Annotated in this window: 240 protein-coding genes, 2 tRNA genes and 1 pseudogene (2 of these 243 only partly in view); 154 read left to right on the top strand and 89 right to left on the bottom strand. The window is 34.7% G+C overall.

The window, feature by feature from the left end; all coding sequences use genetic code 11:
• Positions 1-371: the 3' portion of a molybdopterin oxidoreductase family protein gene (locus FJR47_RS08745; protein ID WP_152300060.1), read on the top strand. 1,693 nt of this gene lie to the left of the window's left edge; the window shows 371 of its 2,064 coding nt (coding positions 1,694-2,064); its start codon lies off the left edge, out of view; its stop codon occupies positions 369-371.
• Positions 372-701, top strand: a complete 330-nt coding sequence (locus FJR47_RS08740; protein ID WP_152300059.1) for a YraN family protein — start codon at positions 372-374, stop codon at positions 699-701.
• On the opposite strand, the gene FJR47_RS08735 is transcribed toward FJR47_RS08740, so the two are convergent.
• Positions 698-1,105, bottom strand: a complete 408-nt coding sequence (locus FJR47_RS08735) for a thioredoxin family protein (RefSeq protein ID WP_152300058.1) — start codon at positions 1,103-1,105, stop codon at positions 698-700. The genes FJR47_RS08740 and FJR47_RS08735 overlap by 4 nt on opposite strands.
• 76 nt (positions 1,106-1,181) lie before the next feature.
• Between FJR47_RS08735 and FJR47_RS08730 the strand changes: the two genes are divergently transcribed.
• The 8 genes from FJR47_RS08730 (at position 1,182) to FJR47_RS08695 (ending at position 10,415) form a co-directional block, all read left to right on the top strand.
• Positions 1,182-2,597 carry an aldehyde dehydrogenase family protein gene (locus FJR47_RS08730; RefSeq protein ID WP_152300057.1) on the top strand — a complete coding sequence of 472 codons (1,416 nt, stop codon included), beginning with the start codon at positions 1,182-1,184 and terminating at the stop codon, positions 2,595-2,597.
• Positions 2,591-3,025 (top strand): 2-thiouracil desulfurase family protein, encoded by a 435-nt coding sequence (locus tag FJR47_RS08725; protein WP_152300056.1) that lies wholly within the window; start codon positions 2,591-2,593, stop codon positions 3,023-3,025. Before FJR47_RS08730 ends, FJR47_RS08725 begins: the two co-directional genes overlap by 7 nt.
• Positions 3,026-3,091: 66 nt before the next feature.
• Positions 3,092-5,641 (top strand): alanine--tRNA ligase, encoded by a 2,550-nt coding sequence (alaS, locus tag FJR47_RS08720; RefSeq protein WP_152300055.1) that lies wholly within the window; start codon positions 3,092-3,094, stop codon positions 5,639-5,641.
• Positions 5,641-6,123, top strand: a complete 483-nt coding sequence (locus FJR47_RS08715) for a hypothetical protein (protein ID WP_152300054.1) — start codon at positions 5,641-5,643, stop codon at positions 6,121-6,123. The genes alaS and FJR47_RS08715 overlap by 1 nt, the downstream gene beginning before the upstream one ends.
• A complete protein-coding gene (gene maf, locus FJR47_RS08710; protein WP_152300053.1) occupies positions 6,123-6,671 on the top strand; it encodes a septum formation inhibitor Maf in 549 nt (182 codons plus the stop codon). The genes FJR47_RS08715 and maf overlap by 1 nt, the downstream gene beginning before the upstream one ends.
• 2 nt (positions 6,672-6,673) lie before the next feature.
• Positions 6,674-7,765: an aminotransferase class I/II-fold pyridoxal phosphate-dependent enzyme gene (locus FJR47_RS08705; protein WP_152300052.1), complete on the top strand. Its 1,092-nt coding sequence runs from the start codon at positions 6,674-6,676 to the stop codon at positions 7,763-7,765.
• Positions 7,765-8,454 carry an ATP-binding cassette domain-containing protein gene (locus tag FJR47_RS08700; protein WP_152300051.1) on the top strand — a complete coding sequence of 230 codons (690 nt, stop codon included), beginning with the start codon at positions 7,765-7,767 and terminating at the stop codon, positions 8,452-8,454. Before FJR47_RS08705 ends, FJR47_RS08700 begins: the two co-directional genes overlap by 1 nt.
• Positions 8,451-10,415, top strand: coding sequence for a penicillin-binding protein 1A (locus FJR47_RS08695; RefSeq protein ID WP_152300050.1), 1,965 nt, complete (start codon positions 8,451-8,453; stop codon positions 10,413-10,415). Before FJR47_RS08700 ends, FJR47_RS08695 begins: the two co-directional genes overlap by 4 nt.
• Before the next feature lie 90 nt (positions 10,416-10,505).
• Here the strand turns inward: FJR47_RS08695 and FJR47_RS08690 are convergent, their stop codons facing one another.
• The 7 genes from FJR47_RS08690 to pstC all read right to left on the bottom strand — a co-directional run bounded on the left by FJR47_RS08690 (position 10,506) and on the right by pstC (position 18,115).
• Positions 10,506-11,483 carry a calcium/sodium antiporter gene (locus FJR47_RS08690; protein WP_152300049.1) on the bottom strand — a complete coding sequence of 326 codons (978 nt, stop codon included), beginning with the start codon at positions 11,481-11,483 and terminating at the stop codon, positions 10,506-10,508.
• A gap of 119 nt (positions 11,484-11,602) precedes the next feature.
• Positions 11,603-13,261, bottom strand: coding sequence for a 2-isopropylmalate synthase (leuA, locus tag FJR47_RS08685; protein WP_152300048.1), 1,659 nt, complete (start codon positions 13,259-13,261; stop codon positions 11,603-11,605).
• Between the two features lie 142 nt (positions 13,262-13,403).
• Positions 13,404-14,834 carry a type I glutamate--ammonia ligase gene (gene glnA / locus FJR47_RS08680; RefSeq protein WP_152300047.1) on the bottom strand — a complete coding sequence of 477 codons (1,431 nt, stop codon included), beginning with the start codon at positions 14,832-14,834 and terminating at the stop codon, positions 13,404-13,406.
• 108 nt (positions 14,835-14,942) lie between these two features.
• Positions 14,943-15,614: a phosphate signaling complex PhoU family protein gene (locus tag FJR47_RS08675; RefSeq protein ID WP_152300046.1), complete on the bottom strand. Its 672-nt coding sequence runs from the start codon at positions 15,612-15,614 to the stop codon at positions 14,943-14,945.
• Between the two features lie 16 nt (positions 15,615-15,630).
• On the bottom strand, positions 15,631-16,416 hold the full coding sequence (gene pstB, locus FJR47_RS08670) for a phosphate ABC transporter ATP-binding protein PstB (protein WP_152300045.1): 786 nt from the start codon (positions 16,414-16,416) through the stop codon (positions 15,631-15,633).
• Positions 16,416-17,258 carry a phosphate ABC transporter permease PstA gene (gene pstA / locus FJR47_RS08665; protein WP_152300044.1) on the bottom strand — a complete coding sequence of 281 codons (843 nt, stop codon included), beginning with the start codon at positions 17,256-17,258 and terminating at the stop codon, positions 16,416-16,418. Before pstA ends, pstB begins: the two co-directional genes overlap by 1 nt.
• Positions 17,255-18,115: a phosphate ABC transporter permease subunit PstC gene (pstC, locus tag FJR47_RS08660; protein WP_152300043.1), complete on the bottom strand. Its 861-nt coding sequence runs from the start codon at positions 18,113-18,115 to the stop codon at positions 17,255-17,257. The genes pstA and pstC overlap by 4 nt, the downstream gene beginning before the upstream one ends.
• A gap of 106 nt (positions 18,116-18,221) precedes the next feature.
• Here pstC and ppk2 point away from each other — a divergent pair, with 106 nt between their 5' ends.
• The 6 genes from ppk2 (at position 18,222) to hisIE (ending at position 24,611) form a co-directional block, all read left to right on the top strand.
• On the top strand, positions 18,222-19,094 hold the full coding sequence (gene ppk2, locus FJR47_RS08655) for a polyphosphate kinase 2 (protein ID WP_152300042.1): 873 nt from the start codon (positions 18,222-18,224) through the stop codon (positions 19,092-19,094).
• A 72-nt stretch (positions 19,095-19,166) separates the two neighbouring features.
• The gene (pstS, locus tag FJR47_RS08650; RefSeq protein ID WP_152300041.1) at positions 19,167-20,171 is read left to right on the top strand and encodes a phosphate ABC transporter substrate-binding protein PstS; all 1,005 of its coding nucleotides are present in this window, start codon (positions 19,167-19,169) and stop codon (positions 20,169-20,171) included.
• A 173-nt stretch (positions 20,172-20,344) separates the two neighbouring features.
• On the top strand, positions 20,345-21,526 hold the full coding sequence (locus tag FJR47_RS08645; protein ID WP_152300040.1) for a hypothetical protein: 1,182 nt from the start codon (positions 20,345-20,347) through the stop codon (positions 21,524-21,526).
• Positions 21,527-21,774: 248 nt separating this feature from the next.
• Complete coding sequence (locus tag FJR47_RS08640) at positions 21,775-22,692, top strand: branched-chain amino acid transaminase (RefSeq protein ID WP_152300039.1); 918 nt, start codon at positions 21,775-21,777, stop codon at positions 22,690-22,692.
• A 148-nt stretch (positions 22,693-22,840) separates the two neighbouring features.
• On the top strand, positions 22,841-23,932 hold the full coding sequence (locus tag FJR47_RS08635) for a prohibitin family protein (RefSeq protein WP_152300311.1): 1,092 nt from the start codon (positions 22,841-22,843) through the stop codon (positions 23,930-23,932).
• Between the two features lies 1 nt (position 23,933).
• Positions 23,934-24,611 carry a bifunctional phosphoribosyl-AMP cyclohydrolase/phosphoribosyl-ATP diphosphatase HisIE gene (gene hisIE, locus FJR47_RS08630; protein ID WP_152300038.1) on the top strand — a complete coding sequence of 226 codons (678 nt, stop codon included), beginning with the start codon at positions 23,934-23,936 and terminating at the stop codon, positions 24,609-24,611.
• On the opposite strand, the gene mnmL is transcribed toward hisIE, so the two are convergent.
• From mnmL to FJR47_RS08600, 6 genes are all read right to left on the bottom strand, one after another.
• Positions 24,608-25,567 carry a tRNA modification radical SAM protein MnmL/YtqA gene (gene mnmL / locus FJR47_RS08625; protein WP_152300037.1) on the bottom strand — a complete coding sequence of 320 codons (960 nt, stop codon included), beginning with the start codon at positions 25,565-25,567 and terminating at the stop codon, positions 24,608-24,610. The genes hisIE and mnmL overlap by 4 nt on opposite strands.
• Positions 25,567-26,922: an amidophosphoribosyltransferase gene (gene purF, locus FJR47_RS08620; RefSeq protein ID WP_152300036.1), complete on the bottom strand. Its 1,356-nt coding sequence runs from the start codon at positions 26,920-26,922 to the stop codon at positions 25,567-25,569. Before purF ends, mnmL begins: the two co-directional genes overlap by 1 nt.
• A gap of 97 nt (positions 26,923-27,019) precedes the next feature.
• Positions 27,020-27,787, bottom strand: a complete 768-nt coding sequence (gene dapB, locus FJR47_RS08615) for a 4-hydroxy-tetrahydrodipicolinate reductase (RefSeq protein ID WP_152300035.1) — start codon at positions 27,785-27,787, stop codon at positions 27,020-27,022.
• Between the two features lie 11 nt (positions 27,788-27,798).
• Positions 27,799-28,743: a thioredoxin-disulfide reductase gene (gene trxB, locus FJR47_RS08610; protein WP_152300034.1), complete on the bottom strand. Its 945-nt coding sequence runs from the start codon at positions 28,741-28,743 to the stop codon at positions 27,799-27,801.
• 230 nt (positions 28,744-28,973) lie between these two features.
• The gene (trxA, locus tag FJR47_RS08605) at positions 28,974-29,294 is read right to left on the bottom strand and encodes a thioredoxin (protein ID WP_152300033.1); all 321 of its coding nucleotides are present in this window, start codon (positions 29,292-29,294) and stop codon (positions 28,974-28,976) included.
• 76 nt (positions 29,295-29,370) lie between these two features.
• Positions 29,371-30,150, bottom strand: a complete 780-nt coding sequence (locus FJR47_RS08600) for a histidinol-phosphatase (RefSeq protein ID WP_152300032.1) — start codon at positions 30,148-30,150, stop codon at positions 29,371-29,373.
• Between the two features lie 104 nt (positions 30,151-30,254).
• On the opposite strand from FJR47_RS08600, the gene FJR47_RS08595 reads away from it, so the two are divergent.
• From FJR47_RS08595 to FJR47_RS08585, 3 genes are all read left to right on the top strand, one after another.
• Complete coding sequence (locus FJR47_RS08595; RefSeq protein ID WP_152300031.1) at positions 30,255-31,547, top strand: peptidase U32 family protein; 1,293 nt, start codon at positions 30,255-30,257, stop codon at positions 31,545-31,547.
• An 88-nt stretch (positions 31,548-31,635) separates the two neighbouring features.
• Complete coding sequence (purE, locus tag FJR47_RS08590; RefSeq protein WP_152300030.1) at positions 31,636-32,133, top strand: 5-(carboxyamino)imidazole ribonucleotide mutase; 498 nt, start codon at positions 31,636-31,638, stop codon at positions 32,131-32,133.
• Positions 32,134-32,190: 57 nt separating this feature from the next.
• Positions 32,191-33,048, top strand: coding sequence for a damage-control phosphatase ARMT1 family protein (locus tag FJR47_RS08585; protein ID WP_152300029.1), 858 nt, complete (start codon positions 32,191-32,193; stop codon positions 33,046-33,048).
• 6 nt (positions 33,049-33,054) lie between these two features.
• On the opposite strand, the gene FJR47_RS08580 is transcribed toward FJR47_RS08585, so the two are convergent.
• Positions 33,055-33,585: a carboxymuconolactone decarboxylase family protein gene (locus FJR47_RS08580; RefSeq protein WP_152300028.1), complete on the bottom strand. Its 531-nt coding sequence runs from the start codon at positions 33,583-33,585 to the stop codon at positions 33,055-33,057.
• 99 nt (positions 33,586-33,684) lie between these two features.
• Between FJR47_RS08580 and FJR47_RS08575 the strand changes: the two genes are divergently transcribed.
• From FJR47_RS08575 to FJR47_RS08560, 4 genes are all read left to right on the top strand, one after another.
• Entirely contained in the window at positions 33,685-34,365 is a 681-nt protein-coding gene (locus FJR47_RS08575; protein ID WP_152300027.1) for a MerR family transcriptional regulator, read from the top strand.
• A gap of 76 nt (positions 34,366-34,441) precedes the next feature.
• Positions 34,442-35,323 carry a glycine--tRNA ligase subunit alpha gene (glyQ, locus tag FJR47_RS08570; protein ID WP_152300026.1) on the top strand — a complete coding sequence of 294 codons (882 nt, stop codon included), beginning with the start codon at positions 34,442-34,444 and terminating at the stop codon, positions 35,321-35,323.
• Positions 35,324-35,348: 25 nt separating this feature from the next.
• Positions 35,349-36,116 (top strand): DpnI domain-containing protein, encoded by a 768-nt coding sequence (locus FJR47_RS08565; protein ID WP_152300025.1) that lies wholly within the window; start codon positions 35,349-35,351, stop codon positions 36,114-36,116.
• 57 nt (positions 36,117-36,173) lie between these two features.
• The gene (locus FJR47_RS08560; RefSeq protein ID WP_152300024.1) at positions 36,174-36,620 is read left to right on the top strand and encodes a hypothetical protein; all 447 of its coding nucleotides are present in this window, start codon (positions 36,174-36,176) and stop codon (positions 36,618-36,620) included.
• A gap of 118 nt (positions 36,621-36,738) precedes the next feature.
• On the opposite strand, the gene FJR47_RS08555 is transcribed toward FJR47_RS08560, so the two are convergent.
• Positions 36,739-37,446 carry an SDR family NAD(P)-dependent oxidoreductase gene (locus tag FJR47_RS08555; RefSeq protein ID WP_188093718.1) on the bottom strand — a complete coding sequence of 236 codons (708 nt, stop codon included), beginning with the start codon at positions 37,444-37,446 and terminating at the stop codon, positions 36,739-36,741.
• A 199-nt stretch (positions 37,447-37,645) separates the two neighbouring features.
• Here FJR47_RS08555 and FJR47_RS08550 point away from each other — a divergent pair, with 199 nt between their 5' ends.
• The 6 genes from FJR47_RS08550 to FJR47_RS08525 are packed head-to-tail and all read left to right on the top strand — an operon-like array spanning position 37,646 to position 43,778.
• Positions 37,646-39,883, top strand: coding sequence for an AAA family ATPase (locus FJR47_RS08550; protein ID WP_152300022.1), 2,238 nt, complete (start codon positions 37,646-37,648; stop codon positions 39,881-39,883).
• 59 nt (positions 39,884-39,942) lie between these two features.
• Positions 39,943-40,812 (top strand): TIGR01777 family oxidoreductase, encoded by an 870-nt coding sequence (locus FJR47_RS08545; RefSeq protein WP_152300021.1) that lies wholly within the window; start codon positions 39,943-39,945, stop codon positions 40,810-40,812.
• 6 nt (positions 40,813-40,818) lie between these two features.
• Positions 40,819-42,027, top strand: a complete 1,209-nt coding sequence (locus tag FJR47_RS08540) for a cation:proton antiporter (RefSeq protein ID WP_152300020.1) — start codon at positions 40,819-40,821, stop codon at positions 42,025-42,027.
• Positions 42,028-42,082: 55 nt separating this feature from the next.
• On the top strand, positions 42,083-42,655 hold the full coding sequence (amrA, locus tag FJR47_RS08535; protein WP_152300019.1) for an AmmeMemoRadiSam system protein A: 573 nt from the start codon (positions 42,083-42,085) through the stop codon (positions 42,653-42,655).
• A gap of 24 nt (positions 42,656-42,679) precedes the next feature.
• Positions 42,680-43,471 carry an AmmeMemoRadiSam system protein B gene (gene amrB, locus FJR47_RS08530; protein WP_152300018.1) on the top strand — a complete coding sequence of 264 codons (792 nt, stop codon included), beginning with the start codon at positions 42,680-42,682 and terminating at the stop codon, positions 43,469-43,471.
• The gene (locus FJR47_RS08525; protein ID WP_152300017.1) at positions 43,464-43,778 is read left to right on the top strand and encodes a cupin domain-containing protein; all 315 of its coding nucleotides are present in this window, start codon (positions 43,464-43,466) and stop codon (positions 43,776-43,778) included. Before amrB ends, FJR47_RS08525 begins: the two co-directional genes overlap by 8 nt.
• Before the next feature lie 6 nt (positions 43,779-43,784).
• Here the strand turns inward: FJR47_RS08525 and FJR47_RS08520 are convergent, their stop codons facing one another.
• Genes FJR47_RS08520 through FJR47_RS08510 form a run of 3 tightly spaced genes read right to left on the bottom strand, consistent with a single transcriptional unit; the run spans position 43,785 to position 45,728 of the window.
• Positions 43,785-44,642 carry an ABC transporter ATP-binding protein gene (locus FJR47_RS08520; RefSeq protein WP_152300016.1) on the bottom strand — a complete coding sequence of 286 codons (858 nt, stop codon included), beginning with the start codon at positions 44,640-44,642 and terminating at the stop codon, positions 43,785-43,787.
• On the bottom strand, positions 44,639-45,334 hold the full coding sequence (modB, locus tag FJR47_RS08515; protein WP_152300015.1) for a molybdate ABC transporter permease subunit: 696 nt from the start codon (positions 45,332-45,334) through the stop codon (positions 44,639-44,641). The genes FJR47_RS08520 and modB overlap by 4 nt, the downstream gene beginning before the upstream one ends.
• Complete coding sequence (locus FJR47_RS08510; protein ID WP_152300014.1) at positions 45,327-45,728, bottom strand: TOBE domain-containing protein; 402 nt, start codon at positions 45,726-45,728, stop codon at positions 45,327-45,329. Before FJR47_RS08510 ends, modB begins: the two co-directional genes overlap by 8 nt.
• Positions 45,729-45,937: 209 nt before the next feature.
• Between FJR47_RS08510 and FJR47_RS08505 the strand changes: the two genes are divergently transcribed.
• From FJR47_RS08505 to FJR47_RS08495, 3 genes are read left to right on the top strand one after another with little or no spacing between them, the layout of a single operon-like run.
• Positions 45,938-47,014, top strand: coding sequence for a CNNM domain-containing protein (locus tag FJR47_RS08505; protein ID WP_152300013.1), 1,077 nt, complete (start codon positions 45,938-45,940; stop codon positions 47,012-47,014).
• An 11-nt stretch (positions 47,015-47,025) separates the two neighbouring features.
• The gene (gene aguB, locus FJR47_RS08500) at positions 47,026-47,871 is read left to right on the top strand and encodes an N-carbamoylputrescine amidase (RefSeq protein WP_152300012.1); all 846 of its coding nucleotides are present in this window, start codon (positions 47,026-47,028) and stop codon (positions 47,869-47,871) included.
• Positions 47,872-47,912: 41 nt separating this feature from the next.
• Positions 47,913-48,386, top strand: coding sequence for a DUF2780 domain-containing protein (locus FJR47_RS08495; protein ID WP_152300011.1), 474 nt, complete (start codon positions 47,913-47,915; stop codon positions 48,384-48,386).
• Positions 48,387-48,441: 55 nt separating this feature from the next.
• Here FJR47_RS08495 and FJR47_RS08490 read toward each other — a convergent pair whose 3' ends face one another.
• Both FJR47_RS08490 and FJR47_RS08485 read right to left on the bottom strand, forming a co-directional pair.
• On the bottom strand, positions 48,442-49,380 hold the full coding sequence (locus FJR47_RS08490) for a DUF234 domain-containing protein (protein WP_152300010.1): 939 nt from the start codon (positions 49,378-49,380) through the stop codon (positions 48,442-48,444).
• Between the two features lie 12 nt (positions 49,381-49,392).
• Entirely contained in the window at positions 49,393-50,664 is a 1,272-nt protein-coding gene (locus FJR47_RS08485) for a Y-family DNA polymerase (RefSeq protein WP_152300009.1), read from the bottom strand.
• Positions 50,665-51,189: 525 nt separating this feature from the next.
• Here FJR47_RS08485 and FJR47_RS08480 point away from each other — a divergent pair.
• Positions 51,190-51,642 carry a hypothetical protein gene (locus FJR47_RS08480; RefSeq protein WP_152300008.1) on the top strand — a complete coding sequence of 151 codons (453 nt, stop codon included), beginning with the start codon at positions 51,190-51,192 and terminating at the stop codon, positions 51,640-51,642.
• A gap of 117 nt (positions 51,643-51,759) precedes the next feature.
• Here the strand turns inward: FJR47_RS08480 and FJR47_RS08475 are convergent, their stop codons facing one another.
• Positions 51,760-52,563 (bottom strand): ion transporter, encoded by an 804-nt coding sequence (locus tag FJR47_RS08475; protein WP_152300007.1) that lies wholly within the window; start codon positions 52,561-52,563, stop codon positions 51,760-51,762.
• A 138-nt stretch (positions 52,564-52,701) separates the two neighbouring features.
• Between FJR47_RS08475 and FJR47_RS08470 the strand changes: the two genes are divergently transcribed.
• The 7 genes from FJR47_RS08470 (at position 52,702) to FJR47_RS08440 (ending at position 58,935) form a co-directional block, all read left to right on the top strand.
• Complete coding sequence (locus FJR47_RS08470; RefSeq protein WP_152300006.1) at positions 52,702-53,175, top strand: hypothetical protein; 474 nt, start codon at positions 52,702-52,704, stop codon at positions 53,173-53,175.
• Positions 53,165-54,013: a deoxyribonuclease IV gene (gene nfo, locus FJR47_RS08465; RefSeq protein WP_152300005.1), complete on the top strand. Its 849-nt coding sequence runs from the start codon at positions 53,165-53,167 to the stop codon at positions 54,011-54,013. Before FJR47_RS08470 ends, nfo begins: the two co-directional genes overlap by 11 nt.
• A gap of 67 nt (positions 54,014-54,080) precedes the next feature.
• On the top strand, positions 54,081-55,817 hold the full coding sequence (locus tag FJR47_RS08460) for an ATP-binding protein (protein ID WP_152300004.1): 1,737 nt from the start codon (positions 54,081-54,083) through the stop codon (positions 55,815-55,817).
• A gap of 78 nt (positions 55,818-55,895) precedes the next feature.
• Complete coding sequence (locus FJR47_RS08455; RefSeq protein WP_152300003.1) at positions 55,896-56,249, top strand: sirohydrochlorin chelatase; 354 nt, start codon at positions 55,896-55,898, stop codon at positions 56,247-56,249.
• A gap of 1 nt (position 56,250) precedes the next feature.
• A complete protein-coding gene (locus FJR47_RS08450) occupies positions 56,251-56,694 on the top strand; it encodes a nucleoside deaminase (RefSeq protein WP_152300002.1) in 444 nt (147 codons plus the stop codon).
• A 124-nt stretch (positions 56,695-56,818) separates the two neighbouring features.
• Positions 56,819-58,081: a serine hydroxymethyltransferase gene (locus FJR47_RS08445; protein ID WP_152300001.1), complete on the top strand. Its 1,263-nt coding sequence runs from the start codon at positions 56,819-56,821 to the stop codon at positions 58,079-58,081.
• Between the two features lie 26 nt (positions 58,082-58,107).
• Positions 58,108-58,935, top strand: coding sequence for a bifunctional helix-turn-helix domain-containing protein/methylated-DNA--[protein]-cysteine S-methyltransferase (locus FJR47_RS08440; protein ID WP_152300000.1), 828 nt, complete (start codon positions 58,108-58,110; stop codon positions 58,933-58,935).
• Positions 58,936-58,973: 38 nt separating this feature from the next.
• On the opposite strand, the gene FJR47_RS08435 is transcribed toward FJR47_RS08440, so the two are convergent.
• Together FJR47_RS08435 and FJR47_RS08430 are read right to left on the bottom strand one after the other, a co-directional pair.
• Positions 58,974-59,447, bottom strand: coding sequence for a pyridoxamine 5'-phosphate oxidase family protein (locus FJR47_RS08435; RefSeq protein WP_152299999.1), 474 nt, complete (start codon positions 59,445-59,447; stop codon positions 58,974-58,976).
• A 183-nt stretch (positions 59,448-59,630) separates the two neighbouring features.
• On the bottom strand, positions 59,631-60,278 hold the full coding sequence (locus tag FJR47_RS08430) for an SIMPL domain-containing protein (RefSeq protein WP_152299998.1): 648 nt from the start codon (positions 60,276-60,278) through the stop codon (positions 59,631-59,633).
• A gap of 143 nt (positions 60,279-60,421) precedes the next feature.
• On the opposite strand from FJR47_RS08430, the gene FJR47_RS08425 reads away from it, so the two are divergent.
• The 17 genes from FJR47_RS08425 (at position 60,422) to nuoN (ending at position 80,023) form a co-directional block, all read left to right on the top strand.
• Positions 60,422-60,601 carry a hypothetical protein gene (locus tag FJR47_RS08425; protein ID WP_152299997.1) on the top strand — a complete coding sequence of 60 codons (180 nt, stop codon included), beginning with the start codon at positions 60,422-60,424 and terminating at the stop codon, positions 60,599-60,601.
• Between the two features lie 2 nt (positions 60,602-60,603).
• Complete coding sequence (olsF, locus tag FJR47_RS08420) at positions 60,604-62,319, top strand: bifunctional ornithine lipid synthase OlsF (RefSeq protein WP_152299996.1); 1,716 nt, start codon at positions 60,604-60,606, stop codon at positions 62,317-62,319.
• Positions 62,320-62,573: 254 nt separating this feature from the next.
• A complete protein-coding gene (locus tag FJR47_RS08415) occupies positions 62,574-62,963 on the top strand; it encodes an NAD(P)H-quinone oxidoreductase subunit 3 (protein ID WP_152299995.1) in 390 nt (129 codons plus the stop codon).
• A complete protein-coding gene (locus tag FJR47_RS08410) occupies positions 62,945-63,454 on the top strand; it encodes a NuoB/complex I 20 kDa subunit family protein (RefSeq protein ID WP_152299994.1) in 510 nt (169 codons plus the stop codon). Before FJR47_RS08415 ends, FJR47_RS08410 begins: the two co-directional genes overlap by 19 nt.
• The gene (locus FJR47_RS08405; protein ID WP_152299993.1) at positions 63,454-64,260 is read left to right on the top strand and encodes an NADH-quinone oxidoreductase subunit C; all 807 of its coding nucleotides are present in this window, start codon (positions 63,454-63,456) and stop codon (positions 64,258-64,260) included. Before FJR47_RS08410 ends, FJR47_RS08405 begins: the two co-directional genes overlap by 1 nt.
• Before the next feature lie 8 nt (positions 64,261-64,268).
• Positions 64,269-65,507, top strand: a complete 1,239-nt coding sequence (gene nuoD, locus FJR47_RS08400) for an NADH dehydrogenase (quinone) subunit D (protein ID WP_152299992.1) — start codon at positions 64,269-64,271, stop codon at positions 65,505-65,507.
• Positions 65,507-65,728 (top strand): NADH-ubiquinone oxidoreductase subunit E family protein, encoded by a 222-nt coding sequence (locus FJR47_RS08395; protein WP_152299991.1) that lies wholly within the window; start codon positions 65,507-65,509, stop codon positions 65,726-65,728. The genes nuoD and FJR47_RS08395 overlap by 1 nt, the downstream gene beginning before the upstream one ends.
• 14 nt (positions 65,729-65,742) lie before the next feature.
• On the top strand, positions 65,743-67,776 hold the full coding sequence (locus tag FJR47_RS08390; protein WP_152299990.1) for an FAD-dependent oxidoreductase: 2,034 nt from the start codon (positions 65,743-65,745) through the stop codon (positions 67,774-67,776).
• Positions 67,777-67,788: 12 nt separating this feature from the next.
• Complete coding sequence (locus tag FJR47_RS08385) at positions 67,789-70,038, top strand: 2Fe-2S iron-sulfur cluster-binding protein (protein ID WP_152299989.1); 2,250 nt, start codon at positions 67,789-67,791, stop codon at positions 70,036-70,038.
• Positions 70,031-72,517: an NADH-quinone oxidoreductase subunit G gene (locus FJR47_RS08380; protein WP_152299988.1), complete on the top strand. Its 2,487-nt coding sequence runs from the start codon at positions 70,031-70,033 to the stop codon at positions 72,515-72,517. The genes FJR47_RS08385 and FJR47_RS08380 overlap by 8 nt, the downstream gene beginning before the upstream one ends.
• Positions 72,518-72,520: 3 nt before the next feature.
• Positions 72,521-73,507, top strand: a complete 987-nt coding sequence (gene nuoH / locus FJR47_RS08375) for an NADH-quinone oxidoreductase subunit NuoH (RefSeq protein ID WP_152299987.1) — start codon at positions 72,521-72,523, stop codon at positions 73,505-73,507.
• A gap of 9 nt (positions 73,508-73,516) precedes the next feature.
• The gene (gene nuoI / locus FJR47_RS08370) at positions 73,517-74,143 is read left to right on the top strand and encodes an NADH-quinone oxidoreductase subunit NuoI (protein WP_152299986.1); all 627 of its coding nucleotides are present in this window, start codon (positions 73,517-73,519) and stop codon (positions 74,141-74,143) included.
• 11 nt (positions 74,144-74,154) lie between these two features.
• Positions 74,155-74,733, top strand: a complete 579-nt coding sequence (locus tag FJR47_RS08365; RefSeq protein ID WP_152299985.1) for an NADH-quinone oxidoreductase subunit J — start codon at positions 74,155-74,157, stop codon at positions 74,731-74,733.
• On the top strand, positions 74,730-75,038 hold the full coding sequence (gene nuoK / locus FJR47_RS08360) for an NADH-quinone oxidoreductase subunit NuoK (protein ID WP_011373432.1): 309 nt from the start codon (positions 74,730-74,732) through the stop codon (positions 75,036-75,038). The genes FJR47_RS08365 and nuoK overlap by 4 nt, the downstream gene beginning before the upstream one ends.
• Before the next feature lie 3 nt (positions 75,039-75,041).
• Positions 75,042-76,964 (top strand): NADH-quinone oxidoreductase subunit L, encoded by a 1,923-nt coding sequence (gene nuoL / locus FJR47_RS08355; RefSeq protein ID WP_152299984.1) that lies wholly within the window; start codon positions 75,042-75,044, stop codon positions 76,962-76,964.
• A gap of 3 nt (positions 76,965-76,967) precedes the next feature.
• Complete coding sequence (locus FJR47_RS08350; protein ID WP_152299983.1) at positions 76,968-78,515, top strand: NADH-quinone oxidoreductase subunit M; 1,548 nt, start codon at positions 76,968-76,970, stop codon at positions 78,513-78,515.
• On the top strand, positions 78,515-80,023 hold the full coding sequence (gene nuoN / locus FJR47_RS08345) for an NADH-quinone oxidoreductase subunit NuoN (protein WP_152299982.1): 1,509 nt from the start codon (positions 78,515-78,517) through the stop codon (positions 80,021-80,023). Before FJR47_RS08350 ends, nuoN begins: the two co-directional genes overlap by 1 nt.
• Before the next feature lie 149 nt (positions 80,024-80,172).
• Here the strand turns inward: nuoN and FJR47_RS08340 are convergent, their stop codons facing one another.
• Positions 80,173-80,439, bottom strand: a complete 267-nt coding sequence (locus FJR47_RS08340; RefSeq protein WP_152299981.1) for a helix-turn-helix domain-containing protein — start codon at positions 80,437-80,439, stop codon at positions 80,173-80,175.
• 130 nt (positions 80,440-80,569) lie between these two features.
• Here FJR47_RS08340 and FJR47_RS08335 point away from each other — a divergent pair, with 130 nt between their 5' ends.
• Complete coding sequence (locus FJR47_RS08335) at positions 80,570-81,502, top strand: diguanylate cyclase (protein ID WP_152299980.1); 933 nt, start codon at positions 80,570-80,572, stop codon at positions 81,500-81,502.
• Here FJR47_RS08335 and miaA read toward each other — a convergent pair.
• Complete coding sequence (gene miaA / locus FJR47_RS08330; RefSeq protein ID WP_152299979.1) at positions 81,499-82,389, bottom strand: tRNA (adenosine(37)-N6)-dimethylallyltransferase MiaA; 891 nt, start codon at positions 82,387-82,389, stop codon at positions 81,499-81,501. The genes FJR47_RS08335 and miaA overlap by 4 nt on opposite strands.
• A 124-nt stretch (positions 82,390-82,513) precedes the next feature.
• Here miaA and FJR47_RS08325 point away from each other — a divergent pair, with 124 nt between their 5' ends.
• The 15 genes and pseudogenes from FJR47_RS08325 (at position 82,514) to FJR47_RS08255 (ending at position 94,176) form a co-directional block, all read left to right on the top strand.
• The gene (locus tag FJR47_RS08325) at positions 82,514-82,978 is read left to right on the top strand and encodes a Spy/CpxP family protein refolding chaperone (RefSeq protein ID WP_152299978.1); all 465 of its coding nucleotides are present in this window, start codon (positions 82,514-82,516) and stop codon (positions 82,976-82,978) included.
• A gap of 34 nt (positions 82,979-83,012) precedes the next feature.
• Positions 83,013-83,693: a response regulator transcription factor gene (locus FJR47_RS08320; protein WP_152299977.1), complete on the top strand. Its 681-nt coding sequence runs from the start codon at positions 83,013-83,015 to the stop codon at positions 83,691-83,693.
• Positions 83,690-84,922 (top strand): ArsS family sensor histidine kinase, encoded by a 1,233-nt coding sequence (locus tag FJR47_RS08315; protein ID WP_152299976.1) that lies wholly within the window; start codon positions 83,690-83,692, stop codon positions 84,920-84,922. Before FJR47_RS08320 ends, FJR47_RS08315 begins: the two co-directional genes overlap by 4 nt.
• Positions 84,923-84,991: 69 nt before the next feature.
• Positions 84,992-85,849, top strand: a complete 858-nt coding sequence (gene mqnP / locus FJR47_RS08310; RefSeq protein WP_152299975.1) for a menaquinone biosynthesis prenyltransferase MqnP — start codon at positions 84,992-84,994, stop codon at positions 85,847-85,849.
• 36 nt (positions 85,850-85,885) lie between these two features.
• Complete coding sequence (locus tag FJR47_RS08305) at positions 85,886-87,049, top strand: FtsW/RodA/SpoVE family cell cycle protein (protein WP_152299974.1); 1,164 nt, start codon at positions 85,886-85,888, stop codon at positions 87,047-87,049.
• Between the two features lie 21 nt (positions 87,050-87,070).
• Positions 87,071-88,093, top strand: coding sequence for an undecaprenyldiphospho-muramoylpentapeptide beta-N-acetylglucosaminyltransferase (gene murG / locus FJR47_RS08300; protein ID WP_152299973.1), 1,023 nt, complete (start codon positions 87,071-87,073; stop codon positions 88,091-88,093).
• Positions 88,086-88,694, top strand: coding sequence for a DedA family protein (locus FJR47_RS08295; RefSeq protein WP_152299972.1), 609 nt, complete (start codon positions 88,086-88,088; stop codon positions 88,692-88,694). The genes murG and FJR47_RS08295 overlap by 8 nt, the downstream gene beginning before the upstream one ends.
• Complete coding sequence (locus FJR47_RS08290) at positions 88,691-89,158, top strand: DUF420 domain-containing protein (RefSeq protein ID WP_152299971.1); 468 nt, start codon at positions 88,691-88,693, stop codon at positions 89,156-89,158. The genes FJR47_RS08295 and FJR47_RS08290 overlap by 4 nt, the downstream gene beginning before the upstream one ends.
• A 17-nt stretch (positions 89,159-89,175) precedes the next feature.
• Positions 89,176-89,757 carry a cytochrome b/b6 domain-containing protein gene (locus FJR47_RS08285; RefSeq protein ID WP_152299970.1) on the top strand — a complete coding sequence of 194 codons (582 nt, stop codon included), beginning with the start codon at positions 89,176-89,178 and terminating at the stop codon, positions 89,755-89,757.
• Positions 89,758-89,775: 18 nt separating this feature from the next.
• The gene (gene bcp, locus FJR47_RS08280; protein ID WP_152299969.1) at positions 89,776-90,249 is read left to right on the top strand and encodes a thioredoxin-dependent thiol peroxidase; all 474 of its coding nucleotides are present in this window, start codon (positions 89,776-89,778) and stop codon (positions 90,247-90,249) included.
• A 142-nt stretch (positions 90,250-90,391) separates the two neighbouring features.
• Positions 90,392-90,520, top strand: a pseudogene (locus tag FJR47_RS08275) (IS3 family transposase); the annotation flags it as partial.
• Between the two features lie 50 nt (positions 90,521-90,570).
• Positions 90,571-90,702, top strand: a complete 132-nt coding sequence (locus tag FJR47_RS08270; protein WP_152299968.1) for a 2-hydroxyacyl-CoA dehydratase — start codon at positions 90,571-90,573, stop codon at positions 90,700-90,702.
• Positions 90,703-90,797: 95 nt separating this feature from the next.
• Positions 90,798-91,796 carry an ATP-grasp domain-containing protein gene (locus FJR47_RS08265; protein ID WP_152299967.1) on the top strand — a complete coding sequence of 333 codons (999 nt, stop codon included), beginning with the start codon at positions 90,798-90,800 and terminating at the stop codon, positions 91,794-91,796.
• Positions 91,793-93,157 (top strand): GNAT family N-acetyltransferase, encoded by a 1,365-nt coding sequence (locus FJR47_RS08260; protein ID WP_152299966.1) that lies wholly within the window; start codon positions 91,793-91,795, stop codon positions 93,155-93,157. The genes FJR47_RS08265 and FJR47_RS08260 overlap by 4 nt, the downstream gene beginning before the upstream one ends.
• Positions 93,157-94,176, top strand: a complete 1,020-nt coding sequence (locus FJR47_RS08255; protein WP_188093717.1) for an ATP-grasp domain-containing protein — start codon at positions 93,157-93,159, stop codon at positions 94,174-94,176. Before FJR47_RS08260 ends, FJR47_RS08255 begins: the two co-directional genes overlap by 1 nt.
• Before the next feature lie 60 nt (positions 94,177-94,236).
• On the opposite strand, the gene FJR47_RS08250 is transcribed toward FJR47_RS08255, so the two are convergent.
• Entirely contained in the window at positions 94,237-94,926 is a 690-nt protein-coding gene (locus FJR47_RS08250) for an outer membrane protein (protein WP_152299964.1), read from the bottom strand.
• 299 nt (positions 94,927-95,225) lie between these two features.
• On the opposite strand from FJR47_RS08250, the gene rpsB reads away from it, so the two are divergent.
• From rpsB to argS, 8 genes are all read left to right on the top strand, one after another.
• A complete protein-coding gene (rpsB, locus tag FJR47_RS08245; protein ID WP_152299963.1) occupies positions 95,226-95,987 on the top strand; it encodes a 30S ribosomal protein S2 in 762 nt (253 codons plus the stop codon).
• Positions 95,988-95,989: 2 nt separating this feature from the next.
• Positions 95,990-97,042, top strand: a complete 1,053-nt coding sequence (gene tsf / locus FJR47_RS08240) for a translation elongation factor Ts (RefSeq protein ID WP_188093716.1) — start codon at positions 95,990-95,992, stop codon at positions 97,040-97,042.
• A gap of 115 nt (positions 97,043-97,157) precedes the next feature.
• On the top strand, positions 97,158-98,354 hold the full coding sequence (locus tag FJR47_RS08235) for an NAD(P)/FAD-dependent oxidoreductase (protein WP_152299961.1): 1,197 nt from the start codon (positions 97,158-97,160) through the stop codon (positions 98,352-98,354).
• A gap of 18 nt (positions 98,355-98,372) precedes the next feature.
• The gene (locus FJR47_RS08230) at positions 98,373-99,017 is read left to right on the top strand and encodes an ABC transporter ATP-binding protein (protein WP_152299960.1); all 645 of its coding nucleotides are present in this window, start codon (positions 98,373-98,375) and stop codon (positions 99,015-99,017) included.
• Between the two features lie 105 nt (positions 99,018-99,122).
• Positions 99,123-100,001 (top strand): hypothetical protein, encoded by an 879-nt coding sequence (locus FJR47_RS08225; RefSeq protein ID WP_152299959.1) that lies wholly within the window; start codon positions 99,123-99,125, stop codon positions 99,999-100,001.
• Positions 99,998-100,618, top strand: a complete 621-nt coding sequence (gene gmk / locus FJR47_RS08220) for a guanylate kinase (RefSeq protein WP_152299958.1) — start codon at positions 99,998-100,000, stop codon at positions 100,616-100,618. The genes FJR47_RS08225 and gmk overlap by 4 nt, the downstream gene beginning before the upstream one ends.
• Positions 100,619-100,704: 86 nt before the next feature.
• A complete protein-coding gene (locus FJR47_RS08215; RefSeq protein ID WP_152299957.1) occupies positions 100,705-100,950 on the top strand; it encodes a Sec-independent protein translocase subunit TatA/TatB in 246 nt (81 codons plus the stop codon).
• A 3-nt stretch (positions 100,951-100,953) separates the two neighbouring features.
• A complete protein-coding gene (gene argS, locus FJR47_RS08210) occupies positions 100,954-102,549 on the top strand; it encodes an arginine--tRNA ligase (RefSeq protein ID WP_152299956.1) in 1,596 nt (531 codons plus the stop codon).
• Here argS and FJR47_RS08205 read toward each other — a convergent pair.
• Positions 102,546-103,226 (bottom strand): L,D-transpeptidase family protein, encoded by a 681-nt coding sequence (locus tag FJR47_RS08205; RefSeq protein WP_152299955.1) that lies wholly within the window; start codon positions 103,224-103,226, stop codon positions 102,546-102,548. The two genes, argS and FJR47_RS08205, sit on opposite strands and share 4 nt — an antisense overlap.
• A gap of 62 nt (positions 103,227-103,288) precedes the next feature.
• Here FJR47_RS08205 and FJR47_RS08200 point away from each other — a divergent pair, with 62 nt between their 5' ends.
• Together FJR47_RS08200 and FJR47_RS08195 are read left to right on the top strand one after the other, a co-directional pair.
• Positions 103,289-103,912, top strand: coding sequence for an acyl-CoA acyltransferase (locus FJR47_RS08200; RefSeq protein WP_152299954.1), 624 nt, complete (start codon positions 103,289-103,291; stop codon positions 103,910-103,912).
• Positions 103,902-105,293 (top strand): Na+/H+ antiporter NhaC family protein, encoded by a 1,392-nt coding sequence (locus tag FJR47_RS08195; RefSeq protein WP_241855396.1) that lies wholly within the window; start codon positions 103,902-103,904, stop codon positions 105,291-105,293. Before FJR47_RS08200 ends, FJR47_RS08195 begins: the two co-directional genes overlap by 11 nt.
• Here the strand turns inward: FJR47_RS08195 and FJR47_RS08190 are convergent.
• Complete coding sequence (locus FJR47_RS08190; protein WP_152299953.1) at positions 105,290-106,033, bottom strand: exonuclease domain-containing protein; 744 nt, start codon at positions 106,031-106,033, stop codon at positions 105,290-105,292. The genes FJR47_RS08195 and FJR47_RS08190 overlap by 4 nt on opposite strands.
• Before the next feature lie 151 nt (positions 106,034-106,184).
• Between FJR47_RS08190 and FJR47_RS08185 the strand changes: the two genes are divergently transcribed.
• Genes FJR47_RS08185 through FJR47_RS08175 form a run of 3 tightly spaced genes read left to right on the top strand, consistent with a single transcriptional unit; the run spans position 106,185 to position 109,001 of the window.
• Positions 106,185-106,844: an N-acetylmuramoyl-L-alanine amidase gene (locus FJR47_RS08185; protein ID WP_152299952.1), complete on the top strand. Its 660-nt coding sequence runs from the start codon at positions 106,185-106,187 to the stop codon at positions 106,842-106,844.
• Entirely contained in the window at positions 106,837-107,970 is a 1,134-nt protein-coding gene (locus tag FJR47_RS08180; RefSeq protein ID WP_152299951.1) for a DUF819 family protein, read from the top strand. The genes FJR47_RS08185 and FJR47_RS08180 overlap by 8 nt, the downstream gene beginning before the upstream one ends.
• Complete coding sequence (locus FJR47_RS08175; RefSeq protein WP_152299950.1) at positions 107,967-109,001, top strand: dipeptide epimerase; 1,035 nt, start codon at positions 107,967-107,969, stop codon at positions 108,999-109,001. Before FJR47_RS08180 ends, FJR47_RS08175 begins: the two co-directional genes overlap by 4 nt.
• A 14-nt stretch (positions 109,002-109,015) precedes the next feature.
• Here FJR47_RS08175 and FJR47_RS08170 read toward each other — a convergent pair whose 3' ends face one another.
• Together FJR47_RS08170 and nhaA are read right to left on the bottom strand one after the other, a co-directional pair.
• On the bottom strand, positions 109,016-110,158 hold the full coding sequence (locus tag FJR47_RS08170; protein ID WP_241855395.1) for a multiheme c-type cytochrome: 1,143 nt from the start codon (positions 110,156-110,158) through the stop codon (positions 109,016-109,018).
• A gap of 13 nt (positions 110,159-110,171) precedes the next feature.
• The gene (nhaA, locus tag FJR47_RS08165) at positions 110,172-111,521 is read right to left on the bottom strand and encodes a Na+/H+ antiporter NhaA (RefSeq protein WP_152299949.1); all 1,350 of its coding nucleotides are present in this window, start codon (positions 111,519-111,521) and stop codon (positions 110,172-110,174) included.
• A 34-nt stretch (positions 111,522-111,555) separates the two neighbouring features.
• Here nhaA and FJR47_RS08160 point away from each other — a divergent pair, with 34 nt between their 5' ends.
• The 6 genes from FJR47_RS08160 to FJR47_RS08135 all read left to right on the top strand — a co-directional run bounded on the left by FJR47_RS08160 (position 111,556) and on the right by FJR47_RS08135 (position 119,519).
• Positions 111,556-112,758, top strand: coding sequence for a hypothetical protein (locus FJR47_RS08160; protein ID WP_241855394.1), 1,203 nt, complete (start codon positions 111,556-111,558; stop codon positions 112,756-112,758).
• Positions 112,755-113,750 carry an AAA family ATPase gene (locus tag FJR47_RS08155; protein WP_152299948.1) on the top strand — a complete coding sequence of 332 codons (996 nt, stop codon included), beginning with the start codon at positions 112,755-112,757 and terminating at the stop codon, positions 113,748-113,750. The genes FJR47_RS08160 and FJR47_RS08155 overlap by 4 nt, the downstream gene beginning before the upstream one ends.
• A gap of 72 nt (positions 113,751-113,822) precedes the next feature.
• On the top strand, positions 113,823-114,341 hold the full coding sequence (locus FJR47_RS08150; RefSeq protein WP_152299947.1) for a ferritin-like domain-containing protein: 519 nt from the start codon (positions 113,823-113,825) through the stop codon (positions 114,339-114,341).
• Between the two features lie 60 nt (positions 114,342-114,401).
• A complete protein-coding gene (locus tag FJR47_RS08145) occupies positions 114,402-115,511 on the top strand; it encodes a vWA domain-containing protein (protein ID WP_152299946.1) in 1,110 nt (369 codons plus the stop codon).
• A 23-nt stretch (positions 115,512-115,534) separates the two neighbouring features.
• Complete coding sequence (locus FJR47_RS08140; protein ID WP_223176061.1) at positions 115,535-118,231, top strand: cation-translocating P-type ATPase; 2,697 nt, start codon at positions 115,535-115,537, stop codon at positions 118,229-118,231.
• 28 nt (positions 118,232-118,259) lie between these two features.
• Positions 118,260-119,519, top strand: coding sequence for an ATP-dependent DNA helicase (locus FJR47_RS08135; RefSeq protein WP_152299945.1), 1,260 nt, complete (start codon positions 118,260-118,262; stop codon positions 119,517-119,519).
• Here the strand turns inward: FJR47_RS08135 and FJR47_RS08130 are convergent.
• Positions 119,512-121,425: an HD domain-containing phosphohydrolase gene (locus FJR47_RS08130; RefSeq protein WP_152299944.1), complete on the bottom strand. Its 1,914-nt coding sequence runs from the start codon at positions 121,423-121,425 to the stop codon at positions 119,512-119,514. The genes FJR47_RS08135 and FJR47_RS08130 overlap by 8 nt on opposite strands.
• A 59-nt stretch (positions 121,426-121,484) precedes the next feature.
• Positions 121,485-122,081: a peroxiredoxin gene (locus FJR47_RS08125; RefSeq protein ID WP_152299943.1), complete on the bottom strand. Its 597-nt coding sequence runs from the start codon at positions 122,079-122,081 to the stop codon at positions 121,485-121,487.
• 162 nt (positions 122,082-122,243) lie between these two features.
• Between FJR47_RS08125 and metK the strand changes: the two genes are divergently transcribed.
• From metK to FJR47_RS08090, 7 genes are all read left to right on the top strand, one after another.
• A complete protein-coding gene (gene metK / locus FJR47_RS08120) occupies positions 122,244-123,419 on the top strand; it encodes a methionine adenosyltransferase (RefSeq protein WP_152299942.1) in 1,176 nt (391 codons plus the stop codon).
• Between the two features lie 153 nt (positions 123,420-123,572).
• Positions 123,573-123,857, top strand: a complete 285-nt coding sequence (locus FJR47_RS08115; RefSeq protein ID WP_152299941.1) for a 4Fe-4S dicluster domain-containing protein — start codon at positions 123,573-123,575, stop codon at positions 123,855-123,857.
• Between the two features lie 151 nt (positions 123,858-124,008).
• Positions 124,009-124,422, top strand: coding sequence for a nucleoside-diphosphate kinase (ndk, locus tag FJR47_RS08110; protein WP_152299940.1), 414 nt, complete (start codon positions 124,009-124,011; stop codon positions 124,420-124,422).
• A gap of 42 nt (positions 124,423-124,464) precedes the next feature.
• The gene (locus tag FJR47_RS08105) at positions 124,465-124,845 is read left to right on the top strand and encodes a hypothetical protein (RefSeq protein ID WP_152299939.1); all 381 of its coding nucleotides are present in this window, start codon (positions 124,465-124,467) and stop codon (positions 124,843-124,845) included.
• A gap of 118 nt (positions 124,846-124,963) precedes the next feature.
• Positions 124,964-125,113, top strand: coding sequence for a 50S ribosomal protein L32 (gene rpmF / locus FJR47_RS08100; RefSeq protein ID WP_152299938.1), 150 nt, complete (start codon positions 124,964-124,966; stop codon positions 125,111-125,113).
• A gap of 3 nt (positions 125,114-125,116) precedes the next feature.
• Positions 125,117-126,118, top strand: coding sequence for a phosphate acyltransferase PlsX (gene plsX, locus FJR47_RS08095; protein ID WP_152299937.1), 1,002 nt, complete (start codon positions 125,117-125,119; stop codon positions 126,116-126,118).
• Positions 126,118-127,119 carry a beta-ketoacyl-ACP synthase III gene (locus tag FJR47_RS08090; protein ID WP_152299936.1) on the top strand — a complete coding sequence of 334 codons (1,002 nt, stop codon included), beginning with the start codon at positions 126,118-126,120 and terminating at the stop codon, positions 127,117-127,119. The genes plsX and FJR47_RS08090 overlap by 1 nt, the downstream gene beginning before the upstream one ends.
• Before the next feature lie 59 nt (positions 127,120-127,178).
• Here the strand turns inward: FJR47_RS08090 and FJR47_RS08085 are convergent, their stop codons facing one another.
• The 3 genes from FJR47_RS08085 to FJR47_RS08075 all read right to left on the bottom strand — a co-directional run bounded on the left by FJR47_RS08085 (position 127,179) and on the right by FJR47_RS08075 (position 129,774).
• Positions 127,179-127,688 carry a hypothetical protein gene (locus tag FJR47_RS08085; protein ID WP_152299935.1) on the bottom strand — a complete coding sequence of 170 codons (510 nt, stop codon included), beginning with the start codon at positions 127,686-127,688 and terminating at the stop codon, positions 127,179-127,181.
• Between the two features lie 30 nt (positions 127,689-127,718).
• A complete protein-coding gene (locus FJR47_RS08080) occupies positions 127,719-128,102 on the bottom strand; it encodes an HIT family protein (protein WP_152299934.1) in 384 nt (127 codons plus the stop codon).
• 103 nt (positions 128,103-128,205) lie between these two features.
• On the bottom strand, positions 128,206-129,774 hold the full coding sequence (locus FJR47_RS08075; RefSeq protein ID WP_152299933.1) for a DEAD/DEAH box helicase: 1,569 nt from the start codon (positions 129,772-129,774) through the stop codon (positions 128,206-128,208).
• Positions 129,775-130,049: 275 nt separating this feature from the next.
• On the opposite strand from FJR47_RS08075, the gene FJR47_RS08070 reads away from it, so the two are divergent.
• A complete protein-coding gene (locus tag FJR47_RS08070) occupies positions 130,050-130,241 on the top strand; it encodes a hypothetical protein (RefSeq protein ID WP_152299932.1) in 192 nt (63 codons plus the stop codon).
• Entirely contained in the window at positions 130,238-130,621 is a 384-nt protein-coding gene (locus FJR47_RS08065; protein ID WP_152299931.1) for a DoxX family protein, read from the top strand. Before FJR47_RS08070 ends, FJR47_RS08065 begins: the two co-directional genes overlap by 4 nt.
• 3 nt (positions 130,622-130,624) lie before the next feature.
• Here FJR47_RS08065 and FJR47_RS08060 read toward each other — a convergent pair whose 3' ends face one another.
• A complete protein-coding gene (locus tag FJR47_RS08060) occupies positions 130,625-131,182 on the bottom strand; it encodes a CDP-alcohol phosphatidyltransferase family protein (protein ID WP_152299930.1) in 558 nt (185 codons plus the stop codon).
• A 150-nt stretch (positions 131,183-131,332) separates the two neighbouring features.
• Between FJR47_RS08060 and FJR47_RS08055 the strand changes: the two genes are divergently transcribed.
• The 8 genes from FJR47_RS08055 to FJR47_RS08020 all read left to right on the top strand — a co-directional run bounded on the left by FJR47_RS08055 (position 131,333) and on the right by FJR47_RS08020 (position 139,863).
• A complete protein-coding gene (locus tag FJR47_RS08055; protein WP_152299929.1) occupies positions 131,333-132,538 on the top strand; it encodes a hypothetical protein in 1,206 nt (401 codons plus the stop codon).
• Positions 132,539-132,595: 57 nt separating this feature from the next.
• A complete protein-coding gene (locus FJR47_RS08050; RefSeq protein ID WP_152299928.1) occupies positions 132,596-132,838 on the top strand; it encodes a FeoA family protein in 243 nt (80 codons plus the stop codon).
• Entirely contained in the window at positions 132,831-134,969 is a 2,139-nt protein-coding gene (gene feoB / locus FJR47_RS08045) for a ferrous iron transport protein B (protein WP_152299927.1), read from the top strand. Before FJR47_RS08050 ends, feoB begins: the two co-directional genes overlap by 8 nt.
• A 64-nt stretch (positions 134,970-135,033) precedes the next feature.
• Positions 135,034-135,696 carry a response regulator transcription factor gene (locus FJR47_RS08040; protein ID WP_152299926.1) on the top strand — a complete coding sequence of 221 codons (663 nt, stop codon included), beginning with the start codon at positions 135,034-135,036 and terminating at the stop codon, positions 135,694-135,696.
• A gap of 19 nt (positions 135,697-135,715) precedes the next feature.
• Positions 135,716-136,993, top strand: coding sequence for an ArsS family sensor histidine kinase (locus FJR47_RS08035; RefSeq protein WP_152299925.1), 1,278 nt, complete (start codon positions 135,716-135,718; stop codon positions 136,991-136,993).
• 215 nt (positions 136,994-137,208) lie between these two features.
• Complete coding sequence (locus FJR47_RS08030; RefSeq protein ID WP_152299924.1) at positions 137,209-137,490, top strand: HvfA family oxazolone/thioamide-modified RiPP metallophore; 282 nt, start codon at positions 137,209-137,211, stop codon at positions 137,488-137,490.
• Positions 137,491-137,716: 226 nt separating this feature from the next.
• Positions 137,717-138,208 carry a gluconate 2-dehydrogenase subunit 3 family protein gene (locus tag FJR47_RS08025; protein WP_152299923.1) on the top strand — a complete coding sequence of 164 codons (492 nt, stop codon included), beginning with the start codon at positions 137,717-137,719 and terminating at the stop codon, positions 138,206-138,208.
• Positions 138,205-139,863, top strand: coding sequence for a GMC family oxidoreductase (locus FJR47_RS08020; RefSeq protein ID WP_152299922.1), 1,659 nt, complete (start codon positions 138,205-138,207; stop codon positions 139,861-139,863). Before FJR47_RS08025 ends, FJR47_RS08020 begins: the two co-directional genes overlap by 4 nt.
• A gap of 31 nt (positions 139,864-139,894) precedes the next feature.
• Here FJR47_RS08020 and rsfS read toward each other — a convergent pair whose 3' ends face one another.
• Entirely contained in the window at positions 139,895-140,230 is a 336-nt protein-coding gene (rsfS, locus tag FJR47_RS08015; RefSeq protein WP_152299921.1) for a ribosome silencing factor, read from the bottom strand.
• Positions 140,215-140,763, bottom strand: a complete 549-nt coding sequence (gene nadD, locus FJR47_RS08010) for a nicotinate (nicotinamide) nucleotide adenylyltransferase (RefSeq protein WP_152299920.1) — start codon at positions 140,761-140,763, stop codon at positions 140,215-140,217. The genes rsfS and nadD overlap by 16 nt, the downstream gene beginning before the upstream one ends.
• Positions 140,764-140,829: 66 nt before the next feature.
• On the opposite strand from nadD, the gene gap reads away from it, so the two are divergent.
• The 6 genes from gap (at position 140,830) to FJR47_RS07980 (ending at position 146,391) form a co-directional block, all read left to right on the top strand.
• Entirely contained in the window at positions 140,830-141,831 is a 1,002-nt protein-coding gene (gene gap, locus FJR47_RS08005) for a type I glyceraldehyde-3-phosphate dehydrogenase (protein ID WP_152299919.1), read from the top strand.
• 8 nt (positions 141,832-141,839) lie between these two features.
• On the top strand, positions 141,840-143,039 hold the full coding sequence (locus FJR47_RS08000; protein WP_152299918.1) for a phosphoglycerate kinase: 1,200 nt from the start codon (positions 141,840-141,842) through the stop codon (positions 143,037-143,039).
• 3 nt (positions 143,040-143,042) lie between these two features.
• A complete protein-coding gene (locus FJR47_RS07995) occupies positions 143,043-143,750 on the top strand; it encodes a triose-phosphate isomerase (RefSeq protein WP_152299917.1) in 708 nt (235 codons plus the stop codon).
• 25 nt (positions 143,751-143,775) lie between these two features.
• The gene (fabI, locus tag FJR47_RS07990) at positions 143,776-144,597 is read left to right on the top strand and encodes an enoyl-ACP reductase FabI (protein WP_152299916.1); all 822 of its coding nucleotides are present in this window, start codon (positions 143,776-143,778) and stop codon (positions 144,595-144,597) included.
• 87 nt (positions 144,598-144,684) lie between these two features.
• Positions 144,685-145,347 carry a TorF family putative porin gene (locus FJR47_RS07985; RefSeq protein WP_152299915.1) on the top strand — a complete coding sequence of 221 codons (663 nt, stop codon included), beginning with the start codon at positions 144,685-144,687 and terminating at the stop codon, positions 145,345-145,347.
• A gap of 84 nt (positions 145,348-145,431) precedes the next feature.
• Positions 145,432-146,391: an ABC transporter permease gene (locus tag FJR47_RS07980; protein WP_152299914.1), complete on the top strand. Its 960-nt coding sequence runs from the start codon at positions 145,432-145,434 to the stop codon at positions 146,389-146,391.
• A 105-nt stretch (positions 146,392-146,496) separates the two neighbouring features.
• Here the strand turns inward: FJR47_RS07980 and nusA are convergent, their stop codons facing one another.
• A complete protein-coding gene (gene nusA / locus FJR47_RS07975; protein WP_152299913.1) occupies positions 146,497-147,630 on the bottom strand; it encodes a transcription termination factor NusA in 1,134 nt (377 codons plus the stop codon).
• 176 nt (positions 147,631-147,806) lie between these two features.
• Between nusA and FJR47_RS07970 the strand changes: the two genes are divergently transcribed.
• Genes FJR47_RS07970 through FJR47_RS07940 form a run of 7 tightly spaced genes read left to right on the top strand, consistent with a single transcriptional unit; the run spans position 147,807 to position 152,823 of the window.
• Complete coding sequence (locus tag FJR47_RS07970; RefSeq protein WP_152300306.1) at positions 147,807-148,052, top strand: HP0268 family nuclease; 246 nt, start codon at positions 147,807-147,809, stop codon at positions 148,050-148,052.
• 6 nt (positions 148,053-148,058) lie between these two features.
• Positions 148,059-149,363: a tRNA (N6-isopentenyl adenosine(37)-C2)-methylthiotransferase MiaB gene (miaB, locus tag FJR47_RS07965; protein ID WP_241691021.1), complete on the top strand. Its 1,305-nt coding sequence runs from the start codon at positions 148,059-148,061 to the stop codon at positions 149,361-149,363.
• On the top strand, positions 149,356-149,979 hold the full coding sequence (locus FJR47_RS07960) for a lysophospholipid acyltransferase family protein (protein ID WP_241855393.1): 624 nt from the start codon (positions 149,356-149,358) through the stop codon (positions 149,977-149,979). Before miaB ends, FJR47_RS07960 begins: the two co-directional genes overlap by 8 nt.
• A 5-nt stretch (positions 149,980-149,984) precedes the next feature.
• Positions 149,985-150,824, top strand: a complete 840-nt coding sequence (locus FJR47_RS07955; RefSeq protein ID WP_152299911.1) for a tyrosine-type recombinase/integrase — start codon at positions 149,985-149,987, stop codon at positions 150,822-150,824.
• The gene (locus FJR47_RS07950) at positions 150,821-151,783 is read left to right on the top strand and encodes a hypothetical protein (RefSeq protein WP_152299910.1); all 963 of its coding nucleotides are present in this window, start codon (positions 150,821-150,823) and stop codon (positions 151,781-151,783) included. The genes FJR47_RS07955 and FJR47_RS07950 overlap by 4 nt, the downstream gene beginning before the upstream one ends.
• Positions 151,773-152,297 carry a hypothetical protein gene (locus tag FJR47_RS07945; protein ID WP_152299909.1) on the top strand — a complete coding sequence of 175 codons (525 nt, stop codon included), beginning with the start codon at positions 151,773-151,775 and terminating at the stop codon, positions 152,295-152,297. The genes FJR47_RS07950 and FJR47_RS07945 overlap by 11 nt, the downstream gene beginning before the upstream one ends.
• Positions 152,287-152,823, top strand: coding sequence for a hypothetical protein (locus FJR47_RS07940; protein ID WP_152299908.1), 537 nt, complete (start codon positions 152,287-152,289; stop codon positions 152,821-152,823). Before FJR47_RS07945 ends, FJR47_RS07940 begins: the two co-directional genes overlap by 11 nt.
• A gap of 8 nt (positions 152,824-152,831) precedes the next feature.
• Here the strand turns inward: FJR47_RS07940 and FJR47_RS07935 are convergent, their stop codons facing one another.
• The 12 genes from FJR47_RS07935 to rimO form a co-directional block, all read right to left on the bottom strand.
• Complete coding sequence (locus tag FJR47_RS07935) at positions 152,832-153,593, bottom strand: energy transducer TonB (protein WP_152299907.1); 762 nt, start codon at positions 153,591-153,593, stop codon at positions 152,832-152,834.
• The gene (locus FJR47_RS07930; RefSeq protein WP_152299906.1) at positions 153,586-156,672 is read right to left on the bottom strand and encodes an efflux RND transporter permease subunit; all 3,087 of its coding nucleotides are present in this window, start codon (positions 156,670-156,672) and stop codon (positions 153,586-153,588) included. Before FJR47_RS07930 ends, FJR47_RS07935 begins: the two co-directional genes overlap by 8 nt.
• A gap of 33 nt (positions 156,673-156,705) precedes the next feature.
• Positions 156,706-157,509, bottom strand: a complete 804-nt coding sequence (locus tag FJR47_RS07925) for an acyl-CoA dehydratase activase (protein WP_152299905.1) — start codon at positions 157,507-157,509, stop codon at positions 156,706-156,708.
• Complete coding sequence (locus FJR47_RS07920; RefSeq protein ID WP_152299904.1) at positions 157,509-158,774, bottom strand: 2-hydroxyacyl-CoA dehydratase family protein; 1,266 nt, start codon at positions 158,772-158,774, stop codon at positions 157,509-157,511. The genes FJR47_RS07925 and FJR47_RS07920 overlap by 1 nt, the downstream gene beginning before the upstream one ends.
• Positions 158,767-159,747: a 4Fe-4S binding protein gene (locus FJR47_RS07915; RefSeq protein WP_152299903.1), complete on the bottom strand. Its 981-nt coding sequence runs from the start codon at positions 159,745-159,747 to the stop codon at positions 158,767-158,769. Before FJR47_RS07915 ends, FJR47_RS07920 begins: the two co-directional genes overlap by 8 nt.
• Complete coding sequence (locus FJR47_RS07910; RefSeq protein ID WP_152299902.1) at positions 159,734-162,100, bottom strand: 4Fe-4S binding protein; 2,367 nt, start codon at positions 162,098-162,100, stop codon at positions 159,734-159,736. Before FJR47_RS07910 ends, FJR47_RS07915 begins: the two co-directional genes overlap by 14 nt.
• Before the next feature lie 16 nt (positions 162,101-162,116).
• Positions 162,117-162,776, bottom strand: a complete 660-nt coding sequence (locus tag FJR47_RS07905) for a sulfite exporter TauE/SafE family protein (RefSeq protein ID WP_152299901.1) — start codon at positions 162,774-162,776, stop codon at positions 162,117-162,119.
• Positions 162,777-162,794: 18 nt separating this feature from the next.
• Positions 162,795-163,175, bottom strand: coding sequence for an ExbD/TolR family protein (locus FJR47_RS07900; protein WP_152299900.1), 381 nt, complete (start codon positions 163,173-163,175; stop codon positions 162,795-162,797).
• Entirely contained in the window at positions 163,165-163,608 is a 444-nt protein-coding gene (gene exbB / locus FJR47_RS07895; protein ID WP_152299899.1) for a TonB-system energizer ExbB, read from the bottom strand. Before exbB ends, FJR47_RS07900 begins: the two co-directional genes overlap by 11 nt.
• 24 nt (positions 163,609-163,632) lie before the next feature.
• The gene (locus tag FJR47_RS07890) at positions 163,633-165,813 is read right to left on the bottom strand and encodes a TonB-dependent receptor (RefSeq protein ID WP_152299898.1); all 2,181 of its coding nucleotides are present in this window, start codon (positions 165,811-165,813) and stop codon (positions 163,633-163,635) included.
• 95 nt (positions 165,814-165,908) lie between these two features.
• Positions 165,909-166,913: a tRNA lysidine(34) synthetase TilS gene (gene tilS / locus FJR47_RS07885; RefSeq protein ID WP_152299897.1), complete on the bottom strand. Its 1,005-nt coding sequence runs from the start codon at positions 166,911-166,913 to the stop codon at positions 165,909-165,911.
• On the bottom strand, positions 166,906-168,219 hold the full coding sequence (gene rimO / locus FJR47_RS07880) for a 30S ribosomal protein S12 methylthiotransferase RimO (RefSeq protein ID WP_152299896.1): 1,314 nt from the start codon (positions 168,217-168,219) through the stop codon (positions 166,906-166,908). Before rimO ends, tilS begins: the two co-directional genes overlap by 8 nt.
• A gap of 72 nt (positions 168,220-168,291) precedes the next feature.
• Here rimO and FJR47_RS07875 point away from each other — a divergent pair, with 72 nt between their 5' ends.
• Both FJR47_RS07875 and FJR47_RS07870 read left to right on the top strand, forming a co-directional pair.
• Positions 168,292-169,440 carry a BaiN/RdsA family NAD(P)/FAD-dependent oxidoreductase gene (locus tag FJR47_RS07875; RefSeq protein ID WP_152299895.1) on the top strand — a complete coding sequence of 383 codons (1,149 nt, stop codon included), beginning with the start codon at positions 168,292-168,294 and terminating at the stop codon, positions 169,438-169,440.
• A gap of 127 nt (positions 169,441-169,567) precedes the next feature.
• Positions 169,568-169,999, top strand: coding sequence for a DsrE family protein (locus FJR47_RS07870; protein ID WP_152299894.1), 432 nt, complete (start codon positions 169,568-169,570; stop codon positions 169,997-169,999).
• A gap of 152 nt (positions 170,000-170,151) precedes the next feature.
• On the opposite strand, the gene FJR47_RS07865 is transcribed toward FJR47_RS07870, so the two are convergent.
• A tRNA-Val gene (locus FJR47_RS07865) sits at positions 170,152-170,227 on the bottom strand.
• Positions 170,228-170,387: 160 nt separating this feature from the next.
• Between FJR47_RS07865 and pckA the strand changes: the two genes are divergently transcribed.
• Positions 170,388-171,974 carry a phosphoenolpyruvate carboxykinase (ATP) gene (pckA, locus tag FJR47_RS07860; RefSeq protein ID WP_152299893.1) on the top strand — a complete coding sequence of 529 codons (1,587 nt, stop codon included), beginning with the start codon at positions 170,388-170,390 and terminating at the stop codon, positions 171,972-171,974.
• Between the two features lie 116 nt (positions 171,975-172,090).
• On the opposite strand, the gene FJR47_RS07855 is transcribed toward pckA, so the two are convergent.
• The 10 genes from FJR47_RS07855 to FJR47_RS07810 form a co-directional block, all read right to left on the bottom strand.
• The gene (locus FJR47_RS07855) at positions 172,091-172,654 is read right to left on the bottom strand and encodes a DedA family protein (RefSeq protein WP_152299892.1); all 564 of its coding nucleotides are present in this window, start codon (positions 172,652-172,654) and stop codon (positions 172,091-172,093) included.
• 16 nt (positions 172,655-172,670) lie between these two features.
• Positions 172,671-174,644, bottom strand: coding sequence for an excinuclease ABC subunit UvrB (gene uvrB / locus FJR47_RS07850; protein ID WP_152299891.1), 1,974 nt, complete (start codon positions 174,642-174,644; stop codon positions 172,671-172,673).
• 231 nt (positions 174,645-174,875) lie between these two features.
• Positions 174,876-175,661 (bottom strand): CorA family divalent cation transporter, encoded by a 786-nt coding sequence (locus FJR47_RS07845; protein WP_152299890.1) that lies wholly within the window; start codon positions 175,659-175,661, stop codon positions 174,876-174,878.
• A gap of 384 nt (positions 175,662-176,045) precedes the next feature.
• A complete protein-coding gene (gene cydB / locus FJR47_RS07840) occupies positions 176,046-177,182 on the bottom strand; it encodes a cytochrome d ubiquinol oxidase subunit II (RefSeq protein ID WP_152299889.1) in 1,137 nt (378 codons plus the stop codon).
• Between the two features lies 1 nt (position 177,183).
• The gene (locus tag FJR47_RS07835; RefSeq protein WP_152299888.1) at positions 177,184-178,710 is read right to left on the bottom strand and encodes a cytochrome ubiquinol oxidase subunit I; all 1,527 of its coding nucleotides are present in this window, start codon (positions 178,708-178,710) and stop codon (positions 177,184-177,186) included.
• A gap of 9 nt (positions 178,711-178,719) precedes the next feature.
• Positions 178,720-178,926, bottom strand: a complete 207-nt coding sequence (locus FJR47_RS07830; RefSeq protein ID WP_152299887.1) for a DUF4492 domain-containing protein — start codon at positions 178,924-178,926, stop codon at positions 178,720-178,722.
• Positions 178,927-179,378: 452 nt separating this feature from the next.
• Positions 179,379-180,410, bottom strand: a complete 1,032-nt coding sequence (locus FJR47_RS07825) for a zinc-binding metallopeptidase family protein (protein WP_152299886.1) — start codon at positions 180,408-180,410, stop codon at positions 179,379-179,381.
• 2 nt (positions 180,411-180,412) lie between these two features.
• Positions 180,413-181,462: a succinylglutamate desuccinylase/aspartoacylase family protein gene (locus FJR47_RS07820; protein ID WP_152299885.1), complete on the bottom strand. Its 1,050-nt coding sequence runs from the start codon at positions 181,460-181,462 to the stop codon at positions 180,413-180,415.
• Between the two features lie 3 nt (positions 181,463-181,465).
• Complete coding sequence (rimK, locus tag FJR47_RS07815) at positions 181,466-182,398, bottom strand: 30S ribosomal protein S6--L-glutamate ligase (RefSeq protein ID WP_152299884.1); 933 nt, start codon at positions 182,396-182,398, stop codon at positions 181,466-181,468.
• Positions 182,395-182,829 (bottom strand): ATP-dependent zinc protease family protein, encoded by a 435-nt coding sequence (locus FJR47_RS07810; RefSeq protein ID WP_152299883.1) that lies wholly within the window; start codon positions 182,827-182,829, stop codon positions 182,395-182,397. Before FJR47_RS07810 ends, rimK begins: the two co-directional genes overlap by 4 nt.
• Before the next feature lie 250 nt (positions 182,830-183,079).
• Between FJR47_RS07810 and FJR47_RS07805 the strand changes: the two genes are divergently transcribed.
• Positions 183,080-183,328 (top strand): hypothetical protein, encoded by a 249-nt coding sequence (locus tag FJR47_RS07805; protein ID WP_152299882.1) that lies wholly within the window; start codon positions 183,080-183,082, stop codon positions 183,326-183,328.
• A 63-nt stretch (positions 183,329-183,391) separates the two neighbouring features.
• Here the strand turns inward: FJR47_RS07805 and proB are convergent, their stop codons facing one another.
• The gene (gene proB, locus FJR47_RS07800; RefSeq protein WP_152299881.1) at positions 183,392-184,174 is read right to left on the bottom strand and encodes a glutamate 5-kinase; all 783 of its coding nucleotides are present in this window, start codon (positions 184,172-184,174) and stop codon (positions 183,392-183,394) included.
• A 246-nt stretch (positions 184,175-184,420) separates the two neighbouring features.
• Here proB and FJR47_RS07795 point away from each other — a divergent pair, with 246 nt between their 5' ends.
• The 4 genes from FJR47_RS07795 (at position 184,421) to FJR47_RS07780 (ending at position 185,586) form a co-directional block, all read left to right on the top strand.
• Entirely contained in the window at positions 184,421-184,648 is a 228-nt protein-coding gene (locus FJR47_RS07795; RefSeq protein WP_152299880.1) for a hypothetical protein, read from the top strand.
• A 4-nt stretch (positions 184,649-184,652) separates the two neighbouring features.
• Positions 184,653-184,871 carry a hypothetical protein gene (locus FJR47_RS07790; protein ID WP_152299879.1) on the top strand — a complete coding sequence of 73 codons (219 nt, stop codon included), beginning with the start codon at positions 184,653-184,655 and terminating at the stop codon, positions 184,869-184,871.
• Between the two features lie 66 nt (positions 184,872-184,937).
• Positions 184,938-185,014: transfer RNA gene (locus FJR47_RS07785), tRNA-Arg, on the top strand.
• A 104-nt stretch (positions 185,015-185,118) separates the two neighbouring features.
• On the top strand, positions 185,119-185,586 hold the full coding sequence (locus tag FJR47_RS07780) for an HAD family hydrolase (RefSeq protein WP_152299878.1): 468 nt from the start codon (positions 185,119-185,121) through the stop codon (positions 185,584-185,586).
• A 2-nt stretch (positions 185,587-185,588) separates the two neighbouring features.
• Here the strand turns inward: FJR47_RS07780 and trpA are convergent, their stop codons facing one another.
• Complete coding sequence (trpA, locus tag FJR47_RS07775; protein WP_152299877.1) at positions 185,589-186,329, bottom strand: tryptophan synthase subunit alpha; 741 nt, start codon at positions 186,327-186,329, stop codon at positions 185,589-185,591.
• Positions 186,330-186,580: 251 nt separating this feature from the next.
• Here trpA and panB point away from each other — a divergent pair, with 251 nt between their 5' ends.
• The 3 genes from panB to FJR47_RS07760 are packed head-to-tail and all read left to right on the top strand — an operon-like array spanning position 186,581 to position 189,428.
• Positions 186,581-187,372 carry a 3-methyl-2-oxobutanoate hydroxymethyltransferase gene (gene panB, locus FJR47_RS07770; RefSeq protein WP_152299876.1) on the top strand — a complete coding sequence of 264 codons (792 nt, stop codon included), beginning with the start codon at positions 186,581-186,583 and terminating at the stop codon, positions 187,370-187,372.
• 8 nt (positions 187,373-187,380) lie between these two features.
• Positions 187,381-188,391 carry a Holliday junction branch migration DNA helicase RuvB gene (gene ruvB, locus FJR47_RS07765; protein WP_152299875.1) on the top strand — a complete coding sequence of 337 codons (1,011 nt, stop codon included), beginning with the start codon at positions 187,381-187,383 and terminating at the stop codon, positions 188,389-188,391.
• Positions 188,388-189,428, top strand: a complete 1,041-nt coding sequence (locus tag FJR47_RS07760; protein WP_152299874.1) for an AI-2E family transporter — start codon at positions 188,388-188,390, stop codon at positions 189,426-189,428. The genes ruvB and FJR47_RS07760 overlap by 4 nt, the downstream gene beginning before the upstream one ends.
• 15 nt (positions 189,429-189,443) lie before the next feature.
• Here FJR47_RS07760 and FJR47_RS07755 read toward each other — a convergent pair whose 3' ends face one another.
• The gene (locus FJR47_RS07755) at positions 189,444-190,295 is read right to left on the bottom strand and encodes a lipid A biosynthesis lauroyl acyltransferase (RefSeq protein WP_241855437.1); all 852 of its coding nucleotides are present in this window, start codon (positions 190,293-190,295) and stop codon (positions 189,444-189,446) included.
• Positions 190,296-190,449: 154 nt separating this feature from the next.
• Here FJR47_RS07755 and FJR47_RS07750 point away from each other — a divergent pair, with 154 nt between their 5' ends.
• The 7 genes from FJR47_RS07750 (at position 190,450) to FJR47_RS07725 (ending at position 196,442) form a co-directional block, all read left to right on the top strand.
• Positions 190,450-191,355 (top strand): PDC sensor domain-containing protein, encoded by a 906-nt coding sequence (locus FJR47_RS07750; protein ID WP_152299872.1) that lies wholly within the window; start codon positions 190,450-190,452, stop codon positions 191,353-191,355.
• A complete protein-coding gene (gene hisH / locus FJR47_RS07745) occupies positions 191,352-191,963 on the top strand; it encodes an imidazole glycerol phosphate synthase subunit HisH (RefSeq protein ID WP_152299871.1) in 612 nt (203 codons plus the stop codon). Before FJR47_RS07750 ends, hisH begins: the two co-directional genes overlap by 4 nt.
• Before the next feature lie 23 nt (positions 191,964-191,986).
• Positions 191,987-192,697, top strand: coding sequence for a 1-(5-phosphoribosyl)-5-[(5-phosphoribosylamino)methylideneamino]imidazole-4-carboxamide isomerase (gene hisA, locus FJR47_RS07740; protein WP_152299870.1), 711 nt, complete (start codon positions 191,987-191,989; stop codon positions 192,695-192,697).
• An 80-nt stretch (positions 192,698-192,777) separates the two neighbouring features.
• Positions 192,778-192,939 (top strand): hypothetical protein, encoded by a 162-nt coding sequence (locus FJR47_RS09725; RefSeq protein ID WP_159569675.1) that lies wholly within the window; start codon positions 192,778-192,780, stop codon positions 192,937-192,939.
• Positions 192,939-193,772 carry a 50S ribosomal protein L11 methyltransferase gene (locus FJR47_RS07735; protein WP_152299869.1) on the top strand — a complete coding sequence of 278 codons (834 nt, stop codon included), beginning with the start codon at positions 192,939-192,941 and terminating at the stop codon, positions 193,770-193,772. Before FJR47_RS09725 ends, FJR47_RS07735 begins: the two co-directional genes overlap by 1 nt.
• Positions 193,769-195,778: an ATP-dependent zinc metalloprotease FtsH gene (gene ftsH / locus FJR47_RS07730; RefSeq protein ID WP_430738915.1), complete on the top strand. Its 2,010-nt coding sequence runs from the start codon at positions 193,769-193,771 to the stop codon at positions 195,776-195,778. The genes FJR47_RS07735 and ftsH overlap by 4 nt, the downstream gene beginning before the upstream one ends.
• Positions 195,768-196,442, top strand: a complete 675-nt coding sequence (locus FJR47_RS07725) for a phosphatidylserine decarboxylase (protein ID WP_152299867.1) — start codon at positions 195,768-195,770, stop codon at positions 196,440-196,442. Before ftsH ends, FJR47_RS07725 begins: the two co-directional genes overlap by 11 nt.
• Positions 196,443-196,464: 22 nt before the next feature.
• Here the strand turns inward: FJR47_RS07725 and serS are convergent, their stop codons facing one another.
• Positions 196,465-197,712: a serine--tRNA ligase gene (serS, locus tag FJR47_RS07720; protein WP_152299866.1), complete on the bottom strand. Its 1,248-nt coding sequence runs from the start codon at positions 197,710-197,712 to the stop codon at positions 196,465-196,467.
• Positions 197,713-197,725: 13 nt separating this feature from the next.
• Positions 197,726-198,637, bottom strand: a complete 912-nt coding sequence (locus FJR47_RS07715) for a methylenetetrahydrofolate reductase (RefSeq protein WP_152299865.1) — start codon at positions 198,635-198,637, stop codon at positions 197,726-197,728.
• Positions 198,638-198,690: 53 nt separating this feature from the next.
• On the opposite strand from FJR47_RS07715, the gene serB reads away from it, so the two are divergent.
• Complete coding sequence (gene serB / locus FJR47_RS07710; protein WP_152299864.1) at positions 198,691-199,314, top strand: phosphoserine phosphatase SerB; 624 nt, start codon at positions 198,691-198,693, stop codon at positions 199,312-199,314.
• On the top strand, positions 199,314-199,628 hold the full coding sequence (locus FJR47_RS07705) for a hypothetical protein (RefSeq protein ID WP_152299863.1): 315 nt from the start codon (positions 199,314-199,316) through the stop codon (positions 199,626-199,628). The genes serB and FJR47_RS07705 overlap by 1 nt, the downstream gene beginning before the upstream one ends.
• Before the next feature lie 85 nt (positions 199,629-199,713).
• On the opposite strand, the gene rpsR is transcribed toward FJR47_RS07705, so the two are convergent.
• The 3 genes from rpsR to rpsF are packed head-to-tail and all read right to left on the bottom strand — an operon-like array spanning position 199,714 to position 200,964.
• Positions 199,714-199,977, bottom strand: coding sequence for a 30S ribosomal protein S18 (gene rpsR / locus FJR47_RS07700; protein WP_152299862.1), 264 nt, complete (start codon positions 199,975-199,977; stop codon positions 199,714-199,716).
• Positions 199,978-200,002: 25 nt separating this feature from the next.
• Positions 200,003-200,512 (bottom strand): single-stranded DNA-binding protein, encoded by a 510-nt coding sequence (locus tag FJR47_RS07695; RefSeq protein WP_152299861.1) that lies wholly within the window; start codon positions 200,510-200,512, stop codon positions 200,003-200,005.
• A gap of 32 nt (positions 200,513-200,544) precedes the next feature.
• Positions 200,545-200,964 (bottom strand): 30S ribosomal protein S6, encoded by a 420-nt coding sequence (gene rpsF / locus FJR47_RS07690; RefSeq protein ID WP_152299860.1) that lies wholly within the window; start codon positions 200,962-200,964, stop codon positions 200,545-200,547.
• Positions 200,965-201,195: 231 nt separating this feature from the next.
• On the opposite strand from rpsF, the gene FJR47_RS07685 reads away from it, so the two are divergent.
• Together FJR47_RS07685 and FJR47_RS07680 are read left to right on the top strand one after the other, a co-directional pair.
• Positions 201,196-202,155: a divergent polysaccharide deacetylase family protein gene (locus FJR47_RS07685; RefSeq protein ID WP_152299859.1), complete on the top strand. Its 960-nt coding sequence runs from the start codon at positions 201,196-201,198 to the stop codon at positions 202,153-202,155.
• Between the two features lies 1 nt (position 202,156).
• Positions 202,157-202,933 carry a DNA-processing protein DprA gene (locus FJR47_RS07680; RefSeq protein WP_152299858.1) on the top strand — a complete coding sequence of 259 codons (777 nt, stop codon included), beginning with the start codon at positions 202,157-202,159 and terminating at the stop codon, positions 202,931-202,933.
• Here FJR47_RS07680 and queA read toward each other — a convergent pair.
• From queA to hemW, 4 genes are read right to left on the bottom strand one after another with little or no spacing between them, the layout of a single operon-like run.
• Entirely contained in the window at positions 202,928-203,956 is a 1,029-nt protein-coding gene (gene queA / locus FJR47_RS07675) for a tRNA preQ1(34) S-adenosylmethionine ribosyltransferase-isomerase QueA (RefSeq protein WP_152299857.1), read from the bottom strand. The genes FJR47_RS07680 and queA overlap by 6 nt on opposite strands.
• Entirely contained in the window at positions 203,949-204,761 is an 813-nt protein-coding gene (tatC, locus tag FJR47_RS07670; protein ID WP_152299856.1) for a twin-arginine translocase subunit TatC, read from the bottom strand. The genes queA and tatC overlap by 8 nt, the downstream gene beginning before the upstream one ends.
• The gene (tatB, locus tag FJR47_RS07665; RefSeq protein ID WP_152299855.1) at positions 204,754-205,194 is read right to left on the bottom strand and encodes a Sec-independent protein translocase protein TatB; all 441 of its coding nucleotides are present in this window, start codon (positions 205,192-205,194) and stop codon (positions 204,754-204,756) included. Before tatB ends, tatC begins: the two co-directional genes overlap by 8 nt.
• Positions 205,195-205,248: 54 nt before the next feature.
• Positions 205,249-206,301 carry a radical SAM family heme chaperone HemW gene (gene hemW / locus FJR47_RS07660; RefSeq protein ID WP_152299854.1) on the bottom strand — a complete coding sequence of 351 codons (1,053 nt, stop codon included), beginning with the start codon at positions 206,299-206,301 and terminating at the stop codon, positions 205,249-205,251.
• A 181-nt stretch (positions 206,302-206,482) separates the two neighbouring features.
• Between hemW and FJR47_RS07655 the strand changes: the two genes are divergently transcribed.
• From FJR47_RS07655 to folP, 5 genes are all read left to right on the top strand, one after another.
• Positions 206,483-206,953 carry an RNA pyrophosphohydrolase gene (locus tag FJR47_RS07655; protein WP_152299853.1) on the top strand — a complete coding sequence of 157 codons (471 nt, stop codon included), beginning with the start codon at positions 206,483-206,485 and terminating at the stop codon, positions 206,951-206,953.
• Complete coding sequence (locus tag FJR47_RS07650) at positions 206,954-208,165, top strand: aspartate kinase (protein WP_152299852.1); 1,212 nt, start codon at positions 206,954-206,956, stop codon at positions 208,163-208,165.
• 79 nt (positions 208,166-208,244) lie between these two features.
• A complete protein-coding gene (locus tag FJR47_RS07645; RefSeq protein WP_152299851.1) occupies positions 208,245-208,793 on the top strand; it encodes a HobA family DNA replication regulator in 549 nt (182 codons plus the stop codon).
• On the top strand, positions 208,780-209,406 hold the full coding sequence (locus FJR47_RS07640; protein ID WP_152299850.1) for a DNA polymerase III subunit delta': 627 nt from the start codon (positions 208,780-208,782) through the stop codon (positions 209,404-209,406). Before FJR47_RS07645 ends, FJR47_RS07640 begins: the two co-directional genes overlap by 14 nt.
• Complete coding sequence (gene folP / locus FJR47_RS07635; RefSeq protein ID WP_152299849.1) at positions 209,396-210,538, top strand: dihydropteroate synthase; 1,143 nt, start codon at positions 209,396-209,398, stop codon at positions 210,536-210,538. The genes FJR47_RS07640 and folP overlap by 11 nt, the downstream gene beginning before the upstream one ends.
• Positions 210,539-210,613: 75 nt before the next feature.
• Here the strand turns inward: folP and dnaK are convergent, their stop codons facing one another.
• Together dnaK and grpE are read right to left on the bottom strand one after the other, a co-directional pair.
• Positions 210,614-212,500 (bottom strand): molecular chaperone DnaK, encoded by a 1,887-nt coding sequence (gene dnaK / locus FJR47_RS07630; RefSeq protein ID WP_152299848.1) that lies wholly within the window; start codon positions 212,498-212,500, stop codon positions 210,614-210,616.
• 99 nt (positions 212,501-212,599) lie between these two features.
• Positions 212,600-213,193: a nucleotide exchange factor GrpE gene (gene grpE, locus FJR47_RS07625; protein WP_152299847.1), complete on the bottom strand. Its 594-nt coding sequence runs from the start codon at positions 213,191-213,193 to the stop codon at positions 212,600-212,602.
• A gap of 184 nt (positions 213,194-213,377) precedes the next feature.
• Here grpE and FJR47_RS07620 point away from each other — a divergent pair, with 184 nt between their 5' ends.
• Positions 213,378-215,399, top strand: a complete 2,022-nt coding sequence (locus tag FJR47_RS07620; protein ID WP_152299846.1) for a hypothetical protein — start codon at positions 213,378-213,380, stop codon at positions 215,397-215,399.
• A gap of 12 nt (positions 215,400-215,411) precedes the next feature.
• Here the strand turns inward: FJR47_RS07620 and FJR47_RS07615 are convergent, their stop codons facing one another.
• Genes FJR47_RS07615 through FJR47_RS07590 form a run of 6 tightly spaced genes read right to left on the bottom strand, consistent with a single transcriptional unit; the run spans position 215,412 to position 222,216 of the window.
• On the bottom strand, positions 215,412-216,563 hold the full coding sequence (locus FJR47_RS07615) for a sensor domain-containing diguanylate cyclase (protein ID WP_152299845.1): 1,152 nt from the start codon (positions 216,561-216,563) through the stop codon (positions 215,412-215,414).
• Entirely contained in the window at positions 216,557-216,988 is a 432-nt protein-coding gene (locus FJR47_RS07610; protein ID WP_152299844.1) for a hypothetical protein, read from the bottom strand. Before FJR47_RS07610 ends, FJR47_RS07615 begins: the two co-directional genes overlap by 7 nt.
• Positions 216,989-218,848: a TonB-dependent receptor domain-containing protein gene (locus tag FJR47_RS07605; RefSeq protein WP_152299843.1), complete on the bottom strand. Its 1,860-nt coding sequence runs from the start codon at positions 218,846-218,848 to the stop codon at positions 216,989-216,991.
• A gap of 52 nt (positions 218,849-218,900) precedes the next feature.
• A complete protein-coding gene (locus FJR47_RS07600) occupies positions 218,901-219,464 on the bottom strand; it encodes a ComF family protein (protein ID WP_241690986.1) in 564 nt (187 codons plus the stop codon).
• A gap of 21 nt (positions 219,465-219,485) precedes the next feature.
• A complete protein-coding gene (gene lepA / locus FJR47_RS07595; RefSeq protein ID WP_152299841.1) occupies positions 219,486-221,276 on the bottom strand; it encodes a translation elongation factor 4 in 1,791 nt (596 codons plus the stop codon).
• Between the two features lie 13 nt (positions 221,277-221,289).
• Positions 221,290-222,216 (bottom strand): ribose-phosphate pyrophosphokinase, encoded by a 927-nt coding sequence (locus FJR47_RS07590; protein WP_152299840.1) that lies wholly within the window; start codon positions 222,214-222,216, stop codon positions 221,290-221,292.
• A gap of 173 nt (positions 222,217-222,389) precedes the next feature.
• Between FJR47_RS07590 and FJR47_RS07585 the strand changes: the two genes are divergently transcribed.
• The 3 genes from FJR47_RS07585 to FJR47_RS09720 all read left to right on the top strand — a co-directional run bounded on the left by FJR47_RS07585 (position 222,390) and on the right by FJR47_RS09720 (position 225,331).
• Positions 222,390-223,808, top strand: a complete 1,419-nt coding sequence (locus tag FJR47_RS07585; RefSeq protein ID WP_152299839.1) for an SLC13 family permease — start codon at positions 222,390-222,392, stop codon at positions 223,806-223,808.
• A gap of 87 nt (positions 223,809-223,895) precedes the next feature.
• Complete coding sequence (locus tag FJR47_RS07580; RefSeq protein ID WP_152299838.1) at positions 223,896-224,720, top strand: hypothetical protein; 825 nt, start codon at positions 223,896-223,898, stop codon at positions 224,718-224,720.
• Between the two features lie 200 nt (positions 224,721-224,920).
• Positions 224,921-225,331 carry a hypothetical protein gene (locus FJR47_RS09720; protein ID WP_188093715.1) on the top strand — a complete coding sequence of 137 codons (411 nt, stop codon included), beginning with the start codon at positions 224,921-224,923 and terminating at the stop codon, positions 225,329-225,331.
• A gap of 854 nt (positions 225,332-226,185) precedes the next feature.
• On the opposite strand, the gene FJR47_RS07575 is transcribed toward FJR47_RS09720, so the two are convergent.
• The 6 genes from FJR47_RS07575 to FJR47_RS07550 all read right to left on the bottom strand — a co-directional run bounded on the left by FJR47_RS07575 (position 226,186) and on the right by FJR47_RS07550 (position 230,012).
• Positions 226,186-226,869 carry a hypothetical protein gene (locus FJR47_RS07575; RefSeq protein WP_152299837.1) on the bottom strand — a complete coding sequence of 228 codons (684 nt, stop codon included), beginning with the start codon at positions 226,867-226,869 and terminating at the stop codon, positions 226,186-226,188.
• 193 nt (positions 226,870-227,062) lie between these two features.
• Positions 227,063-227,374 (bottom strand): hypothetical protein, encoded by a 312-nt coding sequence (locus FJR47_RS07570; protein ID WP_152299836.1) that lies wholly within the window; start codon positions 227,372-227,374, stop codon positions 227,063-227,065.
• Positions 227,371-227,667, bottom strand: a complete 297-nt coding sequence (locus FJR47_RS07565) for a hypothetical protein (RefSeq protein WP_152299835.1) — start codon at positions 227,665-227,667, stop codon at positions 227,371-227,373. The genes FJR47_RS07570 and FJR47_RS07565 overlap by 4 nt, the downstream gene beginning before the upstream one ends.
• 1 nt (position 227,668) lies before the next feature.
• Positions 227,669-227,845: a helix-turn-helix transcriptional regulator gene (locus FJR47_RS07560; RefSeq protein WP_152299834.1), complete on the bottom strand. Its 177-nt coding sequence runs from the start codon at positions 227,843-227,845 to the stop codon at positions 227,669-227,671.
• 191 nt (positions 227,846-228,036) lie between these two features.
• Positions 228,037-228,771, bottom strand: a complete 735-nt coding sequence (locus FJR47_RS07555) for a helix-turn-helix domain-containing protein (RefSeq protein ID WP_152299833.1) — start codon at positions 228,769-228,771, stop codon at positions 228,037-228,039.
• On the bottom strand, positions 228,768-230,012 hold the full coding sequence (locus tag FJR47_RS07550; RefSeq protein ID WP_152299832.1) for a tyrosine-type recombinase/integrase: 1,245 nt from the start codon (positions 230,010-230,012) through the stop codon (positions 228,768-228,770). The genes FJR47_RS07555 and FJR47_RS07550 overlap by 4 nt, the downstream gene beginning before the upstream one ends.
• Positions 230,013-230,481: 469 nt before the next feature.
• Between FJR47_RS07550 and FJR47_RS07545 the strand changes: the two genes are divergently transcribed.
• On the top strand, positions 230,482-230,686 hold the beginning of the coding sequence (locus FJR47_RS07545; protein ID WP_152299831.1) for a tyrosine-type recombinase/integrase. 1,088 nt of this gene lie beyond the right edge of the window; 205 of the gene's 1,293 nt are visible here — the first part of the coding sequence; its start codon is at positions 230,482-230,484; the stop codon falls past the right edge of the window.

Genomic DNA, 230,686 nt, shown 5'->3' with positions numbered 1-230,686 from the left:
TGGTAGAAGAGATTATTGATAAAAATTTAACTGGATATTATTTGACAACGGGCAGAACAATTGCAATGTACAATAATGCTGCTCAGACAAAACAGACACAAAGTTTGCTTGATAAATATGATGAAGATTTGCTTTTAGTCAATGATGAAGATGCCGATGATTTTAAAAGCGAGCGAGTTATTTTGAAAACCGAGTATGGGGAAACAAAACCGCTAAAAGTAAAGTTTACCAAAAAGATAGAGCCCAAAACTCTCTTTGTAACATTTCATTATGCGGATTCTAAAGTGAATGCACTTTTTGGTGACAGAAGCGATGAGTTGATTTTAACTGCTGCTTTTAAATCTGTAAAAGTGGAAGTGATTAACTGCTAAATGAGCAGAGCCAAAGGAAACTTAGCAGAAGATAAAGCGTATGAGTTTCTTTTAAAACATGGTTTTGATGTTATAGAAAGAAATTTTTATTCCCGCTTTGGAGAGATAGATATAATCGCGCTAAAAGATGGAGTTTTGCATTTTATTGAGGTAAAAAGCGCTCTTGAATATGAAACTGCTGTTGAAAATATTACAAAAAGCAAGCTCGCAAAGCTTATCAAAACCGCATATGTCTATATGAAAAAAAACTCTCTTGATACGGATTTTGTTTTTGACGCTTTAATTGTTGTAGATGAAAATATAGAGTTTATAGAGAATATAACACTCTAATTACTTTTTCTCAAGCTTACTTCATCGAGCAAATTTAAAAATCCTTCAACCTCTCTGCTTCCTCTGTCTTCATAAAAAATTTTGCCATCATTTCTTAAAAAATAGTGTCTTGGCACCCCTTTTGTTTCAAAATGTTTTGGTATTTTATGTTTGTCTCTAGAGAGATATAAAAGAACATACTCCTCTTTTAGTTTTTCTATGACATGCTTTTGCGAGAGTGTTATATCCTGAAATCTATCACACCATCTGCAATTATCAGAACCGATATAAAGATATATATTTTTACTCTTTTTTTGCGCCTCTTTTAAAGCTGCATTATAGTCATTTGACCAGTCCAGTTCAGCACTTTGCAGAGTTGAAAATAGTAGAAATAAAAAGATGAAAACAGCTCTTGTTTTATGCATAAATATCCAAAAATTAGTTTTTACACTATAATAACATAAAAACAAAAAGTAAAATATAAAATTGAGAGGTTTTTTTATGATAGCAAAAATATATTTTGGTTCACAAGAAGTAGAGAAAGAAAAAGTAACTCAAAGAGTAAGTCCTTATAGTGGGGAGATTGTTTCAAAAGCTCCTGTTTGCGATAGAGATGATGTGAAAAGAGCGTTAGAGATTGCAAAAGAGGCTTTAAAGCAAACGCGAAAAACAACTATTGCCCAAAGATGCAGTTGGCTTTTGGATGTTGCACAAAAGTTAAAACAAAATAAAGAAGATATAGCAAAAACTATTACAGATGAGGTGGGAAAACCCATAACATTTGCCAGAGTTGAGGTAGAGAGATGTATAGAGACGATAACTCTTTCGGCTGAGACAATGCGTACTATGCACGGTGAGACAATCAATACCGATGCAATGGCGAGCGGGAAAAAAACAACGGCATTTTTTATAAGAGAGCCTGCGGGAGTCGTTGCGGCAATCACACCTTTTAATTTTCCTCTTAATTTGATAGCACATAAACTGGCGCCGGCTCTTGCAGCCGGTAATACGGTTGTGCTTAAGCCAACTCCCGAAGCACCGCTCACCGCGTATAAATTTGCAAAATTATTTATCCAGAGCAAATATGCTGTAAAAGATGCCCTAAGTGTTGTTTACGGTGATGCTGAAGTTGGAGATGCATTGGTTAGAAGTGATATACCCCGTGTTATAAGTTTTACGGGAAGTGTTCCTGTTGGTAATATTATTACAAAAAGTGCCGGGATTAAAAAGGTCTCACTGGAACTTGGCGGGAATGCAGCTACTTATATAGACAAAAGCGCTGATTTGGATTTGGCAGCTGCAAGATGCGCTTTAGGAGCCTTTGTAAATTCCGGGCAGGTTTGTATTTCTCTGCAGCGCATCTATGTTAATGCTGAAATATATGATGAGTTTGCTTCTAAAATGGCGCAGGAGAGTAAAAAACTGATTGTAGGTTCACCATACGATGATGACACCTTTATGGGTCCGCTTATTGACGATGATGCGTGCCAAAGAGCTATGGGCTGGGTAGAGAGCGCCATAAAAGAGGGTGCGGTTGCTATGCTTCCTCCCCGCGTTGAAGGCAGACTTTTTTACCCTTGTTTAATGGCTGATGTTCGTGACGATATGGCAATTGTTTGTGAAGAGGTTTTCGCTCCGATTGTATCTTTGGTAAAGGTAGAGAGTTTTGATGATGCTCTTCCTCGCATGAACAACTCTCCTTACGGGCTTCAGTTTTCAATTTTTACAAATGATTTAAAATTGACTCAACGGGCAATTTATGAGCTTGATGCAGGGGGAGTGGTTATTAATGATATGCCTACACTTAGATTTGATATTCAGCCTTATGGCGGAGTGAAACTCAGCGGTATAGGCAGAGAGGGCCCGCGGTTTGCTATCGAAGAGATGAGCGAAATAAAAAGTGTAGTGATATGTTAAAGGCAATTATCAGTGCATGTCTGCTCGGAGAGTGCTGCCGCTATGACGGCAAAACAAAAGCTGTAGATGCGGTTGTAGAGAAGTATAAAGATTTTAAGATCATCCCTTTTTGTCCGGAAGCACCTCTTTTTGGTACTCCAAGAGAAAGAATAAATGTTGTTGAAATTGATGGAGAAAATAGGATTATTACAGATAAGAGCAATATAGATGTAACAAAATTATTGAGAGATGAGATAAACTCTTTTATAAAAGAGAATCCGCAAGCCGACGCAATAGTGCTTAAATCCAAGTCGCCTAGCTGTGGGCTGGGAACTACACCTATTTTAAATGAAAAAAAAGAGGTGTTAAAATTTGGAAACGGCATAGCAGCTGAAATTTTTTTAAGAGAGTATAAGGGTATAAATATAGCAGATGAGTTATTAATATAGGTATTTAAATAGTTACAATGTTATTTTTAGATATAATCGCGAAATTTTACACCAAGAGATATGTTTATGGATATTAGAGAAGAATTTTTAAGATTTTTTGAATCAAAAAAACACGATAGAGTAGCGAGTTCACCGCTTGTCCCTGATGATGCTTCGCTGCTGTTTAATAATGCAGGAATGGTGCCTTTTAAGTCTATTTTTACAGGCGAGGTACCGGCTCCGCAAAATCCTAGAGCAGTTTCATGCCAAACATGTATCCGTGCAGGCGGAAAGCATAATGATTTGGAAAATGTAGGGTATACGGCAAGACATCATACTTTTTTTGAGATGCTTGGCAACTTTAGTTTCGGAGATTATTTCAAAGAAGAAGCTATTGAGTATGCATGGGAGTTTATAACCGAGGTCTTGAAATTTCCTAAAGAGAAGTTATGGATAACTGTGCATGAGAGCGATGATGAAGCAGAACTTCTTTGGCAAAAACATGTAAGCAAAGATAGAATTATGAGACTTGGAGATAAAGATAACTTCTGGCAGATGGGAGATACAGGACCATGCGGACCATGCAGTGAAATCTTTTATGATCAGGGCGCAGAGAATTTTTACTCATCAGAAGATTATATGGGCGGAGAAGGCGATAGATTTTTAGAGATATGGAATCTTGTCTTTATGCAGTATGAAAGAAGCGCTGATGGTCAGTTGACTCCGCTTCCAAAGCCTTCAATTGATACGGGAATGGGTCTAGAGCGTGTTGTTGCTATTAGCGAAGGGGCTACCAGCAACTACTCATCATCGCTATTTATGCCAATAATCAATGAGATTGAAAAGCTTATAGGCAAAGAGTATGTTTACGCAACAGGGGCATCATATCGCGTAATAGCTGATCATATACGAACAGTGCTTTTTCTTCTTGCGCAGGGTGTAAATTTCTCAAACGAGGGGCGCGGCTATGTACTTCGCCGTATTCTTCGCCGTGGTGTTAGACATGGATATCTTCTTGGTTTTACTGAGCCATTTATGTATAAACTTATCGATACTGTTGTCTCTATTATGGGGAAAGAGTATGATTACTTAGCTCAAAAAGCGGCTGTGGTAAAAGAGCAGACAGAACTTGAAGAGGCAAGATTTTTTAAAACAATCGCTTCAGGAATTGAACTTTTTAATGAAGAGTTGAAAAATACCGGGAATGTTTTTAGCGGTGAGGTTGCGTTTAAACTCTATGATACATTTGGTTTTCCGCTTGATTTAACTGAAGATATGTTGAGAGAGAAAAACTTAACACTTGATTTGGATACATTCGAAGAGTTGATGCAAGAGCAGAGAAGTCGTGCAAAAGCTGCTTGGAAGGGCAGTGGAGATGATGTGGTTCATGGAGATTTTAAAGAGCTTTTAGAGAAGTTTGGCGAAAACAGTTTTGTTGGATATGAGAGTATAAGCCACGCAGGCAGGGTTTTAGCGCTTTTAGATGAGAACTACCATCATGCAGATAAACTTATTGCAGGCTCAAAAGGGTGGGCTTTTTTAGATACTACCCCATTTTACGCTGAGAGCGGCGGACAGTGTGGAGATATTGGAGAACTTAAAGGTTTCGCAAAAGTAGAAGATACAAAGAAATTTTTTGGACTGAATCTTTCAAAAATTTCATTAGAAAAAGAGCTCAAAGTTGGAGATATTGTTGAATCACATGTAGATATTTCAAGAAATGAGATAACAAAACATCACTCTGCTACACATCTGCTTCATGCGGTGCTTTTTGATGTTTTGGGAGATCATATTTCTCAAGCAGGCTCATTGGTGGAAGCAGACAGACTTCGATTTGATTTTTCACATCCAAAGGCGCTTACACATGCAGAGTTGGTTGAAATAGAAACAAGAGTAAATAACCAAATAATGCGCGCACTGCCTAGAAAAACAGAAATTATGAATATAGAAGATGCTAAAAAATCAGGTGCAAAAGCGCAGTTTGGCGAAAAATACGGTGATGAGGTAAGAGTTGTAAGTTTTGATGATGCAAGCATTGAATTTTGCGGCGGTGTACATGTAGACAACACGGCAGTTATCGGTTCGTTTATCATCACTAAAGAGAGTGGTGTAAGCGCCGGCGTAAGACGCATAGAAGCAGTTTGCGGACATGCAGCGTATAAGCATTTTGCTCAGCAAAGAACTCTGATTAAAGAGATTCAATCTGAGGTAAAAAATCTTGATGTTATTGCAGGTATTGCAAGATTAAAATCAAATATTTCTGAGTTAAAAGAGGAGCTTAATGAAGCCCTTCACAGCATAAAAGTTGAGATAAAAGCAAATGAAATCAACGGTGTGAGCGTTGTTGTTGATGAGCTCTCAAGCGGTGATATCAAAGAGAAGATTGATGAACTTAAAAACCAGAATGAAAAACTTTGTGCAATGCTTTTTCAGGTAAAAGGGGATAAAGTTTTAATAGCTGCAGGTGTAAAAGGTTCAAACGCCAAGGCGGGTGAGTGGATTAAAAAAATTGCTCCGATTTTAGGAGGAGGCGGCGGCGGTCGTCCCGATTTTGCACAAGCAGGCGGAAAAGATATCTCAAAAATAGCTGAAGCAAAAGAAGAGGCTATGAAATTTATAACTGAGGTTTTATCATAATGCAAGATATATTTGCAGAGTACAGAACACTTATAATTTTTTTACATGTAATAAGCGGTGTTGTTTGGGTTGGCGGAATGATTGCTATGCGTTATGCAGCACATCAATCTTTTTTAAATATAGAATCCCCGCAAAAAAGATTAGAACATATTGCATATGCACTTAAACGCCTTTTTAATATAGTGCTTCCATTTGTAATCACTCTTTTAATAACCGCGGTTTTTATGATAAAAGGGTATAGTCTAAATGGTAGTGATTTGGCGCCGCTTTCGCATGCCAAAGAGGCTATTTGGACTCTAATGTTTCTTAATTTAATGGTTATGATTTTTAGAAGAGCCAGAGGTGAAAAACTGCTAAACAAAGGCGATATGGTCGGTGCAAAAAATCAGATAGAATTTATTGGAAAATTTATGGTACCTATAAATATTGCTCTTGGAATCATAGCTATATTTATAGGAACATACCTCTCAAATAGTCTCTAATGATACGGCTTGCTTCATCCTCATCAACTCGTGCGAAACTGCTTTTAGAAGCGGGAATAGAGTTTGTTCAGCAGAGCGTGGATTTTGATGAAGAGAGCATAATTGCCTCATCTCCTAAAAATTTTGTATATCAGGCAACTCTTGGAAAATTTGAAGCAAATTTAAAAGAGTTTGGTTTTAAAGAGTATCCTCTTTTGGTCGCCGATACCGTAGTTACCTCTCAAGGTCATATTCTTAGAAAAGCAAAATGTATTGAAGATGCGCGAAATATTTTACTGACGCAAAGTGGAAATAGTACAAGCATTATTACATGCATGATTTATCTCTCAAAAAGAGAAAAAATCATTGATATTTCAACAACAGAGTATCTTTTTAAGAGATTTGATTTGGATGATATAGAGAGATATCTTTTAAGTGGAGATTGGCGTCAAAAAGCGGGTGCATGTATGGTTGAGGGTTTTTGCAAGCCCTATATTAAAAGTGTAAAGGGTCATGAGAGCACAGCTATGGGCCTTAATGTTGAAATATTAAAAAGATTTGCTTTATAACAATGTATTACGATAAAGAGCTGCAGGCACTAAAAAAATCAAAAAGATATAGAACAAGAGAGATTGTTGATACAAATATCTTAGATTTTGCATCCAATGATTATCTTGGTTTATCGCATAAAAGGGAACTTCATGAATCTACATGCAAAGCCCTTTCAGCACTACCGTTTCACAGCTCAAAAGCCTCCCTTTTAGTCAATGGATATCATCAGATTCACAAAGATTTTGAAACGGCTTTATGTGAAGCAAACGGTTTTGAAGAGGGTGTGATTTTAGGAAGTGGATTTAATGCAAATATTGCTTTAATTGAGTCATTGGTTCGAAGAGATGATGCTCTTTTTATGGATGAGAAGTATCACGCTTCGGGAGTATTGGCAACTCAAATAAAGAGTATAAATGTTATATTTTTTCCTCATAATGATATGAGTGAACTAGAGAAGCTGCTAGAGTCATCAGATGCAAAGAGAAAAATTGTTGCAGTAGAGGGAATCTACTCTATGGATGGTGATTTGGTTCATCAGGATGTCTTTGCTATCTGTGACAGATATGATGCGTTATTGATAGTAGATGAGGCTCATAGCAGCGGAGTTGTGGGAGATAAACTTATGGGAGTTTTTGATTATTATGGTGTTGTCATAAAACCAAACTATATAAAAATGGGAACTCTTGGAAAAGCGTATGGAAGTTTTGGGGCTTTTATATTGGCATCTTCACATATTATAGAGTATCTGATAAACCGTGCAAAACCTATTATTTATGCAACTTCGCTTTCACTCTACGATACACTTTTAGCGCATAATGCATTGAAGTATATACTGAAAAATAGAGAGTCGCTTAAAAAAGAGATAAGTTTAAGAAAACAGATAATTTATAAGGAGCTGGGTATTAAAACCGATAGTTTGATTGTTCCTATAGTTATAAATGATAATAAAAAAGTTATAGAAATCCGTGATAAACTTAAAAATCTTGGATATGCGGTCGGAGGTATTAGACAGCCGACTGTAGAATCTGCAATTATACGGCTTATAGCAAGAGTAGGTAATAGTTGTGAAGAATTAAGAGAGCTATGTATAAATTTAGCTAAAATTAAATAATGAATATCTCAAAATTGCAAATAACAATTAATAAAAAAAAATTAGTAGATATAGCGTTTAATATTACCTCCTCGCTGGCTCTTGTAGGTCAGAGCGGAAGCGGTAAAAGTTTGACTATTAAAGCGTTGCTTGGAATGCTTCCTGAGAGTATGGAGGTGAAGTTGGAGTATGAAAACAGCTTTAAACTCACTGCCGGGGAGACTTTGGCTTTTGTGCCTCAAAACCCATTTACAGCACTCTCTCCTCTTACAAAAATAAAGAGACAGTTTTTTATTCCACTGCCAAAAATTCAAAAACTTTTTGCTCAAGTCGGATTGGATATTGAACTATTAGAGAGGTTTCCTCCGGAGCTTTCAGGGGGACAGCTTCAAAGAGTTGTCATTGCCATGGCACTAAGCAGTGAGCCCGAACTTATTTTACTAGATGAACCCACAACTGCACTCGATCCTAAAACAAGAACTGTTATTTTAAACCTTTTAAAAGCTCTTCAAAATGAGTTTGGTTTTAAAATGCTTTTTGTAACACATGATATGAATTCTGCTAAAATAGTGTGTGAAGATATATGTATTATAAAAGAGGGCAGAGTTGTAGAGAGTGGAAAAATGGAAGATATATTGCAAAATCCGGTTGCTGAATATACAAAAATTTTAATGGATGCAAATTTTGCAAATAGGGAATTTAGAATATGAGAATAATTAAAAATATATTTTTTACACTTTTTTTGATTGGTTTTTTAACTCCATTTGCAGTGCTTGCATATTTCTTAGTCGGAAAAGATTATGACATATCATCGCTGGTTAATTACAATCCGCCTGTTACAACAAGATTTTATGATAAAAATGATGAAAAAATCGCAAATATTTTTGAAAAAGAGCACAGATACTATGCATATTTCGATGAGATTCCGCCTAGAGCAATAGAGGCACTCTTAGCGATAGAAGACACCACCTTTTTTGAACATCCCGGTATAAATATAGATGCTATTTTTAGAGCAATTATAAAAGATATAAAAGCAGGTAAGCTGGTTGAAGGGGCAAGCACTATTACACAGCAATTGGTAAAAAATAAACTTTTGACAAGAGAGAAAAAATTATCAAGAAAAGTAAAAGAGCTTATCTATTCACTTAAGTTAGAGAGAGTTTTAACAAAAGAGCAGATACTTGAAAGATATTTAAATGAGATCTATTTCGGTCATGGATATTACGGCATTAAAACAGCAGCTGATGGATATTTTCACAAAAAATTAGGTGATCTTACTTTAAAAGAGATAGCAATGCTAGTAGGTTTGCCAAAAGCTCCAAGCACTTATGCCCCAACCAAAAATTATGAGATATCTATGGGCAGGGCAAATCGTGTAATAGCGAGAATGTATGATCTTGGTTGGATAGATAAAGATACATATAGCAATGCGTTGTTAGAGAAACCGGAAGTTTATGATGATACATTAACACAAAACAGTGCTCCATTTATAGTAGACGAGGTGCTAAGAAGAGCTCCGGAGTTAGGCATAGATGATATAAAAACAGGCGGTTATGAGATATATACAACCATAGATATGAGACTTCAAGAAGCTGCAAAGGATTCTCTGAAAAAAGCTTATGAGATGTCATTGGAGAGAATTGAGGGTTATAAAGCTTATGATAATTCACAAAGCAATACTACTCTTTTAAACGGTGCGCTTGTCTCTTTGGATTCAAAAACTGGGGATATTTTAGCGCTAGTCGGCAGTGTTGATTATAAAAAAAGCTCCTATAATAGAGCTACACAGGGTCGCCGTCAGCCAGGCTCTGCTTTTAAGCCGTTTATATATCAAGTTGCTATAGATTTGGGTTATTCTGGGGCAACGGAACTGATTGATATCGCCAGAACATACACATATGAAAAAGATGGGGAAGAGTTAAAGTGGCAGCCAAAAAATTATGAAAAAAACTATAAAGGTCTTTTAACACTTAGAGAGGCGCTTGTTCACTCAAGAAATCTTGCTACAGTAAATCTTGTAAATGATATCGGTTTGTCACAGCTGCTTAGAGAGTTTAAAAAGTTTGGTATTTCAAATCTTCCTCGTAATATGTCTATTGCACTCGGGAGTATAACGCTTTCACCTCTACAGTTGGCAAAGTACTATACATCATTTGCAAACTCTGGTATTCAAGTTGAACCGCATTTGATACGGTATATAAACAAAGGTGCAACTACAATTTATGAAAAAAGAGAAAAGGCCCGTTTTATTACAGAGGAGACTCAGGCTTATATAATGACAACAATACTTCAAGATGTTGTAAGAAGAGGTACAGGAAGACGAGCAGATGTTAAAGGTATAGAACTTGCAGGAAAAACAGGAACAACAAACAACAATATAGACGGCTGGTTCGCAGGTTATTCGCCCACTATAGAGACCGTTGTGTGGTTTGGAAATGATGATAATACGCCGATGCATAAAAGAGAAACAGGCGGTATGATAGCCGGACCGGCTTTTTCGATGTACTATGAAAATGTGTTAAAACTTTACCCGCAGATTCAAAGAAAGTTTGAGCCCCCAGAGGGAATTATTGAGGTAGATATAAATGGAAGAAAAGAGTATTTTAGTGATATATCAAAGCCGCCTCGTGCAGAGAGTGATGTAAATGCTGATGAGATGCTTCTATTTTGATTTTTGCGCTTAAAGATTTATTGATTTGATATTAGTGAAATTGTATTTTACAAAAAGTGAATATTAAAGCAGTTTTTGAAATAGTTGTCTCTAAAAACTGCTTAAACTTGTGCCAAGATAGGCATTGTAGGCTACATAACAAAGTAGAAGTATAGCCCCTTCAACTCTATTTATTTTTCCATCTTTTCCTTTAAAACCATAAGCCATAATCAAAAGAGTTATAGTAAGAGCTAGCATAACTATCCAGTCTCTTTGTAACACTTCAGGTGCAATATTATTCATAGGATTTATAACAGTTGCTATGCCGATAACAGCCAGTAAGTTAAACATATTTGAACCTACAACATTTCCTATCGCTATATCATGTTCACCTTTTTTTGCAGCGACAACCGAAGCAGCAAGTTCAGGTAGAGAAGTTCCAAGAGCTACAATCGTCAAACCGATTATTAAATCGCTTACTCCGAACTCATGAGCAATACCTACCGCACCCCAAACAAGAATTCTAGAACTTATAATCAATAAAACAATGCCGATTGTAAGCCAGATAATTCCCTGCTTTAAACTCATGCTATGCTCTTGCAGTTCATTCTCAAATTCATCTTCTAAAGTATCCCCTCTGCCTTTAATTGCAGCAAAAATAGACCATCCGATAAGAGCAAAAAAAGCACTTAAGAGAATTATGCCTTCTGTTAGTGTGAGTGCATCGTCAAAAAGCAGATATCCTGTTACCAAAACAATTAAGATCAAAAGCGGCAGCTCTTTTTTTACTATTTTTGAATGAACTGCTATGGGCGTTACAATAGCTGTTATTCCTAAAATAAGTGCAATATTTACTATATTGGAGCCTAGAGCGTTTCCAAGTGCAAGAGCAGGATTGCCCTCCATTGCCGCTATTGCAGAGACAACCATTTCAGGTGCACTTGTTCCAAAACCGACTATCAAAATACCGATTAAAAGTGTCGGCATTCCAAGATGTTTGGCAGTTGATGCTGCGCCTTCTACAAATCTATCCGCACTCCAAACTAAAAGTACAAAACCGATAATAATCGCTAAAGAAAAAAGAATCATATATTTCCTAATTTTTTTGGAATTTTATCTAAATAAAGATGCTAAAGAGTTTAGATATGATAAAAAGTAAAATTTATCGTTTTAGCGCCAAAAGAATTAAATTCTTTTGGCAAACAAACTTAATGAAAGGTTCTATTTAAAGCACAAAAGAGAGCTTTAACAGATGCCGTCGCTATATCATTATCTGCTCCTACGCCAAAACATGAGAGAGTATCTTTGGTTTGTATTTCAATATATGCTATGGCCTTTGCAGAACTTTGATTCCCATAAGAGTGCTCGTAGTATGAGTTTATAATAAAATCATTTTTATAGTTTTTCATTAAAGCATCTTTACATGCATCTACAGGGCCATTTCCTTCACCTTCAACTGTAATCTCTTTGCCGTTGTAGATATAGGTTAAAGTGCATTTAGAAATGCCTTTTACGGATGAAACGGTAAAATCGGTTAAAGAGATATGCTCTTTTACATGAAAATAGTTATCTTCAAAAATTTTAAGAATCTCTTCACTGCTTAGTTCCTGACCTTTTTTATCGCTAACATTTTGAACAAGTTTTCCAATTTCAGGATGCATCGCTTTTGGAAGCTGGTATCCAAAGTTTTTCTCTAATATATATGCTACTCCGCCTTTTCCCGATTGAGAATTAATACGAATAATACTCTCATAGCTTCTTCCGACATCTTCAGGATCTATCGGCAGATACGGAACTTCCCAAAAAACTTCTTTGCTTGCTTTTCTATGTGCCAAGCCCTTGTTAATTGCATCTTGATGTGAACCTGAAAATGCAGTATAAACCAACTCTCCAACATATGGATGACGAACATGGGTTTTTATTTCAGTGCATCTTTCAACCACATCTATGACTTCATTTACATTGCTAAAATCAAGATTTGATTCAACACCCTGTGTTGTCATATTAAGTGCAAGTGTTATGATATCGACATTTCCAGTTCTCTCACCGTTGCTTAAAAGTGTTCCTTCTACTCTGTCAGCTCCTGCTAAAAGTGCCAACTCTGTAGCAGCTACACTTGTTCCTCTGTCGTTGTGTGTATGAGTTGAGATAATGACATTTTCTCTGTTGTCTAAATGCTCGCTCATCCATTCAACTTGATCGGCATACACATTTGGGGTTGACATCTCTACGGTTGCCGGCAAGTTGATAATGACTTTTCGTTTATCGCTTATGCCCCATCTTGCAGTTACCGCATTTGATATCTTTGCTGCAAACTCAAGCTCGGTTCCGGTAAAACTCTCAGGCGAGTACTCTAAAAATATCTCTCCATCATGTTTTTTCTCATATTTTTTAACCAAATCAACACCTTCAAGTGCAAGAGCGATTATCTCCTCTTTTGATTTTTTAAAAACCATTTTGCGTTGTGCTGTTGATGTTGAGTTGTAAAGATGAATAGTTGCTTTTTTTACACCTTTTAATGCTTCAAAAGTTTTAGCGATAAGATGTTCTCTTGCCTGAACCAAAACTTGTATCGTTACATCATCAGGAATAAGTTTGTCATTAACTAAGCGTCTCAAAAAATCAAATTCAATTTTTGATGCGGATGGAAAGCCAACTTCTATCTCTTTAAATCCGATTTTGAGTAAGAGTGAAAAAAGTTCAAGTTTTTTATCCATGTTCATTGGATTTATAAGTGCTTGATTACCATCGCGTAAATCAACACTGCACCATTTCGGAGCTTTTGTTATTGTATTGTTTGGCCATTTTCTATTTGGCAAATCTATTTTTGGATAGGGACGATATTTTCCCGCTGGAATATTTTTCATAATAAACCTTTAAACTTGAATTTAATAACGCACTCTTACATACTGTTATTATTTTGAAATTATAGCAAATTAGTGATTAGTTGATTGTTTTAAAAAGTGAAGTTGTCCCGCAAAAAAGCGGGAATTAAGATTTAAAATATGTTTAACACTGGAATGTTGTTTTAAATTCGTAAGCAGTAGGGCGACCTTCATCCGGCCAAACATCACGCTCAAATCTGTAATTTTTATATGCATTTACAAATTCCTGTGTAAATACCGGCTTTAAGAAATCATTGTCACGGATAAGAGATTCCAGTGATCCACGAAGTGTGTGCGGCATTTGAGGGATACCTTTTTCGCGAATTTCATCTAGGGTTAATTCAAATAGATCTATATCCATAGGACCAATTGGAATATCTTTGTTTTTAATACCATCAAGACCTGCCATCATTAATGCCGAAAATGCCAAGTATGGACAAGCTGTAGAGTCAGGGAATCTCATCTCAACACGAGTTGACTTTTCACCTGCACCGTAAGGTATACGACAAGACGCTGAACGGTTTTGAGAAGAGTAAGTCAAAATCGAAGGTGCTTCAAACCCAGGGATAAGTCTTTTGTATGAGTTTGTTGTAGGGTTTGTAAATGCAGCAATAGAACGAGCATGTTTAAATATACCACCAATATAGTGAAGACCCATTTCGCTTATATTTGCATAGTTTCCTTTTTCATAGAAAAGATTTTTGCCCTCTTTCCAAAGAGATTGATGCACATGCATACCGTTTCCGTTGTCTCCAAAAATAGGTTTTGGCATAAATGTAGCAGTTTTGCCATTTAAATGAGCTACCATTTTAACAACATACTTTAGTTTTTGAACATTATCTGCAGCAGTAATCATATCTGAAAATACGATACCGATTTCACCTTGACCTTGTGCCACTTCGTGATGACCCAAAATAACCTCTAAACCGACTTGTTCTAAAACCATCATCATTTCAGCTCTTAAATCAACCATGCTGTCAGTAGGTGCTACTGGGAAATATCCACCCTTGTTTCCAGGTCTATGACCTGTATTGTACATATCTGCATAGTTTGTATTTGAGTTCCACTCTCCCTCTTCAGTATCAATTTTATATCCAGCTTCATTAGGATTGTCTACAAATTGAACATTGTCAAATACAAAGAACTCATTTTCAGGTCCAAAATATGCAGCATCAGCTATTCCTAGAGATTCAGCATGTTTGAGTGTAGCTTTTGCAATTGAACGAGGACATCTCTCATACATACGCTCTTTGTATATATCATACACATCACAAAAAACAATAATAGTAGGATCTGCAGTAAAAGGATCTAAAAATGCTGTAGGAACATCTGGTTTTAAAATCATATCAGATCTATTAATCGGCTGCCATGCGTCAATTGATGAGCCGTCAAAAGGGAGACCGCTTTCTAATAGCTCACTATTTATCGCACTCATACGGTAACTGACATGATGCCATGTACCTTTAATATCTGTAAATCTTAAATCTACAAATTGAACATCATTTTCTTCACAAAAAGCAAAAAACTCATCTATATTATTAACAAATTTTCCCATAATACATATCTCCATCAAATTTTATTAATAATAGTATACCCTATTAATTTATGAAAAAAAAAGAGTCAATTGCTTAAAATTTAATCAGTTTTGATAATTTTAAATAAATTAGTTAAAAAGTTTAATCTCTCCACCTTGTTCTGCATACATCATTAGATTTGCAATATTTACACTTCTGTCACAAGATCTCTCTAATTTTCTCAGACTTCCGAGAATTTTAACATAATCAATGGAGAGTTCTTTTTCATCGATTATTTTATTAAGTATCTCTTTTTCCAGAACTGCAAAAAGATCATCATTCATGCTCTCTTCAACAAGCACTTTTCTATAAGTGTCTTCATAGTTGCAATTTTCATACTGATTAAAACACTCTAAAATATATTTAAGAGCATTGACGCTGCTTTTGTGAAGAAGCAAGATGCTTGGTTTAAATTGTTCAATATTACATCCATTACTCGTATGTTCATTCATTCTGCGAGCATATTTTTTTACTCCTTCCCCAGTACGGACTATTTCGTTAGTCATCTTTAGATATGCCACTAAAAATCTAAGCTCTTTTGCTTCCGGACCAAAAAGTGCAAAAGTTTTTATAATCTCATTATCAATGGCATCACCTTGTAAAGCAATTTTTTCAAGTTTTGTTTCTACCTCTTTAAATTTAGTTGCATCTGATTGTTTAAATGCTTCCAAAGAGAGTTCATCAGCCATTGCAATATTCTCTAAGAGGTGAGATATCTTTTTTCTTATATTGTCTATTTTTTTATCATACTTTGTTAACATGTTATTCCTTTTTTTATCAACCGAATTTACCAGTTATATACTCTTCGGTTAGTCTCTCTTTTGGTGTTACAAAAAGTTCTTCAGTGCGACCGAGCTCTACAAGTTCACCCAAATACATAAATCCAGTATAGTCACTTACTCGAGCGGCTTGCTGCATGTTGTGGGTAACTATGATAATGGAAACTTTTTCTTTAAGCTGAACAACTAGTTCCTCAATTCCCGCGGTAGAAATCGGATCAAGTGCGGAAGTCGGTTCATCAAAAAGAAGCACTTCCGGCTCAACTGCAATTGCTCTTGCGATGCAGAGTCTCTGCTGCTGACCGCCTGAAAGGCCATTTGCATCATGCTTTAACCTATCTTTTACCTCTTGCCAGATTGCAGCATCTTGAAGTGCTTTTTCAACTCTGTCTTGAAGTTCCATTTTGTTTTTTAAGCCTTGAAGTTTAAGTCCGTAAGCAACATTGTCAAATACGCTCATAGGAAATGCCGTAGGTTTTTGAAAAATCATTCCTATTTGGCTTCTAAGTTGTATAAGATCCTCTTTTGGAGCTAAAATATTTCTCTCTTCAAAAAGTATTTCCCCGTCGTATTTATTGCCCGGATAGAGATCATGCATACGGTTAAAACTTCTAAGCAGTGTTGTTTTGCCGCATCCTGATGGTCCTATAAGTGCAGTTATGCTCTGTTTTGCGATAGGCATACTCAATTTTTTTATATTTGGCTCATCTGCACCTGCATATGTAAATTCAAAATTATTTACTTCTAAAGCTTTTTCTTCTATTATATCAACAATAGTAGCCATTATCTACCTTTCTTTTTTAATAAAAATAGTCGTCCAAGTATATTAAGCGTCAAAATAAACATACTTAATATAAATGCGGCTGCCCAGCCAAGACGCTGCCAATCTTCATATGGGCTTGTCGCATAGTTGTACATTGTAACTGTAAGAGAAGCCATTGGTTGGCTCATATCGGTGTTTAAAAAGTTGTCGTTGAACGAAGTAAAAAGAAGCGGTGCAGTCTCTCCAGCAACACGCGCAACTCCTAACAATACGCCGGTTAAAACACCTGCTTTGGCACCGCGGTAAACAACTTGAATAATAACTTTGTATTTTGGCGCACCTAGAGCAAAAGCTGCTTCCCGCAGAGTTGATGGAACTAAATGCAGCATATCATCAGTTGTTCTTAAGATTATAGGCAGCATTATAATCATAAGTGCAATAGAACCTGCCCAGCCGCTAAATTGTCCTGTTGGAGCAACAACGATTGCGTAAACAAAAGCACCTATTACAATACTTGGAGCCGACATCATAATGTCTGAAATATCGCGTATGGTTTCTGCCAGTTTAGATTTTAGACCATATTCGCTTAAATATGTTCCGGCTAATATTCCAAGAGGAACGCCAAAAATTGATGCATAAAATACAATAAGAAGTTGACCAATAAGTGCATGCTTTAGACCGCCGCTATCATTTCCTGGAGGAGCTCCTTCGTTAAGAAAAATAGTCATATTTAGTGCTTCTATGCCGTTGATAACTAAAACACCAAGTATCCAAAACAAAAAACTTATTCCGATAGTGGCAGAGACGGTAGATAGAAACATGACTATCTTATTTGCTATAACTCTTTTTTGCGTATGTGTCATTGTCCAATCCTTCTTCTGCGTAAAAAGTAAAATTTAGCAATTGATATAATTGTAAAACTTATAACAAGCAATAAAAGTGAGAGTTCAAATAGAGATGAATAGTAAAGTCCGCTGTCTGCTTCTGCAAACTCATTTGCAAGTGTTACAGGGATTGATGTTGCGGGCTGTGTTAAGTCTGTTGATATATTATGAACATTCCCCATAACAAAAGTAACAGCCATGGTTTCACCGATTGCACGACCGAGTGCTAAGATAAAAGAACCGATAATTCCAGCTTTTGCATAAGGAATAATGATGTCTTTTACAACATCCCACTTTGTTCCTCCAAGCGCATAAGCTGATTCTTTTAAGATATCTGGAGTTGTATTCATTGCATCTCGTGTTACAGCTGCCATAAATGGAAGTATCATTATGGATAGAACTATACCTGCTGTTAGCATGCTGATGCCGATACCGCCAAATATATCACGGATAATAGGAACAAAGTAAAAAAGCCCCCACATACCGTATATTACTGATGGAATAGCGGCTAGAAGCTCTATCGAGACACCTACCGGTGTTTTTATTTTTGCATGGGCTATTTCGCTTAAAAAGATTGCGACACCGATAGCAACTGGAACTGCTAAGATCATTGCTAAAAAAGTTGAAACAACAGAACCGTAAATTGCGGGGAGTGCTCCAAATTTTTCTAAATTTGGTGCCCATTTGTCTTCACTGATAAAGTTAAATCCAAAAGCTTTAATAGACTCTAGCGAGTTTTCAAAAAGTACGGCAAATATCCAAGCAACAAGCAATAGTATGCCAATAGCTATAAATTTTGTTGCATTAGCAAAAATTTTATCTATTATATTGCTCAAGTATTCTTTCCTTTTAATTTAATTAGGTATTGAATTTTATGTTGTTTTGATTACAAAAAGGTTACTAAAAATGTAAGTTTTTAATATAATAATGTAAAGGATTTTTATGAAAGAAAGAAGAGAAATAGATATAGACAGAAGAAAAGCTGATAGAGACAGACGAAGAAATAAAGACGCAAAAGTAAAAATATGGGTTAAAGAGGAGACCTTGATTTATCAAGAGGAGCTGAAAAAATTACAAGTTGAACTTTTAAAATTTCAAAACTATGTAAAAGAAAAAGGGTTTAAAGTCATTATGATTTTTGAGGGGCGTGACGCAGCCGGAAAAGGTGGAACCATAAAAAGAATAATCGAGCATCTTAATCCAAGGGGAGCAAGGGTTGTTGCACTTGGTAAACCTAGTGATCAGGAGAGAACCCAATGGTACTTTCAAAGGTATGTGGCTCATTTGCCAAGTGCCGGAGAGATAGTCTTTTTTGATAGAAGCTGGTATAACAGAGCGATGGTCGAGCCTGTTATGGGATTTTGCAGCGAGAGAGAGCATCATAAGTTTTTAAAAGATGCGCCGCAATTTGAGAAAATGATAGCAGATGAGGATATAAAGATTTTTAAATTTTACTTCTCGGTTACAAAAGAAGAGCAGGCAAAAAGATTTGCCAAAAGAGAGCAGGATCCTCTAAAGCAGTATAAGTTTTCTGAAGTAGATGCCAAGGCTCAAGAGCTTTGGGATGCTTATGCTCTTGCGAAATATATGATGCTTAGTGCAACACATACGGATGTAGCTCCGTGGACGATAGTAAAAAGCGACAATAAAAAAAAGGCGAGGATCAATACAATAAAACATATTTTAAATTTTGTAGAGTATCCGGATAAAATAGATGAGAGCGAGATTGTAGTAGATAAAGATGTGGTGATATTTGGAAGAGACGAGACGATTGCTATGGAGAGTCAATTTAAATTTGCATCTGAGGGTGAGTAATATTGTATTTTTTGTAATCATCTTGTAATAAGGAGCAATTATAATTTCGCAAACATTCAAAAAGGAAAACAAATGTTAAAGAAATTAGCTCTAGCTGCTTTAGTAACTGCAGCGTCAATTAGTTCTTCGTTCGCGGCTGACAAAATAAACGGTGCCGGCGCGTCGTTTCCCGCTCCAGTCTATTATGATTGGGCATTTAACTACAAAAAAGATACAAAAAATCTTGTAAACTACCAATCTATCGGTTCAGGCGGAGGAATCAAGCAGATCTCAAAAAGAGTAGTTGATTTTGGAGCGTCTGATAAACCTCTTGATTCTAAAAAACTTGCAAAAGATAAGCTTTTACAGTTTCCGGCAGTTATCGGTTCAATCGTAGTTGCGTTTAATGTAGAGGGAATTGCAGATGCAACTCTAAGACTTAGCAACGAGGTAGTTGCAGATATTTTTGCAGGAAAGATCACGAAATGGAATGATGCGGCAATTGCGGCTGATAACAAAAGTCTTAATCTTCCAAATCAAAAAATCATAGTTGTTCACCGTTCAGACGGTTCAGGAACTACTTATAACTTTACATACTACCTGACAAAAAGTTCTAAGAACTGGAAAGAGAACTTTGGAACAGGTAAAGCAGTTGACTGGGCTGTTGGTATCGGCGGAAAAGGGAACGAGGGTGTTGCTAGTTTAGTAAAACAGACACCTTACTCTATAGGTTATATTGAAAATGCATATAAAGAGAAGAACAACTTAAGCGCAGCGGTTCTTAAGACGGCAAACGGCAAATGGGTAAAAGCAACAGAAGAGAATTTCAAAGCTGCTGCAAAATATGCAAGCTGGACAAAAGAGGACAATTTTTATGCAATGCTTGCTCTGCAGCCTGGTGATACTTCTTATCCTATAGTAGCGGCGACATTTATTCTTCTTCCAAAAGAGAAGCCTCAAACAAATAAAAAAGTAATCGAATTTTATGATTATGCTTTTAAAAATGGCGACGAAAGTGCTAAAAGATTAGGTTATATTCCTCTTCCACAAGAGACTAAAAATATGATTAGAGAGTATTGGGCAGCCAATATAAAATAGTCATCTGTTTTCATTTACCTTTCTTCTAAAAAATCTCCTGAAAAAGCCTTTGTTTCTTAATTGATGCAAGGGCTTTTTACATTTTAAAATATTACACTCGTACTTAATAATTGTAATCAATATGTAACCTAATAGTTCTATAATTTTACCACAACAAAACAAGGGATTTAAAAATGAAAAAAATCGTTTTATCGGCTATAGCTGCTTTGGCAGTAGGTGCGACAAGCTTAAGCGCTACACAGTTTTATGTAGATGATCAAGGGCAAGTTTTTACAACTTCAGGTGAAGGCCGTAAAGCTTTAGAGAACAAAGAGAGTTCAGTGTTTTCAAAAACATCAAAACTAGAGTTTAGCGGTACTCACTATTTAGGTTTTGTAAATAAAGATATGAAAGAGGGAGACTCTACAAATAACTTTGAAGTTAGAAGAAATTATGTTCAAGTAAAAGCTTATGTTTTAGATGATCCTAAAAGTTATCTTCGTGTTACTTTGGATGCTACGTACTCAAACAAAACTGCTGACGATGGCGGGCATGCAGATGTTTACGTTAAGTATGCGTATCTTTATTTAAACAATGTTTTACCATACACGGGTATGGAGTTTGGTATGGCTCACCGTCCATGGATCGATTATGAAGAGCACCAAGGATGGTGGATGCGCTCTGTTTCTAAAGTTTTTGTAGAGACAAGTGAGGCTGGACATCTTACTAACTCTGCGGACTTAGGTGTTAACTTTAAAACAAAAACTCCATACTTTACATCTGAACTAGGTGTTTTTAACGGTGAAGGTTATCATGGTGAAAACGATGGTAATGATGATGAAGAGATTGGTGACGGTGTTTCTGCTGAGTGGAGATTAACTGCTGCACTTCTTGGTAATGGCGAGAAGAAAAGAAAACCTCTTAAAGATGACTATTTTGATTTATCTTTCTTTGGCCAGTACAATATGGATAACTCTGCAAACGCTGATGCTTTAGGTAATGTAGAAGATTATAACTTTTATGGTTTTCATACAGTTTATAATACACCTTCATTCTTAATTTCTGCTCAATATGTTACATCAGAGAATGACCAAGTTAATACTACTGACTGGAACGGTCAAGGGTACTCTGTAAACGGAACTTTCCGTTTTGGTGAGAAAAAACAGTTCTCTGCATTTGCTCGTTATGATGAATGGGAAAATGAAAACTCAACAACAGGAGTAGTATCTTATACTGAAGAAAATGCTATTTACGGTGTTGCATGGCAGCAAAACAAAAACTTTAAATGGTTACTTTCCGGTCAATCATACAACAGAGACAATAGTGACAGCAGCGATTATACTTCTGCAATGTTAACTGCTGAGGTTCACTGGTAGGCCTTTTATAAAATTTATTTCGGACTAAGTCCGGAATAAGAAAGTGTTATATCCTTTTTTTCTTTCTCTCCCCCCCCTATTAAAGTACAAAGTTTTAAAAACTTTGTACTATTTTTTATCCTATTTGCATAAAAATTTATAAAACTTTGTTTACTTAAAAGTTTCTAAATAGTTGATTATTAATACAACATAAACATCATTTTAGATAAAATATCAAAATTTTTATGTAGTAATTATTGGAGAATTAAATGGATGCTGCCAAATATATTTGGATGAATGGTAAGTTTGTTGCATGGGATGATGCGAAAGTTCATGTTTTATCACACACTCTGCATTATGGAAATGGCGTAATAGAGGGAACAAAAACATATAAAACCGACAAAGGATATGCGATTTTTCGTCTAAAAGATCATACAGCAAGATTAAAAGAGTCTGCAAAGATGGTTTTGATAGATATTCCTTACTCTGTTGAGGAGTTAAATAAGGCTCAAATAGAGTTAATTCGAAAAAATGAATTTACCGGCGATAATGTTTATATTCGTCCATTTGCATTTTTAGGATACGGTGTCATGGGAGTTTACCACAAAAATGCTCCGGTTGAGACTGTTTTAGCTGCATGGGAATGGGGTGCTTATCTTGGTGAAGAGGGAATGCAAAAAGGTATAAAACTTAAAATTGTTTCTATGACAAGACCTGCAAACACTTCAAATATGGGTAAAGCAAAAGCAGTTGCAAACTACTTAAACTCTCAGATGGCAAAGTATGAAGCGATAGACTGCGGCTATGAAGAAGCACTTTTGCTTGATGATCAAGGTTATGTGGCAGAAGCAAGCGGTGCGAGCTTTTTTATGGTAAAAAATGGTGTGTTAATAACGCCTCCAAATGATAACTCTTTAGAATCGATTACACAAAAAACGGTTATTGAAATAGCTGTTGATATGGGTATAAAAGTTGAGCGTCGCCGTCTTTCAAGAGAGGATGTTTATACAGCTGATGAAGCATTTTTAACGGGAACTGCTGCGGAAATAACTCCCGTACGCATAGTTGATGCAAGAGAGATAGGATGTGGCGCTCGCGGTGATATGACTGAAAAATTGCAGAGTGCATATTTTGATATAGTATTTGGACGCAATAAAAAGTATGAACATTACCTAACATACATATAAATAGCATAACCCTGTAGTTCTCGAAAAACAAAGTTTTTCGTAGCTTTAGGGGGTTGTAGGGACATTTGTCCCTGCCACTCAAACGGACGCGTTCGTTTAAGTGTGTAACATCAGATAAAAGGAATAAAAAATGAAGGACAATATAACAATGGCATCAGATATGAATGATTATTTTAACAAAAAAAAGAGCGAAGGCGGAGGATTTGATAAAAAATCTTCTGGCACAAGCGGCGGTGGTGGCGGTCCACAAATGCCAAAATTAGATTTTAACTTTGGTGGTGGAAAAGCTGGTATAGCTTATTTTTTGATTGCTGTTGTGGTAATGTTAGTATTAGCAAAACCTTTTACAATTATTGAAGAGGGTCAAAGAGGAATTTTAAGCACTAACGGTAAATATTCAGATCAAGCGCTTCTTCCGGGACTTCACTTTATTATTCCGGTTATTCAAAAAGTTTATAAAGTTGATACAAAAGTTCGTATTGTTAATTATGCTTCAAGCATTGAATCAGGCGCGAGTGACGCTCTTGGTGTAAATGTAAGACCTGCTATTACAGTTCTTGACAAACGCGGATTACCGGTTTCTATTGAGCTTACTGTTCAGTACAGACTTGACTCACAATTCGCAGCTCAAACAATTTCAAACTGGGGTTTTGCATGGGAGGATAAAATTATTCACCCTGTTGCAAGAGATATTGTAAGAAATGTTGTCGGTAAGTATGATGCGGAGATGCTTCCTCAAATGAGAAATTCTATCGCTACAGAGATTGATACGCAGATCAGAGAAAAAATAGAGAAGCTGGAGAACACACCGGCTGATCTTCAGTCTATACAGCTTCGTGCAATTATTTTGCCTCCAAAAGTAAAAGAGCAGATAGAGAATGTCCAAATTGCAAAACAGCAGGTTCAAAAAGCTGAGCAAGAAGTTCAAAGAGCTGAGCAAGAGGCACTTAGAAGGGCTGCAGAGTCAAGAGGTATTGCTGAAAAAGCAAGGATTGAAGCGCAAGGTCTAGCTGATGCGGTTACAATCGAAGCTGAAGCAAAAGCAAAAGCAAATTATCTCATCTCTAAATCATTGACTCCGGATCTTTTAAAACTTGAGCAGATTCAAATACAAGGTAAGTTTAATGAAGCACTTAGAGAAAACAAAGATGCAAAAATATTCTTAACACCTGGCGGGTCAACTCCAAATATCTGGGTTGATATGAAAGATCCACAAAAAAAAGCATCATTGACTAACTAATATGCAAGAAATTATAAATAGAGTAGACTGGCAAAAGATTGATCTTTTGCCGGTTATTGTTCAGGATATAAACAGCAACGAAGTTCTTATGATGGCGTATATGAATAAAGAGGCTCTCGAACTCTCTCTTTCAACAAGAATTGCGCATTACTTTTCGCGTTCGAAACAGAGAATTTGGAAAAAGGGTGAAAGCAGCGGCCATATTCAAGAGATACACTCTTTTAATATTGACTGTGATAATGACACGCTTTTAATAAAAGTAACGCAGCATGGTGTAGCATGTCATACGGGACGGCGTTCATGTTTTTTTACAGAGTTGGAATCAGGAAAGATTGAGAGTGAAGTTGAAGTGAGCAGTGAGTCACTCTATGGCGTTATCGATACTCTATATCATACTATTCAAGAGAGAAAAAATGCAGATCCTGAATCTTCATGGACTGCAAAACTTCTCAGTAAAGGCGACAATACAATTTTGAAAAAAGTTGTAGAAGAGGCTGGAGAGTTTTGTTTTGCCTATAAAGATAACGATGAGAAAGAGATGATATATGAGGCAGCGGATCTGACTTATCACATGTTAGTAGCGCTTGCTGCAAAAAATATATCCCCTGATAGAATTAAGCAGGAGTTAGCCCGCAGATTTAATATGAGCGGAATAGAAGAAAAAAATTCAAGAAATTAATACTTGAGATTAAAAGGTTTTAGCGCCATATTTATTTTTTTAATTTGTAGATTTTTGTCTCTGCACCAATCTGGTGCAAGCAGGGAATTGTCATCAATTCCCGCAGTAACTCTTTGAACTGATACATTGGCCGGCTTCATTCTTATAGCTTTAACAAGCACATCTAAATAATCATCTTCATTAATTGGTGTAAACTTTCCTTTGATAAAATCATTTGCAAGAGCGGTTTTTTTCACTACATACAACGGGTGATATTTAACAGAGTCAATTCCCCATTCATAAGCTTGTTTGGCAGTTTCTAGCATCATCTCTTTGCTTTCATCAGGCAAGCCGAAAATCAAATGACCGCAAACATTTAAACCCTTTTCTTTAGACTTTAAAATCCACTCTTTTACATTTTGGCTATTATGCCCTCTGTTGATTTTTTCCAAAGTTTTATCATAAACAGATTGTATTCCAAATTCAACCCATATCTCTTTTTCTTTATTAAGATGTGCCAAATAGTCAAGAGTCTCTTCTGTAATACTGTCTGAACGGGTACCCACACTAAGACCGACTACATCATTAAATGAGAGTGCTTTGTCATAAAGTGCTTTTAGTGTTTCAAATGGAGCGTAAGTATTTGTAAAAGATTGAAAATAGACTAAAAACTTTTGTGCACCATACTCTTGGCGCTGTCTTTTGCTTATGGCATTAAATTGTGCCTCTAACTGTTCAAGCTGTTTATTTAGATTTGGATTTGTTTTTGAATTGAGATTTAGATAAAAACCTTTTAGCTCTTTGGTTTCACCGGTACTTGCGCTAAATGAGTCGTTTTCACAAAATGTACACCCGCCTTTGGCTACAGTTCCATCTATATTTGGGCATGTAAACCCAGATATATTTATACCAACTTTGTGAACTTTACAACCGAACTTATTTTTTAAATAGTTGCCAAAGGTATAAACTTGTTTCATTAAACTATATATTTTCCGGTAAAACAAGCAGTACAGTAGTTATCCTCTTCTGTATTTACGCTTCTTAGAAGTGATGCTTCATCTAAATAAGCAAGTGAATCGGCTTCAATAAATTTACATATTTCATCTTGAGTCATTTTTGAAGCAATTAGTTTATCTTTATCTGGGGTATCAACTCCATAAAAGCATGGATCTGTTGTTGGAGGAGAAGAGACTCTCATATGGACTTCGCTTGCACCTGCCTCTTTAAGCATTCTTACTATTCTTTTGGAGGTTGTTCCGCGGACTATAGAATCATCAACAACAATAACTCTTTTGCCTTTAATGATATCAATCATTGGTGAGAGTTTCATTTTAACTTTTAAATCTCTCATCTCTTGTGTCGGCTCTATAAAAGTTCTTCCGATATAATGATTTCTCATTATTCCCATCTCATAAGGGATACCACTCTCTTGGGCATAGCCGATAGCTGCCGGTACACCTCCGTCGGGAACGGGTATAACCATATCTGCTTCAACAGGTTTTATGCGTGCTAACTCTTTTCCCATATTTTTTCTTGTTTGGTAGACTGACTGACCAAAAACTTTTGAGTCGGGTCTTGCAAAATAGACATATTCAAAGATACAGTGTTTTGGGGTAGGTTCAAAAACTTTTATGCTTTTTGGCTCTCTGCCTTCATTGAAGATAAGAAGTTCGCCTGGTTCCACATCTCTTATAAATTCCGCACCGACAAGATCAAAAGCGCATGTTTCGCTAGCAACAATATAGCCTCCGCTTGGAAGTTTCCCAAGGCTTAATGGACGAAAACCATGACGGTCACGCATAGCAAACATCTTTGTTCTGCTTAAAAATACAAGTGAAAAAGCGCCTTCTATTCTTTGGACTGCATCTATAATTCTGTCAAGTAGTTTTCTTTTTTCACTTTTAGCGATAAGATGAATAAGATTTTCAGTGTCCATAAAAGTTTGAAAAATGGCACCTTTGTCGATAAGTTTGTTGCGGATTTCTTCTGCATTTGTCAGGTTTCCATTATGAACGATTGCCATCTCACCCAAATCATATCTAGCAAAAACCGGTTGAGCATCCAAAATAGAATCATCTCCGGCAGTAGAGTAGCGGGTATGACCGATAGCGCTTGAACCTCTTAGAGTTTCAAGTTTTTTTTCATCAAATACACGCATGACCAAACCGCGTTTCTTGATTGTTTGGAGTTTTGTTCCGTTTGAAGAACTTATCCCGGCTGCTTCTTGACCGCGATGTTGAAGTGCATGAAGTGAAAAATAAGCCAGCTTAGAAGCCTCTTTATTACCGTAAATTCCTACAACTGCACATTTTTCATTCATATCTTCTAGCACATTTCTCTCCTCGAGCATACATAATAATTATGGAATTATACTCAAACCAAAGTAAAATATAGTTAAGGCGACTTCTAATTTTAAAAGTGTTTTTAATTTATATTTCTAAACAATCGCTTATTGAGTAAAGCCCGACTTCTTTGTCAACCAGCCACGATGCAGCTCTTATGGCGCCTTTGCTAAATGTATTTCTGGAAGTTGCTGTATGGTTTAACTCTATAAACTCTCCATCATTATAAAAACCGACCGTATGGCGACCTACAATATCTCCGCCTCTAAGTGCCATAACTGCAATTTCATCTTTGCTTCTCTCACCAATATTGCCGTCTCTGCCGCTTACTCGTACTTTATCCAAGTCTACACCTCGGCCAAGTGCCGCTGATTCGCCTAGCGTAAGTGCCGTTCCGCTTGGAGCATCTTTTTTATGTTTATGATGCATCTCTACTATTTCTATATCAAAATCTTCAAGTGCTGCGGCTGCCTGATATACGAGTTTGTTTAAGAGAGCTACTCCTAAAGACATATTTGTGGCATAAAGAATAGGCATGTTTTCACTTGCTTGTTTTAATAGATTAAGCTGATGAGCACTTAATCCTGTTGTTCCGATAACAAGCGGTTTCGGAGTTTTAAGAGATGCTTCAAGTAGAGTTTCACAAGCTTCAGGAAGAGAAAAATCTATAACAATATCACAACTGTTTAAAAACAGTTCTATGTCTGTGCTTACTATCACAGATGAATCTACTGAATAGTTAAGCGTATTTCTAACAAATACTGAACTTAAACTTACCCCTTCGCTCTCTTTTAAATCATCAATAATTAATTTTCCAACTCTGCCGTTTGCACCGAAAACACCAACTTTAATCATATAACTATCCTTTAAGAATTTAATTTTTCATCAACATATGAGATTGCTTGAAGAGCGGCAACTGCGCCATCCCCCGCAGCACTTATAACCTGCTTTGGAGCTTCAATCCTCATATCACCAGCTGCAAAAAGGCCTTTTACAGATGTTCTCATGCTTATATCAACGACTACTTCTCCCTGCTTGTTGGTATCGCATAAGAAGCTTCCGTCTTCTTGAATAAGAGTTTGATTATTTACATCATATCCTACAAAAATAAAAACACCCGGTACTTTTATATCACGAATTTCACCCTCTTTATTTTTGACACGAATTCCGGTAACTCCCATATTGTCTCCGTAAACTTCTTCAGGAGTTGTGTTTAGTACAAGTTCAATATTTTGAGTTTTTTTAACTCTTTCAATAGTATTAGGAGCAGAACGGAAAGCATCCCGTCTATGGATAAGATATACTTTAGAGCATATTTTAGCAAGGTAGAGGGCTTCTTCAAGTGCGGTGTCACCTCCGCCGATGACTGCCACCTCTTTGCCTTTATAGAAAAATCCGTCACATGTAGCGCATGTACTTACGCCTTTTCCAAATAACTCATCCTCACCGGCAAATCCTGCGCGTCTTGGAGAAGAACCTGTACAAACAATAACGCTGTGAGCTTCTGTAGTAGAGCCGTCTTCTTTATGGATTTTAAATATATCGCCATCTTTGCTTACGCGTTTTACTTCAACCATCTCATGTTTTAAACCAAATTTTTGACACTGTTCAGGCCATGGCATCATTAAATCCATGCCGCTTATCTCGCCTGTAACACCTGGATAGTTCTCTATCTCTGAACTTTGGGTTATTTGACCGCCAGGCATACCTTTTTCAAACATGGTCACATTTTCTAATCCCCCGCGTGTTGCATATAATCCAGCTGTTAATCCAGCCGGGCCACCACCGATAATAGCACAATCTAAAACCATGAAAATATCCTTTTTCTTTAAATTTTTATCAATAACTTTTTGGTCAGTTATTTAGTTGCAATATCATACTATCTTGTTTATAAAGAGAGACTTTGATTTTTTATATAAAAAAAATAGATAAAATTTTACAGATGCTTAGAATATTTTATAAGTTTAAAAATTTATATATTGAAAGAGTATAGAAGCACAGCTTTGTGGGCTGTTGCTTCTAGAAGAGATTTATGTAGATATTATGCTAATAAAGCGTCAATTTTTTCTGCTAATGCAGCTTTTGATTGTGCTCCAACAACTTGATCTACCATTTTGCCATCTTTAAAGAACATTATTGTCGGGATAGAACGGATACCGAACTTAACAGCAATGTCTTGCTCCTCATCAGTATTTACTTTACATATTTTAGCTTTACCGTCATAATCCTCAGCCAACTCTTCTATTACTGGAGCGATCATACGACATGGTCCGCACCAAGGTGCCCAGAAATCTACTAAAGAGACACCTTCATTTAAAGTTGCTTCAAAATCTGAACTTGTTAATTCTATATATTTACCCATTGTTATTTCCTTCTTCAATTTTAAGTTGGACTATTATACAAGTCTAACTCTTTAAAATTGCTTTATATTATATGTACTAAAATTTTATAAACTCTTTTTTTCTCTTTCGATAGATAACGCACTCGTTATATCCTGCATTTTTTGCCATATCAATTACTTTATCACTAAACAATCCGACTTGTTCGGGTTTATGTGCATCAGAAGCAAAAGTTATGGCAATATCTAATTTTTTAGCCTCTTTTAAAAGAGATAAAGAGGGATATGCTTCACCTACAGGTTTTCTGAATCCCGCAACATTTATCTCTATTGACATATCAGCTTCTTTGATAGCAAGAAGTGCATTTTTTGCTATTTGATTTATATCTTTTTTCGGCATGTATTTAAATATTTTTATAAGATCTAAGTGACCGACTATATCAAAGAGTCTGCTTTTTGCCATCTCCTCTATAGCATTAAAATATTTTTCCCATATCTCATCTATATCTTGATTTTCATAATTGCCGATAAATTCAGGATTGTCAAATCCCCACTCTTCTATAAAGTGAACGGAACCAATAAGATAGTCAACATCGGCATTTAAAACTCTTTTATCCAGATAACTTTTTAGGTAATCAACTTCATATCCCAAAAAGATCTCTATTTTTTCTTTATATTTTTCTTTCGCTTTTAAAACAGACTCTTCATACTCTTTCATCTGCTCAAAACCAATACGATATTTTTGGTCAAAGTTCATCGGTGCATGCTCGGAAAAACCAAAATATTTAATACCGCATTTGATAGCTTTTTCTATATACTCGTCTATCTCTCCTTCTGCATGGTTGCAGAGTTTTGTATGGTTGTGCAGGTCGACTATCATTGGATTAATTCCCATATTTATGTATTTTTATGTTATTATAATGTTAAAAAATTAAATTTAGCAAATAATTATATAGATAATTTTTAAACTCAATTTGGAGACAGATGCAAAAAGTAGAACTTTTATCACCGGCGGGGACACTGGAAAAATTAAAAATAGCGATTGACTTTGGTGCTGATGCTGTATATGGCGGAGTCAGTCACTTCTCTCTTCGTATTCGTTCTGGAAAAGAGTTTAGTATGGATGAGTTTGCAGAGGGTATCGAGTATGCTCACTCCCGCGGCAAAAAAGTATACGCAACGCTAAACGGTTTTCCTTTTAATTCTCAATTAAATCTTCTAAAAAAACATATTTTAGCAATGGCAGATCTTGGACCTGACGCTTTTATCGTTGCGACTCCGGGTGTGCTTAAGCTTTGTCATGAATTGGTGCCTCATATGCCGCTTCATCTCTCAACCCAGGCAAATGTTATGAATGTGCTTGATGCAAAAATTTATTATGATATGGGAGCAACTCGCATTATTACAGCGAGAGAGATCTCTCTTAGAGATTTGGTGGAGATCAAAAAAGAGCTTCCGGATTTGGAATTGGAGGTTTTTGTTCATGGTTCGATGTGTTTTGCATACAGCGGAAGATGTCTTATCTCAACTTTGCAAAGCGGGCGTGTTCCAAATCGAGGAAGCTGTGCAAATGATTGCAGATTTCCATATGAGATATATGCGGCAAATCCAGAAACAGGGACACTTTTTAAGCTTCAAGAGGATGAGGGTGTTGGAACCTATATCATGAACTCAAAAGATCTTAATCTTGCTTCGCATGTTAAAGAGATTTTGGACAGCGGAGCTGTTGATTCTTTGAAGATTGAAGGGCGTACAAAAACAGCTTATTACGCGGCAGTTACTGCAAAAGCCTACAGAATGGCGATTGATGATTACTATAGAGGCGAAAATGATGTTCAAAAGTATCAGTATGAACTTAATTCTCTCCAAAATCGCGGATATACGGATGCTTATCTAATCTCAAGACCGTTTGAGAAACATGATACGCAGAGTCTGGATTTTACTATGCAGTTAGGTACGCATCAGGTAACAGGACAAGTAAATGAAGAGGGAACACACTTTTTGTGTAAATATAAAACTTTGCCCGGCGATGAGCTTGAGATAGTAGCTCCACTGCACTCATCTATAGAGATTGTAAATAATGAAATAGGCATGACTTATGAGAGAGAGGGAAGAGTTTATATGAAGTTAAAAAAACTTGTAGCCGAAAATAATAAAATTTGGGAAGAAGTTCATAGTGGAAATACAAATCCTATTACACTTCCAACAAAACTTCCGCCATATACTTTTTTGAGAATTCCTTCTCATCCGGATATGGGAACTTATCCGAAAAACTAAAATTTATGTATAAAATTTTTGAATTTTAATTATTTAAAAATAGTAACTGAGATATAATTTTATTATCAAAAATAAAGGGAATGCTAAAATGAAATTTGTTTCAATTGTGATAGGAAGTAAGAGTGATTATGAGGTAATGAAGTCTTGTTCAGATACATTAGAGGCTTTTGGCGTTAGTTACGAGATGATTATCTCTTCAGCACATCGTTCACCTGAAAGAACGAAAGAGTATATTGAAAAAGCGGAGAAAAAAGGCGCTCAAGTTTTTATCGCTGCTGCTGGAATGGCTGCTCATTTAGCGGGTGTTTTATCTTCAAAAACTGTAAAACCTATCATCGGTGTTCCTATGAGCGGATCTGCGCTTAGCGGAATTGATGCGCTTCTCTCTACTGTTCAGATGCCTGCTGGAATGCCTGTTGCTACTGTAGCAATAGGAAAAGCAGGAGCGATAAATTCAGCTTATCTGGCTATGCAGATTTTAGCTCTTGATAACGAAGAGCTTGCAATCAAACTTAAAGAAGACCGCATCGCAAAAGCTAAAAAAGTTGAAATGGATTCAATGGAGATAGAGACTATTCTTTCTTAGGGTGCAGTTAGTACTTTTTAAAAAAAAACTGTGAATAAATAGGAACTGTTTTATAATATGAAAATTGAAGAAGCTTGTATTGAGTGTATTATAAATCAAAGTGTTAGAGTTGCAGATGCAATACATGCTTCTGCATCTCTCTCAAATGAATTAACTTCTACAGTAAAAGAGATGAGCAAATCCTTTTCTCCTTATGAAACTCCTCCAGAAGTAGCATCTGTCGTTTATGAGAAAATGGCAAAAATTGCACATAAAACAGATTTGTATGATGAGGTCAAAGAGTTATCAACAAAAAAAGCGCTCTCTTTTGTGCCGTTTTTAAAAGAGAAGCTTCAAAATTCCAAAGATAAATTTTTAATAGCTACAAAGATGGCAGTAGCCGGAAATGTTATAGATTTGGCAGCAGCTGTAAGATTTGATCTGGAAGAGGAGTTAGATAAAGTATTTGATACTCACTTTGCTGATAATGATATCGATCTGCTTCAAGAGAAGCTGCAAAATGCTAAAAAAGTTCTTATTATAGGAGATAATGTTGGTGAACATATATTTGATTATCTCTTTATCGAAACATTGAAAGAGCTTTATCCGGATATAAAATACTCTTATATGGTAAGGGGAAATCCTATTATAAATGATGTTACTCTCAAAGAAGCAAAAGAAGCCGGATTTGAAAAAATCTGTGAAGTGGTAGACAGCGGTGTAAATACGCCTGGTTTCGTTTACAATAGAGCAAATGCTTATTCACAAAAACTTTTTGACAATGCTGATTTAGTTATAAGTAAAGGCATGGGAAATTATGAGTGTATGTACCCGTCCCATAGAAAAGATATCTGTTTTTTACTGAAAGTAAAGTGTGGTGTTGTCGCCTCCTCTTTAAATAAAGAAGTAGGCGATATTATCTGTAAAGTTATATAAAAATTTTTACTGACTTAATCCAAAAACATTTGAAAGAGTATTGATATAGTTAAAATAGCCTGTAATAGCGACTGCTTCTAATATTTGTACATCGCTGTAGCCTAAATCTTTTAACGCGTCAATCTCCTCTTTTAATATTTTATAGCTGTCTTTTTGAGAGGCTCTGATACAAAATCTTAGAAGAGATTTTCCTTTCTCATCTGTATCTACGGAATCAACACCATGTAATATTTTCTCGATTTTTTCTTCAGAAAGTCCCAGCATCTTTGCTATGTTTTTATGTACATCAACGCACATTTTACATCCATTTTCTATTGAAATCAAAAGCGCTATTGCTTCTTTGATATCATATGGAAGTGTTGTTTCATTGAGTAGATAGTTTTGAACCATCATATCGGTAGCAAAATATACCTTTTCATCCACAGCCATTAGCTTAAATATTTCACCAAGTTCCCCTGTTTTTTCTAAAATTGGACGCGCTCTTTCTTGAATATTTGGAGCCATCTCTTCAAATTCCGGCAATTTAATATGCGCCATTTTCCCCTCTTTTTATCTAATGTGTTTAAAATGTTAAGTACTACTTAACATTTAGAATTATAGAGTACAATTCTTAGATAAAAATAAACAGGCAAAAAAATGGAATATAAAATATCAGAAGTTGTAAAGCGCACCCAAATTCCAAAATCAACAATTTTATACTATATAAGGGAAGGTTTGCTGCCAGAAGCAAAAAAGCTAAAATCAAATGTTCACAGATATAGCAATGAACATATTGAGCTTCTAGAATATATAAAGTATATGAAACAGGAGATGGGAAGCTCAAATGAACAGATAAAAACAATACTGCAAAATAAAAATCAGTCACTTTCAAGTTCTTTTTCGAGGATAGCACCTCTGATGCAGACTCTTGGCAATATTTCAAAAGATACAAAGCATTATACAAAAAAAGCATTTATAAAAGAGTATAAAATTGATACTCTATTTTTAGATGAGTTGCTAAATGAGGATATTTTGATGCCTCTTGGCGATGATGATTTTACGCAAAAAGAAGCTTTTGTTGTAAATCTTGTAAAAAAATTTCAAGAGATAGGAGTTGATTATACTATTTTAAAAAAGTATGTGCACCATGCAAAAATTTTAGCAGAGCTTGAATATAAGATGCAAAAAGAGCTTTGCGCTATGCGGGATGATCAAAATTTTTCCACACTATGGAAAATTATGTTTGAAACTCTATTTAATGCTAAGGAGTATATTTTTAATCGTGCGACGCATAAAGTTATGCATAGTGCGCTTAAGGAGGAGATTTTAAAAAAGTAAAGTATTGCTTTGCTATAATTGCGCAACTATTTGACTTGAGAAGTCTTGGCAAACTTATAAAATTAAGGTAAAAAATATGATAACTTTTAGTGAGATGTTACTAAAACTACAAGAATTCTGGATGAAGCAGGGGTGCAATATTGTTCAGCCTTACGACATTCCTGCGGGTGCGGGAACATTTCATCCGGCTACATTTTTGCGTTCACTGGACTCTACTCCATGGTCAGTTGCTTATGTGGCACCCTCTCGCCGTCCGACAGATGGAAGATACGGTGAAAATCCAAACCGTTTAGGGAGCTACTACCAGTTTCAAGCGCTTATAAAACCATCTCCCGACAATATTCAAGAGCTTTACCTAAAGTCGTTAGAGTATCTCGGACTTGATGTAAAAAATCATGATATCCGCTTCGTTGAAGATAACTGGGAATCTCCTACACTCGGTGCTTGGGGACTTGGCTGGGAAGTTTGGCTTAACGGCATGGAAGTGACACAATTTACATATTTTCAACAGGTAGGCGGCATAGAGTGCAGCCCCGTAGCGGTTGAGATAACCTACGGAACAGAGAGACTTGCCATGTATCTGCAAGGCGTGGATACTGTTTTTGACATAGTTTGGGGCGAAAATGAGCACGGAAAAACACTCTATCGCGATGTTCACAAAGAGGCAGAGATAGAGTTTAGCAAGTACAACTTTGAAGTAGCAGATACGGCGATGTTATTTGCAGAGTTTAACGCAAAAAGTGAGGAGTGTTTAAAAGCACTAGAAGCAGGACTTCCTCTTCCCGCATACGACCTATGTATGATGGCAGCAAACACTTTTAATATCCTTGATGCCAGAAAAGCAATCAGCCAAACAGAGCGCCAAAACTACATCCTAAAAATCCGTGAACTATCCAAAGGATGCGCAGAGCTATATAAAGCGCAGGAAGAGGATAGAAGCAAGAGGGTTAAGGCGTAAAGATTATGTTTAAAATGGTAAATTAATGAGTTTAAATCTTTACTCAGCAAAAGCGGATATTTACCATAGTAACTCACAAAAAATACGAGTCTTAACGGAAAATTGGGTCAATGAATTTATCTATTGTCCCAATTGTGGCAGCAGTATATGTGAATATGAAAATAATAAGCCTGTTGCTGATTTTTATTGTCCTAAATGCAGCGAAGATTATGAACTCAAAAGCAAAAAAGACAAAATGGGTAAAAAAATTGTCGATGGTGCTTATGCTACGATGATTGAACGCCTGCAAAGTGAATCAAATCCTAACTTCTTCTTTTTGAATTATGATAAAAACACTCTTGATATCTCTAATTTTATAGTTATTCCCAAGCATTTTTTTATTCCAGAAATAATTGAAAAGCGAAACCCGCTCTCTTCAACAGCTAGAAGAGCGGGATGGGTAGGATGCAATATTCTTCTCGACACTATTCCAAATAGCGGTAAAATATTTTATGTCAAAGATTCCAAGATACAAAGTAAAGATAAAATTTTAGAAGAGTGGCGTAAAACAAGTTTTTTAAAAGAGTCTCATAATATTAAATCCAAAGGTTGGATACTTGATATTTTAAAATGTATTGAAAAACTTGATAGAAAAGATTTTACGCTCCATGATATCTATCAATTTGAAACTTATCTTAAACTCAAACATCCAGACAACAATAATATTAAAGCAAAAATCAGGCAGCAGCTTCAGGTTTTAAGAGATAAAAATTACTTAAAATTTGAGGGTTTAGGAAAATATATATTAAAATAAATACATCGCTTTGTTTTCTATTCTTTTTTTGCTAAGATCCAAAAAAGGAGTTAGTAAATGCCCATTTCAAGAGAATTAGCGCTGAAAATTTTAAAATACTTATTGGATAATTCATCTTTTTACTTTCCATTTAAAATTGTTTGTATAAATTTTGATGAAGATGATGAGTTATATGATGTAGAGGTTTCCCAAGAGATGCTTGATGAAGTTCTGAATAATGACGAATTTAAGGACTTTAAGCTGGTAGAAAATTTACAACATTTGGATTTACAAACATTGCAATTGATGTCAAAAGGTTTTATTGAAAAAATAGTTTATGCAGACGCTCTAAAACAAATTGAGATAGCAGCGAAAGAGTACAGAAATCTTTGGAAAATAGATATTTGTGAATCTGTTGAAATAGAAGAGTACGGTTTTAATGAATTTGTCGGCGGTAAGGCAGAAGGTTTTGAAGAGTCACTGAAAATATTAAATGAACACTTGTTCGTATTTAAAAAAAGCTGATATTTGTTTTGTACCAAATAAGGTCGTTCAAATATTCTCCTTTTGGCACGGCAGAAAAATAGTGTGTATTTTCTTGCATAAAGCGAATATATAAACAAGAGAGTTAAGGTGTAAAACCTTAACCCGCTACCGACATGGCAAAATCCGCTTCTACCCCTTGTGGGTCGGCTATAAGTCTCTCTTGTATCATCTTTGCAAAGCCATCTGGAAATATCTCAAACTCTCTCTTTGCAACACACTTTAAGACCTCTTTTGCTACATCCATCGGGTCTGCTTTTGGCATGTCGGCGCCTTCTGTCAACCTTGTATCAATTGGTCCGGGGAAAACCTCATATACTTCGCTGCCATAAGCTTTTAGCTCTGCTCGCAAAGCCTGAGTAAAGGAGTGAAGAGCACTTTTTGAGATGGAGTATTCTGCCATAATCGGGAGATTGCAAAGAGCTGCAATGGAGGAGATATTGATAATCTGCATTTTATGCTCTTTTGCGTACTCAAAGTAGCTTTTGCAGAGATTTGCCGTACCTTTGTAATTTACTTCCAGATCATGATAGTTAGCGCCAAAAACTCTTGCGTTGGAGTTGACGCCTGCATTGTTGATAAGTACATCGATATCATTTGCTCTCTCTTTTGCAGCCTGCACTGAAGCAGCATCAGTGATATCAAGCTCTAAAAGTTCAATATTGTTTCTGTTTTTTAAATGCTCAAGAGTCTTTATATCTCTTGCTGCCGCATAGATCTTTTTTGGGCTTTGTTCCAAAAGAGCCTCTATAAAAGCATTTCCCAGTCCGCCGTTTGCACCTGTAACTAAAATTGTTTTATTTTGCATAGTATTTCCCTTTAAATAAATGAATTGTGATGGTAACATAAAAAGATGTCTGGATATTTAAGATCATTATAGATAATCTGATAAAATCATATTAAGCATACAAAACAGAGATGTATCTTTAACTTTTTAGCTATATAAAGGCATAATATATTCGTAAAAATATCCACAGTTCATATACAAAAATAGATAGGTTTAAATATTGAGCGAAACTCTAATAGGTCAGATTGACAAAATACTCTTTGAAGAAGATGGTTTTTTTATAGCTATTTTAAAAACAAGTGAGAAGATCAGCGGTTCTTATTATGAGAGCGATATAAAGCATATAAAAGGCTCTGCCGTAACATTAAGAGGTGTTTGGCATGAGCATAAAAAGTATGGTAAAACCTTTAAGTTTGAATATATAAAAGTAAATCAAAATGAGCTTTTTTTCTTTTTAAATAAAATTGTAAAAGGTTTTACAAAAAAGCTCTCTGCTGAATTGATTGAGCATTTTGGTCCGGAAAAACTGGTTGATATTTTAGATAACGATATAGAAAAATTATTAGAATTTAATGGTATAAAAGAGAAGCGGCTTAAAAAAATTCAAACATCATGGAAAAAGTTTCGTTCTATGCGAAAAATAGGGGAGTTTTTAGCTCCATATGATGTCTCCTCTACGCTTTTGACCACTATTGCAACATCTATGAGAGATGTTGATGAACCATGTGCAAAAATAAAAAACAATCCATATATTCTTACTTCTATAAATCAAATCGGCTTTAAAAGAGCAGATGAACTGGCTCTAAAGATGGGTGTGAAAAAAGATGATGAAAACCGTATAAGCTCGGCTATGGATTATGTGCTTTTAAATTATTGTGAGCAGCAGGGCAACTCATGTGTTTCAAAAGAGATACTTTTTGGCGAGCTTAATGAACTTCTTACTTTTAGCGACAAAAACTATCTTTATGAAGCCACTCTTATTGAAAGAGTGAGCGAGGGAAGTATTGTTTTGATGAAAAATGATAGAGTATCTCCAGCGCGTCTTTATGACGCGGAGAAGTTTTTATATGATGAGTTTAAAAGAAGAACAAATCAGGACAGCGGCGGATTTGTAAAAGATTTGGATATGTTTTTAAAAGAGCATGAGCTTGAGCTCGGTGAACAGCAAAGAGAGGCTGTGCAAAAGATAAACGAGGGTGCTTCATTGCTTTTTTTGGTCGGATATGCGGGAACGGGAAAGAGTACGACTTCTAAAACAATCCTTGATCTGTTAAATACAAAATATGATTCAAAAGAGATAATAACATGTGCTCTTAGCGGTATAGCATCGCAGCGCATTGCTGATACAACCGGTTATGAAAGTGCAACTATTCAGTCGTTGTTGATGAAGTTTGAAGAGAGAGATAATTTTCCATACTCAGTAGTATTGATAGATGAAGCTTCCATGATAAATTCTTTTCTTTTTGCAAGACTTATCTCAAAAATCAATAAAAATGCAATTATTATAATTGTAGGAGATGATGCGCAGCTACCTCCCATCGGTGCGGGAAATATTTTGAGTGATGTTTTAACTCTCGAGCTCGCACCTATTGTAAAGCTTACAAAAATATATAGACAGAGTGAAGAGCAGGCAATTACGCTTATAGCAAATGATATACGAAAAGGTATAGTGCCGGAGTATAAAAAGAGGTATGAAGATTTTGAATTTATAGATGTAAGCATCAGCAACTATTATGCGCTTAAAAATCAGCTCTCACAAAATGAACTCCAAGAGATAAGGGAAAATAACTCGGCACAAATTATTGCAGAAATTGTTCATAAAGTTATAGATTCTATTGAGAAAGCAAGATATAGACTTAACAACAAACAGATAAAAGAGTATTTAAACTATTTTCAAGTAATAACTCCCATGAAGGGCGGAACACTGGGTGTAAATAATCTTAACAAAATTTTGCAGGAGTACTTTAATCCAAATCCAAAAAAGTGTGTAAAGAAAGGCACTTTAGAACTTAGACTTATGGATAAAGTAGTCCATATTAAAAATGAAAATATGACATCATGGAGCAGTGAAGAGTTTAAAAACGGTGAAGATTCCGCTCAAAGGCGTATCTATAACGGCATGAGCGGACTTCTTTTTAGGATAGATGAGGAAGATGAACAAGCGTTCGTTTTTTATCCGAATGAAGATGTGGTGGTTGTATATGAGTATGAAGAGTTAAAATCATATCTAATGCTCTCTTATGCTTTAACTATTCACAAAGTTCAAGGCATGGAGTACGATATTGTTGTGATTCCAATGACATTTTCTCACTATATTATGCATAATACAAAACTACTCTACACCGCTATTACAAGGGCAAAGCATAAATGTATTTTAATAGGTGAAAGCATGGCTTTTGAGAGTGCATGTAAAAAGTTTGAAGTGACAAGAAGAGATACTGTCTTTTTAGAACTATAAGCACTTTTTTATAAACATAAACTTATAATCAAAACTATATCTGTTTTAAGGAGTTTTGAATGTCGATAGGTAATAAGCTGAAAATTGTTATATGCGGTAAAAGCGGTTTAGTCGGCTCAAAATTGGAAGAGTTGTTTAATGCAAACCATAATGAATTGATTGGCTTAAAAGTACGAGAAAATACAAGTGTGGAGAGTATAGCACAGCAGTTGGAGAGTAGTGATATTATTATCAACTTAAGCGGAACAACCATTCTTGCAAGATGGAGTGATAATTATAAAAAAAAGCTCTATAGCAGCCGAATTGATACTACGAAAAAACTTGTTGATGCCATGGAGATTTGCAAAGAGAAGCCGAAACTTTTTTTAAGCGCTTCTGCAGTTGGGATATATGCATCAAATGTCTCTCACGATGATAACTCTAAAAATTTTGCAGATGATTTTTTATCTTTGCTTTGCCAAGATTGGGAGGCTGAAGCTTTAAGAGCTGAAGATTTTGGTGTAAGAGTGGCGATTATGCGATTTGGAGTTATTTATGCCAAAGAGGGCGGAGCAATGCAAAAAATGCTGCCACCTTTTAAGATGGGAGTAGGGGGAAGATTAGGAAGCGGAGAGCAGATGGTTTCATGGATACATATCGATGATTTGCTAAGAGCTATTGAGTTTATTATGAAAACACCTGAGATAAGAGGTTCTTTGAATTTTACAACGCCTTATCCTCTCTCAAACAATGAGCAGACAAAAATTTTAGGCAAAGTTTTAAATCGCCCTTCATTCTTTTGTGTTCCTGCTTTTTTAGTTAAATTGATTTTTGGAGAGGGTGCGCATGTTGTTCTTGATTCAAAAGAGGCTTACCCTACAAAATTGCTTGAACATGGGTTTAAGTTTCATTATGAAAAATTTGAAGATGCGCTTAAGAGCATTGTATAATAATTTATGGAAACACTTCTATATATAGGTTTTCTTTTTGTACTTGGCGCTCTTGTTGAGCGCTTTAGTTCAACATTGTATGTTCCAAAAGTAGTAGGTTATTTGATAGCCGGTTTAGTTGTCGGTCCTGAAATTTTGGGAATTATACCTTATTATTTTGTGGAAAATTCTCATATTATTACAAATTTGGCACTTTCTATTATTGCTGTTTTAGCGGGTGCAACGCTTAAAATATCAAATCTTAACGGACATGCAAAAGAGATTGTTTCTATAACTCTTTTTCAATCTATGACTACATTTGTTGTTGTAACCTTAGGCTTTATTTTTATAGGTGATTTTTTTGGTTTTTCCATTACTCAAACGATAGTAACAGCTTTAATTTTAGGAGGCATTGCAACTGCAACAGCTCCTGCTACGCCTCTTGCAGTTGTACATGAATTTCGTGCTAAAGGCATTTTTATTTCAACGCTTCTTGCCGTTGTAGCTGCGGATGATGCCGTCTCTTTGATTATATTCTCTTTAGCACTTACTGTAAGTCTTACGCTTATGGGAAGTGATATTTATAGTTGGGAAAATATTGCCAATGCACTTTTTCTTATAACTTTTAGTGCTTTTTTAGGAGTAGTAGCTGCTTTTATAAATAAAAGTTTTGAAAAACTTTTTGCGCATCATAAAGGAATGGAGACCATATCTACATTAGGATTGATATTTATTGTTTACAGTCTTAGCGAATTTTGGGGGTTGGAGCCGCTTTTAAGCGCTATGGTTATGGGAATAGTAATGACAAATATTTCCAAAGATTTTGATATAGTCGAAGAGGAGATTGACAACCATTTGGCTGAGATTATTTTTATGCTTTTTTTTATTATCTCTGCCATGCATCTAAAATTAGAAGCACTTTTCTCTCTCCCTTTGGCTATAGGAGCATATGTTTTATTAAGATTTTTTGGAAAAGTCGGGGGAAGTTATGTTGGAGCTTTTGTTTCTAAAAGCAGCCAAGAAATAAAAAAATATTTGGGATTGGCTCTTATGCCGCAAGCAGGAATAGCTATAGGTTTAGTACTCTCATTGCAAAATCAAAGTGGGTTTGAGTCATTAGCCCCCACGCTTTTAAATATTGTTATTGCGGCGACACTTATCCATGAAGTTGTCGGTCCGTTTATGACAAAGTTTGCACTCAAAAAAAGCGGAGAAATGTATAAAAATGTAATTTAGTTATTTATAAAGTTTATAATTGTAAAATAATTAAAAGGCTAAAAAGGGAGTTAAGATGTTGGACCCTATATTACTGCAAATCGCCAAAACTGCGATCCTCCACGAATTTAATAATTCTTATACACTTGATAAAGAATCTCTTTTTAGAGACTATCCGTTTTTAAAAAAGGAGGGGGCGACATTTGTAACAATAGAACATAGTCATCATCTTCGCGGGTGTATAGGTTCAATAATTGCGCATCGTTCACTTTATGATGATCTTGTTCAAAATGCAGTTTCTGCAGCATTTCATGACCCAAGATTTCATCCTCTTAATGAAAGGGAATTTCCAAATATATCCTTGGAGGTTTCAGTTCTCAGCAAACCTGAAATTTTAGAGTATGATGATTTTGATGATCTGCTTACAAAAGTGAATCCTGATATAGACGGACTTATTTTAAATCACAACGGTCACCAAGGAACTTTTTTGCCTCAGGTTTGGGAGCAGATAAAATCTCCAAAAGAGTTTTTAGAGCATTTAAGCATAAAAGCAGGCCTGACTCCATTGGTGTATCAAGAGCATCCAATTATATATAGATATCATGTTGATGCCATAGAGAAAAAATTTGATGATATTTTATCGCTTTAACAGTGAAAATCGAGGGAGTTTAAAATGAAACGAAAAATGAGTGTAGAGGGTTCTTTTTATCCGGCAAGAGCTGTTGAAATAGAGAGATATTTTGAACATTTTAGTGCAGTTTATGATGAAGAAAAAACTTTACCGGCTGTTAAAAAAATAAAAGCTTTGATAGTTCCGCATGCAGGGTATATTTATTCTGGATATACTGCAAATATAGCGTATAGAATTTTGCAAAAAAGTAAAATAAAAAAGCTTGTTGTAATCGGACCATCTCATAAAATGGCATTTGAGGGAGTCTCTTTATGTGGTTTCAGCTCTTATGAAACACCTTTTGGAGATATAGGGAGTTCAAATTTTTTGCTGCAGAAAATAAAAGAGCAGTTTTCTCTTTCATGCACTTCTCAGGCACACATGGAACACAGCACGGAAGTCCAATTCCCTTTTATAAAACACTATATTGAAGATGCAGAGATAATAGAGTTGGTTTATTCATATGCAGATGCTGAGAGTTTATCTAAAATCATAGATTTTGTTTTAAAAGAAGAGGATTGCGGAGTTATAATAAGCACTGATTTAAGTCATTTTCATACCCTTAGTAATGCTGTAAGATTGGACAATATTTGTCTTGAAGCAATTGAAAATATTGAAATAAAAAAACTTCAAAAAGGTTGTGAAGCATGTGGTATATTGGGTGTAGAGGCTTTATTGCTGAGCGCTAAAAGACTTGGATTAAACTCTCTTTTGCTTGATTATAGAACTAGTGCAGATGCCAGTGGAGACACAGAGAGTGTCGTCGGATATGTGAGCGCATGTTTATATGAGTAAAAATATATTTAAAAATATTCCTAAACCATCAGAAAATGAATTTTTTGAAGAGCTTATCTCAAAAAATGGGATTAAAATAGAAAGAATTATTTCACATGGACATAAAAGCAGTCAATTTGAGTGGTATAATCAAACCAATGATGAGTGGGTTATTTTGCTTCAGGGGGAAGCTGTTATATCATTTGAAGATGAAGCAAGCGTTAAACTTTTTGCCGGAGATTTTATCAATATTCCTGCGCATAAAAAACATAGGGTTTCATGGACAAAGCCAGATGAAGACACTATTTGGCTTGCAGTTCATTACTAAAAAAAATTACTTTATTGATGTAATTGTAGGGCTAAATGCCTTTGTGCCAATGTTGACGATATTTCCAACTTTTAAGTTTTTAGCTTCATCTTGACTTACCACCACTTCAACAAGTTGATTTGCTATCGCGATAACAGCTATAAAAATAACATCAACCTTTATTATGTCGAGTATTTCTCCCTCAAAAGAGAATTTTTGACTTCCGTGAGTTCGCAGTAAAACATCTTTTGGTGTTCCATCATTTATGATTTTTCCATTTTGCAAAACTACAACACGCGAAGCGAGTTTATATATTTCGCTTGGGTCATGACTTACCATAATGGTGGTTGTTTTAAATTCATGATGGAGTGAAAGAATCTCATTTTGGAGTTTCGTTCTCATATAAGGATCAAGCGCGGAGAGCGGTTCATCCATTAAAAGCAGTTTTGGCCTGTTCATCAAAGCACGGCAAAGAGCAACTCTTTGTTTCTGTCCGCCGCTTAAGGTGTTTGGATATCTATCTTTTAGTTTACTAAGTTCTGTTATCTCTAAAAGATGCTGGGCTAACTCTCTGTTTTTGGATACAAAAAGAAGGTTTTCAATAACGCTCATATTTGCAAAAAGTGCATAATCCTGAAAAACAAAACCGATTCCTCTTTTTTGTGCGCTGAGAGCAAATTTATCTTTTAGCCAAAAATCATTACCTATTTTTAATTCGCCGTTAGCATCTTCTAATCCGGCAAGTATTCTTAAAAGTGTTGTTTTTCCGCTTCCGCTTTGTCCTGCAAGCGCCACAAAATCACCGGTTTTTATGTCGAGTTTTATCTCTAGGAGCATATTTGTTTGGATGCCGTGAAGTCTTTTGTTTATATCTATATTTATCATTTTATAAATCCGGAAAATTTTTGTTTTCGGTTAAAAGCATAGACTCCAAGAAGTACAAAAAAGCTTATTATCAACATAATGGCACTATAGATATGAGCAGATGTGTAGTCCATAATCTCAACCATTTCATATATTGCTACAGATGCTACTTTTGTCTCTCCTGATATGCTTCCCCCAACCATTAGCACAACCCCAAATTCTCCAACCGTATGGGCAAAAGTCACAATAATAGCTGTTATAAGCGAAGGTTTCATATTTGGAAGAGCTACTTTTAGAATAGTCTCAAATTTATTTTTTCCGCTTATATATGATGCTTCAAGAATATTTTTATTGATAGATTCGAAACCGCTTTGAAGCGGTTGAACCATAAAAGGCAAAGAGTAGAAACAGCTTGCGATTACAAGACCGGTAAAGTTAAATACAAGTTTTATGCCAAAGGTATCTTCAAAAAAAGCTCCAAGCGGAGAGTTATGAGAGAGTGAGAAAAGTATATAAAAACCTAAAACTGATGGTGGTAAAACAATGGGCAGAGCAGTTGTAGCCTCAATAAAAGGTTTGAGTTTTGATTTAGTCTGCGATAAGTACCAAGCAAGAGGTAAGGATAAAATAAAAAGTATAATTGTTGTTATGCCGGCTAATTTAAAAGAGAGTAAAAATGGTTCAAATTCTATATTTTGAAAAGATTCAATCATTTAAAATCTCCAGTATAGAGAGCTCATTTGCTTCTATAAAAACTGTTATAGTTTCTCCTACTTGTAAATTCATTTTTTGACACGATTCTTTTGTGATTATGGACTCAAGCAAACTGTCATAAACTTTGACAGTTACACTGCTTAGCAGTTTTCCGCTGTCGATATTTATAATTTTCGCTTTAAGTTGATTTGAGTAGCTTATATCGCCGTTAAAAGATTTGGCGATGCCAATATGCGTTGATTTTGTAGAAAGTTTTATTTTTGATTCAATTTTAACATCTTTATTAAGTTCTAAGCTCATCATAATAAGTGTTGTTTTGTGAAAATCAAATTTTACAATATTTAAATTTTCAACACTCTGTATCTCTTTAACTTTGGCTTCTATAGTGTTCATTATCTTTTATCTTTTTTATATTCTATTTGAATAATAACATAAAAAACCAACTAAAATACAAAACGATAAAGATATGTTTATTGAGATTTTGAAATCAAGAAATAACTTAAATGTGTTATAATGTCTATAAAAAATTAAAGGAAATTTTAAATGACCCAAAGCGACCCGGCCTCGCGTAGTTTCACCCATGTTTACATAGGAGCAGTTCTATGACTCTTCTCATTGTTTATCTCTCTCTTGCCATTTTAGTATCATTTTTGTGTTCAATCTTAGAAGCAGTTTTACTCTCAAGCACAAACTCATATATAGAAAGTTTATCAAAAAACTATAATGACAGCCTAGTCAATAAGCTAAAAGGCTTAAAATCAAATATTGATAAACCAATCTCATCAATTTTGACAGTTAATACTTTTGCTCACACAATGGGTGCCGCAGGTGTTGGTGCTCAAGCTCAGATTCTCTTTGGAGAGGAGTGGCAGGCGCTTGTAGCTTTTGTTATAACGCTTCTTATCTTGTACTTATCGGAGATTATCCCAAAAACCATAGGCGCACTTTACTGGAAAAAACTTTTAGTTCCCTCTGCATACATCATCTCGTTTATGATGACTATCAGCGCGCCTTTTACATGGTTTTCATCATTCTTGACTAGCTATATTTCAAGAAATAAAAAGCATCAAAGCAATTTTTCGCGAGATGAAATTATGGCTGTTGTTGCTATGGGCGAGAGAGAAGGGGCAATCCTTAGCAAAGAGAGTGATTTGATAGAAAATCTTTTGAAACTTAAAAATATCAAAGCAAAAGATATTATGACGCCTAGAAGCGTTGTTTTCGCTCTTTCTGCATCAACAACTATTGAAGAAGCAGTAGAAGAGGATCGTATGTATATTCACTCTCGTATTCCTGTTTTTAGAGAAACGCTTGATGATGTTGTCGGTATTGTTTTTAGTCAAAGAATTCTTGAAGAGAGCAATGAAGACAATGATAATATAACATTGGAGAGCATTTCTCATGAAGTGCACATGGTTTCTGAAAATATTCCTGTTCCAAACTTAATTGATCAGTTTGTAAAGCGTAAAACTCATCTTTTTATAGTTTATGACAGTTATGGGCAGACAGTCGGTGTAGTTACTCTTGAAGATGCTATTGAGACGCTTTTGGGTGTTGAGATTGTAGATGAGATGGATGAGATTGAAGATATGCAGCTTTTTGCAAAGGATAGAAGCAAACAGTTTCAAGATAGAATGAAGTTTGAAAGAAAAAAAATAGAAAAAGCTAAAAATACTTAACGAGGATAAAGATGGTTAAAGTTAGCGCTATTCAGATGCAAATGAGCGAAGATAAAGTTGCAAATGTCGATAAAGCTGAACAATTAACGAGAGAGGCTGCCGCAAATGGTGCGCAGATTATACTTCTTCCTGAGCTTTTTGAGGGTTTGTACTTTTGTAAAGATATGGATGAGAAGTACTTCTCATGGGCAGCGCCAAGAGAAGCAAATAAGCTTATAGAGCGCTTTTCTGCTTTGGCAAAAGAGCTCCAAGCAGTTATTTTGATTAGCTATTTTGAAAAGAGCGATGAGGGTTATTTTAACTCTTTGGTTGTTGCGGATGCAGATGGCAGGGTTATGGACAACTACCGCAAAACACACATTCCAGACGGTCCTGGATATGAGGAGAAGTTTTACTTCAAATCTGGTAATACAGGTTTTAAAGTTTATGATACAAAGTACGCAAAAATAGGTGTCGGCATCTGCTGGGACCAGTGGTTTTGTGAAACGGCAAGAGCTTTAACACTTATGGGAGCGGAGATAATTTTTTATCCGACGGCTATTGGAAGCGAACCTGAAATCGGACTTGATTCAAAAGAGCATTGGCAAAGAGTTCAGATGGGACATGCCGCGACAAACACCATTCCTGTGGTTGTTGCAAATAGAATCGGCGAAGAAGCAGGCGAGAGTTGCAGCTTAACCTTTTACGGTTCATCATTTATAACCGATTACACAGGTGCAAAAATCGCTGAAGCTTCAAGAGATAAAGAAGAGATAATATATGCTGAATTTGATATAGAAGAGAACCAAAAGCAGCGTTATTATTGGGGACTTATAAGAGACAGACAGCCAAATGCTTATGATGTTATTTGTCATTAGCAATTTGTTATAATTAATAAATTATTGAAAAAGAGGAAAAGATGAAAAAAATAAATATAGTAGTTTTAGTTTTAGGAGTTCTTATAACACAATCATTTGCGTTTGATATGGGTTCAATGTTAAAGTCTGCTGCTCCGGCAGTTGCACAAAGCGTAGCGCCGGAAACTACATCAACACTGCAAAACAATACTCTTATAAACTCTCTTAACTCATCACTTGGAGTTACCCCGACTCAAGCAATAGGTGGGAGTGCTGCTCTTTTAAATAGTGCAAAAAGTAAAATGGATTCAAATCAATTTTCACAGCTTACAGAACAAACTCCGGGTTTTGGTGATATTCTAAATAGTGGTGCAGCAACTTCACTTTTAGGAAACAGTACGCCGCAAAGTCAATTTGAAGCACTTGGAATGGATGGTTCCATGGTAAAACAGTTTGCACCGATTATACTTGATTATGCAAAAGGGTATGTATCGCCAGAGATAGCAAACGCACTTTTAAGCGCATTATCTTTTTAAATATATTTTGCTTAACTTAAAACTAAGTTGATAGAGCCAGTGCTAAAAGATTAAGTTAGAAAAAATTATTTACTATTTCTTCTTTTTTTGCACTTTTTATAAGTACTTTAAAATCATTTGCGCTGTAGAGGGAGAGTTCTCTTCCTTGATGGCTTAGAAGCTCTTTCGAGAAGCCTCTTTTAGAGAAAAGAACAGCTTGAGTCGGCTCAATGCCAAGTTTTTTACACTTGTCTAAAAGCTTATGCCACTCGCTTTTATTGACCTTGTGATTTGACCATTTACACTCTGCCGCATAAACTTTTTCATCTTTTGTTATGGTAAGAATATCTATCTCAACATTTGCATCCCAGTAACTTCCTGAACTTAAAATCTGAGAATCTCTTAGGTTGTAATTGAGCAAAACTTCAGACAGCTCTTCAAAAACCAGACTGGTATAGCTGTGTCTTCTTTTGTGAAAATCTTTAAAAAAAGTCTCATATCTGCTCGCTTCGATCTCTCTTGCATGCGGTGCGACAAAGTAGAACCAAAACCTTATAAACGGGTGAGTAAAGAGAACTTTGTGAGAGATTCTGTATCTTGCCACTTCTCTTTTTAATTTACCTTTTGGATTTAAAGAGCGGGCAGGTTCTTCTCTTGAGAACTCTATTTTAATCAGCCCTTTTTGCTCTAAAAAGTTAAGCGCACTCCCACCGTTTGCATTGTTAAGTCCTGCTCTGTTAAACGCAGAAAATATTTTTCTATCACCCACAGCCAAGGCTTTGAGCAGACGAAGACACCCCTTGTCTGCTAATGTCAAATCTTCTACTTTTTTTCTAAGCAGCACAAAATTATTTAGAATCAACTCTTCTATTAAAAAATCTATATCTTTAGTTGTATCTATTTCCCATCCGAGTCCGCCGAATATTGAAAAATATTCAATTAGCGTCTCCATATCATCAGGTGTGTTTCTTGAGTAAAATGAACGAAATTGTTCTAAGAGTCTATTTTTTATCATCGATTTATTCTATCATAATTCACTTCCCCATTTCAACATATCTATGCCGTATTTTTCTCGTATGTTTTGTGAATATTCTGTTAGTTTTTGCATTTTTTCTTCATCTGCAAAATTTAGAAGCGATAACTCCTTTTTTGACTCTCTTGTAAAGCTTGAACAGTTGATGCTTATACGAATCACTTGCAGTCTTTTGTAGATATCGGCTTCATTAAAAAGAGTTAAACATAAAGAGTCAAATTTTTTTTCTGTAAATATTTCACACAAAGTGATATTTTTATGTGATTTTTGACTCATTTCATAGTTGATGGATAAATGAAAAACCGTGGGAATCACTTTTAGTTTTAAAATGGCAAAACTTAGATGGCGGGCAAGGACATGGACTCTTCTTTTTAACTCATTTCTGTTGTAAATGGGGTCGAATGTTCTGGATATTCCTATAGATTTTCTTTTGTGTTTTGTATGAATCTTATCATCACTTGTTCCGCATACTCTGGCATATAGCTCTTTTGCGTAAGGTCCCCACGACTCAAGCGTTCCTCTTCTTCTTTTTATTTCTCCCAATGTATGAATCTGAGCACTTTGGAGTTTTGCTTTCATACTTTTACCGATGCCTGCAAACTCCCCTACAGGAATTTTCTCTATAAAATCATCCAGTTCATGAAGATATACAGCTCTGCATCCAAAAGGTTTTGCGTGTGAAGTGGCAAGCTTGGCGATGTAGCGTGTTGAAGCTGCTCCTATGGATACAGGAAGTTTTATAACCTCTTTTATCTCATGTCGTAAATCATCGATAAATCTTGGTATATCCTCATCATCTATCCACCCGCTAAGATCCCCGTAAAACTCATCTATACTCGCCTGCTCGACAAGCGGAATCTTGGACGACAAAAAGTCGTGAAGCTCATGTGAGAGTTTTTGATAAAGCGACATGTCGGGAGCCTTTATAATGAGATGAGAACAAAGAGTGAGCGCTTCTCTTATACTCATGGCAGTCTTAATGCCGTAGGCTCTTGCTTCGTAACTTGAAGTGGTTAGTATGCCGCGAACTCTTCCATCTGCATCTTTAAAAGCGTTTATATCATCATCACTTTTTTCATAAGCTTTGTAGAAAGTAGGAACAAACGAGCCTGAGTTTTCAAAGTTTACACTCTGTTCTTTTGCATCTTTGTTAAATATTTTCGTATCACTCCGCCCGCCGATGGCAACAGGTTTGCCCTCTAAATTCGGCTCTTTAATGCGCGCGGCACTTACAAAAAAGCAGTCTATATCTATGTGTATTTTCATAAATACAATTATAGATAAATTTGAGAGAGGAGGTTGAAAATATGGCAAATTGCAATTTACAATTACTATTTTTATTCCATTTATTTTTCTTTCACTAGCATACCTTCAAAATTTAGTAATAAAATTTATTTGTAAAAAAAATGAATGTATTAATAATAATTTACAAAATAATGAATCGTAGCAACTGTATTTCAAAGATAAGAAGTACGCGGAGCCAATATGAACACCCGCAAGCGATTTCGCATTGGCTCACCACAAACATTAAAATATAAAAGCATTGTAGCTTAAGGTTAAGCAAATCTATTCTATAATAAAATGAAAAAAAACTTAACATATTCTTATAATGGATATTTTAAATCTGCAAAGTTAAGATATGATTTAAATAAAGAAATGGGTTTTGTAGAAAAAAATGAATCGATAAATTTGCATTCTAACAAACCATAGTATCGAACAGAGAAGTCTGTCAATGTAGTCAACTGTTATAGTTTTAGGAAAGTATTAAAATAAATTAAAAGGTTACATAATATGAAAAAAATAGTAATCGCAGTTTTTATCTTCTCAAATTTACTTTTTGCAGGTATAAATAATAACAATGTTATTGATTACAGCGAATTTGACAAAATATCTTCACATGAACTTATTAGAGTTATGTCAAATGAGATTGCTAAAAACCTACCGATTCATATAGATTATCTAACAAAAATGATAAATATTTTTGGTATAGGCAACAATGTGGTCGTTAAAAAAGAGATAAATATAGAACATAAAGATATAAGCGATATGTGGACAAACAAAAAAAATCAACTTATAGAAGCTATGTTTAAACTTGATTCGCAAAATATTTGCCATGAACCTATATGGGAATATCTAGTTATGAAAAGAGATGTAATAGCAGAGTTCAAATATGTAGACACTAACAGTAAGCCTCTTTTTAACTACACTGTTGAAAAAGTTGATTGTCAGAAAATAATTAAATAGTTCTTAGATGAGATAGAATAAAAAAACAGCTTTTTAGTCCTTTGAGTAACGCCCCTGAGAATGAATCTCCACTTTTCTAATAACAACCCCTATGAATGAACTTTTTAAAACTGCTCTTTAACTTTTTATGTTTGCTTTTAGCAGACTTTTTAGCTCCGCTATCTCTTCTCTTAGCATTGCCAGCTCGCTGTTTGTGTGGTTTTCGGCAACATGTACCTCTTCTACGATGTGCTCTTCCTCCTCTTTGTTTATGATTGACATGGCGTCAACTACTATGGCAACTATAAGGTTTATCATAACGAAAGTAACTACAAAGATAAACGGCACAAAAAAGATCCATGCCAGCGGGTAAACTTCCATGATTGGGCGTACGATTCCCATAGACCAAGACTCCAGCGTCATAATTTGAAAAAGGGTGTAGAAAGATTCGCCGAGCGTTCCAAACCATTGGGGGAATTTCTCGGAGTAGAGTTGTGTAGCCATAATTGCAAAGATGTAAAAGAAGAGACTCATTAGCGCGGCGATGGAGAGCATGCCGGGGATAACGCTTATAAGAGCCGAGACTATTTTTCTCATCTGCGGTACGACTGTGACCAGCCTAAAGAGTCTAAGTACTCTTAAAACCCTTAAGATTTCAAATCCTGCACTCAGCGGAACAAGGGAAATAGCAACTATTGTAAAATCAAAAAGACTCCACGGGTCTTTAAAAAACGATATTCTGTTAACATAGATTCTTAAAACTATCTCTATGGTAAATATAGAGATAACAAATGTGTTAAACAGTGAAGCAAATAAACCAAAACTTGCTACAAACTCTTTTGAAGTTTCCAATCCCATCGTTATGCCATTTAAAATAATGAGATAGGTTATAAAATTTACAAAGCTTTTGCTCTCAACTACTGATTTGATTTTGCTGTACATAAAAGTCCTCTGATTTTTTTGCAATTTTATCAAATTTAGTGTTTTATTATCTCTTTAAATAATGATTTTTTCAAAAAAAGCAGTTAAATTTAAGCAGAAGTTTTGTGATTTGTAATCTTAAGTTGATACAATTCATTTATGAAATACATACTATTGATTTTTATTCTTTTTTTTAGCGCGTGCAGCATAAAAAATTATAAACATACGCAAACAAAAATTATTACCATAAAATCGCCAAAGATTAAGTTTTCAGATGTCGGTTATGTAAGAAACAGTGATCAATCAATAGAGCTAGAGCTTTTTATGGCGGGTAAGAGCATAGAGAAAATTACCATAAATCATCTGATTTGTACGAGTGAAGGGTGCATGGGCAAAAACGGATTTAACAAAGAGTATTTAGATGAAGCCTATCCTGAGGATATTATGCAAAATATGCTCCTCTCTTATGCAATTTATGATGGAAAAAATCTAATAAAAACAGAGAGCGGCTTTGAGCAGCACATTGTAGATGAAGATGTAGATATAGTTTACAAAGTAGATTTATATTCAGTTTACTTTAAAGATAAAAAAAACAGTATAATTTTTAAAATGAGGAGCATAGATGAGCAATAAGTTTGTAGGAGCACATGTAAGTGCAAGCGGCGGAGTTTTTAATGCAGTTGAAAATGCCGTTGAAATAGGGGCAAAAGCTTTTGCACTATTTACTAAAAACCAGAGACAATGGAGTGCAAAACCTCTTGATAATGAGACTATAGATAAGTTTAAAAAGGCTCTGCAAGAGAGCGGTATTTTGCCCCGTCATGTACTTCCGCACGACTCATATCTTATAAACATCGGCCATCCCGAAGCAGATAAAAGAGAAAAATCAATGGATGCTTTTTTGGATGAGGTACAAAGATGTGAGCAGCTTGGACTTGACAGGCTTAATTTTCATCCGGGAAGTCATCTAAAAAAGATAAGCGAAGATGAGTGTATGAGTAAAATTTCTGAGGCTATGAATATCACTCTTGAAAAAACAAAAGGTGTTAGTTTAGTGCTTGAAAACACTGCAGGACAAGGTAGTAATCTTGGTTGGAGATTTGAGCATTTGGCACAAATAATTGATAAAATAGAAGACAAAAGCCGTGTCGGAGTCTGTATAGATACTTGCCATATGTTTAGTGCAGGTTATGATATAAGAACAAGAGAAGCTTATGATAAAACATGGAGTGAATTTGATAAAATCATAGGATTTAAGTATTTGATGGGGATGCATATCAATGATTCAAAAGCAAAATTTGATTCGCATGTTGACAGACATCACTCTCTAGGCAAAGGTGAAATTGGACTTGATGCTTTTAAATTTATTATGAATGATGATAGAATGAACGATATTCCTCTTATACTTGAAACTATAGACAGTACTATTTGGAAAGATGAAATAAAATTGCTCTACTCTTTTGAAAATTGAGTTTGCTTTTAGCGGCTATAAAATCTTGATGCACTAATGCTCTAGAATATAAATTTTAAGGAAATACTTGGAAACATTAATCGACTTTTTAGAAACAAAAAATATAGAAAACTCTATGATTTTTGCACAATTAAAATGCAGTAAAGAAGAGGCAGTACTGCTGCAAACACTGGCAAAAAGATATATAAGCGGGGAGGAAGATGTTTTAACCCTTGATCTTTTACGAGAAATTTACGGCGATGAAAAGTATGAGAGAATAAAACATTTACAAGAGGTAAAACTTCTTTTAGAACTTGGCTGGCTGCATCAGCAGAGTTTTACACCCATAAAAATCTCCGAAGTCACACCCCTTGAGCTTTTAAATAGCTCAATAGGGCTCTCACCCTCGTTTTTGAAGCTGCTTCAAGATGGCGCATTAGAGAGTGAACTGCCGGATATTAAGCCCTATTCTGATCATCTTGAATATTTGCAGGATCAGTTTTTACGCATAGACCTTTATCAAAAAATGAGTGCAATCCGTCAAAATGTGCATGAACACTCTTTGGGAATAGACAGAACACAGGCAAAATTAAAGCTTTTGGAAAAACGCATAGATGACAGGGTCGCGCAGACTCCTGGAAAACTTGTGCTTGATAAATTTTTCAAACAAAAAAAGATGGACGCAAAAGAGCAGGTGATTTTTCTTGCACTTCTTCGTGAAGAGTACAGTGCCACGGATGCATCTTTGCGTGAGATGAACACGCTAATAGAGCTAATATCGCTTGATGAGTACGAGCGTATAAAAAACCGTTCGCTTTTAGAGGATGGCTCAAAGCTGATAAATGAGGGGATAATCGATTATGAAGAGATGCTAAATCCCTTTGGAGGAATCTCCAGAGCCTTTTATATTGTCGATGATGTTCTTCAAAGCATTATTCATCCTCAAAAGAGCAAAAAAGTACGCCGTATAAAATTAAATACTCTTGTAGATGAGCAGGATATCTTTGAGTTGGTTGATCCTGAAACTTCACTGGAAGATGTAGTGCTTGCAAATGATACACAAGAGACTCTTAAAAATCTTATGAGACAGCTTGACAAAGAGGTTGTTCTAAGACTTATAGAGTGGGGAGTCAAAGATAAAAAAAGTGGTATTGACGCAAGAATCATTTTTTACGGTGCGGCAGGAACTGGTAAAACCATGACGGCATATTCTCTCGCAAAGTCGCTCAAACGCCAGGTTTTGGCATTTGACTGTTCAAAGATTCTCTCTATGTATGTTGGCGAGAGTGAGAAAAATGTCCGCAAAATATTTGATACTTTTTATGATTTATGTGAAAAAACAAAAACAGAACCAATACTTTTGTTAAACGAGGCAGATCAGTTTTTAGGTGCGCGCTCAAGCGGTGCAAACAGCGGGGCTGACCAGATGCACAATCAAATGCAAAATATCTTTTTGGAGCAGATTGAGAAGTTTAAGGGCGTGCTTATTGCTACTACAAATCTTCTTGAAAACATTGATAAAGCATTCTCAAGACGCTTTAACTACAAGATAGAGTTTAAAAAACCAAACAAAGAACAGCGGCTCTCTCTTTGGAAAAAGATGCTTCCTTTGCATGCGCCATATGAAGAGGGTTTTGACCTAAACGAGCTTGCTGAATACTCTTTAACAGGCGGACAAATAAGCTTGATTATAAAAAATACCGCATATAAAGTAGCCGTAAGAGAGGAACCTGTTTTTTCTTTAAAAGATTTTGAACATGAGATAAAAAAAGAGAAGAGTGCAAGCTTTGACAGTGAAAAATTGATGGGATTTATAAATAAATAAGATTTTTATAAAATTATATTGATGAGTTGTAAATAAAAAATTATCTCAGTTATATATAGCAGCAGAGGAGAAGAGAAGATGGATGGATATATACTTCTTTCACATGGAAGTAAAGTAAAAGCTTCAAATGAGGCAAGTTTTAAGGTTTTAGAAGAGCTTAGAAAAAATATTCAAAACATAGAGTTGGCTTTTTTGGAATTAGCTGAGCCTGATTTTGAAAATGCCGTAAAACTTCTCATAAAAGCCGGTGCAACCTCCATAAAAGTTTTACCTCTTTTTTTGGCTCCGGGAAAGCATGTAAAAGAAGATATTCCCTCTCTTCGTGAAGTATGCAGTAAAAAATATAAGATTGAGATTACTGTTTTAGAGCATATTGGGGCAAACAGCGGATATGTAAAGTTGATTGAAGATATCTTGTTATTTGGTAGATAGTATGAACAAATTTATGCGTGAAGCTGTAAAAGAGGCATTTAAAGGCGTAGAACAAAATCACGGCGGCCCTTTTGGAGCCGTAATAGTAAAAGAGGGCAAAATTATTTCAAAAGCTCACAATGAAGTTATAAAACAAAATGACCCGACTTTACATGCCGAGATAAATGCAATTAAAAAAGCTTCCAAAAAACTCCAAACTTTTGATTTAAGCGGATGCGAAATTTATATTACATGCATGCCGTGCCCTATGTGCATGGGAGCGATAAGATGGGCAAATATTAAAACAGTTTATTACGGAGCAACAAGTAAAGATGCAGATAAAATAGGTTTTAGAGACAAAGAGTTTTATGAAAAAGAGTTTTTAGAGTTAAAAAATATCGACAGAGAAGAGTGTCTAAAACCATTTAAAGCGTGGAGTGCAAAGGAAGATAAGATTCTCTACTAAGAGTGCAATACATAGTTTTTCAATACTCATAATCAACATCTCCATTCTCAAGATAGCAATTTTTGGATTGTTAAATCTTTTTGATTCGGTTATTCTTTTAAAAATAAAAGATTGGAGAAAAAGGATGAGCTTTATATCAAACGCAAGCTTGGAAGTTGCAGACAGTGAAGTTTTTTCAATTATTGAAAAAGAGCTAAAGAGACAAACCAATCACTTAGAGATGATTGCTAGTGAAAATTTTACAAGCCCGGCCGTTATGCAGGCTATGGGAAGTGTTTTTACTAACAAATATGCGGAAGGGTATCCATATAAAAGATACTATAGCGGTTGTGAGGAAGCTGACGCTGTTGAGCAGTTGGCGATTGAGAGGGTTTGTAAAATCTTTGGCTGTGCTTATGCCAATGTTCAGCCTCACTCAGGAAGTCAAGCAAATGCTGCTGTTTATGCGGCACTCCTTCAAGCAGGAGATAGAATTTTAGGTATGAATCTCTCTGATGGCGGACATTTAACTCATGGAAGCAAACCATCTTTTTCAGGTAAAAATTACTCTGCATTTTATTATGGCGTAGAGCTTGATGGAAGAATCAATTATGATAAAGTTTTAGAAATTGCAAAAATAACTCAACCAAAAATCATAGTTTGCGGTGCCAGCGCATACGCAAGAGAGATAGATTTTAAGAAATTTAAAGAGATAGCCGACGAGGTCGGTGCTATTTTATTTGCCGATATTGCGCATGTTGCAGGTCTTGTTGCTGCTAAGGAGCATATGAGTCCATTTCCTTATGCAGATGTTGTAACAACTACCACACATAAAACTCTAAGAGGTCCAAGAGGCGGTGTGATTATGACAAATGATGAGGAGATTGCTAAAAAAATCAACTCAGCCATTTTCCCCGGAATTCAAGGCGGACCGCTTGTCCACATTATAGCTGCGAAGGCAGTTGCATTTAAAGAGGTGCTAGATTCATCATGGAGAGAGTACGCAAAACAGGTAAAGGCAAATGCTAAAGTGCTTGAGAGAGTACTGCTTGAGAGAGGATTTGAACTTGTTTCGGGTGGAACGGATAATCATCTTGTTTTGGTCTCATTTTTAGACAAACCTTTCTCTGGTAAAGATGCAGATACAGCTTTAGCAGATGCGGGAATAACTGTAAATAAAAACACAGTTCCGGGAGAGAAGAGAACACCGTTTATAACCTCGGGTATCAGAATAGGAAGTCCTGCATTAACGGCAAGAGGCATGAGGGAAAAAGAGTTTGAGTTTATCGCAAATAAAATCTGCGATGTTTTAGATAATATTGAAGATAAAGTTCTCCATGCTAAAATAAACAAAGAGTTAGAAGAGTTAGCCGGGAATTTTGTGATTTACAATCAATCGACTTACTAAGGGTTTTTTGAGAGTTTGGAGAGGCGATGCATACTTTTAACAGCAACTATATACAGATAGAAAAAGCAATCAAATATATTGATGAAAATTTCAAAAAGCACCCTTCAATTGATGAAGTCGCTAAAAATATCGGCATGAGCAAATACCACTTCATAAGAGTATTTAAAGAGTATGTAGGCGTTACTCCTATGCAGTTTTTACACAGCGTGACACTAAACTATGCAAAAGAGCATATAAAAGAGTCTAAGTCCATACTTGAGAGCAGCTTAGATATCGGGCTCTCAAGCTCAAGCCGACTGCATGAACTTTTTGTAAACCTAATCGGGGTAACTCCAAAAGAGTGGAGAGAAAAGGGCAGAGATGTTTTAATAACTTACGGATTTGGAGAAACTCCTTTTGGAGAGGCTTTGATAGGGTTTACGGACAAAGGTATCTGTTATTTGGGTTTTATTGATAATAATAAAAATGAGATTTTCAACAGATTTAAAGAACTTTGGGAAAATGCAAATCTCTGTTTCGATGAAAAAGCCGCAAATGAGTACTTAGAAAATATCTTCATAAAAAATAAAAAATACTCCCTATTTGTAAAGGGAACAAATCTTCAGATAAATGTCTGGAGGGCTCTTTTAAATCTGCCAAACGGGATAGTCGCAACCTACCAAGATATAGCAAACTTCCTAGATAAACCAAAAGCAACCAGAGCAGTAGCAAGTGCCATCGGAAGAAATCACATAGGATATTTAATTCCATGTCACAGAGTTATAGCTAAAAGCGGAGCCATGAGCGGTTATAGATGGGGAATTGAGCGTAAAAAGATACTGATTGCTTATGAGTCTTTAAACAAAGAAAAATAGAGAAATTTAGCGTACTTTAAAAGGAGAAACTTCCTCCTTTATTTATAATACCTTCCGACACATGTTAAAATATCCACTCTTATAACAGCGGTTGTATTTATCATCTTAAGAGGCATATCTCTATCTGCCAAATGAGGTGTATATTTTTCTATGATTTTAGATAAAGCGATTTTTTTCTCATCAAAATCAGTAACAATTGAAGCCGTGCCGTTAGCGATAATGCTATTGAATGCCGTGTTTACATCACAAGGGTTTTCAACACCTTCATGCAACAAAGAGAACATTTCATCTATCTCAAAACAGACATTCGGGTTAAACGCAATATTGTCAATTTTTTTACCCCTTGGCAAGCCATGCATATATATTTTATCTTCAAAATATACAAAATGCATAGGCAATATATATGGAAAAGCGTCTTGAGAAAAAGTCCCAAGTCGTCCAACTTTAGCTCTTAAAAACAGCGCTTCTATTTGCTCTTTGCTTAAGAGGTGTGTTTTAGTTCTATGTCTCATATTTGCCCTTTTTAAATATATAAATCTAGCACTATTATAGAGTAGTTATAGAACTTGAGTCAATCCAAAAATTGCTAACTATCTTTTGATATTTTTCTTAACTACAGCTATAATGTTTTCTAATTTTATTAATATGAAACTGCTTTTTTCTACAGAAGATTTTGAAAAAGAGGATAAAATTCTTTACTGACACTCAAAAGTATAAGTTGCATTAACACTCATGAGTGTCGGTTCTTTTGTAGGTGTCTCGATGGAGTTTTTTGACATAAACATCGTCTGAGATGTGCGATAGATAAATGAGTTTGTGTGGATTTCTACTTTTTTTTCACTGCACTGCGCAACGCTCTCTTTTTTCAAAATTTCTGCGTACTCTTTTGCGTAACGGATAGCTTTGATCTCCAAACTCATTTTTGCGATATTCACACTCTCTTTGTCAACCACCCATTTTATGGGCGCTTGTTGTAGTTCCAACTCTTTTTGTTTATCAAAAAATGTGACAATCTCCTCTATCTCCTCTATATTTTTAAAGCTGCACTCAAAATTTGCCCTTGCAACAAAACCCAAAAGTTCTCTTTCATTCGATTTGTAGTTGTACTCAGGATTAAGTGTGTAGGCTCCGCCTTTGCATTGCGAGTGTTTTTTGATAGTTGCGATTGCGGGATGAAGAAGCGCTTTTGTCTCTTTGGCGCTCTTTTTCTTTGCGATAAACGAGAAGTGAAGTTCCATTCTATCACTCTCTAAGTTCTCCTCAAATATTTTATTGACTTTTAGTTCATATCCAAAACTTACCGTAGTAAAGAGACCTAAAAGAAGAAGTTTTAAAAAATGCATAATGATCCTTTGTTTTTTACAATAATTGTATTCTTTTTTTAAACATATCAAAATTTGTAATACTTCCGTAACCTTTTGGTAATTAGCTTGTAACAAATTTCATGCAAAATTCTACTATAAAACTAGTTATATGGAGACATGAAATGTTAACTTTTACTGCCGAGATAATCAACTGCATACATAAATATTACAATATAAATAAAGAAGACGCACAAGAGATAGTTAATGATGAGTGGGACTATATAGAAGAAGAGTTTGTTAAAGAGCAAAGCAGTGCTAAAGAGATAGCTAAAAATCTTATTTCATTATATATGGTGGCATAGTTATGCCTGTGAGTGTAGAAAACTATTTTGCGCATAATTATCCATCTTTTTCAAAATGGCCACATCTTTTTCGCAGCGGAGTTGTTGTTTTTTTTAAAAAACTTCTTCATGAGAATGAGATAAATGATGTTTTACTAAAGAATAAAAATCTTGATGCATTTGATTTTATTGAGTTTGTGTTGGAGTATTTTAATATAGATATCACCATAAATAAAAATCAAATTTCAAGAATTCCATCATATGGCAGGGTTGTTATTATTGCAAATCATCCTTTAGGCGCACTTGATTCGCTTGCTCTTTTAAATGTTATAAAAGAGGTTAGAAAAGATGTGAAAATTGTTGCATCTAATTTTCTGTCGGAGTTTAAAAATTTGGATGAGGTGCTTATACCCATAGAAAATATAAAAGGCAAAATGCAGAGAAACTCTGTAGAGGCTATTTATGAAGCACTAAATAAAGAGCAGGTTGTTATTATATTTCCTTCCGGTGAAGTGAGCCGTGCAGGCTTTGGCGGCATAAAAGATACAAAATGGAAAAAAGGATTTTTAAAGATAGCCCAAAATACCAAGTCACCTATTTTACCTATTTTTATAGATGCAAAAAATTCAAAAACTTTTTATTTTCTCTCTATGATAAACAAATCTTTTGCTACTGCCACTATACCGTATGAGATGTTTAAGCATTATAATAAAAACATAGCTTTTACCATAGGCAAAACAATTCCTTTTGAGAGCTATTACGCCCCGAGCATTGAAATCTCAAACAGAGTTAAACTGCTTCGCAAACACTTTTATAAAGTTGCTAAAAAACAAAAAGAGATATTTAAAACATATAACGGCATTGCGCTTGCAGAAAATAGGCAGGAGCTAAAAAAAGAGCTTCAAAATGCCAAACTCATAGGCGAAACAACTGATGGCAAAAAAATATATCTTTATATAAATGCAGAAAATAATGTTTTAATCAAAGAGATAGGAAGATTGCGAGAGATTAGTTTTCGTCAGGTAAAAGAGGGGAGTTTAAAGCAAAGAGATATTGATGATTTTGACTATTGCTATGAGCATATTATTCTTTGGGATGAGAAAGATTTGGAGATTGTCGGATCATATCGCATTGTAAAAGCGAATGAAATGATTGACGCATTCGGTGTTGAGGGACTCTACTCCTCAACACTTTTTGAATTTAAAGATGAATTTGACAAATATTTAACAAATTCAATTGAATTAGGACGCAGTTTTGTACAGCCTAAATATTGGAATTCAAGAGCACTTGATTATCTATGGCAGGGAATCGGAGCGTATCTGCAAAAAAATCCGGATATAAGATATATGTTTGGCTGTGTTAGTATATCTAATCAATATAATGAAGATGCAATTGCGCTTTTAATCTACTTTTACAGTAACTATTTTGGTTCAAAGATAAAAATTGTAAAGCATAAAGAGAGTTATATGATGCCTGAATCAAAAAAAGCTATGTTTGATACACTGTTTTTTAAAAATGATTATGCAAAAGATATTGTTATTTTAAAACAGGAACTTCAAAAAATTGGGTATTCGATACCGACACTTTACAAACAGTATAGTGAGCTTTGTGATGAGGGCGGCGTTGAATTTTTGGATTTTGGCAGAGATAAAGAGTTTGAAAATTGTGTAGATGGTTTTTTAGTTGTGGATACATATAAAATTAAAGAACAAAAACAAAGACGCTACCTTGGCAGGTAGTGTTACAAATCAGGACTTTGCAAATTTAAGTCTTTGTGATGTGTTTCAATAATTCACACTTGTGATAATAATATAAAAAATATGTAGTATTTAGTAACAGCAGCCATCTCAAATATCCTCTTAATCTTTTATTTAATACTCTTTTTGCTACAATCCTTTTAACTGTTTTTTCTAAAAAAATATGAAAATATTTAAGTCAAACGGCTTATGTTTTTATATGTTTTAAAACAATTATAATTACAAAGGTGGGTTATATGGAGCATATTAGTACCGCAAATCCCTATTTTGGGGTATTTGTACTTTTTCTTCTAACATTTGGTGCATTTACAATGACTACGATTATTGCTCGTTTGGCAAGTCGTGCATTGGCAGCTAAAAACAGTGAAAAAATAAAATTGTCGGTTTATGAGTGTGGACCTGAAGTAACAAAACAGCCAAACAGAATCTCTCCGCAGTTTTATCTTTTTGCACTGCTTTTTTTACTTTTTGATGTAGAGATAGTCTTTATGTTCCCTTGGGCGGTTGATTTTAAACTGCTTGGATGGTTTGGTTTTGCCGAAATGTTAATGTTTATACTGCTTTTGACAATCGGTTTTATTTATGCATGGAAAAAAGGAGCGCTTGAATGGCACAACATAAAATAAATTATACGCAAAACGGCGGTTTGCCGGTTGCCCTTACAAGTATTGATAAAATTGTAAACTGGGGGCGTTCAAACTCTTTGTGGGCGCTTACTTACGGTCTTGCTTGTTGCGGTATTGAGATGATGGCATCAGGTGCTTCAAGATATGACTTTGATCGTTTTGGAACCATCTTTAGAGCTTCTCCTCGTCAGTCAGATGTTATGATAGTCGCAGGAACGCTTACAAAAAAACATGCAGAGTTTATTAAAAGACTTTATGATCAAATGACAGAACCAAAATGGGTTATATCTATGGGTTCATGCGCAAATACAGGCGGTATGTTTAACACTTATGCAACCGTTCAAGGAGTCGATAGAATTATTCCTGTTGATTTATATCTTCCGGGATGTGCTCCTCGTCCAGAAACACTTCAATACGGCGTGATGCTGCTTCAGAAAAAGATTCGTGCAAATCAAGCATCAAGAGCACAAAAAGCTAAAAGGTTGATGTAATGAGAGCTTATAAACCAAAAGACGATGTTCAGAAAAAAGCCTATTACACTGACAGATTTTATGTTGCACCGCAGGTACCAAAGTCACCTGTAGAGAGTGATGAGGTTTTCGCAAAAGATCTTGAAGCGATAAAAGCAAAATTTAAAGTTATCGATGCATATATACAAGTCGGTCAAATGGTTGTTTTCATTAATCCTGAAGATAACTATCAGGTTTTAGAGCTCTTAAGAGACGAGTGTGATTATACACAGCTTACAGAGATGAGTGCAATTGACTGGCTTGCAAAAAGAGGCGGTTTTGAAGTTTTTTATCAGATGCTAAGCATGAATAAGCGCAAACGCATTCGCATCAAAATGTTTATCAACAAAGGCGAGGCGGTAAATTCGGTTGAAAAACTCTTCCGCTCTGCTGACTGGTCAGAGAGAGAAATGTTTGATATGTTCGGTATCGAAGCAAACGGACATCCGTTTATGAAAAGAATTCTTATGCCTTACGATTGGCAGGGGCATCCGCTTTTAAAAACTTATCCATTGCAAGGTGATGAATTTGCAGCGTGGTATGAAGTTGACAAGATTTACGGCAAAGAAGCAAGAGATGCAATCGGGCCTGAACTTCGTGATACTGCAAAAGTAGACAGATATGACTCTGAGAGATTTTCGCGTTTAGGTTTTGAAGTTCCTAAAGGAACAAAAATTACGGGCAATGAAGCAAGAAACGAAGAAAATTACCAAGAAGAAGGTGGTGTTTTCATGATTACAAAATTTGATAAAAAAGATTCGGTCGTTATAGACGATCCTCAAAGATAGGTAGTAATATGCAAGTAAAAAATAGATTAAACCCGTTTTTTGAAAATATCACTTTTGACAGGGAAGATAATGAGCTGATTTTAAACTTTGGTCCACAGCACCCTTCAGCTCACGGACAGCTTCGTTTAATGCTTCATTTGCAGCAAGAGATGATTGTAAAAGCACATCCAGATATCGGGTATCTTCACCGCGGTATGGAGAAGATGGCTGAGAATATGATTTACAATGAGTTTATGCCGACAACCGACCGTATGGATTACATCGCGTCATCTTCTAATAATTATGGTTTTGCTTTGGCAGTTGAGAGGCTTATAGGTCTTGAGGTGCCTCGTCGTGCAAAAGTTATCCGTATGATGCTTTTAGAGATCAACCGTCTTATGAGCCACCTTTTCTGGCTGGCAACGACTGCTCTTGACATCGGTGCTATGACGGTTTTCCTTTTTGCTTTTCGCGAGAGAGAGTATCTTATGGATATTATCGAAGGGTATTGTGGAGCAAGACTTACGCATGCAGCTATCCGCATCGGCGGAGTTCCTTTAGATATTCAAGATAGTTTTATCGCTCAATTAAGAACATTTTTGGATAAACTTCCTCAAAACATAAAAGATTATGAAGATCTTCTTGATACGAACCGTATTTGGTTAATGAGAATGGAAGAGGTGGGAACTATCTCAAAAGAGATGGCGCTTTCATGGGGATGTACAGGTCCTATGTTAAGAGCTAGCGGTGTTGCATGGGATATTCGCAAAGAGGAGCCGTACGAGCTTTACGATGAAGTAGAGTTCAGAGTGCCTTACTCTGACAAGGGTGATAACTTTGCAAGATACCGTATTTATATGGAAGAGATGAGAGAGTCTGCAAAGATTCTTTATCAAACAATTGATATGTATGAAGAGACGGTAAAAAATAATCAAACAGAACTTATGGCTCATGCGCCTAAATATGTCTCTGCTCCAAAGCTTGACATTATGACGCAAAACTACTCTTTAATGCAGCACTTTGTTCTTGTAACACAAGGTATGAGACCTCCTGTCGGAGAAGTTTATGTAGCAACTGAGTCTCCAAAAGGCGAACTTGGTTTTTATATCAACTCTCAAGGCGGACCATACCCATACAGACTAAAACTTCGCGCGCCGTCATTCTGGCACACGGGGATTTTAACAGACCTTCTTCCTGGTCACTATATTCCGGATGTTGTTTCGATTATCGGTACAACAAATATCGTTTTTGGAGAGGTAGACCGCTAATGAAAAGATATGATTTAAGACATTTAAAAGATGGTTTTGAGCCTCGCATGAGAGAGATTTTAGTATCTCATAAAGCAGGAGAAGTTGCAATTTTTTTATTTGAGATTGGTGATTTTTCACCTATTCAAAGATCTGCGGATTTGGTAAAAGAGTGCGGATATGAGTTATTGAACTCTTTAAAGTTTAACGAAGTCGACTGGACTATCGTAACGAAAAAATAGATAGGATCTGAATTTTGAGTAAAGTATATTTTTCTACTTGGAACGGCGAGTTAATAAACAATATTAACAAACCTGAGCAAGAGTGGGAAGAAACAGCTTATAACTTACCTGCACAATATGATAATCATCGAGAATCTAAAGCTTTTATAGGTTGGGATGGTGTCGCTCTTTTTGATAAAGATGTTGATGTGATTCGTTTGGCTATGGAGTATGCTGCGCAGTATCAAGAGTACTCTGAAGCGTGTGGACGATGCGCACCCGGAAGATGGGGTGGCAGAATTTTGTATGATCAGCTTGATAAAATTGCTCGCGGTGAGGGAAGTGTAGCTGATTTGGATCATCTAAAAGAGATCGGTAAAAGTATGCAGATTACTTCAAAATGTGAAATTGGAAAAACTGTTCCAAATCCTATTATTGATTTAATGACACATTTTGAAGATACATTTTTAGAGTGTATAAATGAGCAGAAACCGTCTAGGCATTATTATGATGAGATTGGTTACATCGCAAAAATTACTGCACCGTGTACTGATGCCTGTCCTTCGCATGTAGATATTCCGGGTTATATTGAGGGAGTTAGAGACCTTAGAATGGATGATTCCCTTATGGCAACGCGTCAAACTATGCCGCTTGCACATGTTTGTGGCCGCGTTTGTCCACACCCATGTGAAGATGCATGTCGTCGTACAAATCTTGATGAGCCTATCTCTATTATGTCTCTAAAGCGTTTGGGCGCTGATTGGGAGACTGATCACGGATATGATTTTTTTCATCCGATGGAGAAAAAAGAGAGCATAGGCAAAAGAGTTTCAGTTATCGGAGCGGGTCCTGCAGGACTTACGACTGCTTACTATCTGGCTGCTGAGGGTGTTGAGGTAGATGTTTATGAAGAACTTCCTGTTTTAGGAGGTGAAGTAGCCGTCGGTGTTCCTGAATACAGAATGCCTATAGCTAAGTACAATCAAGATATCGAGTGTGTAAGAGATATGGGCGTTAACTTTATAACAAACTCTAAAATCAATGCTGATGATATGAGAAGATTTGAAAAAGAGTATGATGCTGTAATGGTTGCTACAGGTACTAGAATCTCTAAAAAAGTTTATGCTGAAAATGAAAGACCACAAATCAAAGGATATTGGGGTGCAATTGACTTTTTGGATAAAGTAAATCTTTATGAAAAGTATGGATATACCATCTCAAAAGAGGAGCAAGAGCAGAATCTTTTAACGACTGACTATGTTGATTTGACAGGTAAAACCGTTGTATGTGTCGGTGGTGGATTTACCTCAATGGATGTTGTAAGATGTGCAATTAGAGCTAATGCAAAAAAAGTTTATATGATTTATCGTAGAGATGAGAAAACTATTATTAAAAACACGACTTATGAGGAGTATCATGAAGCTGTAGAAGAAGGAGTGGAATTTCTGTTTCACTCTGCAGTTGCTGAGATAAGAGATGAGAATGATATTCTCAAATCACTGCTTATAGATAAGTTTGAACTTGTTCCTGATCCAGAGGGCGGTCGTGCTCAACTTGTGAAAATTGAGGGAGAGTCGTATGAGATTAAAGCGGATTATCTTATTCCTGCAGTTTCACAATCAGCCGATTTAAAACTTCTTCCGCAAGAGTGGGAGATAGAGATGACTTCATGGGGAACAATAAAAACAAATGGTAAAGATTATATGACATCTCGTAAAGGTATTTTTGCTTCAGGAGATTGTGAATATGGTCCGATGACAATTGTTAATGCAGTAGGACAGGCAAAAAGAGCGGCTTCTGTAATGAGCAGATATGTTCAAACAGGCGAGATAAGTTTAACTGACGATGAGATTATGGAAGATCACTTAAGAAAGCTTCGTGTATATGATAAAAAAGAGAAAATAACCGGATGGTTGCCGGGAGTGCCTCGTCAACACTCTACGGTTCTTGATGTTGAGGATAGAAAATATAACAACAAAGAGGTAAATTTAGGTTTTACACAAGAAGAGGCGATAAGTGAAGCAGAACGCTGTATGCGTTGTTATTATATTGCTATGGTGCAGGCTTAGAGGATGGGAGATATGAATAAATTGATAAATTTTAAAATTGACGGCATCCAAGTAGAGGCACAAAAAGGCGAGACTATTTTAACCGTAGCTCGCAAAAACGGCATATATATTCCGACAATGTGTTATATCTCTAAAACGACTCCTTGTGCATCATGTCGTATGTGTGTGGTCGAAGCCAAAGGTGTTGAAGGCTTTATTTTAAGCTGTAATACGCCTCCAACTGAGGGAATAGAGATTACTACACATAATGATGCTCTTGAAAATGAGAGAACAAACATTATGAAACTATATGATGTAAATCATCCTCTAGAGTGTGGTGTTTGTGATAAATCAGGCGAATGTGATCTTCAAAATAAAACATTAGAATTTAATGTAGAACGACAAGATTTTTCAGCTCGTGATCAGCTTCGTCCTTTACAGCATTGGGGACTTATTGATTATGAACCTTCACTTTGTATATTATGCGAAAAGTGTGTGCATGTATGTAATGAAGTAATTGGAGATGATGCCATAGAGGTAAAATTCGGCGGGTACAGCTCAACTATTATCCCAAAAAACAGTGATACTTTGGATTGTACATTCTGCGGTGAGTGTATTGCAGTTTGTCCTGTAGGCGCTCTTACAAGCAGCAACTTTAAATACAGAGCAAATGCGTGGGAGCTAAATCGTGTTCCTGCCACATGTGCTCACTGCTCTGCCGGATGTCCGCTTGAGTATGAGACAAGACACAGCGGAGTTAATGGTTCAGATGAAATCTACAGAGTGAAAAACAACTTTGAATTTGCCTCTTTGTGCGGTGCGGGACGATTTGGTTTTGATTTTGACAACAAAGCAAAAAGAGATGAAACCGCATTTAACAGAGCAATAGAAGCTTTGAAAAATGCAAAAGCGATTCGCTTCTCTTCTATGATTACAAATGAAGAAGCGCATATTCTGGAACTTTTAAGAGAGAAGCTGGGAATCAAGCTATTCAATGAAGATGCAAGAAAATTTGCAGAGTTTATGAGAGCTTACAGTACTATAAGCGGAAAACTTCACCACAGCGCTACACTTGATGCAATAAAGCAATCAGATGCCGCAATAATTATCGGGAGCAGAATAGCAACGGATAATCCAGGTGTAAGATATGCACTAACTACAGCTTCAAAACATAATGGTGCAAAAATTCTTTATGCGCACCCTATGGAAGATGTTTTAATGCAAAATGTAACTACTCAGTTTATGAAGTATGAAGTAGGAACAGAAGAGGGCGTTATGGCGCTTTTGGCGTATGCAATTTTAAAAGATTCCGATTTGGATAATGATGAAAGAGCGTTTTTTGATGATTTGGATTTGGGTTATCTGTATGCTGAGACAAATATCGGCGAAGAAGAGCTCTCTTTTATGATGCAATCTTTCGCAAGAGCAAAAAAAAGAACTCTTATATTAGGCAATGATCTAATAGCACATGAGCGTTCTAAAAACATAGCAAAATTGGCGGCACTTATAGAAAAATATAGCGACTTCTCTTTGATTGTTATACCTCGCGAAGTTAATACTCTAGGAGTTTCGCTTATTAATTCGCTTGATGTTGATGAAAATATTTCAAATGTAGTCGGGTATAATGCCAAAGGTGATTTTATTATCTCTTCATTAGGTGATGGAGATCTGGATATTCCAGCGCTCAATCAGCAAGAAGGAACTGTTGTAAATATTGATAATAGAGTACTTCCAACCAATGTGGCACTTAATTTTGAAGGATATTCTTTAAATGATATTGCACAGGTTTTTGAAATTTATAAAAACAATACAGTTGATTATACAAAAGAGCTAAATAAAAATTCCGGATTCAAAGAGATAGACTTTGATGATTTAGAGAATTTTTTATCGCCTATGGGTGAAGACAGCCGGGGCTATCTGCTTGATGAAGTTATCTGTGAAGTAAATGGTCGTATTGAAGAACCTGATGATCTGCCTGAGTTTAACGGAACTATTGTTTATCACTGTGATCCTGTACTTCAGTTTAACAACTATACAAACAGAACCAAACAGCTTCCTAAAGAGAATTTTTTAAGAGGTTCTGCTCAATTTAGTGTAGCCGCAAAAATTTCAGATGGTGATCTGGTTGAGATTAGTTTTGGGTCAACCAAAATCCAAAGAGAGTTTAAGTTAGATAATGAACTTAAAGGAACTATAGCGCTTAATCCTGCATTTGATATAGATGTAGATGCCAGCAGATATAGATTTGAAAAATCCAAAATAGTGAGAGTAAGTAATGAGTAAAATTACTATAAATATTGATGGAAAAGAGATTCAGACGCAAGAGGGCGAGTACATACTTAATGCTGCCCGTGCAAATGATATCTTTATACCGGCAATTTGTTATTTAACAAGATGCAGTCCGACACTGGCGTGTCGTTTATGTCTGGTTGAAGCCGACGGCAAGCAGGTATATGCATGTAACGCAAAATCCAAAGAAGGCATGAATATTGCCACAATGACTGAAAATATTGTAAAAGAGCGCCGTGCGATTATGGAGGTTTATGATGTAAACCATCCGCTTCAATGTGGTGTTTGTGATCAGTCTGGAGAGTGTGAGCTTCAAAACTATACATTGGAAATGGGTGTAGACTCACAGCATTATGCGGTTAAAGATGTCAATAGAAAAGATAAAGACTGGGGGCATATTCACTACAACCCGGGTCTATGTATCGTTTGTGAGAGATGTGTTACTGCATGTAAAGATATGATTGGCGACAATGCACTTAAAACAGTTCCGCGTGGTGCTGATGCACTTGAAGCAGAGTATAAAGAGAGTATGCCAAAAGATGCGTATGCTATGTGGAACAAACTTAACAAATCTCTTATCGGTTTAACAAGCGGTGAAGAGATGCTTGATTGTACGAGCTGTGGCGAGTGTGCTGCTGTTTGTCCTGTTGGAGCACTTGTTGATACACACTTTATCTATACTTCAAATGCATGGGAACTTAAGCAAATTCCTGCTACATGCGGACACTGCTCTGCAGGATGTCAAATAAGCTATGATGTAAAACATACAAGCATTGACAATACAGATGAAAAAATTTACCGTGTTATGAATGAGTGGAACTATGTTTCACTTTGCGGTGCGGGAAGATACGGATTTGATTATCAAAACAGAGTTGAAGCAAAAGATGAGAAAGCATTTGCCAATGCGATAGAAGCGTTTAAAAAAGCCGATACTATTAAATTTACATCTACTATAACAAATGAAGAGGCATATCTTTTACAAAAACTAAAAGAGAAGTTCGGTTACAAGCTTGTAAACAGTGAAGCAAAAGCTTTCCAAACATTTTTAAACAACTATAGCGAAATCAGCGGAACAAAATTATATGGTTATGACCTTGAAGCTACTCACAACGCTAACTTTGTTATCTCTGTAGGGGCTGCATTAAAAAGTGATAATCCAAACGCAAGATATGCGCTTAACAACTCCATGACAGTAAACAAAGGTGCAGGTCTTTATTTTCATCCTCTAAAAGATCCTGTAATAGAGGGGCTTGGAAAAAGCATCATGACTATGTATCATGCACCGCTGCAAGAAGAAGCTGTTCTTTATCTGATTCTTGATCTTTTTGCAGATAAAGAGAAACTTCCCTCAGATATAGTCTCTTATCTGGCATCATTTCACTCTACAAAAACTATAACGGTTGAAGAGATAATCAAAGAAGAGATTACCGAAATTGTTAAAGTTATGAAAAAGAATGAAGAGACAGGCGAAGAGGAAGAGGTAGAAGAAGAGAAGAAAAAGATGGTTCCTAAAAAAGTTTCTAAAGAGGTAGAAGTTGATGATAATCGCCTTTTAGAGATTTTAGGTGCGGACGATAAATTTATGGAGACTTTAGAGAAAAATCTTGCTAAAAAAGATAGTTTTGTTTTAATTGCAGGACCGGATCTCTATACTCATCCAAACTCAAAAAATCTTGCCCGCCTTTTAGCTCTTATTGAAAAATACAGTGCATTTGAGCTTGTGATGATACCGAATTTGACAAATACGCTTGGTGTCTCTTTAATCTGTGAGCTTGATGATGAAGTCGGCTCATACGCAATTGGTTACAATACTAAGGGAGATTTTACGCTATCTGCTCTTGGTGATGGTGATCTTGATATGCCGGCAATAAATCAGCAAGAGGGAACGCTTACAAGCATCAATAAAAGAGTCAACCCTACAAATGCAGCAATCGGTTATAACGGTTATGAGTTAAATGACATTGCGAATGAACTCGGGCTTAATGCAGAGCATGTGATTGAATATACTAAGATGCTTCCTGAAGACAAAGGATTTAAAGCACAAGAGTTTGATAATCTTCCAAATCACTATGATAATGACGGTACTGAGCATCGCGGATATTTGTTAGAAAATATTTCAACTGTTACAAGCGGTGATGAGGCAGTTGCTGCATTTGGTGATGAAAAACTAGAGGGCAGTTTAATCTATATGGCAAATCCAGTAAGACAATTCACACCGTTTACATATAAAACCGCAAACCTTGATGAGGTAAGCGGTGTTTATATGAGTGAAGAGTTTTTAAGCAAATCTGATTTCAATGAAGGGGAGAGCGTAAGAGTGAAGAGTCAAAACGGTGAACTTGTAGCTAATATCGTAAGTGACAATAAGATCAGCGGAGATATAGTAATTCTGCCGACATTTGATCCTAAATTAAATTCAGAGGCATTGTTTAGCTCATACCGCTTTGCAACAGCTTCGATAGAAAGGGTGTAATATATGGAAACAGCATATTTTATTGAATCGATTATTAAAATCGTTGTAATTTTACTTGTATTTTCTGCTTTAGCGGGGATTGGAACCTATTTTGAAAGAAAAGTTCTTGCATTTATGCAGCGTCGTCTTGGACCTGTGAATGTTGGTCCTTTTGGACTTTTACAAGTTGCGGCAGATGGGATTAAACTCTTTACAAAAGAGGATATTGTTCCTACAAATGTAGTTGGCAGAATATTTAAAATTGCACCTGTAATTACGGCAGCAACTGCGTTTATGGCAGCAGCAGCAATTCCGTTTTTACCATCTTTTACTATTTTTGGATATGAAGTTCATCCGATAGTAGCTGATATCAATATCGGTATTTTATATATTCTTGGGATTATGGGAGTTGGTCTATATGGTCCTCTTCTTGGGGGTATGGCTTCTGCGAATAAGTTTTCGCTTATATCCGCTGCAAGGGGTGCTGCTATATTTATCTCTTACGAGGTAATTACCGGCTTATCGATTTTAGCTCCTATTATGATGGTCGGTTCTTTATCGTTGATTGATTTCAATGAGTATCAAGCAGGAGGTATTACAGATTGGATTGTATGGTCTCAACCCGTTGCTTTTATACTCTTTTGGATAGCTGCTTTTGCTGAGACGGGAAGAACGCCGTTTCACTTAATAGCAAACGATCACGAGATCATTGACGGATTTGGAACGGAGTACTCAGGTATGAGATGGGGACTTTTCTTTATCGGTGAGTATGCAAATATGTTCTTTATCTCTTTTGTTATGGCTCTTATCTTCTTGGGCGGATATGGAGATGGAAGCTTTTTAGGCGCAATAGGTTTACTTCTTAAAGTTGCATTCTTCTTCTTCTTTTTCTTGTGGACAAGAGCAGCTTGGCCAGATATAAGACCAGATCAGCTTATGTGGCTGTGCTGGAAAGTTTTAATGCCGATAGCAGTGATTAATATTGTAATCACTGGTATAGTTATGATGTAAGGGGTGGGTATGAATAACGAACATTTTAATGAACAGTTTAACGATAGAAATGTTACAGGTGACTACTATCTAGTAGATATTGAGGATTATCCGACCGACGGTTGGGCAAAATTTAAAAGAGTAGTAAAAAGAACTTTAAGAGGCGAACTTTTTGTCGGTCTTGGCGTTGTATTGCGTGAAATGATTAAATTTAATACTCACACTGTAAAGTATCCTTTAGAAAAGATGCCTATTGGTCCACGGTATCGTGCCGTGCATCAGATGAAGAGACTTTGGGAATCAGATACTGAGAGATGTATAGGATGTGGTCTTTGTGAAAAGATTTGTATCTCTAACTGCATCAGAATCGACACAAAACTTGATGAAAATTCCCGTAAAGAGGTGACTGAATACAGCATTAATCTAGGCCGTTGTATTTTTTGTGGTTACTGTGCAGAAGTTTGCCCGGAGCTTGCGATTACACATGGCGGCGAGTATGAAAATGCAAGTGATCAAAGAGAGCATTTTACAATGTATCAAGATATGTTGACGCCGCTTGATCAAATGAAAGCCGGAAAACAGGTTGAATTTGAAGGCTTTGGTGCAATTACACCACATGAAGATGAGCGTGTTAAAAAAACACCTCTAGCATATTAAGGAGTTTGGTTATGTTTGAAGCGATAGCTTTTTATTTGTTTGCTTTTTTGACAATAGCAATGTTTTATATAGCAGTAACGACATCACAAGCGTTGTATGCTCTTAGCGCATTAGCAGCAGGAATGATTTTCATATCAGCATTTTTCTTTATTCTCGGTGCTGAGTTTTTAGGCGCGGTTCAAATCGTCGTTTATTCCGGTGCTGTAATGGCTCTTTACGCTTTTGGTATGATGTTTTTTGATACAACAAGAGAGGTAAAAGAGAAACAGGGGAATAAAGCGATTATTTTTGGATTAAGTATTATAAGTGCTGTTTTAGTTGTTATTATTGTTGCTGCTCCTATTGTCGGTAATAATATAGAGGCACTATATCCTGTAACAGAAGGTGCAGGAAATGTTCAAGAAGTCGGTATGGTGCTTTTTACAAAGTATCTTGTTCCATTTGAAGTTGCAGCTGTAATGCTTCTTGTTGCTATGGTTGCAGGAATAGTACTTGCAGGAAAGAAAATGGATCTATCTCTTACTCTTATGAATGAACAAGAAATTTTAATGATGAGAGAAGAAGATAAAAATAAAAAGGTGATCTCATGATGGAAATTGGATTAAATCACTATCTTGTGCTCTCAACCATCCTTTTTGCTATAGGTTTGGTGGGTGTTATGAGAAGAAAAAATTTATTAATGCTCTTTTTTGCAACAGAGATACTATTAAATTCGGTTAATATCTCTTTTGCAGCCATTTCACACTATTACGGTGATTTAACAGGGCAGATGTTTGCATTTTTTGTTATAGCGATTGCTGCATCGGAAGTTGCCGTAGGACTTGGTCTTTTGATTGTTTGGCATAAAAAACATAACAATATAGATCTTGACAACATGTCAACGATGAGAGGATAAAAGATGGAACTGTTTTTATATACTGCACTTTTTTCACCTTTAGTTGGTTCTTTGTTTGCAGCACTTTTTGGTGCATCGCCAAAAACAAAAATAGCGGGCATTGTTCCAAGTATTTTGCTGGGCGTTTCGCTTTTAAGTAGTCTTATCCTTCTCTTTTTCGTACTTGGTACGGGATTGACTCTTCATGTAGAGATGATGACATGGATGGCGACAGGGGATCTTTATATACCATTTGGTTTTGTTGTAGATCAGGTAAGTGTTACTATGATGATAGTTGTAACTTTAGTTTCAACTGTTGTTCATGTTTATGCTATCGGTTATATGGATCACGATAAAGGGTTTAATAGATTTTTCTCTTATCTCTCAGCTTTTGTTTTTTCTATGTTGATTTTAGTAATGAGTGATAACTTTGCAGGTCTATTTATCGGATGGGAAGGCGTTGGTCTTTGTTCATGGTTGTTAATCGGTTTTTGGTATCAAAAAGAGAGTGCTTCATGGGCAGCTAATGAAGCTTTTATTATGAACCGTATTGCAGACCTTGGAATGCTTATCGGTATCTTTTTGATTTACTGGAATACTGGCACACTTCAGTATGAAGGTGCTTTTGCAGCAATGCAAGGGTTGGAAACAGAAATATTGACATGGATGGGTATATTCTTATTTATTGGTGCTATGGGTAAATCGGCTCAGTTCCCGCTTCATACTTGGCTTGCTGATGCGATGGAGGGACCAACTCCGGTTTCTGCTCTTATCCACGCGGCAACAATGGTTACAGCAGGTGTATACTTGGTTATTCGTGCAAATCCGCTTTATGATTTGATTCCAAATGTTGGATTGTTTATCGCATCTTTAGGGGCATTTGTTGCGCTTTTTGCCGCATCAATGGCTCTTGTAAACCGTGATATGAAAAGAATTATCGCTTACTCAACACTTTCACAACTCGGCTACATGTTTGCAGCTGCAGGTTTGGGAGCTTACTGGGTCGCACTTTTTCATCTTATGGCTCACGCATTTTTTAAAGCACTTTTATTCTTGGGTGCAGGAAATGTTATGCATGCGATGCATGATGAACTTGACCCTTTTAAAATGGGGGGACTTGGCAAGGTAATGAAAGGTACATTTGTTATGATGACAATTGCTTCAGTTGCACTTGCGGGAATTTTTCCATTTGCAGGATTTTTCTCTAAAGATCTTATCTTAGAGGTTGCATTTGTTGATCATCACTATATTATCTATACTGTATTGCTGTTTACGGCAGGTTTAACGGCATTTTACTCATTTAGACTTGTTGCGCTTATCTTTCACGGCGAAGAGAGATACAAACTCTTTGGCATTCATCCGCATGAAGCATATAAATTTATGCTTGTTGCTATGAGTCCACTTTTACTTTTAGCAATGATAGCAGGTGCTTTTAAAATGACTTATTTTGAGATGGTTACACAGCTTTTACCTGCGACAGAGTACCATGTTCACTCAGCAGCGACATATTGGATTATGACAATAGGAACTCAACTTTTAGTTATTGTGGCGATTCTTTATGCATACAATAAATATACAAACAGAGATATCAAAGTGCCTGATGGAACATCTAAAATGGAGAATAGTTTTATCTATAAACTACTTATAAATCAGTACTATATTCCATACTTTTATGAAAACTATATAATTAAAGGATATAGAGAACTTTCAGATGTATTTTGGACAAAAGTTGATCAAAAAATTGTTGATGCAAGTGTTGATGGAATTGCAAATGTATTTTATCAAACAGGTGAGAAAACAAGAGTTATGCAAAGTGGTAATCTATCAACGATGCTTAAGTGGATGGTAGCAGGAACTGTTGCCCTGTTGTCACTAGCTGTAGTTTTTGGACTTGCGGCTAAATATTCTGAAGAGATCAAAGTATTTCTTTCAGGTTTAGGAGTTTAATAGATGTTGGATCATATCTTATCGATTTTAATTTTCTTCCCGGCACTAGCAGCCATGTTTGGATTTGCAGTTAACAAAGAGAGTATGCGTGCATATGGTACTGCAGTTGCTACAATTGAATTTGCATTGGCTTTATTGCTTTGGTTTGCATTTGACTCAAATATATCGGGGATGCAGTTTATGGAGCATATTGCTCTTGTTCCGACATTTGGTATCAACTATATCGTTGGTGTTGATGGAATTTCACTCTTTATTATCATTTTAGCGGCATTTTTTACAATGATCGGGATTGCTTCGCTTACTGATACTAAAGATGTAAAAAATATGATTATTACCCTTTTGTTCTTGCAAATGACAATGGTTGGTGTATTTGCAGCTTTAGATGCAATTGTGTTTTATCTTTTTTGGGAACTTTCTCTTGTACCTATGCTTTATATTATCGGAGCATGGGGCGGGCCGCTTAGAATTTACGCATCAGTAAAATTCTTTTTGTACACATTTACAGGTTCACTTGTTATGCTTGTGGGTATGCTCTTTATGGCGTACTTTTACTATCAGGCGACAGGTCAGTGGAGTTTTGCGATTCTTGATTGGTATCGTCTGATTCTTCCTGAATCATTTCAAATCTGGTTATTTGTGGCATTCTTTTTTGGTTTTGCTATCAAGGTTCCTATGTTTCCATTTCATACTTGGCTGCCTTATGCGCACGGTCAAGCACCGACTATCGGTTCTGTGATACTAGCGGCAATACTTTTAAAAATGGGTACATATGCATTTATCCGCTTTTCTCTTCCATTATTTCCGGATGCTTCGGTTTACTTTATGTTCCCGATAGCTGTTTTGGCAATTATTATGATTGTTTATACTGCTATGGTGGCGTATGCGCAAAAAGATATTAAACAGGTTGTTGCTTACTCTTCCGTTTCACATATGGGTGTTATTATTTTAGGAACATTTGCTCTTAATGTTGAGGGTATTTCAGGTTCAATCTTTTTAATGATAGCTCACGGTGTTGTTTCAGGTGCACTATTCTTCTTGGTTGGTGTTATTTATGATAGAAGACATACAAAACTTATGAGTGAATTTGGCGGATTGGCAAATGTTATGCCTAGATATGCGACAATATTCGGTCTTATGCTGATGGCTTCTGTCGGACTTCCTTTAACTATAAACTTTGTAGGTGAATTTTTAAGTCTTCTTGGTTTTTACAAACAGTCTCATATTTTAACTCTTCTTGCAGGAACAGCTATTATTGTCGGTGCTATCTATATGTTGGCAGCGTATAAAAAGATGTTTTTTGGTGAAGTTACAAAAGATGAAAATAAAAATTTACCAGATATAAACAAAAGAGAACTTATTGCTTTGATTCCTTTGGCAATTATAACTGTTTGGCTGGGAGTTTATCCTAAGCCGGTTTTAGGGCCAATCAATACAAGTGTAGAGTCTGTTGTTGAATTAATGCATGAAAAAGCGTTAACGCAAGAGGCAAAAAATAGAATTCCTAATATTGTTAAAGATACAAAAATCAGTTCAGAAGAGGAGGCACACTAATGTTATCACCTATAGATGTTTCAATTGAGTCGCTAAACTTAACGACTCTCGTGCCAATGTTAATTCCAATTATTGGAGCTTTATTAGTTTTAGTTATTGATCTGTTTAAAAGTGATCAACATAAGTCTCTGTATGTTATGATAAGTCTTCTTATTTTAGGGGTGGACTTTGTAGCGTTAATCGATTCTGCGGGTATTTTTGAAGAAAACGGAACGGTTATGGGTGTTTTTGATGTAATGCTTATAGACGGTTTGGCTATCTTATCTCAATTTATAATTGTCGGTGCATCTATACTTTTTATTCCGCTTGCACTTACACATAAAAGATTCCATGAATTCTCATACCCTGAATTTTTTGCACTTTTCTTATTTATGATTGCAGGCTTTCAGTTTATGGTTGCAACGGACAATCTTATCCTTATCTTTGTAGGGCTTGAGACCGCTTCGCTGGCGCTATATACGCTTATTGCTATGCATAACCGTGACAAGTCGTTTGAAGCTGCTGTAAAATACTTTACAATGGGTGCATTGGCTGCAGGTTTTTACAGCTTCGGCTCCATGATATTTTATGCGCTTACTGGTTCGGTTGAGATTAACCAAATCGCGGCTGTACTTACAGCCAATAACTATGCAGACATAGGTTTTGTGCTTGTCGGTGTTGTATTTTTTCTAGCTTCATTTGGTTTTAAACTCTCTATGGTTCCATTTCATACTTGGACACCGGATGTTTATGAGGGTTCATCGGCGGCATTAGCAGGTTATATGTCTATTATTCCAAAAATTGCCGCATTTGTAGTTGCAATGAGAATTTTCGAGTTCTTAATTCATAGCGGTGTTATCTGGTTGGAAATGATTTTGTATATCGGTGTAATTGTTACTATGACTATGGCAAATGTTTGGGCTTTAGTACAAACAGATGTAAAAAGAATGCTGGCATACAGCTCAATCTCGCATGCAGGTTTTGTAATGGCTGCAATTTTGATAGGTACAACACAGTCAAACAGCGCACTCTTTTTATACTGGATACTTTTTAGTTTTACCAATCTAGGGTCATTCTCTATGCTTTGGATAAGCAGACAGAAAAATCTTCCTGCACATCAGCAATCAGATCATAGTTATGATAAATTTGCAGGAATGATAAAAACTTCTCCTGTTGCAGCTTCAATTATGGCTCTGTTTATGTTAAGTTTGGCAGGTATTCCTCCGTTTGCTCTTTTTTGGGGTAAAATGTACCTGATAAGTTCTGCAGTTACTGGCGGATATACTGTTTTAGCTCTTATTATGGCTTTAAACTCCGCAATAGCTGGATATTACTATCTGAAACTTATCGTCTATATGTTTATGAAAGAGCCTGTAGTCGGAAGCAACGGTCATGTTTATAGCGCAAATGCTACACTTCCTCTAAAAACAATTATCGGCATTGCTGCAATAGGAACAATTTTTGCTTTTTTATCAATTAATCAATTGTTAGACTTTATTACAGTTTTTGTATATAACAGCGGATACTAAATATATCCGTATTTTTATTTTAATATATATTTGCCCTTGAGAATCTTTTCTCTTCAAGGTGCAAATCAAAATCTTCTAACAATACGAAGTTAATAACATGAAAATCATAAGTTTTAATTGTTTATAAAGGAGAAGAGATAGCTAAAGTATCATGTAGTTGTATGCACTCCTTTAAAAAATTCTAAAATATCAACATTTAGTGCAACCGCTATTTTATATATATGCTCCAAATTAAAATGATGATTGTCTTTTGCATTTTCGCATTTACTATAAAATGAAGTTGATTTTAAACCCATTTCTAGTACCAAATCTAACTGAGGTTTATTTTTTTCCTGCCTTATTCTTTGAACATTATTAGATATAGTTTGGTAAAATTTATTTAAATCTTCTTCACTTACTACAGATAAACTTTTCATTTAATATCACTTTTAAAATTATTTATTTTCATTTTAAGTTTAGCAATATATAATGATATATAACAATACTGTATAAGGCATTACTATATATAGCAAATATATAAATTCCTATTTGATTAAAGGTGAAAGGATGAAGCAAGTCAAAATAAATGAAATATTAGTTCGAAATACTTTAATGTTAGAGGCTATTGGTGAGGGTGTATATGGGGTTGATAAAAACGGGGTATGTTTTTTTATCAATCAAAGTGCTTTAGAGATGCTAGAGTTCAATAAAGAAGAAATTTTATATAAACAACAACATGATATTTTTCACTATAGCAAATTTGACAAAAGTAGGTATTTAGAAGGTGAGTGTCCCATTTATAGTACTCTTAAAGATGGGAAAAAAAGAGTTTCTCAAGAGTGTTTTATAACAAAGAGCGGTAAGTTGTTTCCAGTTAGCCTTAATGTGGCGCCATTTAATGACAATGGTGTTGTAGTTGTCTTTAAGGATATTACGAAAGAGGTAGAGATTTTAGATAAATTGAATAAAAGAAATAGAGAACTTGACAAGCGAGCAATAACTGACGGACTTACAGGGCTTTATAATAGAAGATACTTTGATGAAAATTATGAAAAGGAGTTTAGCAGAGCTGTAAGAGGGCATCTTGATTTTGCTATCGGGATTTGCGATATAGACTATTTTAAAGCATATAACGACACTTACGGGCATCAAATGGGGGATGAAGTTATTCGTGCCGTTGCAGATATTTTGAAACAGAATTTTAGTAGGCAGATAGATATAGTAGCTAGATATGGAGGAGAAGAATTTGTCTTTGTTTTAAGTTTAATATCCAAAAATGACATGCTAAGATTGACGCAAAAGGTAAAAGAAAATATTGAATGTTTGCGTTTAGTACATGAAAAATCTGAAATATCGAAGTATGTAACAGTGAGTTTTGGTTTGGTTTGCGTAAGCGTAGGTGGAATATACTCTTCTGAAGAGCTTCTAAAAATGGCTGATAAGGCACTCTATGAAAGTAAAAATATGGGAAGAAACAGAATAACGCTTAAAGAAGTTTAAATCTTAGATAAGATAATCTCTTCTAGCTTTTCAAGCGGCGCGTTTGTGACATTTTCAAACTGGGTGCGGTTGAATGTCTGCTGTCTTTTTGCAAGCTGGGCTGTATGCATTGAGATGTTTTGGAGCATCTCATCTTTCGTTACTTTGCCATCAAGATACTCTAAAACTTCGACTATGCCTATGGAGCCCATGGAGTGCGGAAGTCTTGTGTATTTTTGCTCTAAGCGGCACACTTCATCGATAAGCCCGCTCTCATACATCTTCTTGGTGCGTTTTGTGATTCTCTCTCGCAGAATATCTCTTGAAACATCAATATTGTAAATAGGGAGATTCTCTATTATCGGTTTTGGAGGATTTTGTCTGAACCATTCACTTGGAGTGAGTTTTGAAGCCTCGTAAATAAGGAGTGCCTTCTCAATTCTGTATCTGTCGTTTGGCGCTATCTTACTCATATACTCTTCATCAATTTTATATAAAAAATCATAACAATCTTCAAGATTATTTAGCCTTTGTTCTACATGTAGAACTGTTTTTTTTGTTGTTTTAGGAATCTCTGAGAGACCGCTCATAAGAGACTTTAGATAAAAGGATGTTCCGCCGACTATGATGAGATTTTTTGCATCACTTTTACATGCTTCAAGCACCTCTTTGTAGAGATTGATGAAAATTTCCACGCTGAAATATTCATCGGGGTTAAGAAGATTTATGCCAAAGTGTTTTACCTCTTGAAGCTCTTTGGGTGATGGTTTTGCCGAAACGATGTCAATCTCTTTATAGATGCTGAGCGAATCTATGGAGAGGATACAGGCGTTGATTTTTTTTGCGATTTTTATCGCCAAATCACTTTTTCCCGATGCTGTCGGTCCGATAATGGCTAGTTGAGTCATTCTTTTTTTGCCTTGTTTTAAAATAAAATTATAGCCTATCGTTAATAAATCGTTAATATGAAATTAAAATACTGTTAATAACACTACCCTATACTTTTACTACAAAAAACAAAAGGAGTTCACAATGAACAAAAAAATTATAATGAGTTTAGGTTTGGCAGTGTTGCTGACATCTTCTTTGGCAGCCGCTCAGATGAATTATGATAAAAGCAAAGGCAGTTACGCAAAATCACAACAATCCAACATGAAACAAAATAGCCATAAAAATCCTCTTATAGCGCAGATAATGTCTCTTGATTTAAGTGATGAACAAAGAGATAAGATAAGAGCGATAATGATAGAAAATATGCAAAGCATGCCGAAAATCTCAAATGCTTTTAGTGACACAAATTTTGACAAAGAACTTTTTATTAAACTCTCAAAAGAGAAACAAGAGGGAAAAATTGAGAGAAAAGCTCAAATGATTGCTAGCGTGTATGCGGTTTTAACACCTGCTCAAAAAGCTGAGTTAAGAAAAATGATTGATCAGAAAATGGCGATGAGAATGGAATCATCTATGGGCGGTAAATCTAAAAATTCATGTAAATAGTGTAAAATTACCCACTACTACATGGATATGGATTATGATAAAAATTGCAATGATTGAAGATGATGCTGAGTTGGCGAATGTCCTAACTCAGTATCTCGCAAAATATAATATAGAAATTACAAACTACGAAGACCCTTTTTTGGCTTTGAGCGCTATAGCGTTGAATCCGTATGATTTGATTATTTTAGACTTGACTCTTCCTGGCATGGACGGGCTTGAAGTATGTAAAAAACTGCTTTTAAAACATAATATTCCCATCATCATATCAAGCGCAAGAAGCGATATAACTGACAAAGTGATAGCTTTAGAGCTTGGAGCTGATGACTATCTTCCAAAACCTTATGACCCGAGAGAGCTTGAAGTAAGAATAAAAACAATTCTTCGCAGATGCTCAAAAGAGCTGGAACTTTTAAAGCCTGAGGCAAAAAAAGAGATATTTATTTTAGATGAGAAAAAACAGGAGATTACAAAAGATGGAGAGTTTGTTAAATTTACTCCTGCTGAGTATGAGATAATGTCTTTGATGTGCAAACGAAAAGGTTTTGTTGTCTCAAGATACGACATTTTACAAAATTGCTCTTTATTAAACAGCTCTGAGGAGAGCGGCACTTTGGCGGTAATTATTAATAGAATCAGAACAAAAATTGAACAAGATCCTAAAAATCCCAAATACCTTTTAACGATAAGAGGCTCCGGCTATAAGTTAGTAAAATGAAAAAACACTCTATCCTTTTTACTATCAATGTCATCTTTTTAATCTCTTTGATTCTTATAAGTGCAAGTTTCGCACTGCATTATAATTTTAATAAGCAGAGAGAGAAGTATTTTAACCATAAAAGAGATATGGAGATTTCAAAATTTTTTATGCATCAGTATAGAAATGGCGGCCTTTCTGATGAGCTGCAGGAGTATATTCAAAGTTTAGGTTTTTCTATTGTTTTAAATCTTGATGAGATAAAAAGCATACTAAATACTAAAAATATAAAGAGCAGAGAAGTAAAATCAAACAAATTATTTAAAATCCGGCATTTGGAATTAAAGGATAGCTCCTTTGTGTTTATACAAACACCAAATGAGAAAATTATATTGACAGACAACAGCAGATCCTCTGATGATGAAAATACTATTTTTATTGCGTATATTTCAATCTTTTTAATATTTATTTTTTTATATTTATCAATAATAAATAAATTAAAGCCTTTAAAAATTTTAAAAGAGGGCGTCAAAGAGTTTGGAAATGAAAATTTTGATTTAAACTGCTTAACGTCAAACAAAGATGAGATATCTCAGCTGGCAAACGAGTTTCATATGTCAGCAAAAAAATTAAAAAAATTAAAAGAGTCAAGAAATGTATTTATCAGAAATATAATGCATGAGTTAAAAACGCCGATTACAAAAGGAAAATTTTTAACCCAGCTTCCCCAGACAGAAGAAAATATCGAGAGCATGCAGAAAGTTTTTTACAGGCTGGAGTCTTTGATAAATGAGTTTGCATCTATTGAGGAGCTGATTTCAACAAAAAAAGAGCTCGAAAAAAAATGGTATTTTTTAGAAGATATTGTAGATAACGCTATGGATCTTTTAATGTGCGGTGAAGATGAGGTGATAAAAGAGTTTGACAATATCAAGATATATGTTGATTTTAATATATTTTCAATAGCTCTAAAAAATCTGCTTGACAACGGAATAAAATACTCAAAAGATAAAAAGGTTGTGGTTAAAATGGATGCAAATAGATTAGTTTTTGAAAATGTTGGACAAAAACTATCTTATGAGTTAAAAAACTATTTTGAACCGTTTTTTAAGGATGATAATTCAAAACCGGCTCAAAGTTTCGGGCTTGGACTATATATAGTAAAGCATATACTTGATGCCCACTCATTAAATTTAAAGTATGAACATGAAAAAGGTATCAACAAATTTATAATCGAATTGCCCCTTTAGTTCATCTGTTATTACGAAAGTTTAAATCAACTTTGGGTAGAATCAAACAAAAACAATTCAAGGTTAAATTTGAAACGATATATCTCTAAACTCAAAGATTTTAATGAATTGGTAATGTTTGAGCACTCCATTTTTTCGCTCCCTTTTATATTTATCGCAATGATTGTAGCAGCTGATGGATGGTTTGGGTTTACTCTGTTGATATTAGGTGTATTTGCTGCTGTAAGTGCGAGAAATTTTGCAATGGGATTAAATAGATTTGCAGACAGAGATATAGATGCACTCAATCCCAGAACTGCATCGCGTCCGAATGTTGACGGAAGACTTGACCCTTTTAGCATTATAATTTTTACCGCAGTTAATGCTCTTGTCTTTATCGGCGTTGCATATATGATAAATCCGCTTGCATTTGCTCTTAGCTTTCCGATTTTATTTATTTTAGGAAGCTACTCGTACTTTAAAAGATTCTCCTCTTTGGCGCATATTGTTTTAGGCGTATCGCTTGGCCTCGCCCCTATTGCAGGTGTTGTGGCAGTAAGTGCTGAGATAACGCCTTGGTCTGTTATGCTTAGTTTGGGAGTTATATTTTGGGTTGCGGGCTTTGATCTGCTTTACTCTTTGCAGGATATGGATTTTGACAAAGAGAGAGGGCTTCACTCGATTCCTTCAAAATACGGTTCACAAACAACACTTTTGCTCTCACTCTTTTTTCATCTATTAACCATAGTTTTTTGGGCACTCTTTGTTTGGATTGCAGAGCTTGGTACATATGCATATACGGCAGTGCTTTTGAGTGCTGTAATGCTTGGATATGAACACTTTTTGGTTCGAAAAGATTTTACAAAGATAGATCGTGCTTTTTTTACTGTAAACGGTTATCTTGGCATTGTTTTTTTTATTTTAATTGTTTTAGACAAGGCAGTATAATGAGCTTTAGATTAATAAGCTCATTAAAGTGACTACATGGCAGATAGAAGACTTTTTACTTTAGTATCAATACTTATTGGCGTGAGTATTGTTTTAACATATAGTTTGTCTGTATATACAACTATACTTTTTGGGGTAAATGAGTTTCATTTTGCGTTGCGTCAGGCGATTTTTGGAATTTTCAGCATATTTGTCATTTGGCTTTTGGCTCAGGGAAATCCAGATAAACTATTAACACCTATCGGCTTTACACTTTTTATAGGTTCAACTGTCTTAATGATAGCCATGCCTTTTTTACCGGAGTATTTTGTATCTGCAGTTGGAGGAGCAAAAAGATGGATAAAAGTTTTTGGATTTTCGCTCGCTCCTGTTGAATTTTTTAAGATAGGGTTTGTCTATTTTTTGGCATGGAGTTTTTCAAGAAAATATAGAGATCATGATGGAATGGGAGTAAAAGATGAGTATATTCGATTTGCTCCATACGGGATTGTATTCATAGGAGCAATGTTTATTATAGCTTTTGTTCAAAATGATTTAGGGCAGGTTGTTGTACTTGGACTTACACTTCTTTTTATGCTTATGTTTGCCGGAAGCAGTTTTCGCTTTTTTTTGACACTTTTGATCGGCGCACTTATGTTTTTTATCTTTTTTATCTTTACCGCAGAGCATAGGATAATGCGTATAAAATCATGGTGGGCTTTTGCACAAAATACTGTTTTGGAAATTTTTCCCGAATCTATAGCGGCACAGCTTAGGGTGCCTACAGAGGTTGAACCGTATCAGATAGGACACTCCCTAAATGCTATTCACAACGGAGGACTGTTTGGTACTGGAATAGCAAACGGAACATTTAAATTGGGTTTTTTAAGCGAAGTTCATACCGATTTTGTTTTAGCGGGACTTGCCGAAGAGTTTGGATTTGTAGGTGTTTTGATTGTTACGATAATATTTTTATTGATGCTTTATAGAATTTTTAAGATTGCAAATAGAACAAAAGATTCAAGAATTTATCTCTTTAGTTTGGGAATCGGTCTTTTACTCTCTTTTGCATTTTTAGTTAACGCATATGGTATCAGCGGGATTACTCCTATCAAGGGAATCTCAGTTCCCTTTTTAAGCTATGGAGGATCCTCTGTTTTGGCCGCTTCTGTTGGAATCGGTATGGTTCTTATGGCATCTAAAAAAGCAAAGATGGACTAAAATGTACAGATGGAGAGATAGATGAAGTTTTGTATAACGGGCGGCGGAACAGGCGGACATCTTATGATAGCCGAAGCATTGGTTGAAGCTGCAGCGCAGGAGGGGCATGAGGCTGTTTTTATAGGCTCTACCAGCGGACAGGATAGAAAATATTTTGAATCACACAGCACCTTTAGTCATGTCTACTTTTTAGAAACTACGGGCGTGGTAAATCAAAAAGGTTTTGCTAAACTAAAGGCGCTTTGGCTGATATTGCGCGCTTTTTTTGCTTCAAGAAAAATACTTAAAAAACACAATATTCAGGCAACATACAGCGTGGGCGGTTTTTCTGCAGCTCCTGCATCATTTGCATCGCTTAGCAGATTTATACCTCTTTTTATTCATGAACAAAATGCTGTTGAGGGAAGATTGAACTCAATTTTAAAACCATTTAGCAAAAGATTTATTTCGGCATATGACGATAAATCACCTATTAAAGGCTATCCTGTAAAAGAGGAGTTTTTTAAAAAACAAAGAGTAAGAGAGAAGATAAAAACAGTTATTTTTTTAGGCGGTTCACAAGGAGCAAAGGCGATCAACGATCTGGCTTTAAGTGCAGCAAAAGAGCTTCAAAAAAGAGGGATAAAAATTATCCATCAAGCCGGAGAGAGAGATTATGAGAGAGTTAAAAAAGAGTATGAAGATTTAGGTGTAGATGTGGAACTTTATGCATTTACAAAAGAGATGCCTCTTCTTATGACAAAAGCAGATTTGGCAGTAAGCCGCTCAGGCGCAAGCACGCTTTGGGAGCTTTGTGCAAACGCTCTTCCTGCACTTTTTGTTCCATTTCCGTATGCAGCTTCTGATCATCAATACTATAATGCCAAATTTATAGTTGATAACGGTATGGGATGGTGCGAGCGGGAAGGCAGAGAGCTAAAAGAGAAACTCATAGAGCTTTTAGATGAGGATCTGCAGAGTAAAAGCAGAGCACTTTTAGAGCACTCAAGCACAGATGTGGCAAAAAAGATGATATTAGATGCATATAAGGCAGTAAATGGTTAGAGAACTTGCGCAAAATTTAGTAGATTTGATTTTTGAATGGGGGTACGTAGGAATTTTTTTACTTATGGGTGTTGAGAGCTCATTTATACCATTTCCCAGCGAGATAATTCTTATTCCTGCTGGTTATTTGGCATCAAAGGGTGATATGAGTATTGCTATGATTATGGCAAGCGCTTTGGGCGGTTCTATGCTTGGAGCTTTTATTAACTACTATTTGGCATTGATTCTTGGCAGAAAGATTCTTCGCAGATATGGAAAATACTTTTTTATAAAAGAGAATGCTCTTGAGAAAATGGATAACTATTTTGCTAAACATGGGCATATTTCTACTTTTATAGGAAGATTAGTTCCTGGGATTCGTCAGCTTATATCCATCCCTGCAGGTCTTGCTCATATGAATTTAGCCGTTTTTTCTATATATACGGCACTAGGTGCCGGTATTTGGGCGTTAATCCTTGTAATGCTTGGATACTTTATCGGTGAGAATCAAGAGTTGATTGATAGCTACTTAAAGCAGATAACTCTAATTGTTTTGATTGTTTTAGTTCTATTGGTATCATGGTATATTTATTATCAAAAAGGAAAGAAGGCTAAAAAATGAGTGTAAATTTAGGGTATATGTTTGAAGCAGGCTTTTTTGGAACGCGGGCTCCTTTTTTTATGGATCTTGTGACATTGATTGTTTCACTTCTTCCTTTTCTTGTAGTTGCTACAATCTCTTTTGCAAGAAATAGACATTATAAAACGCATGCATATCTTCAAATTTTTATATTTGCTTTTTCTGTAATAGTTCTTTCATATTTTGAATATGGAGTAAGAGCCGGTGGAGGTTTTGATGCATTTATGAAAGATAGTAGGGTGTCTTATGATTATGCTTTTATAGTATTGGTTTTTCATATTATTATTTCTATAATTACAATTATCTTTTGGGGGACAACTATCTTTAGATCCAAAAAGCTGTTACAATTAGGTAAGCATAGAAAAATGGGCTTGATAACATTTGTAGGGGTACTTCTTACTTCATTAACGGGGATTTGGGTCTATTTTTTAATGTTTGTATATTAAAAACACAGGAGTTGAAGATGAAATATACACTTAATTTTAGAATTTGGCATTGGTTAAATGCGGCAGTTATTCTTGGTTTACTTGGAACTGTTTTTTTAAGAAAAACATTTCTTAGCTACAAAACAAATGCTGAAATATTAGTTTCAAAACTTTCTGATATCGGAGTTGATATAACCATTGAGCAAGCAAAAACAATAGCAAAAGCGATTCGTGCTGGAATGTGGGAGTGGCATATCATATTGGGGTATGCGTTAGCATTTTTGATACTTTATAGAATCTATCTGTTTTTTAAAGATACAAGTAAAGTTGAGAGCTTTGGCTCATTAACACTTCATAAAAAAGCTGTAAAAATTTCATACTACGTTGTATATGCGACACTTTTGTTTATGGCTATAAGCGGTTTTGCTATACATTTTTATGAAGCTTTGGGTATGAGTAAAGAGTTTGCGGGCGGTATAAAAGATATACATGAACTTGTTTTTAATATTATTATGATTTTTGTTCCGCTTCATATTGCAGGCGTTTTCATAGCAGATATAAAAGATGAGCATGGTTTAATATCAACCATGGTAAATGGAAGAACAAAAGAAAATTTTTAAAATCAAGGGAGAAATGAGATGTTAGAAGTTGGAACTGCTGCTCCAGAGTTTTGTCTTCCAAATCAGGATGATGTAGAGATATGTTTAAGAGACTTAAAAGGCAAATGGATAGTTTTGTATTTTTATCCAAAAGACAATACTCCAGGCTGCACAACAGAGGCGTGTGATTTTAGCGACGCAGCGCCGGATTTTAGCACTCTTAATGCAATCGTGCTTGGAGTTAGTGCTGATAGTACTTTAAAACACCGTAATTTTATAGAAAAAAAAGATTTATCTATAACTCTGCTTAGTGATGAAGAGAAATCAATGCTGCAAGAGTACGGTGTTTGGCAGTTAAAGAAAAATTATGGCAAAGAGTATATGGGGATACTCCGCACTACTTTGATAATAGATCCAGAAGGAGTTGTAAAAGCTGTTTGGGAAAAGGTAAAAGTTAAAGATCATGCAAAAGAGGTTAAGAAAAAACTAGAAGAGCTCCAAAAATCTGACTAAATTTCAAAATTTTTATAAAAATTAAGTATATATTTTTCATGTGAAAATATATACTTATTAAACACTTTAGCTTTCATTTAAAATATCTTAAAAATTTATCTACTTATTTTACTTAGTTCTTTTGTATCTGTATTTATATTAAGCAAATGAAGCTATGTTTGAATATATTGAAATATTTTATAATCGACAAAGGTTACACTCTTTGAATAATTATATCTCACCCGTTGACTTTGAAAATCAGATGTTACAAAAAGAAATGGCTGGGCAATAGTTTGAATTATTTGCCTAGAATAGGGTTGACAGATTAGTGTACTGGATGCTATGGAAAAAGCCGGCATTCCTATTTTGTACATTGAAAGCGATTATAGTCCTTCCCAACAAGGACAGTTAAGTACAAGGATTGAAGCTTTTGTAGAATCGTTAAAGACTAGACGAAGAAATAAAAATAGATGATATTTTTAAGTAGTAGGATTTAATATAGATTTAAGAAACTATTAAATATATATGATTATACTTAGAGCGAATAATAGTGACAAAGAAAGGATTGTATGTTTAAAAAAAATATCTTGTTTATAAATGGCATACCAGATGATAGAAAAATGCTTATTCAAAAAATTGACAAAAATGGTCTAATTAAATGGCGAGGAAAAGGTGGTACAAATTTAAGTAATTTTCTTAAAAATGATTTATTTGACCAATATAATGTAGTCTTCGATTTAAAAGGTACACAAGAACTTCCTCGACAAATGATTCATGCGGTCTTTAATCAGATATCAGATGCGGATACGCATAAAAATGTACTTAAGAAAACGGATAGTTTTTATAAAACTGTTTCTAAGCATGTCCCTTTTTTTAATCCTCCTGCAAATGTTATGAATACTACCCGTGATAATGTTTATCGTTTGCTGCAAGGGGTTGATAAACTGCATGTTCCAAAAACAGTAAAAATCCAACCTAAATCACCATCTGATATTTATGATACAGTTGAAAAAGAACATTTTGAGTTTCCTGTGATTTTTAGACAGGCAGGAGATCATGGTGGTATAAGTACGGTAAGAGTTGATGATAAAACAGAACAATTTTATGCATTTCCCTTGGATGGAAGAGATTATTATTTGACACAATTTGTTGATTATTCGGATAATGCGGGTGTATATACTAAATATCGTCTTGTAGTAGTCGATGGTGAAGTGTATATACGCCATGTAATTTTTAGCGATAGCTGGGTTATCCATAGTAAAAGCAGAGAGTATATGGAGAAAAATAAAAAGTATCAGAGTCAAGAAGAAAAAATTTTAAAATCTTTTAATGTTGAAATAAAGCCAAAAATAAAAGATGTGATTAATGAAATGTATAAAAAATTAAAACTTGATTATTTTGGTGTTGATTGTTATATTGATAAAGATATGAACATACTGGTATTTGAAATTAATGCCAATATGAATATTCTTGTTAATAATGCAAAAGACAAGAATAACATATGGACTAAACAGATTGATATAATTAAAAATGCAATTATCGCAATGATAGAAAAAGCAAAAATATGAATTTTATGATTGAATCTGCTAAACAGAGTGAGTTAAAAGAGATTATTGCTGTGTTAAGACCATGGAATATGCACCATATTCCTTCAAGTGAAATGGAAATGATAGATTTCAATACTTTTTTTGTAGCAAAACTTGATGATAAAATTGTGGGTGTATCAGGATATAAAATATTATCTTGTGGTAGAGGAAAAACAACACTATTGGCAGTTTATCCTGAATTCCAAGGTTCAGGTATTGGGAAATTATTACAAGATAGACGACTTAAAGAAATGTATAAAGCTGGAGTCAAAAAAGTAATTACCAATGCGGATCGTCCAGATATTATTTTGTGGTACAAAAAACATTATGGCTATCGTGAAATCGGAAAATTAGCAAAACTGATCTCTTTTGGTTTAGATAAGATAAAGTACTGGACAACACTCGAACTGGATCTTGAGGTACATATGGCACAAAAAGAATTCAAAGATGCAAAAAAACAGCAGTATATATATGATAATGATCCAGTTCCGCTTTCACCTTATTCTCCGTTGATTATTAATGCATGTTTGACCGGAATGATACCTACAAAAACAAGTACAAAATATGTGCCTGTTAGTGTTGATGAAATTGTAAAAGATGCTATTGATGTTTATGATGCAGGAGCTAGAATCGTACATTTGCATGCCAGAGATGCGGATGGTATACCTACTTATGAAGCTCGGTATTATGAAGAGATGATCATTGCTATACGCCGTGAAAGGCCTGATCTTATTTGTTGTGTTTCTACTTCGGGAAGGAATGTTAAAGAGATAGAACAACGCTCAGAGGTACTGTATCTAACAGGTAAAGCAAAACCAGATATGGCAAGTCTAACATTGGGTTCTCTTAATTTTGCTACAGGTCCCAGTATGAATTCACTTGATATGATTCAGCAGTTGGCCATGATAATGAAAGAGAAAGGGATCAAACCTGAAATGGAAGTATTTGATTCTGGTATGATTAATGTAGCTAAATACCTTGAACGTCATGGGATTATCAGTGGTAATAAATATTTCAATATTTTACTAGGGAACATTAATACAGCTCCCGCAACAATAGGAGATCTAGCGCATCTTTTAAATGCATTGCCTAAAGATTCTATTTGGGCAGCTACTGGTCTTGGTGGATTTCAATTACCTATGAATACAGCAGCTATTATAGCTGGAGGACATGTGAGAGTAGGCTTAGAAGATTCGATTTATTATGACTATAAACAAAATACACTGGCAACAAATACAAATTTAATCAAGCGCATTGTCCGTATAGCCAATGAATTACAAAGAGAAATTGCGACAGGAAGCGAAGTTAGAAATATATTGGGTGTATCAAAAGGAGTTTTATGATGAAAAAAAATATTTTATTTATAAATGGTGTTCCAGATGATCAAAGAGCATTTGTTTATGAGATTGATAAAAATGGTGTTTATAAATGGCAAAGCATTGGTAGTTCAAATATAGGTAGTTTTCTTAAAAATGATCTGTTTAATCGATCTTCTATCCTTCTTGATACTACAGAAGATCAGGAACTTCCACGAATAATGGTCTCTGCAATTTTCAATGAAATATCAGATGCTGATACACATAAGATAACACTTAAGAAAGCAGATGACTTCTATAAATCAATTTCAGACAAAGTCCCTTTTTTTAATCCTCCTGCAAATGTTATGAATACTACCCGTGATAATATTTATCGCTTGCTGCAAGGGGTTGATAAACTGCATGTTCCAAAAACAGTAAAAATCCAACCTAAATCACCATCTGATATTTATGATACAGTTGAAAAAGAACATTTTGAGTTTCCTGTGATTTTTAGACAGGCAGGAGATCATGGTGGTATAAGTACGGTAAGAGTTGATGATAAAACAGAACAATTTTATGCATTTCCCTTGGATGGAAGAGATTATTATTTGACACAATTTGTTGATTATTCGGATAATGCGGGTGTATATACTAAATATCGTCTTGTAGTAGTCGATGGTGAAGTGTATATACGCCATGTAATTTTTAGCGATAGCTGGGTTATCCATAGTAAAAGCAGAGAGTATATGGAGAAAAATAAAAAGTATCAGAGTCAAGAAGAAAAAATTTTAAAATCTTTTAATGTTGAAATAAAGCCAAAAATAAAAGATGTGATTAATGAAATGTATAAAAAATTAAAACTTGATTATTTTGGTGTTGATTGTTATATTGATAAAGATATGAACATACTGGTATTTGAAATTAATGCCAGTATGGGCATTCTTCTTCAAACTAAGGGTTATATCTTTAAAGATTGTATTGAAACAATTCGTCAGGCATTGATCAAAATGATATTAGAAAAAAACAGCTCTAAAGATTTCTTGCGCAATAATGTAACAGTATAGATATTACAGAAAAAAAGTGGTTAGTCATCTTTCAAGCTATATAGCTTGAAAGAATGAGATTTAGAATTTATAGCTTAGGCCTATATTTACTGTATCAATAGAAATATCAAGATCATACGTGTTATAGTCATAACCACCATCGACATATGAATCACCTTCATCTTTGCATAATCTTACATAATCTATAAACAAAGAAGTATTTTCTGCAATGCTATAAGATGCACCAATACCCCATTGGAATACATTTTCATCTAGGAGATTTTCGTCATTATACCACTCATCATCTATAGAAACATTTCCATAACCCAGTAAAGCATAAACGCTAAAAGTTTCTGTTACCGGATACATAGGTTTGATATAGATACCCCAAGCACTCCAGTCTCCATCGCTCCAGTCACCAGTATAGTCAAGCTCTCCATTTATATATCTTGTATAAGTTGACTCTTGTGAGTCTATTGCACCCCAATATCTTCCTTCTATAGCAATATATTGGTTGAACTGATAACCAGCTTGAAGCATATAAGCATTATTATCATAGTTATATGAATCATAGTAATTATAATCATTACCTTCTGTATACCCATAATTACGATGCATATTCATATCTCTTTTTACCATACTATATGCACCACCAATATAAAAGCCACTTTCTGAAGCTGACGCTCCAACTGTCGGCTTTATATCTTCACTTGCTACTGCAAATGTACTTAACGCCAAAACCGTTGCTATTGAAAGTGTGAAGTTTTTCATAACTATTCCTTTTTTTTAATATTCATCATTCTAATATTGTATGACTTTAAATAATCTTAATAAAATTAAAAAGTTATGATTTGATTTTAGAACATTAATCTTTAAAACTATAAAAAGCTTAACTTAAATATTTTTTGAGTATAATTCGCGGATTTTTCTTTTGCTAATATGCTCATGAAAATATTAACAGGTATGTGTCAAAAAATCAGTGCAACTCCTTTTTTAGGGAATAATTGTTCGACATTGCCGAAGCCAACTGATAAAAATTCTGGCTGAAAAATGCCCTTAAAGGACCTTAAATGGTAACTATGAAAGACCTATTAGAATGTGGTGTACACTTCGGACACCAAACTCGTCGTTGGAACCCGAAAATGAAAAAATATATCTTCGGTGTTCGTAAAAATATCTATATTATAGATTTACAAAAAACACTTCGTTACTTCCGTAACACTTACCAAATCGTTGTTGATGCAGCAGCTGAAGGTAAAACTGTTCTTTTTGTTGGAACAAAAAAACAAGCTCGCCAATCAGTAAGAGATGCAGCTATCGCATGTGGTATGCCGTATGTTGATAACAGATGGTTAGGCGGTATGCTTACAAACTTTCCAACTATTCAAAAATCTATTCGTAAACTTGACATTATTTCAGAGATGCAAGAAAACGGTCAAATTAATCTTTTAACTAAAAAAGAAGCTTTAATGCTTACTCGTCAAAAAGAGAAACTAGAAGTATATTTCGGCGGTATCCGCGATATGAAAAAACTTCCTGATATGCTTTTTGTTGTAGATGCTGTAAAAGAGCATATTGCTGTTTTAGAAGCTCGCTGTTTAGGTATTCCTGTGGTTGCTCCACTTGATACTAACTGTGACCCGGATCTAATCACTTACCCAATTCCAGGAAATGATGATGCTATCCGTTCTATCCAACTTTTCTGTCGTGAAATGACTGAAGCTATTAATGAAGGTAAAGCATTAAGAGACGGCGGAAGTGATGAAGCTGAGCAAGAAGCAGCACAGGAAGCTGTTGCTGAAACTGAAGAAACTACAACAGAGGAAGCGTAATTATGGAAGTTACAGCAGCAATGGTAAAAGAGTTGCGTCAAGCAACTGATGCACCAATGATGGATTGTAAAAAAGTTTTAGTTGAAGCTAATGGTGATATGGCAAAAGCTACTGAGCTATTAAAAGAGAGAGGAATCGCAAAAGCAGCTAAAAAAGCTGACAGAGTTGCAGCTGAAGGTCTTGTAGGCTTTAAAATTGCTGATGATTTTTCTCAAGCAACAATAGTTGAAATTAACTCTGAGACAGATTTCGTTGCTCAAAACGAAGGTTTCCAAAACCTAGTTCTTAAAACAACAGAGGAGATCTACTCGAATTCTCCTTCTGATGTAGAGAGCCTAAAAGAAACATCTTTTGGTTCATACTTCTCTGAGAGTGTTGCAAAAATCGGTGAAAAAATCGACATCCGCCGTTTTGCTACTCTTAAAGCTGATGATGAGACTGTTGCATTAAACGGTTATATTCACTCAAACAATCGTATTGCAGTTATAGTTTTAGCAAAATGCGACAGTAAAAAAACAGCTGATGGCATGAGACCAATACTTAAAAATATTGCTATGCATGCATCTGCAATGAAGCCAAAAACACTTTCATATAAAGATTTTGATTCTGAATTTGTTGAGAGTGAAACAAAAGGTAGAATTGAAGCGCTTAAAAAAGAGAATGAAGAGCTTGCTCGTTTGAAAAAGCCTCTTAAAAACATTCCTGAGTTTATCTCTATGATGCAGCTTACTGATGAGGTTTTAGCACAAGCTGAAGCTGATATCAAAGCAGCTCTTAAAGAGCAAAACAAACCTGAAGCTATCTGGGATAAAATTATTCCTGGACAATTGGCTCGTTTTATAGATGACAATACAACTTTAGATAAAGAGTTGGCGCTTCTTGACCAAACATATGTTCTAGACGACAAAAAAACTGTTGCACAGGCTGTTGAAGATGCTGCAAAAGGGCTTGGTGGAACTGCTGAGATCGTTGATTTTGTTCGTTTTGAAGTTGGTGAAGGAATCGAGAAAAAAGTTGACGACTTCGCTGCAGAAGTTGCTGCTCAAATGGGTTAAGGAATCTCTCCTTACCCATCTACACCACATAATCTTTCTTATAAAAAATAATCAAATATAATAGTTAATAAATTAAAATGATATAATTTTTTCAGATAAACCTTAAAGGTGAAATTTGAGTAAAAATAGAATCATTGTGATAGGCGGCGGATATGCCGGACTACGCATAGTCGAAAAATTAGCGAAAAATTCTCAAAACAAGATAATTCTTTTTGATAAAAATCCATATCATTTTATGCAGACTGATGTCTATGACTTAATTGCAAATGAGGAAGATTTTGCACAGGTTACAGTTGATCTTTTTACCTTTTGCAGTGGTTTTGACGATAATGTAACCTTCTTAAAACAAGAGGTTGGCAGTGTAGATTTTAAAAATAAAAAAGTAATAACCTCTTTACAAAGACATGAATATGATTATCTTGTTATTGCAGTGGGCTCGCGCACAAAGTTTATATCTAGTGTTAAAGGCTTGGATACATATGCTCATGGAGTAAAAGCACTTCATAAAGCTATGTTTTTTAAACAAAAGTTTGAGATGTCTCTCTTTACAAAAGTTCAAGAGAGCGGAACCAGTTGTACTCCGATAAATATCGTTGTAGCAGGTGCAGGACTTAGCGGCGTAGAGATTGCAGCGCAGATGGCATCATTCTCTAGAGATTTTTATAGAAAAAATAATTTTATATGCAGAAAACTAAATATAGTTCTTATAAATTCAAGAGAGCATGTACTGCCTGGACTTCATAAAAAACTTTTTGATAAGACAGAAAAAAGATTAAAAAAGTTGGGAGTGATTATAAAAAATCAGACAAAGGTGTCAGAGGTAAAACAGGAGAGTGTAACTCTAAGTTCCACAGAGGTACTTTCTATGGATTTTATAATATTTGCAGGCGGTATCGAACCAAACGCTTTGGTATACAAACTTCATTTAGATAAAAATGAGACGGGGTATATATCTACTAACAGATATCTCCAAACACAAAATTATGCTAATGTTTTTGCTATCGGCGATTGCACCACAATTTATAACAAAGATAAAATTGTAGCGCCTACGGCAGATACAGCAGAACAAATGGCAGAGTTGTGCGCAAAAAATATAGATAATTTAATAAACAGCAAGCCACTCATAGAGCATAATATAAAATCGCGTGGTATTTTAGTCGCACTTGGAAGAGGGTATGCGGTAGCCAAACTTTTTGGATTTTATTTTAGCGGATATCCAGCTTATATTATAAAAAAATTGGTTGAGAAAATTTATGCAAAAAGATTAGACACACGCTCAAAAAAAGGGTGCAAAAAGATATTTTGTGATTAAATTGGCTATAATCGCTTTATGAATTTACTATCTGCAAAAAATTTATCACACAGTTTTGATTATGAACTTTTCTCACACATATCACTTGATCTGCAAGAGAGAGAATCTATCGCTATTATAGGCATAAGCGGCAGCGGAAAATCAACTCTGCTCAATATTCTCTCAACTCTTTTAAAGCCTGAGCAAGGAAGTGTTTCTTTATTTGGTGAAGAAATCTCTGAAATGAGTAAAAAAAGATTATCACAGATAAAAAGAGATGACCTTGGACTTGTTTTTCAGTCCCACTATCTTTTTAAAGGTTTTACCTCTTTGGAAAATTTAGAAGTTGCTGCAATTTTATCAAATCAGAGTGTAGATGAAGAGCTTTTAAAAAGATTACAAATAGATAAAACGCTAGAACAAAAGGTGACTGAGTTATCAGGCGGTCAACAGCAAAGAGTTTCAATTGCAAGAGTTTTGACAAAGCAGCCTCGCATACTTTTTGTTGATGAGCCGACTGGCAATTTAGATAAAATAACAGCAAATGAAGTAATGGAAATATTTTTTGAATATATAAAAAAACATGATGCAGGCATGATTCTTGTTACTCATGATGAAGATATTGCCCATAGATGTGATAAAGTTTATAAACTTATCAATAAAGAATTAGTCCAACTCAGTTGATTTTTAAATAAAATTTTCAAGGTAAAATGGCTGGGAATCTTTAGAGAAGTTTTTTAGTTTATTTTTGATACAATAATATTAAGAGAGCTTTCAAAGGGAATGTTAATGAAAATATTACTGTTAAACAATAATTCTGTTGTTGATAAGCTAGTGACTTTGGGAGTTCAAAAAACTTTAGATGAATTAAAAAAAACAGATAATATAGAAGAAGTAGAGTTTGAAAGCTGCGATCTTTTGATAGTTGATGATACTTTATGCAGTAAAGAAAACATTGAAAAAATTAACAATAAAATAGAATTTACAAAATCATTATATATGTACTCAAAAGAGGCAAAAGCAGTAGAAGGATTTGATAAAACTTTAAAAAAACCATTTTTGCCAATTGATCTAATAGATACATTAAAGTCTATAGCCAAAGAGATAGAGAGTGAAAAACATCATCAAATTGATGATGCTGAAGAGATAGAGGATTTAAAAAATTTAAATGAATATTTAGATTTTGAATATGATGAGGAAGAATCTGATTTAGAAAATTTTGATGATGAATTTAATAATGAAGTTTATCAATTTGAAAATTTAGAGCTTTCTGAGGAGATCTCGGGGGGTATTTTTGATAAAAATGAGGTTCAAAAGATACAAAATCTTCTAAATGAAACTGAAACAGAATATAATGAAGAAAATTTAGAAGCTCAAATACAGAGTGCAGTGCAAGAGTTAAGCCAGAAAGAGTTAGATAGCGAGGTAGATGACTACCTGTTACTGGATTTTGATTCTTTAGCAGAGAAAGATTTAAAATTTATTTCAGGCAATAATAAAAAAAATGCAAAATTTAATAAAAATATTTCAGAATTTTCAGAAGATATGAATAATAGCGGGGTTAAGGCTCTTAAAAAATTACTAAAGGCTCTTTCAAATGAAGATGTAGCAGCTTCACTAAAAGGGATGAAAATAAATATAAATATAACATTAGGTGACAAGTCGTGAATCATAAAACAGGTGCAATTTTGGTTTTATCAGGACCAAGCGGAGCTGGAAAGAGCTCTTTGCTTAATGAGATAATAGATGATATAGGTGAGTGTTATTTTTCTATATCTACAACAACGCGCCCCATAAGAGAGGGTGAGATCGATGGCATTCATTACCATTTTGTAGATGAAGAAGAGTTTACAAAAGATATAGAAGAGGAGCTTTTTTTAGAGTATGCTTTTGTGCATGGCAACTATTACGGAACATCTATTAAGCCTGTAAAAGAGGCTTTAAAAAAAGGAAAGCTGGTAATATTTGACATAGATGTACAGGGCAATGCAACTATTATAAATAGACTTGGCGATATAACAACTTCGGTATTTATTTCTCCTCCGACGCTTTCTGAGTTAAAAAAGCGTCTTGAAGCGCGTTCAACAGATTCGCAGGATGTAATTGAGCGTCGTATAGATATGGCAAAAAGAGAAATACAAAGAATAAGCGAGTATGACTTTTTGATTGTAAATGACAATTTTAAAGAAGCTGCCGATACATTAAGAGTTATTGCAAATGCAGCAAGAGTAAAAATTCCTGGCAATGAGATAAATGATTTTGTTAGAGAGTGGGAAGATATATAACAATAATAAAATAATATAGCGATGATAAGAGAAGTTACAGCAAATTTGGTTATAATTTTGGACTTAATTTTATAAAAGGAATAGATATGGGAATGCCTGGTGGACAAGAACTGTTAATAATCTTAGCAATTGTGGTTTTACTCTTTGGAGCAAAAAAGATACCTGAATTAGCAAAAGGTCTTGGTAAAGGGATTAAAAATTTTAAAGCTGAGATGAAGAATGATGATGAAGAAGAAGAGATAAAAACGGCATCAGCTGAGACTCCTAAAAAAGTAGAATCTGAAAAAGAGACTACTTCAAAAGAAGCTCCAAAAACTACAGAACAAGCGTAACTTTTGAAACAACGAGTGTCGGCGCTTTTGCGCGAAAAGTTTGGTCGTGAAGTTGTTTTGGAGAAGCCTCGTGACCGCTCTTTTGGTCATTTTGCTACACCTATAGCTTTTTCTATGGCAAAAGAGCTTCGAGAATCTCCTATGAAAATTGCTGAAGAGTTAGCTGCCTCATTTGATGCATCTGATATATTCAGCAATGTTGCCTCCATAAAGGGGTACCTCAATTTTCATCTTAGTGAAAATTTTTTAAATGAGTATGCTTCATGGGCGCTCGAAAATCCATCAGAATTTGCAAAGCAGGATAAAAAAGAAAAAATTCTTTTAGAATTTGTAAGCGCAAATCCAACAGGACCATTGCATATCGGGCATGCAAGAGGTGCAGTGTATGGGGACACTCTTTATAGATTGGCTAAACATCTGGGATATGATATAACGGCTGAATATTATGTAAATGATGCCGGAAATCAGATAGATTTGCTAGGTCTTTCTATTCAGCTTTATGGGCGTGAAAATATACTTAAAGAGAGTGTAGAGTATCCAGAGAGCTATTATAGGGGTGATTATTTAGCTCCTTTGGCGCGTGATGCAATGAAAGTATTTGGCAATGAGATTTTTCATGATGAATCCCGCCAAAAAGAGCTTGCACTTTGGGCAAAAGACGGTGTTATGGAGTTGATAAAAAATGATTTGGCTGATGCTAATATCTTTTTTGATACTTTTGTTTATGAATCAACTCTTTATGATGATTGGGACAGAGTCATGGCAAAAATGGGCGAAGGCATCTATAAAAAAGATGATAAAGTTTTTATAGCCTCTTCTCAAAAAGATGATGATGCTGACAGAGTAGTTGTTCGCGAAGATGGTCGTCCTACTTATTTGGCAGGCGATATTGTTTATCATAATCAGAAGTTTGAACGCGGATATGATCACTATATAAATATTTGGGGTGCTGATCATCACGGATATATCGCAAGAGTAAAAGCTGCTGTTGAATTTTTAGGCTACGACAGCTCTAAACTTGAAGTGCAGCTTTCTCAGATGGTAAGTCTGCTAAAAGACGGTGAGCCGTACAAAATGAGCAAGCGTGCGGGTAATGTTATACTTATGAGTGATATCGTGGAAGAGATAGGTGCGGATGCACTTAGATTTATCTTTGCTTCTAAAAGAAGTGATACTGCTTTAGAGTTTGATTTATCTGAGTTTAAAAAACAAGACAGTTCAAATCCGATTTTTTATATTCAGTATGCGCATGCAAGAATAAAAACTATTATTTCAAAAAGCAATTTTAGCGAAGATGAAATTATGTCAGCAAGTCTGAAAGATTTAGACGAAGCTGCTGATATTTTAATGTTTGACGCGCTGCTTTTACCGGAAATTATTGATGACGCGTTTAGTTCGAGACAGGTTCAAAAACTTCCTGAGTATCTAAAAGCTCTTGCTGCATCATTGCATAAGTTTTATTATGATTGCAGAATTATTGGAACGGAAAATGAAGCAAAACTTCTTAAACTTTTAATGCTGGTTGGCTTGTCACTAAGAACAGGTCTCTCTTTGATGGGTATAAAAGCGAAAGATTATATGACAAAAGAAGAGGATTAAAATCTAATATTTGGATAGAGTTTTAATACTTGATTTAATTGCGACTTTGTAATTTGTATTAAAATAGGATTTTTATCTTTATCTAGCCAGGATACTATTTTTTCAATATTCTCTAAAGTCATAGATGTGCATCCAGCAGTGGGTGCATCTTTTGATTTTTCAATATGTAAAAATATACAAGAACCTCTATTTTTAATATGCTTCTTATTGTATCCTACAACTACCCCTAATTTATATTGAGTGTCATCTCTTCTCATCTCCTCATAACTTTTTGGTTTAGTTTTTGGTTTTTGAATGATTTGATTGTAAAATTCTGAATCGGAATCATCAACGCAGATTAAATCTTTGGTCGCATGCAAATAAGGCATTTTCGTTTTTAAATCTTTTTGATAGCCAAATACTGAATCAAGAGTAAATATTCCGATAGGTGCTTTTTTATCGCCTTCATATTTTAGAGGCTCTTTTTCATCCTGAGTCAATCCTTTTTTCTCAACTCCCCACCCTAAACCATTCTTGCCAATATTAACTTCAAAAGAGTCAAAAACCACTACGCCGTCTTCAAAACAGGTTAGTGTAGCTTTTTTGGAATGATGGTTATCACCGACAACCAAAATTATCTGTTCACCGGCATAAACAAACATTTGACAAATTATAATAATTAAGAAACTTTTTACCATAAAGTATGTTACTATTACTAAAATATGAAGCAGATTAATTTTTTAGAGATGGAAAAAAGTTTATGAGTATTAATATAAGAAAAGCTACTAATGATGATGCACCTTTTTTAGCACAGATGATTTTGCAGAGTACTAGAGCTGATAAAAAAATCGGAATTTATGATCTGATTTTTAAAACTACAAAAGATGAAGAAGTTTTAAATTATTTAGAAAAATTAGTAAATACTACAGCAAAAAGTGGTTGTCATTTTACTAATTTTTTAATTGCAGAGATTGATGGCAAAAGTGTAGGTTCTCTCTGTACTTATGAGCCAAGAATCGCAACAAGAGAGGTTTTTTTAGAAGCTCTTAGTGAAATTGGTATTGATGGTGAAGATAGTGAATATCTAGGTTTGATGGATATTTGCGGATTTGCTCTAAACACTAGAACATTGATTTTTGACTATATGGAAGAGCTGGAAGGTTTTATGGATGTTGGTATTTTAAAAGCACTTATGCATAAAAGTTTACTTGCTGCAAGGTTAAAAGGGTATCGCATCGCACAAACAATAGTTGAAATAGGTTCATTAGAAACTCTTCTGTACTACAAAAAACTTGGTTTTAAAGAGGTCAAAGAGAGAAAATGCGAATTATACAAAGAAATTTTTGGTAGACCGGGTCTGATTTTATTGTCTATTGAATTTTGATTGGGCTAACATAGAAATATCATCACTCTCTCTTCTTCCTTCTCTATTTGCTATCGCTTTAGCGCTCTATACTAGAAATGTTATGTTATCGCTTTTTGGCGGAATAGTATTGGGTACTTTTATATTACATGATTTTTCTTTTATTTTATCAATAGAATCTATTTTTTTACTATTTACATCTTTATTATCACAAGACTGGATATTGAAAACCTTAGCTTTTGCCATTTTGGTGGGAAGCATAATGGCATTGATTGAAAAATCCGGAGGAGTTAACGGCTTTGTAGATTTTATGCTGCATAAAATTGTATTAATAAATTCACCGCGTTCAGCTTTACTTTTAAGTTATGTGGTTGGTATTATTATTTTTGTCGAGTCATCCATAACAGCTCTTATTTCAGGAGCTGTTGGTAAACCACTTTGCCATAAATACAAGATACCGAGTGCAAAATTGGCTTTTGTGTGTGATTCAACATCCGCTCCTGTTTGCTCTTTGATTGTTTTAAACGGTTGGGGCGCGCTTTTGCTTGGACTTATTGCTACACAGATATCGCTTGGTATTATAAACGGTGAAGCGGTGGATGTTTTGATAAACTCCATTTTATACAATTTTTACTCTATGACAGCGCTTGTTGTCACATTTTTAGCTATATGGTTCAATATAGATATAGGCGCTATGAAAAATGCAAAGTATACTCCTAAAAAAACAGAAGTACTAAGTAGCAACAGCGCAAGTATGTCTTATATGCTTTTACCGCTTGTATTGATGATATTTTTTCTTTTTATCTTTTTGTATATAACAGGCAAAGGCGATATTTTAAAAGGGAGCGGCTCATCTTCTATATTTTACACTATGGCTGCTACTCTTGCTTTTACCTTTTTTTATTATGTCGGCACAAAAAATATGAATATAAAAATATGGGGTACAACAGCTTTAAAAGGGGCGATAAAATTAATGCCCATCGCTTTGATTCTTCTGTTTGCTTTTGGAATAGGTGAAATTACTGTAGAGTTGAAAACAGGGCACTATTTGGCTTCATTGGCTAGTGAAAATTTGAGTATTTATCTTTTGGCAGGAGTGATATTTTTAATAAGTTCTCTTATCTCTTTTGCAACCGGAACAAGCTGGGGAACATTCAGCATTATGATTCCGGTAGCAGTTCCTATGGCAGCGGCAATGGATGCAAATATTGCACTTTGTATCGGAGCCGTAATATCAGGTGGAATTTTTGGTGATCACTGTTCGCCGATTTCAGATACTACAATCATATCTTCAATGGCAAGTGATTGTGAAGTTATAGAACATGTGCGTACGCAGATGCCCTATGCATTAATCAGCGGAGCAATCTCTTTTGTTCTCTTTATAGTTTTTAGCCTTATTTAAATGCCCAAAATTGTGTTGATTGAATAACGCATATCATCATCGAGATTTTCCATATTTGTAAGCATCCATCTTAGATATCCCGCATCGCTTAATGCTACTTCTTGAAGAGTTTTGCCTTTATATTTTCCAAAATTAAATGATTTTATTAAAATAGGAGTTGCAGTTAAATCAACCATTTTCTCAACCGGATTTTCACCTGGAAATTGATTTAAAATAATTTCTTTTAATTTACTTAAAAACAGTTTTAAAACTAAAACATCGCCGATAGCATCGTGAGCTTTTATCTTTATGCCCAAAGTGTCTGCTTCTTTTTGTTCCTCTTTATACAGTTCCATTTTATAACGAAAATATTGAAGTCTATGGGCTTCTTCATCTGGAAAAATGTGTTTTGCGACTCTTAGCGTGTCTATAACTTTCATTTGAGTTTTAAAACCCTCTTTTTCAAGCATCCCTATATCAAAAGGAGCATTGTGAATAATTAAATAATTTTCTGGGGTGTTGAGCTCTAAAAGTCTTTTGTATGAAATACTCTCTTTACATGCAGTTTTGCCTTCAATCATCTCAGGAGTGATTCCGTGAACTTCCATAGCGGCGAAATTAATCGGAACATTAGAGCTGAAAAATTCATTATGAATTTCAATTTCTTTTGAACCTAAAACCATATATCCCAATTGTATAATTCTGTCGAAATCTCCAGTTCCCGTTGTTTCTGTATCTAAAATAATATATTTTTTTATCAAATTTTTTCTCTTGTTTTTATTTTTTTAAAAAAAGAGTTTAACATATATTCACTTTGAAGATAAAGATATTTTAGATTTGATTCTGCTTTTATTATTTTTTTCTTATTAATTATAATATACTACTTTTTAATTTTTTTTCAAGGCATTTTTTATGTATAAAATTTTATTGATTATAATGATTCCTATATTTTTAATGGCACTTGAAATAAAACAGACACCGATAAAGTTTACAGAAGAAAGAGTCGAACTTACAAAAAAATACATCAAATTTCACTACAATTTAGATGTAAAAGATATTAAAATTATTCCAAAAATTGTAGTAATTCATCATACGGCAATAGATGACTTTGCAGATTCACTCTTCCGTTTTACATCTGAGACGCTTCCAACTAACAGACCAGATATAACAAGCGGCGGAGCGCTTAATGTCTCCGCTCACTTTATGGTAGAGCGTGATGGAACCATTCATCAGCTTATGCCGCTTGATTATATGGCGCGTCATGTTATAGGGCTGAACTACAACTCCATCGGCATAGAGAATGTCGGCGGAGCAAACTCTGCGGACAACCTCACAAAAGAACAGCTTTGGGCAAATATCTTCCTTGTAAAAGAGCTCAAAAAACGCTTTGAAACCATAGAGTATGTAATAGGGCACTATGAGTATAGATGCTTTGAAGGCACACCACTTTGGCTTGAGGTAGATGACGGCTACAGAACATTTAAGGATGACCCGTCCGTGCGATTTATGGAGGCTATTAGAACAAATATAAGTGGTTTTAAAGGCGCGCCTTGCAAGGGCATAGATGATTAGTTCGTCTCTTCTCTACCTCTTTTCTTTGGCGCTTCTTGCCGCAGTTATTGCGTTTGTTGAGCAAAAGAGCGCTTCAAAATTTTTTAGGTTTGTTCCCTCTTTTGTTCTGATATATATCTTTAGCATGTCGTTTGCATCGTTTGGAGTGTTTGATAAAAATGAAGCGATAGATGCGGTATATAGTAATACAAAACAGAATCTTCTCCCCGCTATGCTCTTTTTGATGCTTCTGCAGGTGGATATAAGAGACTTTTTTAAACTAGGAAAACCGCTTCTTGTGGCGTATATATTGGCGCTCTTTTCGCTCTCTTTTGGGTTTATACTTATCTCTTTTGTTTTTGATTTTAACATAGAGACGGCGTCGGCTTTTGGAGCACTGAGTGGGAGCTGGATGGGCGGAGTGGCAAATATGGTAGCCGTCGGCTCGGCTCTTGGCGTAAGCCAAGAGGCATTTGGTTACGCACTTATAGTAGATAGCGTGAACTATACCGTTTGGATAATGTTTCTGCTATTTTTGACCCCTTTTGCCCACATGTTCAACACTTTTACCTCTTCTCATGAACAGATGGCAAAACTGAGTGAAATAGGGTGCGCATGCACCATCGGAGCAAAGAGATACTGGTTTTTGATACTTTTGTCTATTGTCGTCGCATTTGCGGTGAATCTTATCGCCTCAAGCGGATTTGTGCTTTTGAACTATACTACAACTACTGTTGTGATTGCAACTCTGCTTGGCGTTCTAGGTTCGTTTACAAAGTTAAAAGAGCTAAACGGCTCAAGCGAAGTTGCAACCTCGATGCTCTATATGCTAATAGCGCTTATAGGCTCAAAAGCGGTGTTTGAGAACTTTAGCGGCGTGGGCGCTCTGGTCATTGCAGGGTTTTGTATATTGCTCATTCATGCCATCATCATGGTAGTGGGAGCAAAAATATTCAAGCTTGATCTCTTTAGCATTGCCATAGCCTCACTATCAAACATAGGCGGCGTAGCTTCGGCTTCAATACTAGCGGCGACCTACAATAAAGCGCTTGTGGGCGTAGGCGTGCTTATGGCGGTAATGGGGTATCTTGTCGGAACTTTCGGCGGATTGTTGATTGGAAAAATTTTAATGGAGCTTGCAAAATGAAAATAACAAAAATAAGTGCAGAAGTAAAAAAGATTGCGCTAAAAACCCCATTCAAAACTGCTCTGCGAGAGACTTCAAATGTAGAATTTGTAAGAGTATATGTTGAAGATGAAAACGGTCATATCGGCATAGGTGAAGCGTCCGCTACGAAAGCGATAACGGGCGAAGACATAGAGACTATTTTAGGTTCCATCGGCAGTGTTAAAGAGCTGTTTTTGCATCTTACATGCAGTGAAGCTTTAGATAAGCTTCATACGATATCTGAAATTGGTTCAAGCGCAAAAGCTTCTCTTGATATTGCATTTGTGCATCTTTTGGCACAGGAGCAGAAAAAAGCACTGTATGAGTACTTTGCTGCAAAAGATTTAACTTTTTTAAAAACAGATGTAACCGTGAGTCTCAATAGTGCAGAAGAGATGCTTTGTGATTCAAAAAAGGCGTATAGCAATAAGATGGAGATGCTTAAAGTAAAGGTTGGAAGTGATGTTTTGCATGCTATAGATATCGTAAGAAAAATAGCAAAAGAACTTCCATCTGTCGAGATTTTAGTCGATGCAAATCAAGCTTGGAATCTTGAAAAGGCAACATTGTTTATAAACAATATGCTTGATTTAAAAATAGAGCTTATAGAACAGCCTGTTATTGCAAGTGATTTAGAGAGTTTAAAAAAAATTACGGAGCTTTCACATATTCCTATACTTGCAGATGAAGCGGTTTTTACTTTAGAAGATGCAAAAAAAGTTTTAGAGTCAAAGAGTGCCGATATGATAAACATAAAGTTTATGAAGTGCGGCGGGGTTACAAAAGCTATAGAGATTTTGGAGTATGCAAGGCAGAGCGGTGTTAAATGTATGCTCGGTTCAATGCTTGAGGGGCCATACTCTATAAATATGGCGCTGCATTTAGCTCTTGCCTATAGAGATGTTATAAAATATATAGATTTAGACAGCCCTTTGCTTTACAAAGAGCCCTCTAATGAACTTGATTTTGAATTTAACGGATGTAAGATAATTCTTATAAAAAAATATTAAAATTTTTTATGGTTTTAAAAGTTAAAACTCTCTTTTTTAAAGAGGTGAAACTCTTTTGCAACCTCTTGGTTTTCAAGACCAAGGGATTTAAGAGATTCTGGATGTACTAAAAACCAGCCTAATATCACATCAACTCTATCACCTTTTTGAAGTTTAAAATCTCTTTTAACTGCTCTTTTTTCATTTGCCTGAATCATGGTGTCTACTAATGTGGTATCTGCTAGCCACGGCATTGCAGGTTTGCCGTCTTTGCCTATAACTCTTACAAAAGTCTCTTCTTCAAGTTCTACTGTTTTGCCGTCTCTAATAACAGCTATTTTTAAAACTGCTAAGCGCATAGGATGAAGAAGAAGTGCATGAGAAGAGCGATTGTCAATATTTACTATAAAATGGTCAATGTTTTTAAGAATAGAGATATCAACATATTTGCTAAGCATTTCTGATTTATAGTGAGCTCCTGCAAAACCGTGAAAAGAGTGCATTTTTGTCTCATTGATGGATGAAACGCTGCCATTTACTTTTGGCATATGACAACTTACACAGTTTGCCTGACTCATCTCATCATTAATATTTGTGGAGCAGAGATTTAAGCCATGTTTGTTAAGGTTGTGAGAATGGCATCCTACGCAGACATTTCCGTCAGCAAAATGTTGATTGTTTTGTGTTATTGTTTTGTGATATGGTGACTCAAGAGAACTTTTTTGGGAGCTGTAATATTTTTTTGAAGTTTTACTTATTATATTTGTATTGTTTAGTTTATGCTTCTCTATGCTTTGAATACGATGACAATATGCACAGCTAATAGCTTCTTGATGTGTTTCATTCTGAGTATCGGGCAGAGCTTTTTGCCCTTTTGTTATCATCTTGTCTAGATTGTTAGCAGCCGGAGAGTGGCATTTCCCGCAAGAGTATTGTTCAAGTTTATTCTTATGTGGATGTTTATCCCACACAGCTTTATGAATCGGGTCTTTATCCGGCGTTGCATTTGCATGCATAGAACCGTAATATTCATTATAAATTTTAGGGTGACACTCTTTGCACTCTTTGCTTGAAGCAAACTTATGCACGCCGTCATTTGCAAATAGAGACAAAGATAAAAATAAAAGTAGAGATATCTTTTTTATAGATACATCTTTATATATACTAAGCAGGCTCATATTGTAATGTCTATTAAACAAGATGAGGCTCTGGTTTTTTTGCTATAAATCTAAGCCAGACAAATCCTAATATTCCGGCAGTTAATGAAGCTGCTAATATTCCGATTTTTGCTTGAAAGATAAGCTCGCTATTTCCGACAAATGCCAATTCAGCTATAAATATAGACATAGTAAAACCGATACCTCCAAGAAGTGAAACTCCAAAAAGCTGACTTATATTGCTGTTGTGAGGAAGTTTTGCAATGCCCATTTTTATGCTCAGTAATGCGAAACCGGCTATTCCTAAAACTTTTCCTATAACAAGACCTGCAATTATTCCAAAAGATACAGGATTTGCAATTTCAGTGGCAGCTGAAGAAAAATCGATTGAGACACCGGCATTTGCAAGTGCAAAAAGCGGAATAACAATCAAACTTACAGGAAGATGCATTGACTCTTCAAGTCTTGAAGCCGGTGAACTTAATGCAGTTATTCTCTTTTTTATGTTGTCAAGGATTGCTTTTTGATTTTCATGTAGTCTATAATCTTCTTGAAGAGGATAGCTGTTATACTCATCAACTTGATTTTTGATGTGGGTTGCAAAATTAACTGGAGCATATTTTGGTCTTGAAGGAATTGCCATAGCAGCAATAACACCAGCTATCGTTGCATGTACTCCAGACTCAAGCATAAAAAACCACATTATAAGACCGACTGTAAAATATGGAATTACCGCATGAATACCAAAACGGTTAAACATTATCATAACAAAAAGCGATGCGAAAGCAAGTCCAAGATAAACCATATGAATTTGTTCTGTGTAAAAGAGTGCAATAACAACAACTGCACCAAGGTCATCAACAATTGCAAGAGCTACCAAAAAGGTTACAAGAGCTGTAGAAACTCTGTTTTTTAGAAGAACCAAGGCACTAATAGCAAAAGCGATATCTGTTGCCATGGGTATTCCCCACCCATGAGCTCCTGCACTATCAAAATTGAGGCTATAATATATAAGAGCAGGCATAATCATACCGCCAAGGGCTGAAATAATCGGCAGCATAGCAACTTTTATATCTGAGAGTTCTCCCACTAAAATATTTCTTTTTATCTCTAAACCTATTACAAAGAAAAACATTGCCATAAGTCCATCATTTATCCAGTGATGTATACTCATGGAGATGCCCAGTTTGTTTATATAAATATCTATATTTGAATGAAAAATATGTAAATATTGTTCTGCCAGCGGTGAATTGGCAAGGACAAGAGCAATAATTGTAGTAAAGACAAGTATCAAACCTGTTGTGGTTTGAGCATGTAAAAATCTCTCAAAAGGGGTGGCTACTTTTTCAAATGCTTTTTCCCATGGTGCATATAATTTCTTCATAAAAATCCTTTAATTTGACGCGGTATTATACCAAATGAGTACAACCAATGCTATAATCTTTTTTATGAATTTAAAAAAATTACAAAATAGATCAATACTGCTTTTTGGCAAAAGCCGCGCTTTTAGCATGGATGAGTTTGAGTCGCAGTTAAAATTTCATAAAATTAAATTGGTAACAGAGTTTGATGAAAATGTTGCTTTGGTCGTTGATGGTAAAATGATGACGCCATATGAGCAAAATAGAAGCGATATACTTTATGAAGCAAAATCAAAAGAACTTGAATTTGTTTCTATTGATGTTTTAGAAAAAGAGCTTGCAAAACACATAGATGCTAATACTCTTTTAATGAGTCTTAAATTAAGCCGCAATAAAGAGAGACTTAAAAGTTTTATACAAAATCCTATGATAGACGATGAGCTGTTTTTTAAACTTTTAAAGATGTACTCATGGGGTGGTGAAGATTTTTTTGAAAATGATGATAACCGGGATGTGAGTGCGGCAATTATTTTGCGCTTTTACAAAAACATAGAGCGAAACCACAATGTTCAGTATGCGACAACGGGCTTTATGCATCTTGTTTCTCAGACAACAGACACGCAGCTTTTAAGAGCTATTTCGCTGCTTGAACCAATAAAACATAATTCTAAAATTCAGTTTGAGATTGCCAAGAATATTGGTTGTGATGAAGAGATGCAGGAGTTTTTTTTCAAGAGCGGCAATCCTGAAGTATTTCAAGCGCTCTCTTTAAATAAAAATTTAAAACAAAGCATAATCGAAGAGTTTTCAAAAAATGAAAAACTAGGGACAAATGTGGCGAAAAACATAAAACTAACAGATGAGCTTTTTGAACTCCTTAAAGAGCATAGAGCCGGATTAGCACTCAATGAGAGTTTAACTCTGCAGATGCAAGAGAAGTTACTGGGATACGGTGATGAAGAGATATTATATGCTTTGGCACTCAATGACAATATAGATGAAAAGATTTTAGAACAACTTTTAAAGATTGAAAATAAGAGTATAAAATCAGCTCTGTATCAAAATAGATCAACTCCGGTACATATACTAAAAGAGGCATATAAAAATGCTCAGTATTGCCAAGAGATAGCAAAAAATGAAAATACTCCTGTAGAGATTTTATATCAGCTGCATTTAGATTCAAGATATACTCGTTTTGTGATGCAGAACCCCTCATTTGGTAGACATATACAACAAGAAAACATAGGATGGGAAGTATGAAAGCAACAAGTTTGACAACCGCAATAAACTCTTTGGTAGAGCAGAAAGTACCGACATTTTTATGGGGTGCGCCGGGAATAGGAAAGTCATCCATAGTCAAACAGATAGCTCAAAGCAGAGGAATAGGTTTTATTGATCTAAGACTTGCTCTTATGGACCCTACAGATCTTAAGGGTATTCCCTTTTACGATAAAGAGTCTCATACCGCACTTTGGGCGCCTCCCGCTTTTCTGCCAAAAGAGGGAGAGGGAATTTTATTTTTAGATGAACTAAACTCTGCTGCTCCCAGTGTTCAGGCTTCCGCATATCAGCTTATACTAGATAGAAAAGTAGGTGAGTATGAACTCCCTGACGGCTGGGCAATAGTAGCTGCAGGCAATCGAGAAGGGGATAGAGGGGTAACATATCGCATGCCAAGTCCGCTTGCAAACAGATTTGTCCATTTTGAGATGAGTGTAGATGTTGAAGACTGGCGGTTATGGGCCTATAAAAGCGGCGTAGATGAAAGGGTGATATCTTACATCTCTTATAAAAATGAACATTTGTTCACATTTGATGCAAAAAGCGATATAAAAAGTTTTGCAACGCCTAGAAGCTGGGAGTATGTAAATAGCATACTTGAAAGTAAAATATCTTCCGAATTACTTTTAGATGTTATTAGCGGCGCAGTCGGCAGAGATGTAGCCGTCTCTTTTTTAGCATTTATAAAAGTTATGAAGAGATTGCCTGATATAGAGACTATTTTAAAAACAGGAAGCGGTGAATACAGCGATGAGGTTGATGTTTTATATGCATTAAGTACTGGTTTGGTAAGTGCATATCTTAGAGAGAGCAGTGATGAGAGACTGGATAATTTACTTAAGTATACTCTTGGATTAAAAAGTGAGTTTGCCGTTATAATAGTTCAAGATTTGCAAAGAAACGGCATTACAATGGAGCATTCAGAAGTTTTTAAAGAGTGGGTTGAGAAGTTTGCATATCTTTTAGCTTAGATTTTTAAAACAAAATTAATAAATTTAACTGTAACATAGGCGAGTAATAAATAAATTTTTAAGGAGTTAGTAATGGCTAGAGTAGGTAATTCGATTATAAAAGGTATTGAGGTTTCTGAAATAATAAAACTGTTAAATAAGGCGTATGCGGATGAGTGGTTGGCATACTATCAATACTTTATCGAGAGTAAAGTCGTAAAAGGGATTATGAAAGATGCAGCCATAGCTGAGCTTGACCAACACGCAGCAGATGAGTTAAGACATGCAAATATGGTAGCAGATAGAATCCTTCAGCTTGGAGGAACACCGCTTCTTAATCCAAAAGAGTGGATGAAAAAGACAAACTGCGGTTATGAAGAACCAAAAGATTTTGATGTTGTGGCTATTTTACAAGATGCTATTAAAGGTGAGCAGTGTGCAATTAACACATATTCGAGCATTGTTGATTTAACAAGAGATAAGGATATTGTAACTTATGATATTGTTTCTCAAATCTTAGCTGATGAGGTTGAACATGAAGAGGATCTTCAAGCACTTCATGATGATATTACAGAATTTGTAGGGGATCTTAAAAAGAGCCTTAAAAAGTAATCTTTATATCAAAGGGATTCTCTCTTTGATGTAAAAAATAGAAAAAGAGACCTCCCTATTATGTCAAACATTCAAGACAAAATTTCTCAAGCAAAATCTAAACTTTTAGTAAATTATCCTTTTTTCGGTTCACTTGCCGCAAAACTCGAGTTAATTCAAAACGATGACATACAAAGCTTTAAAAGCAATGGCATAAAGCTTGAGTATAACAGCGATTTTTTAGAAAGGTTAGAAAGCAGCCAGATGGAATTTGTTTTTGCAAATGGAGCAATGCATGCTTCACTTGCCTATGAATCCAGAAAAAATCGTAGAAGTGGTTGGTTATGGCAGTTGGCAACAGATTATGCTATTAATGATATGTTGGTCGAAAACGGCTTAGAGCGTCCCGATGAAGCTCACTACTCAAAGAGATTTAGCGGTATGTATGCCGAGGAGATTTATGCAGAACTAAAAGAGGATATCCTCCGAGATGAGTTAGAGTATGAAGCAGATGATACAGATGAGAAGAAAAATAATCAGAGGGAACAAAACACTCCGCAAAAGACGGATACTTTGAGTGAACAGCTCTTCGAAGAGTTTGCAAAAGCAAAACTTGAAGATGAGGCAAAAAGCGGGGAGATACCTGTTGGAATAAGAAGATTTTTTACCATTGCCTCTGAGGGTAAAATAGATTGGCGTAATGAATTAAGAGTTGCTCTTGAGAGATTTCATAAAGATGACTATACTCTTCTGCCTCCAAGCAAAAAATTTCTTCATCTTGGTATCTACTTGCCCTCATGCATTAGTCAGAGATTTAAGCTCGTTGTAGCGGTTGACAGTTCAGGATCGGTTGATGAGAAGCTTTTAAATGAGTTTTTAAATGAGTTAAACTTTTTGATGAATATAATTCCAAATTATCAGATAGATTTGTTGGTTTGTGATAATAAGATTCACTCACATACTACTTTTTACAGTGGCGATAATTTGGAATTGAATTTAAAAGGCGGAGGCGGCACAGATTTTAGGCCTGTTTTTGAATTTATAGAGAATGAACTAGAAGATGTAAAACTGCTTTTGTATTTTACGGATTTAGACGGAATTTTTCCAAATAATGAACCAAACTATGAAGTAAAGTGGATAGTGCCAAAAGAGGTGTATACTCCTTTTGGTGCAGTGATTATATTAGAATAGCTTATAAAAATTTGGAGTTTATGATGCAAAATATCAATAACTGGCATAGTTTAGATCAAAATGATGTCTTAAATAAACTTAACAGTTCAGAAGATGGCTTGAGCAGTGAAGAGGCTGAGGCAAGACTCAAAAAATATGGACCCAATAAGCTTCAAGAAGAGAAAAAAAAGAGTCTTATCGTTCGTTTTTTAATGCAGTTTAACAATCTTTTGATCTATGTACTGCTCGCTGCTGCAGTTGTTACGGCTCTGCTTGATCACACAATAGATACAGTTGTTATTTTGGGTGTAGTTGTCATCAATGCCATTATCGGCTTTATTCAAGAAAACAGAGCCCAAAATGCGATGGATGCTATAAAAAAGATGTTGGCATTTCAAGCAACAGTTCTTCGAGATGGGAGTAAACAAAAGATAGACAGTCAATCTTTAGTTATTGGCGATATAGTATTTATGAAGCCAGGCGATAGAGTTTTAGCAGATATAAGATTGCTTGAAGCACACGGATTTAGTGCACAAGAAGCGCCTTTGACTGGAGAGTCTGTCGCAGTTGAGAAGAGTTCAAAAAAAGTTGCTTCTGATGCAATAATAGCAGACAGATCTTCGATGGTATTTGCCGGAACTACGATAGCCGGCGGACAGGCTAAAGGTGTTGTTATATCTACGGCAAACAACACGGAACTCGGTCGTATAAGCAAAATGCTTAGCAGTGTTGAAGTTTTAACTACCCCTTTAGTCGAACAGATGGATAAATTTGCCAAATATTTGACTTTTTTTATATTGTCATTTTCTCTGCTTATTTTTTTAATAGGACATTTTGTAAAAGGGTTGCCTTTTAATGAAGCTTTTATGGCAGTTATTGGTCTTTTTGTTGCCGCAATTCCGGAGGGGCTGCCTGCTGTTTTAACTATAACGCTTGCAGTAGGCATACAGGCTATGGCGAAGCGAAATGCAATTGTAAGACAGCTGCCCGCTATAGAGACCATAGGATCTGTTTCGATTATATGTTCAGATAAAACAGGGACACTTACTCAAAATGAGATGATGGTAAGCAGCGTTGTTACATATAAGGAGGATTTTAAAGTAGACGGTGCAGGATATGAGCCGATTGGAAATTTTTATATAAAAAATGACAAGGTTGATATAAATAAACATGAAATATTAAATTTTTTAGCAAAAGCATCGCTTTTGTGCAGCGATACTTTGTTAAAAAAAGAGGAAGAGTCTTGGAAGATAGAGGGAAGTCCGACAGAGGGAGCCTTGATCACATTTGCCCATAAAATAGGTTTTGATGCAGATGAAGTTAGAAGGGCTTTTAAACGAGATGATATGATCCCTTTTGATTCAAAACATAAATTTATGGCAACGCTAAATCATAGCCATGAGGGCGAGTCGCTAATTGTTATCAAAGGGGCGGCTGAAATCATTATAAAAATGTGTCAGTATGAGTATATAGATAAAAACAGCAAAAAAGAGATAAACACCGCTTACTGGGAAGATAAAGCAAAGGAGTTGGCTTCTGAGGGGCAGAGAGTTTTAGCGCTTGCTTATAAAAAAGTGCCACATGATAAATCAGCGCTTGATTTTGCTGATTTAAAAGACGAGCTAATTTTAGTTTCACTTTTTGGACTTATAGATCCTCCGCGTCCAGAAGCAATAGAGGCACTAAAAGAGTGTTACAGTGCAGATATAGATGTAAAAATGATAACGGGAGATCATCTTTTAACTGCAACTGCAATAGGAAGAACTATAGGACTTAAAAATTGTGAAAATGTTTTAAGCGGGGCAGATATAGAAAAGATGAGTGACAAGGAGTTACAGAGCGCAGTTTTACAAACTGATATATTTGCCAGAACTACGCCTGAGCATAAGTTACGACTTGTCAAAGCTTTTCAGGCACACTCAAAGATTGTAGCCATGACGGGTGATGGTGTAAATGATGCTCCCGCGCTAAAGAGAGCAAATGTTGGTATAGCTATGGGTAAAAGCGGTACGGAGGCTGCAAAAGAATCAAGTGAATTTGTTTTGACGGATGATAATTTTGCTTCAATTGTAAGTGCAATCAAAGAAGGAAGAAAAGTTTATGACAATATAAAAAAGGTTATAAGCTGGACACTGCCTACAAACGCTGCTGAAGCTTCGGTTATCATAGTTGCTATATTTTTTGGAATGGTTATGCCAATCACTCCCATCCAAATACTTTGGGCAAATATGATAACAGCGATTACTTTAGGAATAGCACTGGCGTTTGAAGATGAAGATAAAAATATCATGAAAAGAAGTCCAAGAGCTATTGATGAACCACTTCTTAGCAGAGATCTTATCTGGCATATTATTTATGTTACATTTTTGTTTTTAATAGGTGTCTTTGGTGCTTACTATTATGCAGTGCAGAGCGGAGCAACTATAGAGTATGCAAGAACTTTGGCGTTAAATGTTTTGGTTTTTTTAGAGATTTTTCATCTTTTATATATTAGAAATTTAAATATCATTGATTTAAAATTAAAAGATATATTGGCAAACAGAGTTGTTTGGAGCGCAATATCTATAATAGTTGTTGCACAAATAGCTATAACATATGTTGGATTTTTACAAAAAGTTTTTGCAACTAACTCTTTAGAGCTCTTTGATTTAATTCTTATATTTGTAATATGTATTTTTGTTTTTGTGCTTTTAGAGAGTGAAAAACAGATAAGATTAAGAGTATTTTCAAAGTCATTATAAACTTTTTTATATTATTGTATAATTTTTTATGAATTATTTAAAAGATATTATTGAAAAATTAGAATCAAAACAGAATGTTTTTTTAACAGGTGGGGCAGGAGTCGGAAAGACTACTATTACAAAAAATATTATAAACTATTATGAAAATGAGGCAAAAAAAGTTGCAAAACTTGCTTCGACCGGAATGGCTGCAACGCTTATAAACGGACAAACACTGCATAGTTTTTTCGATCTGGCAATAGCTGGCAATTTAAAAGAGTTAGAGCGAAACGGTAAGCTGGAGCTTAGTAAAAAAGTTAAGAAGCTAATCTCCAGTATGGATTTGATAGTAATAGATGAGATCTCTATGGTGAGTGATGCTCTTTTAGATATGACACACCTTAGACTGCAACAAAGTGACTTTAAAGGTTCACTTTTGGTTGTCGGTGATTTTTTGCAACTTCCTCCCGTTGTAAGAGGTTTTGAAGAGGTTAAATTTGCATTTGAATCTCTCTTGTGGGAAACATTTAAGTTTAAAACAGTTGAATTGAGACATATTTATAGAACAGATGATAAAGATTTTATAGAGCTTTTGGCAAAAGTGAGGAGTGGTTTTATAGATGAGAGAGTGCATAATTCACTTAATGAGTTTATAAAACCTTTGCCTGAAGATTTGAGTGAGTTTACCTTTTTATTTGGTAAAAATATTTCTGCATCGATTCATAATAGAAACCAGTTAGAATTTGTAGATGGTGAGTTGTATAAAAAAGATGCTCAAATAATTAAGCATGTAAAAAGTACAAAAGATGCAGAGATAGAGCGTTTTATAAATGATGCTAGAATAGAAAAAGAGTTGGAGTTAAAGGTAGGCGTTCCTGTGCTTTTTACAAGGAATGCCTGGAACTATTTTAACGGTGAACGCGCAATTGTGATAAAGATAGAGAGTGATTTTGTATATGTTCAAAAAAGTAATGCAGTTGTTGTAAAACTTGAAGCAATTTCTCAAAGTAAAAGTGTATGGAAGGAAAAAAATATTGAAGGAAAAAAAGAGATAGTTGAAGAGAGTATCTTTAGTATTTACCAATATCCCATAAAACTAGCTTACGCTATTACTATACACAAATCACAGGGAATGAGCATAGAAGATTTGATTATAGAGACAAATGAGATCTTTGCACCTTCACAGTTTTATGTAGCAATTTCAAGAAGTTCAAACCCAAAAAGATTAAATCTTATCGCTCCAAAAAGGCAGTGGAGAGATATAATTTTTGTAAATAAAAAGGCTTTAGAGTTTAGTAAAACTATATAAATTTTTTTAAATCATTAAATGAATGAATTTTATCGGCTTTTAAATCGTAAATATTGAAATCAAACTCAATCTCTGCTTTTTCTGTGAAATTTTTAATTTCTTCTTGAATTAGAGAGCTTTTGTTAACCTCATTTTGAAGCAGAATAATAAAATCATTTGCTCTTATCCTAAATATTAGACTCTCTGCAAAAAGAGTGCAAAGAAGTTTTGCAAAATTTTTAAGTGTTTCATCTCCTTTGTCCCAGCCATGCTTTTTGTTATATATATCAAATTTATGTAAGGATATAACTATTGATTTTTTATATTTTAAAGTATCATTGTTATTTATCAGGGTTGTTTCTAAATATTTTATATTATATAACTCCGTAACGGCATCTTTGTAGAAGTAGACAAACCTCTGCTGCTCAATTTCTGTTATAGGAGTTTGGTTGAAATCATTAGTTATTTCTATATTTGAGAGAGCCTTGATGGCGGCATCTACAACTTCGGGGTGATAATGAATTTTACTTAGAGATTTAAGTTCTGCTAGAGCGTCGTTTACACTCTTTTTATGTTTGTATATTCTGTTTGTTGTCATGGCATCAAATGCATCGGCAACCATCATGATTCTTGAGAGTTCGGGTATATCGTTGCCTGAAAGACCATCAGGATAGCCGCTTCCGTCATACTTCTCATGGTGGTATTTAATAATACGCGAGATATCTTCAAACATCGGAATATTTTTAAGCATTTTTACGCCGACATTGACATGCTCTTTAATAAGGTTATATTCCAGTTTGGATAGTTTATCCGGCTTTAGCAAAATAGAATCCGGTGTCGCAATTTTCCCGATGTCATGCAGAGTTGCCGCTTTAAAAAGAAGTTCGCACTCTTGCATGCTATATCCCATCTCTTTTGCTATAAGAAGTGAATATTTTGCAACTCTTTGGGAGTGCCCTGCCGTATATGAGTCCCTCTGTTCAATCATAGAAACCAGTGCATAAACAAAATTTTCATAATCTTTTATTTTTTGTTCTTCTTGTTTATGCAATTTTTCAGATTTTTCAATAACTTCTTTAGTTTTTAAATTTAGCATATATCTAAAAAAAGCAACTGCCCCAGTCAAAATTATTAGGAACGCTATTGCTATTACAAAAACAACTTTTAACCAAGTCGGAATATTGAAAACCTCTTTTGTGCTTAACCACTTTTGAATGGATTTGTAATAGAGAGACTCTTTGTTTTGCTTAAGTTCTTTAATGTGTAAATCTATTTTGTCTGCAATTTGGCGAGTATCAATTGCATTTGCAAAAGCAAATTTTATAGCCGCAGGGTTTAAGAGTATGGGTGTCTCTTTGAGGTTATATCTCTCTTTTTGAAGTTCTCCAAAATATCTATTGACAACGACAGCATCAGCCATACCTTTTTGAACTAAAGAGAAAGCCTCATCATAATTTTTAGTTAAAATAAATGTCGGTTTTACTCCAAAAAGTTTAAATGTTTCTTGAATCTGTTCTTGTTGAATACTGTGTTCAAGCAGGGCTGTTTTTTTGCTATTAAGATCAAGTATGGAGGAGATTTCATTTTTTTTATTTGTGAAAACAACTGACCAGTTAGAGAGAATAATCTCTTTGTTAAATTTAAAGTGTTTTTCTCTCTCTTTTGTGTAGGCGACATCGGGCATTATATCGATCTTACCCTCTTCAAGCATCAAAAGGCACTCCCGCCATTCACACTTTACATATTTAAGATGCCACTTCTCTTTGCTTGCAATCTCATCTAAAATATCAACAAAAAATCCCGAAGGTTTATTGTTTACATCTAAAAATATTTTTGGAGGGTTGTTATAGATACCGACTCGAAACTCTTTCGTCTCACTGGCTATGATTGTCGTAAGAAAAAACAGTATTGTAAAAAATAGTTTCATAAAACTATTTTACAATAAAAAAACAGTATGTATATTTTTTACATACTGTCTAAAAAAACTTATAATTTTTCGCTGTTTTTCGCTAAATACTCTGCAACGCCTTCAGTTGAAGCTTTCATACCTTCATCGCCTTTTTGCCATCCTGCTGGACAAACTTCGCCATGCTCGTCAGTAAACTGCATAGTATCAACCATACGAATCATCTCATCTATGTTTCTTCCAAGAGGGAGATCATTGATTACAGCATGACGAACTATACCTTTGCCGTCAATCAAAAATGATCCGCGAAGTGCTACAGAATCGCCAAAAAGTACATCATAATCTTTAGAAATTTGCTTTGTCAAGTCTGCAACAAGCGGGTACTTGATTCTGCCTATGCCACCTTTTTCAACAGGAGTCTCTCTCCATGCAAAGTGTGAAAATTGGCTGTCTACGGAAACGCCGATAACATTTACGCCACGACTTTTAAATTCATCAATTCTGTGTGAAAATGCAATAATTTCAGATGGACAGACAAAAGTAAAATCTAACGGGTAAAAGAAAAGTACTGTACCTTTTTCACCAAAATTTTCAGATAATTTGAAATTTTCAACTATTGAGCCATCAGCCAAAACTGCTGTTGCTGTAAAGTCTGGAGCCGGGTTTGTTACTAACATATTAAATCCTTAATTTTTATTAATTTGACAATATTGTAACAGAAAGTTTGTTAATAAAAATTCAATAATTTTAAATTGTCATATAACTTAAGATTGAATCAAATTTCGATATACTTTCGATGATTTATAGAGCTTGACTCTATATTTCAATAAGGAAAATCGATGACAAAAGAAGCAAATGCTCTTAAAGAGTATATTTTCACTTCAGAGTCTGTAACAGAAGGGCACCCTGATAAGATGGCAGATCAAATCAGCGATGCAATTCTGGATTATATTATTGAGAGAGATACTTCCGCACATGTTGCGTGTGAGACATTGGTATCAAATGGATTTTGTATAATAGCAGGCGAACTGAAGACAACGACATATGCACCGATGCAAGATATTGCCCGTAAGGTTGTCCAAGAGATTGGTTATACTGATGCAACATATGGTTTTGATTATCGCTCCGCAGCTGTTTTAAATGCTGTCGGAGAGCAGTCGCCTGATATTAGTCAAGGTGTTGATCAAGAAGGTGGTGAGATAGGAGCAGGTGATCAAGGGCTTATGTTTGGATATGCTTGCCGTGAAACCGATGTGCTTATGCCTCTTCCTATATATTTAGCGCACCGATTGACTCAAAGATTGGCTGAGGTTCGCAAAGAGGGAATTATCCCATATCTTCGTCCTGACGGTAAAGCACAAATCAGTATTAAATATATAGGAGATAAACCTGTTTTTGTTGATACGGTAGTAGTTTCCACTCAACATGCTCCTGATATCTCTCAAGAGAAGATACATGAAGATGTGATAAATGAAGTAATAAAATATGTCATTCCTGCAAAGCTTATGAGTGATAAAACTATATTTCATATTAATCCAACCGGAAAATTTGTTATTGGCGGTCCTCAAGGCGATGCAGGGCTAACCGGCAGAAAAATCATAGTTGACACATACGGTGGAAGCTGCCCTCATGGCGGAGGCGCATTTAGCGGAAAAGATCCGACCAAAGTAGATAGGAGTGCTGCTTATGCGTGCCGCCATGTAGCTAAAAACCTGGTTGCAGCGGGTGCCTGTGATAAAGTGACTCTGCAAATTGCTTATGCAATAGGTGTTGTTCAACCGGTTTCTATTATGGTAGATACTCATAATACAGCAAAGGTTCAAGAGAAAAAAATTGAAGCATGCGTTAAAGAACTTTTTGATCTCTCTCCTAAAGGAATTATAAAATCACTAAATCTTTTACGACCGATTTTTAGAAAAACAGCTACATATGGTCATTTTGGAAGAGAAGATGAAGATTTTACTTGGGAAAAAACAGATAGAGTTGAAGATATAAAAAATTATTTAAAAATTTGATAATAATTATTATCAAAAATATAATTTTATAAAAATATTTTAATGCAAAAAGTGTAACAAAAACGAATTATTACACCTTTAAAGAAGATTTTTTAGCTATCTTTAAAAATCTTCTGTTAAACTTACTTCGAAATTAAAACTAGGAGAATCCTAATGGCAGTAATTATTGGTGATACATGTATTAACTGTGGTGCTTGTATAGATGAGTGCCCGGTAGAAGCAATTGTAGATGAAGATGATAATCCAACGGGTGAAGAAACATACTATGTATACGGAAATAAATGTGTAGAGTGTGTTGGTTATCATGACGAACCGGCATGTGCTACTGCGTGTCCAACTGAAGGATGTATTACTTGGGATGCTGTTGGTGAGAGTCCAGCACACCGTGAAGATATTACAGATGATATGCGTGGAATCGGCAAAGCTGTAGTAGAATAATCTTTTTCTAAATAGCGCAAAGTGTTATAACACTTTGCGCTATTTTCTTTTCTTTTATCCAAACTTTTCAATAAATTTTTTATTTTAATTAAAAATAGATACTTTTTAGGTATAATTCCATCTTAATTTTATATATTTAACAGGAGATTTGATGGAACGCACACTATCAATAATAAAACCAGATGCCGTTGCTAAAGGTGTTATCGGTAAGATTTTAGATCGTTTTGAGAGCAATGGTCTAAAAATAGCAGCAACAAGAAAAATACAACTTTCTCGTGCAGATGCGGAAGCTTTTTACGCAGTTCACTCTGAGAGACCTTTTTTTGGTGATCTAGTTGATTTTATGATTAGCGGTCCAGTAGTTGTTTCAGTTCTTGAGGGTGAAAATGCAGTAATAAAAAACCGTAATCTTATGGGTGCAACAAACCCTAAAGAGGCTGAAGCTGGAACAATTCGCGCAGATTTTGCTGAAAATATAGATGCTAATGCTGTTCATGGAAGTGACTCTGCTGAAAATGCAGCTATTGAAATAGCTTTCTTTTTCTCTGAGAGAGAAATTTCTTAATTGATAAAAAAACATTTAAATAAAGAGAGTTAAATTCCCTTTATGAAAATAGTATTACGAAAAGTAAGCAATACACCGCTGCACTTTGAAGTTAAATCTGATAAAATAACTTTTAAAGGTTATTTACAGTATCATGCCAATAAATTAATTTTGTTAAAAGCAAAATTAAGTGGTAATATTGACACAGATTGTGATGTTTGTGCTGATAAGTTTAATTTAAATGTGGATGAAGATATAGAATTTTTTATTTCAGACGGCATTTATAAAAACAGTGAAGATACCCTTTTATTAGATATTGTAGAATCATTAAATTCTATTATAGATTTAGAAGAGCTTATGAACTCAGAAATTGAGCTTATCAAAAGTGATTATCATAGATGTGAAAAGTGTGAAAATATTATTTCTGAACAAGAAATATTTTAGACAATGCGTGTTTTCTCTGCTAAAAGAGTAAACATTAGTGCCACAGAGGCAAAAGTAGTAAAATGAGCTTTTTGCTTATATTGCTTTTTAAATAAACAAAAAATGAAAGGAAAATAATATGGCAGTACCAAAAAGAAGAGTTTCTCATTCACGCTCAGCGAAAAGAAGAACTCACTATAAAATATCTTTAGCTCGTCCGATTAAGGATAAAGATGGAACATACAAGCTTCCACACCACATTAACCCAACGACTGGTGAGTATAAATAGCAAATGATAAAGATTGCTGTTGATGCAATGGGCGGGGACTTCGGTCCTAAGCCAATTGTAGAAGGTTGTTTACAAGCTCTTAAAAAGAAACAATTTGTTCCTATTTTTGTAGGTAAAAAATCAGAAATTTTACCTCTGTTACCAAAGCGTTATAGAGATAAGATTTCTATAGTAGAAGCTGATGATGTCATATCTATGGACGATGCTGCAACTGATGCAGTAAAAAGAAAAGAGAGCACAATTTATAAAGCTATTGAATTAGTAAAAAATGGTGAAGCTCAGGGAGTCGTCTCTGCCGGACACAGTGGGGCTACAATGACTTTGGCAACTCTTAGACTGGGACGATTAAAAGGTGTTTTAAGACCTGCATTAGTAACATTTATGCCGACAAAAAATTCTCGTAAATCATCAGTTTTACTGGATGTTGGAGCTAATGTAGATTCAAAAGCTGAACATCTGTTGCAATTTGCCGTAATGGGCGGCTGTTATGCTGAGGATATGTTTGGTATTGAAGTTCCATCAATTGGGCTTTTGGCAAATGGAGAAGAGAAGAGCAAAGGAAATGATGTTACAAAAGCAGCATTTAAACTGCTTGAAGGTTATAAAGGCTTTAAAGGCAATGTAGAAGGAAATGATATTTTCAATGCAAGCTGTGATGTTATAGTATGTGACGGTTTTGTGGGGAATTTGGTTTTAAAAGCATCAGAAGGTGTGGCTTCAACTATAAGCGGTTTAATCAAAGAGTATATTAGAAAATCTCCAATAGCTATTACAGGAGCACTTTTAATGAGAAAAGTCTTTAAATTGCTTAAAAAACAGATGGATTATGCAGAGGTAGGCGGCGCTCCGCTTATAGGAATCCAGGGCTGTGTAATTGTGGGACATGGCAAGAGTAATCCAAAAGCTATTAAAAATGCAATTTTTCAAGCAATTAATTATGTTGATACAGGTGTAAATGAACATATTGTTCAACGCTTAGAAGCACTAAAAAACAAGGAAATTTAATGGCATATGCTGCATTTCGTTCTATAGGAGGTTACGCTCCTAGTAAGATACTCTCAAATGAAGATTTGTCGAAGATGGTCGATACATCAGATGAGTGGATAACAAAAAGAACAGGCATAAAAGAGAGGCGTATCGCTGCAAATGATGAATTTACAAGTGATATGGGTGTTAAAGCTGCACAAAAAGCAATTGAGAGAAGCGGCATAGATAAGAGTGAAATTGATATGATTGTATGTGCAACAATTTCACCTGACTATTTTTGTATGCCTTCTACTGCTACAATAATTTCCACAAAATTGGGTCTTGAAAATGTTACTGCATTTGATATTTCTGCGGCATGTACAGGGTTTGTATATATTTTGTCAATAGCAAAAGCTTTTATAGAGTCGGGTATGAAAAAAAATATTCTTATAGTTGGTGCTGAAAAACTCTCTGCAATAACTGACTACAGCGATAGAGGTACATGTATCCTTTTTGGTGATGGTGCAGGTGCAGCAATAATAAGTGCAACAGACAATAAAGAAGAGGCAATTATAGATATTCATACCGGAGCTGATGGTAGATTTGCAGATTTGCTTATGACTCCAAACGGCGGAAGCGGTTCTGCTCATGACTCATTAGAGCAAGAAGCATCAAGCTGCTTTATGCAAATGAAAGGAAATGAAACTTTCAAAGTTGCCGTTAAAACTTTAACAAAAGATGTTGTTGATATATTAAATGAAAATAATATCCAAGGTTCTGATATTAAACATTTTGTACCCCATCAAGCAAATTATAGAATTATAAAAGCTGTCGGCGATGCTTTAAAGTTAAAAGATGAACAGATAGTTATTACAGTTGAAAAGTATGGAAATACATCAGGCGCTTCCATACCTATGGCAATAAATGAAATTTATGAAAACGGAACACTTAAAGCAGGCGAGTTAATGCTCTTAGATGCTTTTGGCGGTGGGCTTACTTGGGGATCAGCTCTTGTACCATTTTCGCCATTGAGAAAATAAAAGCTGTTTTAAATATTTTGCTTGATTTTAAATAAAATCAAGCAAAGAAGAAAGATTTGCTAGAAGAGTATATTTATCCCTGCATACCATGTTTTACTATATTCAGCGTCTATGCCATGATTATTTCCTCTTTCCATTAAAAAACGATAACCTGCTTCTACCTCAATGTTTTCAACTACTCCAACTATTGCACCTGCTTGACCGCCATAATGAAAACCGCTTAGATTGATTCCATCACCTTTAATACGAGAATATCCAGCTACCGGTCCTGCATAAAGAGAAAATGTATCCTCAATTATCGGTAATATAAAATCATAAGCAAGAGAAAGTTGATGATTAGAATCAAAATTGTCATCACCGCTGTCAACATAAGTATATCTTGCAGATACACGAGAATTATCATAATAATGACCCAGTGTAAAAGAGTATTGTGTGTCATCAACCCTTGTTTTTTCTGTTGATGATTCCATTCTAAGTTCTGTATTTCCAGCATTAAAACTGAAATAATCTTTATTTTCAGCACTTGCAAGTGCCGTTACTATCAGTAAACAAAAAGCCACTCTTTTCATTTTATTCCTCCATTAATTATTACTATTACTTTACGATAACTTCTCTTGTTTATTTATTAAAGCATTTATAACTTTTTTATAAAATTCTTCTATGTCAGGAAGATTTAAATCAGCTTCTCTTAGTTTTTCTCCCCACATTGGATTTGGAAAATAACTGTCATTTTCAAATCTTGCCATTACATGTATGTGAACACGAGGAAGCATATTCGCAAAAGATGCCATATTGATTTTTGTTGGATTGTAATATTTTCTCATCTCAAACTCTATTATGTCATAAACTTCCCATAGTCTGCTTCTTAAATCTTTTGGAAGGTCCCCTAGCTCTATATAGGGCTCCTTTGTAAAGATTTTAAGCCATGGAATTTCGCTTTTTTCTGTTTCAATAAAAAAATCATTATCTTCGTAAATAGTCATATTTTTTCTTTTTGAGTAATTATATCGTTTTTGTGAAAGTTGAAGAGTATAGGGTGAAAAAACCCGAAATTAGTTTCGGGTTTGAGGTTTTTAAAAAAGATTCTTAATCTCTGTTTCTATTGCGGTTTCTGTCGCTGCTGCCTGAACGGTTTCTCTCTGCGCTAGAGTTGCTGCCTCTATATCCACCACCTGAACGGCTTTTTTCTCCTGAACGACTTCTCTCACTACTGCCGCCTGAACGACTTCTGTTTCCACGAAAGCCTCCACGACTGCCGCTTTTGCCTCTTGTATCTTTTCTGTTGCCTGCTCTCTCTAGTATTGCAGCTAATTTATCAGCTGGAATACCGATAGTGTTTGGACCGGCTATTGTTTGTTTGTCTAAAATCATAGATACAAGTTTAAACATAATAGTCTCTTCATCTATATCTTGTTTTAACAGATCAAGAACCTGATGTGCTTCATCATAAATTTTTTGATCTTCTATATTTGTAACAATAGATTTTAGATTATTTGCTCTTAAATCATTTTTGCTTGGAACAAATGCGTGAGTCATAGTGGTTCCGATTTTTGTCTTAATACGCTGAAGCTCTTTAAATTCTAGCGGAGTCAAAAGTGTGATCGCTTTACCTTTTGTTCCTGCACGCCCTGTTCGCCCGATTCTATGAACATAAGATTCAGGGTCAAATGGAATATGGTAGTTAAATACATGCGAGATGTTATCTACATGGATACCGCGAGCGGCAACATCAGTAGCAACCAAAACATTGACATTATTGTTTTTAAAACCTTTTATTACAGTTTCACGCTGACGCTGCTCCATATCTCCATGTAAGCCGTTTGCCAAATATCCCGCATTTGAGAGAACATTTGAGAGTCTGTCAACTTCGCTTTTTGTTCTACAAAAAACAACCGCTTTTTTACAATCTTCAGAATCCATAAGGCGAATAATTGCATCATCTCTCTCATGCTCATCAATCACATAGTACTCTTGGTTGATGTCTGTGTTTGTTGTCTCACCCTGTGTAATACTAATAAACTCAGGATTATCCAAGATTCTCTCAGCAAGAAGTTTGATAGGTTTTGGCATAGTAGCTGAGAAGAGAAGTGTTTGACGATTTGAAGGAAGATAAGAGAATATTTCGTTAATATCATCTAAAAATCCCATATCAAGCATCTCATCTGCTTCATCAAGAACGACGATGCTAGGAGCAAAATCTTTTAACAGGTTCTTCTTAAGAATGTCAAGAAGTCTTCCCGGAGTAGCAACAACAACGCTCGCACCTCTTTGGATAAGGTCGATTTGTCTGTTGTATGAGCTGCCGCCGTAAACTGTTACTGTTCTGGCACCTATATTTCTTCCGTATTTAAAGAGCTCGTCACTGACTTGGGTTGCAAGTTCACGAGTCGGAGTGATAACAAGTATGCCTACGCCGTCTTTTGTGTCTATGTTGTTTAGTGCAGGAAGACCGAAAGCCGCTGTTTTACCTGTTCCAGTATGTGCTTGACCTACAATATCACGACCTGCTAGTACGAACGGTATTGCAGCTGCTTGAATAGGACTTGGAATCGTAAATCCAGCATCCTTGATACTGCGAAGTATCTCTTTTTTTAATCCTAGATCATCAAATGTGATCGCTTTTTCTTCTGTTTTTGTTTGTGCATTTTCTTGCATCGTTTTCCTTTAGATAGGAGCTGATACAAGCATGTCATTAATGACAAGGCACCTTCCCCTAAAATATTTAGCGAATTATACCCAAATATATTTTGTTTTTAATTTAAATAAATTATATTTGAAATTAGTTAAGTTTATATTGTGTAGAAAAATACAATAAAATAAATTTATATTTAATCATTATTTTAAGTAATTAAGGAGAAGTTACATAGTTTTTAATTTTTAGATATTATTATAAAAATATAAATATGACAAACAAAGGAGATAATTTATAAATGCAAATACAAACTCAATACAATTATGAAAAAACATGGAGAACAACAAATGAAGATGATCTTTTAAAGATAATAGAAGAGGAGGTTGGAAATGCTGATCCAAAAGGTACTCTTGATTATGTAAAAGAAGTTATAAAAAAAGGCAAAACCATAATGGTTGGCAACTGTAAATTTAGAGAGGAAAAAAAATGACAAATGATATTGCAAAATTAATTTTAAGGCTCACTGTTAGTATTATGATGCTTTTTCACGGGCTTGAGAAGATTATTAACGGCATAGGTGGGGTAAAACATTTAACAACAAGCGCGGGATTTCCAGAATTTTTTGCTTACGGTGTATATGTAGGTGAGATAATAGTACCTATTTTTATACTGCTTGGAGCCTATGCTCGAGCAGCATCTTTGGTTTTGGCGCTGAATATGATGTTTGCTATCTTTTTAGCATATGGAAATTCACTATTTTCATTAGGCAAGCATGGCGCACCGGTTTTTGAGCTTCCTTTTTTATATCTTATTATGTCGATTTTGATATTTATGCTTGGAAGCGGAAAGTATGCGTTAAATAGTAAATAGCCATTAGGGGTGCGGTACTTTGATTTTGGAATTAAGACTCCATCCGATAAGTACCATAGCTATAAGTACAATGTAAGGCGATATAAATCCATACGCTGCGCCTAAATAGACAAACCAAAGTAAAATTGCACCAAGGGGAGTAGGAACGCCTGTAAAAAATTTCTCAACTTCCCCTGCATCTGCATTTATGTTAAATTGTATAAGTCTTCTAAGTCCTGATATTACATAGTATATGCTTACTGCTCCGGCAATGGCAACCAATAAACCAGAAAAACTGCTGTTATAAACAGCTTGAAAAATTAAAAATACCGGAACAAGAACAAAACTTAAAAAATCTGCAAAACTATCTAGCTGTACTCCAAATTCATTTGAGAGATGATACTTTCTGGCAATTTTGCCGTCAAATATATCAAAAGCTCCACCCACCCATGCCAAAATAACAGCTGCAAAAAAATTGTTTTGAGTAATAAAATAAGTAGCTAAAAGTCCTGCTGTAATATTTACAAAAGTAAACAAATTTGCCAGGTTAAAATGAGATGTGTCGGTAAATAAAAATTTCATAATATAGCCTAATTAAAATATATAAAATTATACCAAAATTTACGAAAGCGCACTATTTATAAAATTTAAGAAAAATAAAAATATTAATAATTCTATAAGTTGATATTGATTATCATTTCTAAGTTAAATATAAATTAGAAAAGAGTCTTTATGAATAATTTAAGAAAAAATATTTTTACGGCTTGTGCTTTGACATCATGTGCTATAGCTGTAGCTAATGAAAATGTAAATATTGCACAAAACGAGATTTCAAATATAGGTGAAATGTTTGAAAATGGCAGAATGTCGGGTGAAATAAGATCTATGTACGCAGGATACAATAAAAAACAAGCAGGTGAAAATGATATATATGCTACTGCGCTTGGCGGTTATTTAAAATATGAATTAGCAACTTTAAAAGGTTTGAGTGCTGCTGCAGCTTTTTCAATATCTCATGATATAAATTTTGCAACAGGGGAGGAGAGTGTAAAACAAAATCCTGAACTCTCCTCATCAGAAGGCAAATATACAGTTCTTAGTGAAGCGTATCTCAATTATAGTTATGATAGTTTTAATTTTCGTGCAGGTCGTCAATTGATTGACACTCCTTTAGCTGACAGTGATGATATTAGAATGATAGCAAATACTTTTGAGGCTTATATTGCAACCTATCAGTTTTCCAATTTTAATTTTATAGCAGGAAATCTTCAAAAATGGCAGGGTGTTGACACAGGTCTAGATGATGAATGGATAAAAACAGGAGAAGATGGAACATGGTTTGGCGGTATAATGTACAGTGATGGGATTATAGAAGCGAATGCATGGTATTATAATATAACAAAACTTACAAATGCCGCTTATTTTGATATAGCTTTAAATTATGAAATAGATAGTGACATATCTATTTCAGGAGCTTTTCAATATCTAAATGAAAAAGAGATAAGCAGCAGTGGCACAAAAGCTGATATTTATGGTGCATCTGCAGAATTTTCGGCACATGGGTTGATTTTAGGGGCAGCTTATAATAAATCTGAAAAAAAAGCGAATAAAGAGAGTTTTAGCGGATTTGGAGGCGGAACACTTTTCACAAATATGGATACGATGATTTTGGATGAAATAACATATAATGATAAAGCAGAAGCATTAGTGGGAAGTATCGGTTATGAGATAAATAATTTGATGTTTATGTATGCTTATGGCGATTTTGACAGCAATAAGGCTCATATCGTAGAACAAAATATAGGTATTGAATATAGCTTGATTGAAGACAGCTGCTCACTCCGCGCAATTTTTGTAAATCAAAAAGATAAAGAAAATGTGCTAAAAACAGAAAATGATTGGGATAGGTTTGAGTTGATGGCTGCATATCGTTTTTAATTTAACCGATATTTAACATGATATTTATTATCATTAATAAAAAGATAAGAAGAAAATATGTCTAATAAAACAAAAAAATTAAGTGATTGCAAAAAAGCTTGTATTGTTAAAGTTGTTAAGCTTAATGGTGTTTCAGAGTTGAAACAGAGGCTGATATCTTTTGGAATCATGAAAAATGCTGTTATTGAAGTTTTAGGCTATGCTCCGGCAAAAAGTACTATGGAGATAAAAGTAGGCAAAATGAGCATAGCTCTTCGTTCCAAAGAAGCAGATTTAATAGAGGTGCAAAAATATGAGTAAAGATATGAAGGTTTGTCCTTTAACGGCAAAACATATAAGGGTTGCATTGGTCGGTCAGCCAAATGTCGGTAAAAGTATGCTTATCAATTCTATATCAAATGCAAAGCTGCATGTGGGGAATTTTACCGGTGTGACAGTTGAAAAATCAGAAGTTCTTTTTGATTATAAGGATTATCACTTTACTATTGTAGACCTTCCAGGAACATATGCATTTACAGATTATACAATAGAAGAGCGTGTTACTCATGACTATCTTTGTGCAGAGAGTTATGATTTAATAATAAATGTAGTAGATTCTACAAATTTGGAAAAAAATCTTCAACTGACTTCTGAACTTATGAGCATGAATAAAAATATAGTTATTGCGCTTAATATGAGTGATGAAGCTCTAAAAGAGGGGATTGAAATAGATAATGAATTTATGTCTCAGCTTTTAGGCATACCATGTGTAAAAGTTTCAGCTGTAACAAAAGAGGGAATCGCTGATCTTCTCGAAGCTCTTATTGTACAGCATGAAGCACCAAAACATGATACAAAACTTGTTTTTAGCGAAGCAGTTGAGGAGGAGATATCTGCTATAGTTGAGTATTTAAAAAAACATAAGTACGATGCCGCGAATTCTTATAGAAATGTTGCAATTAATCTTTTAAAAAACAATAAAAAAACATATATAAAAATTCATGACAACCCAATTTGGACAGAACTTCAGCCTATTTTGATAGAAGCATCCAAGCATATAGAGCTGCATCATAACAGCGATGATATAAGAGAAGCTTTTGCCGAGGAGTATGCTTCGTTTAACAAAGGGGTAGTTGCTGAGGTTTTAAAACAAGAAAAAGAGCCTTATAAAAAAACTGTTACTGATAAAATCGACTCTTTGTTAATACATCAATTTTTTGGAATTCCAATATTTTTATTTTTTATGTGGGCTCTTTTTCAGCTTACATTTGAAATCGGCTCTATTCCTATGGAGTGGATTGACGGCTTTTTTGGATGGTTTGGAGATGCAGTAGGTGCTACAATAGCCAATGATGCTGTTCGATCTCTTGTCGTTGATGGTATTATTGCGGGTGTAGGTGCCGTTGTGCTGTTTGTTCCAAATATTGCTATTCTTTTTATGGGAATTGCACTTTTAGAGAGTACAGGTTATATGTCAAGAGTTGCGTTTTTGCTTGATGGATTTTTCCATAAATTCGGCCTTCACGGGCAGTCATTTATACCGCTTGTAACTGGTTTTGGCTGTTCCATACCTGCTTATATGAGTGCAAGAATTTTAAAAAATGACCGAGACAGACTTTTAACGCTCTTTATCATTGGATTTATGAGCTGCGGTGCCAGACTTCCTGTGTATGTGCTTTTTGCAGGTGCATTTTTTTCCGAATCAATGGCTGGAAATGTTCTTTTTGGAATTTATATTACTGGAGCTATGCTAGGGCTTTTTGCTGCAAAAATATTAAAAATGACAGCATTTAAAGGTGTAGATGAACCTTTTGTTATGGAGATGCCAAAATACAGATTGCCTTCGCTTAAGCTGATTTGGCATACAGTTGTCACAAAAACATTGATGTACTTGAAAAAAGCAGGTACTTTTATTGCTGCAGCTTCTATCCTTATATGGTTTTTAAGTAATTATCCTCACAATGCAGAGCTTGAAGAGACATATGCTTTAAAAATTGAAAATGCTATCAATAAAGAAGAAAAACAGCATTTTAGTAATAAATTTTTAGAAGAAAATTTAGAACAGAGTTATTTAGGACAAATCGGTAAATTTTCAGAGCCTGTTTTTGCTCCACTTGGATTTGATTGGAAGTTGAGTGTAGCGCTTCAAACAGGGCTTGCTGCAAAAGAGGTTGTTGTTTCAACTCTTGGAGTTTTGTATGCTTTAGGCGCTGATGTGGATGAAGAGAGCAGATCGTTAAAAGATATCATTTCTAAAAATATCTCTTTTCCATCTGCGGTCGCATTTATTGTTGTGGTTATGATATATTTGCCGTGTTTAGCAGCTTCAGTTGTATTTACTCGTGAAGCTGGAGGAATAAAATACTTTTTTTACCTTTTGGCTTTTACATCTTTAGTAGCTTATTCACTCGCTTTTATCGCATTTAATGTCACTTCCATGATACAAGGATAAAAGAATAAAAAATATTTCATAAATATTAACTACTTATTAGTTCATATCTGTTAAAATTTAATTTATGAAAAAAATATTAATGATTGAAGATGATTTAGAATTAGCGGAGATACTTACTGAGTATCTGCAGCAGTTTAAGTTTGAAGTCGTCACTGAAGACGATCCTTTTAAAGCAGTAAGTATACTTAAGTTAGAACCTTTTGATTTGGTTATTTTAGATTTAACTCTTCCGGGTATGGACGGCTTAGAGGTTTGCGAAGCGATTCGTGAAAGACAGGATATTCCTATTATTATCTCATCTGCCAGAAGTGATGTTACAGACAAGGTAAAAGCGCTTGAGCTTGGGGCAGATGACTATCTTCCAAAACCGTATGATCCGAGAGAACTTGAGGCTAGAATATATTCGGTTCTAAGACGCTATGAAGCAAAATCACAGCAAAAAGAGGAATCAAAAAGTGACTTTAAGTGTGATCCATCATCAATGATGATCTCATATAAAGGTAGAAATATTGACCTTACTAAAGCAGAATTTGGCATTTTGTCTTATATGATTTCAAAGCAGGGTTTGGTTGTTTCAAGAGAAGATTTGATACATAATGTAAATGCTATAAATGAGGATTCATCCAATAAAAGCATTGATGTAATGGTTGGAAGAATTAGAAATAAACTTGGGGACAAATCTCTTATAGAATCGGTAAGAGGCGTTGGTTATAAGCTTCTTAAGTAATTTTTAGGAGCTGAGGGCTATGCGTCAACATGCTGTTTTAATAACTATTTTATTTACATTTACAGTTACATTAGTGAGTGTAAGTGTGGTTTTTTGGGAATTTTTTCAACAAAATAAACAGCGTTATATAAACAATATTTTTACAAAACATACAGCTATCATTCAGATATATCAAGAACATCAACAAAAACAAAATCCGCAGATTATGCTTGAAGCAAATTTGGCAATATACGGCTTTGTTTTGAAAAAAGACAAAGAGATAGTAGAAATTATTTTAAAAAATGCAAAAATTTTAAAGAAAAAAAATTTTCAAAGTGTCGATGCTTCTTTAATGTTTTCACAACAAGGTTTTTATACTAAAAAAGTTATAACTGACTTAACAACTAGTATGTTGGAGTTTAATAAAAAAATATATTTTTATATCCAAAATCCGTCATCTTCAATACTAATTCTTGATGAAGAGTTAAAACCCTACAAATATTGGCCCGTTGCATATTCTTATATGATAATTATTTTAATAATCACATCATCATTTGTTTTGATACTTCAAAGATTGCGTCCGCTTATTAGACTTAGAAAAAAAATTGCGCTTTATGGAAATGGAGATATGAATATATCTTTTAAAACAAGAGGACATGATGAAATTTCATTAATTTCAAATGAACTAGAAGCAGCAAGAGAAAAAATAAATATTATTTTAGAATCAAGAACACTCTTCTTGCGAAATATAATGCATGAGTTAAAAACACCTATTGCAAAAGGCACAATTGCAACACAAATGCTTGAATCTCAAAAACAAAGAGATAGATTTAGTTCTATTTTTGGTCGTTTAGAGTCTTTGGTAAATGAATTTGCTCTTATAGAAGAGGTAACAAGTCTCGGAGATAAAACAGATTTTGCAGAGTATCGTTTGATAGATATAATTGATGGTGCTATTGATATGGCTATGGTTGATGAAAAAAATGTTACTGTAAATAATGTTGAAGCAACCCATAAAATCAGTGCAAATTATAGACTATACACTACAGCTATTAAAAATATGATTGACAATGGGATAAAATACTCAACAGACAACCATGTAAAGATTTTGATAAAAAACGGTGAGCTCTGTTTTGAGAGCAAAGGAGAGTGTATCGCACACCCTTTACAATACTATATAGAACCTTTTACTAAAGACAATCCGGCGAAAAATAGTTTTGGGCTCGGTTTGTATCTGGTCGATTCTATTTTAAAAGTTCATAATCAGGTGCTTGCGCATGAATATGAAAATGGTATAAATCGTTTTATTTTTGCATAAATTTTAAAGCGTAAAATAATGCAATGCATAGATGTTTTAAAATAAACATTTTTTGTATTATTATGAAAACATTTGAAAAAAATCAAATCATTAAATTCTCAAGAAAAAAGATACAGATTTTATAATATGTGACTGTATCTAATCGTTATCACATAATAAATTATTATAGTTGTGATACAATAGTTTTTGATTTTACAATACAAAAAGGATAATATATGAGAAAGTTGAATTTTTTATCATTAGTTGCAGCGGTTGCAATGGTTTTAAGCATTAGTACTACGACGGTTAATGCCGAAGGAATGAAGTGCGGCAGCGGCAAGTGCGGTAATGCAAAAAATGAGATGAATCAAAATGGCAAATGCGGTGATTCAAAAAAAGAGATGAACCAAAATGGCAAGTGCGGTGATTCAAAAAAAGAGATGAAGTGTGGCAGCGGCAAGTGTGGTAATGCAAAAAAAGAGATGAATCAAAACGGCAAGTGCGGTAAAGGAAAATAAGGCTCTGATTAATACCGCCTTTTAAGCAGAGTTATTCTGCTTAAAAATATTTGTCTTTCTCCTTTTCAAAAAGATTTAAAATATCTTTCATCTCTCATGCTTTTTTGCTTATTTTTGTATCTTATGGAGCAGGTAAGTTTAGTCTTGATAGATTTCTTTTTAATGAAAGAATAGATAAATTTCCAAACTTGTAAAGTGTTTTGAAAGAATATAGGTACAATAAAATATGATTTTAAATACGCGAAGAAATTTTTTCAAACAAAGCTTTTTAGGTGGAGCTGTTTTGCTTTTTTGCAACTCCTCTTTATATGGAGCGGCAGAGCCTTTAAAAACTCTCACACTTGTTCAAGAAGATCTTTTTCCAAAAGCAAAGGAGCTCTATGTCGATACAGCTTCTTATTTGCTGCTTATTTTAGACCATTCAAGAATCACTGCTTCACACAAAGAGTTTCTTCGCAACGGTGTACAATGGCTTCATGAAGAGTCTCTAAAACTTCACGGCAAACTTTACTATAATCTTTTAGAACAGGAGCGGCAAGAGGTTTTACAAGAGATTTCAGAGTACGGATGGGGCGAGTCATGGGTAGATGCTCTTTTGACTTACACTATGGAAGCACTTCGGAGTGACGCAGTTTACGGTGTAAACAAAAGAGATGCGGCGCAAAGATGGCTTGGGTTTCGCGCGGGTTTACCGCGTCCAAAAAGAGCGTATCTATGATGTACGATATTTGTATCATCGGAAGTGGCGCTGGTGGCTCGCCTGTCGCTTATGAGCTGAGTCGTGCAGGCTTTAGTGTAGTTGTGCTTGAAAAAGGAAAAGAGTACAAAGAAGAAGATTTTAACAAAGATGAGCTGGCAGTTTCGCGGCGTGAGTTTTTTACGCCCGACCTTAAAGATGAGCAACATGTTATCTATGAACTAGATGAAAGTAAAGAGCGCAGAAAATATTTAGGAAGTGAGTACCAATGGAGTTTTTGGAACGGCTCTATGGTGGGAGGTTCCTCAAATCTTATGAGCGGTTATTTCCACCGTATGAAGCCAAATGACTTTAAGCTTCTCTCGGCTTATGGAGAGATAGATGGCGCAAATATAGTGGATTGGCCTCTCTCTTATGAAGAGCTGGAACCATACTATGAAAAAGTTGAGCGCATAGTCGGTGTTAGCGGGGAGGTGATTTTGCACTCTTTTTTAGAGCCAAGAAGCACCTCTTGTTTTCCTTATACAAAACTTGAAGAAAACGGAGTTGCAAAGTGGTTTGATGCTGCATGTAAATCTCTTAACTTTGAGAGCATTCCGACTCCGCGGGCAATAATTCCACATGCGGCACTAAAGCGAAACGGATGCTCTTACTCAAACTTTTGCGGGAGTTACGGATGTGCTACGGGCGCGAAAGGGAGTGCCAGAGCCGCACTTCTTCAAAAGTGTAATGCGAGAGTTATTGCCGAAGCGTTTGTCTATAAGCTTGAGAGTGATGCAACAAAGGTTACAAAAGCACATTACTATGATAACGACATGAAGACGCATGAAATTAGTGCAAAAATCTTTGTTTTAGCCGCACAAGCAATAGAGAGCTCACGATTGCTCTTAAACTCAAAAAATCGCTTTTTTCCTTACGGTTTGGCAAATAACAATCATCAAGTAGGAAAAAATCTTATTTTCTCAGGCGGAGGAGCAGGGGAAGGGCGATTTCGTTTTGAAACGCTTACGAACGAACAGCAAAAAGAGCTTATGGAGGTCGGTCTTTTCTTTAACCGCTCCCTGCAGCAGTGGTATGAGTATAAAAAGAGCAGTAAAAAGATTAAAGGCGGAACTATAGACTTTTTGTTTGAGCATCAAAATTTAGTTACCCGCATAAAAAGAGCTTTTTATGATGAAGTGGGAAAAATTCTTTGGGGTAAGGCTCTTGAACAAAAAATTTATAAAGAGCTTACGACTTCAAGAGTTTTGAATTTTGAAGTTTTTAATGATTGGCTTCCTACGGATGAGTGTTTTGTGGGCATCGAAGAAGATGTAAAAGATAAGTATGGCATCCCCGTGGGCGCAATACATCTCTACAGCCATCCTCATGATAGAGAAGTCGGTAATGACTTGGCAAAAAAAGCTGTGCAGGTGTTGGAAAAAATGGGAGCCTCTGAGATAAGCTACTCCATCTCCTCTGCGCCTCCGCCAAATCTTGTGGCAGGAGGCTGCAGATTTGGAGAGAATCCTCAAACATCCGTACTTGATAAAAGCTGCAAAGCGCATGCACTAGAGAACCTTTATGTAACAGATGCGAGTTTTATGCCCACGGGAGGAAGCGTGCCTTATACATGGACTATCTATGCGAACGCTTTTCGTGTAGCAGATATTTTACGCAAAAGATTGGAGTCTTAAGTTTCTCTTCTTTTGAATTGATAACTGTTTTTTAAAGCGGCATGCCTTCTTTGCCCTCGGCAAGAGAACTTAAAAAACTCTCCATATCGTATTTTACTCTGTACTCAGGTGTCATAATATGGATTAGAATATCTCCCAAATCAACAACAATCCAGTCACTGCTCTCATCTACATTGATAAATTTTTCTGCAGGTTTGAGCTCATTTTTTAGGTGGTCTAAAAGAGCCATCGTATGTCTTGAGCCGAGTGATGATGCGATAATGGCATAATCTACAAAGTAATTTTTCTCTCTAAGATCAAAAACCTCTATATTTTCTGCTTTGTTTTTATCTAAGACTTCAGTTATTTTTTCTATTCTGTTTTGCAATAGTTTTCCTTGTAAAAATTATATATCTCTTTTGCGCACTTTTTTGGCAGTTTTGATATTTCAATACACTCTCTAAGATTTGTTGATGATATTTTCTTATCAACTTCCACTATTAAAAACTGTTTTGGAATTTCAATATTGTCTCTTGGAACCACTATGAAAGTTACTAACTCTTTGAGTTCATCATATCTATTCCACTTTTCAAGTGAAGCAAGATTGTCAGCACCGATTACAAGGTATATTTTTTTATAACTCTCTAAAAGATGCTTTACACTCTCGATTGTTGATACCGGTCTCTTTTGTGAAACTTCATACTCTGAAATTTCCACATTTTCATACTCGCTAAAAATCTCTTTTAGCCACTCCACTCTAAGAGAAGCAGGAGCATAAAATTTTGACTTAAACGGATTTAGATATGTAGGCATTATGACAACTTTGTCAATATCTTTGAAGTTTATCAAAGCCTTAACTATTGCCTCATGACCGATATGCGGCGGGTCAAAAGAGCCGCCAAAAAGTGCGATTGTTTCCATATTTAAAGCGAATTGTAACTAAATTTAGGTAAAATTGCTCAATTTTTATTTTAAATAGGAAATAGTATGGCACTAAAGATAGCAATTAACGGATTTGGTAGAATCGGTCGTTGTGTGGCTCGAATTGCTGCAACAAGGGATGATGTAGAGATAGTGGCTATAAATGATATGGCAAGTATAGATATGATGCTCTATCTTCTTAAAAATGATTCTGTACATGGAACATTTGGCAGTGAAGTAGTGCAGCTTGATGCTGAAAACATCACGATAGACGGTAAAAAGATAAGAGTATTTAGCGATCGTGATCCAAAAAATCTTAAATTTGCAGACTGCGGTGCAGATATGGTTTTAGAGTGTACCGGTGTCTTTTTAACACAGGAATCTGCTCAAGTGCACATAAATAACGGTGTAGAAAAAGTTCTTTTTTCAGCTCCGGCAAAAGATAAAGATACGCCTACATTTGTTCTTGGTGTAAATGAACATCTTTATGAGGGACAAAAAATAGTCTCTAATGCTTCATGTACGACGAACTGTTTGGGGCCTATTGCAAAAGTACTTGATGATGCTTTTGGAATTGAGAAAGGTCTTATGACAACAATTCACTCATACACAAATGACCAAAACATACTCGATGTAAAGCACTCAAAAGACAAACGCCGAGCGCGTGCAGGAGCTATCAATATGATTCCTACTACAACGGGTGCTGCAAAAGCTATAGGTCTTGTTCTTCCTCAACTTCAGGGTAAACTTCATGGACAGAGTGTTCGTGTTCCTACTCCTGATGTTTCTATGGTAGATTTAAATGTAATCGTAAAAAGAAAAACTACAAAAGAAGAAGTTGCTGCCGTATTTAATGAAGCTGCTCAAACAAGCCTAAAAGGAATTCTTTTAATCGACAAAGAGATGCGCGTCTCTCAGGATTTTGTAGGGTGTGAGTACAGCTCAATCGTTGCAGAGGATTTAACACAGGTTATTGATGATGATATGGTTAAAATCATGGCATGGTATGATAACGAATGGGGATATTCGACAAGACTTTTAGATATGGCTCTTCATATAAGCAAATAGGATAGAATTTGGAACTTTTAAATATTAAAAATTTAGATTTAGCCGGAAAAAAAGTTTTTATCAGATGTGATTTTAATGTACCGATGGATGAGTTTGGAAATATATCAGACGACCGCCGCATCCGTTCTGCTCTTGCTACTATAAACTACTGTCTTGACCAAAAGTGTGCAGTTGTGCTCGGCTCTCATCTTGGGCGTCCTGATGGTCAGGTAGTTGCAAAATATTCGCTTGTTCCTGTTGCTAGAAGAGTGCATCATCTTTTAAAGAGAGAAGTTCTTTTAGCAAAAGATGTGGTTGGTGAAGATGCGCTTTCAAAGGCATCTAAGCTGCAATCGGGAGAAGTTTTGCTTTTAGAGAACCTTCGTTATGAAGCGGGTGAAACAAAAAATGATATAGAATTTTCTAAAAAATTGGCTTCAATGGCAGATTTTTATGTTAATGATGCTTTTGGAGTAAGTCATCGTGCGCATGCTTCAGTCGAGGGAATTACACACTTTTTTGATTCTAAACATAAAGCAGCAGGATTTTTACTTCAAAAAGAGATAGAGTTCTTTGGCAAGCTTATTCAAAATCCTGTTCGTCCTTTTGCTGCTATTGTAGGAGGTTCAAAGGTTTCAGGTAAACTTGAAGCATTAGTAAATCTTCTGCCAAGAGTAGACAAGATGCTTATCGGCGGCGGTATGGCTTTTACATTTTTAAAAAAACTGGGATATGATATAGGGGCTTCGCTTGTTGAGGATGATCTGCTTGAAGATGCTGGACACATCATGGAAGAGGCGAAAAAACTCGGTGTTAAATTTTATATTCCTGTTGATGTTGTTGCAGCAGAAAAATTTGCTGAGGACTCGATCATCAAGATAACATCATCTCAGGAGATTCCAAAAGGTTGGATGGGGCTTGATATTGGACCTGCAACCGTAAAGCTTTACAAAGAGGTTCTAGGTGATGTCCAAACTGTTTTATGGAATGGACCAATGGGCGTTTATGAGATGGATAAATTTTCAAGAGGCTCAAATGAGATAGCTCATTTTGTAGCAGACAGTTATGCAACAACTGTTGTAGGCGGCGGCGATACGGCTGATTTGGTTCAAAGAATCGGCGTAGATGATGAGATGACTTTTATATCTACAGGCGGCGGCGCATCATTGGAGTTGTTAGAAGGCAAAGTTTTACCGGGTGTAAAATCTTTATTTACTCAAGAGGATTAATATATGATAATTGCAGCAAATTTAAAAACAAATCTTACGAGAATAAAAACTACCAAATACATAAATGAAGTAGAGAGTTTTTTGAAAAAAAACAATATATCGCAAGAAGTTTTAGTTTTTCCTGCAACTTCTAGTTTAAATTTGCATTCAGGCAGTGTAGTTGTTGGTGCTCAAAATGCATATCCTACAATAAATGGGGCATTTACAGGTGAAATCGGATATGAACAATTAGAAGAGTTTAATATAAAAACTATTTTGATTGGTCATAGTGAAAGAAGACATCTTTTAGGTGAAGCACAAGAGAAGCTTGTTGAAAAATTTAACTTTTATAAAAATCTTGGTTTTAAGATTATTTTTTGTGTAGGAGAGCCGATTGAAGTAAGAGAAGAGGGATTTGAGAGCATGATGGAGTACATCTCAAAGCAATATGAAGGCATAGATACTTTATATGAAAATTTGGTTATAGCTTATGAGCCTGTTTGGGCAATTGGAACCGGACTTACTCCAACATCTGAAGATATAGTGGCTATACATCAAGAATTAAAGAAAAAATCTCAAGCGCCTCTTCTTTATGGAGGAAGCGTTAAAGTTACAAATGCTGCAGAAGTTTTAGCTCTTGAAGGTGTTGATGGAATTTTAGTAGGCAGTGCTGCGCTTTATGCGGAGCATTTTTGTACAATGTGCCAGTATGCACAAGAATTAAACAAATAAAAAAACAGAGGAGAAAAAAAGAAAGATGATAATGAAGGGTAAAAAAGGTTTAATAGTAGGTTTGGCAAATAACAAATCTATCGCATACGGTATAGCTAAAGCTTGTCATGAGCAGGGTGCTGAGATGGCATTTACATATTTAAATGATGCTCTTAAAAAAAGAGTTGAGCCGATTGCTGCTGAGTTTGGAAGTGACAAAGTATATGAACTAGATGTTTCAAATGAAGAGCATATGGCTAATATTGCCTCATTAATAGAGAGGGATTTTGGAAAGATTGATTTTTTGGTTCACTCTGTTGCGTTTGCTCCAAAAGAGGCTCTTAGTGAGCCATTTATGAAAACTACAAAGCAGGCATTTCAAATAGCTATGGATATCTCTGTATACTCTTTGATTGATTTGACAAATCGTTTAGAGCCTGTTTTAAGTGACGATGCTTCAATACTAACACTCTCATATTTAGGCGGACCAAAATATATTGTAAATTACAATGTTATGGGCGTGGCAAAGGCAGCTTTAGAGTCAACTGTAAGATATATGGCTGTTGATCTTGGAAGAAAAGGTCAAAGAGTAAATGCAATTTCTGCCGGGCCTATCAGAACATTGGCGGCTGCAGGGATAGGCGACTTTAAACAAATCCTTACTTGGAATGAAGTAAATGCACCGCTAAAGAGAAATGTTACAACTGATCAGGTTGGCAACTCTGCTATGTATCTTTTAAGTGATTTGGCATCCGGTGTAACGGGTGAGATTCATTATGTAGATGCCGGATACAATATTATGGGAATGGCTGCTGCTGAAGAGACTGAAGATGGCAAAACTGTTTTTTCTTGGGATATTGCTAAATAAAAAGTGATTAATAATTAATCAATTAATTGTATAAGTTAGTGTATGAATGTGTTAAAATTTCTCTAACTTTAAAACTAGGATACAAAAATGAAATTGATTAAAGTTAGTTTAGTAACATCTTTGCTTATTAGCATAGTACTTGGTGCAGAGAAAAATTCAGATATAGATGTGAATGCTAATATGGCAATCGCAAGTAACTATATATGGAGAGGAATGACGCAAAGTGATGACTCTCCTGCAATTCAAGGCGGTATAGATTTAGGTTATAAAAATTTTTATGCCGGAGTATGGGGTTCCAATGTTGAGTATGGGAACAGCAGCGAAGCATCAATGGAGCTGGACATATATGCAGGTTATGCTGACAAATTTTATGGATTAGATTACGATATAGGAGCAATTAGCTATATATATCCAAATGAATCCAAAGAGCTTAATTTTGCGGAAATCTATTTTGGCTTAAGTAAAAATTTTGAAACTTTTGAGATTGGTGCAAAATATTATCGAGGAATTGAAACAAATGATTTTGATCCTACTGATGCATGGGAAGCTGATGTATCAGTTCCTCTTCCGATGAGCATTACTTTTAGTGCTCTCTATGGGGATTATGATAATGTTGGAAATTATTACTCATTTGGAATAACTAAGGCGATGGATAAGTTTGAAATAGGTCTTGTTTATACCGGAATTGAAGCTGATGCAGATAGTTCTGATGAAGATAATGTAGTTGCTGTTATAAGCGCTAGTTTTTAACCATATTTATCATTTAATATTCTCATTTTCCATTTCGTTTTGGGAAAGTGAGAAGTTCAATAAAGTTTTTGATATAATTTTTCTATGATAAAATTATTTAAAAAAATTTCCTACATATTTTTTATGCTTTTTTTAATCTCAATAATTTCATTTTTGGCAATTCATGCAGCACCGAATAGTTTTTTTGCAGCAGGAGAGTTAAATCCAAATATGACAGAAGAGGCAATGGCTGCTTTAAAAGCGGTTTATGGACTTGATAAGCCGCTTTTTGAGCAATATATTGACTGGGTGATTAATATTTTTAGCCTTAACTTTGGCATCTCTTTTGTAACAGGTCAGGATGTTAGCTCAGAGATACTAAAACGGCTGCCTATAACTTTAACTATGAATTTAATTTCACTTATTGCAGTTTTTGTTATATCACTATATTTAGGGATAAAATCTGCACTTAACTATCGAAAAAAAACTGATTATATTATTCGTCAAATCTCTTTAGTCTCTTTCTCTATGCCATCTTTTTATCTTGCTTTGCTTTTTATAATTTTTTTCTCTTTAACCTTAAATCTATTTCCAATAGCAGGACTTCATTCGGTAGAGCCTAAAAATGGTTTTTTATACTATATTGATATGGCATGGCACTTAGTTTTGCCAATCGGAGTGATGATCTTTGTTGGTCTTGGAAGCATGATAATTTATATTCGTTCTTTAACACTTGAAATTCTAAAGAGTGATTACTACTATTTTGCACTCTCTCGTGGTTTAAAGAGAAGAGAGTTGTTTCGTTATTATATATTGCCAAATTTATTTCCTCCGATTATTACGCTTTTAGGCCTCTCTTTACCAGGTTTAATCGGCGGCAGTGTGATTTTAGAATCTATTTTTGCAATAGAAGGAATGGGGCAGCTCTTTTTTATGAGTGCTTTAAGTCGGGATTATCCGGTAATTATGGGTATTTTGATGATAACAGCATTTTTAACACTGCTTGGAAATATGACAGCGGATTTAATTCTCTTAAGATTAAATCCATATATGAGAAGAGAGTGAATTTGAGTAATCGGACTAATTTTTCTTAGCTTTTTAAAGCTAAAGCTTTAGTAGCCTCAGCGGCTTTAGCGAAGTAAAAGGGACTTTGTTCCTTTTACGGACTAATTAATTAAAAAGAGCCTCTAGAGCGTCAACACCTTCTTTTTCCTCTTTTGTTTCACTTTTTTCAGCCGTGCTGCCGTCAATTTCAACCAGTTCAATATTTAGTCCGCTTAACATTGAGGCTAAACGAATATTTATACCGTTTTTACCGATAGCTTTTGATTTTTGATCAGATGAAAGAGTAACAATCGCTTTTTCGGCTTCTGCGTTTTCATTTTTAATAATTTCAACGCTAGATATAATAGCGGGACTCATAATTCTTGATAAAAAAAGCTCAGGAATAGATGTATATTCGATACAGTCTATATTTTCTCCAATAAGCTCTTGACTTACTGCATTAATACGAACACCTTTTACACCAACAGTAGCACCGACGGCATCAACTTGTGGGTGTGTGCTTATTAGTGCTACTTTTGCTCTTTCGCCCGGAATTCGAGCACATTTTTCTACAATTACAGTTCCATCTGAAATTTCTGGAACTTCAAGTGCTAAAAGTTCTTCTAAAAATTTTGGAGAAGTGCGTGAGAGTTCGATTTGAATACCATTTTCTTTATCCATATTTACGCGGCGCACTACAGCTTTTAAATGATCTCCAACTTTAAAAACTTCACCTTTAATACGGCTTTTCATAGGAAGTACAGCGCGAACTTCATCAACATCTATATAGGTTGCATTATTGTTGTCAACTCTTGTTACTCTACCTGTAACCAGTGTTCCGATTTTAGCTTTGTATTTGTTAAAAATTTCATCCTCTACCAGTCTTTGAATATGGTATTCTATTTCTCGATGAAGCGTTGAAGCAGCTGTTCTGCCATACTCTTCTAGGTTGTGAGGAATCTGAAGCTGATCGTCTATATCTACTTGATCATCATACTCTCTTGCCTCTGCTATAGATATATACGCCGGAGCAATATCTTCATCTTTGAGTCTTTCATCATCATCAGCTACAACTGTAATTGTTTGAATAACATCGATAGTTTTTGTTTGATTATTTATAACTGCTTCAAAAGCAAATTTTGGATTAATTATTTTTTGAGCAGTTTTTACAAATGCTGTTTTTAGAGCTTCTTTTACTTTTTCAGGTTTAAGGCCTTTTTCATGCGCAATTGCTTCAACTATATTTAGTATTTTTTCCATTATTATATCCTGGTACAAGGTTGTCTCATAAAAAAACAGTGTTAAAAGTATTTTAGGGATTTCTTATGAAGTTACGACATTATACCAAAAATGTATAAAAACATCTTTAATACGATTTTTAGTAGAGTTTTAATATAATGCAAAAAAATATAAGATGTAAAAAAGAGGAAGAGATTATGGATTTAAAATTTGCAAGAACAGATATAAATACAAAACCAAAAAAAGCCGAACTTGAAAAAATCGAAGCTGCTGTTGAAAAAGAAGAGAGCGTGATTTTTTATTTCGATAGAGAAAATTCACATAAAGATTTGCTTGAACTTCAAGACTATTTTGAAGGAAAAGGCAAAAGTTTTTATATGAATGAAGTGAAGTACGGACTCTCAGACAATGAGTATATGTATCAAGTTCACATCATAAACTAAGATTAAATAATGGCAAAAAAATTATTTATTGAAACATTAGGCTGTGCTATGAATTCTCGTGACAGTGAGCATATAATTGCTGCACTTAGAGAAAAAGAGGAGTATGAGACTACTGATGATTTAAAGAGTGCCGACCTTATTTTAATAAATACATGTTCAGTGAGGGAAAAGCCTGTAGCTAAACTATTTTCAGAACTCGGTGTTTTTAACAAAAAGAAAAAAGATGGAGCTAAGATAGGAGTTTGCGGTTGTACCGCTTCTCATCTTGGTGAGGAGATAATTAAAAGAGCTCCTTATGTCAATTTTGTTTTAGGCGCTAGAAATGTATCTAAAATTACAGAGGTACTGCACAAAGACAAAGCAGTAGAAGTAGATATAAACTACGATGAGAGCGAATTTGCCTTTGATGATTTTAGAACATCTCCATATAAAGCATATGTAAATATATCTATTGGTTGTGATAAATCTTGTACTTACTGTATCGTTCCTAAAACTCGTGGAGATGAGATATCTATTCCAACGAATCTTATTCTGCGTGAAGCCAAAAGAGCGGTGGATAATGGAGCAAAAGAGATTTTTCTTTTAGGGCAGAATGTAAATAATTATGGACGCCGTTTTTCAGGTGAACATGAAAAAGTAAATTTTACAGAACTGCTTCGCCGTCTTAGCAAAATAGAAGATTTAAAGAGAATTCGTTTTACTTCACCTCACCCATTTCATATGGATGATGAATTTATTGAAGAGTTTGCAAAAAATCCTAAAATCTGTAAATCTATGCATATGCCGCTTCAAAGCGGCTCAACAAAAGTTTTAAAAGATATGAAGCGCGGTTACACAAAAGAGTGGTTTTTAAATAGAGTTGAAAAACTTAGAAAAATGTGTCCCGAAGCAAGTATATCTACGGATATTATTGTTGCATTTCCAGGTGAAAGTGATGAAGATTTTGAAGATACTTTAGATGTTATGAGAAGAGTAAAATTTGATCAAATATTTTCATTTAAGTACTCTCCTAGACCACAAACAGAAGCTGAACATTTTACAAATGTTGTTGATGATGATGTTGCATCCAACAGACTTACTACCCTTCAAAATCTTCATACAGAAATTTTAGATGAAAAAAATAAAATACATTTAGGTAAAATTTACAGTGTATATTTTGAAGATTTAAATCAAGATTATTTCGTAAGCGGAAGAAGTGATAACAATATAGTTATAAAAGTTAAAGGTTCAGATGAACTTTTAGGCGAGTTTAAAGATGTTAAAATTACGGAGATCGGAAGAACTATTTTAACCGGAGAAGTTGTTGGCTAAAAAGTTTTTTCGTGCAGCAGCACTAATGATCGTGCCTTTTATAGCATCAATTTTTATTAGACTGCTATATGCAACAAACAAAAAGAAATTTCACTCTCCAGATAGTGTAGGCAATAAACCCATTATATTTGCATGTTGGCACGGTGAACTTTTAATGCTTCCTTATCTCTACTTAAAATATAGAAAAATTCCACATGCAAAAGTTTTAATTTCAAGTCATTTTGATGGAATGTTAATCTCTAAAACCATAAAATATTTTGGACTAGAAACAATTTCGGGATCAACAAACAGAAATGCCACAAGAGTTTTAATGCAAGGAATTAAGGCTTTAAAAGATGGGTATGATATAGGGATTACACCAGATGGACCAAAAGGTCCGCGGCATGAAGTTGCAGATGGTATAATAGCAATGGCTAAAAAAACAGATGCCGAGATAGTTTTGGTTGAAATGAAACCTACAAAATTTTGGCAGCTTAAAAGTTGGGATAGATTCATTATCCCAAAACCATTCGGTACTTTGAATTACTACTCGACATCTCCCATTAATATCAGTTCTTTAGAAATAGAAGATGCGAGAAATTTAATCAAAGAGAATTTGCTAAAACATGAAAGTTAAGTCTTTTGGAAAAGTTAATAAAATTTAAAAGTAGAGAATTTTTGGCTTATCTTGAAGATGTAAGAGGTTACTCTGATTTAACGATTAAGAGCTATGATGAAACTTTAAGAGAAGCTTTTTTGTATATAGAGATTATTCAAGAAAAAAAACATCTGCTTTTTAATCTTATGCCTTACCGCATAAAGATATCTTCGCTTAATCCAAAAACAATTAGTAAAAAACTCAGTGCAATACGCTCTTTTGTGGAGTATCTCAATAGCCGTAATACGACAGTTATTTTAAAGGCGGATGATAGTGTTAAGGTTGCCAAAACATTGCCAAAACCAATTTCTCATGAGCATATAATGGAAGCTTTATTGTATAGCGAAACGAAAGAGAAGCTTGTTGTGACTCTTCTTTATACTCTTGGTCTTAGAATATCGGAACTAGCTTCACTGGAGATAAACAATATCTCAGAGGAGTGGGTAAGAGTTATAGGAAAAGGTAATAAACAGAGAGATATTCCACTTTTGGCAAGTACAAAAAAATTATTGGATGAGTACCTAAGCAGATCACGGCAAAAAAAATTTGTTTTTGAAAAAAATGGTGAAAAATTAAGCGAAAACACCCTAAGATATACTGTTATAAAAGTTTTTAAAAGAGTTGGATTGAAAGTCAATCCTCATCAACTCCGTCACTCTTATGCATCTGAATTGTTAAACGGTATGGCACCGATTGCTGATGTAAGTGAGTTGTTGGGGCACTCTTCTATGGCTACTACACAAATTTATACAAAATTGGGGAGTGCATTGAAACAACAAAATTACAAAACTGCTCATCCTCTTTGTAAAACAGAGAAGTTATGATAACTAGATTTTTAGAAGGTTTATACAAAAAAATCATTATAAATATTATTGTTAAAGATTCGCAAACAGTTGTGTCTATCGCGGTTTTTTCTAAAAAAGATATTCTTCACAATACTCATAAAACTTTTGATACAACAACAATAAATGCCCAAATGTATGAATTTATAACAGAGTATGCAAAAAAATCTCCGTTTTGTTATATCTCAGTTTTAGATAAATCTTCTCTGCAGGGTGCAGTACCTGCATGCAAAAGCAGTGAAATAGATAAATATTATGATGTTAATTTAATTGAATATAGATGTTTCTCAAAAGATTGGGCATTTTATACATCAAAGCAAGAGATAGAAGCTATTAAGCAAAGATATAAAAATATTGGTGTTGATTTTATTTTTTCATCTTTTGCAATCATAGCTAATTTTTTTAAAGATAAAATAGACACTTCATCGGCAATGTTTGTTTTAATTGAAGAGAATTTTATATCTTTTAGTATTTTTAATAATTCAAAACTTCTTTATGCAGAATATTTGAAGATGCCACAAAAAGAAAATTTCATAAATTCATCAGATGAGGATAGATTACTAAACAGTCTGCTGGGTATAAATGAAATTAATATGCAAAAGATAAATAAAGAAAATAGTTCTACAATATCTGATGATTTAGATGAGATTGATTTTATAAATGAAGTTTCCAAAGTGTTGGAAAATGACACTATTGTTAATAGATCCAGCGAAGAGTACCAAAGATTTTTATTGATACAGAATTCACTTAATACTTTTTATAAAGATCCAAAATATAAAAGTCAATTTATTGAAACTATATACATAGCTGATAGTGTAGGTCTTGGTGATGAATTTAAAAGATATCTCGAAGATGAGATGTTTTTAAATACTACTATAACAAAAATTGATTTGTCTGCAGCACTGCTGGATATGGCAAAGGCAGAGATAAATGAAATATAGCTATATAAAACCTAGAAAAAAAACAATTTTTACTAAAGATGTACAGATTATCTCTATTTTTTTCGGGGTCACTCTTTTTATGCTTTTTGCTACATATGCTTTTTTACTTTTTCATGATTATAGATATGAAAAAGAAAAGGTTGAAATAAAAAAAGAAAAAGATGCATATCATGCATATATTTTAAAAATGGATAAAAAGATTGAAGCTGTAGAAAAACAGAATTTATTAGCAGAAAAAATAGCTACAAAAAATAGTGTTTTAAAAGAGAGTATCCATAATTTATTTGATTTGGTTCCAGATAGAATAACTCTATCAGAAGCAAAAATAATGGAAAAAGGGCTTATTCTTTATGGAGTTACGCCAAATAAGGATGTATATAACTTTATGCTTCAAGCGCCTCTTAGTTCTATATTTCATAGAACGCACAGCACTTTTTATCCTGCAGATAACGGATGGTTGAGGTTTGTATCCAAAAATTATATAGATGAAGAGGAGTTAGGCAGTGAAAATTAATTTTTCGAAACAAAATATGTATTTGCTGGCAATTTGCACTCTTTTGTTAATAATTATTTTGTTTTTTTCTTTTGCTGTTTTAATTCCAAAGGGTAAAGAGTACAGAGTTAAAAGAGATGAATTAAAAAAAGATAATCTTGAATTAAAACATTTAGCAAATATTTTAATTGAAAAAGAAGAAAGAGTTCAAAAACTTCAAAGTGATAATCTTCGTGTAATAAAAGCATTAGATAAAGAGTTTGATATAGATGAATTTATACAACAGTATGGAAGTTTCTTTAGTTCTCTGCACATTACTCAAAAAAGCAATCTTGAAAATGAAAATGGTTTTAGCGTTTATGAAGTAAATGCAACATCTGAAATAAGTTCTCCTAAGAGTTTTTATAATTTTTTAGATGCCCTTAATAAAAGTGATTGGATTGTAGAGGTTAATTTTCCTATAGATTTTAAAAAAGACAGTGAGATGATTAACTCAAATTTTAGTATGAAAGTGTATAAGAAAAGCAAAGATTTAAATGGTAATTAATATCTTTTTTACTTTAAGATATAAGAGATATTAATTTTAAATTTTTTTGGAAAATGAAATAGTGACTCTTCTATTTCAATAGGAAAACTATTTTCTATTGCTTTAATGGCTGACTTTTTAAAAATAGTATTACCAGAAACAATATTTATATCTTTTACATTTCCATCTTCTAGAATTAAAAATTCAATTGCAACAACTCCCTCTATAGCTCGTCTTCTGGCTGAGCGAGGGTATGATTTATTGCTATTAATCCGTTTTATCAAATTGGCGATAAACATCTCTCTTTTTGCTTTAGTCATATCATTTTTTACTACTTTATTGGCATTTGAGATATTTTTTTTCTCTTTTATTTGTTGCGCTTTAGAAACAGGCTCTTTTTGAACAAATTTTTCAACAGGCTCTGACTCAGGTTTCGGTTCAGGTTTCGGCTCAGGTTTTGGTTCAGGTTTCGGCTCAGGTTTTGGCTCAGGTTTTGGCTCAGGTTTTGGCTCAGGTTTTGGTTCAGGTTTTGGTTTTGGTTTTGGTTTTGGTTCAGGTTTTGGTTCAGGTTTTGGTTCAGGTTTTGGTTCAGGCTTTGGTTCAGGTTTTGGTTCTTCTTGTACCTTAGGGCTACTTTTTGTAGCAACTGTTGATAAACTAACTTTTTGTATATCAATAACTTTAACATCTTTATCACTAAATGTATTGACGGAGATAAAGTAAATAATTAATATCGCAGCCGTTATATAAACGGCAGAGCTGAGTAAAAATGAAGAGAAGTATCTATGCATGTTTTTTATAACCTAATAAGAAATTGTAGAGTATAGGAAGATAAAAAAGATTTAGTATCGTTCCCCATAAAAGTCCAAAACCGATAGCAATAGCTAGGGGTTGAAATGTTACAGCCTGCGCTGTTGCAAAAAACATTAATGATGAAAGCCCTATAATCGTAGTGATAGAGGTAAGTATGATTGGTCTAAATCTTTTTGCTGCAAGTGTGAAAATATCATCTTTATGTGTTGCAACTTTTATCGTTGCCATCATTATGATACCGTCATTTACAATGACGCCTGCGAGCCCCAACGCACCGATTAAAGAGGGAAGGGAGATATTTAGACCCATTATAAAGTGACCTATATAAACTCCAAGAATCGAAAAAGGAATCACTGACATTACTATGAGAGTCTCTCTTATGGAGTTGAAAAGGTATAAAATGGAGATAAATATTAGAACCATAGCTACTATTGATGCCAGTATCATCTCAGACTGCATGCTCTTTTTTTGTTCTGCTTCGCCTTTAAACTTTAACATCAATCCCTCTTTTTTTAACTTTTGTATCGTTGGTTCTATTTTTTCCAATACTTCAGTTGCCGTTATTTTAGAAGAATCAACATTTGCAAAAACATAAAAGTTTGTATGACCGTCATCTTTTACTAACATCTCCAAGGCGGTTATTTTTTCAAATTCACAGATATCTTCAAGTTTTACAAATGTATTGTTTGGCAGAGGTATTTCAAGCCTTTTAAAACTCTCTAAATCATCCTCAAAATTAAGTGATTTTACTTTTACATCTAGCAGCTCTTTCCCATCATAGATTGTGGCAATTTTTAGAGATAGATAGAGCTTTGAGATATAGTTACCCAGAAGTTTTTCAGTAATTCCGAGCTCTTCACCGTAGCTGTTTAGTTTGAGTTTAATTTCATCAGTTCCGACTTTGATATTGTCGCCAAAATATTCTATACCCTCAATCTTGCTAAAACTGTCTTCAATGGTTCTGACGGCTTTTATAGCTTTTTGATAATCATCACTTACAACCCCGATACGAATATCTGCTTTTGTATTTCCCATCTTGTTCTCTACAACCATAAGATTATTTAAATGAAATCTCTCTTTATAGTTCTGTTCTTTCAGCCAGGCTCTTAAATCTTTTGAGATTTTCTGTGAAGAGATATTTCTGATTCTTTCTTTAGGATCATAATAAAAACTAAGATAAGGTGTGATGTATTTATCCACAAAATTTTCAGGTTTCATTTTATGCAGCTCTAAACTTATATAGCCGACATACGGATATATTTCGGTAGTGCCGGTAGCGCTTCTTCTGTATCCCGCGGTAGAGCTTACATGTTTTACAAAAAATTTATCTTCATTTTTTAAGATATCCTTTTCTAAAGTTTGTACAATATTTAAAGAATCTTCAAGCGTTGTTGCAGGGTCTGCTTTAAATGTAATATTTATGGATGAATTGTCAAAAGGTTGAAACATTTGAAATTTTGATTTTTTTACACCGTAAAAAATAAGAAGAGGTACAATGATAAGAAAAATCAATAAAAAACTTTTTTGATATTGGACAAGAAAAGTCAAAGCTTTTTGATAAAGCAGATTGACTTTTTTCCATGAAAGTGTTTTTGAGTTTGGACTTAGAACATGTGTAGCATGGATGGGCAAAAAAATAAACGATTCTAGCAAAGATGCAATTACAAGTGCGCTAAAGGCAATTGGTATAAGCTGCACTATTTCCCCAAGTTTTCCGCTTATCATTAAAAGAGGTATAAAAGAAAATATAGTAGTTAAAGAGGCTATGACTACCGGTTTTGCAACCTCTTTTACTCCTAAAAAGGCTGCCTCTTTTGCCTTGTATCCCTTCTCAATATATTGCTGAATATTTTCACTTACTACAATGGCATCATCGACAATAATTCCTATGGCTATTAAAACCCCTATAAGTGAATTTATATTGATGCTGTGACCTGTAAGATAAAAGTAGATAGCACCCATAACAAAAGAGGTGGGAATTCCTAGCGCAATCACAAGAGCCATGCGGATATTGATTAAAACAGCTGTTAATAGTGTAATAAGAAGAACGCCGAATAAAATATTTGATATAACAATATTGAGTCTGTCTTTTATGATGGTTGAAGAGTCCATCCTTACACTAAACTCAACATCTTTGACTTTCATTTTAGATAGAAGATTATTTATATCCTCTGCTATGGTAATGGCATCGCCTTTTGGATTTTGTGATATAGCAAGTGTGATTGAATTTTTTCCATCCATGCTTGCAAGCGTGGAAGCATCTTCATATCTCTTCTTTATAGTTGCTATATCTTTTAATACAATTTGCTGATTGTTTATATTGAGTATTGTATTTTCAAGTTCCCTAGAGAATCTTTTATCACTTTGTGTCGATATATAATATTGCTTTTTAGGATTGTCTATCTTTCCAAGGGGAAATATGTATGAGACCTCTGAGAAGAGGCGTAAAATTTCATTTACTGAAAGATTGTAGGCATTAACCTTTTTTTCATCAATCAAAACTTCGTAAAAAAGCTCAGAATCTCCAAATATAGTTACATCCGATACATCTTTAATGGAGAGCAGTTTGGTTTTAAACTTTTTGGATAACTCCTTTAGCTCATCTCTGGGAACATTTGAAGAGAGTATAGATACATGCATTATACTTCTTGAATGTGCAACACCTCTTATGACCGGTTCATCCATATCACTGGGAAGATTTTCTTTTATAAGTGAGAGTGCATCTTCGGCATCACGCGTAACAGTTGCTTTATCCGCTCTTTTGTCAAGTTCGAGAATTATGCTGAATTTCCCCGGCGTTATTACCGATGAAACAGCATCGACACCAATGATGTTTTTAACCTCATCTTCAATCTCCTGAACGGCCATTGTATTTAAGGTGTCAACAGAAGCGCCTTGATAGGAGCCTCTAATTGTTATGGAATCAGGTTCGATTGTGGGTGATATCTCTTTTGGTATCTTTGTATAGGAGTAGATACCCACTGCAAAAATTAAAAAAAAGAGCATGTAATTTACTTTATAGTTCTCAATAAAAAACTTTATTATTCTTTCAAACATCTATTACACTTCTTCCTTTATTTTAATTACGCTTTATTTATTTTCATATCCATAAGATTCATGTGCCAGTATTGCAGCACCCAAGGAGGTGGTTATCTGCGGAAATTCAGGGATAAATATCTCTTTGCCCAACTCATTTTCAATTGCACTTACCAAACCGCTATTTAGTGCAGGACCGCCGTCAAAGTAGATTCCCTCTTTTATGCCGACTCTTTTAACAAGTTTTATAATTCTTTTTGCGATGGAGTAGTGAACACCTGCAACAATATCTTCAACGCTGTTGTTGTTGCCCAAGAGTCCTATTATCTCTGATTCTGCAAAGACTGCACATGTGCTGTTGATTGATAGCGGCGTGCCTTTTGATCTGAAATGATATTCTCCGAGTTCATCAACTTCTATCTCTAGATTCATAGCTACAACATCCAGAAATTTTCCAGTTCCTGCCGCACATCTGTCATTCATTGCAAAATTTACCACATTGCCTTGGTCATCCAAAGAGATAGCTTTGGAATCCTGACCGCCTATGTTTATAATGGTTTTGATATCGCACTTTCCCTCTGCTGCTGCCATTGCACCCATTGCATTTGCAGTAATTTCGCTTATGTTTTCATCAGCCTCTTTAAAGAGTTTTCTTCCATAACCGGTTGCAACGGTATATACCAGATCTTTTTCATCAATTCCAAGCTCGTTTAGCAGCTCTTTAAGTGCTTGTTTCGCATATTTGTAAAACATACTTCCGCTTGCGCTTATTTTGTGTCCTGCAAGTTTTTTATTCTCATCCACAATCGCAATTTTAATCGCTGTTGAGCCTATGTCGATTCCAGCAAAATAGTGCACTATTGTCTCCTTTTTCTATTTTTAAGTGATTCTACAAACGCTTCAATTCTAGTTGTTAACTGCCCTAATTGACTTGGAGAGTAGTCGCTCTCAAGGTAAAGTATAGGCACCCCGGCTTTCTCCATTGCTTCTAAAACGGATCTCTGCTCCATCTCATATACCTGACATCCCGCAAATGCTTGATAAACTACACCGTCTGCTTTATAATCTCTCACAAGGTCTAAGATTCTTCTTTTCCTGTCATCATTTTTGGTAAAAATCGGGCAGGTGCACCCTTTGAGATATTTATCTGCAATTGAGTCAACCATATCGTACATAAACCACTCATCCACACTTACCATATCATTGAACATTCTGTTTGACGAGCAAGTTTCATCCGCAACTATAATAGCATCGGATAGCTCTATCAAAAGAGGGATTTTAAGGTTTGGAAATATCGGAGGCGAACCCGTATAGACTATGCGAGGACTTCTTTTTGAAGCTACGGCTATTTCATCTTTGACTCTTCGCTCACACTCATTTGCAAGATCTTCCACCGCTTCTATCCAGTTATCTATCTTGTCAAAGAAAAAAGCGTTTGTCACTAAAAACATATCTTTGCCCAAAATAGGGGAGGTTGCATTTTTTCTTAGTATATTTAGTTTATGGTATAGATGTTGAGCATATCCCACTTTTTTAATGGCATCTTTTAGTTTTTGTTTTGAGAGTTTTGTGTTGAGATTTTCTGAAAGATCTTTTGTAAACTTTCTTACACTTCGTCGCCAGTACTCTCTGCTCTCATGGCTCTCTTTAGTTCTTGGAAACTCCATATCATAAACTTCAAATCCCATGTTCTCTATAATCGCGCCTGATTTTGCTTTTTGATCACATGTAGTAGGAGAGATAACGATATCTGGCTTGTCTGAGAAGTTATCTGATGCGAACTGTCCGACTGTAGCTTTTACCAAAGGACATGATTTAGACGGTAGCAGGTCGCTTCCTATCTCATCATCCGTGTAAAAACCGTTGCAAAGCCTTAGCGGAACGGCGTCAAGCGCATGGATTATCTCAGAAGGAACCTGAATACACATGGTTCCTACTTTGGCTTTATCGCTGTGAAGAGGCTCATGTTTGCAATGTACTCTCTCATAGAGGTCATAAAAATAATCCATTGCCTTTGGCGGCTCTTTAAAATCATGTTTTATTTTCTCTAGCAGTATTGCAGCTTCCATCGCTTTATGGCGGTTTTGTCTCTCTTTTGGCGTTTCAATCGTATGTTTAGTCATCTTTTTTCTCCAACTTATCCATCTCCATTCTTTTTGCAAAACCGCCTTTTGTGGATGTAAATAGTTTCATATTTAAAATATCAACATGAAGGGCGTCATCCTCTGGACATGCAGCTACACACTTCATGCAAAGGATGCAGTCATCTCTGAGTATATTTGTGCTTGTGACATCATCGGCTATATCTTTTATCTGCATATCACAGACATTGTAGCAGTCACCGCATTTTGTACATTTTTCACCATCTTTTTTCAGTTTTAAAAGCGCGGCATCGCTAAATATATAGTGCATTGCACTCATAGGACAGAAAAAACAGAAAAATCTTTTTTTAAAAAATGAGCCGATAAAAAACAGACCTGTAATGATTAGACCCAAAGAGGTTAAAATCATTGCTGATTTTGTTGAAAAGTCTAAACTCCATTGAGAAAAATCTCCTACAAAAAGCGGCGTAATCATTCTGCCCGGGCAAATTTCACAAAAGGCGGTTCTCCACTCGCCCCCAAGAAGACCCATGCCAACACCCATCGGTGCTAAAATCACCAAAGCGAGCATAAAATACTTTATTTTTTTTAGTTTGTCAAATTGAGGTTGCGTATATGTACTGTATCTAATACCCATCTTTTTTCTCAAAGCGGTAATCCAGTCCTGCATAGTCCCAAGAGGACATGCATAGCCGCACCATGCCTTGTTAAAGACGATAAACCAGAGTAAAAAGGTTACAAAACCAATCAAAACCGAAATGCTTGCCACACTAAAGAGCACATCCAAAGGACGGGCAAGCTGATGCTGAAGCGGCAGAAAATAGCACATTCCGCCTACTTCTTTGTCATATCCGCATGAAAATACAGGAATGCTGTTTCCAAGATTTATAGCAAAATAGCCACCGTATATAAAGATGATAAAAAAGAATAGCTGCAGCCAAAAACGAAATTTTCTAATATCTGCCTTATTGATAAACTCTCTAATTTTCTTCATTAAAGCGTACCTCTTTAAATGGTTTCTCTCTTGTGGATCTATACCAAAAAATAGCAAATCCTGAAGCTATCATGGCTATAATTGCTGCCGCCAGACCGTATGAGTAAGAGCTGTACTGACTGCTGTTTGGATAGTAGAAAGAGGGATATGTTGCAGTATATCTTATCTTCTTGTAATCTTTACTCCCTTCATTTTCACTTACATTTTTTGTATAAGAAGCGGTTAACAAAAATTCATTTTTATGTCTCTTGTCAAATTCGCTCCACTTGGGAAAATAATCATTTATAAGCATAAAAGATGCGACTCCATCTTTGTCTGTTTTAAGACTCTTTAGCCACCCTGTTTTTGTGCTTAGTGCTATATCTGCACCTTCAACAGCTTTACCGTCAAGCAAAACCTGAACTCTTATATTTTCACCAGAGTAGAGATTGTGATAAAAGGTTTCATCATCATCTCTAAGCCTTACAATATCAAAAGAAGCTTCTTTTATAGAGTGTGCAGCCATCTTCTCTTTGTCATAAACGGCGTCGTTGCTATGGTTAAATCTCATAATCTCATATTTTGCAGTTTTTACAAATAGCGTATCATCCTGAACTTTTTTGTCTATATAAAAAAGATTGTAGTATCCATTATCGGGCATTTTAAAGCTTATGGATTTGCATCCCGGTTCTTTAGAGTGTGCAATTTTTGTTGTATTGAGATTTGCATCAAGCAGATAAAGCTCTGCATCTATAGTTCCCAAACAGTTTTCTTTGCCTTTTGCGTCTTTAAAAACAGGCCACACCTTTTTTACAGGAATTCTGCTGTAATGCCCCCCGCCGTAAGTTTTTTTCTTTATGGCGGGATTGGTTTGTGAAAAGTAGAGAGTATCTTTGATATCAGGCTTTTTTAAAGCGGTAGTATCTGAGGATTTTAAATTTTCAGCAGTGCCCTGAAAGCGTTTTTGTGCACTTGAATGATTTGCATGTCCGCTTGATGCTTTGCCGTAAGTTTTAAAGATATAGCCCGTGTACATATTGACGCCGATAAAAAAGATGATTAAAGAGGCGGCAAAAGGAAAAGCGGCTATTTTTCTTAGTTTTGGTACATTTAAAAGTTTTACTCTTTTGTATAGAATTATAAATGCCCAGATAACAGCAACCCATTTTAGCAGACCAAATATATGCAGCCAGCTATCTCCTCTGCTTGCCAATGGTGCAACATCTAACGAAAATCCAAATCCATAAGCAAATCCTTCTGTGATATGTTCATATCCTTTTGTAAAAAACACTTCAAGAGAATGGGCAATGGAGCCGAGTATAAAGAGAGGCGCGTAGGAGTATCCCAAATCATAAAATGTAGCGTTAAAATCTTTTTTAAGAATTTTTGATGCTATAAACATGCCTATAATCGCAGCTGAAATAGTAAAAATAAGAGCATAAACAAATGCAAATAATCCGATAGTATCAATAGAACCAAAATCTATATAATTTTTAAAAAACTCAGCCGTTTTTGACCATATCATTATATCCGCAGCATTGCTTCTTCCTATGCCGTGATGAAACGACATGCTGATGGATATGGAAGCGAGGATAAGTATATATGCCCAAACTTCGGCTTTAAGTGGTTGGAGTTTTGAAAAAAGAGAAAATGACGGTTTTTTAAATTTAAAACTCACAGCCTCACATGCACTGCTGCAATCCATGCAGAGTGTACAGTCCGTCATAGAGTTTCTGTTGTCAAATGTAAATGGTTTTAGGTTGTAGGGACATGCCGTCGCACACTCAAAAGTTCTGCATTCATTACATGCACTTTTGTAGGTTCCAAGCCATGTAAATGAGAGTTTTGCATAAGCTCTTGTGAGTGTTCCGATAGGGCAGACATATTTACAGTAGCTCATATCTTTGTATAAAAAGTAGATTACAAAAGCGATAAGCGTCATCACCGTAAATAAAATTGCAGTGCCTTGAGGAGTTCTAAAGAGACCCGGAAACATATAGTAAATGCCCCACCAGCCAAACACAAGCAGCAGCACACCTATAAATCTGTTTTGCATCCATTTTGGCATGGTTTTTTTAAGCCCGTATTTTGTGATGTATTTTCCCATAAATCCGTGAGGGCAGATACCGCAAAAGATTCGTCCGAATGTCGGAAGAGTCAGAACCATAAACAAAGACCAGAAAATTCCCCAAAAAACAGCGGTAGTAAATGTGTTATCTTTGCCTGTATGTGCAAATCCAAAGTAAAGAGCATATACAAACAGCACCGAAACAGCTATCTTTAACGATAATAAAAATTTTTGATTTTTAAATAAAAAACCAAGTATAGGTTTTGCATAAATATCATCTTTATCGCGTTTTATAAAATTTACCATTTTTTTCCTTTTTCTATCAAAGTATTAAAACACCATTTAGCACAAGCACTCCTACTATCATAAGTAAAAGTGCCGCCGTGCGCTCTATAAAAAGTCTGTACGAGGAGAACTGAATCATAAATCCCTTAATAACCTTTGATACTATAAATCCATAAAAGAGGATTGAAAACATAACGGCTCCCAGTCCGAAAAAGAGTCCCAACCCTATTGTGTTGTAAATATTGCTGCTGTTTGCCGCAACTGCCAAAAGTGCCATTATCGGTGCACATGGATTTACTGACATCGTTGCACCGATAGCAAAAAAACCAAACTTGTTTAATTTAGGTTTCTTTATTAGAGGTGTTGTATGTCCGCATGAAGAAGCAGGTTTAAAACTTTTGTATAGTAAAAATGCCCCCATCCCGATAGTGCTAAAGCCTAAAATAAATCCAAATAAAGAGTTGTCATTCAGTAGCTGCTTTACCCAAGCAGAGCTCAGATATGCAACAACAGCTATAAGCGTATAGCTAAATATTCTACCTAGACTAAATGGTAGGATAATCCCCATTGCCTGTTTTGTACCACTTGAATTACTAACAAGCAGAGGTGTTAAAAATGGCATACATGAAAACATGCACGCTGTTGCTCCGTAAGAGAGACCTATGATAAAGATCGAAAATAAAGCTGTATATTCCATGGATAATCTCTTTTGCGGTTAATCTTTTTCTGTAACTATTCCAAGGTTTTTAAAATTGTTTTGTTTTAAAGTGTCTAAAAGAATAACAAAATGATCGAACTTTGCATTTTTATCACAATTTATATGAATAGGTGTATCGTCTTTGTAATCACACAACTTATGCTTAACATCATCCATAAGAACAACTGTTTTGTCAAACAAAATCTTTCCGTCTTGTTTAATTGTAATAGTTAAGTTTTTTTTATTATCCTGTTTTGCTGCTACTTTTGACTCCGGAAGATCAACAGGAATAACTCCCTTCGCAACAAAAGTAGCAGTGGTAAGAACTATTACAAGAAGAACAAGCATAATGTCTATAAAAGGGACTACATTGATTGAGTCAAATTTTTTAATTTGCATTTTTTTTCTTTTGATGAATATCCCAAAGAGCTAAAACAACTTCGATTCTTCTAGCTAAATGGTTATAAAATACCGTAGCGGGGATAGCTACTAAAAGACCCATCGCCGTAGCTTTAAGAGCAAGAGCTAGGGATGTCATAATTATCTTAACATCCAAATCATTGCTTTGCCCCATAGCATAAAAAGTGATAATTATGCCAAATACGGTACCTAAAAGACCGATATATGGAGCATTTGAACCAAATGTTGAGATGATATTGATATTGTTTGTAAGAGCAATTTCAAGTTCCTCTTTTGTCTCAAAATGGCTTACATCTATCCCTTTGTAAAATAGAAGTCTCTCAATCCAAAACCAAAAAGCGATAAAACTCATCACTCCAAGAAGCCCAATAATGCCATAATCAACAGCATCTTTAACCAGTTCTATGTTCATATATCTGCCTACTTTCTACTTTTCTTAAAATTTTACAGATAATCCCGCTGTATATACTCTGCCTTGATTTACCGTGATTGATAAATCTTCCGCATCAAATACACCATCTTCGTTTCTGTCACCGCTAGATCTTGCCGTGTTGTAGTAAAATTTATCAAAAACATTATCTACTCTTGCAAAAAGGTTGTATTGATAATCACCTATCTTATTTGTATAGTTTGCAAGCAGGTTTACCGTAGCGTGTCCAGCTATTTTGATTTGATTTAAATCATCTGCATAATAGTCAGACTTTGCATTTACTTCTGTTGTTAGTTTTAACTCATTTATCGGCATATAGTCTAATATAAGATTTAATTGATGTCTTGGAGTTCTAGGAATTTGGTTGTCAGTTGCATCAAAAAAAGTAAGGTCTGTCCCTCCAAATTCAATAGCGAAGTTGTCATATTGTGTGTAATATGCATCAAGATAAGTATACGCCAGGTTAAACGATAGTTTATCGGTTGCTTTGCCATCTGCTGATAGTTCTAAACCTCTATGTCTTGCACCTCCAATATTATCCCACATATCAGTATAAGTCCTAGTTGAATCACCGTAATTTCCAGAAGATTTCATAATGAAATCTTTTCTATCGATTTGAAATAGTGCAGCTTCATAAGCGATTCCCTTTGCTCTAGCTCTAAGACCTATCTCATAGTTATGAGATTTTTCCGGATCTAGATCTGGATTATTTTCAGTATATCCCCATGCACTGGTGCTTCCTGCATAAAGCTGAGTAACTGTCGGTGCTCTAAAACCTGTAGAGTAGTTTGCGTAAATATCGAGATTGTCATTTATCTTATAGTTCATACCCAATCTATAGGAGTAGACTTTGAAATCCTCTTTATATTTGTTGTCCATATGATCTTCATAATCCAGTTTAATCAGGTCATATCGAAGGTTTGCTGTTGCACTTAAATCTTTTGTGATCTCCTGCTTGTATTCACCATAAACAGCATAAACATTCTCATCTGTTGTGTCATCACTCTTTGCATCACCTGCTGTGTAATAATCAGAAATTGCAGTAAATGGTCTATAACTTGTTATTAATGCTTGGTTTACTCTATAAATTGATTTGTTTTCATACTCGTTAAATCTCAGATCAAGACCTAAAAGAGTAGCAAATGTATCAAACGAACTTCTGTATTCACTCTTTATACCTCTTTGTATCTGTGCATAATCATTGTCATAAGTATAATCTTCATCATCAAAAGAAGGATCTGTAAGTCCATCACTGTCTCTAGTTTGCGGTGCAGACATATATGTTGTATCGTCTGTATAGATATATCCATTTACAAGCAGGTTTGAATTATTGCTAAAATCTTTGGAATATGTCAAAAACAGTTTTAAAAGTTCAACATCATAATCTCTTGTATAGTCTCTGCTGCCCTGATCATCTTCATAATAAATAGATTCAGGGTTTGTTCTTGCTGCTGTTTCGCCGCCTACTGTTCCATGCGTGTCTTTTGTTCTGTCTGCATACTCAAATCCAAAAGAAAGATCAGATGTATCATCGATATAGTATTGCAGTTTACCGTTTAAATAGTTTGATTCATAGTCTGAATCTTCCCAGTAGCCATCAGACTTTTTTTGACTTGCCTGAATATGAAAACTCAAATTATCATTTGCATAGCCGGTTCTTGCCAAATATTTTCTATAACCATAACTTCCAAATTCAACCGCTCCATAGTTGTGGTTGTATTTTGCACCCTTTTTTGTTGTGATAATAACAGCTCCGGAGAGTGCATCATCTCCAAATAGATAAGAAGCTCCCCCTTTGATGACTTTAATGCTCTCTACATTGTCAAGGTCTATATTTACCTTTCCTGTTCTCTCAAATACCGGAACACCATCAATAACGATTGCAACACCCGGTTTTTCACCCATATACATTTGGTTTTCTACACCTCTGAGGTGAATTTTTAGTGAATCCCCTGAAGTATACTCTGTCGTTACACCTGGAATTGACTGCAAAAGTTGCTGTACGCTTTCTGCATGCGCTTCATCAACTTCTTCACCGCTAATTGTAGTAGTTGTAGACACCTCAGTTTTTTTTGTGGCAAACTTGTCCTCAATAGTAGAAGATTCAACCTGAATCGTTCCTATATCTAAAGCGCTGGCATTGATAGCAAGCGCGCAGATTGCTGAAAGATATACCCTTTTTTTCATCTATTTACTCCATTTAAGAAAAAATTTATTTTATTGCAATGGAAGTATAATAAACAAGTGTTAATTTTGTGTTAATTTTAAGTTATAAACAAGATTTAAGAATTTAAATTTAAAAGATTTGTAACTATAAGAAAAGCTTCTTTGTCTTTGTAGAGATATGGGCGAAGTTTTGGTTCTATCTTCAAAGCTCTGCACTTCTCTTTAAATTCGCTGTTCATGGCTGATTCATTTGTAATATAAGGAGCGATAAATATAAAATTCTTATCTTGGTTAACAACAAACTTTCTTCCTACAACCAAAGTTTTTTGGCTTTTTAGCAGCTCTCGCTCATTTGCGCTTAACATATAAAGTTGTGATTTTAGATATTTGTCGATTATAAAAATATCGGCTCTTTGGTTTTTAGAACTTTTAAAGTAAGCAAACTCATTTACGCTTTTTAGCTCTACCTCTTCAATCAGTTCAGCTCTGTCTTCATCTATATAATCAAAACTTTTTTTGATTCCGCTGAGGTATTTTTCCAAAAGAGGAAGAGAGTAGTTATGTCTAAACTCATTTCTTTTTATCTCTTCATCAAAGTTGCTCGCATCTTCAAAATAGATTTTGTTATTTGCATGAAGATAAGCCAGCAGCTCTTTTTTGTCAAGATGCAGTAAAGGGCGCACAAGTGTGTAAAAATCTCTTCTTTGCTCTTTTTGCATTCCCGCTATCTCCGCACATCCCGCACCTTTGCAAAACTGCATAAGCATCCACTCAAACCTGTCTCCGAGGTGATGCGCGGTAAGAAGATTGTCGTAGTTGTGTTTTTTGATAAGATCTTCAAAAAAGTTGTAGCGTATTTCGCGTGCTTTTGCTTCAAAGTTCTGCTTGATTTTTGGAGCAGTAAAAGTATGGCACATAAGATGATGCGTTTTTGCCAACTCTTTTGCATATGCAACTTCATCTTTACTCTGCTCTCTTTTGCCGTAGTCAACAATGGCAATATCAAAAGGAATATGCTCTTTTAAAAGAAGAAAAAACAGAGCAGTGGAGTCTGCTCCGCCGGAAAAGGCAAGGAGATTTTTTTTCTCTTTTAGTTGAGAGAGTGTTCTTTTTTCAAGCATTGTCCACAGTCGCTGTTAAGATACTTCCCACTTTGTCAGTGATTGTCGCTTTGTAAATTTTGCCAAATTCCAGCTCTTCATCACCGGTTTTGTCGTTTACATAAATCTCACCGTCAATCTCAGGCGCCCAGATAAGTTTTCTTGCACTAAGCAGATACTCATGTTCTTCGCTTTGAGTGTCAATAACGATAAGAGTCTCTTTTCCAATTTCGTTTTTTAGAGATTTTTCTAAAGATTCAGAGGCTATTTTACCGAGTTTTTGTGCTCTTTTGTTGATAATTTTTGCCGGAATTTTTTCGCTCATCTCATGTGATGATGTTGTCTCTTCATCAGAATATGCAAAGACATTTATGCGGTCAAAGCCGAAGCTAGCGGCAAACTCACACATCTCATCAAACATCTCCTCTGTCTCTTTAGGGTGTCCTACAATGAAGCTTGTGCGTAAAAATGAATCAGGAAGTGATTTCATGTACTCTAAAAGTTCAAGTGTTTGACTTTTTCCAAAACCTCGTTTCATAATTTTGAGCATTGCATCATTTATGTGCTGGATAGGCATATCGAAATAGTTGTGAAATATTTTGCTTTTGGCTATATTTTTTAAGAGTGTCAGCGTTGTTGTTGAGGGGTAGAGATAAAGAATTCTTGCACTCTTTACTCCCTCAATAAGCTCAATTCTATCGATAAGCAGACTAAGCCCATCTTTTACATTTTGATCCCGCAAAAACGAACTGGAGTCTTGCGATACAAAGGAGAAATCCCAGTAACCTTTTGCCACTAAACCCTCAACCTCTTTAGCAATAGAATCTAAATTTCTTGAGTGTAACTTTCCTTTGAATGAAGGAATGGCGCAGAAGCTGCATGTTTGGTTGCACCCTTCTGAGAGTTTGATGTAGGCGTGGTATGATGAACCTGTCACCACACGCTCGGCACCGTCTATTAAAAATACTTCATCTGAAAAACGGCTCTTTTTTTCCTGTAAAAGTTCATCGATTTTGTCATAGTCGCCTACTCCGGTAAAGATATCAACCTCAGGCATCTCTTTTGCAAGCTCCTCTTTGTATCTCTCACTCAAACAGCCTGCCATAACCAAAACAGAGTCCTCTTTTCTGCTTTCATGAAGATTTAAAACAGTATTTATTGACTCCTCTTTTGCAGCATCTATAAAGCCGCATGTATTGACGATAATTACATCCGCTTCTTCTTGTTTGTCTGTTAGGATAAAATTTTGAAGTTTCCCTATCATTACTTCTGTGTCGACAAGATTTTTTGTGCATCCTAAAGATACTATATGAAGTTTATTGCCCATTAATTCTACTTTTTTTCAATAAATTTATTTTTTTGCATTATATCTAAAGGTGCCATAAAGTATAATTTTATTATGAAAATATATGATGTATTAATACTTGGAGCTGGTGCAAGCGGACTTATGTGCGCTTCACATCTGGATAAAAAACTTAGTGTCGGTATTGTGGATAGCAATAGTAAAATAGCCCAAAAATTAAAAATATCCGGGGGCGGAAAATGCAATATCACAAATGTGCAGCTAAGCAGAGACAATTATGACGGGGACAAAGAGTTTATATTTAATGTATTTGAGAGCTTCTCAAAAGAGGATCTGCTCAATTATCTGCATTTAAGTGGTGTTGAACCTGTAATTCGCAAAAAACGCTACTATTTTTGTAAAGACTCCTCAGATGAGATTATTAAGATTTTTAAAAAAGCAACGAATCATGCGGATATCTTTTTAAACAGTGATATTTTATGGGTGAAAAAAGAGGGTGATATTTTTGAGATACAAACACTCAAAGAGCTTTTAAGAGCTAAAAAGGTAGTTGTTGCAACCGGCGGCAAAAGCTATAAAAGTCTAGGAGCCAGCGATATCGGTCTTGAGATTGCAAAGAGTTTTGGCATAAAAGTAAAGGAGTTTACTCCTGCACTTGTGGGTTTAACTGTTCAAAAAGAGCAGTTTTGGATGAAAGAACTCAGCGGGCTTAGCTGCCCTGTTGCGATAAATGTTGACTCTAAAGTTATAAAAGAGGAGCTTCTTTTTGCCCATAAAGGGATAAGCGGACCTGCTGTTTTATCAGCATCTCTTTATTGGCAAAAAGGGAGTATAACGATAGATTTTTTGCCAGAGTCCAATATTTTAGAGCTTATCAAAGGAAGCAAAAAACAGCTTAGCTCTGTAATCCCATTGCCAAAAAGACTCTCAAAAGCACTTTTAGAAGCACTGGATATAGAAGATGTAAAGTGTAAAAGAGTTACAGCTGATATAAAAGAGAAATTAAAACAGATACACAGTTATGAGTTTGCCCCGGCAGGAAACTTCGGTTTTTCCAAAGCGGAAGTTTGCAGAGGCGGAGTTTTGACAGATGAGCTAAATCCATATACCTTAGAATCATTAGATGTAAAAAATCTCTATTTTATAGGTGAAGTAGTTGATGTGACGGGTGAGCTTGGAGGATACAATTTTCAGTGGGCATTTAGCAGCGGTTATGTGTGTGCAAATGGGATTAATAATTTTTAAAAATATGTAAAATTTGAGTTATATTAGTAGAGTACATTAATATTTAATCTATAAGAAATTATTAATATAATTATAAGTTCTTTAGTATACAATTTTCGTAAAATATCTATATTTAAAGGAAAAATCAATGAAAAAAGTATTAATGAAAATCGCGTTAGCAGCGATTCTGTTAAGTCCGCTGAGTGCAGCTGCGTCACAGAGTGCAGAGAAACTTCTTTTGGTAATAACAACAGAAGATAGCCTTACACAGTTTATGGCAATGGTTTTAGGAAATCAAGTGCAAGCAAAAGGTGCAGATGTAGAAATATTGCTATGTGGAAAAGCAGGCGATTTAGCTGTCAAAGGTTCGAAAGAGATTTTACTCAAACCTAAAGATGTGTCTGCGCAGATGTTAATGAAAAAGATGATGAAAGGTGGAGCAAAGGTTGAAATATGTCCTCCATATCTTCCAAACGCAGGTAAAACAAAAGCAGATTTGATTGATGGTGTTTCTGTAGCACAACCGGCAAAAGTAGCAGACACAATTCTTGAAAAAGATACAAAAATTCTCAGCTATTAAAATAAAACTACAAGATGAGCATACCTGCTCATCAAACTCTTTTACATATTATAAAAATTCTTAGATATTTTTTCATTTTAAATTGGTGTTTATTACAAAAAAAACTAAAAGATTGAAAATAGTTAAAATAAGTGGTTGGAAGTAATAAGTGATGGTGCTCACAACTGGACTCGAACCAGTGACTTTTACCTTGTCGAGGTAACACTCTACCAACTGAGTTATGCGAGCAAGAGCGAAATTTTACCAAAAAATACTTAAAGTAAATTTTCTATTTTAAGTTCTTCGAAAAGTTATTTAAAAATTTTATTGATATAGTATATTTACTTTTAATTTATGTTTATTAAGTGTATAATTTCATTCATAATTAAAAAGTAGCATAAGGTAAGTTATGAACTTAAAAGAGTTAGAAGAGATAGGTTTAAAAAATGTTGGTAAAGTTTATCATAACCTTAGTTATGATGAATTAATTCACCATGAGATGGAAAATAAAGAGTGTACTTTTACAAAAAAAGGTGCAAGTGCCGTTGATACGGGTATCTTTACTGGTCGTAGCCCAAAAGACAAATATTTTGTAGATCGTTACCCATCAAATCAATACATAGCATGGGGCGATGTTAACCAAAAAATAAGCGAAGAGATTTTTAATGAACTTTTGGAACTTTCAAGAGAGCAGCTCTCAGGTAAAGATTTGTATGTAACCGATGTGTATAGCGGTGCAAGTGAAGCTTCTAAAAAATCAATCCGTTTTATAACTGAAATAGCATGGCAGTCTCATTTTGTTAAAAATATGTTTATTCGTCCCACTGAAACTGAGTTGGAGAGTTTTAAACCGCAGTTTACAGTATTAAGCGCTTGCAAGGCTGTTAATGAAAGATGGAAAGAGCATGGATTGAACTCTGAAGTGTTTGTACTTTTTGACATTGAAAATAATATGGCAATTATTGGTGGTACATGGTATGGCGGTGAGTTGAAAAAAGGAATTTTTTCAATGATGAATTATTGGCTGCCGCTTGAAGGCAAACTCTCTATGCACTGTTCTGCAAATGTTGGAGAGCGTGGTGATACTGCACTTTTCTTCGGTCTTAGCGGAACAGGGAAAACTACTCTCTCTACCGATCCGCATAGAAGACTTATCGGCGATGATGAGCATGGTTGGGATAATGACGGTGTGTTTAATTTTGAAGGCGGATGTTACGCCAAGGTTATTAACCTTGATGGAAAAAGTGAGCCTGAAATTTATAATGCTATAAAGCCTGGCGCGCTTCTTGAAAATATCGTAATGGATGAGGAGGGTGAAGTAGATTATGAAGATTCAAGTAAAACTGAAAATACCCGCGTCTCTTACCCGATAGAACATATTCCAAATCATGAATCTTCTTTATGTGCCGGGCATCCGGAAAATATAATTTTTTTAACTGCTGACGCTTTTGGCGTTCTTCCTCCGGTCTCAAAACTTACTCGTGAACAAGCAATGTACTACTTCTTAAGCGGATATACTGCAAAAGTTGCAGGAACTGAGCGCGGTATTACAGAGCCTGTTGCAACATTTAGTGCTTGTTTTGGAGAGGCTTTTTTACCACTTCATCCAACGGTTTATGCGAAGCTTTTAGGTGAAAAGATTGATAAGCATGGTGTAAATGTATATCTTGTAAACACTGGCTGGACTGGTGGAAAGTATGGCGTGGGACATAGAATGAGCATCAAAGACACTCGCGCGTGTATCAATGCAATTTTAGACGGAAGCATTAAAAACAGTGAATTTGACACTACAAAAACATTTAGACTTCATGTTCCTACAACTCTAGGTGATATAAATCCAGAGATATTAAATCCTCGCAATGCGTGGAAAAATAAAGATGAATTTGATACAACAAGAGATACTTTAGCTAAAATGTTTATTGAAAATTTTAAAAAGTATCAGACTGAAGATAGCGAGTTTGATTATTCTACTGCAGGACCTAAAATAGAAAATTAGTCATTGATTCAAAAGTGAAGAGATTCACTTTTGAATCTTATTTAACTTTTTTCTTTCTAAAGAAACTCAGTTCCTTCGTTTTCTAAAGAAGCTAATTCTTACGCTTTCTAAAGAAGCTAATTCTTACGCTTTGTGGCATGTGTCATGTACAACCATAAAGACCCACCAAGAACCACGAGTATAAGAGGCGCTATCCAAGGTTTGTCTCCGACTAACTCTGCCATCTTTACTAAAAAACCTCCTGAATAGTAACTTCCAATACCAAATATTAAAGCCCATGCTGCAGCGCTCAATATATTTAAAATTGCAAATTTTTTAAAGTCATATTTTGTTAAACCGATAGCAATCGGTATAAGTGTTTTTATGCCATAGACAAATTTTTGAATTAAGATTATCCATGAGCCGTTTTTTTTCATCATAATATGTGCTAGAGCTAGTTTTCTTCTATGTTTGCGCAGACCATCCATCATCATTGTTTTTTGGTATCTTGCCATGTAAAAAAGTAAAAAATCTCCGAGCGCATTTGCTGTAAATGCTATAAAAATGGATAAGCTTAAATCCATTTTACCCATAAATGACAAAACTCCTGCTCCGATAAGGGCTATAAAACCACCGCCTAGCGAGTAAAGAAAAAGTCCAATGTATCCATATGTTGCTAAATTGCTAAATGTATCTTCCATTTTAAATATTGCTTTCCTAAAGTTTTTTTATTTTTGTTATTTCATCACGAAGTCTTGCTGCTTCTTCAAAATTTAACTCACGAGCAGCTTCTTTCATTTTAATAGAGAGCTCTTTAATCATTGCTTTTCTCTCTGACGGCGGTATTTTATCCATTTTTTTATGTTTTTGGTAAATATTTCCGTAATCTTCTACTTTTAGATTTTCATCAAGTTTGCGCATAGTCGTTGTAGGAGTTATACCGTTTTTTTTGTTAAATGCTTTTTGTATTTCTCTTCTGGCATTTGTTGTATCTATAGCTTTTTGCATTGAACGGGTTATTTTATTTGCGTATAAAATAACTCTTCCGTTTGAGTTTCTTGCTCCACGGCCGATTGTTTGAATAAGAGCAGTTTCGCTTCTTAAAAATCCCTCTTTGTCTGCATCTAATATTGCTACCAAACTGACTTCAGGCAGGTCTAGACCTTCACGAAGAAGATTGATTCCGATAAGTACATCAAACTCTCCCTGGCGAAGTGAACGAATAATCTGATTTCTTTCAATCGTATCTATATCTGAGTGCATATACTGTACTTTTATGCCTAAGTCAGCTAAGTATTTTGTAAGTGCTTCTGCCATTTTTTTCGTTAGAACTGTTATAAGAACGCGCTCATTTTTTATGATTATTTTTTTTATCTCATCGTGGATATCTTCTACTTGATTGGTAGATGGTTTTATTTCTAGCACCGGGTCTAAAAGACCGGTTGGACGGATAATCTGCTTTGCACAAACACTTGAGAGCTTTATTTCATACTCCGAAGGTGTTGCAGAAACAAAAAGATAGTGAGGTGCTTTATTAATATACTCATCAAGCATTAAAGGACGGTTGTCAAGCGCACTTGGCAGACGAAATCCATACTCTACCAAAACTTCTTTTCTGGCTCTGTCTCCTGCATACATGCCGCGGTATTGCGGAAGTGAAACATGTGATTCATCAACAATTACGAGATACTCTTTATGGTGCAGAGCAAAGTAATCAAGCAGAGTGTATGGAGCTTCACCCGGTTTTTTGTTTGTAAGCAGTCTTGAGTAGTTCTCAACCCCTTTGCACATTCCAGTCGTTTGAAGCATCTCAAGGTCAAACTCTACTCTCTGTTTTAGACGCTGATATTCAACAAGTTTGCCCTCTTTTTGAAAGTAAGCAAGCCTCTCGTCGAGCTCCTCTTCTATGCGTTTTATTGCCACAGCCATTTTCTCTTGACTTACGCTAAACTGTGAGGTTGCATAGATGGTAAAACTTTTGTGCTCTTCAAGCTTTTTGTTGTCTATTACATCAAAGGTGTAGATAGCTTCTATCTCGTCGCCGAAAAACTCTATGCGGATGGCTTCTTGCTCAAAGTAGGGCGGAAATACATCCAAGCTCTCTCCGTTTACGCGTATATGCCCGCTGTCGAAGTAGGTGTCGTTTCGGCTGTAACCCATCTCGACAAGACGAAGCAGAAGTTTTTTTTGTGCTATTTCATCACCGACAGCGATGGATTGCACCATGCTTTCATACTCCTCGGGGTCTCCCAGCCCGTAATTTGCTGAAACTGAAGCTACGACAATAACATCATCGTAAGAGAGAAGATTCGCGGTTGAAGAGAGGCGAAGACGCTCAAGTTCATCATTAATGGCACTATCTTTTTCTATAAACAGATCTTGACGAGGAATGTACGCCTCTGGCTGATAATAATCATAATATGATACAAAGTACTCTACATGATTTTTTGGAAAGAATTGACGAAACTCACTGTAAAGCTGAGCAGCAAGAGTTTTGTTATGCGTCATAATAATGGTCGGCATCTGCACTTTTTCTATAACACTTGCCATAGTATAGGTTTTACCGCTTCCTGTAACACCTTCTAAGGTTTGGTAACGATTACCCTTAAGAATGGAATCACTTATGGTTTTAATGGCTGTAGGCTGGTCGCCTGCTGGCGAATAATCTGAATAAATTTTAAATTTTGACATATGAAATTATATCTGAATAGCTTAATGTTATGGATAATGATAGTTGCTTTCTCTTGCCCTTCTTTTTTGTGTTGAGCTGTTTTTTATATAAAATTAGATTAGACTTAAAAATATTAGATAACTATAAAGTAATTAGAAATATAAAAGTTAAATAAGATAAAATTACTCTGATTTATTTCTCCTTCTAAAATAGGTTTTTTCAACCTATTTTAGTAATAATCTTTTTTATCCTCAAACTTTCTTTTTTAAAAAACTTATAGCTCCTGCAGTTATTGCTAATAAGAAGAGTATTAGAATCATAACATTTGTTGTTCCGTCTGTTGTATCTGTAAATGGTAAGCCGCTTGTATTCATACCAAAAAATCCTACAACCAGATTTAAGGGTAAAAATATAGCCGATATCATTGTTAGGTTGTAGACGAGAGAGTTCATTTTTTCATTTGTTCGTGCACTGTAAAAACTATAAAGATAATCAAGTTTAGAGAGTTGCAGCGTAGCAGATCTTAATGTACGCTCCATATGTTCATGTAAATCTATATAATGATTTATAGGAAAATCATCACTCTTTTCATAATGCTGAATTGCTTTATTCATAGTAAAAGATGCATGGAACAATGTTCTTTCAACTCTTACTATATTGCGCTTAAGTTTTAGCCAGTTGTTCATAAAAGAAGTTGTTGTTTTGTTTAAATATAGAGACTCTTCCATATCTGCAATCAAATCACGATAATTTTCAAATGATTCTAAGAGTTCATCTACCATCTTGTCTAATATTTTATATGGAGCTTCAAAACGACTCTCTAATGTTTTAAAGACTCTATTATCTCTGTCGTAGAGATAACTGTTCTCATTTGTAATTATAAATCCTGTGGAAATTACCTGTAGCTCTTTATAAATAACAGGAAGTCTGACAATTAACATGTCATATCCTTCATTTTCGTCAAATATTGACGGATGTGTTTCGTTTTGTAAATCTTCTAAATGAAGATTGTCTATTAGATTGTAAATATTGCTCATTGTATTTTTTTAGTCGGATTTCGCATAAAATTCAACTCCCTCTTCTTAAAGCCTTTTAAGGCTTAAAAACTGTTTCGCAACTACTTCTATATATTTTTCTCTCTTTTAAAATATATAAATTCTTAAGCATAATAGAAGAGATGCAATAAAATCAAGCTTATTATAAAAGTATATAATTTTTTTACTATCTCTTCTTATAAACGATAACATAATTTTGTCATTTTTTTATTTCATTTTATAAAAATTTTAAAGAGGGGCGTTTTTACCCCTCATTTTCTTCAAATTTCATTACATTTTTAATTGAAAATTTGTATCCCAAATAGATTATTATAGGCCAAAGGCTAAACCATGTTAGTCCGTATGTATATTCCATTGTCTTGTCTCCTAGTAGTTGTGTGCATTTGGAGATTCAATCTCCTCTTTGGTTATCTTTACTCTGTCCATTAAGTACCATGCATAAGCGATATATGCTAATACAAATGGCACCATTAAAGAAACATAACTCATTGCCATAAGTGTATAATGACTTCCTGAACTATTCATAATTGTCAAAGAACTTTGTAAATCATAAGTTGATGGATAATAAGCTGTATTATTAAAACCTAAGCTTGTTAAAAGTGCTGTTACGGTTAAAACAACGCCTATACCACCTGTTTTGATACAAGATGTTTTTTTGAATGAAACAGTATTAAACACAGATATAATAACCATAATTATTCCTATAATAAATAGAGTTAAAAGAATTGGCATATCTAAGAAATTATAAAAATATTTATATTGCTGCATAAAAACAATACCATTCTCATTTATTGCAAATCCCTCTTTGGTAAAAATCCATCCTATAAATACTAAAAAGAAAAGTAGAAATAAAAGCATATTGATTTTTATTGATGAAAGTGCTTTTTCTCGTATCTCTTTATGATTAATAATGTTGATAAAATACATTGCACCGGTAATTTTAGTGAGAAATACCAATGCAAACCCTAAAAGATAGTTCATTGGATTAAAAAGTGCTTCTAAACCACGAAGTGGATTTTGCCAATGAGAAAAGAAGTTTGAATCAATTTTAAATTCACTGCCGCTAAAAAAAGTAGCAATTGCCACACCCAGTAAAAATACTCCTAAAGTTCCATTTATATATAAAAATACTTCATAGGTTTTTTGTCCTAAGAAATTATCCGGTTTGCTTCTATACTCATAACTTACTGCTTGAATAATAAAGCAAAAGAGTATTGCGAGCCACACCCAGTAAGCTCCGCCGAAACTCGTTGCGTAAAAGAGAGGAAATGCTGCAAAAAGTGCCCCACCAAAAAGAACAAGAGTAGTAAATCCCAATTCCCATTTACGCCCAATAGCGTTGATTAACATTGTTTTTTCTGTCTCATTTGTAGATAGTTTGTAAATTAGAGTTTGTCCACCCTGAACAAACATCATAAAAACAAAAAGACCACCTAAAAGCGAGATTACAAACCACCAGTATTGTTGAAGTGTAAGTAAATCTAAATCACCGAATCCTACCATTTTAGTGTCCTCCATCCGGACCAATTTTTATTTGTTTGGTCATAATTTTGATTTCTGCAATAAGCAGTGTTGTGAAAAGTGTTGCAAATAAAAAGAAACTTATCATTACATTTGTTGTAGATATATGTGTTGCTGCAATGCCGACTGGCATTAAATCCTGAATTGCCCATGGTTGACGGCCAACTTCAGCAACAACCCATCCAGCCTCACCGGCTATATATCCAAGTGGAATTGACCAAAAAGCCGCTTTAAGCAGAAGAGGATATTTTTGAATCTCTTTTTTTGTAAGGAAAAAAAGTACAAAAGCAAAAAGTATAATAAACCAACCGCCAAGCCATACCATGATATGAAATGCGTAAAAAGTTGTAGCAACCGGTGCTACTATATCTTCAGGTTTTTTTAAATATCCATATCCAAAGTACGGCATATACTCTTCAAGCGTTGTCTGTGCAGCTTTGGAAGCTTCTTCATTTGCATCTTTTTTTGCCTCTTTATAGCTTTGTAGTGCTTCAAGAGCAATTTTGCCTTTTTCTATTTTTTCTGCCGCTCCCATTATGTTATATTTTTCATTTCCATATACTAAATCTTCTAAGCCCGGTACAAAAGCATTCGTTTTATGGTAGCTTAAGATTGAAAGAATATAAGGTATCTCTATATCAAAAAGGAATGGATTTTCGTCATTGTTAAGAGCTTTATTTGGATTAAGCAGACCAACTGCAACAAGTCCAGCTCCCTCTTTTCCTTTATATAGTCCCTCCATCGCTGCGAGTTTTACGGGTTGTTTATGCGCTACTTGATGTGCTGATTCATCTCCGCTTAAAGCTAAAAACAAAGAGGTAATTAGTCCAAATGTGGCACCTACAAGCATCGATTTTTTTGCAAATACTACATCGCGATTTTTGAGAAGATACCAAGAACTGACTCCTACTACAAAAAGGGCAGCCATAACATAACCACTTCCAAGAGTATGGAGAAATTTACTAACTGCAACGGGAGAAAAAAGTATATCCCAAAAGTTCATCATCTCATTTCTTACAGTATTTGGATTGAAGTGCATTCCAACAGGATATTGCATCCAACCGTTTGCCACTAAAATCCAAAGTGCTGAAAGATTTGAACCAATCGCAACAAGCCAAGTGGACAAAAGATGAAATTTTTTATCTACTTTATCCCATCCAAAAAACATAACGGCAAAAAAAGTCGATTCCATAAAAAACGCTAAAATTCCCTCTACAGCCAGCGGCGCACCAAATATATCACCTACAAACCAGCTATAATTTGCCCAGTTTGTACCAAATTCAAATTCCATAATTATTCCGGTTGCTACACCAATTGCAAAATTAATAGCAAAAAGTGTCATCCAATATTTGGTTGTTTTTTTCCAAAAATCACTTCCGGTTTTGACATACATTGTTTCCATTATTGCTACTATAAATCCAAGTCCCAAAGTCAGGGGCACAAAAATCCAGTGATACATAGCCGTAAGTGCAAATTGTGCACGACTCCAGTCAATTAAAGATTCTTCCATCTTTTTCTCCTATTTTAATCTCAAGTTTTCATAAACGAAATTTATTTTTTCGTCATATGTTTTATACTCTGTTTTAAAATTCTTGTTATGAATAAAGTAGTTTAAAAAGAGCAAAATTACCACCAGTTTTATAAAGATAATTTTCCATAAAGTTTTTCCTATTGTCATGCTTTTGAAGCCATTGATATAAAAACTAAAAATCTTCTTGATACTCATGGTTTAACCTCATATTTTTTAACTTTTTGAGTCAATATACTTAGAGAGCTTAATAATTTTGATACAACACTTTCTAAGATATTTTTTATTTAGTCTCCAGCTGCTTAAATAAGATCATAATCTTAGAAGTTCTATAAATCTTCAAGTTATGATTTTTTTGACATTCTAGTTGACAACAAAGTTTTATAAATTAATAAATCGAATAAAAAGGAGAGTAAATCCTTTTTTATAATTTATTGCATCAATAATAACGCACATATGTTCAAAAGTCAATAAAATGTCAAAAAATTGTCAAACAAGATTTGAAAGGAGCTAAAAAGTTACTTTCTAAAAATTTATTTTATTTATCAATTTTTATTATTAAAAGTGTTATTTGTGATTGATTTGAAGTTTATTTTAGAAATATTGTAATAATAATTTGCATAATATTTAAAGGTCTCAATATTTATATATCATTTTATGTATATTTTTTTTAAAATAGTAATTATGCTCTCAACTGATTTTTTTGTTGTTGTTTCATGTACTGTATGGTAACCTATTGTCGGTATTTGTAGAGTTGTTCCTTGAATCTCTCCCTTGGTTGCATAAATCAATCTTCCAAGTTCTGTTGTTCCGAGAGAGCTGATTGTGCCATTTTTAGCCATTTTAGCTTTTAAATAGTTATCTTTAAAATTGTATTTTATCTTCTCTTTTATAGCAATTTTCTTGATTTTATTTTTTAGAGGTGATCTAAATACGGCATTTGAATCTCTGTTTCTCATAACTATATCTATATTTTTAATCTCCTCCAAAGTAGGGTAGGGACTTGTGTCAAGCACAAGCAGCTCATCTGTTTTTATATCAAAACGCTTAAACCACTCCATCAAAAATCTCCAGCTTCTGCCTGCCTCTTCAGAAGCAGTAAAAAAAGCGGTGCCTTGATAGCCAGCAGTGTACATATAGATAATAACAGCAATGCTTATGACATTATCTAACTGCGCAGATATTAAATCGCCATTAATTTCAAGTTTGTCTGTAAAGGCTATAGGCGTTCCTGGAAAAAGATAATCAAAACCATCTATTTTAAAAAGAATATTATTTCTTCTTTGACAAAGATACGCATCTTTTATAGAGCCAAGCCCTAAATAGTTTCCCGACCAAGGCTCATATGCCTGAACTTTTTCATCAACAAATCTTGCCGTAAAATTGTGCAACAATTGCTCTGAGTTCGAATCACCGGTTAGATCTGCTTTATTTTTTGCAATAAATGCAGCATACTGAAACTCATTATGGCCGGTGCAAATAAGTCCATGTCTATCTGCGTGAGCGGAGATATAACCACTATTAGGCTCTTTCCCTTTTGCTACAAGTACACCGTCATAGTATTCAACTGTTACACCAATTTCTTCAAGTTCTCTTTTTATAAACATAAAAAAAGGATGCTCTTCTCCTACAACACTAGGTATGCGAATAAGTTGTTTTAATATATCATAAAACAGTTCCATCTTTATTCTATTATCTCCTCATCATTAAGCTCGAAGAATTCGCTTGATTCAATAACATTTTCATTAAAGTACTCAATTTTGTTTTCTGCAACTTCAAGATTTCTAAATTTTGCTATATGAAAAATAGCATCTCCCTCCTGCACTAAAGGGATTTCTGATTTTCCGATTATAACTCCGTCAAAAGGCGCTTTTAACTCAAAACTTTTATCTCCCAGGGGTTCATCAATGAATGCAACTATCTCATCTTTGCGCACCACATCTCCAAGTGCTCTTATTGTTCTTAGCATGCCGCTTTCTATTGAGCGTATCCATTGAGTATTTCTTGTGATTATTGGAGTTTTTTGACCTCTTTTTTTTACTACTTTGGGAAGCATACCGTTTTCTCTAAGCACATTTATTATACCATGCACTCCAATTCTAATAGATTTTTCATCAAATCGTAAAGCTTCGCCTGCCTCATATAGAAGTATAGGTATACCTTCTTCTTGAGCCACAGCTCTAAGTGAGCCGTCTCTTAATTCAGAGTGCAGTACAACAGGAGCTTCAAAAGCTTTTGCAAGTTTGAATGTATACTCATTTTCGATATTTGTTCTAACTTGAGGCAGATTTGATTTATGAATCGAAGCAGTATGCAGATCTATTCCCAAATCACACTTTTTTACTATTTCATCAAAAAAAATTTTTGCAACTCTGCTTGCAAGGGAACCTTTTATGCTTCCGGGAAAACTTCGGTTTAGATCTCTTCTGTCGGGTAGATATCTTGAGAGTGTCATGATTCCATAAACATTGACGATAGGAACCAATAAGAGAGTTCCTCTGATTTTTTTTAAAATGTCTAATTTTCTCAGTCGTCTTATTATCTCTATACCATTTAGCTCATCGCCATGTATTGCAGCACTTATAAATACAACAGGTCCCTCTTTTCTCCCTCTTATAACATGAACAGGAAGCTGTGTAGGAGTATTGTATAATTTTGGCAATTCAAGATTTATGGTTAAATTAGCACCTTTAAGTATCTCTTGATTACCTAAAATCAACCTTGTATCGGGCATTTTTTAAGCTCCAATGCTATCTTTTTTTAATTTTCTTTTTTTTGCATTTATTTCACTTTTAGGAGTTACATTTTTTTCAATATAGCTCATGATTTTTCCGGCTATATCAATTTTTGTAGATTTTTCAATTCCTTCTAATCCTGGAGAAGAGTTTACTTCCATTACCAATGGACCTCTTGATGAAGGTATCATATCAACTCCGCAAATTCCAAGTCCCATGGCTTTTGCAGCAGCTAGTGCCATAGCTTTTTCTTTTCTTGAGAGTTTATAGGCGGTTGCACTTCCCCCTTGATGCAGATTTGATCTAAAATCACCTTCTGCTCCTTGTCTTTTCATGGCACCAACTACCTCTCCTCCTACAATTAAGGCTCTTATATCAGCTCCTCCGGCTTCTTCTATATACTCTTGAACAAGCAGGTTTACATCCATCCCGTAAAATGCATCAAGTACAGATTTAGCAGCTTTTTCACTGTCAACTAAAACAACACCGACTCCTTGAGTACCTTCAAGTATTTTAAGAACTAAAGGTGCGCCACCGCTAAGTTTTATAACATCTTTGGCGCTTGATTTATTAGATGCAAAAACAGTTTTTGGCATGTCCACACCATTTTTAGATAAGATTTGAAGACTTCTTAGTTTGTCCCTGCTTCTTTTAATTGCCAAAGAGCCTGTAACGGAAAAAACATCCATCATTTCAAAGTGTCTAACCATTGCAGCACCATAAAATGTTCTGCTTGCTCCAATTCTTGGGATAATAGCGTCAGGAGTCGGCAGCTCTTTACCTAAATAGTTGATTTTAAGTTCATCTTTCATAATTTCAATACTACATTTCAGGTAGTCAATCACTCTTACCTCCCACCCTCTTTCCTCGGCAGCTTCAACTAATCTTTTAGTAGAGTATAACTCTTTGTTTCTTGATAATATATAGACTCTCATTTTTTTTCCTGTTTAGATTTTGTAAGATATTTTTTTGAAACATCAACTAAAAATTTATTAGCTAAAAATTTTCTTCCTATTAACATAGGATATTTCATATCTGAACGGTTAGTTAATGATATAACAGTAGTGTACTCTTTTCCAAAAAAATTAACTTTTACACGAATTGAAGGTCTCTCCTGAAGTTTTCCGTTTGAACTTCTTATCTTTTTCATTTGATAAAGAGGTATTTGCATTTTTTTTCCGTGATATGCTTCATGAACTTTATCGAGTAGTTTAAAATGCACAATGTTATTTTCATCTACAAATATATCATCACAATGCAGAGCATTTGAATCTGCACCAGTATCTATTTTTGCATCTAAATCATAAAGTTGTAAATCAATAATAGAAATGATCTCTTTCGCCCCAATAATTTTTTTTTCCGGCATAAAATAAATCCTATCTTTTATATAAATTATAGCATATATAATAGTAAAAAATTTATAATTTTATTGATGAATAATTGTTTAAAAAAATAAAATTTTAAAGTTATTTTTAGCAAAATTTTTTTTTTTTGAGAGTATAATTTTATATAAAATTTAGGTGTAGGTTAAATAGGCTTGAATGCCAGTAGTAGTTATGTGAAAGCATCATTGATCCACAACAAAGGGGTGGAGTATATTTGTTAAAAGGGCAAATGTGACATTTAAAGATTTAGAATTCGCATTAGAGTTAAATGGTGTGATGAAAGAAGATATTGATTATATCTTAGATTTTAGTAAAAAAAATGGTATCGATATAGAGCTGCTTGATGATGAGCTCAATAAAATGGGATATGAGAGAGTACTTGAAAATGAGTTTGATGACTCTTGGGATGATGATGAAGATGATTATGATCATATTGAGAAGTTTCCAAATAGAAGTAAGTTTTCAGAAGATTATGATTAAAAATAGGTAATGTTTGTATCGGCAACACAGCTAAATGTTGTCGATAATTTTTATTAGAAGAGTTTATTTCTCTTTTTTTGTTTTAGGTTTTGGTTCAAATAGAGTTCCTAGAGTATGTTTACCCTCTAAAAGAAATGATTTTGCAGCACTTAAATCAAAGCCGTTACATAAGAACATTCTTTTTTCTCGCTTTATTAAAAAATCAGCTGCTTTGAGTTTTGTTACAATTCCGCCTGTTGCAAATTCATTATTTGCAGTAGAGGTGTCATTGAGTACATTTTCCGGTAATTCATTTATAGTTTTGTAAAGTTTGGCATCTTTAAATTCTTGAGGATTTTTATCATAGTATCCATCAATATCGCTAAGTATTACTAGCAGTTCGGCATTCGTTGCATAAGCTACATTTGCCGATAATTGATCATTGTCTCCAAAGAGCTGCTCTGGCGTAGAAGTAATATCGTTTTCATTTACAATAGGCAAAATATCATTTTCTAGATGCGCATCGATAATCTCTTGAAACATTTTAGTTCTTTTTCTTGAGTCAAAATCATCCTCAGTAAGTAAAATTTGAGCTGTGGTAATATCATAAATATCAAATTTCTTTTTGTAAGAAGTCATTAAGATTGGCTGTCCGGTTGCAGCGAGCGCTTTTTTTCCAATTTGTTTTCTTTTATCAAGCTTAAGTATAGAATATCCTGCAGCAACCGCACCAGAAGTAACCAATATAACATCATATTTTTTCTTTAACATAACAATTAATGTAACAAGATTAAGCATTCGCTCTTTGGCGATATTATTATCTTCTGTTAAAACTGCCGTACCGACTTTTATAACTATTCTTTTCATATAATTCCTTTATATTCATTAGAAAACTCTATCCATATTTGAATAATTTTTTAATAATTTTTAAGATTATAAGAGCTTCTCGCGGGCATTATATCAAGTCAAAGATTTAATTTATATTATATAAGTTGCTTTTAATAATATAAAAATAAATATTATAAAAAAAATCATACAAAAAATATGATAATTAAATATCCTATATCAAATTATGATAGAATTATGATTATATAAAAGAGGTAGGATTGTTTTATGCAAAATCAAACAACTTTAACAAAATTAAATGATAAAGTATCAGCTGTTGTGGAACAGTATAATTTGCTTAAACAGGAGAATGAAACCCTTCGTTTAGAGGTGGTTAAATTAAAAGCTGAGAGTGAAATAAAAAACCAAGAGATAGAAAAGTTGATAGAACAAAATGCCATGAAAGATTCAGAAATAGAGTCAATAGTAGAGAAATTAGAAGAAATAATGGTTTAAATATATGAGTAAAAAACTTGGTTTAAATATAGGTGGCCGCCGTTTTGATGTAGATGTAGAAGATGGTTTTGCTCATTTTTTAGAACAGCAGATGAGAAAAGACTTTAATGTTGAGGGAAATAATGATTTAAAAGTGCTTCTTCAGGCATATGTTCGTAAAAACCATGAACTATTTTTACAAGAACAAAAAATAGAAGAAATCACAAAAAAATTAGAAATTTAAGAGTTGAATTTATTATTATCTAAGGTAAGAGTGATATAATTTCGTTCTCTTTAATAGAGATGGTGTGCGCTCGTAGCTCAGCTGGATAGAGCACTGGTTTGCGGTACCAGCGGTCACATGTTCGAATCATGTCGGGCGCACCATTTTGTATTTAAAATAACTTCTTTACTCTTCTAAAATTTATATATATTTTCTTATATTTTAGCTTTTAACAAGCAGCAAAAAATAAAAAACAATGGATACCAAAATGTTCATCGAAATCCCAAACTATAAAACTCTTGATCTTAAAAATATTGTGTGTGATTATAATGGAACCATAGCCAAAGATGGAAAATTGCTTAATGGTGTCGGCGAATTATTTAAAAAATTGACAAAAGATTTTAAAGTTTTTGTGATAACGGCAGATACATTTGGAAGCGTTCAGAAAGAGTTACAAGGGTTTGATATCGAAATTATTGTATTAAAGAGCACTCACCATACAGTAGAAAAAAAAGATTTTTTAAACTCTATCGGTGCTCAAAATTCTATTGCTATCGGAAATGGAAATAATGACTCTTTAATGTTGCAAGAAGCTAATATCTCTATAGCTTTAATAGGTGATGAAGGGTGTTCGGTAAAAACTTTAAAAAATGCTGATATTGTTTGTAAAAATATTTTAGACGCTTTGGAGTTAATAATCTATCCAAAGCGGCTTATTGCAACATTAAGAGAGTAGTTTTAACTATTTATTTCACTCTTTAGTATTTTTGCCAGTTCGCCGCATTTAGCTATTTTTTGCGTATAATTTAAATTATAATCTAGCAGTATTTCAACAAAAGCACTTCCGACAATTACTCCATCAGCACCTTTTACTTTATCTTTTGCAGTTTTTTTATTAACTCCAAAACCCACATAAACCGGAGTTTGGGTATATTTTTTTATAGATGACAGTACAGATTGAAGATCTTCTGAAGCACCTGAACCTGTGATTCCTGCATATGCTACCATATATATAAATTTTTTAGAATCTTTAACTATCTCTGCAATTCTGCTTTCGCTGTCAGTTGGAGCGATAAAACTAATATTTGATATATGATTTGAGTCAAATAAATTTTTATATGCCAAACTCTCTTCATAAGGCAGATCCGGAATGATAAATCCGCTTATTCCTATCTCTTTTGCAAGCGGAATTAATGTGTTTAGGTTATGTTGATAAAAACTGTTAAAATATCCCATCCATAATGTATCTACTTTGGGAGCAATTGTTTTAGAAATATCTAAAAGATGTTCAAATTTAAAACCAAGTTCCAAAGCTTTATAGTTTGCTTTTTCTATCAATGGACCATCTGCAACAGGGTCAGAAAACGGAACTCCCAACTCTAGCAAATCTACCCCGTTCTTACTAAGGGCAAATGCTAAATCAACACTAAAAGACTTTTCAGGATAACCAGCTGTAATATATGCTACTAATTTTTTCAATTGTTTTCCAAGTTAGATTATTTAAATTAAGAATCTTTTTAATATTTAAGATATTTTTAAATTTATACAAAGTTTCTCTATAGAGTTTAAATTATAGCACTTTTCTAAAATCCTTTCAAGTTAACTTTATTGTTAAAATAAATTTTTATATTTATAAAATTTATAAGTCGGCTATAAAAGTTAATTCATTATTACATTAATTTAGTTAAAATTCTTTTATTAAATTTTCTATTGAAAAAAAAGAGTGCCAAATGATTAAAAAAATGACAATAAACAGTATTAAAAAAGCAAAAGGTGTTCAACCTTTGGTAATGATAACAGCTTATGATGCTCTTTTTGCGAAACTTTTGGAACCAAGTTCTGATATGATTTTAGTAGGTGATAGTCTAAATATGAGTTTTGCAGGTAAAAATGATACATTGAGTGCAACTCTTGAACAGATGATTTATCATACAAATGCAGTTTGTCAAGGAGCAAAGAACAGTTTTGTTATTTGTGATATGCCTTTTGGAACAGATATAAATTCTGAAGAGGCTCTTAAAAACTCGATACGAATTTTTCAGGAGACATCTGCTGATGCTGTAAAAATCGAGGGTGGTGAAGACAAAGCTCATATTATAAAGCATCTTTGTTCTAACGGAATAGCAGTTTGTGGACATATTGGGCTGCTTCCTCAAGCAGTTCGTTCAGAAGGCGGTTATAAAGTAAAAGGGAAATCAGAAGAAGAAAAAGCAAAGCTTGTTAAAGATGCAAAAGCGGTAGAGAGAGCAGGTGCTTTTTGTATGGTTATTGAAGGTGTAAAAGCTGAAGTAGCAGCTGAAGTGGCAAAAAGCGTAGCAATACCTGTTATTGGCATCGGTGCAGGAAAAGATGTAGATGGGCAGGTTCTCGTATTTTCTGATATGTTGGGATTTTTTGAAGAATTTACACCTAAATTTGTAAAAAAATATATGGATGGAGCATTATTAGTTAAAAATGCAGTGAAAAATTATTCTGATGAGGTAAAAAGTAGAGAGTTTCCTCAAGAAATACACACTTACTAAGAGAGAGTATGGAAAGATTAGTTGAGATAGAGAGGTTTGAGAATGAAGAGAGTTTAGAGACGACTCTTCGTCCAAGTGCCTGGAGTGAATATATCGGTCAAGAGCAGATTAAAAAAAATCTCGGTGTTTTTATAGAGGCGAGTAAAAAAAGAAGAGAAGCTCTTGATCATGTTCTTTTTTTTGGACCACCGGGATTGGGAAAAACAACATTAGCGCTAATTATCGCCAACGAGATGAATGCAAATATAAAAGTAACAGCTGCTCCGATGATAGAAAAAAGCGGAGATTTGGCTGCAATTCTTACAAATTTGGAGGAGGGTGATATCCTCTTTATCGATGAGATACACCGTCTCTCACCAGCTGTTGAAGAGATACTCTACTCGTCTATGGAGGATTTCCGAATTGATATTATTATCGGAAGCGGACCGGCTGCGCAAACAGTTAAGATAGATTTGCCGCGTTTTACTCTTATCGGCGCTACTACAAGAGCAGGAATGCTTTCTAATCCGCTTCGTGATAGATTTGGAATGAATTTTAGAATGCAGTTTTACTCTCCTGAAGAGCTGGCAAAAATTATTTTGCAGGCTTCGGTAAAACTTAATAAAGAGATAGTGCATGAGGCATGTATTGAAATAGCAAAAAGAAGTCGTGGAACACCGCGTATTGCGCTTAGACTCCTTCGCCGTGTAAGAGATTTTGCAGATGTCGCTAATGAGGAAAAAATTGTACACTCAAGAACAAAATTTGCGCTTGAGGAGCTTGGCATAAACTCTCATGGATTTGATGAGATGGATATTAAGCTTTTAAACCTTCTTATTGGAGCAAAAGGAAAAGCTATCGGGCTGAGTACGATAGCTGCCTCGCTTAGCGAAGATGAGGGAACGGTAGAGGATGTGCTGGAGCCTTACTTGATTGCAAATGGTTATTTGGAGAGAACTTCAAAGGGCAGAAAAGCAACAAGAAACACTTATGATGTTTTAAATGTTAATTTTGAATATGAAGAAGGATCTCTCTTTTGAAACCGCAATACTTTGTAGCCATACTATTTGCCACCTCTTTATACTGGATGTATCTTCTGTATGTTCCATTTTTGCTTGGAATGATTATTGCAGCGCTATTGGCAATTTCTACCTCAAATATTCAGAATTTTTTTGAAAAAACAGTAAAATCAAAATTTTTTGCAGCACTGATTTCAAGTTTTTTGTTGGCAGTTCTCTTTTTTGTGCCTCTAGGATATTTTTTGGCAACATTGACAATAAAATTAAACAGCATGGATTTTACAATTTTTAAAAATATAGAAGTGTTTATTAGGGAATTTTTGTTAAATCCGCCTGAATATTTGTCATTTTTAAAGCCCTATACTGATGATTTAATGAAAGAAGTTAATGTAAATTCGATTGCTTCTTATGTTCTCTCTTTAACGGGAAATATTGGATCAATGAGTGCAGGGTATCTTAAAAATTCGTTTTTAGTGATAATTTTTTATTTTTTTGCTCAATACAATGGGAGTTATGTAGTAGATTTTTTAAAGAGAGTTGTCCAGATGTCAGTTGATGAGACAACACTTTTAGCAAAAGAGCTCTCATCTGTAATGAGTGTTGTCTTTTACTCTATAATTGTTAATGCGATGTTTCAAGGAATACTTTTTGGGATTGCTATCTCTTTTATGGGGTACAATGGGCTTTTATTTGGAATTATGTATGGATTTGCATCATTGATTCCTGTAATCGGAGGAGCGCTTATGTGGCTTCCTTTTATGTTTTATGAATTTTCTGTCGGCAATAGTTCTAATGCAATATTTATAGCTCTTTATTCTATTCTTGTTATTTCAGTTGTTGCAGATACTTTTATAAAACCTTTGATTATTAAAGAGATAAATCTAAGACTTTTAGAAGAGGATGATGCAAAGATGAATGAGCTTATTATCTTTTTTGCCATTATTGCGGGACTTACTACTTTTGGGTTTTGGGGAATGATTTTAGGACCTGCTATTACTGCATTTTTCTTAACTATTATGAAGCTTTTTGAGGCGAGAACAAAAGAGTGTATAACATAAAACTCAAAAAAGTTTTTAAGTCTTTTTTTTATAAATATATTGATATCTATTTTTAAATCTACGATGAATCCAGAACCAAAATTTTGGGTCATCTATTATGACTTTTGTTAGCCAGTCAGCTTGAAGCTGTGTTGCTTTTTGAATATCCTCTTTTTCGTTATCTGTTTTTGGCACCTCTATCTCATCAAAAAATGTTAGAGTATAGTTTTCTTCATCTTCTGTTTTTATGATAACTGGAATAATTGCAGCATTGAATTTTCTTGCTAAATAGGATGGTGTTGCAGTTTGATGCACTTTTTTACCTAAAAATTCAACTTCTACACCTTCTCTGGAGCTAATAGCCGTGTCGATTAGAATACCGCTGGCTTTGCCATTTTTAGCAAGTTTTATAAGAGATTTAATTACACTAGATTTTTCTAATGATGTATTTCCTAAGTTTGATCTTGATTCAAGTACCCACTTCTGATAATTTGGATTTTTCATTTTTTTATAAACAGCGGCTATTGGTTCAGCAAAAATTCCTACCGCTATCCCGCCTAACTCCCATGAACAGTAATGGGAAGTTATATATACAGCTGCTCTTTTTTGTTCGTGCACTTTCTCTACAGCTTCTATATTTTTTACTGTTATTTTTTTTGCGAAATTCTCTTTGTTCATATGCCTGATTTCCATTAAATGCAAAAAGTTTAAGAGTAAGTTTTTAAAACTGTATTTGATTATTTCTTTTTTCTCTTTTTGTGTAAGTTTATCGCCGAATATAAAATCTAGGTTTGCAAATCCAACATTTCTGTATCTAAAAGAGAGGTAATATGCAACTTTTGCCAAAAAAATAAAAAAACCTTTTCGTATTTTTTTCGGTAGAATCATTAAAAATTTTTCAAATAGCAAAAATAGTTTAAATCCCATTGTTCAATAACTCCAGCTATAAATTTAAAAATAGATTATATCAAATGAAAGTAGGGTAACTTATAAAATTGTTATAAAGCATTTGGTATAATCATACAAAAATTTAAGGCAAAAAATGGTCCCAACGGATATACAGGATTTTTCAAGAGGCAGAACAAAAGCAAGAGCCTACTTTTGTTATCTTTTTTCTAAAAATATTCCTAATAGACTTCCTTCGATAAGTCAAGAGATGATACTGCCGAGACTTTTAAAAATCAAAGGAGATCTTGAAAACTGTGACGGTGTTTATCTTTTAGATAACAAAGGGGTGCAGATTAGTCCGACATTTCAAGAACACTCACAAAGAGATCAGGATGTAGGAAGAATTTTGGCTGACAGGGCATACTACTATAGAGCCGTTAGAGAGGGAAGATGTACTGTAACTGACCCTTATCCTTCACTTTTAACAGGCGAATTGTGCGTAACAGCTTCGCAGCCAATTTTTGATGAAAATGGCAATTTAAAGTATATTGCATGTTTGGATATGCCCCTTAACGAAGTTTTAAAAATATCTCGTTTAAATACTTCTGATACATTTTTTTATACATTTTTTAAATACTCTTATGCTCTCTTTGCATTTGCACTGGTAGCTATTGCTTTGCTGCTTTTTATAAATGGCGTGCAAAGTTTTTTTATTTATGAGATATCAGCTGTTCATTTTGATGCTAAAAATGTTTTTGAAGCTACAATTCTTTTAACGCTCTCTCTGGCTATTTTTGATTTATCAAAAACAATAATAGAAGAGGAGATAATGGGGCGTGAAAGAGATCATAATATTTCAGGACCACATAAAACTATGGTTAGATTTTTGGGTTCTATTATTATCGCTTTGTCCATTGAAGCTCTTATGCTTGTGTTTAAGTTTGCTATAACGGACCCGGAAAAATTAGTTTATGCTATGTATATAATAAGCGGAGTTGCAATGCTTTTAATAGGGCTTGCTGTTTATATAAAATTTACAAAATTAAAGATTGATGAATGATAGCAATTGTTGATTATAATATGGGGAATTTGGCAAGTGTTCAGAATGCATTTGCTAAGATAGGTGCTAAAACAGTGGTTGAGAGTAATCCTCAAAATTTTAAAAAGTATGAAAAGTTGATACTTCCGGGTGTTGGTGCTTTTCCTGACGCGATGCAACATCTGCATGAACGAAATATGATTGAAGCCATAAAAGAGTTTGCGCAAAGCGGTAAATATATGCTTGGAATATGTTTGGGAATGCAGCTTTTGTTTGAGAGTTCTGAAGAGTTTGGCAGTCATGAAGGTTTGGGTCTTATAAAAGGAAAAGTTGTTGCTTTTGACCCATCTAAGTTCAGTGAAGCATTGAAAATTCCTCATATGGGTTGGAATAGAGTCTTTACAAAAGAGCATCCTCTTTTTAAAGGATTAGATGAACAGCATTATCTATATTTTGTTCACTCTTATCATGCTGTATGTGAAAATGAGCAAGACATTATCGGTAAAACTGTTTATGGCTATGAGTTTGCTTCTGCGGTTGCTCATAAGAATGTTATGGGAATTCAGCCTCATCCTGAAAAAAGTCATAAAAATGGGCTCAAAATATTAGAAAATTTTATAAAGTTATAATATATTAAAAAGGATTTATATACATGACACTATACCCTGCAATTGATTTAAAAGACGGAAAAGCAGTTAGACTTACAAAGGGTCTTATGGAGAGTGCTAAAATATACTCTGATGAGCCTTGGATACTTGTGAAAAAATTTCAAGAGATGGGTGCCAAATGGGTACATTTAGTTGATTTAAATGGAGCATTTGCCGGAGAGCCGAAAAATCTAGAGCAGATTATTAAGATTAGACAAAATTGTAATGTAAAGCTTGAGCTTGGCGGCGGCATTCGAGATGAAGAGACAATTAAAAAGATGCTTGAAATCGGTATAGACAGAGTAATCCTTGGTTCTATTGCCGTGAAAAATCCGAAATTTGTTAAGGATATGGCGGCGAAATATCCCATTGCTGTAGGCATAGACGCTATTGACGGATTTGTCGCAGTTGAAGGATGGGGTGAAGTAAGCTCTATGAAAGCGACTGATTTGGCAAGTGAATTTGCAAATGCCGGCGTAGAAGCCATAATCTGTACTGATGTTTCAAAAGACGGAACACTAAGTGGTGTAAATGTGGATTTTACTGTAGATATCGCAAAAGCAAGCGGAATTAGTACTATTGCCAGCGGTGGCGTAAAAGATGAGAAAGATATCGAAGCTTTAATTGCTACAAATTTGGTAGATGGTGTTATTATAGGCAAAGCATATTACGAAGGAACTCTAGATTTAGCAAAAATGTTTAAGTTGCTTAGTTAAGCTTTGCTTAATAGCAAAATAAATAAAATTTAGCTATTATAGTTTATTGATTTATAGATATTTAAAGAGAAGGGTTTCATTTGAAATTACTTGTTATTGATGATAGTTTAAGGGTGTTTGATGCTATAAAAAGTGCATTGGCAAAGGCAAAAAAAACGGGTATTAATGATTATATTGAAAAACCGTTTATTTCAAAAGATTTAAAAAAGAAATCTAGCATTTTTATGGGTGTTTTAATTTAATGCAGGAGTATTATTTTGAATTAACAGTTACTGTATCTTCTTATCATTCGCTTTTTTCGGATTTTTTAACAGATACTTTGCCCATTGGTTTTGAAGAGACGGATAATGGTTTTATTATTAGAAGCGAAGAAGAGCTTGATACTATAGTTTGGGGACTTGAGCAGTTTGCAGAAGCTTTGCAAAAAGCTTTAGGCAAAGATGTTGAACTTGAATGCAAACAGAGAAAACTTAAAAACAGCGACTGGATAAAAGTGTATCAAGAGAGTGTTCAACCGATTCAAATTGATAAATTTTATATTCATCCTACATGGGATGAACCAAGCAGTGAGTTGATAAATATAGCTATTGATCCGGCACTGGCATTTGGCACAGGGCATCATCCTACAACAGCATCATCACTAAAAGCTATTGCAAAATATGTAAAAGAGGGTGATAGAGTTTTAGATGTAGGATGCGGGAGCGGAATACTCGGTATAGCGGCAATTAAACTTGGTGCAATAGTTGATGCTTGTGACACAGATGCGGAGTGTATAGAAAACAGTAGAGTAAATGCTAAACTTAATTCAGTAAAGTTTGAAAACTTATGGGAAGGCTCTTGTAGTTTGACAAAAGATAGTTATGATATTGTTGTAGCAAATATAGTGGCTGATGTTTTGACTTTTATAGCAAATGATTTAAAAAATGTTTTAAAAGCAGGCGGATTGCTTATATTATCAGGAATATTAAATAAATATGAATCAAAAGTCTTAAAGTTTTATCAAGATTTTGAAATTCAAGAAAAAATAACTCAAGATGAATGGGTTACATTAATATTAAAGCAAGGTAAAAAATAGATATGCAAAACAAAAACGATAAAAATGACAACAATAATAATAATTTTTTTAATAAAAATCCGCTTATAACTTTTGCGATATTTTCAGTAGTAATTATCATGCTTTTTAAAGCCATAATTGGAGAAAATAGTGTCTCAGATGGAACACTAGCAGGCAGTAAAAAAACAAAGCAGATAAGTTACTCAGAACTTAAATCTTTAATAGAGTCTAAAAGTCTAAGAAAAGTTGAAATAGGGCAAAGTTACATTAAAGCATATGGCACAGATAATGCAACTCTATATACGACAAGAATTGTGCCGGGTGACTCTAAGTTAACAGAATCATTGGACAAACAAAATATAGAGTATGTTGGCTTTAGCGAAACAAACTGGTTTACAGAGATGTTTGGATGGCTTTTTCCATTTCTAATTATAATTGCAATATGGATGTTTTTTGCCGGACGAATGCAAAAAAGTATGGGCAGCGGTATTTTGGGGATGGGCGGCTCTAAAAAGATGATCAACTCTGAAAAACCTAAAACTAAATTTGACGATGTAGCAGGGGTAGAAGAGGCAAAAGAGGAGGTTCAAGAGATTGTTGATTTCTTGAAATATCCGGGTCGTTATGTAGAAATCGGGGCAAAAATTCCAAAAGGCGTTTTGCTTGTAGGAAGCCCTGGTACTGGTAAGACTCTTTTGGCAAAAGCGGTTGCAGGCGAAGCTGATGTGCCATTTTTTTCGGTGAGCGGTTCTAGTTTTATTGAGATGTTTGTCGGTGTCGGAGCGGCTCGTGTTCGTGACCTTTTTGAACAGGCTAAAAAAGATGCACCGAGCATTATTTTTATAGATGAGATCGATGCTATCGGTAAAAGCCGTGCGGCAGGTGCTAATATGGGCGGTAATGATGAGAGAGAGCAAACTCTTAATCAGCTTTTAGCAGAGATGGACGGATTTGGAACAGATACTCCCGTTATTATTTTAGCAGCTACAAATAGACCTGAAATACTTGATCAAGCACTATTGCGTCCGGGACGATTTGATAGACAGGTATTGGTGGATAAACCTGATTTTGAAGGTCGTATAAAGATTTTGAAAGTGCATGTTAAAGGCGTTAAGATGGATGAGGATGTTGATCTCGAAGAAGTTGCTCGCTTAACAGCCGGTTTAGCTGGAGCTGATTTGGCAAATATTGTTAATGAGGCAGCACTTCTTGCAGGTAGAAAGAGTCAAAAAAGTGTAACACAAAAAGATCTTTATGAATCAGTGGAACGAGCTTTAGCAGGACTTTCTAAAAAATCTCGCCGTATAAATCCAAAAGAGAAAAAAATTGTTGCATATCATGAAAGCGGACATGCCTTAATGGCTGAAACAACGCCGGGAGCTAAAAAAGTTTCAAAAGTCTCAATAGTACCTCGCGGTTTAGCAGCACTTGGATATACGCTCAATACGCCAGAAGAGAATAAATTTATGATGCAAAAGCATGAGCTTTGGGCAGAAGTTGATGTACTTTTAGGTGGGCGTGCGGCGGAAGAGGTTTTTATAGGTGAAATTTCTACGGGTGCCGGGAATGATCTAGAAAGAGCGACAGATATTATTAAATCAATGGTTCAAACTTACGGTATGAGTGATGTGGCAGGTTTAATGGTCCTTGAAAAAAGTAGACAATCTTTTTTGAGTGGCGGAGGTATGCAGGCGAGTAGAGAATATAGTGAAAAAATGGCGCAGGACATGGATGAGTTTATAAAAAGTTCGCTTCAAGAGAGATATCAACATGTTGTTCAAAGACTTCAAGAGTATAGAAGTGCAATTGAAGATATGGTGAAACTTCTTTATAAAAAAGAGAGCGTTACAGGTGCTGAAGTTAGAGAAATTATTATAAACTTTGAAAAAAAGAGTGGATTAGAATCTAAAGTAAATCTTGTTGTTGATGATATTGAAGAAGAGTTAAAAGCTGATGCAAAAATGGTTGAAGATGAACAGAGTTCAAAAAAAGAAAGAGATGACAAAGAGGGATTAGATGAAGAATAATCTTTTACCTGTTGCAAAAGAGGGGTGGAATTATTTAATATTTTCTGTTGCAGCGCTTCTTCTTTTTACTTTGCTTGATTTAGATTTTTTGCAGTTTATTGCTTTTTTGACGACACTTTTTTTTCTTTTTGTTTTTAGAAATCCAGAGAGACAAAATATGCTTTATCAGGAAAACAGTGTTGTTAGTCCCGTTGATGGAAAAGTAGTTTCAATAGAAGAGTTGGATAGCAAAGAGAGTTACGCATACAAAATAGAAGTAGAGAGTAATTATTTAAATGTATCTCTTCTTAGAGCCCCTTTTACATCATTATTAAAAGATATATCGATCTACAGAGGTGCAAGATTATCTTCTATTTATCCTCTCTCAAAAGATATTAACGAAAATGTAGAATTGATTTTTGTTGATAAAAAATCATCCAATAAAATAAAAGTTACCCATATACTAAAACAAAGTTTCAAGGCAATTGACATAGATATTATAAAAGCTCAAAATATACTTCAAGGCTCTAGATACGGATTTATGTTAAACGGCGTTACAGCACTCTATGTGCCTTCTAACTTTAGATTAAATATTAGTGTTGGCAATGAGCTTGCAGCTTCAGAATCTCTTATTGGATATTTTACAACTGAGAGTAAAATAGAAAATACAAATTCGGAAATATAAGCTACTTCCGAATTTTATAATATTAATTTATATATGGTTCAAGCGCTTTTGGAATAGTGATGCTTCCATCTTCATTTTGAAAGTTTTCCATAATAGCTACCATAGTTCTTCCCACTGCCAATGCAGAACCATTTAGAGTGTGTACAAAAGAGTTTTTATCTCCATCTTTATATCTTATTTTTGCGCGTCTAGCTTGAAATTCTCTGGTATTTGAGACTGAGCTTATTTCTCTGTAACTATTTTGACCCGGAAGCCAAACTTCCAAGTCTACGGTTTTAGCTGCACCAAATCCTAAGTCTCCGGCACAAAGTGTGACAAGACGATGCGGAAGTTCAAGTTCGGTAAGTATATCTGAAGCAGTTTGAACCATTTCATCAAATATTTTATCGCTATCTTCAGGCTTTGTTATAGAGACAAGTTCAACTTTGTGAAATTGATGCTGTCTTATCATACCTCTTGTATCACGACCTGCCGCACCTGCCTCTTTTCTAAAACATGATGTGTAAGCAGTCATTTTTATAGGCAGTGCATCAGCCGGCAAAATCTCATCTTGATATAGATTTGTAACCGGAACTTCTGCCGTTGGAATTAAAAACAACTCTTGATCTTCTATTTTATAAAGGTCGTCTTCAAATTTTGGAAGCTGTCCTGTTCCTTCCAATGCAGTTCTATTTACTATAGAAGGCACACTGACCTCCGTAAAACCTCTTTTTGAATTAAAATTCAGCATAAAGTTAATAAGTGCTCGTTCAAGTTTTGCACCCATGCCAAAAGAGACGCTAAAGCGGCTTGTTGCAAGTTTCACTCCTCGCTCAAAATCTATCCATCCGTTATTTTCGGCTAGTTCCCAGTGCTCTTTTGGAGTAAATATAAATTGTCTTGGAGCTAAAACTTTTTTAATCTCAACATTGTCATTTTCATCCTCACCATCAGGTGTGTCATCATCTGGAATATTTGGGATAGACATAGCTAAAGTTTCAAGCTCTTCTTGTTTTGTTCTTTGAACTTCAAGCGCTTCTGCAATTTTAACTTTATTTGCATCTACTCTCTTTTTTAATTCACTTACATCTTTTCCCTCTTTTTTATAGACGCCAAACTCTTTGCTCATCGCATTTTGAGCAGCTTGGAGCGTTTCATAATCAACTTTCGCAGCTTTTAGCTCTTCATTTTTTCTTTTTAGAGAATTTAAAAGTTTAATATCAACGCCTTTTCTTACGAGTTTATCGCTGACGCCTTGAAAATCTTTTTGGAGTAGTTTTAAATCAATCATCTTTATCCTTAATTTATAATAGTATATCTCTTGCTATTTGAAACTGATTTGCCGTCATAAGGTGAATCTTGGGATGAAATGCTTTTATCTCTAAAAAGAGATTTTTACTAAGTTCAAATCCAACTCTATACTCTTCTTCTGGTCCTTGCTCATTTGCAATTTTAAGAGCTTCTATCCACTCATCTGGTACATTTATTCCTGGAACATGGGCAGATAAAAATTGTGCTGTTCTAAGTTTTGTAATCGGAAAAATTCCTAAAATAAGCTCAGCATCTTTTCTTTCATTACAACACTCTTTGTTGGCAGCTTCTTTAAGCTCAAGCAGAAGTTTTGCGTTTTGTAGGTCATAAACCGGCTGTGTAATGATTCCAAGCGCACCGTGTTTTATCTTTTTTTGCATCTTTTTTTGTAGTGTTTTAGGATTTTTTGCATAAGAGTTTACAACTGCAAAAGGGTAAATCTCTTTTGGTTTATGTGTTAGAGGTTTGCCTGCGTAATCAATGCCGCTGTTAAAACAAGAAACGATGTCAAGCAAAAGCGTACTGTCTGCTTCAAAAACGGCCTTAGTATGAGGCTGATCAGAGATAGATGCAGGATCTCCGGTAAGTGCTAAGATAGCTCTTATGTCAATTTCGTTTGCTCCCAGCAAGTCTGATTGAAGAGCAATTTTGTTTCTATCACGCATGCTCATTGTTGCAATTACTGGCTTATGAAATCTTTCTTGAAGCATTTTTGCAGCAAAGAGAGAGTTATATTTTAATTTAGCAAGAGGGTTGTCTGTTGTTGTAAAACCATCTACTAATTTATCAAGCCCTAATTCAGCTATCGTATCGATAATAGGAGAAAATACAGGAGAGTGCCCCGGCGTCGTCTCAAGAGTGATATATGTATCGTTTTTTAGTTTATTTATAAGTTCATTAAACAAAAAGCATCCTAAATGGTATAATTGCGTAATTATAACTAAAGAGAGAAAAATATATGCTAAAACTGGCTGTTTTTGATTTTGATTCTACGCTGATGGATGGCGAGACGATAGATTTTTTTGCTGAAGAGTTGGGACTTGGTGAAGAGGTTGGTAAAATAACAGAAGCTGCGATGAGCGGAGAGATTGACTTTTTTGAATCACTGCAACAAAGAGCGGGTTTGCTAAAAGGTTTAGATTATAGTGTGGTTGAAAAAATAAGTCAAAATTTGCCATATATGAATGGAGCTCGCGAGACAATAGCTGAGCTAAAGAGCAGAGGAATGAAAGTGGTCTGCTTTAGCGGCGGATTTAGAAATGCTACTGGATATGCAAAAAATATTTTAGGGTACGATGCAGATTTTTCAAATGTACTGCATCATAAAAATCAAAAACTTACAGGTCTTGTCGGCGGAGATATGATGTTTAACTACTCCAAAGGCGACATGTTAATACGCTTGCAGGGGCTTTTGGGAGTCACTGAGAAGGAAACATTGGTGTGCGGAGACGGAGCAAATGACCTCTCAATGTTTGCTCATGCAGGAACAAGAGTCGCTTTTTGTGCAAGAGAGATTTTACGCAAAGAAGCAAATATAGTAGTTGAGACTAAAGATTTAAGAAAAATATTGGAGAAATTATAATGTTAGAAAATAGTGTCTGGAGACAGTACAACAGTGAAAATAGTTTTAGAGAAATGCTTGTGAAATTTTGTAAATTAGATGCAATTAATATGATTGAAGATGATAAACTTTTATATGGAGTACTTAAGTCCAAGCTTACAAAAAAAGAGTTAAGACTTTTTGCTATGGATAGTGCTGATTTGGATAATAATGAGATTAAATCTCTATTTAACTATAATGATGAAGAACTTGAAAAAGCAAAATTTAAACTTTATAAAAAATTAAAGCAAGACAAGGTTCGCTTAGGTTTTAAAGCAGTTAGTATAGAAGAGTAGAAGAGTTAAATAAGAATTTATTTTTATTGAAAATTGAGTTTAAAACCAAAATCCTGTTTTAGGATTTTGGTGCATGTTTTGAAAATTATTTTAAATTTTCAAATGGTGCAGTTACAACTGCTTTTCTTGTTACAGTATATGGAACCAATGCCGCAGCACGAGCTCTTTTAATAACAGTTGCAATCATGTCTTGGTGACGCTTGCAGTTACCTGTTAAACGGCGAGGCATGATTTTATATCTTTCTGAAAGAGAGAAGCGAAGCGCTCCTACATCTTTATAATCCATGAAGTCAACTTTTGCTTCACAGTACTTACAGTATCTTTTTTTATACTTTCTTCTTTCTGCCATGGTATTTCCTTTTATTATCTATTTTCTAAAATGGAATTTCATCTTCATCAATGTCTATTTCCGGAACAGAACTGCTCTCAGGCATAGCTCTGTTTTGTGAATAGGATTGCTGTTGCTGATTCGGCTGTTGATAACTTTGTGCTTGTTGTTGATAATTTTGTTGTCCTGCTTGATTTTGTTGAGCAGGATAATTACCACTGTTTTGGTTATCATTTTTCGAATCTAGCATCTGCATTGTTTCAACAACAACAGAGTGTTTAGAGCGTTTCTGTCCGTTTTGATCTACCCATTGATCAAAGTTAAGTCTACCTTCTACAAGGATTTTACTCCCCTTTTTAAGGTACTGGTTGGCAATCTCTGCACTTCTTGCAAAGAATGTAATATCTACAAAGCAAACTTCCTCTTTTTTTTCACCGTTAACAGTGAATTTGCGGCTTGTAGCAATAGCAGTGTTTGCTATTGCCATTCCGCCTTGAGAGTATCTAAGTTCTATATCTCTAGTTAAGTTTCCAACCAAAATAACTTTGTTATACATGAATCTTCCTTCTTTGTTTAGGCGTTAGCCAATTACTCTGCTGTCTCTTCAGCTACTTCTTGAACTTCTGTGCTTGCTTCAACTTCTTCTTTAGTTTCTTCAGCAGGTGATGAAGCTTTTTTGTTTGCTTTTTGAACTAGTTGGTTCCAAGCTGACACTTCACGATTTGTATCATATTTGATAGTTACAAAACGAAGAAGATCTTCATTAATACGGAAGCGTCTTTCAATTTCGCTGATTGCTGAAGGAGCAGCTGTATAATAGATAACATGGAAATAACCACGCTCATTTTTTCCAATAGAATATGCTAATTTTCTCATTCCCATTGCGTCTGTTGCAGCTATTTCGCCGCCGTTAGAAGTGATAACTTCTTCAATAGCATTAACGCTAGCTTGAATCTCTTCTGCTGTTAATGTCGGTTTTACGATTACTAGGTTTTCGTAATTTCTCATAGAGTATAATCTCCCTTTGGTATTTCGCCTATAAACAGGCTTTTGTTTCCCTTTCGGATGTATATATATATCGAAAAAATTCGATACAAAGAGAAAGGAACTCGAAATTATACAAAAAGAATGCTTAAGAAAAACAATGTTTTAAAGAGTATATTAATATGTCATTATGCAATAAATAATCTCTATTTTAATTTTTTAGGATATAGTTTTATTATAATTTATGGAGAATTTATGTCAAGAAAAAGAAAAACAAGTTTTAAGAAAAAACCAAAAGATTTAACTTTTATAACTTGGATTGTAACTTTTATAATTATCGCTTTTAGTTCCTTTGGTATAGGATATTATGTTGGATATGATGATGCAAAAAATGATTTATTTAAAAAAGAGAGCAAAATCGCTAAAAAAAGCGTTAAGCAAATAAAAGAGAGTGAAACGATTGAAAAAAGCACTAAAGAAGCAAAAGAGAAGTATGAAGATGCTTCGCATGAGGTTGAGAGTTCTATAGAGCCAAAACCAATAGAGCGGGAGAAGACAGTAGAGACTTCTGCCAAAGCAAAGTTGGCAATTATTATAGATGATGTGAGTGTAAAGTCTCATATAAAAGCTATCAAGAGCCTTAATCTGCCTATAACAATGTCTTTTCTGCCGCCAAGTGAATTCAGACCAAATTCTCATAAATTGGCTGCAAAAGAGGAGTTTTATATGGTTCATTTGCCTATGGAAGCAAAAAATTTCACAAAGGAAGAACCTTATACACTAAAAGTGGATGATTCTCAAATAAAAATATTGCAAAGAGTTGCAGAAATAAAAAAGCTATTCCCAAAAGTCAAATATATCAATAACCATACAGGAAGTAAATTTACATCAGATGAAGCGGCAGTAAATAGACTTATTTATGCGCTGGAAAAAGAAAATATTAATTTTATAGACAGTCGGACAATTGGATCAACAAAAGTACCAAAGGTGATGAAAAGTTATGGAAAAAAATATATGTCAAGAGATATCTTTTTAGATCATGAACTTGATAAAGATTATGTAAAGGGACAAATAAAAAAAGCAATCAAAATAGCTAAAGTGCATGGAAGTGCAATAGCAATAGGTCATCCGCATGCAAATACTCTTTTGGCCATTAGTGAGTCAAAGCATCTTTTTTCTGAAGTTGAATTGGTTTTAATAGATAAGCTATATTGAAATGAAAATAGTTAAAAATAAAATACCTGAACTTTTTTCTATGAAAAGTTATCCGAAGCAGCTTTTTTATAACGGAAATCTTGAACTTTTACAGAGAGTAAAAGTTTCAATCGTAGGCAGTAGAAAACCGACAAAATATTCTCGCGAATATATCCAAAAAATTTCTTTAGCATTATCAAAAAATGGAATCTGTGTAGTAAGCGGCGGCGCAATGGGAATCGATGCAACAGCCCACTCGGGTGCAGGGAGTTCAAACACTATTGCTGTTTTGCCGTGCGGCATAGATCTGCGTTATCCCTCTGTAAATAAAAATTTATTAAACGATATACAAAACAGCGGGCTTTTGCTTAGTCAGTTTGAGCTTGGATTTCGTGCAACCCCCTGGAATTTTATTATAAGAAATGAGCTTGTAGTTGCTCTTGGCGATGTTTTAATAGTCGGCGAAGCTGATCTGGATAGCGGAACTATGAGAAGTGTGGAATTTGCTTTAAAAATGGGTAAAAAAATTTTTGTGCTTCCGCATCGTTTAGGTGAGAGCAGCGGCACAAATCAGCTTGTAAAAGAGTCTAAAGCAGAGGTGATTTATGATATAAATGAGTTTGTATCTCAATTTACACCATCAAAGAATCTTCAACTCTTTAGCAAAGATGATTTTATAGAGTTTTGCAGTACAAATCCAACATATGATGAGGCTTTGGCAAAATATCCGCAGAGAGTTTTTGAAGCAGAGTTAAACGGCGAGATAGAGATAGTAAAGGGCAGAGTTTTAGTTCTATAGTATTAACATTGAATCGCCGTAAGAGTAGAATCTATACTCTTTTTCAATGGCAATTCTGTAAAGCTCCTGAGTTTTTTCCAATCCCACAAAAGAGGCCACTAACATTAAAAGAGTGGATTTTGGAAGATGAAAATTTGTAAGCAGATGATTTACTCTTAAGGGTCTGTTTTTTGGATGCAAAAAGAGGTTTGCCTCTCCATTTGAAATATCTTTGTTTCTTGCATAAAACTCTATTGTTCTTGTAGAAGTTGTTCCAATGCTTAAAATTGCTCTATCGGAGTCTAAAAGTTTTTTTGCCTTTTTGGAGATAGCATAGTACTCTGAGTGCATAGGATGCTCGGTTATTTTCTCACACTCAACTGGCTTAAATGTTCCACTGCCTACATGAAGTGTTACAAATGCATGTGCAAATGTTTTGCATACTCTCTCATGCTGCTCTTTTGTAAAGTGCAGGGATGCAGTCGGTGCGGCAACCGCACCCTCCTCTTTGGCAAAGACGCTTTGATACTCATTTTCATCCTCTTTATTGTCTTCTCTTTGAATATAAGGGGGAAGAGGAACATGCCCGATTTTTTCTATTATCGGAAGCAGTTCCTCAAAACGCAAAAGTTTTTCATTTTCATAAAAATGGACGACTCTGCTTCCGTCATCGTGAAGTTTTTGAACTATAGCAGAAAGATTCTCATCAAAGAGAATTTTTGTATCTTTTTTTACTTTACCTCTTATATAAACATTTACATCATGCGCATTCAGGGCTCTGTTTATAAGAAGTTCAATTTTTCCGCCGCTCTCTTTTTTTCCAAAGAGTCTTGCTTTTATAACTTTTGTGTCGTTAAATATCAGCGCACACTCTTTTGGGATAAACTTCTCTAAATCCGAAAATTTTACATGCGAAATTTTGTCTGTAGATCTGTCATATACAAGAAGTTTTGAGCTGTCTCTCGGATTTGCGGGGTGTGTCGCTATAAGCTCCTTTGGAAGAAAGAAGTCATAGCTAGATGTTAAAAGTTCTTTATTATTCACTGTCTTTGTTTATCGCTCTTATCTCATCAAGAAGATCTATATCTTCATCCTCGCTCTCTTCTTCAAGCGCAGGAGCAGGGTTGACTAGTCTTACTATTAAAATAGATATTCCATAAAGCAGGACAAGCGGGCCTGCCATTAAAAGCTGTGTCAATACATCCGGCGGAGTAAGAAGGGCAGCTACTATAAAAATAATTACAATTGCATACTTAAAAAACTCTCTCATCTGTCTATCGTCAACCATGCCAAGAAGTCCTAAAAAGTATGCAAAAACAGGAAGTTCAAAAGCTATTCCAAAGCCAAACATGATTTTTGTAAAGAAGCCTACATAATCTTCTATATTTATCAGAGGAGTAAATTTAAAGCTACCAAAGGTAATCAAAAAATCAAAACCAAACGGAGTAACTATATAGTAGGCAAATATAACCCCTATAGCAAACATTATAGTTCCGCCGAGGATAAATGGAATAATCATCTTCTTTTCGTTTGCGTATAGAGCAGGTGCTATAAAAGCCCATATTTGACTTAAAATAATAGGAAGAGCTCCTAAAATGGCTGCAAAAAATGAGACTTTAAGAGCAACAAAAAATGCTCCCCCAACTTGATTTGTAGTTACCATTCCATCGGCAGCGTGAAGAGATTTTCTGCCAACTTCTAAAAGAGCGACATTTAAGGGTTCTACTATCCACTCTAAAATTGCTTCATGAAAGTAAAACATTACAAAAAACATTACAATAAGGCTGGCGACAGAGATACCAAGTCTTTTTCTTAGTTCAACTAAATGCGGTTTTATTTCATCAAACATCTTTGCTATCTTCTTCTATTTTATTTGGATTCTTTTTTTTCTTTGCAAGAGTTACTTCATCACTTTTATTTGGCGTTTTTTCACTTTTGTTATCTGATTGATTACTCTGTTTTGACTCTTTGAAGAGATCGTCATCTTCAAATGTACCATCTTCAAGCGTTGTTAGTTTTGCTGCCATCTTTTTTATGTCAGTTGCGCTTTTTACTTGATTTGAGGCATTAAGCAACTCTTTTTTGTATGCCAATGCTTCATCTTTCATGCTTTTAACATTCATCTCTTCTTCTAGAGACTCTTTCATAGTGCCAATAGTATTCTTCGCATTTCTGAAAAATTTAGCTATCTCTACCATTGCATCGGGAAGTTTATCCGGACCAAGGAACAAAATGGCAATAACAGCGATAATCAGTATCTCAGTAAAACCCATACCAAACATAAAAAATCCTCAAAATTATTATAAAAACAAGATTCTATCTAAAGAATAATTAAACTAGGATATAAAGAGTGTAATCTCATCTGCTAAAAGATAGTCGATGTTATAAAAAGTATCATTCTTAAAGAGCAGTTTTTTTTCATCAACTAGAAGTTTTGCTTTTTTTAACTCTTCTTTATTGAGCAGATCTTTACAAACTCCTACACACGAACGCAATCCTAAAAAAATCTGTTCAATTTTTTTATCTTCGAGTGTTAATAATTCGCTTCTAATATCGAGCGGATTTTTTATATAATCTTCAATGCATGTGGTTGGATAGTATCTTTTTAAGCCAAGTTTGCCAACAGCTCCGCTTCCGAGGCCTATATAATCTTTATACTCCCAGTATCCAAGATTGTGAGTGCTTTGGTAAGAGCCAAAGTTACTGATTTCGTATTGATTAAAGCCAAAATCAGTTATTTTTTTGAAAAACCAAGATGTTAATCCTAGTTTCTCTTTTGACATATAAGGTTTTGATTCAAATAAAGTACCCTCTTCAATCGTTAAAGCGTAAGCACTTAAATGGTTTATCGGCAGAGAAAAAGCGGTACTCAAATCATTTTCTAAAAGCTTTTTTGTGTCATTGAGTGTAGCATAAATAAGATCAATTGAGATATTTTTAAAACCAATCTTTTTGGCATTTAAAACAGCTTCTACTGCCTGCACAGCGCCATGTGAACGATTTAGAAGTTTGAGTTTATCTTTATCAAAACTTTGTACCCCAAAACTTATACGATTAACCCCAAGTTTAAACATCCCCTCAAGCCACTCTGCAGTTGCACTGTTTGGATTGGCTTCGCTTGTTATCTCAATATTATCTTTTAAGTAGGGTTTTAGAGCGTCAAATATTTTTTTGTACAGTGCCGGTGCAACCGTAGAGGGTGTTCCGCCGCCGATAAAAATTGATTCTATCTCTTTGGATGTGATGTTAAATCTTTTTAATTCAAATTGAAGCTGGGTACAAAGAGCTTCCATGTAGTGCTCTTTTAGATGAAACTTGTCTACATAGGAGTTAAAAGCGCAATAGTAACATTTAGAATCACAAAATGGAATATGTATATAAAGTAGCACAAACCCCTCCTTAGTTAAGTTGAGAATTATAGCTTTATTTGATTTTTTTTAATAGTTGGATTTTTATTATTTTGAGTAAGTAGAAGCGCATTATAAAATAGTAAAAATTAGGTTACTTTAATTGCTAGTCTTGTATAATTTTATAATTCAAATCTCTCAAAATCTATATTTAAGTGAAGCTATGAGTAAAAAAGATTTATATCGACCTAATGTCGCAATGATTATTGTGTCCGACACTTATCCGCAAAAAAAAGAGATATTTTTGGCGCAGAGAAATGATTTAAGGGATGTGTGGCAATTTCCTCAAGGCGGAATAGATGAAGGAGAAGAGGTCATAGAAGCTCTTTTTCGTGAACTAGAAGAAGAGATAGGTACAAATAGAGTTGAGGTGATTGCTGAATATCCTGAGTGGGTATCTTATGATTTTCCTTTAAAAATAGCACAAAATATGAAACCTTTTATAGGGCAGAAACAAAGGTATTTTTTAGTAAAACTCCACAAAAACGCTAAAATCAATATTGATACAAAAGAGCCTGAGTTTTCTGATTATAAATTTGTAACGGCTGATGAGGCTCTAACTTTAAGTGCAAGTTTTAAAAAAGATGTATATGAGAGTGTGATAAATTATTTCAAAGATGAAGGATTATTGTAGATGTTGATAGTTCAAAAATTTGGCGGAACAAGCGTTGGTGATTTGGATCGTATTCAAAATGTGGCAAATCGTGTAAGCGCTACCAAAAAAGCCGGTCATGACATAGTCGTAGTGGTTTCGGCTATGAGTGGGGAGACCAATAAACTTATAGGATATGCGGAGCATTTTTCAAAAAATCCTGCAAGAGTAGAGATGGATATGCTGCTAAGTTCAGGTGAGAGAGTAACTGCTGCTCTTTTAGCAATTGCGCTAAGCGAGATGGGATTCCCTGCAATATCAATGACAGGCAGAAAAGCTGGAATTGTTACGGATAATATTCATACAAAAGCGCGTATTGAAGAGATTAACCCAGTTGTTATGCATAATGCTATAAAAGAGGGAAAAATTGTAGTAGTAGCAGGTTTTCAGGGTATATCGCAAGATGGAAATGTAACAACGCTCGGACGCGGAGGAAGTGACCTCTCCGCTGTTGCAATCGCGGGAGCGCTCAAAGCAGATTTGTGTGAGATTTACACAGATGTCAGCGGAATTTTCACGACTGACCCTCGTATTGAGCCAAAAGCGAAAAAACTTGAAAAAATTTCATATGATGAGATGCTTGAGCTTGCCTCTTTGGGTGCAAAAGTACTTCAAAACCGCTCAGTGGAGCTGGCAAAAAAATTAAATGTCAATTTAGTAACAAGAACAAGCTTTTCAGATGAAGAGGGAACATTAATTACGAAGGAAGAAAATATTATGGAAAAACCGTTAGTAAGCGGAATTGCACTGGATAAAAACCAAGCGCGTGTATCGTTAATAGGCGTAAAAGACAGACCGGGAATTGCTTCGGATATCTTTACAAAACTTTCAAACAATAGTGTAAATATTGATATGATAGTTCAAAATGTGGGTCATGACGGCAGAGCAAATATAGATTTTACAGTACCTGTAGGTGATTTAAATGATGCTAAAGTTGTTGTTGATACATTTGTCAAAGATGCAGAGGTTGATGAGGTCTCTTATGATGAAAACATTTGCAAAGTTTCAATAGTAGGCGTAGGTATGAAATCTCACACCGGTGTTGCAGCAAAAGCGTTCTCGACAATGGCAAAAGAGAATATCAATATCGGTATGATCTCTACATCAGAAATAAAAATTTCAATGGTAATAGATGAAAAATATGCAGAGCTTGCAGTTAGAGCTCTTCATAATGCTTATGAGTTAGATAAATAATGAAAATTGATACTTCTTTATATTTTGCAACTTTAATAAATAAATACTTTTTTAATATTATAGAAGAGAAATAAAAGATATGCAGGATTTTGCGCAGTGGAGTTTGGATGCAATCAGAGAAGAGGGTGGCTGTTTTAGTTGGCTAGAAGAGCAGAGATTTGACTGGACCACTACAACTTCACAGGCGCTTGAGCAGATATTAAGCGGTAAAACAATTATTCTTATTACAGATGAAAAAAGAAAATGGCTTGAGACATATATTCTTGATTTTTTAAACTCTTCACAGCTAGACCGCCCACTGCTTCCTATTATCAGCATAGATAGTTTATATAAGCATTATAACAGTGTAAATGGTGGAGAGATGCTTGATGTAGTTGAAGATATGATATCTTTGGCGCATAAAGAGGACTATTTCTTTTGGTATATAGGCAAGGGAGAGGATAAAAGAGCAGACCTTGCAAAGAGAAAAGATACAAGTTATTTTTGGATTTTTGATGAGGAGTATCTCAACGCATTTCATCTTAAATCTTATGACAAGCTATTAGATATAAAACTTCTTCAGCTTTATCGTCTTTTTAATGCTTCTCTTAATGCAGCGATGTTCGGGGAAGTTGATGTCAGTTCATAAATCTCAAAAGGGCTATATACTTATCTCCACTAACATAGAAAAAGAGTTTGAAAGACTTAAGGAGGAGTTAAAACCTAATAGAGTTGCAGGTTTTATAGAGGATGAATTTAAAATTGAACATGCAAAAGCGGTAATAGCAGAATCTTATATCAGCGAATCTCAAACAAAATATATTATTTTAGGTGCAAATAACTTTAATAAAGTATCTCAAAACTCACTTCTAAAAGTTTTAGAAGAGCCTCCTAAAAATATAAAATTTATAATTATTTCTCCCACAAAATCAAATTTGCTTCCTACAGTCCGCTCAAGAATGCCTATAGTAAAAGGTGAAAAAACGCATATGATTCAAGAGATTAATCTTAATCTCTCCAGAATAGATTATGCAGAAGTTTTTGAATTTTTAAAAGCAAATGCAAGAGTGAAAAAAAATGAAGCAAAAAGTCTTGTTGAAGCAATCTACTACAAAGCAACTGTTGTAGAAAAACTTATTTTAAGCGCTTCGGCTCTTCAAAATTTTGATAAAGCTTATAGACTTTTAGAGTTAAACGCAAGACCGCAAAGTGTGTTGGCGATGATTCTTATGAGTTTTACAGGAGAAAAAAATGCAAGTTGAACTTTTATCAAATAGTATAAATATAAAAAAATATCTAAAAGAGTTGGGAGTTGACAGCGGCGGGATTAAAATACTTGCATCAAAAGCGGCGCTTCATATTGTCTATATAAGAGAGTTACATGTAGGCGGAGCAAATATTCTAAAACAGGATGCTCTTAGCATAGGAGCTGATTTAGCGGTGCCTCGCGGAACTGTTGTGGCAAAAATTTCGCATGTTGATTGTATGTTGATTGCAACAACAAAACAGTTGCAGCTGCTTAGTAAAAAAGAGCTGGCTCAACCATTTGGTTTAAAAGAGCTGGCTAAGAAACTTCAAGATATTTTAAAAGTTAAAAAAACTTCACGCGTAGAAGTTATGGGTATTCTTAATGCAAACGATGACAGCTTTTTTTCAGACTCAAGAATTAAAGAAAGAGATGCGATAAAAGCGATAGAGAAAATGGCAGAAGAGGGCGCTGATATTATTGATATTGGTGGAGTTTCTTCTGCTCCTAACACCATATATGTCGGTGCCAAAGAGGAGCTAAGAAGAGTAAAACCGATATTTGATATGATAAAAAAAGAGAAGTTATATGAAAAGGTAAAATTTAGTATCGACAGCTACGAGCCTTCAGTTGTCTCTTACGCTCTTGAGAGCGGGTTTAAAATAGTAAATGATATTACGGGATTGGCAAATGATGAAGTTTGTAAACTTTGCAGCGCATATAATGCAACTGCCCTAATTATGCATATGCAAAAAGATCCGTTTACAATGCAGCAAAGTCCTGAATATAAAAATGTTTTAGGCGATATATACTCTTTTTTTGAACAAAGAGTCGCTAAAGCTGAATCATTCGGTGTTAAAGATATGGTTTTGGATGTTGGAATTGGATTTGGAAAAACGCTAGAACATAATCTAATGCTGATAAAACATCAAGAGCATTTTTTAACTCTAAAAAAACCGCTTCTTGTTGGTGCTTCAAGAAAATCTATGATAGATAAAATATCCCCATCTCTACCAAAAGAGAGATTATCAGGAACTTTAGTTTTACATTTAGAAGCGGCTAAAAACGGAGCTTCTATTATTCGTGTGCATGATGTAAAAGAACATGTGCAAGCATTAAGAGTCCAAAAAGCTTTAGAAGATATTTGATAAGGATTTTTATAGTTTATGCAGTGTAGAATCAGTCAGAGCTCAATGCTCTGACTGGTATTTTAGAAATAGTTTTTACTCTATTTCAGCGTCGATAACATCTTCGTCATCTTTTTTCTTTTTAGTATCAGCAGCTTCCGCTTCACCGCCTTGCTCTTTTTTGTACATCTGCTCAGCCATTTTATGACTTGCTTCAGTTAGAGTTTTTACTTTTGCTTCGATCTGCTCTTTTGTAGCACTCTCATCTTTTAGAGTCTCTTTAAGCTCAGCTATAGCGCTCTCTATTTTTGCTTTCTCCTCAGCTTCGATCTTATCGCCCATTTCGCCAAGAGATTTTTCAGTTTGAGCAATAAGCGCATCCGCTTGGTTTTTAAGCTCAACAAGCTCTTTTCTTTTTGTATCTTCAGCTTTATGAGCTTCTGCATCTTGAACCATTTTGTTGATCTCTTCTTCGCTTAGTCCTGAGCTTCCGCTGATAGTGATTGATTGAGATTTACCTGTACCTTTGTCTGTTGAGCTAACAGTTAAAATACCGTTTGCATCAATGTCAAAAGTAACCTCGATCTGAGGCACGCCTCTTGGAGCTGCAGGAATATCTCCGAGTTCAAAAAGACCTAAAGATTTGTTGTCTTTTGCAAACTCTCTCTCACCTTGAACAACTGAGATACTAACAGCAGGCTGGTTGTCTTCAGCAGTTGAGAAGATCTGAGATTTTTTAACAGGTATCGTAGTACCTTTTTCAATAATCTTAGTTGCAACACCGCCTAGAGTCTCTATTCCAAGAGATAGTGGAGTAACATCTAGAAGAAGTACATCTTTAACATCTCCTCTTAAAACACCGCCTTGGATAGCTGCACCTGCTGCAACAACTTCATCAGGGTTTACACCTTTGTTGAGTTTTTTGCCGCCGAAGAAATCAGATACCATTTTTTGAGCCAATGGAACACGCGTTGAACCACCAACCATTATAATCTCTTTAATGTCACTGTTGTTTAGGTCAGCATCTTTCATAGCAGTTTTAATATGGCTGATAGTCTCTTCAACAAGCTTCTCGATCATACTCTCGAATTTTGCACGAGTAAGTTTTGTTACAAGGTGTTGAGGTCCCGCTTCTGTCATAGTGATAAATGGCAGATTGATCTCTGTTTCAGTTGAGCTTGAGAGCTCCTTTTTAGCATTTTCAGCTGCATCTTTTAGACGCTGTAGCGCCATTTTGTCATTTTTGAGATCAATGCCGTGTGTATTTTTGAATTCGCTGTTTAGGTAGTCAACAATTTTGTTGTCAAAGTCGTCTCCTCCTAAAAATGCGTTACCATCAGTTGATAGAACCTCAAAAGTACCATCACTGATCTCTAGAACAGTAACATCAAATGTTCCGCCCCCAAGGTCGTAAACAAGTACATTTTCATCGCTTTTGCTCTCAAGTCCGTATGCAAGCGCAGAAGCTGTTGGCTCATTTATGATACGAAGTACATTAAGTCCTGCGATAGTTCCTGCATCTTTTGTTGCTTTTCTCTGCGCATCGTTAAAGTAAGCAGGAACCGTGATAACTGCGTCTGTTACAGTTGAGCCTAAATAAGCCTCTGCATCCTCTTTTAATTTGCTAAGAATTTTTGCAGAGATCTCTTGAGGAGTGTAGATCTTTCCTGCAACATCAACTGCCGCCATACCGTCTTTGTCTACAATATTGTAAGTTACTTTGTCGTGAGCCGCTTTAGCATTCTCTTCACTCATCATAAGACCCATGATTCTCTTAATAGAAGAGATAGTTTTGTTTGGATTTGTAATCGCCTGTCTTTTTGCAGGATCTCCTACTAAAACCTCACCTTTGTCTGTAAATGCAACAACCGAAGGAGTTGTGTTTTTCCCTTCTTTATTTGGGATGATCTTTGCTTCGCCGCCCTCATAAACTGCTACACATGAATTTGTTGTTCCTAAATCTATACCTATAACTTTTGACATAATTTTGTTTCCTTTGTTTGTTTAATTTGTAAAAATTTGTTTTATCAGGCGAAATTATATCGCCATACTCTTTTTTCGTTTGCTACTTAAGTAGCACTATTAGTTGGCGACTACCACCATTGCTTCCCTTAATGGTCTATCTTTATATCTATAACCGGTTTGAAATGTCTGAACGATTTGACCGCTCTCTACCGTGTCGCTATCTACGCTTTGAATGGCGTTGTGAATATTTGGATCAAACGGCTCATCATGTGAAACCATTGTTACACCATGTTTTTGCAAAGAGGTTGTAAATTGTTTGAGTGTAAGTTCAATGCCCTCTTTTAATTTTTCTAAATGCTCTGTCGGATCAGTTACATTTTCCGTAGAGGAGAGTGCCATTTGAAGTGCGTCCATAACTGGAATCATGTCTTTGGCAAATTTTTCGTTTGAATATTCTACCGCTGTATATTTCTCTCTCTCTAATCTTTTTTTGATATTATCAAAATCAGCATGTACACGAGCATATTTATCTTTTAGAGAAGCTATCTCCTCTTGTAAAAGATTAATTTCATTTTCAACAGATTTTTCATCTGCTTCAGCTTTTGCTTCCGCTTCAGCCTTCTCTTCTGCCTCTTTTTCAAGAGTTGTTTTATCTAGCTCGATATTTTCAAGAGATTCATTTTCAATCTCTTCATTATTTTCTTTTGGCATAGTTGTTAAATTGCTCCTTTTCTAAAAAGATGACATCATTATACATATTGAGTGTAATAATGTCAAGTAAAAGTTGATTTTTTTTACTTAATAAAGTTTAGTCTATTGCTATCAACTATTTTATTTGCTAAAAAAATAGTTTCTATTGTATCATTATATATTATATATATGAATTGGAGATGTTATGAAATATTTAGTTTGGTTTGGCGGAATTTTGGCAACGCTGGTTTTGGCTATTTTTATAGTTCTTTTTACATCATTAGGCAATGGTGTGTTAAAGCCCATTTTAGAGCAAAAGATAAAAGAACAAACAAAACTAGAGAGCAGACTTTCTGAATTTTCATTAAGTATAAGTGATTTTTCTGTAATTTTAGAATTAAATAAAGGCAATATTATTAAGGCAGAGGGAGAATACTCTCTCTTCTCTCAGGCTTTTACTGTTTTTTACAATGTGGATTTTAAAAATTTAGAGACACTAAAACCATTAGCAGGAACTGAGCTTAGAGGCAATTTTAGTACAAACGGCAGTGCAAAAGGTGATATTGCTTTTATGCAGATTGATGGTAAGAGCAGTGTGGGCGAGAGTGACACATCTTATCATATAGAGTTAACTGATTTTAATCCTACATCTATTATTGCAAATATAAAAGATGCCAAATTAGCATCTCTGCTTTATATGGCTGCTCAAAATCCTTATGCAAGTGCAGATATAGATATGGATATAAATTTTAGAGATATAAGATTGCATAAGATGGATGGGGATGTTGTACTAAAAACAAAAAACGGCAAAATTGACCCAAAATATATGTTAAGTGATTTTAATGTAACGATTCCTCAAACCTCATTCTCTATGAATCTTGATGCAAAACTAAAAGGTGATGATGTTGATTATAGATATGAACTGCTCTCAAACCTTTTTAAAATCAACTCATCAGGACTAATTGTTCCAGAACCTCTAAAAGCTGATTTGAAATACTCGCTCAATATTGAGGATTTAGAGGTTTTAAAGCCTTTAACAAAGGCAGATGTCAGAGGTGCTTTTAAGCTCAAGGGAAGTGTAAAAGGGACAAAAGAGAAGATGATTGTGGAGGGAGTGAGCGATTTGGCTTCATCAGATACGGTATTTGAAGCTGTTTTAAAAGAGTTTAACCCCGCCTCACTAAGAGCAAAAGTAGTAAATCTTGATATTGCAAAACTTCTCTACATGGTAAAACAGCCCCACTACAGTGATGGTCTCTTCTCTATGGATGTTGATATTAGCGATGCAAAAGCGCAGAGTTTAAATGGAAAAGTGATCACAACAATTAAAAAGGGTTTATTAGATTCAAAGTATCTCACAAAAACATATGCCTTTACATCTCCTATGCCAAAAACTCTCTATGATGTAGTGACAACCACTCATTTAAGCGGTAATATTGCAGATACAAAAGTTGATTTTAATTCAAATATAGCAAATCTTGATGTAAAGAGTGCAAAATTTAACATCAAAGATGCTTCATTGAAGAGTGATTACAAGATTGCTATACCAAATTTAGACTCTCTCTTCTTTTTGACAAATCAGCATATGAGAGGTGAAATTGTAGCAAACGGCACTATTTCAAAAACAGAAGATTTGGATTTTACAATCTACTCAAATATTGCAGATGGAAATATGGAAGCAAAACTGCATAATGATGATTTTCACGCAGACTTAAACTCTGTAAAAACAATCAAACTGCTTCATATGCTCTTTTATCCGGAGATTGCAGATGCTTCGTTAAATGCTAAAATAGATTATAATTTAGCACAAAGCAAAGGAGTAATGAACGCTCAGGTTGCAAATGCAATATTTGTAAAAAATCAAACATTTGATCTTATAAAACAGTATACGAAATTTGATATGTACAGAGAGCACTTTAACGGTGATGTAAAAGCAAAAATAGAAAAGGAGAATATTTTAGCTTCAATGGACCTTCGCTCCAAAGAGGCCTCCATCAAAACTCAAGAGACAAAATTCAACACAAAAACGAAACAGATAGATACTGATGTAACATTTCAGGCTAAGAAAAATGTAATAAGCGGAGATATAAAAGGGGATTTAAACTCTCCAAAAGTAACAATAGACCTTGAAAAACTTATGAAATCCGAAGCCGGAAAAGTTATTGAAGAGAAGGTTAACAAAGCTATAGAGAAAGAAGTTGATAAACTATTTAAAAAATTATTTTAAGAATTTTTATTTTTACTTAAAATTTAGTTTTTCATTATAAACTTCTATGCGATTTCGCCCGTTTTGCTTTGCAAGATAGAGCATATTATCTGCTTTTTTAATAACTTCATGCAGATTTTTCTCTAAAGCCGGGTGATTGTGCAAACCAATAGAAACACTAAGATTAATCGTATGGTTGTTATAAAAATATTTTTTTGAATTTATATTCTCTTTGATTCTCTCACAAATATGTAAAGCTGATCCGCTTCTAGTATGAATAAAGAGTAAAAACTCTTCCCCTCCGTATCTAATAAGTATATCACTCGCGCGAATGGATGTTTTAAATATTTCACTTGCTTGAACAAGAACATAGTCTCCGGCATCGTGCCCATAAGTGTCATTGATGACTTTGAATTTATCAAGATCAATCATAGCGACGCTGTAGTTATTTAGATTGATAACATTTGGCAGCTCTTGAAGATAATTTCTATTAAATGTATTTGTGAGCGGATCGGTAAAAACTCTTTTTTTGGTAGCAAAGTAGTAAAAAAGCTGCATTAGAGTTATAAATATAAAGAGTAGAATCAGCCAAATTAAAACAATAAAAAAATTCTCCAGAGGCTCAATGGATTCTAATAGATATTTTTGAAGATCTGTTGATATATCAACACTAAACAGAGCTATGACTTCGTTATTTATAACTATTGGAAGCAGATAGGTAATATAAAGATTTTCCATATTTTTCTGTTTTATGATTTGAGGCTTTTTTGTTTTATATGCGTCAATATACTCCTGCTTTTCAACATCAAATTTTTGATAAAAATTTGCTTTATCAGTTTTTGAAGCATCTAAAATAAATCTAAATCTGTCTATCTCGTCTTTATATAAAACATAGGTATATTTAATATTTGACGATATTGTCATGGAGAGCATATTTTCATATTTTTTTCTGTTATTTTCATTTTTAAAAGCCAAAAGCATATCTTTTGAATTTTGTATATTTAGAGATTTTAAAAAATCATGCTCTATATTTTTAAGGATAGAAGAGATATGCTCAATATCATGTTTTTGTATATTTTCAAAAATACTTGTACTTGTTTTTTTTGTATAGTTGTAAACATACAGCAGTGCTATACTTAAAATAAAAAGCAGAAAAAATATAAATATCTCTTTCTTCTTTACCATATCTTCTCTTCTATATATTTGTCTAGTTTGTTTGAAACTTTAATGGATTGTTCTTTTATTCTTGGTTTAAGGATAACGATATTTGGTCTGCCTTTTTTCCAAAACATTGCGCCAAAACTGCGTGGAATCTCTTTTAGCAGTGAATAATCAAGTACAAAAATAGTTTTTTTGTAGCAACTCTTTTTTAGGTTTTGTTTTTTATCTAAAATTATTAAAGAGGAGTCTTCGCAAGTTGAAGAGGTTTTTAGGCTTGTGCTTTCTTTAAATTCAAAAAGCAGATTTTTATTGTCTGACCAGATAATTAACTCATCTTGTATAGAAATATTTGTAAAAATTTTTTCTAATATTTGCGTTTTTATAATATGTTTGTTTTCTGAAGCAAAAACAGTAATAATTAAAAAAAGTATACTTACAACTGTTTTCATTTAAAAAATATACTCCATTGTGAAGATGGCTCTCTTCTCAAGAGCAGGCACTTTTATACCCGATATGCTGTTTTGAATTGCTTTGTCAAATATATTCTCGCCTTTTATTTTCAAATCAAGTTTTTTGCTGTAATGATAGATTATACCCGCGGTATAGTCATAGCCTGCATCGATATGTACGCCGTCGACACCGATGTAAGAGGATCGATATACGAGTTCATTATAGATGTCAAACTTATTAACTCTATTATAAATTTGAAGAAGTACTCCTTCGTCTGAGCTAAAATAAAAATTATCTTTATATGCCTTAAAATACTCAAAAATTATTTTGTTATCTGCGTTAAATTTATAGCTGCTGTTGATAAAAAAATGTTTATAATCAGAATTTTTATCATTATTTATATATATTTTTTCTGAAGCATCATATATGATTCCATTTTTAGATTTAGAACCTCCCGCTCCTGCGGTTATAGTTACACTCTCTTTTTTATACTCAAGTTCAACTTTGGCAATAGCTGTTTTTGAACTTTTTAAATATGGATTTGGATTGTAGATTGGGGAGAATGTTGTTTGCGCAAAAATCGGGTAGATATAACCTTTTTGAACAAATGACTTAAGTGAAAAATTTTCACTTAATCTCCCTATATAACCCAAGCGAAATGTCTCCTGTGTTGAAGAAGTGCCAAAATGGCTGTCGTAATGATCAAATTTAAGACCCAGTGTTATTTTATGATCTTTGTTTATACTGTAAATATCTTCAAAATATGCCATGTAGATATCAAGCTTTTTTGGACCGAGAATTATCGGTTTTTCTGTGCTATTGCTTTTTAACTCATCAAGAAAAAATCTTTTAAATTTTACTTGTGCGCCAAATAAAAGATTATTGTTTTTGTATTTGTGTCTCTTCTCTAAGATTGCACTGTTGGTATACGAACCTGCTCTCATAATAAAATCATTTGCTATTGTTTCATCAAAAAGTGATATACCGGTTGTATCCGAATTTTCTATTTCCAGAGTTTCGTAAGTACTTGAAAAAATAAATTTTAAAGAGGTATCAAGATATTTTGTAAATTGAATGTAGTGATATTTTACATCAACTTCTCCATCTTCTATGGAAGAGCCTATACCGCTAAAGAGATCATACTTTTCTGAAGAGCTTCCTGCTTCGAGCATAAAGTCCTCTTTTTTTGAGAGGTTAAAGTAAAATTGTCCTCTATATCCATCTCTTGACAATGTACTTTGGTTGTTTTTGTATTTTTTATACTCATTTTTACCGATATCAATATTTGCTAAACAGGAGTAGCCGTTAAATGTATCAGCTTCTATTATTTGAGCTCTAGAGCCTCCCTCAGAGTCAAGCGAGAGTTGTGATACAAATGCCCTCTCTCTTGATGAATCTTTAGTGTAGAGTTTAATAATCATATTCCCAGGTTCACCGCTAAAAGTGATAGAGTTTGAAGCTTGGTAAACTTCTATATGATCTATATGATTGAGTCCCATTTTTCCAAACTGGGCCATGCTTGTACCAGAAGTAACAGATGTTAATTCATAAGAATTTATAAATATTTTAACAGATGACATACTCTGTTCTGAGTAGGGAGTTTTTACAAGTGAGCTCATTCCAAAGTTTGTAGTTTTTAGTGTAAACATTCTTAATGTTTTTAAAACATCATTTAGTGTATAAGCCTGCATTTTGTCTAAGTCTGCGCGAGAAAATACTATAATATGTCCCGCTTCTTCATTTTTTGTTTCAAAATAAAGTTCACTTGCCGCTCTATATTGAGAAAGCAATTCATCGATATCTGCTTCTTTACTAAACAACAGAGTTGTTAAAAATATTAAAAAAAGATATATTTTCACATTTAACCCCTATTATTTAGAAAATACGGCTGCAATTATACATAGCCGCCGCTTATTTTGTACTTGCATCTGCTAAAGCGAGACAAAACAGGACTTTTTTTTGATTTTTTTGCATAATCTGGACGGCCTGTGTAAAAGTAGAACCTGTTGTGACTATATCATCTACTAAAATCAACTCTTTTTCTTTAAATTTTTTTAGTTCAAAATCTCTTGAATTTAAAATTCTAAATTCTCTGCTTTTTCCGGAATAGGAGATTTTGTTTTTTGCTCTTAGTTTATTAAAAAACGGCTTTATGCTTTTGCTTTTTAATGATTTATTTAATATTGCTGTATGAGAGTAACCGTTTTGCACATAATCATCAATGGCTATTGAAGTTACTATACCGGGATAGTCAAATGCAGCAGCAAATTTTTTTAGAGAATTTTTTGCAAGTATGGAGTAAACATAATAGCCTAAATCGGTATGTTTTGTATGAAGCAAATCTTTTATATCGCTGTATTTGTAAAAAGAGATAACTTCTATATTGTTAAGAATTTTTCTTTTGTAGATAGAAGGAGATAAAAATTTGTTTTGGCAATTATTGCAGATATGCGAGAGTGATAAGTTCTCGCACATTAGACATCTCATTTATACTGCTTAGTCCATCTTCAATACGGACATAAACGCTTCTTGAGGAAGCTGTACTTTCCCGATAGATTTCATTCTTTTTTTGCCGGCTTTTTGTTTTTCAAGCAGTTTTCTCTTGCGGGTAATGTCACCGCCGTAACACTTTGCAGTAACATTTTTGCCCATTGATTTTACTGTTTCACGAGCTATAACCTGATTGCCCAAAGATGCTTGAACAGCTACTTCAAACAACTGACGAGGGATAAGCTCTTTCATGTTTTTAACCAAAGCTCGACCGCGAGTTAAAGCCGATGTGCGAGGCACTATAACGCTTAATGCATCAACAACCTCACCGGCTACTTTAACATCTAGTTTTACAAGGTCACCCTCTCTAAACTCTATCGGCTCATAGTCAAATGAAGCATAACCTTTCGAGATAGATTTTAAAGTATCGTAAAAACCGACGACTATCTCGTTCATAGGAAGAGAATACTCAAGCATAACTCTATCTTCATTTAGATATGTCATCTTATCCTGCGTACCTCTTTTGGATATAAGAAGGTTTATAACATTTCCAAGATATTCGCTTGGTGTTATTACCGTTGCTTTTATGTAAGGCTCTTCTATTCTGTCTATATGGTTTATCGGCGGAAGTTCCGAAGGATTTTGAACCTCTACCAAATCTCCGTTGTTTAGATACACATTATAAATAACAGATGGTGCAGTAGCAATTAAATCAAGCCCAAACTCTCTTTCAAGACGCTCCTTGATAACTTCCATATGAAGCATTCCCAAAAATCCGACACGAAATCCAAAACCAAGAGCTATAGAGGTTTCAGGCTCATAAGAGAGAGAGCTGTCATTTAAACGAAGTTTGTCTAATGCGTCACGAAGCTCTTCAAACATATCCGTATCAATAGGGTAGAGACCTGCAAATACAAACGGTTTAGCCGGCTCATACTTTCCTACAGGTTCTGCAGTTGGTTTTTTTGCATCGGTAATAGTATCACCTACATTTACAACGCTTACATCTTTTAAGCCAAGAACTACTATGCCGATTTCGCCACTTTTTATAGAAGCTGTTTTTTGTCTCTTTAATGGATGAGGATACATTAAGTCAAGAACTTGATGCTCCTCGTTGTTGCTCATAAGTTTTACTACTTGATTTTTTTTAATCTCTCCATCAAACACACGCACTAATGCCAATGCACCAAGGTACGGATCAAACCAGGAGTCGTAAATAATAGCTTTTGTAGGAGAGTCAGGGTCTCCAACAGGAGCCGGAACTCGTTCTACTATAGCATCTATAAGCTCACGGATACCGACTCCTGTTTTTGCGGATACTAAACAAGCATCAGTTGCATCTATTCCTATGCTTGTTTCAATCTCTTCTGCTACTTTTATGGGATCTGCTGCAGGAAGGTCTATCTTGTTTATAACAGGAATAAGTTCTAAGTTATTTTCCATTGCAAGATAAACATTTGCAATTGTTTGAGCTTCAACTCCTTGAGCTGCATCAACGATAAGCAGTGCACCATCACTTGAAGCCAAGGACTTACTAACTTCATAAGAAAAATCAACATGACCCGGAGTATCAATAAGATTTAAAATATAGTGCTCACCGTCTTTAACATAATCAAGCCTGACACTTTGAGCTTTTATGGTAATACCGCGCTCCTTTTCGATATCCATCGTATCCATCATCTGTTTGCCTAGTTCCCTCTCGGTTACAGAGCCGCACTCTTGAATGATACGATCAGCTAAAGTACTTTTACCGTGGTCAATATGCGCTATGATAGAAAAGTTTCTAATATTTTTCAATTAATTCCCTTGATTATGCAAATAATGAGTTTACGCTTTCGTTATGATAAACTCTGCGAATAACTTCTGCAAAAAGAGGTGCAACCGTTAAAACTACAATTTTATCGTGCGGTTTTGATTCTAATGTATTTGTAACAATGAGCTCATCAAGTTCACCGTTTTCTATATTTTCGTAAGCTTTTCCGCTTAAAACAGCATGCGTAGCACACGCCATAACAGAAGAAGCCCCTTTATTTTTAAGCGCAGTTGCCGCTTTTACCATAGTTCCGGCAGTATCTACCATATCATCAATCATAATAACATCTTTTCCGCTTACATCACCGATAATATTCATAACTTCACTCTCATTTGCTTTTTCACGGCGTTTATCAACAATAACCATATCAAGTCCCATGCGTGAGGCGAAATATCTTGCTCTTGCAACACCGCCGATATCAGGAGATGCTATAACAGGATTTTTAAGATTTTTACTTTTAATATAGTTTTCAAAGGTTACAGAGCCGTAAAGGTTGTCAACAGGAATATTGAAAAAGCCTTGGATCTGCCCTGCATGCAAATCTATCGTTACAACTCTGTCTATCCCGGCAGCTTCATACATGTCAGCTACAAGTCTTGCAGTAATTGGAACACGAGGAGCTGCTTTACGGTCTTGCCTTGCATATCCATAGTATGGAACAACAGCTGTAATACTAGAAGCACTTGATCTGCGAAGAGCATCTGTCATAATTAGAAGCTCCATTAAATTATCATTTGAGGGTGCTCCTGTTGACTGGATAATAAATACATCACGCCCGCGAACACTTTCTGATATTTGGATAGAGATCTCTCCATCACTAAATTTTTTAACATCAGCTTTTGCAAGTGGGACATCTAGAATTTGACAAACTTCTTTGGCAAATTGATTGCTGGCAGAACCAGCGAAAATTTTATAACCGCGCATAGAATACCTTTTGAAAAATTTAAAAGAGATTATACAAAATTAGTGCTGAGGAGTTGTTAAAATAATAAATCTTAAAAAAATTTAATTTCTTTATTCGTTTTAAATTTTTTAGTTTGATATAATGATAAAAAAATTAATAAATACTTAAGTTTAAAAGAGATGGTAAAAATTTCATGAATTCTGCTTATAAAATATTTACACAATTTTCATTTCTCTCATTTTTCGCCTCTTTATTTGCAGCACTTTTATTAGCATATACTCCTGAATATGGATTATCAAAAGAAGCAGTGAATACACTTTTTATACTTATCTTTGCAGCAGGACTTTGGATAAGCGAGGCAATACCGGCATTTGCGGTTTCGCTTTTGGTCGTAGCGCTAGAGATAGTTCTTTTAGGTTTTAGTGATTTTGATTTTTCAGCTTCAAATGAGTGGGAAATATACTTAGACCCCTGGTCTTCACCTTTGATTTTTCTTTTTTTAGCAGGTTTTATAATGGCATTAGCCGCCTCAAAAACAAAGATTGATGTATGGCTGGCAAAAAAAGTTCTATTTTATGTCGGAAACAAACCGCATAATATTATTACAGGTCTGATGGCAGTTACTTATTTTTTGTCTATGTTTATCTCAAATACTGCTACGGCTGCTATGATGATGACTATTATCGCTCCTATGCTGCTAAGTATAAAATCATCAAATCCATTTTCTAAAGCTACAGTTCTGGGAGTTGCCGTAAGTGCAAACCTTGGCGGGATGGCTACAATAATAGGAACACCTCCAAATGCAATAGCTGTCGGTATTTTGGGGCAGAGTGCTCCATCATTTATAGGATGGATGGGTCTGGCTTTGGTACCATCGTTATTTATCGTAATAATTCTTAGATTTTTGATAGTAAAACTTTATCCTTCAAATGAAGAGTTTATAAATCTACAAAGTATCGGTGAAGTTGAACATCTAGATAGTGAAACAAAAAATTCAAACACAGAGATACTTCCTGGCTGGAAAAGGGTAGTAACCATTGTGATTTTTATAATAACTATACTCTTATGGTTAAGCGGTCCATTACATCATATCCCAACTACAGCCATATCTTTTCTTCCTATAATAGGACTTACTCTTTTTGGAATAATAGACGCGGATGATATTTGTAAAATTCGATGGGATGTAATTATTTTAATCATAGGAGGACTTAGCCTTGGTTTTGCCATCTCAAAAAGTGGATTAGATGCATGGTTTGCAACGCTTATTGAAACTGATGGGCTCTCTCTATTTTGGATTGCATTGATATTTTCATACTTTGTGGTTTTAGTGTCAAATTTTATGAGTAATACAGCAGCTACCAATATAACTCTTCCGATAGTTGTAGCAATTGCCGCAACAATTTCTGCATCTTCATCCCAATTCGCTGTAATTGCAGTAGCTCTTAGTGCCTCTTTTGCTATGAGTCTGCCTGTTTCAACTCCTCCAAATGCCATAGTGTTTGCAAGTAATAAAGTTATTTCCAGAGACTTTTTAATTATTGGACTGGTAACAGCTCTTATTGGGCCTCCGGTGGTAATAGGTTGGCTCTATTTTATAAATACTGTTTTTTAAAAAACTTAAATTAACTTTTTTTAAGTTTTTAGATAATAGAATGAGTTATAGACGGAGTATTTTTTATATTAAACAAAAAGAGGAAGCATGAATTTTTTAGTTAAATATTGGGATAAGATATTGATACTTTTTTTTTCAATAGTTGTAGTTGTTTTGGCTTTCTCTTTTGCTATCGATATAAAGGCAAAAGAAATTATTGATGACTCTTTGGCTCAAGCAATTGTAGTATTTGGCAGCGCTAAGGCTCTAAATGCAGTTATATCTCTTGCTCAGGGAACAGAGTTGGATCTGCCTTTTTTAACGGTTGCTATAGGCGAAGTTTTAGATCCGATTAATGATTTAATTGAACAATTTTCTCTTATAATGCTTGCAAGCATGACATCATTGGGTATTCAAAAAATATTGATGGCTTTTGTGACAAACAAAATATTCAATATAGTTTTGGTCTTTTGTTTGACGGTAGTAAATATTTGGTTATTTCTTAGGTTTAAAAAAGATGAAAGAGTTCGATCGTTATTTTTTAAAGTTACTGTTATTTTGGTTTTTTTGAGATTTGCAATACCTTTTATAGGATTTGTAAATGAGGTGACATATCACTATTTTGTTAAGCCTGAATATAATATTGAGAAGCTAAATGAAAATATTGTTAAAGCCAAAGATGAGGTCAGTAAAGTTACAAATGAGACTATTATGCAAAAACAGCAGAGTTCTTTTTTTGATAAAGTAGTAGAAAAATTTGATTCTGATTATTACAGCAAAAAAGTTGATGAGTATAGAGATGCGGCTGAAGATTCCAGTCAGTATATTGTTGATTTGATAACTGTTTTTGTGTTTCAGACTATACTTTTGCCAATAATTTTTCTTTTGGTTTTATACTATTTTATAAAAGGAATTTTCAATATAGGCAGATAAAATCTTAGAAATATCAAAAAAATAAATATTACTAATTTTGTTTTTAAAGTATTTTTTGTAAAATGTGTTTAATGCTAGAAAAAATTTAGCATTTTTGAAAATTAATGTTGTAAAAGTTTTAATTTTTTAAAGTAATAAAATTAACTTTTAGAAAAATAGATTTATATTTTAAAATATAATAAAAATCGGGAGAAGTTATCATGAAAAAAATCATTTTAAAAGCATTGTGTGTAGCATCATTAATTGTTGTGCCATCGGCACTATTTGCCCAAAACGGCAAAGGTTCTAAAAATAATAGTGAAGGATACACTCAAGAAAGAGTTCAAAAAAATGAGCAAAGTTATGACAGAAAACAGGAACAAAAGAATTTAAAAGCTCAGAAAAAACAAGAAATAGAAGAACGCAAAGCTCAGAAAAAACAAGAAATAGAAGAACGCAAAGCTCAGAAAAAGCAAGAAAAGGAAGAGCGTAAAGCTCAAAAAAAACAAGAAAAAGAAGAGCGTAAAGCTCAAAAAGAAGAACGCAAATCTCAAAAAGAGTTAGAAAAAGAGCAACGCAAATCTCAGAAGGAAAAAAATCGAAATTCAAATATAGAAGCAAATGACGATTAATTTTTCAGATTATTAAAAATTTTTTGTTTACAAAAATTTAGCCAGTTTGGTGGAAGCAAACTTCTGCTTTAAACTGGTAATTATTTTTTTTATTTAAAAGTAAGTGATTGGTGGAGCTGTGGCCTACCGTGTGAGGTCTATTTAAAGCCTATAAATAGGGTTTTTGTGGTCTCATAGATTTTAAAATGTACCTTAAAATGTACCTTTTTGCGGTCGCTTAAAATTTTCTTGGCTTCTATAATCGCATTTTGTAGTTTTAATTGTACCAAACAAATATTTAAAATCTCATTCTGCTATTGAAGATTAAAGAACGGTTTCCTTTTTTGGCATTCGTTCCTATTTCAAATATTTAACTTTTGCTTATACGGGTTTCTCGTAGTCGCTAAAATGGCGGGTATTAACTTAATAATTTCTTTACTACTGCATCGACATGAATGTCGGGGTAATACATCACCCCAAACTTGGGGGCATCATCTTTAATCATCAGCACCGCATAAAACCATTTTACCCTTACAATCTATCGCTTGAGATATGTTCGTGCCTTGTAGGGCAGATATAAGCCTTTGGTTAATTATATTTGATTAGTTAATATACTTTGGTTAATAGGTTAATGGCTTGAAGTGTCCTATTATAGGATTTAATTATAATAGTTATAATAGTTATAATAGTTAACATAGTTTAAAAAAAATGATAATTAGTGAGTTTTTGAGGCTTGCAGCACCCGTGATATAAAAAAAGCTCTTACAGTACCTATGACTTTTTTTGCTTGAAGATTACTTTTATATCTGCATTATTGAAGCGTTTATCTTTTGCAAGTATCTCTTTTATCTTTTTGATTACATCATCTTTACTCATTAGTTCCCCCTTGCAATGTCTGTAACTTCTTTTAGTTCGTGAAGTGGTAAAGCTAAAACTCTAAAGTTTGGAATGATAACTTTCGCTTCTATCCGCCAAACTATAAAAGCTAAATTGTTTTTCACTTGCTTATTATAGATGATTATTTTTTCTATCATTGGTATATCTGGGCGGTTAATGTAATGAGTATCTGTAAACAATCCATCTTTTGTAATGTACTGTTTTAAATCAAAAAATCTTTTAAGTGCTTCTATGTTTGGGCGGTGTTTAGTGTCGGAGCAAATATCAATATTCATATTTATTTTTGAAGTACCAAATGATAAAATATTTAAAAGTCTGTTTGTGAGTTCATACGGTGGCGGCTCTTTGTGATATTGCTTTATACCAAATATTACTAAAGTAGCTTGATTGTATTTTGGCGGTGTAGATGAGTTGTAATAGTAGATGTTCTCACGCTCTAATTGGTAAGCGGTTGTAATCTCATCAGCCGTGAGCCGCTTTTTTAATTTCGCCATTATCCGCTTATCTCTGGCGTTGATTTTATTCCATCTACCTATGGCTTTTAAACTCTCTAATTTATGCTGTTTTTGGAACTCTATTCTTATAGTGTCTATGGCAAAATCTTCATTATTATTTTGGTTAAATTCGTTGATAAAATCTTCTAATTCGTGTAAGATATTCATAGTGTTTTAGTCTCTCTTTTTTATACCTATTAAGAACTTCATTTCTTAAAGTGGTTTTTGTTATGTATCTCTAAGCCCGTGCCTATCGTGGGCGGTTGAGGTTGCACCCCTCAAAAAGTAGCTTAATGTGTAGACTACATTAGACTTTATTGTAAGGGGTGTTTTTTTCAAGCTTAAAGAGGTTTTTACCTCTTTATTCTTTACTAATAACTTTCAATAATTCCGCCACTTTTTGCTTATAGGCAGAATTAATTCTGTATATTCCTATTCGTGCCGTGCTTCCATCTATTTTCAAGACGGTGTGAGTTTCAGTTGATAGTATGTCGGTACCGTCTGCAACATCAAAAAAAGACTCAAATTTTCTTCTAATATGCTGTATTATATCTGGCAGATAATGACAATTAAACAACTCTTTTGAGTAGTGAGTTTGCACCCTATCATCATTTTTTAATGCCAACGATAAAATCTTTTTTTCTGTATTATTTAAAGATATTTTCTTAATCATAATACCACCTCATCAAAATCACTAAAAGAAAATTCATTATCCATCAGTGTGAAATTTGAAGCCATAAGCTCCATTATAAAACCGATGTCTACAATGTCAAGGCTCTTTAGTTTATCAAGTATCAAGATAGATATTTGATAAGTGTATAAATCCTCTATGCCCTCATCTTGTAATAGTGCATCAGATACCCAACTAATAAGGCTCTTTTTACTTTCATTGGTACTTTTGCCGCTATTATAAAAATCTTCTACCGTGAGAGATACAATGCTCTCTATTCTTTTGGATAACTTCATATTAAGCTACCTCAAAACCATTGATAAGCTTATCTGCCTCTTCTACACTAAAAAGTGTCACACGGTCGCTTAACTTCTTTGGCGTGAGCTTTCCTTGTTTAGCGTATAGCCAAACGGTACTAAGTCCGATATTTAAGTATGAAGCCATTGCTTTGGCTCTTAGATATTTTACTTCCATTTGTAAATCTTTCCCATAGTTCAACTATGATGAGACTTAAAGCTTTAAGATTTTTTAATATCAGTTTAGTATTGAATTAAATTTTACTGATACTCTCTAATCGTCATTAGATTACATAATTCTACAAGCGGCTTGTACACACTCATTCTAGTAATGATTTCAAATGTTTAAGCCTAAAATTTGTGTTTTGTTTACTTTGATAAATTTATATTTTCAAAAGGCAGTGCTTCTAAAATTTTGTCTATTTTGTTGAAGTGAGGATTTTTTTCATTTTTTCTTTTTAATCTTGAATTTTTTGGAAGTATTGTCAATTTTAAATTTTCAGCTAGGTTGATTTTTGTTATTCTAATATCTTGCAAATCTTTCGGCAGATAAATATAATCATAGGGATTTTTTTGCAAATCTTTAATAGCTGTTATTAATTTAGCTTGTTTAGATTTTTCATTAAAACAATCATCTAGCAATTTTAAAATTTCATCAGTTGCATCTTTAATAGTTTTTGTATCTGCTCCGATTTTATAATTATTTTTTTGCTTTATTTTTTTGGCGGGTATGCTCTCATATGAATGCTGATAATAGTAAATTAACCAACTGATAGTAGATAATTTTTCTATTATTTCATCATCGCTGTAAGTACTAAAAAATATAAAAAATTTATCTATTATAAAATCTGTAAAATCATCAGTTGTAATATTTTTTAAGTTCCACGCTTCATAGTGCTTTTGTTTTGTTAATTCTAATCTTATAATAGCTTTTTTTTCTTTTTTTAATTCCGGAGTTTTGTTTATATAATCTTTTATTTCATCTAAGCTTACCGCTTTATTATCGTATCTATGTATTTTGCCTCTTCTTATAAGATTGTTTATGCTTTGTCTTGATATGCCTAATATTTTAGATGCCTCTATTTGTGAGCATTTATCACTCATCTTACCACCTCATCACTAATCAAATTATCAAGATAATCACTCCACCATTGCATCAGCATTTCAAGTTCTTTTATATAATCTGCTCTATGTGTATATGCTCTCTCTACTGCATTTTTTGGTAAATGGTCTAAGGCTCTCTCTTTTGCTTCATAGCTAACATTATGCTCTGATTGATAAGTATCTGCCAAACTTCTAAATGTACCTCTAAAACCGTGTAATCTTGTTTTTCTGCCTTTTGCTTCATCATTAAAACCCATTCTTTGTAATGCTCTGTTCGGGGTTTCGGGATTTATTGGTACATCAGCGTAACCGCTTGTTTTAAATATAAATGTACCACTTGTAAAAAGTTTCTGCTCTTGTAGTATCTCTATAACTTGAGGCGTGAGCGGCATTCTAAAGTCTGGCATATTCTCATCTTTTGCTTTCATTAGTGAGCGTGGAATAGTAAGAAGTCTTTTATCAAGGTCTATGTATTCCCATTTGAGATTAACTAAGTTATCAGCTCTTAAAGGTAAGTGTAAAACTAATTTTAAAGCGTTCTTTGTGCTGTAATCGCCTTTATAGGCATAAATCGCTCTTGCAAGTTCCTTGAGCGTTTGAGGGTCTGTTATCTTTGGATAGTTTTTCTTTTTGGGTGGTGTGAGGATAGTTTTTTTATGAATATTTGCAATGATGTTAAATTCGCAATAGCCTTTCATAGTAGCAAACTGCCATAAATTATTAAGATACTGCATTAACCTACTTGCACTTTCAGGGGCTTTTATAGCTTTCATCTCAAGCAGCTTAACAATCTCGGGATGTTTGATAGTTGATATTAATCTGCCTTTAAAAAATGGCTTTACATCATTTTCAAACTGTCCTACCTTTCGGATGTAGGTACTATGTGCAAGTTCTTTTTTTTGCTTGACAAACCACTCATCTATCACTTTGTCAAATACGCCTTTTTGTTCTGCTAGTATTTTTTGTTTTGTCTCTCTTTTGTATTCTATCGGGTCTATGCCTTGAGCGATAAGCTTTTTATATTCTTTTGCTTTGTCTCTTGCATCCGCCAAAGGTACATCAGGATATTTACCTAATGATGATTTTCGCCTTTTTAAAATCGTAGGACTTGTATATCTAAATTCCCATAATTTTGTACCGTCTGTTTTGATGAGTAATGATAAGCCGTTCCCGTCATTCAGGGTGTAGGGCTTATCTTTTGGTTTTATCTTTGGTAAATCAACTGCTACTAGTTTAGACAAATCAAATCCTTTAATGGTACATTTTAAGAGGTACTTTTTTACTAAAAATTAAAATGTACTGTAAAATGTACCTTTTGGCGGTACATTCAATAAGATTAGTTTAGACAATATTAGATTAACAGTTGCTTAAGAAGTTCGTTGTTTAGGGAGTTTTAAAGGCTTGTTTGGATTGTATTAGATAGTTAAATGGTGGAGCTGTGGAGGATCGAACTTTTGTCTAAAAATAAATTTATTACTATTTGTGTCATTTTAAATAGTATATAATCCCTTAATATAGGTATATATCGACTATATAAGGAAACATACTGCTCAGATGTTTATTTACCTGTACTTACCTATTTAAGTGAGTTATTATATTTACTTAAGTGAGTTTTAAGTAAAATTATAGAGATTTATATGAGTTGAATTAAGTATTTGAGTTGTGTTCTCTCTTTGGGAATCGAACTCAAGTCCCTAAAAGGTAAATGAGATGTCAAACAAGCTTATCAAAGTTCCCGATACAGAAAATTTGTACTATAAAAATGTCAAAATAATCTATGATGGTAAATATGGACCAAGAGAAAAAACTGTAAAGAGATATACGCTTCGATTTTTAAATGAGGATGGGAAAAGAAAACAAGAAGAGATAGGGGATGATTTAACGATAAAAAAAGCTTTGCAAATTCAAGAGAATA

Origin of the sequence: Sulfurimonas xiamenensis (genome assembly GCF_009258045.1) — a bacterium.
Classification (GTDB): domain Bacteria; phylum Campylobacterota; class Campylobacteria; order Campylobacterales; family Sulfurimonadaceae; genus Sulfurimonas; species Sulfurimonas xiamenensis.
This window is presented reverse-complemented; position numbering and strand designations above follow the sequence as displayed.

Bases quoted from the DNA above. Each gene is read 5' to 3' on its own strand.
- gap (WP_152299919.1), top strand. From the start codon at position 140,830: ATGGCACTAAAGATAGCAATTAACGGATTTGGTAGAATCGGTCGTTGT.
- FJR47_RS08290 (WP_152299971.1), top strand. From the start codon at position 88,691: ATGAGTGTAAATTTAGGGTATATGTTTGAAGCAGGCTTTTTTGGAACG.
- FJR47_RS07835 (WP_152299888.1), bottom strand. From the start codon at position 178,710: ATGGAAGAATCTTTAATTGACTGGAGTCGTGCACAATTTGCACTTACG.
- FJR47_RS08035 (WP_152299925.1), top strand. From the start codon at position 135,716: ATGCGTCAACATGCTGTTTTAATAACTATTTTATTTACATTTACAGTT.
- FJR47_RS08040 (WP_152299926.1), top strand. From the start codon at position 135,034: ATGAAAAAAATATTAATGATTGAAGATGATTTAGAATTAGCGGAGATA.
- FJR47_RS08060 (WP_152299930.1), bottom strand. From the start codon at position 131,182: ATGAAATTTTTATTTACCGACACATCTCATTTTAACCTGGCAAATTTG.
- FJR47_RS07705 (WP_152299863.1), top strand. From the start codon at position 199,314: ATGTTAGAAAATAGTGTCTGGAGACAGTACAACAGTGAAAATAGTTTT.
- FJR47_RS08365 (WP_152299985.1), top strand. From the start codon at position 74,155: ATGTTTGAAGCGATAGCTTTTTATTTGTTTGCTTTTTTGACAATAGCA.
- FJR47_RS07985 (WP_152299915.1), top strand. From the start codon at position 144,685: ATGAAATTGATTAAAGTTAGTTTAGTAACATCTTTGCTTATTAGCATA.
- FJR47_RS08085 (WP_152299935.1), bottom strand. From the start codon at position 127,688: ATGAAAAGAGTGGCTTTTTGTTTACTGATAGTAACGGCACTTGCAAGT.
- FJR47_RS08485 (WP_152300009.1), bottom strand. From the start codon at position 50,664: ATGAAAATACACATAGATATAGACTGCTTTTTTGTAAGTGCCGCGCGC.
- FJR47_RS07555 (WP_152299833.1), bottom strand. From the start codon at position 228,771: ATGAGTGATAAATGCTCACAAATAGAGGCATCTAAAATATTAGGCATA.
- trxB (WP_152300034.1), bottom strand. From the start codon at position 28,743: ATGGTTTTAGATTGTGCTATTATCGGTGGTGGCCCGGCTGGATTAACA.
- hisH (WP_152299871.1), top strand. From the start codon at position 191,352: ATGATAGCAATTGTTGATTATAATATGGGGAATTTGGCAAGTGTTCAG.
- FJR47_RS08700 (WP_152300051.1), top strand. From the start codon at position 7,765: ATGAATATCTCAAAATTGCAAATAACAATTAATAAAAAAAAATTAGTA.
- FJR47_RS08470 (WP_152300006.1), top strand. From the start codon at position 52,702: ATGAAATACATACTATTGATTTTTATTCTTTTTTTTAGCGCGTGCAGC.
- FJR47_RS08030 (WP_152299924.1), top strand. From the start codon at position 137,209: ATGAGAAAGTTGAATTTTTTATCATTAGTTGCAGCGGTTGCAATGGTT.
- FJR47_RS07575 (WP_152299837.1), bottom strand. From the start codon at position 226,869: ATGAATATCTTACACGAATTAGAAGATTTTATCAACGAATTTAACCAA.
- rpsR (WP_152299862.1), bottom strand. From the start codon at position 199,977: ATGGCAGAAAGAAGAAAGTATAAAAAAAGATACTGTAAGTACTGTGAA.
- maf (WP_152300053.1), top strand. From the start codon at position 6,123: ATGATACGGCTTGCTTCATCCTCATCAACTCGTGCGAAACTGCTTTTA.
- FJR47_RS08430 (WP_152299998.1), bottom strand. From the start codon at position 60,278: ATGCATTTTTTAAAACTTCTTCTTTTAGGTCTCTTTACTACGGTAAGT.
- FJR47_RS08480 (WP_152300008.1), top strand. From the start codon at position 51,190: ATGAAAAAAATAGTAATCGCAGTTTTTATCTTCTCAAATTTACTTTTT.
- FJR47_RS08225 (WP_152299959.1), top strand. From the start codon at position 99,123: ATGAAAATATTACTGTTAAACAATAATTCTGTTGTTGATAAGCTAGTG.
- pckA (WP_152299893.1), top strand. From the start codon at position 170,388: ATGAACTTAAAAGAGTTAGAAGAGATAGGTTTAAAAAATGTTGGTAAA.
- rimK (WP_152299884.1), bottom strand. From the start codon at position 182,398: ATGAGAGTCTATATATTATCAAGAAACAAAGAGTTATACTCTACTAAA.
- FJR47_RS07645 (WP_152299851.1), top strand. From the start codon at position 208,245: ATGCAGGATTTTGCGCAGTGGAGTTTGGATGCAATCAGAGAAGAGGGT.
- FJR47_RS08705 (WP_152300052.1), top strand. From the start codon at position 6,674: ATGTATTACGATAAAGAGCTGCAGGCACTAAAAAAATCAAAAAGATAT.
- FJR47_RS08385 (WP_152299989.1), top strand. From the start codon at position 67,789: ATGAATAAATTGATAAATTTTAAAATTGACGGCATCCAAGTAGAGGCA.
- FJR47_RS08405 (WP_152299993.1), top strand. From the start codon at position 63,454: ATGAGAGCTTATAAACCAAAAGACGATGTTCAGAAAAAAGCCTATTAC.
- FJR47_RS08250 (WP_152299964.1), bottom strand. From the start codon at position 94,926: ATGAAAAACTTCACACTTTCAATAGCAACGGTTTTGGCGTTAAGTACA.
- FJR47_RS07610 (WP_152299844.1), bottom strand. From the start codon at position 216,988: ATGAAAACAGTTGTAAGTATACTTTTTTTAATTATTACTGTTTTTGCT.
- FJR47_RS07640 (WP_152299850.1), top strand. From the start codon at position 208,780: ATGTCAGTTCATAAATCTCAAAAGGGCTATATACTTATCTCCACTAAC.
- FJR47_RS08325 (WP_152299978.1), top strand. From the start codon at position 82,514: ATGAACAAAAAAATTATAATGAGTTTAGGTTTGGCAGTGTTGCTGACA.
- FJR47_RS07695 (WP_152299861.1), bottom strand. From the start codon at position 200,512: ATGTATAACAAAGTTATTTTGGTTGGAAACTTAACTAGAGATATAGAA.
- pstS (WP_152300041.1), top strand. From the start codon at position 19,167: ATGTTAAAGAAATTAGCTCTAGCTGCTTTAGTAACTGCAGCGTCAATT.
- glyQ (WP_152300026.1), top strand. From the start codon at position 34,442: ATGATAACTTTTAGTGAGATGTTACTAAAACTACAAGAATTCTGGATG.
- FJR47_RS08445 (WP_152300001.1), top strand. From the start codon at position 56,819: ATGAGCTTTATATCAAACGCAAGCTTGGAAGTTGCAGACAGTGAAGTT.
- dnaK (WP_152299848.1), bottom strand. From the start codon at position 212,500: ATGTCAAAAGTTATAGGTATAGATTTAGGAACAACAAATTCATGTGTA.
- FJR47_RS08575 (WP_152300027.1), top strand. From the start codon at position 33,685: ATGGAATATAAAATATCAGAAGTTGTAAAGCGCACCCAAATTCCAAAA.
- uvrB (WP_152299891.1), bottom strand. From the start codon at position 174,644: ATGTCAAAATTTAAAATTTATTCAGATTATTCGCCAGCAGGCGACCAG.
- purE (WP_152300030.1), top strand. From the start codon at position 31,636: ATGAAATTTGTTTCAATTGTGATAGGAAGTAAGAGTGATTATGAGGTA.
- FJR47_RS07790 (WP_152299879.1), top strand. From the start codon at position 184,653: ATGAGTAAAAAACTTGGTTTAAATATAGGTGGCCGCCGTTTTGATGTA.
- tatC (WP_152299856.1), bottom strand. From the start codon at position 204,761: ATGTTTGATGAAATAAAACCGCATTTAGTTGAACTAAGAAAAAGACTT.
- rpsF (WP_152299860.1), bottom strand. From the start codon at position 200,964: ATGAGAAATTACGAAAACCTAGTAATCGTAAAACCGACATTAACAGCA.
- pstA (WP_152300044.1), bottom strand. From the start codon at position 17,258: ATGACACATACGCAAAAAAGAGTTATAGCAAATAAGATAGTCATGTTT.
- FJR47_RS08160 (WP_241855394.1), top strand. From the start codon at position 111,556: ATGAGTACAACCAATGCTATAATCTTTTTTATGAATTTAAAAAAATTA.
- FJR47_RS08020 (WP_152299922.1), top strand. From the start codon at position 138,205: ATGATGTACGATATTTGTATCATCGGAAGTGGCGCTGGTGGCTCGCCT.
- panB (WP_152299876.1), top strand. From the start codon at position 186,581: ATGATTAAAAAAATGACAATAAACAGTATTAAAAAAGCAAAAGGTGTT.
- FJR47_RS08635 (WP_152300311.1), top strand. From the start codon at position 22,841: ATGGCATCAGATATGAATGATTATTTTAACAAAAAAAAGAGCGAAGGC.
- FJR47_RS07570 (WP_152299836.1), bottom strand. From the start codon at position 227,374: ATGATTAAGAAAATATCTTTAAATAATACAGAAAAAAAGATTTTATCG.
- leuA (WP_152300048.1), bottom strand. From the start codon at position 13,261: ATGAAAAATATTCCAGCGGGAAAATATCGTCCCTATCCAAAAATAGAT.
- FJR47_RS07780 (WP_152299878.1), top strand. From the start codon at position 185,119: ATGTTCATCGAAATCCCAAACTATAAAACTCTTGATCTTAAAAATATT.
- FJR47_RS07750 (WP_152299872.1), top strand. From the start codon at position 190,450: ATGGTCCCAACGGATATACAGGATTTTTCAAGAGGCAGAACAAAAGCA.
- FJR47_RS08115 (WP_152299941.1), top strand. From the start codon at position 123,573: ATGGCAGTAATTATTGGTGATACATGTATTAACTGTGGTGCTTGTATA.
- metK (WP_152299942.1), top strand. From the start codon at position 122,244: ATGACAAAAGAAGCAAATGCTCTTAAAGAGTATATTTTCACTTCAGAG.
- FJR47_RS08025 (WP_152299923.1), top strand. From the start codon at position 137,717: ATGATTTTAAATACGCGAAGAAATTTTTTCAAACAAAGCTTTTTAGGT.
- FJR47_RS07590 (WP_152299840.1), bottom strand. From the start codon at position 222,216: ATGCGCGGTTATAAAATTTTCGCTGGTTCTGCCAGCAATCAATTTGCC.
- FJR47_RS08335 (WP_152299980.1), top strand. From the start codon at position 80,570: ATGAAGCAAGTCAAAATAAATGAAATATTAGTTCGAAATACTTTAATG.
- modB (WP_152300015.1), bottom strand. From the start codon at position 45,334: ATGATTGAATCTTTTCAAAATATAGAATTTGAACCATTTTTACTCTCT.
- FJR47_RS08425 (WP_152299997.1), top strand. From the start codon at position 60,422: ATGTTAACTTTTACTGCCGAGATAATCAACTGCATACATAAATATTAC.
- mnmL (WP_152300037.1), bottom strand. From the start codon at position 25,567: ATGAAACAAGTTTATACCTTTGGCAACTATTTAAAAAATAAGTTCGGT.
- amrB (WP_152300018.1), top strand. From the start codon at position 42,680: ATGAAACGAAAAATGAGTGTAGAGGGTTCTTTTTATCCGGCAAGAGCT.
- FJR47_RS08070 (WP_152299932.1), top strand. From the start codon at position 130,050: ATGCAAATACAAACTCAATACAATTATGAAAAAACATGGAGAACAACA.
- FJR47_RS08395 (WP_152299991.1), top strand. From the start codon at position 65,507: ATGAAAAGATATGATTTAAGACATTTAAAAGATGGTTTTGAGCCTCGC.
- proB (WP_152299881.1), bottom strand. From the start codon at position 184,174: ATGAAAAGAATAGTTATAAAAGTCGGTACGGCAGTTTTAACAGAAGAT.
- glnA (WP_152300047.1), bottom strand. From the start codon at position 14,834: ATGGGAAAATTTGTTAATAATATAGATGAGTTTTTTGCTTTTTGTGAA.
- olsF (WP_152299996.1), top strand. From the start codon at position 60,604: ATGCCTGTGAGTGTAGAAAACTATTTTGCGCATAATTATCCATCTTTT.
- FJR47_RS07585 (WP_152299839.1), top strand. From the start codon at position 222,390: ATGAATTCTGCTTATAAAATATTTACACAATTTTCATTTCTCTCATTT.
- FJR47_RS08135 (WP_152299945.1), top strand. From the start codon at position 118,260: ATGAATTATTTAAAAGATATTATTGAAAAATTAGAATCAAAACAGAAT.
- FJR47_RS08440 (WP_152300000.1), top strand. From the start codon at position 58,108: ATGCATACTTTTAACAGCAACTATATACAGATAGAAAAAGCAATCAAA.
- serS (WP_152299866.1), bottom strand. From the start codon at position 197,712: ATGATTGATTTAAAACTACTCCAAAAAGATTTTCAAGGCGTCAGCGAT.
- FJR47_RS08415 (WP_152299995.1), top strand. From the start codon at position 62,574: ATGGAGCATATTAGTACCGCAAATCCCTATTTTGGGGTATTTGTACTT.
- FJR47_RS07945 (WP_152299909.1), top strand. From the start codon at position 151,773: ATGAAATATAGCTATATAAAACCTAGAAAAAAAACAATTTTTACTAAA.
- trxA (WP_152300033.1), bottom strand. From the start codon at position 29,294: ATGGGTAAATATATAGAATTAACAAGTTCAGATTTTGAAGCAACTTTA.
- FJR47_RS07795 (WP_152299880.1), top strand. From the start codon at position 184,421: ATGCAAAATCAAACAACTTTAACAAAATTAAATGATAAAGTATCAGCT.
- FJR47_RS07600 (WP_241690986.1), bottom strand. From the start codon at position 219,464: ATGTGCGAGAACTTATCACTCTCGCATATCTGCAATAATTGCCAAAAC.
- FJR47_RS07905 (WP_152299901.1), bottom strand. From the start codon at position 162,776: ATGGAATATACAGCTTTATTTTCGATCTTTATCATAGGTCTCTCTTAC.
- serB (WP_152299864.1), top strand. From the start codon at position 198,691: ATGCTAAAACTGGCTGTTTTTGATTTTGATTCTACGCTGATGGATGGC.
- FJR47_RS08565 (WP_152300025.1), top strand. From the start codon at position 35,349: ATGAGTTTAAATCTTTACTCAGCAAAAGCGGATATTTACCATAGTAAC.
- FJR47_RS08065 (WP_152299931.1), top strand. From the start codon at position 130,238: ATGACAAATGATATTGCAAAATTAATTTTAAGGCTCACTGTTAGTATT.
- FJR47_RS08510 (WP_152300014.1), bottom strand. From the start codon at position 45,728: ATGAACACTATAGAAGCCAAAGTTAAAGAGATACAGAGTGTTGAAAAT.
- FJR47_RS08090 (WP_152299936.1), top strand. From the start codon at position 126,118: ATGGCATATGCTGCATTTCGTTCTATAGGAGGTTACGCTCCTAGTAAG.
- FJR47_RS08350 (WP_152299983.1), top strand. From the start codon at position 76,968: ATGTTGGATCATATCTTATCGATTTTAATTTTCTTCCCGGCACTAGCA.
- aguB (WP_152300012.1), top strand. From the start codon at position 47,026: ATGGTTAAAGTTAGCGCTATTCAGATGCAAATGAGCGAAGATAAAGTT.
- FJR47_RS07825 (WP_152299886.1), bottom strand. From the start codon at position 180,410: ATGGAACTGTTTTATGATATATTAAAACAACTTATTCGCATACCTAGT.
- feoB (WP_152299927.1), top strand. From the start codon at position 132,831: ATGAGTAAAGATATGAAGGTTTGTCCTTTAACGGCAAAACATATAAGG.
- dapB (WP_152300035.1), bottom strand. From the start codon at position 27,787: ATGATTAAAGTTGGTGTTTTCGGTGCAAACGGCAGAGTTGGAAAATTA.
- hisIE (WP_152300038.1), top strand. From the start codon at position 23,934: ATGCAAGAAATTATAAATAGAGTAGACTGGCAAAAGATTGATCTTTTG.
- cydB (WP_152299889.1), bottom strand. From the start codon at position 177,182: ATGGTAGGATTCGGTGATTTAGATTTACTTACACTTCAACAATACTGG.
- FJR47_RS07580 (WP_152299838.1), top strand. From the start codon at position 223,896: ATGAATTTTTTAGTTAAATATTGGGATAAGATATTGATACTTTTTTTT.
- miaA (WP_152299979.1), bottom strand. From the start codon at position 82,389: ATGACTCAACTAGCCATTATCGGACCGACAGCATCGGGAAAAAGTGAT.
- FJR47_RS08170 (WP_241855395.1), bottom strand. From the start codon at position 110,158: ATGAGCCTGCTTAGTATATATAAAGATGTATCTATAAAAAAGATATCT.
- FJR47_RS08520 (WP_152300016.1), bottom strand. From the start codon at position 44,642: ATGATAAATATAGATATAAACAAAAGACTTCACGGCATCCAAACAAAT.
- rimO (WP_152299896.1), bottom strand. From the start codon at position 168,219: ATGGGCAATAAACTTCATATAGTATCTTTAGGATGCACAAAAAATCTT.
- FJR47_RS07915 (WP_152299903.1), bottom strand. From the start codon at position 159,747: ATGAAGAAAATTAGAGAGTTTATCAATAAGGCAGATATTAGAAAATTT.
- FJR47_RS08185 (WP_152299952.1), top strand. From the start codon at position 106,185: ATGTATAAAATTTTATTGATTATAATGATTCCTATATTTTTAATGGCA.
- FJR47_RS07845 (WP_152299890.1), bottom strand. From the start codon at position 175,661: ATGAGCAATATTTACAATCTAATAGACAATCTTCATTTAGAAGATTTA.
- FJR47_RS08505 (WP_152300013.1), top strand. From the start codon at position 45,938: ATGACTCTTCTCATTGTTTATCTCTCTCTTGCCATTTTAGTATCATTT.
- FJR47_RS07680 (WP_152299858.1), top strand. From the start codon at position 202,157: ATGAAAATAGTTAAAAATAAAATACCTGAACTTTTTTCTATGAAAAGT.
- plsX (WP_152299937.1), top strand. From the start codon at position 125,117: ATGATAAAGATTGCTGTTGATGCAATGGGCGGGGACTTCGGTCCTAAG.
- FJR47_RS08595 (WP_152300031.1), top strand. From the start codon at position 30,255: ATGCAAAAAGTAGAACTTTTATCACCGGCGGGGACACTGGAAAAATTA.
- FJR47_RS08215 (WP_152299957.1), top strand. From the start codon at position 100,705: ATGGGAATGCCTGGTGGACAAGAACTGTTAATAATCTTAGCAATTGTG.
- FJR47_RS07810 (WP_152299883.1), bottom strand. From the start codon at position 182,829: ATGCCGGAAAAAAAAATTATTGGGGCGAAAGAGATCATTTCTATTATT.
- ruvB (WP_152299875.1), top strand. From the start codon at position 187,381: ATGGAAAGATTAGTTGAGATAGAGAGGTTTGAGAATGAAGAGAGTTTA.
- FJR47_RS08080 (WP_152299934.1), bottom strand. From the start codon at position 128,102: ATGACTATTTACGAAGATAATGATTTTTTTATTGAAACAGAAAAAAGC.
- FJR47_RS07685 (WP_152299859.1), top strand. From the start codon at position 201,196: ATGTCAAGAAAAAGAAAAACAAGTTTTAAGAAAAAACCAAAAGATTTA.
- ndk (WP_152299940.1), top strand. From the start codon at position 124,009: ATGGAACGCACACTATCAATAATAAAACCAGATGCCGTTGCTAAAGGT.
- FJR47_RS07870 (WP_152299894.1), top strand. From the start codon at position 169,568: ATGAAAAAAGTATTAATGAAAATCGCGTTAGCAGCGATTCTGTTAAGT.
- FJR47_RS08740 (WP_152300059.1), top strand. From the start codon at position 372: ATGAGCAGAGCCAAAGGAAACTTAGCAGAAGATAAAGCGTATGAGTTT.
- FJR47_RS08380 (WP_152299988.1), top strand. From the start codon at position 70,031: ATGAGTAAAATTACTATAAATATTGATGGAAAAGAGATTCAGACGCAA.
- rpmF (WP_152299938.1), top strand. From the start codon at position 124,964: ATGGCAGTACCAAAAAGAAGAGTTTCTCATTCACGCTCAGCGAAAAGA.
- FJR47_RS08340 (WP_152299981.1), bottom strand. From the start codon at position 80,439: ATGAAAAGTTTATCTGTAGTAAGTGAAGAAGATTTAAATAAATTTTAC.
- FJR47_RS08265 (WP_152299967.1), top strand. From the start codon at position 90,798: ATGTTTAAAAAAAATATCTTGTTTATAAATGGCATACCAGATGATAGA.
- FJR47_RS08675 (WP_152300046.1), bottom strand. From the start codon at position 15,614: ATGTTAACAAAGTATGATAAAAAAATAGACAATATAAGAAAAAAGATA.
- FJR47_RS08155 (WP_152299948.1), top strand. From the start codon at position 112,755: ATGAAAGCAACAAGTTTGACAACCGCAATAAACTCTTTGGTAGAGCAG.
- FJR47_RS08320 (WP_152299977.1), top strand. From the start codon at position 83,013: ATGATAAAAATTGCAATGATTGAAGATGATGCTGAGTTGGCGAATGTC.
- nuoK (WP_011373432.1), top strand. From the start codon at position 74,730: ATGATGGAAATTGGATTAAATCACTATCTTGTGCTCTCAACCATCCTT.
- nuoH (WP_152299987.1), top strand. From the start codon at position 72,521: ATGGAAACAGCATATTTTATTGAATCGATTATTAAAATCGTTGTAATT.
- FJR47_RS08640 (WP_152300039.1), top strand. From the start codon at position 21,775: ATGGATGCTGCCAAATATATTTGGATGAATGGTAAGTTTGTTGCATGG.
- nfo (WP_152300005.1), top strand. From the start codon at position 53,165: ATGAGCAATAAGTTTGTAGGAGCACATGTAAGTGCAAGCGGCGGAGTT.
- fabI (WP_152299916.1), top strand. From the start codon at position 143,776: ATGATAATGAAGGGTAAAAAAGGTTTAATAGTAGGTTTGGCAAATAAC.
- FJR47_RS08525 (WP_152300017.1), top strand. From the start codon at position 43,464: ATGAGTAAAAATATATTTAAAAATATTCCTAAACCATCAGAAAATGAA.
- FJR47_RS08205 (WP_152299955.1), bottom strand. From the start codon at position 103,226: ATGGTAAAAAGTTTCTTAATTATTATAATTTGTCAAATGTTTGTTTAT.
- FJR47_RS08105 (WP_152299939.1), top strand. From the start codon at position 124,465: ATGAAAATAGTATTACGAAAAGTAAGCAATACACCGCTGCACTTTGAA.
- FJR47_RS08645 (WP_152300040.1), top strand. From the start codon at position 20,345: ATGAAAAAAATCGTTTTATCGGCTATAGCTGCTTTGGCAGTAGGTGCG.
- FJR47_RS09720 (WP_188093715.1), top strand. From the start codon at position 224,921: ATGAAAAAAATCATTTTAAAAGCATTGTGTGTAGCATCATTAATTGTT.
- FJR47_RS07980 (WP_152299914.1), top strand. From the start codon at position 145,432: ATGATAAAATTATTTAAAAAAATTTCCTACATATTTTTTATGCTTTTT.
- FJR47_RS08295 (WP_152299972.1), top strand. From the start codon at position 88,086: ATGGTTAGAGAACTTGCGCAAAATTTAGTAGATTTGATTTTTGAATGG.
- nuoI (WP_152299986.1), top strand. From the start codon at position 73,517: ATGAATAACGAACATTTTAATGAACAGTTTAACGATAGAAATGTTACA.
- FJR47_RS08130 (WP_152299944.1), bottom strand. From the start codon at position 121,425: ATGAAACTATTTTTTACAATACTGTTTTTTCTTACGACAATCATAGCC.
- nuoL (WP_152299984.1), top strand. From the start codon at position 75,042: ATGGAACTGTTTTTATATACTGCACTTTTTTCACCTTTAGTTGGTTCT.
- nuoN (WP_152299982.1), top strand. From the start codon at position 78,515: ATGTTATCACCTATAGATGTTTCAATTGAGTCGCTAAACTTAACGACT.
- FJR47_RS08690 (WP_152300049.1), bottom strand. From the start codon at position 11,483: ATGATTCTTTTTTCTTTAGCGATTATTATCGGTTTTGTACTTTTAGTT.
- alaS (WP_152300055.1), top strand. From the start codon at position 3,092: ATGGATATTAGAGAAGAATTTTTAAGATTTTTTGAATCAAAAAAACAC.
- FJR47_RS08450 (WP_152300002.1), top strand. From the start codon at position 56,251: ATGAACAAATTTATGCGTGAAGCTGTAAAAGAGGCATTTAAAGGCGTA.
- FJR47_RS07820 (WP_152299885.1), bottom strand. From the start codon at position 181,462: ATGCCCGATACAAGGTTGATTTTAGGTAATCAAGAGATACTTAAAGGT.
- FJR47_RS07615 (WP_152299845.1), bottom strand. From the start codon at position 216,563: ATGGTAAAGAAGAAAGAGATATTTATATTTTTTCTGCTTTTTATTTTA.
- murG (WP_152299973.1), top strand. From the start codon at position 87,071: ATGAAGTTTTGTATAACGGGCGGCGGAACAGGCGGACATCTTATGATA.
- ppk2 (WP_152300042.1), top strand. From the start codon at position 18,222: ATGAAAGAAAGAAGAGAAATAGATATAGACAGAAGAAAAGCTGATAGA.
- FJR47_RS08305 (WP_152299974.1), top strand. From the start codon at position 85,886: ATGGCAGATAGAAGACTTTTTACTTTAGTATCAATACTTATTGGCGTG.
- FJR47_RS08145 (WP_152299946.1), top strand. From the start codon at position 114,402: ATGTCAAACATTCAAGACAAAATTTCTCAAGCAAAATCTAAACTTTTA.
- FJR47_RS08730 (WP_152300057.1), top strand. From the start codon at position 1,182: ATGATAGCAAAAATATATTTTGGTTCACAAGAAGTAGAGAAAGAAAAA.
- FJR47_RS07920 (WP_152299904.1), bottom strand. From the start codon at position 158,774: ATGACTAAACATACGATTGAAACGCCAAAAGAGAGACAAAACCGCCAT.
- FJR47_RS08050 (WP_152299928.1), top strand. From the start codon at position 132,596: ATGTCTAATAAAACAAAAAAATTAAGTGATTGCAAAAAAGCTTGTATT.
- FJR47_RS08435 (WP_152299999.1), bottom strand. From the start codon at position 59,447: ATGAGACATAGAACTAAAACACACCTCTTAAGCAAAGAGCAAATAGAA.
- FJR47_RS07900 (WP_152299900.1), bottom strand. From the start codon at position 163,175: ATGCAAATTAAAAAATTTGACTCAATCAATGTAGTCCCTTTTATAGAC.
- FJR47_RS08180 (WP_152299951.1), top strand. From the start codon at position 106,837: ATGATTAGTTCGTCTCTTCTCTACCTCTTTTCTTTGGCGCTTCTTGCC.
- nuoD (WP_152299992.1), top strand. From the start codon at position 64,269: ATGCAAGTAAAAAATAGATTAAACCCGTTTTTTGAAAATATCACTTTT.
- exbB (WP_152299899.1), bottom strand. From the start codon at position 163,608: ATGAACATAGAACTGGTTAAAGATGCTGTTGATTATGGCATTATTGGG.
- FJR47_RS08490 (WP_152300010.1), bottom strand. From the start codon at position 49,380: ATGATAAAAAATAGACTCTTAGAACAATTTCGTTCATTTTACTCAAGA.
- FJR47_RS08410 (WP_152299994.1), top strand. From the start codon at position 62,945: ATGGCACAACATAAAATAAATTATACGCAAAACGGCGGTTTGCCGGTT.
- FJR47_RS08200 (WP_152299954.1), top strand. From the start codon at position 103,289: ATGAGTATTAATATAAGAAAAGCTACTAATGATGATGCACCTTTTTTA.
- FJR47_RS08540 (WP_152300020.1), top strand. From the start codon at position 40,819: ATGGAAACACTTCTATATATAGGTTTTCTTTTTGTACTTGGCGCTCTT.
- FJR47_RS07735 (WP_152299869.1), top strand. From the start codon at position 192,939: ATGCAGGAGTATTATTTTGAATTAACAGTTACTGTATCTTCTTATCAT.
- FJR47_RS08285 (WP_152299970.1), top strand. From the start codon at position 89,176: ATGAAATATACACTTAATTTTAGAATTTGGCATTGGTTAAATGCGGCA.
- FJR47_RS08600 (WP_152300032.1), bottom strand. From the start codon at position 30,150: ATGATAGTCGACCTGCACAACCATACAAAACTCTGCAACCATGCAGAA.
- FJR47_RS07620 (WP_152299846.1), top strand. From the start codon at position 213,378: ATGAAATATTTAGTTTGGTTTGGCGGAATTTTGGCAACGCTGGTTTTG.
- hisA (WP_152299870.1), top strand. From the start codon at position 191,987: ATGACACTATACCCTGCAATTGATTTAAAAGACGGAAAAGCAGTTAGA.
- FJR47_RS07565 (WP_152299835.1), bottom strand. From the start codon at position 227,667: ATGAAGTTATCCAAAAGAATAGAGAGCATTGTATCTCTCACGGTAGAA.
- FJR47_RS07655 (WP_152299853.1), top strand. From the start codon at position 206,483: ATGAGTAAAAAAGATTTATATCGACCTAATGTCGCAATGATTATTGTG.
- FJR47_RS07995 (WP_152299917.1), top strand. From the start codon at position 143,043: ATGATAATTGCAGCAAATTTAAAAACAAATCTTACGAGAATAAAAACT.
- FJR47_RS07725 (WP_152299867.1), top strand. From the start codon at position 195,768: ATGAAGAATAATCTTTTACCTGTTGCAAAAGAGGGGTGGAATTATTTA.
- bcp (WP_152299969.1), top strand. From the start codon at position 89,776: ATGTTAGAAGTTGGAACTGCTGCTCCAGAGTTTTGTCTTCCAAATCAG.
- FJR47_RS07875 (WP_152299895.1), top strand. From the start codon at position 168,292: ATGAAAATATATGATGTATTAATACTTGGAGCTGGTGCAAGCGGACTT.
- FJR47_RS08715 (WP_152300054.1), top strand. From the start codon at position 5,641: ATGCAAGATATATTTGCAGAGTACAGAACACTTATAATTTTTTTACAT.
- FJR47_RS08125 (WP_152299943.1), bottom strand. From the start codon at position 122,081: ATGTTAGTAACAAACCCGGCTCCAGACTTTACAGCAACAGCAGTTTTG.
- grpE (WP_152299847.1), bottom strand. From the start codon at position 213,193: ATGCCAAAAGAAAATAATGAAGAGATTGAAAATGAATCTCTTGAAAAT.
- FJR47_RS07855 (WP_152299892.1), bottom strand. From the start codon at position 172,654: ATGGAAGATACATTTAGCAATTTAGCAACATATGGATACATTGGACTT.
- FJR47_RS07910 (WP_152299902.1), bottom strand. From the start codon at position 162,100: ATGGTAAATTTTATAAAACGCGATAAAGATGATATTTATGCAAAACCT.
- FJR47_RS07935 (WP_152299907.1), bottom strand. From the start codon at position 153,593: ATGCATAGATACTTCTCTTCATTTTTACTCAGCTCTGCCGTTTATATA.
- FJR47_RS08075 (WP_152299933.1), bottom strand. From the start codon at position 129,774: ATGCAAGAAAATGCACAAACAAAAACAGAAGAAAAAGCGATCACATTT.
- FJR47_RS08580 (WP_152300028.1), bottom strand. From the start codon at position 33,585: ATGGCGCATATTAAATTGCCGGAATTTGAAGAGATGGCTCCAAATATT.
- FJR47_RS08735 (WP_152300058.1), bottom strand. From the start codon at position 1,105: ATGCATAAAACAAGAGCTGTTTTCATCTTTTTATTTCTACTATTTTCA.
- FJR47_RS08560 (WP_152300024.1), top strand. From the start codon at position 36,174: ATGCCCATTTCAAGAGAATTAGCGCTGAAAATTTTAAAATACTTATTG.
- FJR47_RS07650 (WP_152299852.1), top strand. From the start codon at position 206,954: ATGTTGATAGTTCAAAAATTTGGCGGAACAAGCGTTGGTGATTTGGAT.
- FJR47_RS08270 (WP_152299968.1), top strand. From the start codon at position 90,571: ATGGAAAAAGCCGGCATTCCTATTTTGTACATTGAAAGCGATTATAGT.
- FJR47_RS08150 (WP_152299947.1), top strand. From the start codon at position 113,823: ATGGCTAGAGTAGGTAATTCGATTATAAAAGGTATTGAGGTTTCTGAA.
- FJR47_RS08315 (WP_152299976.1), top strand. From the start codon at position 83,690: ATGAAAAAACACTCTATCCTTTTTACTATCAATGTCATCTTTTTAATC.
- FJR47_RS07890 (WP_152299898.1), bottom strand. From the start codon at position 165,813: ATGAAAAAAAGGGTATATCTTTCAGCAATCTGCGCGCTTGCTATCAAT.
- FJR47_RS07755 (WP_241855437.1), bottom strand. From the start codon at position 190,295: ATGATTCTACCGAAAAAAATACGAAAAGGTTTTTTTATTTTTTTGGCA.
- FJR47_RS08475 (WP_152300007.1), bottom strand. From the start codon at position 52,563: ATGTACAGCAAAATCAAATCAGTAGTTGAGAGCAAAAGCTTTGTAAAT.
- FJR47_RS07950 (WP_152299910.1), top strand. From the start codon at position 150,821: ATGATAACTAGATTTTTAGAAGGTTTATACAAAAAAATCATTATAAAT.
- FJR47_RS08455 (WP_152300003.1), top strand. From the start codon at position 55,896: ATGGATGGATATATACTTCTTTCACATGGAAGTAAAGTAAAAGCTTCA.
- tsf (WP_188093716.1), top strand. From the start codon at position 95,990: ATGGAAGTTACAGCAGCAATGGTAAAAGAGTTGCGTCAAGCAACTGAT.
- nhaA (WP_152299949.1), bottom strand. From the start codon at position 111,521: ATGAAGAAATTATATGCACCATGGGAAAAAGCATTTGAAAAAGTAGCC.
- nadD (WP_152299920.1), bottom strand. From the start codon at position 140,763: ATGGAAACAATCGCACTTTTTGGCGGCTCTTTTGACCCGCCGCATATC.
- FJR47_RS07930 (WP_152299906.1), bottom strand. From the start codon at position 156,672: ATGTTTGAAAGAATAATAAAGTTTTTTATTGAGAACTATAAAGTAAAT.
- folP (WP_152299849.1), top strand. From the start codon at position 209,396: ATGCAAGTTGAACTTTTATCAAATAGTATAAATATAAAAAAATATCTA.
- FJR47_RS07560 (WP_152299834.1), bottom strand. From the start codon at position 227,845: ATGGAAGTAAAATATCTAAGAGCCAAAGCAATGGCTTCATACTTAAAT.
- FJR47_RS08555 (WP_188093718.1), bottom strand. From the start codon at position 37,446: ATGCAAAATAAAACAATTTTAGTTACAGGTGCAAACGGCGGACTGGGA.
- FJR47_RS08545 (WP_152300021.1), top strand. From the start codon at position 39,943: ATGTCGATAGGTAATAAGCTGAAAATTGTTATATGCGGTAAAAGCGGT.
- FJR47_RS07970 (WP_152300306.1), top strand. From the start codon at position 147,807: ATGGATTTAAAATTTGCAAGAACAGATATAAATACAAAACCAAAAAAA.
- tatB (WP_152299855.1), bottom strand. From the start codon at position 205,194: ATGTTTGGTATGGGTTTTACTGAGATACTGATTATCGCTGTTATTGCC.
- FJR47_RS07830 (WP_152299887.1), bottom strand. From the start codon at position 178,926: ATGAGTATCAAGAAGATTTTTAGTTTTTATATCAATGGCTTCAAAAGC.
- FJR47_RS08055 (WP_152299929.1), top strand. From the start codon at position 131,333: ATGAATAATTTAAGAAAAAATATTTTTACGGCTTGTGCTTTGACATCA.
- FJR47_RS08175 (WP_152299950.1), top strand. From the start codon at position 107,967: ATGAAAATAACAAAAATAAGTGCAGAAGTAAAAAAGATTGCGCTAAAA.
- FJR47_RS08725 (WP_152300056.1), top strand. From the start codon at position 2,591: ATGTTAAAGGCAATTATCAGTGCATGTCTGCTCGGAGAGTGCTGCCGC.
- amrA (WP_152300019.1), top strand. From the start codon at position 42,083: ATGTTGGACCCTATATTACTGCAAATCGCCAAAACTGCGATCCTCCAC.
- FJR47_RS08230 (WP_152299960.1), top strand. From the start codon at position 98,373: ATGAATTTACTATCTGCAAAAAATTTATCACACAGTTTTGATTATGAA.
- pstB (WP_152300045.1), bottom strand. From the start codon at position 16,416: ATGGCTACTATTGTTGATATAATAGAAGAAAAAGCTTTAGAAGTAAAT.
- FJR47_RS08140 (WP_223176061.1), top strand. From the start codon at position 115,535: ATGCAAAATATCAATAACTGGCATAGTTTAGATCAAAATGATGTCTTA.
- nusA (WP_152299913.1), bottom strand. From the start codon at position 147,630: ATGGAAAAAATACTAAATATAGTTGAAGCAATTGCGCATGAAAAAGGC.
- FJR47_RS08255 (WP_188093717.1), top strand. From the start codon at position 93,157: ATGAAAAAAAATATTTTATTTATAAATGGTGTTCCAGATGATCAAAGA.
- rpsB (WP_152299963.1), top strand. From the start codon at position 95,226: ATGGTAACTATGAAAGACCTATTAGAATGTGGTGTACACTTCGGACAC.
- FJR47_RS08495 (WP_152300011.1), top strand. From the start codon at position 47,913: ATGAAAAAAATAAATATAGTAGTTTTAGTTTTAGGAGTTCTTATAACA.
- FJR47_RS08260 (WP_152299966.1), top strand. From the start codon at position 91,793: ATGAATTTTATGATTGAATCTGCTAAACAGAGTGAGTTAAAAGAGATT.
- FJR47_RS08585 (WP_152300029.1), top strand. From the start codon at position 32,191: ATGAAAATTGAAGAAGCTTGTATTGAGTGTATTATAAATCAAAGTGTT.
- FJR47_RS08695 (WP_152300050.1), top strand. From the start codon at position 8,451: ATGAGAATAATTAAAAATATATTTTTTACACTTTTTTTGATTGGTTTT.
- tilS (WP_152299897.1), bottom strand. From the start codon at position 166,913: ATGCTTGAAAAAAGAACACTCTCTCAACTAAAAGAGAAAAAAAATCTC.